Below are 200,182 nucleotides of genomic sequence, written 5' to 3' on the forward strand. Positions count from 1 at the left end.
CATGCCATGCCCCCGCCCAACGCCATCCAGATGGACCCGGAGGCCCGCAAAGAGATCGTGCAATGGTACCGCGCCGCGACCAGGGGCTGAAGTGGGCCGACGCGATGCTCAGCCCGCCCGGCGCGGCCGCGCCGACGCGCCGCAGATGAGATCCGCCGTCGCGCTGCCCATCTCGCAGGCATTGACCAGGCCCTGCACGAAAGGCTGACGGCGCAGCAGCACTGGCAGCGCAAGACAATGGATCCGGCCCGGTCCCGGCACGCGCAGCGGCAGGACGAAATCCTCGAACCGCAGGGACCCGGCGCCCAGGCTCTCAGGTCCGAGCGAGGGGAATCCAAGGTCCGCGAGCGTCATCGGCTGCTGCCCGCGCGCGTCGATCAGCACATCGAAGCAACGGCTCCAGCTGCCTGCGCGCATCTCCAGCCCTTCGCCGTTGCGAGAGATCTCCTGCTCTTCCCTCAGGCCGAGCACCTCGAGGTGCCCCGACCTGTGCAAAGCGAGCAGGCGCAGGATTGAGGCATGCGGAACGCAGGCGTAGCAATCGGTGAAGACCGGCTTGAGGGTGGCATGGAAGCGCGCGAGATCGGCCTCGGTGAAGGTCGGGAGGAGCTCTTCGAACAGCTCATGCGCCCGCAGCAGCGCGCTGCGCCATGGGATCGCGCGGCGGGTCTCGGTGGACCGCATCGCCTCGGTGAGATTTCTCTCGGCCCAGTCGAAGGGATCGGCTGCGAGGCGCGCCGCGAAATAGGCGTCGCAGAAGGTTTCCAGGGAGGTTTGTACCCCTCCGAGCGCGGCAAGGTAGGCCGGGTCCGCCGCGTTCAGATCGGCACGGAAAGCATCGAAAGCACGGGTGAGTGACGCCGCCTCGCCACTGCGCGCCACCCGCGCCAGCGCAGGCAGTTCGGGCAGAGGCAGGTCATACCAGAAATCCGCCTCTGGCAGCAGCCCCTTGCGGGACATGAGCGTCAGACGGAAATCGCCGCGCCCTTCCAGAGCTTCGTAAACCAATTGCCCCTGCGCGTCGCGGAAGGTGCCGCGGGCAGAGGCCACCGTCACCGCGACATCGATGGCCGAGAGCGAGCTGCCCAGCACGCCGATCTCGCCATCCGGCAGACGCGCGATCTTCTCTGCGGGCCAGGGCGAAAGCAGCGTCACGCCGTCCTGCCGCGTCCGGTCCGGCCAGCGGTGGCCGGAGGCGAGAACCACCTCGTCATAGAGCGCGGACGCCTCGCCCGATGGGCTGCGCCAGTCGAGGTTGATGCCATCCGCCGTCGGACGCAGGTCGGTCACCTCGTGCCGCAGATGCAGTTCGACCCGGTGCCCGCGCCGCCGTCCGAGCGCGATCAGCTCGGCCATCTGAGCGGTGAAATAGGCCCCGAGCACCAACCGCGGGTAGAATGCTGTCTCCGAGATATCACCGGGGCACAGGCGAAGCCCAACAAGGTCCTTCGTGTCGAGCGTGCGCAACCAGTCGTCGAGCGGCTGCACCACCGGAGGCAGCTCGCGGCTCGCGATATTCGAAAGCATGCAGGGATCGTTCATCGCCGCGCTGTAGGGCATTCCGGGGCCAACGCTGGGCCCTTTCTCGAAAAGATCGATGTGCAGCGGCACCGGCGCATCTGTCACGAGGCCACGCAGCGTGTAGACCGCGGTCGGCCCTCCGCCGACAATGGCCACGCGCGGACGCGCATGGGGAAATGACCGCGCACTTTGCGCGGGAATGGGCTCTCGGGGTGCCATGGGGACCTCGCCAGAGGGATGTGCGTGCTAGGGCAATGCTTGGTGGGACTGTGCGTTGCGCACCGGGTTGAACACCCGAAGCCGCGAGATGTTCCCGCACTGGCCCTCCGCAGGTGACTTTCCGCGCAGGCGACGCTCCTCCAGCCCATTGGACGCCGAGATGCAAAAATTGTTGCACGACTCGAATTGGTCTGACCTATTACCAATATGAATGAAACTCCTCCCTCTCCTGACACCTCCGAGGCCCAGCTGTCCGCGCTTCCTCCGCTGGGCCGGAGCCGCCAGATCATGGATGCGCTCGCCCGGTACATCGAGCAGCGCAACCTCCAGCCGGGCGACCGGCTGCCACCCGAGCGCGATCTGACCGCTGCGCTCAAGGTGGGCCGCTCGTCCATCCGTGAGGCGGTCAGCCAGCTCTCGGCGCTCGGCATCGTCGAGGCGCGGATCGGTTCGGGGACCTATCTGCTGCGGAAGATCTCTGCGGACACGGTCTACATGCCGCTCAGCGTGTCAGCCGACGGGCTTGCCGAGGCGCTGCTGATGACGCTGGAAGTGCGGCGCGGCATCGAGATCGAGGCGTCGATCGCCGCCGCGCGACGCCGCACCGACGAGGACATCCTGCGAATGCGCGACGCGCTCGAGGAGATGGAGCGCACCCACCACCGCGAGGGCGGCAGCGGCAAGGCCGACTTCGCCTTCCACATGTCGATCTACGACGCCGCCCACAACCCGTTGTTCCGGCAACTTCTGGAACAGATGCGCGACATTCTCGACCGGTTCTGGGAACGCCCCTTCGACCGCAACGACTTCGCCGCCCGCTCCTTCCCCTACCACCGCACCCTCTTCGACGCGATTTGCGCCGGGGATGCCGAGGCCGCGGCGGAAGAAACCCGCAAGATCCTCGACGTGGTCGAGGAGGACATCAGGAACATGCGCCCATGAACGATCTTTACGAGGCCTCCCGGCTGATCGCGGCCCACGACCGCGACAGCATCCTCGACGCCGTGGTGCCGCCAATTGTGCAGACCTCGCTCTTCACTTTCGGCAGCTACGACGAGATGATCGCCGCCTATCGCGGCGAGATCACCCGACCGATCTACAGTCGCGGGCTCAACCCCACCGTCCGCGCCTTCGAGGAAAAGCTCGCCGAGCTGGAAAAAGCCGAGGACGCGCTGGCCTTCGCCTCGGGCATGGCGGCGATCTCGGCCTCGGTGCTGAGCGTTGTCGCGCCCGGCGACCGGGTGGTGGCGGTGCGCAACGTCTACCCCGACGCCTTCCGGCTTTTCGGCACCTACCTGCCACGCATGGGGATCACCGTGGATTACGTCGATGGAACCGACCTCGCCGCGGTCGAGCGCGCCCTGCCGGGGGCCAAGCTGATCTACCTCGAAAGTCCGACGAGTTGGGTGATGGAGCCGCTCGACGTTGGCGCTCTGGCCGCCGCCGCGAAGCGCCACGGCGTCTTTTCGGTGATCGACAACAGCTGGGCGACCCCGGTGTTCCAGAACCCGGTCGAGCTGGGCGTCGATCTCGTCGTGCATTCGGCGTCGAAATACATCGGCGGGCACAGCGACGTGGTGGCGGGCGTGATCGCCGGCTCGAAAGAGAACGTCGACCGCGTGCGCGGCGAAATCTATCCCTATCTCGGCGGGCGCATCGCGCCGATGGACGCCTGGCTGCTGCTGCGCGGTCTGCGTACCCTGCCGCTGCGCGTCGCCGCCCACCAGGACAGCGCGCTCGAGATCGCCCGTCGCCTGGCGGCGCTCGACGTGGTCGAGACGGTAATGCACCCCGGCCTCGCGCCGCTGCCACCCGGCCTGCGCGGCACCACCGGGCTGTTCTCCTTCATCTTCCGCGAGGGCATCGACCTGCGCAGCTTCTGCGACACGCTGAAGCTGTTCAAGCTCGGCGTCAGCTGGGGCGGGCACGAGAGCCTCGTGGTGCCCGGAGACGTTGTGCTCGAACAGAAGGCCAGACCCAACTCGGCCCATGAATTCGGGATTTCCTCGCGTTCGGTCCGGCTGCACATCGGGCTCGAGGGCACCGAGGCGCTCTGGGCCGATTTGACCGCGGCGATCGCCGCCGCGCAACAGCCTGCGGCGATCAAGGCCGCACAGTAAGCCGCGACAATCACCGTCGCGCGACGGCGGCCCTGCCAGGGGCCGCCAACAACCAACAGATATTAAATAGAAATTCAACAGGGAGAAGACCATGAAGAAACTGCTTAGTGCCAGTGTCCTGGCCTTGATGGCGGCGGGTGGCGCGGCAAGCGCCGAGACCACGCTGCGGCTGGTCGAGGTGATCACCAGCCCCGCGCGCACCGAAACGCTGAAGGAGATCGTCGCCGGTTTCGAGGAGGCGCACCCCGACACCAAGGTCGAGATCATTTCGCTGCCCTGGGGCGAAGCCTTCCAGAAGTTCGCCACCATGGTCTCGGCCGGTGACCTGCCCGACGTGGTCGAGATGCCGGACACGTGGCTGTCGCTCTACGCAAACAATGGCCTCCTGGAGAGCCTTGAGCCCTATCTCGCCGACTGGGACGTCACCTCCGACATGACCGACCGCGCGCTGGAGCTGGGGCGCGACATCGACGACACCGCCTACATGCTGCCCTACGGCTTCTACCTGCGGGCGCTGTTCTACAACAAGGAGCTGCTCGCGGAGGCAGGCGTCGAGGCACCGCCCACCACGCTCGAGGAATTCCGCGCCGCCTCCGAGGCGATCTCGGCGCTGCCCGGCAAGTCCGGCTACTGCCTGCGCGGCGGCCCCGGCGGGCTGAATGGCTGGATGATGGCCGGTGCGACCATGGCGGGCGACAACGCCTTCTTCAACGAGGACGGCACCTCGACCATGGACAGCGAGGGCTGGGTCAAGGGCATCGAGTGGTACGTCGATCTCTACAAGGACGGGCTGGCACCGAAGGACAGCGTGAACTGGGGCTTCAACGAGATCGTCGCGGGCTTCTACTCGGGCACCTGCGCCTTCCTCGACCAGGACCCCGACGCGCTCATCGCCATCGCCGAACGCATGTCCGAAGACCAGTACGGCGTGATCCCGATGCCAAAGGGCCCGGACGGCAAGGCCTTCACCACCATCGGTTACGCCGGCTGGTCGATGATGTCCGCCTCCGAGCACAAGGACCTGGCCTGGGACCTCATCGCCCAGCTCGAGGGCCCCGAGGGCAACATCGCCTGGAACAAGAAGATCGGCGCGCTGCCGGTGCTGAAGTCCGCCGAGAAGGACGAGTTCTACGCAGCTCCGGCCTTCAAGGGCTGGTTCGACGAGCTGGCCGACGAGAACGTCGTGCCGACCGTGATGCCGACCTACCTCGAGGAATTCGCCTACTTCAAGGACTCGCTGGCGATCGCCTCGGGGCAGAAGGCGCTCTTGGGCGAGATCACCCCGCAGGAGCTTGCTTCCGAATGGGCCGCCTACCTGACCAATGCGCAGCAGAAGCATCTCGCCAAGTAATGGGCCGATTGACCTGACAATGCGGGCCGGGCGTGCGCGTCCGGCCCACCCCTTCCCCCGGAGGACCGATGACTGCCACGCCCATCCCTGCCACCTACCGGCGTCCGCTGCGCCAGCGTCTCGCCGTGACGCTCGAGCCCTGGCTCTACTGCGCGCCGGTGCTGATCCTGATCACCGCCGTCATGCTGGTGCCGTTGGTCCTCGGCATCTCCTACGCCTTCCGGGACATCCAGCTTCTCAACCCCTTCTCCGGCGGCTTCGTCGGGCTCGAGCACTTCAAGGCGCTCGGCCAGGACGATGCCTTCCTGCGCGCGCTGCGCAACACCCTGTGGTGGACCGGCGCCAGCGTCTTCTTCCAGCTCGCCTTCGGCCTGATCCTCGCACTGCTGCTCAACGTGCCCTTCACCGGGCGCGGGCTGGCGCAGGCGCTGGTGTTCCTGCCCTGGGCCGTGCCGACCTTCCTTGCCGGCCTCAACTGGGCCTGGCTCTTCAACCCGGTGATCGGACCGATCCCGCACTGGCTGACCGCGCTGGGGCTGATGGACGAGCCCTCGAACATCCTCGCCGATCCGAGCATCGCCATGTGGGGTCCGATCCTCGCCGCGACCTGGTGGGGCATCCCCTTCTTCGCCATCACCCTGCTGGCCGCGCTGCAGTCGATCCCCAAGGATCTCTACGAGGCCGCCTCGATCGACGGTGCCTCGCCGATCCAGCGGTTCTTCTCGATCACCCTGCCCTACCTCGCTCCGGTGATCGCCATCACCGTGCTGCTGCGCACCGTCTGGGTCGCCAACTTCGCCGACCTGATCATCGTGATGACCAACGGCGGCCCCGCCGACCGCACCCAGACCGTGGCCAGCTACATCTTCACGCAAGCGTTCAAGCGGCTCGACTTCGGCTATGCCTCGGCGGTCGCGCTGGTGCTGCTGGCGCTGCTGCTGGCCTATTCGATGGTCATCCTCGTCTTCCGCCAGAAGCTCTCGAACAGGGACAAGTGACATGACCGCGACCCGTCTTTTCGGCACGCTGGCGCATCGCGCGGCCATCCTGTGCTTCATCGCCTTTGCGCTCTTCCCGCTCTACTGGCTGCTCAAGGTCTCGGTGACTCCGAACGACCTGCTCTACTCCGAGGGCGTGCGCATGTGGCCCTCGCGCACGACGCTGGATCACTTCCGCTTCGTGCTGGCCAACAGCGAGTTCCCGCGCTTCTTCGCCAACAGCCTGATCGTCTCGGGCTCCACCGCGCTCGTCTCGACCGTCCTCGCGGCGCTGATGGGCTACGCGCTGTCGCGCTTCCAGTTCCGCGGCAAGCTGTGGCTGGCCGCTCTGCTGCTGATCACCCAGATGTTCCCGCTGGTCATGCTGGTGGCGCCGATCTTCAAGATCCTCTCGCCGCTCGGGCTGACCAACAGCCTGACCGGGCTTGTCATCGTCTACACCGCCTTCAACGTGCCCTTCGCCTCCTTCCTGATGCAGGGCTTCTTCGACGGCATCCCCTCGGATCTCGAGCAGGCCGCGATGATCGACGGCGCCGACCGCTTCACCGCCTTCCGCCACATCATCCTGCCGCTGGCACTGCCGGGGGTGGCGGCGACGCTGGGTTTCGTCTTCACCGCCGCCTGGTCCGAGATGATCTTTGCGCTGATGCTGATCTCGGGCAGCGAGAAGGCCACCTTCCCCGTCGGGCTGCTGACCTTCGTGTCGAAATTCTCGGTCGATTACGGGCAGATGATGGCCGCCGGCGTGCTGGCGCTGATCCCCGCCTGCCTCTTCTTCCTGCTCATCCAACGCTACCTGGTGCAAGGCATGACCGCCGGCGCCGTGAAAGGATAACCCCATGGCCACGATGGAAATCCGCTCCGCGAGCAAGAACTACGGCACGATCCGCGTGCTCGACGACATCAACCTCGAGATCGGCGACGGCGAGTTCATCGTGCTGGTCGGCCCCTCGGGCTGCGGCAAGTCCACGCTGCTGCGGATGATCGCCGGGCTCGAGGAGATCACCGGCGGCGAGATCCGCATCGACGACAAGGTGATGAACGCCCTGCCCCCCAAGGCGCGCGACATCGCCATGGTGTTCCAGAGCTACGCGCTCTACCCGCACATGAGCGTCGCCGACAACATGAGCTACTCGCTGCGGCTGCGGAAGACCGACAAGCCGACGATCGCCGAGAAGGTGCGCGACGCCTCGTCCAAGCTCGGGCTCGACGCGCTGCTCGAACGCAAGCCCAAGGCGCTCTCGGGCGGGCAGCGCCAGCGCGTTGCGATGGGCCGGGCGATCGTGCGCCAGCCCAAGGCGTTCCTCTTCGACGAGCCGCTGTCAAACCTCGACGCCCGCCTGCGCGAGCAGATGCGCGCCGAGATCCGCAAGCTGCACCGCGAGCTCGGCGCGACGTCGATCTACGTCACCCACGACCAGGTCGAGGCGATGACCCTGGCCGACCGCATCGTCGCCATGCACGGCGGTCACATCCAGCAGGTCGGCACACCGCTGGAACTCTACGACCGCCCCGCCAACCTCTTTGTCGCGGGGTTCATCGGCTCACCGGGAATGAATTTCCTGAAGGGCGACATCGCGGACCGCTGCCTGCATCTTTGCGACGGCAGAACCATCGCGCTGCCTGCCGAGATGCCCGCCACCATGGGCGAGGCGACGCTCGGCATTCGGCCCGAGCACGTGGTGCTTTCCCCGGCGGGCGAGACCGGACTCGAGGCGACGGTGGAGCTTGTCGAGCCCACCGGCCATGGCATCATCCTGCACCTGACGCTGGCCGGCTCCGTGTTCAAGGTGCTGACGCATGACCGCCGCTGGCTCGAGCCAGGAGCGTCGGTCAGCGTTTCCTTCCCGACCGATGCGCTGCATCTCTTCAATGCCGAAGGCGTCCGGGTCTGACCCGGACGCCCCGCGCGTCGCTCAGCTTGAGGCCCCTCGCCAGCCCCTAGCCGCGGCTGGCGAACATCGGCCCGCCCTTCCAGCGCGGAAAGCCGTAGCCGTGAACCTCGACAAGATCGATGTCCTCGGGGCGCTGCGCGATGCCTTCCTCGAGGATCGCCGCCCCTTCGGCGGCCATGGCCGCCACGAGATGCGCCGCGATCTCGGGGCGGGGCAGCTCCCGTGCGTCGACGATGCGCGCGGCCAGCAGCTCGGCCACCTGCGGCGAGGGTAGCGCCGCCCGGTCGCCTTCGGCGTAGTCGTACCAGCCGCCGCCGGTCTTCTGCCCCTTGCGCCCAGCCCGCACGAGGATGTCGCCCAGCGTCTCGGGCACGTGCTGACCCTCGGCCCGCGCGCCCTCGCGTTGCAGGAAGGCGATGTCGAGCCCGCCCAGATCCTGCGCCTCGAACGGACCCATGCGGAACCCGTACCCGCGCATCGCGGCGTCGATCTCGGAGATCGCGACACCCTGCGTGACCAGCACCTCGGCCTCGGCGCGGTAGCGCTTGAGGATGCGGTTGCCGATGAAGCCCTCGCAGATGCCCGCCTGAACCGGCATCTTGTTCAGCGCCCGCGCCAGCGCGAAGCCCGTGGCCAGCACCTCGGGCGCGGTCTCGGGCGTCGGCACGATCTCGAGCAGCTTCATGATGTGGGCGGGGCTGAAGAAGTGCAGCCCGATGAACCGCTCGGGGTTCGGCAGGCCCTCGGCGATGGCGCGCGGATCGAGGTAGGACGTGTTGGTCGCCAGCACCGCGTCGGGGCGGCAGACGCGACCCAGCTCGGCGAAGACCGCACGCTTGACGCCGATCTCCTCGAAGACCGCCTCGATGACGAGGTCGGCCTGCGCCAGATCGGCATAGTCGGTGCTGCCGCGCACGCCCGCCATGCGCTCGGCCCGGCCCTTTTCGGTGAGCTTGCCGCGCTTCACCGCACCGTCAAAGATCTTTGCCACGTTGTCGAGGCCCCGCGCCACCGCCTCGGCGTCGCGCTCGATGAGGATGATTTCCATCCCCGCCTCGCGGCAGGCACCGGCAATGCCCGCGCCCATGGTGCCGCCGCCGATGACGCCGACGAGCTTGACCGGGCGGGGATCGATGCCCTTGAGTGCCGCGGGTTTCGGCGCGGCACGCTCGGCGAAGAAGACATGGCGCAGCGCGGCCGCCTCGTCCGAGGCGCGCAGGTCGAGGAAGGTCTCGCGCTCGTGCGCCATGGCAGCGGCAAAGCTGGTCTCTGTGGCAAAGCGGATGCTGTCCAGCGCGCGCAACGGGGCCTTGTGCCCGGCTCGGGCGGCTGCCTTGCGCGCGGCTTGCCAGAAATCGTCGGGCATCGGCTGAAGCGGACGCTTCGAGACAGGTAGGGGCATCTCGGCGGCAAGCGAAGCGCGGGCGAACTCCACCGCAGCAGTCTCGAGATCGCCGCTCACCACCGCGTCGATCAACCCGGCATCCAGCGCCTTGGCGGCGGCCAGCGGCTTGCCGGAGGTCACCAGCTCGACCGCTGCCTCGACGCCCGCAAGCCGCGGCGTGCGCACCGTGCCGGAGGCGCCGGGGATGACGCCCAGCGTGACCTCGGGCAGACCGACACGGGCGCTCTCTACGGCGACGCGGAAGCGGCAGCCCATGGCAATCTCGAAACCGCCGCCGAGCGCCGCCCCATGGATCGCCGCAACCCAGGGCTTCTCCGCCGCCTCGATCCTGTCCACCACATCGGGCAGATGCGGCTCGACCGGCGGCTGGCCGAACTCACGCACATCGGCCCCTGCAAGAAAGGTTCGCCCGGCGCAGACCAGCACCACGGCGCGCACCTCGGGGTCTTCATCCAGCCGCTCGGCCAGATCGTAGAGCCCCTTGCGCACGGCCTCGGAGATGGCATTCACCGGCGGGTTGTCGAGGGTGACGACAGCGATCTCGCCGTCGCGGCGGACAGTCAGAAGGGTCATGGTTCAGAGTCCCAGATAGGCTTCACGGATGCGCGGATCGGCGATGAGTTCAGCGGCGGCACCGGTCATGGTGATCCGCCCGGTTTCCATCACGTAGCCGCGGTCGGCGATCTTGAGCGCACCATAGGCGTTCTGCTCGACCAGCAGCACCGTCACGTCGCGCTCCTTGAGCGATTTCACCACCTCGAAGATCTGCGCCACCAGCAGCGGTGCCAGACCCATCGAGGGCTCGTCGAGCAGCAGGCAATGCGGCCGCCCCATCAGCGCGCGGGCAATGGCCAGCATCTGCTGCTGCCCGCCCGAGAGCCCGCCCGCCGCGAGGTTGCGCTTTTCCTTGAGGATCGGGAACATGCCGAAGGCGTCGGCCATGTCGCGATCCACCCGTTCGTCGGTGAACAGGAAGGCGCCGAGACGCAGGTTTTCCTCGACCGTGAGGTTGGTGAAGATCTGCCGCCCCTCGGGCGATTGTGCCAGCCCGCGTTTCAGCCGCTTGTGGGCGGGCACCGAGGCGAAGCTCTCGCCGCGGAACACGATGCTGCCGTCGCTCACTGGCTGGGTGCCCGAGAGGCACTTCAGCAGCGTGGTCTTGCCCGCGCCGTTGGCGCCCACCACGGTCACGATCTCGCCCGAGCTGACCTCGAGGTCGAGCCCGTGTAGCACCTCGATGCGCCCGTAGCGCGAGCGCAGCCCCTCAACCGTCAGCATGGGCGGGCTCCTCCTCTTCGGTGCCGAGATAGGCGGCGATCACCGCCGGGTCGCGCGAGACGGTGGCCGGGTCGCCCTCGGCGATCTTCTCGCCATGGTCCAGCACGACGATGTGGTTGGAGATGCGCATCACCAGCTTCATGTCATGCTCGACAAGCAGGATGGCGATGCCCGAGGCGGCAAGCTCGGCGATCAGGTGGTCGATCTCCTCGGTCTCGACGGCGTTGCAGCCGGCGGCGGGTTCATCGAGCAGCAGGATCTTCGGGTTCAGCGCCAGCGCGCGGGCGATCTCCAGCCGCTTGAGCGCGCCGTAGCTGAGGTTGCCCGCCACCTGCTCGGCGGCCTTGTCGAGCCGCACCCGTTCCAGCAGCTTGCGCGCCCCCTGCCGCGCCTCGGCGGCGCGGCGGCGCATCCCCGGCAGCGACAGCAGGTCGGCCCAGACCGAGCCGCGCTCGGACAGGTGATAGCCCGCCAGCACGTTGTCGAGCACCGTCAACTCCTGGAAGATCTGCAGGTTCTGGAAGGTGCGCGACAGGCCCATCTCGGCCAGCCGGTTGGGGGCAATTCCCGTCACCTCGGTGCCGTTCAGCGAGACCGAGCCGCGACCGGGCTGGTAGACGCCCGAGATCATGTTGAAGAGCGTGGTCTTGCCCGCGCCGTTCGGCCCGATGACCGAGACGATCTCGCCCGGCGAGACCTTGAAGCTCACGTCGTTGACCGCCTTCAGCCCGCCGAAGCTGATGCCGAGGCCCTGTACATCCAGAAGGCTCATTCGTCCCTCCCCTTCAGGCGCCGCGCGATCGAGGGCAGGAGCCCCTGCGGCAGGAAGATCATCACCAGCACCATCACGAGACCCAGCACCAGTTGCTCGTATTCGGCGAAGACCGTCAGCACCTGCGGCAGCAGCGTCAGGATCGCCGCGCCGAAGGTCGCGCCCAGCACCGAGCCGACACCGCCGAGCACCGCCATGGTGACCATCTCGACCGAGTGCATGAAGCCCGCCACATCCGGCGTGATGAAGCCGTTCTGGAGCGCCAAGAGCGAGCCCGCGACCGAGGCGTAGACCGCCGAGATCACGAAGGCGCGCAGCTTCTGGCGCGGCACGTCGACGCCGACCGTGGCGGCAGCCACTTCCGAGCCGTGCAGCGCCCGCATCGCCCGGCCCGAGGGGCTGTCGAAGAGGTTGAGCGCCAGCCACGCGCCGACCAGCAGCACCACGCCGCAGAGCATGTACCAGAACTCGCCGCCCGAAAGCTTCCAGCCCATGTCGCGCAGGACGTCACGCAGCCCGAGGTCGGCGACGTTCATCCCGTCAGGACCCCCGGTCAGCGCGCGCTCGTTGGTCAGCACCATCGATACGAGGATGCCGAAGCCGAGCGTGGCGACGCCCAGATAGTAACCCTTGAGCCGCAGGATCGGCTTGCCGATCAGCGCCGCCATGACGCCCGAGACCACCGCGCCAAGCACGACCGCCAGCGCCGGGTGCAGGCCGAGGTGTTCGGGCGCCAGCGCGCAGGCATAGGCCCCGATCCCGGCAAAACCGGCGTGGCCAAGGCTGATCTGCCCGGCGTAGCCGATCAGGATCACCAGACCCACCACCGAGAGCGCATTGACGAAGATCAGCGCACCGACGCGGTAGTAGTAGCCCGAGGGAAAGAACAGCGGCAGCAGCGCGATGAGCAGTGCCAGCACACCGAGCGAAATCCATTTGTTGCGGCCGGTCATCACACGCGCTCCGTCGATTTGCGGCCGAACAGGCCCTGCGGCATCACGAAGAGCACGGCGAGGATGACGATGAAGGCCACCGCCTCCTTGTATTGCGAACTGAGATAGCCCGCGGTCAGCGCCTCGAAGCAGCCGAGCAGCAGCCCGCCCACCAGCGCGCCCTTGGGATTTCCCATGCCACCCAGCATGGCGGCGGCAAAGCCCTTGAGCGCCAGCGCGACGCCGACGTCATAGCCGACCAGCGTGATCGGGGTGACCAGCACGCCCGCGAAGGCACCGATGGCGGCCGAAAGCCCGAAGGACAGGGTCATCACCCAGCCGGTGTTGATCCCGACAAGCTGCGCCGCGACGCGGTTGTTGGCCGTGGCCAGCACTGCCTTGCCGGTCAGCGTGCGGGTAAAGAAGATCCAGAGGCCCACGAAGACCGCCAGCGCGCCGCCGATCACCCAGAGGCTCTGCGGCAGGATCGTCGCGCCGAGCACGTGGATCGGATCATCGCCCGAGAAGGACGGGAAGCGGTGCAGCTGCTTGTCGAAGATCAGCTGCGTCGCGCCGCGGATCACGATCGAGGCGCCGATGGTGATGATGATCAGCGAGACCACGGGCGCGCCGCGTGCCGGCTCGATCGCCAGTTTGTTCAGCGCCACGCCGATCGCCGAGGTGACGAGGATGGCGACCAAGGCGGCGAGCGGCAGCGGCAGCCCGGCCTCGAAGGTGAAGACGGTGATCATCCCGCCCAGCATGACGAATTCGCCCTGGGCGAAGTTCACCACGTCCGAGGCGTTGTAGATGATGGTGAATCCCAGCGCCACGAGCGCGTAGACGGCGCCCACGGTCAGACCGGAGAACAGGAATTGCAGCAGGGCGTCCATCGGGGCTCCCAAGGCTTTGGCGGATGGGGGTGCGGCTCCGGGCACAGGGCCCGGAGCCGGAGCGGGTTACTCGACGGGAAGCCAGTCGCCGTCCTTGATCTCCAGCATCCGGAAGGCGCTGAGATCGAGGCCGAGGTGATCCTCGGGCGAGAAGCTGTAGGTGCCGGTGGTGCCGACAAGACCGCTGGTCGCTTCCAACGCGTCGCGGATCGCCTGCGGATCCTCGCTGTCACCGGCGCGGGTGATGGCATCGACGATCAGCGCGAAGGCGTCATGCGCGTAGCCGCCGAAGGTCGAGACGTCCTGGTCGTACTTGGCCTTGTAGGCCTCGGTGTAGGCGGTCACGACCTGGTATTGCGCATCGTCCTCGGCCAGCTTGTCGGCGATCAGCAGCGCGGTGCCCGGCAGCCGCAGGCCCTCGGCGGCCTCTGCCCCCGCGAGCTCGATGAACGCATCCGAGGCAACCCCGTGGCTCTGGTAGAGCGGGATCTCGAAGCCGAGCTGTGCGACGTTGCGGGTGACGATCGCCGGGCCCTGGCCGAAGCCCGGGTTCAGCACCGCCTGCACGCCCTCGGTGTTGCGGATGCGGGTCAGCTGCGGGGTCATGTCGGCGTCCTGCGGACCGTAGGTCTCGTCGGCGAGGATCTCGATGCCGTGGTCGCCCGCGACCTCCTTGCACTGCGCCTGCATCGAGGCGCCGAAGCCATCGGTACCCGAGATCATGCCGATCTTGGTGATGCCCTGCGCCTGCATATCGGTGAAGATCTTCTCGCAGGCCATGCGGTCGGTGTGCGGCGTCTTGAAGACATTCGCCCGCACCGGGTCGACGATCGAGATCGCGCCGGCGAGCGAGATGAAGGGGATGCCCTCGTCCTCGGCGACCGACAGGATCGACATGGTGGTGCCGGTGGTGGAACCGCCGAGGATCGCCACAACCTCGTCATCCTCGACGAGGCGGGTGGCGAAAGTGCGCGCCTTGTTGGGATCGCCGCCGTCGTCGTAGAGCGTCAGGGCGATTTCCTCGCCGTTGATCCCGCCCGCCTCGTTCAGCTGCTCGACCAGCATCTCGATGGTCTTCGCCTCGGGGTCGCCGAGGAAGGCCGCGGGGCCGGTGGCGGAAACGCTGACGCCGAGGCGGATCTCGGCCTGCGCGGCGCCGCTGAGGACGCCGAGCGCGGCGAGGGTGGCAAGCGCGGTGGTGGTCTTGGACATCATGGTAACTCCTCCCAGATTGGTGTCCGTCGATGTTCTTGTGCCGGGTCCGTTCAGGCCGCCTTGGGCCAGCGGATCATCACGCGCCGGAAGCGGGGCGCGACGAAGGCGGCATCGGTCAGGCTGGCATTGCCTGCCGGGTTCGCCCCGGTGACGTGGAAGTCGGAGAAGGCCGCCGACTGGTTCACGTAGATGTTGCCGGTGAGGTTCACCGAAAGGTTCACCCCCGCCTGCGCGAAGGCCTTCGCCGCGCGGGCGACGAGCCCGTCGTCGGTCGCATAGAGTGCAGCGGTGATTGCGCCCTTGGTCCGGGCGATCGCGGCGGCGCGGGCTATGGCGTCCTCGGCGCTGTCGCAGGGCACGAGGAACGAGACCGGGCCGAAGCACTCCTCGTTCTGCGGGCCGTCGGCACCCTCGACTGCCACCATCAGCGGCGTGGCGCTGCGGCCGTGGCCGGTCTCGGCGCTGTCGCGGATCACCCGGCCAGCTGCGCGCGCGGCCTCGATGCGGTCCAGCGTCGCGGGATTGACGATGGTGCCGCAGACCCCTGCCGCGCGGGCCGGGTCGGAAAGCAGCGCGTCGATCGCGTCCTTCAGCCCCTCGGCCACCTCGTCGAAGCTCTTGTGCCCCTCGTCGGTCTCGATCCCGCCGCGCGGGATGTAGAGGTTCTGCGGCGAGGTGCACATCTGCCCCGAGTAGAGCGACAGCGAGAAGGCGAGGTTGGCGCACATCCCGGCGAAATCACCGGTGCCGGTGATGGTGACCGAGTTCACCCCGGCCTCCTCGGTGAACACCAGCGCGCGGCTCTGCGCACGGATCCAGTCGGCAAAGGCGGTGGAGCCGGTGTAGTCGACCAGCGCCACCTTCTCATGCGTCACGAGGTCCTTGGTGATCTCTGCCCCCGGCGCATCGGCGGCCAGCAGCACCGCGTCCTGCGGCAGACCGGCCTCGGCGAAGACCTCGCGCAGCACACGCACGGTCAGCGCCAGCGGCAGGATGGCGCGCGGGTGCGGCTTGACGATCACCGGGTTGCCGGTGGCAAGGCTGGCGAAGATCCCCGGATAGCCGTTCCACGTCGGGAAGGTGTTGCAGCCCACGGTCAGCGCGACGCCGCGCGGCACCAGCTCCCAGTGCTTCTCGATCACCAGCGGTGCGTGCTTGCCCTGCGGCTTTTCCCAGACCGCGTCGCGGGCGCTGCGGGTCAGCTCGGCATGGGCCATGGCCAGCGCTTCCAGCCCGCGGTCCTGCGCATGCGGACCGCCCGCCTGGAAGGCCATGGCAAAGGCTTGACCCGTGGTGTGCATGGTGGCGTGGCCGAGCAGGAAGCTCATCCTGTTGAGCCGCACCAGCGCTTCCAGCAGCGCGCCCGTACGCGCCTCGACCGGAGCCTCGGCAAACGCGGGCGCGGTCGCCTCGGCAGCGGCAATCAGCGTCTCGGGCGCCGCCGCGGGATAGGTGATGCCAAGCTCGGGCCCCCAGGGCGAGACCTCGGAGCCGACGCGCCCTTCCTCGGGGTGACCCGGCAGGTCGAAGGCGGTGCCCAGCAGGGCAGCATAGGACGATTCGCCCTCTTCCTTCGCGGTCTCGCCATAGATCTTCCCGCTTGGAACCTCGGGAAACGGGGTCCAGAACTCGCGCGTTTCCAGTGCCTTCAGGGCACGCTCCAGTAGCGGTTTATGGCGGGTGAACAGGTCTGTCATGGCTCCTCCCAAAGCTTGACCAGTATCATTGACCGTCCGGTCGGTTTATGCAACAGTTATTCTCACAGGCCCCGTGGAGGGGGGCTGGGAGGATCACATGACGACATCGCAAACCGTGCTGGCGGAGCTGGACTCCGGCGTTCTGAAGCTGACGCTCAACCGCCCGGAAAAGCTCAACTCCTTTAACGAGGAGATGCATCTCGCGCTGCGCGCCCAAGTCCAGCGCGCGCATGACGAAGACGCGATTCGCGCCGTGCTGCTCACCGGCGCCGGGCGCGGCTTCTGCGCCGGGCAGGACCTCGGCGACCGCGACCCGCGCAAGGGTGGGCCTAAGCCGGACCTTGGCCACACCATCGAGACCTTCTACAATCCCACCCTCCGCCTGATCCGCGCGCTGGAAAAGCCGGTGATCTGCGCCGTCAACGGCGTGGCAGCGGGGGCCGGGGCCAACATCGCCTTTGCCTGCGACATCGTGCTGGCGGCGAAATCGGCGAAGTTCATCCAGGCCTTCTCGAAGATCGGCCTCATTCCGGACGCCGGCGGCAGCTGGTCGCTCACCCGCATCCTCGGCGAGCCGCGCGCCAAGGCGCTGACCCTGACCGCCGAGCCGCTGATGGCCGAGACTGCCGCCGACTGGGGGCTGATCTGGAAGGCGCTGGACGACGAGGCGCTCATCCCCGAGGCCGAGGCACTGGCCGCAAAGCTCGCCGCAGGTCCGACGCTGGGGCTGGGACTGACCAAGCGCCTCATCCACGAGGCCGCGACGAATGATCTCGACACGCATCTCGACCGCGAGCGAGACTGCCAGCGCGAGGCGGGCCGCTCCGACGACTACGCCGAGGGCGTGACCGCCTTCCTCGAGAAACGTCCCGCCAGCTTTCGGGGGAAGTGAGCCATGAAGGACATCCAGAGCATGACCCCACAGGACCTCGCCGAGGCCTGCGCCAAGGAAATGTGGAACGCCGACAGCGCCTCGCAGCGTCTCGGCATGACGCTCAAGCACATCGCGCCGGGCCATGCGACGCTGGAGATGGAGCTGAGCGACCAGATGACCAACGGCCACGGCAACGCCCACGGCGGCTACCTCTTCACGCTGGCCGACAGCGCCTTCGCCTTTGCCTGCAACACCTACAACGAGATGACCGTCGCGCAGCACTGCTCGGTCACCTACATCACTCCGGGCGCGCTCGGGGACATGCTGACGGCCACCGCCCGCGAGGTTTCGCGCAAGGGCCGCTCGGGCATCTATGATGTGACGATTACCCGGGAGGACGGGACCGTCATCGCAGAATTCCGCGGCCATTCGCGGACTCTCAACCGCCCCCTGTTGCCCGAAACCCGCGCAGAGGACTGACCATGAAGGGAGGAGTACCCATGACCGACATGACCCCCATGAAGGAGATCCTCGATCCGATCGAGATCGCCAGCCGTGACGAGATTTCCGCGCTCCAGCAGAAGCGCATGGCCTGGTCGCTGCGCCACGCCTACGAGAACTCGCCCTTCTACCGCAAGCGCTTCGACGAACAGGGCGCGCACCCCGACGACTTCAAGACGCTGGCGGATCTTGCCAAGTTCCCCTTCACCATGAAGCAGGACCTGCGCGACACCTACCCCTTCGGCATGTTCGCCGTCCCGCGTGAGCAGCTGGTGCGCATCCACGGCTCGTCCGGCACCACCGGCAAGCCCACCGTTGTCGGCTACACGCAGAAGGACATCGACACCTGGGCTGACTGCATGGCGCGCTCGATCCGCGCCTCGGGCGGCCGCAAGGGCGACATCTGCCACGTCGCCTACGGCTACGGCCTGTTCACCGGCGGCCTTGGCGCACACTACGGCGCCGAGCGGCTTGGCTGCACCGTGGTGCCGATGTCGGGTGGCATGACCGAACGGCAGGTCACCCTGATGCAGGACTTCCGCCCGCAGATCATCATGGTCACCCCTTCCTACATGCTCTCGATCCTCGACGAGTTCCGCCGCCAGGGCCTCGACCCGCGGCAGAGCTCGCTGAAGGTCGGCATCTTCGGCGCCGAGCCCTGGACCAACGCCATGCGCGAGGAAATCGAGCAGGCCTTCGACATGCATGCGGTCGACATCTACGGCCTGTCCGAGATCATGGGTCCCGGCGTCGCCAACGAATGCGTCGAGACCAAGGACGGGCTGCACGTCTGGGAAGACCACTTCTACCCCGAGATCATCGACCCGGCGACGGGCGAGGTGCTGCCCGATGGCCAGATGGGCGAGCTGGTGTTCACCACGCTCACCAAGGAAGGCCTGCCGATGGTGCGCTACCGCACCCGCGACCTCACCCGCATCCTGCCCGGCACCGCGCGCTCGATGCGCCGGATCGAAAAGATCACCGGCCGCAGCGACGACATGATCATCCTGCGCGGGGTCAACGTCTTCCCGACCCAGATCGAGGAGCAGATCCTGAAATGCGAGGGCCTCGCCCCGCACTTCCAGATCGAGCTTTCCCGCAAGGACCGCATGGACGTGATGACCGTGCATGTCGAATGCACCCCGAACCGTTGCGACACTGATGCCCGCGCCGCCTCGGCGCGCGAGCTGACGCATCACATCAAGTCGGTGGTGGGCGTCTCGACCAAGGTCGAGGTGCATGATCCGCAAGGTGTTGCCCGTTCCGAAGGCAAGGCCAAGCGCGTCGTCGACAACCGTCCGAAGTAACTTCCGGGCAGGCTGGAAAATACCCCGTCCGGCGGCTAAGGACTGGCGCCAGCCATCCCTCCGCCGGACCAAGAGGAGCATTCGCGCTTATGGCAAGAACGCGCGCCAGCGACTTCGAGGAGAAACAGCACCAGCTGCTTCTGACCGCTGCCAACGTCTTCGCGACGCAGGGCATGGAAAAGGCATCCATGTCGCAGATCGCGTCCGAGGCGGGGGTGTCGAAATCGCTGCTGTACCACTACTACCCGTCGAAGGACGCGCTGATCTTCGCGATCATCGAAACCCATCTCGACGAGCTCGACGCGGCGCTGGAAGAGGCGGACGACCCCGCCCTGCCCCCGCGCGAGCGTCTCGAGCAGCTGGTGATGACCGTGCTCGACGCCTACAAGGGCGCCGATGACCAGCACAAGGTCCAGCTCAACGCCGGCCCCGCGCTGTCGGACGAGCAGAAGGCCGGCATCACCAAGATCGAGCGGCGCATCGTCAAGCACTTCTCCGCGGTGCTCAGCGAGATCCACCCGCAGCTCGACACGCCGGAACGGCCACTGCTGATGCCGGTCACCATGTCGCTCTTCGGCATGATGAACTGGGTCTACATGTGGTTCCGCGACGGCGGCAAGATCAGCCGCGAGGACTATGCCCGCGTCGCGACGACGCTGATCCTCGAAGGGGTCAAGGCCGTCCGCTGAGCGCCGCGCGCTCGACCACCAGCGGGTCGTACTCGGGCGCCGTCACGCGGCGGCGCCCTTCCTCCACCTCGGTCAGCGGCTGCGCCGGGGCAAGCTTGGTCTTGGCGTCCACCGCGAGCTGGCGGTAGACATCCGTGCCGCGCGACTTCCAGTCGATTTCCTGCGCGGTCAGCTCGCGCAGCACCTTGGCGGGCGAACCCACGGCCATGACATTGGCCGGGATCTCCGTCCCTGCCCGCACGAAGGCCATGGCGCCGACGATGCTGTTCTCGCCGATCCGCGCCTCGTCCATGACCACCGCATTCATCCCGATCAGCGCGTTGCGCCCGATGTGGCAGCCGTGCAGCACCGCGCCGTGGCCGACATGGCCGCGCTCCTCGACCACGACGTCCTTGCCCGGGAAGGCATGGGCGACGCAGGTCTCCTGCACGTTCGAGCCCAGGTGCAGCGTGATCCGCCCGAAGTCGCCGCGCAGCACCGCGCCGGGGCCGACATAGCAGCCAGCCCCCACGATCACGTCCCCGATCAGCACGGCCTCGGGGTGGACGAAGGCCGAGGGGGCCACCACCGGCACCACCCCGTCCCAGGACCAGATCGCCATGCTCAGACCTCCTGCGGCAGCGGCCAGCTTTTGGCCACCATGGTCAGCACGTCGTACTCGGCCACCACCTCGCCGTGCTGGTTGGTGACGCGGCAGTCCCAGCGCACCTCGCCGTAGATCGTGCCCTCGCGCGGGTTGATCTGCTTGCAGGTCAGCTGCACCTGCAGGCTGTCGCCGAAGTAGACCGGGGTCAGGAAGCGCAGGTTGTCGACGCCGTAGTTGGCCAGCACCGGGCCGGGATCGGGCTGCACGAAGAGACCCGCCGCGAAGGAGGCGATGAGGTAGCCATGCGCCACGCGGTCGTCGAAGAACGGGTTCGCCTTGGCCGCGTCGCTGTCCATGTGGGCATAGAAGGTGTCGCCGGTGAAATGCGCGAAATGCTCGACATCTTCCTCGGTGATGACCCGGCGCTCGGTGACCAGCTGGTCGCCGATGTTCAGCTCGGCCAGCGACTTGCGGAACGGGTGGGTGCCCTGCGCGGCCGGTGCCCCCGCGACCCATTCGCCGGTGACCGCCGAGAGCAGGCGCGGCGTGCCCTGCACGGCGGTGCGCATCATGAAATGCTTCACCCCGCGCATGCCGCCCATTTCCTCGCCGCCGCCCGCGCGGCCAGGCCCACCATGCACCAGCGGTGCCAGCGGCGCGCCGTGGCCGGTCGAGGTCTTGGCGCTGTCCCGGTTGCCCAGCATCACCCGCCCGTGGAAGGGCGCAACGCCGAGCACCAGCTCCGCCGCCACGTCGGGGTCATTGGTGAAGACCGACGAGACCAGCGAGCCCTTGCCCATCATCGCCAGCTCGATCGCCTGATCCAGACCCTCGTAGCCCATCACCGTCGCGACCGGGCCAAATGCCTCGATGTCATGCGGCGCGGTGGCGTTCATCGGGTCGGCGCAGCGCAGCAGCACCGGGTTCAGGAAGGCGCCCTTCTCCGCGTCGCCCGAGACCAGATCGACCTTCGCCGGATCGCCAAAGACGATCTCCGCCTCGCGGGCGATCTCGGCGATCTTCTCGCGCACGCCGTCACGGTCGCCCAGAGAGGCGAGCGCGCTCATCCGGGCGTTTGCGTCCTCCGGCAGACCCAGCGGCGTCTTCGCGAGACGCTCGGACAGCGCCTCGATCACCGCCTGCTCCTGCGCCTTCGGCACGATGACGCGGCGGATCGCGGTGCATTTCTGCCCCGCCTTGGCGGTCATCTCGCGGTGAACTTCCTTGACGAAGAGGTCGAACTCCGGCGTGCCCGGCACCGCGTCGGGGCCGAGGATCGCGGCGTTGAGGCTGTCGGCCTCCATGGTGAAGCGCACCGAGTTCTCGACGATCGCCGGGTGCGACTTCAGCTTGCGCCCGGTCGTGGCCGAGCCGGTAAAGGTGACGATGTCCTGCCCGGTCACGTGGTCCAGCAGGTCGCCCACACCGCCGCAGACGATCTGCAGCGCGCCGTCCGGCAGGATGCCCATCTCGAGGATGCGCCGCACCACCAGCTCGGTCAGATACGCGGTGGCCGACGCCGGCTTCACGAGGCAGGGCATGCCGGCGATCAGCGCGGGGGCGATCTTTTCCAGCATCCCCCAGACCGGGAAGTTGAAGGCGTTGATGTGGATCGCCACGCCCTGCATCGGCACGAGGATGTGCTGACCGACGAAACTGCCGTCGCGCGACAGCCCCTCGACCGCACCCTCGGGGACCACCTTGGCGTTCGGCAGCTCGCGCCGCGCCTTCGAGGCGAAGGTGAGCATGGTGCCGATGCCGCCGTCGATGTCCGGCCAGGCATCCTTGTCAGTGGCGCCGGTGGCGAGGCTCTCGGCGTAGAACTCGTCTTTCATCTCCATCAGCTTGAGGCCGATGTCCTTCAGCATCAGCGCCCGCTCGTGGATGGTGTACCGGCGCAGCGCCTTGCCGCCGACGTCGCGGCCCCAAGCCAGCGCCCCGGCAAAGTCGAGCCCCTCGGAGCCGATGTAGGCGTGCACCTCCCCGGTCGCCGCGTTGGCGAGCGGCTTGCCCTCGCCCTGCCCGGCGCGCCAGGCACCCTGCACGTAGCTTTCGAGGCGGCGCGCGGTGCGTCCCGTATCCAGCATTTGCTCGTCCTTCCTGTTCAGTTCAGGCCAAGGCCGGAAAGCGTGCTCTCCGCCTCGGCGCGCCACGCGGCGCGCAGCGTCTCGTTGTCCGTGTGGCGCAGGCCCATGGCCCTCTGCTTCTCAAAGCGCTCGGAAACCGCCGGGCCGAAGGTCTCGGCGACGCGCGGCAACCAGTAGGCGACCGAGGCTTTCGCCTCGTCCGTCGCGCCGATCCGTTCGAGCCCCTCGAGCCCCAGTTCCATGTGCCGCTTCTCGCGCGGGAGGATGTCGCGCAGCACCTCGGCCAGCGGCTGGTAGGAGCAGCGCGCCAGCTCGCCGACGGCATGCTGCGTCGCAAGGCCCATGAGCAGGTTCATCACCACCGCGTCGGTCCAGCCGGTCAGCGGGTAGTGGAAGACCGAAAGCCGCATGTCGCCGCCGTGGCGCTTTGCCTCGAGCGTGCTGTCGCGCCCCTCACGCGCGGCCCAGTCATGGGCGCGTTCATAGAGCGCCTTGTCGGTGCCGAAGCCCTCCATCAGGTCGAGCACGCGCTCGGCATGATCGGCCTTCTCCAGCGTGATCCGGCTGGCGGCGATGCGCGCCTTTATCCCCGGCGCCCAGTTGATCGCCTCGGCAAAGCCGGCCGAACCCGCCAGCTCGCTGTCGACGAAGGAAGACATCAGCCGCAAGAGCTCACCGCGGTAGCGCGGCGGCACGTTCTCGGGAGAGGTCAGCTTGCCGCCCTGCGCGAGATAATCGGCGATGGGCATGGTGTCGGTGTCATTCGTCATAGCTGAGCACCACCTTGTCGGAGAGCGGAATGCACTGGCACGACAGCACGTAGCCGGCGCGCACTTCGTAGTCCTCGAGCGCGTGGTTGATCTCCATCTCGACCTCGCCTTCGAGCACCTTGGCGCGGCAGGTCGAGCAGACGCCCGCCTTGCACGAATAGGGCGCGTCCATGTTGTTCTCGATGGCAGCGTCCAGCACGGCGGTGCCGTCCTTCGGCATCTGGAAGGTACGGGTCGCACCGTCGAGCGTGACCGAAACCTCGCAGGTGTTTCCCGCGGCGGCTGCCTGCTGCGAGACCGCCCGCTTCTTGGCGCGGCCCGGCTGCGACGAGGCGAAAAGCTCGAACTTGATCTGCGCATCGGTCAGCCCGGCCTGGCGCAGGCTTTCCGCGATGGTCAGCATCATCGGCTCGGGACCGCAGATGAAGGCGGTGTCGACGCTCTCGGCGTCGATCCAGAGGCGGAACAGCATGTCCATCTTCTCGGCGTCGATGCGCCCGGTGAAGAGGTCGATCTCCTGCCCCTCGCTCTCGAGGATGTGGATCACCGAGAAACGGCCGAGATAGGTGTTCTTCAGATCCTCCAGCTCCTCGCGGAACATGATCGAGCCGACCTGGCGGTTGGCGTAGACCAGCGTGAAGGTGGCGTTGGGTTCACGCGCCAGCACGGTCTTGATGATCGACAGCACCGGGGTGATGCCCGACCCGCCCGCGAAGCCGAGATAGGTCTTGGCGCTGGAAGCGTCGAGCGGGGTGAAGAAGCGGCCCTGCGGGGTCATCGCGTCGAGCGTGTCACCGGGCTTCAGGGTCTCGTTGGCCCAGGTCGAGAAGGCGCCGCCGTCGACGCGCTTGATGCCGACCTTCAGGCAGCCCTCGTCGAGTCCGGCGCAGATCGAATAGGAGCGGCGCAGCTCCTCACCGTCGAAATCGCGGCGGAACGTCAGGTACTGGCCTTGCGTGAAGCCGAAGCTCTCGGCGTCCTCGGCACGGGGCCTCAGCGTGACGACCACGGCATCGCGGGTCTCGCGGCGGACGTCGGTCACTTCGAGGGGATGGAAACGGGGCATGTCAGACCTCCTCCTGTCTGGACAGGGACGTAGCTAGGGGATGCCCCGCCGGGGCACCGGAATGGCTCAGTGGCACTTGAAGTAGTCGAAGGGCTCGAGGCAGTCGCGGCAGCGGTAGCTTGCCTTGCACGGGGTCGAGCCGTACTGGCTGACCCGCTCGGTGTGCGACGAGCCGCAGCGCGGGCAGGCGATCACAAGGTTGGACCGGCCCGAGAGCCGCGCCGCGCGGCCCGCCATCAGCCCATCCGATGCGGTGCCGTCCACCGGCGGGGCGATGCCGTAGGCGCGCAGCTTGTCGCGTGCCGCCTCGGTCACCCAGTCGGTGGTCCAGGGCGGCGACAGGCGGCGTTCGAGCCGCAGGTCGGTGATGCCCTTCTCGCGCAGCTGGGTCTCGATCATCAGGTCGATCACCGAGGTGGCGGGGCAGCCGGAGTAGGTCGGCGTCACCGCCACCACCAGCGTCTGCCCGTCCCAGCGAACCTCGCGCACGATGCCGAGCTCGGTCACCGAGACCACCGGGATCTCGGGGTCGGGCACCTCGCCCAGCCAGTCCCAGACCTGCTGGGTGGATGGCAGAACCGCGCTCATCGGCTTACCAGCTTGCGCCCGGGTAGGCGCGCTGCAGGAACTGCATCTCGGCAAGGATGTAGCCAAGGTGCTCGGTGTGCCGCCCCTTCTTGCCGCCGGAATGCGCGTCGAAACGCTGCTCGGGCTGGCTGAGCGTCGCCTCGTCGAGGACCTCGCCAACGGTGCGCTGCCAGAGCGGAAGCAGGTCGGAGAGCGCCGGGGCGATGCCAGCCTCGGCAACCGCCGCGTCCACGGCATCGGCGGCGAACATCTCGCCGGTGTAGCCCCAGACCTTGTTCAGCGCCGCCTGCATGCGGGTGTGGCTTTCCTCGGTGCCATCGCCCAGTCGGACCACGAGATCCGACGAGCGCTCGAGGTGATAGGACACCTCCTTGAGCGCCTTGGCGGCGATCTCGGCGACACGCGGGCTCGACGATTTGGTCAGCGCGGTCAGCAGCTCGAAGTGGAAGGCGTCGAAGAGGAACTCGCGCATCAGCGTCACGGCCATGTCGCCATTTGGCAGCTCGACCAGCTTGAGGTTGCGGAATTTCATCGCGTCGCGCAGGAAGGCGAGGTCATCGGCGCTGCGCCCTGCCCCTTCGACCTCGGCGGCAAGGCCGAGCCACATCTGGGTGTGGCCGATGAGATCGAGCGCAGTGTTCGCCAGCGCGATGTCCTCTTCCAGCACCGGACCGTGGCCGCACCATTCCGAGATGCGGTGACCGAGGATCAGCGAGTTGTCCCCCATCCGGCAGAGCCAGTCGAAGAAGGCGGGTTTCAGCGCCACGTCCGCAACGTGCGGATCGTGCGACTGCGCGGCGGCGGCGCGCTCGGCGAGCGTCACCACATCCGGCGTTGCGACATCGGGAAGCGAGGGCATCACATGTGCCCCACTTCGTCGGGGATGTCGAAGAAGGTCGGGTGGCGGTAGACCTTGCTCTCGGCCGGATCGAAGAGCGGGCCCTTCTCGGAGGGCGACGAGGCGGTGATCGCCGCCGAGGGCACCACCCAGATCGACACGCCTTCCTTGCGGCGGGTGTAGACGTCGCGGGCGTTCTTGATCGCCATCTCGGCATCCGGTGCGTGCAGGCTGCCGACGTGGCGGTGGTTCAGCCCGTGCTGGCCCCGGATGAAGATCTCCCAGAGCGGCCATTCTTTCTTGGTCATGTCACATCCTCCTCGATGCGCTTATTCAGCGGCCACGTTCGAGGCCGCGCGGCGGGCGGCGGCCTTCTCGGCATAGGCGGTCAGCCCGTCACGGAACCACGCGCCCTTGTCCCAGGCTTCGCGGCGGGCACCGAGACGCTCCTCGTTGCAGGGGCCGTTGCCCTTGATCACCTCGAAGAACTCGTCCCAGTCGGGCTCGGCAAAGTCGTAGTGACCGCGCTCCTCGTTCCACGTCAGCGTCTCGTCGGGCACGGTGAGGCCGAGGTACGTCGCCTGCGGCACGGTCTCATCGACGAATTTCTGGCGCAGCTCGTCGTTGGTGTTCATCTTGATCTTCCACGCCATCGACTGCGCGGAGTGCACCGAGTCCTTGTCGGACGGGCCAAACATCATCAGCGAGGGGTACCAGAAGCGGTTCAGCGCATCCTGCGCCATCTCCTTCTGCTCGGGCGTGCCCTGCGCCATCTTCATCATGATCGCGTAGCCCTGCCGCTGGTGGAAGCTCTCTTCCTTGCAGATGCGGATCATCGCGCGGCTGTAGGGGCCATACGAAGTCCGCTGCAGCGGCACCTGGTTCATGATCGCCGCGCCGTCGACCAGCCAGCCGACCGCGCCCATGTCGGCCCAGGTCAGCGTCGGGTAGTTGAAGATCGAGCTGTATTTCATCGCGCCGGAGTGCAGCTTCTCCATCAGCTCGTCGCGGCTCACGCCCAGCGTCTCGGCGGCGGAATAGAGGTAGAGCCCGTGCCCGGCCTCGTCCTGCACCTTGGCCAGCAGGATCGCCTTGCGCTCGAGCGTCGGCGCGCGGGTGATCCAGTTGCCCTCGGGCAGCTGGCCGACGATTTCCGAGTGTGCGTGCTGGCCCATCTGGCGGATCAGCGTCTTGCGGTAGCCCTCGGGCATCCACTCCTTGGGCTCGATCTTCTCGCCGCGGTCGACCCGCTCCTGAAAGGCGCGCTCCTCGGGGGTCATCTCCTCGGGGGACTTCATGCCTTCCGATTTCACCATCTGTGCATACATGGTCGTGCCTCCTCCTGAAGGGGTCAGATACGTTCGAGGATCATCGCGATCCCCTGCCCCACGCCCACGCACATGGTGCAGAGGGCGTAGCGGCCGCCGGTGCGGTGCAGCTGCCGGGTCGCGGTCAGGACGAGCCGCGCGCCGGACATGCCAAGCGGATGGCCCATGGCGATGGCACCGCCATTGGCATTAACATGGGGTGCGTCATCGGGCAGGCCAAGCTCGCGCATGACGGCAAGCCCCTGCGCCGCGAAGGCCTCGTTGAGCTCGATCACGTCCATCTGGTCGAGCGTCAGGCCGGCGCGCTCGAGTACGCGGCGGGTCGCTGGGACCGGGCCGATGCCCATGACGCGGGGCGCGACACCCGCCGCCGCCATTGCGACGACGCGCGCCTGCGGGGTAAGGCCGTTCTTCGCCGCCGCCGCCTCGGAGGCGACGATCACCCCCGCCGCGCCGTCGTTGACGCCCGAGGCATTGCCCGCGGTGACGCTGAGGTCGGGGCCATTGACGCCGCGCAGCCGGGCGAGGTTCGCGAGCGTGGTGCCGGGGCGCGGGTGCTCGTCGGTATCCACCACAAATGCGTCACCCTTGCGCTGCGGGATGGTCACCGGAACGATTTCCTCGGCGAAGAGCCCCGCCTTATGCGCGGCCTCCCAGCGGTCCTGCGAGCGCACGGCAAAGGCGTCCTGGTCGGCGCGGCTGATGCCGTAGTCCTCCGCCACGTTGTCGGCGGTCTCGGGCATGGAATGCGTGCCGAAGACCTTGTCGAGCTTCGGATTCTTGAAGCGCCAGCCGATGGTCGTGTCATACATCTCGGCATTGCGCGAAAAGGCCGAGGTCGCCTTGGCCACCACGAAGGGCGCGCGGCTCATGCTCTCGACACCGCCGGCAAGCAGGAGGTCGCCATCGCCGGCGCGGATGGTGCGGGCAGCAAGGCCGATCGCGTCCATGCCAGAGCCGCAGAGCCGGTTGACCGTGGTGCCGGGCACCTCGATCGGCAGGCCCGCCAGCAGCCCGGCCATGCGCGCGACATTGCGGTTGTCCTCGCCGGCTTGGTTGGCGCAACCGAGGATGATGTCATCGACGCTGGCCCAGTCGACCGAGGCATTGCGCGCCATCAGCGCGGCCAGCGGCACGGCGGCCAGATCATCGGCACGGACCGCCGACAGGGCCCCGCCGTAACGGCCAACAGGGGTGCGCACCGCGTCGCAGATGAACGCCTCGGACATCCGTATCTCCTCCCTCGAGAATCGTGGTCGAGCACGAATGATCGACCGATCGGTCAAAGAACTAGCACGGGATACAGCACATGTTAAGTCACAATTGAATTTTAGCGTGATGTATTCACGAAACCCCGCCCCCGCCGCTCAACCTGCCGCCTCGCGCCGGAGTTGGAAAAGCCGCCGTTCGGTTTCGCCGTTGTGCGGGGCAAGATGACCTTCCGGACTGAGGAACTCCGCACCCACATGGGCTTCCGCCGCCTTTGACAGACCAACATAGGCGCAGACGAAGAGATTGCGCGCCTCTTCCGCGGGCCAGTCCTGCGGGTAGGCTGCGCGCGGCAGGCGCGGGTCACTGAGCGCCGCGTGCCGGTAGTCATGGACCAGCCGCAGCCGCAGTGCGAGCGCGACCTCCGGCGAAAGCGTCACATTCCGTGCCAGCAGGTCGCGCAGGCCGCCATGCGACGCAAGAAAGTCACCGTAGGCCCCGGCGACCTCGGGAAGGCTCCAGCGGTCCGCGGCAAGCACCGCGAGATCGCCATGTCCATCAAGCTGCTTCGCGCGCATCAGGATGCCATCGACCGGCATGAGATCGTCGCGGTTCGGGGCCAGGGCGATATTGGCGGCCAGCCGGGCCCAAGGCAACGGCAGGTCGATGTCGCGCAACCCTTCGGACAGGCAGAGCAGCCAGTCCTCCGGCACCGGCGGCGGCGCGAAAAGCAGCCGGGCCGCTTCGCGGAATTCGGATCTCGCCGCCTCGGACAGGCGATAATAGCTTCTGCGCCCGATCCGCACCCCTTCGAGACGGCCCGCCCCGACCAGCCGCGAGACCGCGGTGCGCACAAGGCTTTCGTTCAGCCCGTGCCGCGCGCAGCAGTCGATCAGCGTGCCCATCCAGAGCATGCCTCCGCGCGGCTCGACCACATCGCCATAGATCGTCACGATGAAGGCAGGCGCGCGCGGCGCCTCGGCCGCTGCAAGCCCGGCAAGCGCCGGCGACTCGGCCGAACGCTCCTGTGCGTCGCTGATTGCGACCTCTGCCATCTCATGCCCTCCTGCTGGCGCGGCGCTCACCAAGAGCGCCGCGCCAGTCTACGCCAGCAATCGGAACATGTCACATGAATGTGGAACTTTTATGCAGTTACGTGCCGCAATCGGCCACGCCTACAGCCATCTGCGCCCGGACCCGCGCGGCGGCCGCCTGTTTCACCGGACCGAAGCCGCGAATTTCCATCACCAGCGCGGCCTTTGCGGCCCGTGAATCGCGGTTTTCGGCGGTCACCCCCTCTGCGAGCCCGTGCAGCAGCCTCCGGTACTCGGCGATGAGATCGCGCTCCATCTTCCGCTCGGCGCTGTACCCGAAGGGATCGAGCGGCGTGCCGCGCAGCAGCTTCAGCCTCGCAAGCACGCCCATAGCCGGGCGTATCCATGGCCCGAAGGCGCGCTTCAGAGGGCGTCCGCGCGCGTCGGTCCCCGTCGAGAGCACCGGGGGCGCCATGTGGTGCACGACCTTGAACGGACCCTCGAAGCGCGCCGCAAGACTCTCCTGGAAGCCGGTCTGCGTGTGCAGCCGCGCCACCTCGTACTCATCCTTGTAGGACATGAGTTTGAAAAGGCCCTTCGCCGATGCTTCGGTCAGCGCGCCGGCGCTGCCGGTCGCCGCGATCTCGGCCTCGCGGACCTTGGCAATCTCGCGCAGATACTCCTGTGCCCAGGCCGTGTTCTGGTAGTCCGTAAGGAACGCGGCCCGCCGCGCGATCATCTCGTCCAGCGTGAGCACGTCGCTTGCAGGCAGGTTCGCCACGCGCTCGACCGCGGCGCGGTCGTGCACCAGCACGCGGCCCCAGGTGAAGGCATCCTTGTTCTGCGCCGGCTTTACGCCGTTCAGATCAATCGCCCGCATCAGCGCCTCGAGCCCCAGCGGCACCAGACCAGCCTGCCAGGCCGCGCCAAGGATCATCACGTTGGCGAAGACGCTGTCGCCGAGCAGAGCCTCGGCCAGGGAATTGGCATCGAAGCTTTGCAGCGACGCGGCATCAACCGTGGCGCGGATTGCCTCGAGCCGCGCGCCCGCGTTGAGATCGGCATCGCGGTTCTGCACCAGATCGCCGGTGGGCATGACGGCGGTGTTGATCACGGCGCGTGTCTCACCCTTGCGGTAGGTCGCCGAGGCCTTGGGTGAGGAGCTGACCACGAGATCGCAGCCGATCAGCGCATGCGCCGAGCTCGGCTCGATCTTCACCTGGTTCAGCTCCGCCTCGGATGCGGCCATGCGCAGGTAACTCAAAACCGGGCCGAATTTCTGCGCAAACCCCATGAAGTCGAGCACCGAGGTGCCTTTCTGTTCGAGGTTCGCCGCCATAGCGATGAGCTGGCCGACAGTGACCACGCCGGTGCCGCCGACGCCGGTGACGAGGATGTCCCAGGGTTGCGCCAGCGAGGGCAGCTCGGGCTGCGGCAGAGCCGCCTGCAACCGGGCAAGCGCGTCCTTCCCGGCCGCGCCGGGCTTCTTCAGGGTTGCGCCCTCGACCGTCACGAAGCTCGGGCAGAAGCCATTGACGCAGGTGAAATCCTTGTTGCAGGTGTTGAGGTTGATCTTTCGCTTGCGGCCGAACTCGGTCTCCAGCGGCTCGACACTGAGGCAGTTTGACTCGACCGAGCAATCGCCGCAGCCCTCGCAGACCAGCGGGTTGATCACCGCGAATTTCTTCGGGTCCTCCATCTTGCCGCGCTTGCGCAGCCGGCGCTTCTCGGTGGCGCAGGTCTGCTGGTAGATCAGCACGGTTGTGCCGGGGATCTCGCGCAGCTCACGCTGCACCCGGTCAAGATCGCGCCGGTGCTCAAGCGGCACACCGGCGGGCAGGCCCTTGCGCCGCAGCGCCTCGGGATCGTCCGAGACCACGACCACCTTCTTGGCCCCTTCCGAAACCATCGATTGCGCGATGGCAGCGACGCTGAGCGGGCCGTCCACCTCTTGCCCGCCGGTCATTGCAACCGCATCATTGAAGAGGATCTTGTAGGTGATGTTGGTGCCCGCCGCGATCGCCTGACGCACCGCCAGCGAGCCGGAGTGATAGTAGGTGCCGTCGCCGAGGTTCTGGAAGATGTGGCGGTTGCCGTTGAACTTCGAGCGCGAGACCCAGTTCACCCCCTCGCCGCCCATCTGGATCAGCGACGTGGTGTTGCGGTTCATCCAGCTGGCCATGAAGTGACAGCCGATGCCCGCCAGGGCCTGGCTGCCCTCGGGCACTTTGGTCGAGCTGTTGTGCGGGCAGCCCGAGCAGAAATAGGGCGTTCGCGCCGCGCCCTGCACCAGGATCGGCGCGGGCGCGGGAACCACGGTCTTGGACCGCGCCACGAGATCGAGGTCGGGGAAGTTGTGCTCGAGCCGCTGCGCAATGATCTTGGCGAGCATCACCGCGCCGAGCTCATGGGTCCAGGGGATCAGCCGCTGTCCGGCCTCATCGCGCTTGCCAACCATGCGCTTGGGCTTTTGGCCGGGGAAGTCGTAGAAATATTCCTTGAGCTGGCTCTCGATGATGCCGCGCTTCTCCTCGACCACCAGCAGCTCGCGCTTTCCCTTGGCAAAGGCCAGCGCCGCCTCATGCTCCAGCGGCCAGACCATGCCGACCTTGTAGATATCGATGCCGATCTCGGCGGCGCGGGCCTTGTCGATGCCCAGCAGGCGCAGCGCCTCGAGCACGTCGAGATGCGACTTGCCGGTGGTGACGATGCCAAAATGCGCGTCCGCATGTCCCCATTCGCAGCGGTCGATCGGGTTGGCGCGCGCAAAGGCGAGCACGGCGGCCTTTTTGGCCTCCATCCGCTCCTCGATCTGCGGCCCCGGCAGGTCGGGCCAGCGGTAGTGCAGTCCGCCCGCGGGAGGTTCGAAGTCGGGCGCGGCGAAACTGCGGGGCGCGGGCAGCTCGAAGGACATGCCCGACTCGACGGTTTCCGAGATCGCCTTGAAGCCGACCCACATCCCCGAGAAGCGCGACAGCGCGTAGCCCCATTCGGCGAAGGTCAGGAACTCGGCGACATTGGCCGGATTGATCGTCGGCATGAAGAAATTCATGAAGGCGACGTCGGACTGGTGCGGCATCGACGAAGAGACGCAGCCGTGATCGTCCCCCGCCACCACCAGCACCCCGCCGTGCGGCGAGGCGCCATAGGCATTGCCGTGCTTGAGCGCGTCCGCCGCGCGATCGACCCCCGGCCCCTTGCCGTACCAGAGCCCGAAGACCCCTTCGCAGATGCGGTCCGGGTCGGTTTCGACCTGCTGCGTGCCGATGATCTGGGTCGCGCCCAGCTCCTCGTTGACGGCAGGCACGAAATCGATCCCGGCCTCGGTCACCAGCGCCCGGTTGCGCGCGACCTCGAGGTCGATGCCGCCCACCGGCGAGCCGCGGTATCCGGAAATGAAGCCTCGGGTATCGAGACCCGCCGCCCTGTCCCGGCGCGCCTGATCGAGCGCGATGCGCACGATTGCCTGGGTGCCGGTCAGGAAAACCCGACCCTCCGTCCGCGTGTAGCGATCCGCAAGCTCGTAGTCGCGCAGGATTGGGGTCTGATCGGTCATTTGCTCCTCCCAAAGCTCGTCACGGCGGAACCGTATCGTGGTTTTTCATTCTATCACCCGAGCGTGAAACGCCGTATCTAAAGGCATCACGTTTGCGGTATTCGTGATCATTGCGTTTCACCATGGAAGACAACTTGAAACATACGCCCACCATTTCACCACTCGAAGCCCGGATGCTGGACATCCTCCAACGCGACGCCTCGATCAGCATGACCGAACTGGCGCGGCAGACGAACAGCTCGAGCGCCACCTGTTGGCGCAGGCTGCGCGAGATGGAAGAAGAGGGTGTGGTCAGCGCTCCGGTGCGGCTGGTCGATCCGGCGAAGGTCGGGCGGGGCATGGACGCCTTCTGCCAAGTGCGGATGAAGGCACAGGATGCGGAGTCGCGGTCAGCCTTCCAGCGCGCGATGGATCTCGAACCCGCGATCGTCGAGGTTTACTCGGTCTCCGGCGACTGGGACTACCTGCTGCACGTTGTGGTCAAGGATATCCCCGACCTTGAGACCATCCTGATGACCCGCATCCACGAGCTGGACTGTGTTGCCACCGCGTCGACCATGTTCGTGCTTCGCCGCGTCAAGCACACCACGCGCATTCCGGTCTGAGGCTCCCGCCTGCCCGCATGGGCGGCCGGAGCCCCTGGGCGACCCGCGATCGGCCGCCCAGGACTTGGCTGTGCACGGATGAACAGCAGCCGTGTTTTTATGCAATGCGCAGCACGGGAGGTCGCGCGTCTGGCTTCACCGTGCAGCCCGAACAGCATCGATTTTCGATATGCGTTGAGCGGCAACCCCGCACGCATCACGATTTCGTCAATGTTCTCATGACTCTTATGATCTGTGATCATAGCTGCCTTGCAAGCACCCCAATCCACTTGCGCGCCAAAATGACGCGGCGTAGGGCGACAAAGTGCCGCTCTTCGTTTGTGCACAAATGTTCCCACCCCACCGGCAGGACACCTCCAATGACCGACCTTCCCGGATACCCGAGCCGCCGGAGCTTTCTGAAAGCTACCGCCGCCGGGGCCGCTCTTTCCGGGCTCGCACTGCCAGCCTCCGCGCAGCAGACGCCGAAGCCCGTTTCCCTTGATGACTATCAGCGCGAATACCTGAATGCCGATGAATGGGCATTCATCATGGCCGCGACCGCGCGGCTGATCCCCTCCGAAGGCGATGGCCCCGGCGCGCTCGAAGCGCGCGTGCCCGTCTTCATCGATCGCCAGCTTGCCAGCGACTACGGCACCGCCGACGACTGGTACATGGAAGGCCCCCATGATCCGAACGCCGAGCCGGCGCGCGGCTGGCAGACCCCGCTGAACCCGGCCGAGGTCTACCGCCAGGCGATCCCGGCCTTCAACGCGTGGTGCCAGGACACCCACGGCGCAAACTTTGCCGACCTGAACGCCGAGCAGCAGGACGCCGCCCTGACCTCGCTGCAGAACGGCGACGTCGCGCTGGCCCCCGAGCTGCGCGAGTTCTGGGGCATCCTGCTTGGCAATACCAAGGAAGGCTACTTCGCCGACCCGCAATACGGCGGCAACCACGGCATGCAGTCCTGGGTCTACATCGGCTTCCCCGGTGCCCGCGCGGCCTACCGGGAATGGCCCGAGCGCCACAACGTGAAATACCCGCTGGGTCCGGTCTCGATCAGCGGCGAAAGGGCATAACTATGGCACGTCAGGAAAAGAAGAAGGACGTGGTCATCGTCGGCCTCGGCTGGACCGGCTCGATCGCAGGCATCGAGCTGGCACAGGAAGGCCTCGACATCGTCGCGCTCGAGCGCGGCCATGATCAGGACACCGTCCCCAATTTCGAATACCCGCAGCAGATCGACGAGCTGAAGTACGGCGTGCGTCTGAAGATGATGCAGAAGCCGTCGCAGCAGACGCTCACCGTGCGCCGCAACGACGGCGAAACCGCGCTGCCCTACCGCTCGCTCGGCTCTTTCCTGCCCGGCAACGGCGTCGGCGGCGCGGGCACGCACTGGAACGGCCTCAACTGGCGGCCGCAGCCGGTCGAACTGAAGCTGCGCAGCCACGTGCGCGACAATTGGGGCGAGCAGATCATTCCCGAGGGCATGAACCTGCGCGACTACCCGGTCAGCTACGACGAGATGGAGCCCTTCTTCACCAAGTTCGAGAAGGTCGCGGGCATCTCCGGCTACGCGGGCAACCTCAACGGCGAGATCCGCGAGGGTGGCAACCCCTTCGAGGGCTGGCGGTCGGAAGACTACCCGATGCCGCCGATGCCGACGACCTATGACGCGTCGAAGTTCCGCGATGCCGCCAAGGCGATGGGCTACCACCCCTTCGAGGCCCCCGCAGGCATCGCCTCGACCGCCTATGTGAACCCCTACGGCATGCAGATGGGCCCGTGCAACTTCTGCGGTTTCTGCGAGCGCTACGGCTGCTACCAGTACTCCAAGTCCTCGCCGCAGACCTCGATCCTCGGCGCGCTGAAGCGCATGCCGAACTTCGAGTACCGCACCAAGTCCGAGGTGCTGCGCGTTGAACTGGCCGCCGATGGCAAGACCGCGACCGGCGTCACCTACTGGGACGAAGAGGCCGGCGAAGAGGTGTTCCAGCCCGCCGACATCGTGATCCTGTCGAGCTACCAGCTCAACAACGTCCACCTGATGCTGCTCTCGGGTCTGGGCGAGGCCTACAACCCGCTGACCGGCGAGGGCACGCTGGGCAAGAACTACGCCTACCAGATGAACGGCGGCGTCTCGATGTTCTTCAAGGAGGACAACTTCAACCCCTTCGTCGGCCATGGCGCCAACGGCCAGGTCATCGACGATTTCTCTATCAGCCAAAACGACTTCGGCGCCGAAGGCTTCATCGGTGGCTCCTACTGGCGCTCGGGCACGTTCAACGGCCAGCCGATCCGCAACATGCCGCTGCCCAAGGGCACGCCGAGCTGGGGCGCGGGCTGGAAGGAAGGCATCGGCGAATGGTACGGCCACGCGATGTCGATCGGCTCGCACGGCTCGCACATGTCCTACGCGAACAACCACCTCGACCTCGACCCGACCTACACCGACCGCCACGGCCGCCCGCTCATGCGCATGACGTTCAACTGGCAGGACAACGACCTGCGGATGAACCAGTTCATGAAGCGCAAGATGGAGCCGCTGGCCGCCTCGATGAACCCCGACATCATGCAGGCCGGGTTCAAGGACATCGGCGCGCAATACGACGTGCGCCCCTACCAGACGACGCACAACACCGGCGGTCACATCATGGCGGAGAACGCCCGCGAAGGGGCGGTCAACCGCTACTCGCAGACGTTCAAGGCGCACAACGTCTTCGCCATGGGCGCGGGCAACTTCGTGCAGAATACCCAGTACAACCCGACCGGCCTCGTCGGCGGTCTGGCCTATCACACGGTGCACGCGATCCGCACGCAGTACCTCTCGAACCCCCGCCCGCTGGTCTGAGGAGAACGTAAATGAAGACCTTCCTCCGCATCCTCGGCGGTCTGGCCGTGCTGGGCGTGATCGCCCTGCTGGCCTTCATCTTCGTGCCGGTGCAGATCAGCAAGCCCGCGCAGGTCCTGGCCGCCGATTGGCAGCCGGAACCCGGCCAGGGCGAATACGTGATGCACGCCTCGGACTGCGTGGCCTGCCACACCGCCGAGGATGGCGAACCGCTTGCCGGCGGCCGTGCCATCGCCTCGCCCATGGGGACCATCTGGTCGACCAACATCACCCCCGACGCCGAGACCGGCATCGGTGAATGGACCTATGACGAGTTCCGCGCCGCAATGGTGGACGGGATCGCCAAGGGCGGAACGCATCTCTACCCGGCGATGCCCTACGAGAACTACCGCCTGATGAAGGAAGAGGACATCCGTGCCCTCTACGACTACATCATGGCGGACGTGGCACCGGTGAAGAAACAGGTGCAGGAAACGCAGCTGAAGTTCCCCTTCAACCTGCGCTTCGGCATCCGGGCGTGGAACTGGCTGGCGCTGACGCATGACGCGGGCTTCAACCCGGTTGGCGCGTCGGACCTGCAGGACCGCGGCCAGTACCTCGTCGAGGGTCCCGGCCACTGCGCCGCCTGCCACAGCCCCCGCACGCCCTTCATGTCGCAGGATGGCGTGACGGCGGATGACGACAGCTTCCTCGCAGGCGGCGTCATCGACGGCTGGAACGCCCCCGCGCTGCGCGGCGAAGGCTCCGCACCGCAGGCATGGTCGGTCGACCAGCTGGCGGCCTATCTCGCCACCGGTCGCAACGCCCACTCCACCGCCAATGGTGAAATGGGCCTCGTGGTCGAGCATTCGCTGCAGTACCTGACCGACGAGGACAACCTCGCCATGGCCGCCTTCCTCAAGGGGATCGACGGGGCAGAGGTCGAGGCGACCGAGACTTTCGCCACCAAGGGCAAGGGCTCGCTCGAGGTGCCGGGCGCGGACGCCGCGGGAGAAGCCACCGCCAAGATGCTGACCGAGGCCAACCCGGACATGCCGCTCGGCGCGCGCCTCTACAGCGACAGCTGCATCGGCTGCCACTTTGCCAGCGGCAAGGGTGCGCCCGAGATCTTCCCCGAGCTGCAGGGCAACCACATGGTCACCGGCTCAGAAGCCAAGCCGCTGATCTCGGTGATCCTGAACGGCGCTGAGGTTCCGGGCACCGCGAAACGGCCGATGACCCTGCGCATGCAGGGCTACGCGAACCGCATGTCGGATGACGAGGTCGCCGAGCTCGCCACCTGGCTGCGCACGGCCTGGGGCAACAACGCCGGGCCGGTGAGCGCCGCCGAGGTCGCAGCGGTGCGCGGCGCGTCCGCCAGCCACTGAAGCCCGCGTCAAAGCAAAAAAGAGGGGCCGGATTTCCGGCCCCTCTTGCATGCGTGGGATCGGCATCGTGACACCGACAGTGATCGCCCGGAACAGTGCCCCAGCGCGTGGCGCAGGAGCGCCGATCTTCCGAAAGGTCAGGGCTTCGAGGCTCATGTACCGGCGCGCCACGTCCCATTCGTCGTTGGCCACCGGTCAAGGCCCCGAGCTTGGGCTGCGTCTTGCGCAGGGCCTCTGCCACGACCACCCAACGCGCCTCGGCGTCAGACTAGGTCTCCTGTCCGAAGATCGTCTTCTGAATGGCGCGACCGAGCTGACCCCAGCGCAGGGTGCGAGTTGAATGCCAATGCAGGGTGCGCCGTCGATCTACTGGTATGAAGGCCCCCGGAACCGGCACCCATGGCCTTTGCCAGATCATCGCCAGAGCGCGACGAGCGCCTTCTCTGCCGTCCGGTGCGCTTCGAGGAAGCAGGGGAAGTCGCTGCCTTGCGCAGCCCGGGGAACTGCGGCGCGATCCGACCGGCGGACACGTCCCGGCCCCGGTATCCGGTCCGCCGGGCCTCCCGCACCGGCGAGCGAGCGTCCTTGGCCGCCCGTCACAGGCGCGCACCCCTTAGGGCAAACCATTGAGACAAAACGCGATATGCCACCGCACCCAAAGGCGCGGTGGCAGGGTCTTGCGAAATGGCCGTTGTCAGGCGGAGACGCTGCGCTTTGCCGTTGCCAGCTTGCCCGCGTAGTCGAGCGCCGCCAGCATGTTCACGTGGTTGGCTTTGCCGGTACCGGCAATGTCGAACGCGGTGCCGTGGTCGACAGAGCAGCGATCGATCGGCAGGCCCAGAGACACGTTCACCGCCGTGTCGAAGGCGATCAGCTTGATCGGGATGTGGCCCTGGTCGTGGTACTGCGCGATCACCAGGTCAAAAGCCCCGGTGTTGGCGCGGTGGTAGACCGTGTCGGCCGAGATCGGCCCCTGCACGTTGATGCCCTCGGCCTTCGCCATCTCGACGCCGGGTGCGATCTGCCGGTCGTCCTCGGTGCCGAAGAGCCCGCCCTCGCCGCAATGCGGGTTGATGCCGGCCACGGCGATGCGCGGGTTTTCCAGCCCCATGCGGCGCAAGTGGTTGTGGCCGATGCGGATGGTTTCAAGCACGCGCTCGGGGGTCGCGCGGGTGATCGCGTCCTTCAGCGCCACGTGGGTCGAGACGTGCAGCACGTTCAGCGTCGGCGAGGCGAGCAGCATCCAGCTCGACTTGCAGCCGGTGAGATGGGCCAGCATGCCGGTGTGGCCGTCGTAGTGATGCCCTGCCGCGTTCAGCGCCGCCTTGTTGATCGGAGCCGTGACGATGCACGAGGCCGCGCCAGAACTGGTCAGCTCGACCGCCTTGTTGATGTATTGGAACGAGGCTTCGCCGCAGGCATCCGACAAAACGCCGAACTTGCCCGGCAGCCCCTCGACCGGCACGTGGATGACCTGCAGCGCATCCCCGGCGTCGCTGCCCTGCGGGCGCAGCGCGAGATCGAGGTCGCAGGCGCGGACGGCGCGCTCCAGCGTATCCTGGTCGCCGATCACGGCGTAGCGGGCGCGCTCTGCGGGCGAGAGCCCGGCCATCGCCTTGACGGTGACTTCGGCACCAACCCCCGAGGGGTCGCCCATGGTGATGACAATCGGTTCTTCGGACATGTCGTCCCTCCAGCGAGTGGGGGGATCGGGGGCGCGTCAGCGGCCCGCCAGATCCCCTGCGTTGAGGCAGCGCGGCGGCGTGTCGCCGGCAAAGAGAGCATCGAGGCTTTCGATCACCATGAGGCCGACGTTTTCCAGCGCCTCCTTGGTATCCGCCCCGGAGTGCGGCGTGAAGACCGCGTTCGGATGCGAGAACACCGGGTGCGCGACATCCGGCGGCTCCGACACATAAGCGTCGATGGCGACCCCGCCGAGCGTGCCGGCGTCGAGCGCCACAGCCACGGCATCGAGATCGACCACCTCGCCGCGGGCAAGGTTGATGAGCTTGGCATCTGGCTTCATCAGCTTGAGCGTTTCGGCGTTGATCAGCGCGGCGTTGCCTTCGCCGCCGAAGACGTGCAGCGAGACGTAATCGGCCCGCGCCAGCAGCGCCTCGAGCGGCAGGAAGGTGACGCCGTGCTCGGCCGCGAAGCGCTCGTCGGGGTACTTGTCGGTGGCGACGACCGTCATCCCCAGACCCAGCGCCAGCTTGGCCAGCCGCTTGCCGATGTTGCCGAGGCCGACAATGCCCAGCACCTTGCCGCCAAGCTGCGTGCCGATGCGCCGCTCCCAGCCACCGCCGGTCACCGACACATGGCCCTGCGGGACCCAGCGCGCCATCGAGAACATCAGCCCGACGGCCAGTTCGGCCACCGCGTCCGCATTCGCGGCCGGGGTGTTGCAGACCGGCAGACCTGCGGCGGTGCAGGCGGGAATGTCGATGTTGTCGACGCCCACGCCATGCTTGATCACGGCCTTCAACTTCGTGCCCTGCGCCAGCGTCTCGGCGGTGACCGGAACGAGGCCGACCACCAGCGCGTCGGCGCGGGCGATGTGCTCGGACAGGCCGCCGTCGGGCAGGCTGGTGTCGGTGCAGCGGATGAATTCCCAACCGCGCGCCTCGATCAGCTCCGGCACCCGGCCGTGCTTGCCGAAGCCCGGCGAGGTGGTGACGACGACGGGTTTCGCTTCGGCCATCAGATCAGCTCGTACTTGCGCAGGATCGCCTCGACCTGCTTGTCCTGCTCGGGGTCAGGCAGCAACGCGGGCTGGCGCGAGGCGCCGACCGAATGGTCCATGACCCAGAGCGCGCGCTTCACCATCGCCGGCGGGAAGCCGAGCTTGTAAAGGTCGGTACGGAAGGCGCCGTAGGTTTCCTGCGCCGCTGCCGCACCGGCCTCGTCACCGGCGTTGAAGCAGCTCACGATCTTTGCCAGCACCTCGGGCATGACGTTGCCGAGGCCCGAGATCGCGCCCTTGGCGCCGTTCTGGAAGGCCCAGTGCACCAGGTGGTCGGGGCCGGAATAGACGTCGAAGCCCTCTTCCTCGCGGCCCACGGCCATGTATTGCTCGAGCGTCTCCTGCGCGCCGCCGGAATCCTTGATGCCAGCGATGTTCGGGTGCTTGGCCAGCACGCGCGCGGTGTCGGGCTCGATGTGGTTCTGCGTGCGGGCAGGGATATCATAGAGGTAGACCGGCGTCTCCACCGCGTCGGCGACGGTGGTGAAGTGGCGGATCAGGCCATCCTGCGTGCAGGCGATGAAGAAGGGGGTGATCACCGCGATGCCGTCAACGCCGATCCGGTCGAACTCCTTGGCCAGCGCCACGGTCTCGAAGGTTGCGGGCATGCCGGCGTTCACGATCACCTTGGCCTTGCCAGCAACCTCGTCCACCACTTCGCCGGTCAGCTTGACCTTCTCGTCGAATGTCAGCGCCGAGAAATCGCCATTGGTGCCGGCGCACATGATGTTGTTGCCGGCGGCCACCTGGCGGCGCACTTGCGCGCGGGTGGCCTCGAAGTTGATCGTCTCGTCGTCGTTGAAGCAGGTGACCAGCGCGACGAAGGCTTCTTTTTGCGAAGTCATGAGTTTTCCTGATTATTGGTGCTGCGCAGCGCGATTGCGGGTGATCACGCGCGAGAGGAAGGGCCAGGCCGCCGAGAAGACCGTGAGCCCGAGGAACAGCAGGGTGATCGGCGTGGAAATGAACGAAAGCACGTTGTCGTCGTTCTGCAGCAGACCCCGGCGCAGGTTGGATTCCAGCAGCGGCCCGAGGATCAGTGCGATGCAGAGCGCCGCCTGGCTGAAGCCGAATTTCTGCATCCCCCAGCCCAGCACGCCGAAGCCCACCATCGTGTAGAGATCGACCGGGTTGAGGTTGATCGAGAAGGCGCCGATGAAGCAGAACACGACGATCGACATGGCCAGCAGACGGCGCGGGATCATCAGGATGCGGCTGAACACCGGGATCAGCGCCATCCCGAAGATGAACATGAAGATCGTCGCGATGAAGGTGCCGCCGAACATGCCGACCACCACGTCGGGGTTGGTCTGGAACAGCATCGGTCCCGGCGCGAGGCCCTGGATCAGCAGCCCGCCCATCAGAACTGCGGTCACCACATCACCGGGAATGCCGAGCGCGAGCAGCGGGATCAGTGCCGCAGCGCAGACCGCATTGTTGGCGGATTCCGTGGCGGCGATGCCGGGCGCGTAGCCGGTGCCGAACTTCTCGGGGGTCTTCGAGGCGCGGCGCGTCTCGTTGTAGGCGATCCACGAGGCGGTGCCCGAGCCGGTACCGGGGATGATGCCGATCAGCGTGCCGATGAGCGAGCCGCGGATCAGCGCGCCCTTGCTCTCGGACATCTCGGCGCGGGTCGGCCAGCGGCCCGAGGCGCCGCGGATCGGCTCCTCGTTCGCGGCGATGCGCTCCATCTGGGTAAACAACTCGGAGAGCGCGAAGAGGCCGATCAGGGCCGGGGTGAAGGAAAAGCCGGAGGCGAAACCGTGGATGCCGAAGGTGTAGCGCATGACACCCGAGATGGGATCGGCTCCGACGGTCGAGATCAGGATCCCGAGCAGCCCCGAGATCGCGCCCTTCAGCAGGTCGCCTGACAGCGACGCGATGATGGTCAGCCCGAAGAGCGCCAGCGCGAAATACTCCGCCGCACCGAACTTGAGCGCGATGCCCGCGAGTTGCGGCGCCAGCGTCGCAAGAACCACGGCCGCGATCAGCCCGCCGATGGTCGAGGCGATCGTCGCCATGCCAAGCGCCCTGCCCGCCGCGCCCTTTTGCGCCATCGGATAGCCGTCGAGCACGGTCGCTGCCGAGGCCGGGGTACCCGGGGTGCGCAGCAGGATCGACGAAACGCAGCCGCCGTAGATGCCACCGATGTAGATGCCGATCAGCATGTTGAGCCCCATCACCGGGGTCATCCCGAAGGTGAGCGGGATAAGCAGCGCGACACCCATCGTCGCGGTGAGCCCCGGCAACGCGCCGATGACGAGCCCGCCTAGGGTTCCAAGCGCGATGGCCAGAAGGACCTGCGGCTCGAAGAGTGGTGCGAGAAAGGCGATTGTGTCCATGACAACCCTGCAGCTGAGTGGGTAGGCCGCTGCCGGCGGCTGGGGAAGGCGGAGACCGGAGCGCCCCGCGCTCCGGCCTGTACGTGCAGGCCGGGAAACTCCCGGCGCCGCATCAGTTGTTCATGCCGAGCATGTCGAGCTTTTCGAGCACGTCATGGGTGGTTTCCATGTCCTTGCGGGCGCGGGCCTCGAAGGCCTCGCCGTCCTCGAAGGTCACGAATTCCCCCATGTCGGTGAGCGTCTTCTTGAACTCTTCGTCGTTCGCGACCTGCTTGATCGCGTCACGCAGCCAGGCAAGCGTCTCGGCGTCCATGCCTTTCGGCCCGACCAGTCCCTTCCAGGACGACCAGGTGAAATCGACGCCCTTCTCGACCGCGGTCGGCGTGTCGGGGAAGAGGTCGATGCGCGCGTCTTCCATCACGAAGAGCGGGGTCATCTGGCCCGACTCGGAGGCCGCCTTGGCCTCGGCCGGGGATGCCACCATCGCATCGATATGGCCGCCGATGCAGGCGGTCCGCGCCTCGGACGAGCCGTTGAAGGGCACCGACTCGATGCTGATGCCCGCGGCATCCGCAAAGGCTTCGGCCGAGATCTGGTTGGCCCCGCCCGCACCAGAGTTGCCGATCTGCGGCGCCTTGGTCTTGGCATACTCGATGAAGCCGTCGTAATCGGAGAAGGGCGCGTCCGCGCAGGCGACAAGCAGCTGCAGCGAGCGGGCGAAGAGCCCGATGAATTCGACGTCGTCGAACTGGTAGTCGGTGCCACCGATCAAGGGCAGGATCGCCAGGGGGCCCTGCGCGCCGGCTGCCAGCGTGTAGCCGTCGGGCCGCGCGTGAACCGCCGCCGAGGAGCCGATGCCGCCACCGCCGCCGGGCTGGTTGCGCACCACCATCTGGCCATCGAACAGCCGCTCGAAGGCGTCGGCCACCACGCGGACCGACAGGTCGGTCGAGCCGCCCGCCGAATAGGGCACGACCACCTGGATCGGGCGGGCCGGGAAGTCCGCCGCAACGGCGGCACCTGCGGTGGCGGTGGCCAGGGCGGCCCCGATGAGGGTTTTCTTGATCATGAAGTATTCCTCCCTTCAGATTGATTTTTGATTTGGTCTTGGCTTACGGCAACCAGACGGACAGCAGCTCGGTAAACCCGAAATAGATCGCGAGCGTCATGCCGACGGGAAACAGGACGACGAGCAGCCAGTTGCGCTCGCCCAGAAGAAGCAGCCCCACGATGAAAGCCACCAGCGTCGAGGGCAGGTAGCCGATCGGCATGAAGGCCGCCGCGTAGCAGATCATCAGCAGAGTGAAGCCCGCCATGGCGACAAGCACACGCTTGCCGGGCATCATGATGTCGGTCTCCGGCGTGCGCTCTGCGCGCAGCGCCCGCACGATCAGCAGCACCGACAGCAGCGCGATCAGGCCGATCACCAGCCAAGGCAAGAAGCTCGGTCCGGCAGCGCTCGAACCAATGCCCTGCTTTATGTAGGTCGTGCGCCAACTGACGAAGCCGCAGAACAGCAGCAAGCCGGCGCCAATCCAGAGATCTGCCTTTTGCTCGCGTAGGACCATTGGCCACTCCTCCCCTTCGACAGCACGTGTCACGGCACATCGCCGGACCTGATCTGCAGCGCAAGATGTCGCCAAGATGACAACATGTCAAATAAAAAACTGAGGCGAGCCAGGCAATCACGCGCCAAGCGATGATCGCGGCAAAAAATTCTCCTGGAAATAGCGCCACAAACAACCGTTTTACTTATATATTTTTGCTGAGTGTTGACCGCATTGCGCATACGGCACCCGCCACATTCACCGTCACAACTCCAAGTTACCATTTGACAAGTTGTAAATCTTTCGCCAGTCATTGCGACAAGAGACCGACCTGCCCAGAGGCGGCGGCGACTCGGACGAGCACATTCGAACACGCAAGACACGGGCGGCGACGGCGCGCCCCGAGGAGGATACCGCGATGCACGACCTGACGACCCCAATCGAGCTGCGCCGTCCCGCGTTGATCCACTACGGCAGCGGCACATTGGCAAAGCTCGCAGAATGGGTTGCCGCGTCGGGCTACACGGCACCCTTCGTGGTGGCCGACGCGGTCAATGCGGCGCGCCTGCCGGTGCTCGGGCTTGGCGAGGTCGCCTGCTTCGGCACGGTCGTGCCCGAGCCCGACAGCGAAAACCTTGCCGCCGCCGTCGCAGCCGCAAAGGGCGCGGACCTGGTGATCGGCTTCGGCGGCGGATCGGCGATGGATCTTGCCAAGCTTGTCGCCGTGATGATCGACCAGCCGCTCGGGCTCGCCGACATCAGCGGCCCGAACCGGGCTCCCGCACGCAAGGTCGGCCTCGTGCAGATTCCGACCACCGCCGGCACCGGCTCCGAGGTCGGCACGCGCGCCCTGGTCACCGACCCCGCAACGAACAGCAAGATCGCGACCGAGAGCCCGCATATGCTGGCCGATCTGGCGATCATCGACCCCGATCTCACGATGACCGTTCCGCCGCATGTGACCGCCGCCACCGGGGTGGACGCGATGGCCCATTGCGCCGAGGCCTTCACCTCGAAGCGCGCCCACCCGTTGATCGACGGCTACGCGCTCCAGGGGATCGAGCTCGTGGGGCGGTTCCTGCGCCGCGCGGTCGAGAATGGCGAAGACACCGAGGCCCGCGCCGGGCTGTCGCTGGCGGCCTTCTATGGCGGCATCTGCCTTGGGCCGGTCAATACCACTGCCGGACACGCGCTGAGCTACCCGCTCGGAACCCGCTACAAACTGCCGCACGGGATCGCCAACGCGCTGATCTTCCCGCATGTTCTGGCAGCCAACGCCGCCGCGCAGCCTGCGAAGACCGCGATGATCGCCAAGGCCCTGGGCTTCGAGGCCGGCAGCGAGGCCGAGATCCGCGACGGGGCGACCGCCTTCTGCGCCGCGCTCGGGCTTGACATGCGGCTGCGCGCGCATGGGGTGGATGCGGCAGACCTGCGGGCGATGGCCGAAGAAGCCCATGCCATCCGCCGGCTTCTCGACTGGAACCCGCGCGACCTTTCGGTCGACGAGATCGAGGACATCTACCGCCGCGCCTTCTGACCGGGCGCACCGCATCGAGGGGAGAGAGATGCGCAAACGGGTGCATATCGTCGCCGACGACCTGACCGGCGCCCTGGACAGCGCCGCGACCTTCGCAGCGCGCGGGGCGCGGGTGCGCGTCGCCTGCCGCCCCGCCGACCTGCCCGAGGCACTGGCCTCCGGGGCCGAGGTCATCGCCGTGGCCACCGGCACCCGCGATGGCTCGGAAGCGCGGGCGATTGATGTATTGCGGCAGGTCGCCCATGACCTGGCCGGGCACGACGGCATCCTCTTCAAGAAGATCGACAGCCGTCTAAAGGGGCACATCGGCGCCGAGTTGGCGCAGCTGGCCCCTCCTGACACGCCGCTGGTCGCGAACCCGGCCATCCCCAAGCTCGGGCGATTTTGCCTTGATGGCGCGGTGACCGGGGCGGGCGTTCCGGACCCCATTCCGGTCGCCCCACATATTGGCCGCGCGATCTCGGTTTCCGATGCACGCACGCAAGAAGATCTCGCCGCGCAGCTCCCTGCCGAGCTTGGCCGGACGGTGCTTGTGGGTGCGGCGGGCCTGGCAGAAACGCTCGCGTTGCGCCTCTGGCCCCACCCCGCCCCCTGCGCGCCCACGCGGCTGGAGCTACCCGCGCTTCTGGCCATCGGATCGCGCGATCCGGTGACCGTCGCACAGATCGACGCTTTGCAGGCCGTGCCGGTGCTCGAGGCTCCGAACGGGGAGTTGGACCCGCTGCCGCTGCCCACGGAAGCACCTTTGGCGCTGGTCCGGATGACCGCCGGTCCCGTGCCAGTCTCGGGCGCAGAGGCGGGCGCCGCCTTTGCCAAGACCGTCGCGAAGATGCAGGCCCGCATGCAGCCCGCAACCCTTTTCGCATGCGGTGGCGAAAGCGCGGCAGCGCTTCTCGAACGGCTCGGGATCGGACAACTGGACGTCTTGGGCGAATTGCTCCCCGGTGTGCCGGTGTCACGCAGCGCAAACGGCCAACGGCTCACGCTGGTCACCAAATCCGGAGGTTTCGGCGCTGCCGACACACTGGTCAAACTTGTCAAAATGCTGACGAACGACTAATCCAAATCTCCGGAGGACGAGGCAGGGCTGATGGCGACAGGCAGAACAAAAACGCGAATGCCCCTTGCGGACAAGGTGTACCATTCGCTGCACACGCGGATCGTCAATGGCGAGTACCCGCCAAACGAAAAACTTCCCGCGGAAATGCAACTCGCCGAGGAATTCGGCGTGTCGCGCCCTGTGCTGCGCTCGGCGCTGGAGAAGCTTCGCGACGAGGGCATGGTCGTGTCGCGGCAGGGGGCGGGCAGCTTTGTGCGCGCCAATGCCACCACCGCGCCGCTCGAGTTCTCAAAGGTCGAGACGCTGGCCGACATCCAGCGCTGCTACGAGTTCCGCATCAACCTCGAGACCGAAGCCGCCGCACTTGCCGCGCAGCGTCGCAACGACGAGCTTCTGGGCGAGATCGAGAAGGCGCTGGACCTGCTGCGCGCCGCGACCGGCTCTCTTCAACACCGCGAAGACGCGGACTTCATGTTCCACAGCAGCATCGCCCGGGCCTCGAACAACCAGTATTTCGAAGCCACGTTCCGCGCCCTGCGCGATCACGTCAACGTCGGCATGAAACTGCACGGCGAGTCCCTGATGAACGACGGCCGCAAGGGGCTCGAAGAAGTTCTGGCCGAGCACACGCAGATCTTCGAGGCAATCCGCGATCGCGCGCCGGAACTTGCCCGCAGCGGGATGCGCCAACACCTCGAACACTCGCGGGACCGCCTCTTCGGCGGCGGGCTGCTCGACCTGTCGCTGCGCTGATTTCTCGGCTCTGCTACTGCACCGCGCGAATTGCCCCGTAGGCGTTGCAGAACCGCGCATAGCCAGCGTCGAAATCCGGCAGAAGCGCCGGGTTCGGCAGGATTTCCTCGCGGGTCGTGGGCGGCACCATAACCTCTTCGGGCGTGCCATCCCCCGCCGCCAGCATGGCCAGCCGCGCCGCGCCAAGCGCTGCTCCGAATTCCCCACCACTCGGCAATTCGAGCTGAACGTTGAGCGCCGTGGCGATCAGATTGAGCCAGTAGCGCGAGCCGGTGCCCCCGCCGATCGCGATCAGGCGCTCGAGCCGCAGGCCGGTTCCTTCAAGCGCGGCCAGACTGTCCCGCAGGCCGAAGGCCACCCCTTCCAGCACCGCCCGCGTAAGATCATCGCGGGAACTTTCGGCACCGAGCCCGGTGAAGCTGCCACGGATTTCCGCGTCATTGTGTGGTGTGCGCTCCCCCGACAGATACGGGAGGAACCTGACCCGACCCGGCGCAAGCAGCTGCTCTCCCAGGCCGGCGGTCAGATCCCGCGGAGCGCTGCCGGTGATGCGCGCCAGCCAGTTGAGGCTGTCGGCGGCAGACAGCATCACCCCCATCTGGTACCAGCGCCCCGGCACCGCGTGGCAGAAGGTGTGCAGCGCGGTTTCGGCAGCGGGCCGGTAACCATCCCGCGCCGCGAGCAGCACGCCGGAGGTACCCAGCGAGACGAACCCCTGCCCCTCGTTCATCGCGCCGATGCCGCAAGCGGCCGCGGCGTTGTCGCCCGCGCCGGCCGCCACCACCACGTCGGCGGACACCCCCCAGCGCGCGGCAAGCTCGGACTTGAGCCGGGCCCCCGGCTGGCACCCCTCGAGCAGCTCGGGCATCTGGTCGCGGCGCATGCCGCTCGCGGACAGAAGCGTCTCGGACCAATCGCGGGTGCCGGTGTCGAGCCAGGACGTGCCGGCGCTGTCGGACATGTCGGCGAAATAGGCTCCGGTCAGATAGAAATTCAAATAAGCCGCGGGCAACAACACCTTGGCAATGCGCGCGAAATTCTCGGGCTCATGGCGGCGCATCCAGGCGAGCTTAGGGGCCGTGAAGCCGGGAAAGACGATATTGCCGGAGATCTGCCGAACCCCGTCAGCGGCGTCCAGCGCCGCGGCCTCGACATGCGAGCGCGTGTCGTTCCACAGGATGCAGGGCCGGATCACCGCGCCGCTTTCGTCGAGCACCGTAGCGCCGTGCATATGCCCCGCGACACCGATCCCCCGCAGCGCTGCGAAGTCCGGATGCGCGGCCCGCAGATCGGCGACGGCGCGCTCAAGAGCGGCGATCCAATCCTGCGGGTCCTGCTCGGACCAGCCCGACCGCGGATGGCGCGCCTCGTAGGCGTGCTCGGCAGCGCCGAGCGGGGTGCCTTCCGCATCCACCAGCAAGGCCCGAAGCCCCGATGTGCCCAGGTCGATGCCCAGATAGACCATGATTGCCCCTCCCGAGAGCCGGTTCACTGCGGCTGCGGCTGATCACCGAGCAGTGCCGCATACATGTTCGACATCTCGGCGAGCACCTCCTCTGCGCCCGCCTGTCTCAGGATTTCTGCGTGGGCGTTGCGCCGCCCGTCAAGATGCGAACCGCCGGTGAAGCCGATGGCGCGCATTCCCGCCGCCCGCGCCGCCGCCACGCCATGCGGCGAATCCTCGACAACCACGCAATGCTCTGGGGCAACGCCGAGCCGCTCTGCCGCCAGCAAGAAGAGATCCGGCGCTGGCTTGCCGCGGGCAACCTGGTCGGCGCTGAACCCCCGGCGCTCGAAGAACGGCGCCAAGTCCGCGACCCGCAGCGTGGTCGCGAGACGCCTGAGCGATCCGCCGGTGCCGATCGCCATGGGGATGCCCGCATCCCGCAACTGGCAAAGCAGCGCGCGCACCCCCGGAATGAGGTGAAGCCCCGCCTCGTAGCGCGCAAAGAGCCTGCGTTCGAAGTTGTCCGAGAAGTCCGGCGGACAGGGCGCACCCGAGCGCTGCGCCACATGCGCGTGGATCACCGAGATCGAGACGCCCAGGAAGCGCGCGCCGATCTCCTCTGGCGTGGCGTCCTCGATCCCGAGCGCGCGCATCTCCTCGGCGATGGCCGCCAGCGAATGCGGCTCGCTGTCCACCAGACAGCCGTCGAGATCGAAGATGACGGCATGGGTCTGGGTCATGTCCTGCGTCCTTCTCCCCTTGGTCCGATCCCCGTCTCTCGGGTTTCAGATGCGCTGCTCGCTCTCGCGGTCGAAAAGATGCACCAGCGCCGGGTCGATGATGAAGCCGACCTCGGTGCCGGGACGCGCCGTGATCCGCTCCTTGACCACCGCGTCGACAAGATCGCTGCCCGCCTTGGCAAAGACCTGCGTTTCGGACCCGGTGGGCTCGACCACCACCACGCGCACGGGAATACCGCCCTCGCCGATGCCGATATGTTCGGGACGGATGCCGTAGGTGACCCCCTGCCCCTCGCGCGCGGCGGTCGCCGGCAACGGCAGCTCCAGCCCGCCGTCCGAGACGAAGCGCTTCTCGCCGCCGCGGGTGGCGACATGGCCGTGAAGGAAGTTCATCGAGGGCGAGCCGATGAATCCGGCGACGAAGACGTTCTGCGGCTCGTCGTAGAGATCGAGCGGCGCGCCGATCTGCTCGACCCGGCCGTCGCGCATCACCACGATCTTGTCGGCCATGGTCATCGCCTCGATCTGGTCGTGGGTGACATAGACGATGGTGGTCTTCAGCCGCTGGTGCAGTTCCTTGATCTCGACCCGCATGGTGACGCGCAGCTTGGCATCGAGGTTCGACAGCGGCTCGTCGAAGAGGAACACCTGCGGGTCGCGCACGATGGCCCGGCCCATGGCGACGCGCTGGCGCTGCCCGCCCGAGAGCTGCTTTGGATAACGGTCGAGGTAGCGGTCGAGATCGAGGATCGCCGCCGCGCGGCCCACCTTGTCGTCGATCTCGGACTGCGGGCGCTTGGCCATCTTCAGCGGGAAGCCCATGTTCTCGCCCACGGTCTTGTGCGGGTAGAGCGCGTAGCTCTGGAACACCATGGCGATGTCGCGCTCCTTGGGGGGCACGTCGTTGACCACGCGCCCGCCGATCGAGACGGTGCCGCCGCTGATCTGCTCGAGCCCGGCCAGCATCCGCAGGAGCGTGGACTTGCCGCAGCCCGACGGGCCGACGAGCACGACGAACTCGCCATCCTCGATGTCGACGCTGACGCCGTGCATGACCTGAAGCGCCCCGTAGCGCTTGATCACGTTGTCGATCTTTACCTCTGCCAATGGCCTGCCCCCCTACTGCGGCAATTCGATCTGCATCTTCACGTCGGCCGGCGGCGCGGATGCGGCGATCTCGAAGGCGCGGACGCTCTCGTCGAAATCGAAGGTTCTGGTGATCAGCGGTTTCACGTCGATGGCGCCGGAGGCGAGCATCGCGACGCAGCGCGGAAAGACATGGGCGTAGCGGAAGATGTTCTCGACCCGCGCCTCGCGCACCATGGCGGCTCCGGCGTCATACTGTATGGGGTCGGGCTGGCCGCCGATCATCACCACGCAGCCGCCTGGCGCCAGCGCCTCGAAGACGCCCGCCGCCGCCTTCGGCGAGCCCGTCGCCTCGAAGACGATGTCCGCGCCCCAGCCCTCGGTCTCGGCGTGGACCTTTTCCGCCAAGTTCGCCTTCCCCGCGTGCACCGGCACGATGGCGCGGCTGAGCGAGGCGGCGATCTCGAGCTTCTTCTCGGCCAGATCGGTGACATAGACCCGCGCACAACCGGCGGCGAGCGCCGAGAGCGCCGTCACCAGCCCGATCGGCCCGGCCCCCAGCACCACGGCGATGTCGCCCGGGCGCACCCGCGCCTTGGTCGCGGCGTGCACGCCGACGGCAAGCGGCTCGACCATTGCGGCCTCGGCAAAGCTGACGTTGTCCGGGAGTTTGAAAGTGAACGCCGCGGGGTGCACGCAGGTCGGGCGCAGGATTCCATGCACCGGCGGCGTCGCCCAGAAACGCACGGCGGGATCGACGTTGTACATGCCGAGCCGGGTGGCCTTGGAGTTCGGATCGGGGATGCCCGGCTCCATGCAGACCCGGTCGCCGACCTTCAGGTGCTGCACCTCGCCGCCGGTCTCGATCACGGTGCCCGAGGCCTCGTGGCCGAGGATCATCGGCGCCTTGACCTCGAACTGGCCGATCTTGCCGTGGGTGTAGTAATGCACGTCCGAGCCGCAGATGCCGACGGTGTGCAGCTTGATCCGCACGTCGCGCGGGCCGAGCGCCGCTTCCTCGCGGTCGATCTCGGGGACGTCGCGCAGCGACAGCTCGTCTTTGCGTTCGAGAACGAGAGACTTCATGGTCTAGCCTTTCGTGATGATGAGCACGGCCAGCGCGAGTGCGATGGCGTTGGAAATCCAGATCGACGGGCCGAACGGCTCGATGAAGCGGAACCAGATCAGCGACAGCGCGACCCAGATCACCACCGAGATGAACAGCCGGTCGAACCAGTTGGTCTGGATCGGCAGGAAGCCGGTCTTGGTCTCTTCGGGCGGCGCGTCGGTCTCGTGCAGGTTCAGTTTCTCGTCCATGTCGCCCAGTTCTTCGAGATCGGTCATGTCCTCATCCCTTCACGGCGCCGAATGTGAGACCCGCCACGATGTGTTTCTGCACCATGCCGAAGACGATCAGCGCCGGGATCAGGGTGAAGACCGAGATTGCCGCCATGATCCCCCATTCGGTGCCGGTTGTGGTGACATATTCCGACAGGCCGGTGGTCAGCGTGCGGGCGTTGAAGTTGGTCAGAGTCGCGGCCAGCAGGTACTCGTTCCAGGCAAACACCCAGGTCAGGATCAGCGTCACCGCAAGGCCGGGCCGGGCCAGCGGGAACACCACCTCGGTGATCACCTTCCAGGCGCTGGCACCGTCGACATAGGCGGCCTCGTCCAGCTCCTTGGGGATGCCGTCCACTGTCGGGCGCAGGGTCCAGATGGCGAAGGGCAGATTGAAGGTGCAATAGACCAGGATCATGCCGATGCGGGTGTCGAGCAGGGTGAAATCCCCGACCTTGTAGACCTGCGTCATCAGCAGGAAGAGCGGCAGCAGGAACACCGCGGGCGGGGCCATGCGGTTGGTGATGGTCCAGAAGAAGATGCTCTCCTTGCCGCCCATGTCGAAACGCGACAGCGCGTAGCAGGCCAGGAAGCCGAGCGTCGTGCAGAGCAGCGCGTTGCCCGAGGAGATCACCAGCGAGTTGACCATGTAGCCGCGCAGCGTGCGGTCGTTCAGCACGTCGATGTAGTTCTGCCAGTAGATGTTTTTCAGCAGGATGTCGGGGGTCGAGAAGAGATCCACCGCCGGCTTCACCGAGATGACGAAGAGCCAGTAGATCGGAAACAGCGTCAGGAAGCTGATCAGGATCCAGAACAGCACGTAGAGCCAGGGGCGGTTCTTGCGCATGGGTCAGCCCTTCTTGTTGCGGGGGGCGATGAGGCCGACGTAGAGCAGCCAGCACACCACGATGGTGAGATAGAGGACGATGACCGAGATCGCCGAACCGTAGCCGTAGTTCGTCCTCGGGAAGACCTCCTTGAAGATGTGCACGCCGACGTAGCGGGTGGCCGAGCCCGGCCCGCCGCCGGTCAGCATCAGCACCTCGTCGACGGTGCGCAGCGCGTCCATCAGGCGGATGAAGACCGTGGCGAGGATCGCCGGGCGGATCATCGGCAGGGTGATGTGCCAGAAGATCTGCCGCTTGTTCGCGCCGTCGATCTGCGCCTGCTCGAAGGGGTCGGGCGGCAGCGAGACCAGCGCCGCGATCAGCGTCAGCGTGACCAGCGGCGTCCAGTGCCAGATGTCCATGACCACGGTGGTGATGAATGCCGCGATGGCACTCTGGCCGATGTTGAGGTCATAGCCGAACCAGCTGTCCAAAAGGTTGGGAATGATGCCGATCGACGGCGTGGTCATCAGCTTCCAGATCGAGCCGACGATGATCGGCGCCATGATCAGCGGCAGCGTGTGGATGGTGCGGAAGATCGCCTTGCCGGGGAAGTCCTTCATGAAGGCCTGCGCCAGCAGGTAGCCGAGGATCAACTCCGAGATCACCGCGAAGAACACGAAGGCGGCGGTCACCCCCAGCGAGGCGAGGAACTGCGTGTCGAAGACAACGCGGCGGTAATTCTCGGCCCAGTTGAACACCATGTCGGGATTGACCGCGAAGGGGTTCCACTGGTGGAACGATACGTAGACGACGTAGATGAACGGAAGCACGCCGAAGAAGAACAGCACCAGCAGCGTCGGTGCCAGCAGCAGCCATCCCAGTTTGTTGGAGTGCATCGGGAGATCCTTTCGGTGCTGGGCGCGAACCGGCCCTGCCCGGACGCAGCGCGCGGCCGGGAGCGACGGGCCGCCCGAAGGCGGCCCTCCTGCGAAGCCTCTGGGGCCTTACTGGCGGTAGCCGAGGTCGGTCAGTTCCTGCTCGGTCTTCTCGGCCATCTGGTCGAGTCCGCTGTCGGGATCGATCTTGCCGGTCAGGATGTCGTAGAAGATCGGCGCGATCGCCTCGCGCAGCTGCGCGTGGAACGGATAGGGCGGCGCCCCGGCGAAGAGCTTCCCGTCTTCGCGGAGCATGTCGTAGTAGCCGCCCAGTTCGTCGTTCATCTCCTGCACGCCCGGGTCGTCGTAGGTCGCGGTATGGGTGATGCGCGGTGCTGCGACGGCCCAGCCCGGCTGCACGGATTCCTGTCCGATGTACTGCAGGAAAAGCAGCGCGGCGTCCTGGTTCTTCGAGGTGACCGGCAGGCCGAAGGCACCGCCATCGTAATAGCCGATGTAGCCGTCGCCGGCCTCTGCCTCGGCCATCACCCCGTCCTCGAGCGGCGGCAGCGCCACGCCGACATTGCCCACCACCCGCGACTTGCTGTCATCCGAGGCGATCCAGGCGGCGTTCTCGCCGTAGACGAGACCCTGCGCGGCGCGTCCGGCGGCAAAGGTCGTGGCGACCTCGGTCCAGGTCGACTGCACCGACTCCGGCGGGGCGATGTCGCGCATGTGCAGCCACCACTTCAGCGCCGCCTTGGCCTTGTCCGAGTTCATCGTGCCGCCGTTCTCGACGGTGGCGGCGTAGTTGTTGTCGGGGTCGATCCCCCAGCCGTAGACGCCGAAGGTCGGCGCGACGGTCTCGACGTATTCGTACCAGGAGGCCGGGTGGCCGGTGTGCGCCTGCGCCGTCGTGCCCCAAAGGTCCATGTCGTGATCTTCGCCCCACTTGGTGAAGAACTCGGCGATCTGGGTGTACTCTTCATGGGTGGTGGCGGGCTTCAGCTCGTTGCCCGTCGCCTCCTTGAAGGCGGCCTGCACCTCCGGGTCGTTGAACAGGTCGGTGCGGTAGAGGTAGATCTTGATGAAGGCTTCCATCGGGATGCCGTAGAGATCGCCGTTCTCGCCCCGGAAGTAGTCGGCGAAGGTGGTGAAGGCGGCCTCGTCGAAGCCCGGCGCCTTAAGATCGGGATTGTCGGCCAGCGACTTCGTCACATCGACGAGGAAGTTCCGCGCCAGGTAGGCGTAGACGATGTCCTGCTCGATGTAGACCATGTCGTAGATGCCGGTCCCGGCCTCCATGTCCTTGATCGCCTTGTCGTACATCTGGTCCCAGGAGGTGGTTTCGATCTCCACCCGGATGCCGGTCTTTTCCTCGAACTCGGGGGCCAGAACGTCGCTGATGTAATTGGACGGCGGCGTCGCCTCGGTCACCCCGCGCAGCGTCACCCCCTGGAATTTCTCGCCGGCCTTGGCCCAGAAGTCGTCGTCCTGGGCGAATGCGCTGCCGGCAGCAATGGACAGGGCCAGCGCCGAAACGCCCAGCCTGAATGCAAAGCTCATGATCTTCCTCCCTAAAATATCGGTTCGGCGCCGTCCTTCCGCAGCAATCGCGGCTCCTCTCGCAGCGCCTCTCCCTGCGTCACCTTTACAAATGTATCACCATCCATTCAAGTGAAATATGCATCTGTAATTTATACACTACAGATGTAATAACTGGCGTATCCCGCAGGCTTGCTGCTAATCTTGATCCTCGGGGATGATGGGAACTGCCGATGCTCAAGGAAAAAGAAGACGAGGCGATCTCGTTCGTCAGCGAGGTGTGCTGGCACTATTACGTCAACGGCATGACGCAGGCCGAGATCGGCCAGTCGCTGGGGGTCACGCGGCTGCGGGTAAACCAGGCGATCCAGAAGGCCAAGGCGCTCGGCATGGTGAAGGTGCAAATCGAGTCACCCTTCCTGCCGCGCGTCGAGATGCAGAATGCGCTGCGCGAGGCGCTGGGGCTGGAGCAGGTTCTGATCGCCCCGGCCAACCGCGACAATTACGACTTTCACACGCCGGTCGGGGCCGCGCTGGCCTCCTTCCTGTCGCGGCACCTGGAAACCGCCGGCTGGCGTCGGATCGGCGTGTCCTGGGGCATGACGCTGCAATGCGCCATCGCCCACATGGCGCGGCAAGAGTGTCCCGACCTCGAGATCATCTCGATGATCGGCGGCACCACCAAGGGCGCGGTGTTCAATTCCTTCGGCATCGCCTCGGGCTTCGCCGAACGGCTGGGGGCGAGCTACTCGCTGCTCGCCGCGCCGATCTTCCTGTCGGAGGGCATCGACCGCGATGCCTTCCTCGGGCAGGAGATCTTCCGCGAGCACCTGGGCAAGTTCGAGACCCTCGACGCCGCCATTCTCACGGCGAGCGACATCTCGGCACGGTCCTACCTCGTCTCTTCCGGCCTGCCCTCGCAGGCCCACGCCGAGCGGCTGGTCGAGCTTGGCGCAATTGGCGACGTGGTCGGGCGCTTCCTTGATGCCGAGGGACGGAACGTGTCGAACGACCTCGACGACCGGACCATCGGAATCACGCTCGACACGCTGGCCGCGATCCCCGAGAAAATCCTCGTCGCGGCCGGTCCGCACAAGGTGAACGTGATCCGTGCGGCAGCGAAACGCGGATTGATGAGCATGCTCGTCACCGATGACGTGACCGCGGAGCTTTTGCTCAGGGACACCTGAACATCCTGATAATGCGCGACTTTCATGACCCCTGGCACCACCACGGCGCCGGGGTTTCGCGCGTTGTATCGCCCGGCACCGGACCTGGATCAAAAAACTGCCGCGCGTAAAAAAATCATTTGTAAGATTATAAATGCACTTGTAACGTTCGCGAAGATCGGGGCCGATGCCGCCCCCGATCGCGCCGGGTGATCTTGCGGCGCGCAGTCCGGTTGGGAGGCCGGCGCGGCACAAAGCAAACGGGAGGAGCTGCATGGGCAAGCTGGGGATTCACTCGTTCGTCTGGACGGGCGGGCAGACGCAGGGCGATCTGGAAATGGCGCTCGAGAAAACCGCCGAGCACGGCTATCGCACCATCGAATTTGCCTACCTGCGCCCCGAGCTCTTCGATCTCGACCGGCTGGCCCGAAAGGCGCAGTCGCTCGACGTGGAAATCGGCGTGACCATGGGGCTGCCCGCCGAGAAGGACGTCTCGAGCGAGGACCCGGAACGCGTCGCCGCGGGCAAGGCGATGCTGCGCGACGCGGTGCAGGCGGTGCGCGACATCGGCGGCAACAAGCTCGGCGGCATCCTCTACTCCGCGCATATGAAGTACGACCGCCAGCCCTCGGAAGACGGCTGGAAGAACAGCGTCGAGGCGATCGCGGAGACCGCCGATATCGCACAGGCGGCGGGCATCGATCTGGTTCTGGAGGTGGTCAACCGCTTCGAGACCAACCTGCTCAACACCACGGCGCAGGGGCTGAAATTCATCGACGCCACCGGCTCGGACCACGTGCGGCTGCACCTCGATACCTTCCACATGAACATCGAAGAGGCCAATCCCGCCGCCGCCATAAGGCTGGCCGGGGACAAGGTCGGCTACTTCCACATCGGCGAAAGCAACCGCGGCTACCTCGGTGACGGCACCGTCGATTTCGGTCTGATCTTCGACGCGCTGCTCGACATCGACTACCAGCGCGACATCGTCTTCGAGAGCTTTTCCAGCGCGGTGGTCGACGAGGGGCTGTCGCGCGCTTGCGGCATCTGGCGCGACACGTGGACCGACAGCGATCCGCTCGCCGCGCACGCCAAGGGGTTCATCGAGCGCGGCATGGAGGAGGCCCGCCGCCGCCGTGCCACCAATGCGCGGGCCTGAGATGCGCTTTCCCGCCCCGGACAGCCTCGGACCCACGGTCTGCGTCGGCGAGATCCTCGTCGAGATCGTCGCGGCCACGCCGGGCGCGGGGTTTCTCGAGGCGCAGCCGCTGGTCGGCCCCTTCGCCAGCGGTGCCCCCGCGATCTTCATCTCGCAATGCGGCCGGCTCGGCGGCAGTGCCGCGCTGGTGGGCTGCGTCGGCGCGGATGACTTCGGGCGGCTGAACCTCGACCGACTGGCCCGTGACGGGGTGGATACCTCCGCGATCCGCATCGATCCAGACTACCCCACCGGCAGCGCTTTCGTGCGCTACCGCTTGGACGGCGAGCGCGATTTCGTCTTCAATCTCGCCACATCCGCCGCCGCCCGCTTCGGCTGGGATGATGCGACCGGAGCGTTGCTTGCGCGCGCCGGGCATCTGCACGTGATGGGCACCGCGCTCGCCATGGCCAGCGCCTGGGAGGTGATCGACCGCGCCGTGCCGCTGGTCAAGGCGCGTGGGGGCAGCGTCTCCTTCGATCCGAACCTGCGCAAGGAACTGCTGAACGACCCTGAGGTCCTGCCGCGGTTTTCGCGCATGGTCGCACAGTGCGACCTGCTGCTGCCCTCGGGCGACGAGCTGCTCATGGCGGCGGGCACGGACAGCGGCGACAGGGCAGTGGCCGCGCTTTTCGACCTCGGCATTGGCGAGATCGCCCTCAAGCAGGGCGCGGCTGGCGCGACCGTCTACGCGGCAGGGGCCGCGCCGGTCTCTGCCCCCGCCTTCTGCGTCCAGGAGCTGGACCCGACCGGTGCCGGGGACTGTTTCGGCGGCGCCTATGTCACCTGCCGCCGACTCGGCATGGGGATCGCCGAGGCGCTGACCTACGCCTGCGCCGCCGGGGCGCGGAACGTGACGGTCCGCGGCCCGATGGAAGGTGCCGGAACCCGCGCCGAGCTTGATGCCTTCATCGCCGCGACGGAGCGGCGGGCATGAGCCGGCTGGCGCTCACCGATCTTGCGGCGGCGCGCGGGAGGCGCGGGCTGACCTCGGTCTGTTCGGCGCACCCGCTGGTGCTGCGCGCGGCGCTGCGGCTCGGGCGGCAGACCGGCGAAACGGTGCTGATCGAGGCCACCTGCAACCAGGTCAACCATCGGGGCGGCTACACCGGCATGACGCCCGCCGATTTCGCCGCGCTGGTCCGCCGGCTCGCATCGGAGGAAGGACTGCCCGATGCGCAGCTTTTGCTTGGCGGCGATCACCTTGGCCCCAACCCGTGGCGCGACCGGCCCGCCGAAGCGGCGCTGGCCGAGGCCGAGGAGATGGTCGCGGCCTATGTCTCTGCGGGCTTCGGCAAGATCCACCTCGACGCCTCGATGGGCTGCGCTGACGAGCCGCCCGCGCTTGACGACGAGACCACGGCGCGCCGCGCCGCCCGGCTGGCCAGCGTGGCCGAGCGGGTCGCCCGCGAAAAGGGCCTGCCCGCGCCGCGCTATATTCTCGGTACGGAAGTGCCGACGCCGGGCGGCGCCGACCACCTGCTCGACAGCGTCGCGCCAACTGCGCCCGAAGCCGCCCGGCGCACCATCGAGGTGCACCGAATGGTCTTTGCCAGGGCCGGTCTGGAAGACGCGTTTTCCCGCGCGATCGCGCTGGTCGTCCAGCCGGGCGTGGAGTTCGGCAATCGCAATGTCATCCCCTACGACCCAGCGCGGGCGAAGGCGCTCAACGCGGTGCTGCGCGAGGAGCCGCGTTTCGTCTTCGAGGCGCATTCCACCGACTACCAGGGGGCCGCCCCCCTCGCTGCGTTGGTGCGCGGCGGCTATGCCATCCTCAAGGTTGGACCCGAGGTCACCTTCGCCCTGCGCGAGACGCTCTACGCGCTCGACCTCATCGCGTCGGACCTGATCCCCGGCTACGGCGAGCGCCCGCTGATGGCGGCCATGGAGCGCGCGATGCTCGACGCCCCCCGCGACTGGCAGCGCCACTATGGCACGGGCATCGATGCACATCTGCTGCGGCACTACTCGCTGTCGGACCGGATCCGCTACTACTGGCCCGCGCCCGGCGCACAGCGGGCCGTGGACCGGCTGCTCTCGGCGCTCTCCGGCAACCGCCTGCCGATGCCGCTGCTGCGCCAGCACCTGCCCGCCGCCCTGTCCCTCGCCGATCAGCCGCTCGACCCCGAAGCGCTGCTCATCAGCCGCGTCATGGACGCGCTCCGCCCCTATTCCGCCGCCTGCCTGCAGGACGACGCCGCCACACCGGCCTGAATCTTATTGGCCTGAATCTTATTGGCCCGAATTTTACCGGCCTGACGCCGGACCCACGACGGAGGAAATCCCATGCCCCTCGACCAGTTCCGCCTCGACCGCAAGACCGCGCTGATCACCGGAGGCAACCGCGGCATCGGCCTTGCAATCGCGCGGCTCTTCGGCGAGGCGGGCGCGCGCTGCCTGCTCACCAGCCGCAGCGAGACGCCGGAGCTGACCGCCCTGCTGGAGGAGCATCCGGACCGCTACCGCTGGGTGCAGGAGGATGTGACCGACCCCGAGGCGGGCGCGCGGCTGGTCGCCGCGACCCTCGACGCCTTCGGAACACTCGACGTGCTGGTCAACAACGCCGGGGTCGCGGCCAACGGCAATTTCCACGAGTTCGACGACGCGCAGCTCGACTACATCATGGGCACCAACCTCATCGCGCCGTTCCGCATCGCCCGCGCTGCCGTGGCGCAGATGCTGAAGCAGGGCGGCGGCACAGTGGTCAACGTCGGCTCGATCTCGGGCTATGTGGCCAACAAGCCGCAGCTGCAGGTCGCCTACAACGCGTCCAAGGCGGCGATCCACCAGATGACCAAGACCATGGCCTTCGAATACGCCGGGCGCGGCATCCGAGTGAACGCCATCGCGCCGGGCTACGTGGTCTCGGACATGACCAAGGGCGGCATCGCCAACGCCGAGTGGAACCGCATCTGGACCGAGAACACCCCCATGGGCCGCTTCGCCGAGCCCGAGGAGATGGCCAATTGCGCGCTGTTCCTCGCCTCGCCGGCCTCGAGCTACGTGACCGGGGAAATCCTCGTCGCGGACGGCGGCTACACCACGCATTGAACATCGGACACGCGGGCCGCACGGCCCGCCGGAGGGAGGAGAGACATGAGCAAACTGACGGGAAAGGTCGCCGCGATCACCGGCGGGGCTTCGGGGATCGGGCTGGCCTCGGCCGAGGCGATGCATGCCGAGGGTGCGACCGTTGTGCTGGTCGACCGCGATGAAGCGGCGCTGGAGAAGATCGTCGCCCGGCTCGGCGCGCGCGCCATCGCGCAGGTGACCGACCTGCTCGATCCCGCAAGCTGCGACGCGATGGTGCCGCAGGTGCTGGAGAAGGCCGGACAGATCGACATCCTGCATTGCAACGCCGGCACCTACATCGGCGGCGACCTGACCGAGACCACCCCCGCCACCATCGACCGCATGCTGAACCTCAACGTCAACGCGGTGATGAAGAACGTGCACGCGGTGATCCCGCACATGACCGGCCGCGGCACCGGCGACATCGTGGTGACCTGCTCGGTCGCCGGGCATTCGGCGATCCCCTGGGAGCCGGTCTACTCGGGCTCGAAATGGGCGATCACCTGTTTCGTGCAGACCATGCGGCGGCAGCTCTTCAAGCACGGCATCCGGGTCGGGCAGGTCTCGCCGGGGCCGGTGATCTCGGCGCTGCTGGCCGACTGGCCCGAGGAAAACCTGCGCAAGGCCAAGGAGAACGGCAGCCTGATCGAGCCCGAGGAAGTGGCCGAGGCGGTGCTCTTCATGCTGACACGCAAGCGCACGGTGACAATCCGCGACGTGATCGTCCTGCCGACGAACTTCGACATCTAGGGGGCGGGCATGGCTGATCTTTCCGGGCTGACCGCCCTCATCACCGGCGCCGCGGGCGGCATCGGCACGGCCATGGCCGAGGGCTTCGCCGCCGCCGGAGCGCGGCTGGCGCTGGTCGACATCCGCGACGCCTCGGAGCTTGCCGCGCGGCTGGGGCCGGAGCATCGCGCCTTCACGCTCGATCTCGAGGACCCCGAGGCGATCGCCGCACGCACCGCCGAGATCGGCGAGGCCATGGGCATCGACATCCTGGTCAACAACGCCGGCCACGGGGTGATCTTTCCCGCCGAGGAGCCGCAGGTCGAAACCTGGGACCGCACCATGCGGATCAACCTGCGCGCACCATGGCTGCTGGCGGCGGCGGCCCTGCCCTACCTCAAGGCCTCGGGGCGCGGGCGGGTGATCAACATCTCGTCGCAGGCGGGGGTGGTGGCGCTCGACGAGCACGCTGCCTACGGCGCCAGCAAGGCCGGGCTGATCCTGCTGACCAAGGTGCAGGCGTTTGAATGGGCGCGCCATGGCGTCACGGTAAATGCCATCGCGCCGACCGTGGTCGAGACCCCGATGGCGGTGATCGGCTGGTCTGGCGAGAAGGGCGTGAAGGCCCGCGCCGAGATCCCCGTGGGCCGCTTCGCCAAGCCGCGAGAAATCGCTGCCGCAGCGCTCTATTTCGCCTCGGAGGATGCCGCCATCGTCACCGGCGAGACATTGATGGTGGACGGCGGCTTCACCATGCGCTGACGCCGCCCCCCGTCCGGGCCCGCGTCACGCGGGCTCGGGCAGGGCAGCGGGGATCGCGACCCGGCGCTCCTCGCGATCGAAGAGGTGCAGCCTCGCGCGCTCGGCGCAGAGCGACAGACCATCCCCCGCGCGCCCCTCGAAGCCGCCATCCGTCTGCACCACCAGCTCGGTGCCGTTCGCCAACTCCACGTGCAGGTTGGTCAGCCCGCCGAGCCGCTCGACGATCCGCAATATGCCCTGCCAGCCGATTGCGCCATTTTCCGCCGTGCCGATGGCGATATGCTCGGGACGTATGCCCAGCGTGACACCCGCGCCGGGTAGCCGCAGGTCTGCGGGCAAATCACCGACCGGCAGGAAGTTCATCTTCGGCGCGCCGATAAAGCCCGCGACGAACATGTTGGCGGGCCGGTTGTAGAGTTCCATCGGCGCGCCGACCTGCTCGATCCGCCCGTCGCGCAGCACCACGATCTTGTCGGCCATGGTCATCGCCTCGGTCTGGTCGTGGGTGACGTAGATCATCGTCGCCTGCAGCCGCTCGTGCAGCCGCATCAGCTCCAGCCGCATGTTCACCCGCAGCGCCGCATCGAGGTTCGACAGCGGCTCGTCGAAGAGGAACACCTTGGGGTCGCGCACGATGGCGCGGCCGATGGCCACCCGCTGGCGCTGTCCGCCCGAGAGCTCGCGCGGTCGGCGCTCCAGCAGGTGCCCGAGTTCCAGCACCTCGGCGGCGGCGCGCACCATGCGGGCGCGCTCCTCTTTCGGCACCTTGGCGACGCGCAGCGCGAAGCCCATGTTCTCCTCGACCGTCATGTGCGGGTAGAGCGCGTAGCTCTGGAACACCATGGCAAGGCCGCGGTCCATCGGCTCGCTGTCATTCTCGCGCCGCCCGTCGATCAGCAGCTCGCCAGCAGTGATCGGCTCCAGCCCCGCGATCATCCGCAAGAGGGTGGACTTGCCGCAGCCCGAGGGGCCGACGAAGACGACGAATTCGCGGTCGTGCACCTGCAGGTCCACGCCCTTGATGACCTCGAGCCCGCCAAAGCTCTTGCGCAGGCCCTTCAATTCCAGATCAGCCAAGTTTCCTCTCCCTCCCGAGGTCCGGCAGTGCCTGCCGGACGATATGTGCCATGCCGACCAGCCCCGCCGCGTCGCCGAGCGCGGCGCGCAGCAGCGGCGTATCCCGGTAACTGGGCATCGCAGAGCGCGCGATCTCGGCGCGGATCGCGGGCTCCAGCAAATCGAAACCGTTGGCCAGCCCGCCGCCCATCACCAGAACGTCCGGCGCGTAGAGATGCAGCAGGTTCGCGAAACCCCGGCCCAGCCAGCGCCCGTGCTCGGCAACGAGCCGTCGCGCCAGCCGGTCGCCGCGACGCGCGGCCTCGATCACGTCGCGCCCGCTCGGCGGCGGCGTGCCATCCTTGCGCGCGCGCATCACCCGCGCCGCGCGCCAGCCAAGCGCGGTGCCCGAGGCCAGCGCCTCGAAACAGCCCTGCGCGCCGCAGGCGCAGTCGGTGCTGTGCTCGGCGATCTTCATGTGGCCGATCTCTCCGGCCAGGCCGCCGCGTCCGCGCAACACGTGGCCGTCGACGATCACCCCGCCGCCGATGCCGGTCGAGACGGTGACAAAGACCAGCGATCCCGCGCCCTGCCCCGCACCGTGAAGCTGCTCTCCCAGCGCGGCGGCATTGGCGTCATTCTCCAGCAGCACCGGCAGGCCGAGCCGCTCTCCGAGCAACGCGCTCACCGGCACGTCGCGCCAGCCGAGCAGCGTCGGCGGCGCCAGCATCCGGCCGCCGGTCGCATCCAGCGGGCCGGGCGCGCAAAGGCCAGCCGCCAGCGGCGCCGGTCCGGTGTCCCGGCAGCGGGACGCCAGCGCACAGAGCCCGTCCAGCACGGCACCCACCCCTTCGCGCGCCGGGGTCGGTGCCTCGGCACCGGCCAGCCGCGTGCCGTCCGGCGCCATCAGCGCCGCGCGCATGCGCGTGCCGCCGAGATCAAAGCAGAGGACGGGCGCGGCGCTCATGCCAGCTGCGCCCCGAGCCCGCGCAGCCAGTCGAAGCGCGCCGGAAGGTCCTCGGCGCCGAAGGCCAGGGAGCCCATCACCACGGTGTCCGCCCCGGCCGCGCGCAAATCCGGCACGGTGGTCTCGCGGATCCCCCCGTCGGCGGCGATCAGCACGTGTCCAAGCCCGCGGGCGTCCAATCGGCTGCGCAGCTGGCGGATGCGCAGACAGGCCTCGGGGTCGAGACCCGCGCCCTTGATGCCGATGCGCGTGCCCATGAGCGTCACGATTGCCACCTTGGACAGGAACGGCTCGAGCGCCTCCAGCGGTTGCTCGAGCGTCAGCGCAACACCTGCCGCCGTCCCCCGCGCCGCCAGCATGTCGAGCGCGGCGAGCCCTTCCTGCCCGGTCTCGGCATGAACGGTCACGAGGTCTGCGCCGGCCTCGGCGAACTGCCGCGCCTGCGCGACGACGATGTCGCCCTGCGTCATCAGGTGCACGTGCACCGGGGCCTGTGCCGCCTCGGCGATGCGGGCCACGAGATCTGGAAAGAACAGGAACCCCGGGGTGAAGCGCGCGTCGGCCACGTCGATGTGAAGGACATCAGCATAGGGCGCGATCCGCGCCATGTCGCGCTCGAGGTTCAGCAGGTCGGCGGACCAGAGCGAGATCTCGGCCAGCAGGCGGTTGCGGGGGAGCGTGTCGGGAAACGAGGTCATGGCCATCTTTCAGTCGAGCTGTGCAAGGAAGTCGGAAATGGCCGCTCTGGCGGCCTCGCGATGTGCCTGCGGATCCGCCGCCTTGTCGGGCAGCGGCTTGAGTATCGCCTTTGGCAGCAGCCCCGCGAGCTCGGCGGCGAGCGCCGCCGGGTGGATCAGGTCGCGCGGGGCGGAGAGGATCAGCGCAGGCATGGCGAGCGATGCGATCTGTGCCTCGGTCAGCCCCGGATCATCCGCCGCCATGGCCGCCAGCACCGGCGCGAACGCCGCCGCATTGGGGCGGGTGAAATAGCCGCGCAGCGAGGCGAGGTTGTCGGGCGCCTCCGCCATGTCCCGCGCCAGCACGGTGCCGTCCACCCCCGTCTCGCCCGCGCCGAGCCTCCGCGCGGCCTCGGCCACGGGGGCCATGTTGTCCCGCACCGGGCCCGCGCCCCAGGCGGGGCGCAGCAGGATCAGCCCGCGCACCCGCTCGGGCCGCGCCACCGCCAGCTTCAGCGCCAGCGCCGCGCCCATCGACACGCCGCCGAGCACCAGCGGGCCGCTCCCTTCCCGAGACAGCAGCACCTCGAGGTCCTCAGCAAACTGATCGAAACTCCACCCGCCCGCGCCCGCATCGGATCGCCCATGACCACGGCATTCAAGAGTCAGGCGCGTGACGGGAACATCCTCGGGGAAAAGCGCCGCCACCTGCGCCTCGTCGCCGCCGAGCCCGTGCTGGAACAGCACCTTTGGGCCGGAGCCGGCGCGGTAGCAGGCGAGGCGCGTGGCCTGACGGGTGATCTCGCCGACCGCGCTCATGCCAGCCAGGCCTCCATGCGTCGCGCGGTCCGCGGCACCTCGTCCAGCGTGATGCCATGGGTGACCAGCGCGCCCGCGTAGCCCGCCGCGGCAAGCCTCAGCACGAAGTCGGGAAAGTCGACGGCCCCTTCGCCCGGCGGCACCACCGCGCCCTCGGGGCTGCGGTCCTTGGCATGGGCAAGGCCGAGCATCGGCGCGGCTTCACCAACCGCGCGGGCAACGATGCCGCGCACCTCGGCGGGCGTGCCGGTCTCGAAGAGATTGGCGGGATCGAGGATGATGCGCAGCCGGTCGGTCTGCAACTCGCGCGCGAGGCGCAGCGCGTCGGAAACCTCGCGCACTACGTTGGCCTGCTCCGGCTCGATGCCCAGCACCACGCCCGCACCCTCGGCCATCTCGGCCAGCTGCGCCATGCAGGCGCGCATGTCGGCCCAGGCCTCGGGGGAGCTGTTGTCCGGATGCGGTGCCCATTGATCAGCGGCGTTGCGGCTGCCGGTGCAGAGGGTGACCATCGGGATGCCCGCCGCGGCGGCGCAGCCGATGACCCCGCGCAGGCGGGTGACGCCCTCCTGCCGGACATCGGCGTCGGGATGGGCGAGATTGCAGGTGCCCGAGAGCGCGGGGAGCGAGACCGAGCTGGCCTCCGCCGCCGATCGCAGGGAGCACGAGACGCCCCCGGGCACTGCCGCGGGCACCGGGTCGAGCCCGGCGCAGGCGAGGTTGAACTGCGCGGCGGAAAATCCGGCATCGCGTACCTGTTTCAGCACCGCGAGCGGATCACTGCCCGGAAAGGTCTTGGCGAAGATGCCCGCCTGCATCACACCGCCCCCGTCACATCCGCCAGAGCCACCCGCGCGCCGCCCTGCCGCACGGAGCTGGCGATGGCGGTCATCGCGCGGATCGAGGCGATGCCGTCCTCGACCCCCGCGCCGCGCATCGGCGCGCCATCGAGGATGGTATCCGCGAAGCCTTCGACCTGACGGCGGAAGAAATGCCCGTCGGCGGCCAGGGGGACGCGCGTCGTGGCGTCCTTCTCGTGGAAGATCTGCACCTCGGAGGAGCGGAAGTACCAGGGGTTGAAGGTCCTGGCGAGGATCGAGCCGTTCTCGCCATACATCTGGAAGCCCTCGTGCCAGTCCATGCGCACGGCGACGGTCAGGTCGAGATGCCCCAGCGCGCCATTGGCGAACTCGGTCTCGACGAACCAGCACCACATGCCCGCGCGTTCCAGCAGCCGGGCGGTGACGGCGGTGATCTCGCCGCAGAGGAAGCGCGCGGTGTCCACGAGGTGCGAGCCATGCGCCAGCATGTAGTACTGCCGCTTGTCGGCCTTGGGGTCCCCCGCCGGCTTGCGCGCCTGCGCCGAGAGGATCGGCTTCGGCTGGATCGCGTCGGTGTTGGTGTAGCGGTGGGTGCTGTCGCAGTACCACGCCTTCAGCGCGATGATCTCGCCCATCTCGTCCCGCACGAAATCACGCGCCGCCTCCAGCGCCGGATCGAAGCGTTTCATGTGCCCGACCTGCAGCACCTTGCCGCTGGCCCGCACCGCCTCGGCCAGCGCCTCCCCCTCCTCGACGGTCACGCCGATGGGCTTCTCGCAGAGCACGTGTTTGCCCGCCTCCAGCGCACGCAGCGCGGCGGGGACGTGAAAGGCGTCCGACGTGGCGATGATCACCGCGTCGAGCGCCGGATCGGCGAGCATCTCGTCGTAGTCGGCATAGGCATGGCCGGGCTCGTAGGTGGCGCGCATCCGCTCCAGCAGGTCCGGCGCGGCGTCGCAGATGGCGTGCAGCCGGGCATTGCGGGCCTTCACGCAGGACTCGAAGTGGGCGAATTGCGCGATCGGGCCGCAGCCGAGGATGCCGACGTTCAGTTCGGTCATTGCGCCGCCTCCGCCGCGAGCGTATCGCGGAGCACGGCGTGGTTCGTGGCGACCGCCGCGGCGGGATCGCGCCCCGCCTCCTCGGATTCCTCCTCCAGCACCAGCCAGCCGTTGAAGCCGGGAGCGGCGGCGGCGAGCCGTGCCACCTCGGGCACATCCACCACGCCCTGCCCCAGCATCGCCCAGTCCCCCGCGGCGTCCACGTCCTTGAGGTGCACATAGCGGATGCGGTCGCGCCAGCGGCTCATCGCCTCGGCCACGCTCTGCCCGCCGCGCAGGATGTGGCCGGTGTCGGGCACCCAGCCGACGCGCGGGTCCATCCGCTCGAAGATGGCGGCGTAATCGGCCTCGTCGTAGATCAGCGTGTCGTGGTGCGAGCTGGGGTGCACGGCAAGCGGCACCCCCTGCTCGGCGGCGACCGCGCAGCTCTCTGTGTAGACCTGCGCGGCGATGTCGTATTTCTCGGCGCGCTCGCCCGGAGACATGACGGTGGCCGAGCCCATGGAGATCAGCGCGCCGGGAAAGCGCGCGACGAAACGCGCGGTCTCGGCGATCCGGGCAACATCAGAGGCCACCTGATCGGCCTCGCAATAGCCGCTCGGCGAGGCGACGGCATAGGCGACCAGCGTCAGCGCGTTGCGCTCGAGCGCGGCGGCAAAGGCCCCGGCATCTCCCATGTAATGGCCGATCATCTTGTCGGTGATCTCGATGCCGGTGTAGCCCGCCGCCGAGATGGCACGCAGCAGGTCGTCCGGCCCGCCGGTCCAGCGCGGCCCCAGCATTTCCCAGGTGAAGGTCTGGCAGCCGAGTTTGAAGTCACAAGCCATTGTCATTCCTTGATACCGCCCTGTGTCAGCCCCTCGATGATGTGGCGCTGGAAGACCAGCACCAGCAGGATGAGCGGTGCCGTCACGATGGCCGAGGCCGCCGCGATGTCGCCCCAGGGCACGAAGTAGAGGTTGGTGAAATTGGCGATCCCGACGGGGATCGTCTGGTGGTCGATGTTCGAGGTGAAGGCGAGCGCGAAGAGGAACTCGTTCCAGGCGGTAATGAAGGCCAGCAGCCCGGTGGTGACGAGGCTGGGCAGCGACATCGGCAAGATGATGAACCAGTAGATGCCGATGGCATGCAGCCCGTCCATCCGCGCCGCCTCGTCGATCTCGCGCGGTAGCGTTTCGAAGTAGCCGTACATCACCCATGTCACCAGCGGCAGCACCAGCGCAATGTAGACGAGGATCAGCGCGGTGGAGGTGTCGAGCAGTTGCAGCGCCGAGGCGACGATGTAGAGCGGCCCGACAAGGGTGATCTGCGGGAACATCGACACCGACAGGATCACCATCAGGATGCCGTAACGCCCGCGGATGTCGAGCCGCGACAGGGCAAAGGCGGCCAGAGAGCCGATGGCGAGGCACAGGAAGGTCGTCGCCAGCGACACGATCAGCGAGTTCAGCACGTAGAGATGCAGCTGCTTCTCGACGAAGACGTTGTAGTAATGCTCCCAGGTGAAGGGATCGGGGATCAGCACCGGCGTGCCCGAGGTCAGCGCCTTGTCGAGCTGGAACGAGGTGGCGAACTGCCAGACGAAGGGCGAGGCCGACCACAGCAGGATCATCAGCGCCCCGGCATAGAGCAGCGCGCGGCGCAGGAAGCCCTTGCCCGGCAGGGCGCTGGTGGTGGTTGCGGCGGACATGGCGGACCGTGTCATGACACCCTCCGGATCGTGCGCACCAGCCAGAGGCAGAGGATCGCGGCAAGGATCGCCTCGGTGATGAACATCGCGGTGGAGACGGTGGAGCCGTAGCCGAACTCCAGCGTCGAGAAGAGTTCCTTGTAGGCCAGCGTCGAGAGCGTCTCGGTGCTGTCGGCGGGGCCGCCGCCGGTGAGCACGTAGACCAGATCGAACACCCGGAAGGCGTCTAGCGCGCGGAACAGTCCGGCGATCAGCAGCGTCGGCATCAGGAGCGGCAGGCGGATCGACCAGAACACCGTCCAGCCGCGCGCGCCGTCCATCCGCGCCGCCTCGGTCAGCGACTTGGGGATCGTTTGCAGGCCGGTCAGCAAGAGCAGCGCCATGAAGGGGGCGGTCTTCCAGACGTCGGCGATGATCAGCGTGGTCAGGGCGGTGTCGGGATTGCCGTACCAGTTGATCTTGGCGTCGATGATGCCGAGGTTCATCAGCAGCCAGTTCACCACGCCGTTCTGCCCGTCGAACAGCCAGCCGAACATCTTAGAGGTGACCACGGTGGGCATCGCCCAGGGCACCAGCATCGCCGCGCGCACCAGCCCGCGGCAGGCAAAGCGCTCGTAGAGCACCAGCGCCATGCCCAGCCCGATCAGCGTCTCCAGCAGGGTCGAGGCGAAGGTGAACCAGACGGTGTGCCCCCAGGCGTTCCAGAAGCGGGCATCGGACAGCAGGCCGGTGTAATTCTCCAACCCGACGAAATCCGACTGCCGGGTGATCAGCGAGGTATTGGTCAGCGACAGCCGCAGCCCCTCGAGGATCGGCCAGAAGGCAACCGCCCCGATCGCGAGGAAGGTCGGCAGCAGCAGCAGCCACGGCCAGACCCAGCGCGGCATCGCCGGGCGGCGGCGGGCAGAAGGCTCTGCCCGCGCCGTATGGGTTCGTGTCATGCTCACGGGATCAGCCGACGATCTTGTCCAGCTGGCCCGACAGCGCGGTCATTTCCTTCTCGACCTCGCCATTGACCAGCGCCTTCGAGATGCCGGACTGAAGCGCAAGGGTGACCTTGGCATACTCGGGCGTGACCGGGCGCGGCGTGGCGCCAGTGAAGACCGGGCGCAGGGTGGCCATGAACGGCTGCTTCTCGTTCAACTCTGCGTCGTCGAAGAGCGCCGGGCGGCTCGGCCCGAGGCCGAAGTTCAGCGCGATGCGCTTCTGCTGCTCGGGCGCGGACATCCACGACATGAATTCCCAGGCCGCATCGCGCTCCTTGGTGTTGGCGTTGAGGCCAAGCTGGTAGCCGCCGAGCGTCGAGGCGCTCTTGCCGCCGTCGAAATGCGGCAGCGGACCGGCCCCGACCTTGCCGACGATCTCCGAGACCGAGGGGTCCTGGGCGATGGGCCAGACATAGGACCAGTTGCGCAGGAACATCGACTTGCCGGCGGTGAACGGCTGGCGCGAGGGCTCCTCGTCCCAGCTCAGCACGTCCGACGGGCTGATCTTCATCTCGTTGATCGTGTCGTAGAGGAACTGGATCGCCTCCACCGCCGCGCTCTCGCCGATGCGCGCGCTGCGCCCGTCATCCGACAGGATCGCGCCGCTGTTGGAGGCAATCGCCTCCACCGCGTCGCAGACCAGCACCTCGGCCTGCTTGCCTTGCCAGAGGAAACCGAACTCGGTGTCGCCCGCCTCCATCGCGGCCTTGCCGATGCGCGCCATCTCGGCCCAGGTCTCGGGCACCGCCTCGCCGTATTGGTCCAGCAGGTCCTTGCGGTAGTACATCATGCCGGTGTCCATGAACCACGGCAGGGCGGTCAGCTTGCCATCCCACTTGCAGGCCGAAAGCGTGCCTTCGAAGTATTTCGAGGTCATCTCGGCATCGACGAACTCGTCGAGCGGCAGCGCCCAGCCGGCGGCGGCAAAGCCGGCAATCCAGATCACGTCCTGCGAGAAGACGTCCGGCGTGCCATTGCCACGGGCGAGCTGCTGCACGAGTCCCTGGTAGACCTCGGTCGAGGAACTGGGCGGCGGCAGCTCGATGTAGTCGACCATCACCCGGTCCTGGCTCTCGTTGAAGCTGTTCACCAGGTCGCCGAAGCTCTCGTTTCCGAAGAAGGCGGCGCTGGCAAAGGAAATCTGCTTGCGGCCCGCGGCACGGGCCCGGGTCGGCAGGCCGAGCGCGGCGGCGCCGAGCCCCGCGGCACCGGTGGACAGAAAGGCCCGCCGGTCGAGCTGCGTGACATGGGCCGGCCCCGGCCGGCCGCCGGAATGCGGTGTCTTGAATGTCATGGTATCTCCTCCCAAAGAGATGGCCTCCCAACCATCGATTTACTCACGGTTCTAAATTTTTTATCGCGCGTCAAGAAATAAAAATCTACAAGTGAGGAAGGGAGCCGCGTTCGCGGCAGGAGACTTATGGACACGAGGGAGGAAAACTTGGGTCAGTCAGCACAGGGTTCTGTACAGGGTTCAGCGCGGGAATACCTGCGCATCGGCGTGGTGGGATGCGGCAATATCTCCGCGATTTACATGAAGAATGCCGCCATGTTCCGCCGTCTCGAAATGACGGCCTGCGCCGATCTGCGGCCCGACGCAGCGGCGGCGCGGGCGGCGGAATTCGGCTTGCGGGCGATGCCAGTGGACGAGATCTTCGACGCCCCCGACATCGACCTCATCCTCAACCTCTCGGTGCCCGCCGCGCACCACGAGGTGTCGATGCGCGCGATTCGGGCCGGAAAGCACGTGTTCACCGAAAAGCCCCTCTGTGCCTCCGCCGCCGAGGCGCGCGAGCTGCTGGAGACGGCGCGGGCGGCGGGGCTCTGCGTCGGCTCGGCCCCGGACACCTTCCTCGGCGCGGCGGGGCGCAGGGCACGGCAGCTGATCGACGGCGGCGCGTTGGGACAGGTGATCACCGGCACCGCCTTCATGCTCGGGCGTGGCATGGAGCACTGGCACCCGAACCCGGCCTTCTACTACCAGCCCGGCGCCGGGCCGGTGCTCGACATGGGGCCCTACTACCTGACCATGCTGACATACCTGCTGGGGCCGGTGCGGGCGGTCAGCGCCGCGACCTCCTTCGGGGCAAAGACCCGCACCATCACCGCCGAGGGGCCGCTCCAGAATACCAGCTTCGAGGCAGGCACCCCGACCACGGCGCTCTCGCTGCTGGAGTTCCACTCCGGAGCAATCGTCACCTTCGGCGCCTCCTGGGACGTCCACCGCCACTCCAACATGCCGATCGAGCTGCACGGCACGGCGGGTTCGCTGCGCCTGCCCGACCCGGACAATTTCGGCGACGTGGTGGCGCTGTCGCCGGGCGGCACGGACTGGGTGGCGCACAGCTCCGAAGGCACGCCCTTCGGCACCACCAACTATCCGTTCGACGCCCCCGACAGGGCCAACTACCGGGCGCTCGGTCTTGCGGAGATGGCCGAGGCGCTGGCGGAGGGCCGCACCCCCCGCGCCGGCGGCGCCCTTGCCTACCACGTACTCGAGGTGCTCGAGGGCATCCTGCTGGCCGGAGAGCGCCGGGCGCGGGTCGAGATCGCCTCCTGCCCGGAACAGCCGGCACTTCTGGACGAGGTGGCGGCGGAGGGGCTGCTGCGATGATCCGCGACACGCTTGCCCCCGGCGCCCGCGCCACGCTTACCGCACAGGCGCAAGCGCCGGGCCGTCCGTTCGAGGAGATAAGCCCCGCCGAAGCCCGCGCCGCCTTCGATGCCGGCTGGCCGCTGCTGCAACTGCCCCCCGATCCGGCGCTGGCCGAGGGGCCGGTGCCGATGCCGCTCGGCGGCGGCGCAGCCCTCTGCTGGCGCGGCTCCACGGCCCCCGCGCAGGGCGCGCGCTGCATCCTCTACCTGCATGGTGGCGGCTGGGTGGTCGGCAGCCCGGCGTCGCACGCGGCGATCTGCCAGCGTCTTGCCGCCGCCTGCCAAGCGGTCGTCGTCTGCCCGGACTACCGTCTCGCCCCCGAGCACCGCTTTCCTGCCGCAGCCGAGGATGCCATCGCCTGCCTAAGCGACCTGCCCGCATTGGCGGACCAGCTCGGAATTTCGGGCGAGCGGATCATCGTCGCGGGCGACAGCGCGGGTGGCAACCTTGCCGCTGTCGCAGCGCTGGCATCCTCGCGGAGAACGTCCGCGCCGCGCCCGCGCGCGCAACTGCTGTTCTACCCCAACACCGACGCCGGGCAGACGCACGAGAGCTACAGCCGCTTTGCCGAGGGTTTCGGGCTGAGCGCGCGCACCATGCGCTGGTTCCGCGACCAATACGCCGCGCCCGAGGACTTTGACGATTGGCGCATCTCGCCGCTGCGCGCCGAGCTGACCGGTGCCCCACCCGCCTTCGTCGCGCTGGCCGGGGCCGACATCCTGCATGACGAGGGGCGCGCCTATGCCGAGGCGCTGGCGGCGGCCGGGACCGAAGTCGAGACGCGGCTCTGGGCCGGGCACCTGCACGGGTTTCTCAGCCATTGCCGGTACGACCGCGCCGTCTTCGAGGCGATCGCCGCCGCCGCGCAGTTCCTCGACCGGCTGGACGTCTGAACCGTGGACCGGCTCAGGCCGAGGCGCGCATCACCAGCTTGGCGGGCAGCAGTGTCGAGCTGACCGAGCCGCGCTGCGCCTCGCCGGAGAGCTGCGCCAGCAGCTGTGCCCCGGCGGTGCGGGCAATGCCCTCGTAGTCCTGCGCCATGGTGGTCAGCGAGGGTGCGCTGTAGCGGCTGAGCGGGTGATCGTCATGGCCCGCCACGCGCAGGTCGAACTCCGCGCCGTGGCCAACCTTCAACCCCTCTTCATGCGCCGCGGCGATCACCCCGAAGGCAAGCCGGTCGTTGGCGCAGAGCAGCGTCCGTCCGGGCAGGCCCGCGGCGATCAGCGCCTTCATCCGCTCGAAGCCAACCCGCTCGAGGTCCCATGGGGTGTCGGTCTCGCTTTCGAGCACCAGCGGCGTCGCGCCATGTTCGCGCATGGCGGTGAGATAGGCGGCGCAACGCTCGCGCGTGCCGGGGTTCACCGGCGGCGTGTTGAAATAGACCGGCGGCTCGCCGGAGCGGCAAAGGTAGTCGACCATCGTGCCGATACTCTGGCGGTTGTCGTTGCCGACGAAGGAGGCCATGCCGCCGATCGCGTTGTCGAGAAATATGCAGGGTGTCGCCTCGACGAAGCGCTGCATGGCCTCGGTGTCCGAGGCGAAGCCGAGCGGTGCGATCAGCGCCCCGCCCACGCGCAGCGATTGCAGGGTGCGCAGCGCCTCGACCTCCAGCTCCGGCTGGCCGTGCGGCGAGATGGTCAGCGGCCAGTAGCCCTCGGCGCGCAGCAGCAGCTCCAGCCGGGTGACCAACTGGGCGTAGAACGGGTCGGTGATCGCCGGGACGATGATGCCGATGGTGCGGGTGCGCTTGCGGTTGAGGTTTCGCGCATAGAGGTTCGGCTGGTAGTCGGTCTCCTCGAGCTTGGCCTCGATCAGAGCCCGCGTCGAGGGCTTCACGCTGTCCGGGTCTTCGAAGAACTTCGACAACGTTGGACGCGAGACACCGCAGGCCCGCGCGAAATCCTCCATCGTGCGTGGCCGTTCCTCCTCCATACGTTCCCCCGTGTGCCTGCCGATCCCCGTTCACGAAGTTACCGTAAAGAAAAATTTCCAGCGCGCGTAAAGTTTTTTCACCCGGAGCGCCTCGACTTCGCGTTACCCTGTAGGCGGGGGGCGACGGGTGGCCGGACCGCGCGTCAGGCGGCCCCCACCTCCAGCGGCTCACGCCAGCCGTTGCGCACGGCGAGTGCAAGGCAGGTCTCGATGCTTTCGACCGCGCCATAAGTGTCGACCGAACGCAGCGAGGCGGCGGCGGACGCATGGGCATAGGCGAGGCAGTCGCGCAGCGGAACGCCGCGGTGATGGCCGCAGAAGAACCCCGCGGCAAAGGCGTCGCCCGCGCCGTTGGTGCCCTTCACCTCGGCCTGCGGCACGCGGGTCGAGGGATGCGAGTGCACAGTGCCGTCGCGCTCCAGCGCCAGCGCGCCGCCGGGGAAATGCGCCACGGCGATCTCCATGCTGCCGAGCTCCATCACCCGGTGCAGCGCGGCGAGCACGCCGGGCACCGAGGTCGCACCCTCTCGCACTGTCTGCATGTCGGCAAAGGCGCCGATCTCGTAGTCGTTGACCACGAGGTAATCGAGATGCGGCAGGCAGGGCAGGATGATCCGCCGCAGGTCGTCGCGGGGGATGCTCATCACCTCCATGTTGGTGCGCAGCCCGGCAGCGCGGGCCCTCTTCAGCACCGTGACCCAGCCGCTGGGATCGCCCTGCCACGGCGCATCGAGCAGCGCGTGAGTGCCGGGCAGGCCGAGATGCAGCATCCGCGCCGTCACGCCTGCGAAGTCGAAATGGTCAGGCGAAAGGTGGTCGCTGGAGTCGGCTTCGAAGATATGCGTCCGCTTGCCGTTCTCGGCCGAGGTGAAGGCCATGGTGCGATGCGTGCGCAGCTGCGGGTCGACGTGGAACTGCGCGCAGTCGATGCCATGGTCCGACGCAACGCCGCGCAGCAGCCGCCCATCCGGATCCTCGCCGCAGAGCCCGATCGTGGAGACCGGGATCTCGGGCGCGAGGCGGCGGATGTCGACGGCGAAGTTGCACCCCGCCCCACCGCCCTGCGCCGAGGCCGACAGGATACGCGTCGCCGTCTCTTCCTCGGGCCAGCGCGGCAGGACCATGTTGTGATCGACGCACCAGGTTCCCCCGGTGATATAGCCGCTGCGCGTGCTGCCCATGGCCTCGTGCCCTCTCTCGTTGGTTCTTCGTTCCGCTGATCGGTGTGGCCTGCGGGGGCGTGACACCCCCGCAGGGGCTCACGCGGCGCTCTTCAGCGCGTCCTTCGCCAGCACCGCCTCGGTGATCTGCACATCGTCCTCGAGCGGGCGACTCGGGGTGATGCCGCGCGACTGCAGCACGCCGTGGTAAGCGCGGGTCGCCTCTTCCGAGCCCATCTCGCCATCCGCCACCGCGCGCATCATGCGCACCATTTCCTGCGGATCATCGGCGAGGTTGATCTTGCGCCCGAAGAGCGCCACCCGCGCGCCGTAGCGCTCGATCTGCGCGATCAGTTCGAGACAGTCGCGGGTGGTGCCCGCGCCGCCGCCCAGCACGCCCACGGTCACCGAGGGGTCGTAGCTGACCAGCTCGTCGAGCGCCCGTGGGCCGTTGTAGGCGATCTTCAGGAATTCGGGCCGCTCGCGTTTCGACAGGCCCGCCATGCAGCGCATCATCGCATCGTTGACGTAGCCGGGGATGTCCTCGGCGCCGATGCCGCAGTCGACATTCGGGTTGAACACCTCGAGGAAGTAGCGGAAATCATTGGCCGCCGCGTCCTCGCGGAAGGCGGCGAAATGCTCGAGCGACATGTAGTCGGCGTCGAGGTCGTTGTTGAAGGTGATCGAATAGAGCCCGAGATCGCAGCCGAGCCGCCTTGCCTCGCCGAGGTTGGCGGTACGGAACGGGCGCGAGGGCTGCTTGGCGTAGCTGGCACCGCGGAACACCCAGACATCGGTGGTGTCATTGGCCCGGATCGCCGGGGTCACGCGGCTGGTGTCATAGACCCTGCGCTCCTGCAGCGCCTCGAGGTTGGAGACCGAGGTCAGCATGACGTCGACCACGTCCTGCGTGACGATGGCCTCGATGCTGTCGAGGAATTCGGGCCGGGTGCGGAAGGCCCCGGCGCTTCCATCGGCGTTGCGGTGCGGACCGCAGGATTTGATCGACGGGCCCATGTCCCCGTCCTTGGCGTCGGCGATGATGAAGTCGCCCTTGCGGTAGCCGCCACTGCGGATGCGCGCGAGTTTCTCGTCCAGTCTCAGCATGTCTTGGTCCTTGCGGGTTTGGGGATTTGGGTTTCGGGTTCAGTCTGCGGGCTGGCCCGCGGGCGGCTCCATGGCGCCGGTCATGATCGCCACGGCGTCGGACATGGTCATTTCCGAGGGCCGGACCACCGCGACGCGGCGGCCGAGCCGGTGGATGTGCACGCGGTCGGCGATCTCGAAAACGTGCGGCATGTTGTGCGAGATCAGCACGATGGCGATGCCGCGGTCGCGCACGTCCTTGATGAGATCGAGCACCTTGCGGCTTTCCTTCACGCCGAGCGCCGCGGTGGGCTCGTCGAGGATCACCACCTTCGAGCCGAAGGCGCAGGCACGCGCCACGGCGACGCCCTGCCGCTGCCCGCCCGAGAGCGTCTCGACCACCTGGTCGATGTTCTGGATGGTCATCAGGCCGAGGTCCGACAGGTGTTTCCGCGCCTCCTCGCGCATGCGGGGCCGGTCGAGCAGCCGGAAGAGGCCGCCGCGCACCCCCGGCACACGGTACTCGCGCCCGAGGAAGAGGTTGTCGACGATGGTCAGCGCCGGCGCCAGCGCCAGCCCCTGGAACACCGTCTCGATGCCCTTCGAGCGCGCGTCCATCGGGCTGTGGAAAGCGACCTTCTCGCCGCCGAGGAAAATCTCGCCGGCGTCGGGGCGCACGGCCCCGGCCAGTGCCGAGATCATCGTCGACTTGCCCGCGCCGTTGTCGCCGATGACCGCGAGGATCTCGCCCGGCATCAGGTCGAAATCCGCGCCGTCCATCGCCACGACCCGGCCGAAGGATTTGACCAGCCCGCGCGCCTTCAGCACCGGCTCGGGATTGGTGACGGGCCGCGCCATCATGTGGAGATCCTCCGCAGCCACTGGTCGAAGGAGACCGCGATGATGATCAGGAAGCCGATGGTGAACTCCTGCCACAGCACGTCGAGCCCGGCGAGCGCCAGCCCGTTGCGGAAGAAGCCGACGATCAGCGCCCCGATCAGCGTGCCGATGATCGAGCCGCGCCCGCCGAAGAGACTGGTGCCGCCGATCACCACGGCGGTGATGCTGTCGAGATTGGTCATTGCACCGCCGAGCGGGCTGATCGCCCCGATGCGTCCGATCAGAAGCCAGCCGGCAAAGCCGCAGATCGTTCCCGCCAGAAGATATACGGTGAACAGCACCTTGCGCGTGGCGATGCCCGAAAGCCGCGCAGCATTGGGATCGTTGCCCACCGCGTAGACGTGTCGGCCATAGGCGGTGCGGTTGAGCACGTACCACAGCAGCCCCGCGAGCAGCAGCATCAGCAGCGATCCGATGGTCAGCCGCGCCGCGCCCATGCGCAGCGCCTCGCCGGTCCATTGCAGCACCGGGGCACTGGCCTCGATTTCCTGCTGGCGGATGGTCTCGCCGCCCGACCAGAACTGGATGAGCGCGTTGAACACGCTCCAGGTGCCGAGGGTGACAATGAAGGGCGGCAGGCGGATCATCGTCACGAAGAAGCCGTTGAGCGCGCCGCAGCCCGAGCCCACCGCGATGCCGAGCGCCAGCGCCAGCCCCGGCGGCAGGTCGTGGTCCATCGCCAGCCGCCCCATGGCAACCGAGCTCAGTACCACGATGGCGCCCACCGAGAGATCGATCCCGGCAGTCAGGATGATCAGCGTCTGCGCCAGCGCCACCGTGCCGATGATGGTCACCTGCTGCAGCACCAACGACAGGTTGAACGGGTGGAAGAAGCGCTGTCCGACCACCGACGAGAAGACCGCCAGCCCGAGCACCAGCACGAAGAGCGGGATGATCGTCGGATTGCCGTGCAGCACATTGATCACCCGCCGCGACAGGCGGGTGTCGGTCGAGGCGAACTGCGGCAGGTCATTGCTGGCCATGTCATCTGTTCCGAATTGCAAAGGGAGACCCCGGCCCGTCGCGGCGGGCCGGGACGAGGCTCACGGGCAGATCAGCCCCAGCAGAGTTCGAGCGCCTCTTCGCTGGTGATGGACTCGAGCCCCTCCACCGGCTTGTCGGTCACCAGCTTCACCCCGGTGTTGTAGAAATCGAGCCCCTCGGAGGGTTCCGGCATGGTGCCGTCCTTGGCGTGGGCAACCACCGCCTCGACCCCGAGCGAGGCCATCAGCAGCGGGAACTGCATCGAGGTCGCCCCGATCACCCCGTCCTGCACGTTGCGCACGCCGGGACAGCCGCCGTCGACCGAGGTGATCAGCACCGAACCATCGTCCTTGCCCGCGCCCTTCAGCGCCTCCCAGGCACCGGCGGCGGTGGGCTCGTTGATCGTGTAGACGACGTTGACGTCGAAATCCTTCTGCAGCAGCGTCTCCATGCCGTCGCGTCCACCGACCTCGGAGCCGCCCGCCATCTCGTGGCCGACGATGCGCGGATCGTCCTCGTCATCGCGGCGGTCGGGGTTCTTGATGTCGATGCCGAAGCCCTGCATGAACCCCTGGTCGCGCTTCACGTCGACGGTGGGCTGGCTTTCATGGGCGTCGAGAAAGGCGATCTTGGCCGATTGCGCGGCTTCCTCGCCCAAAGTTTTCAGCGCCCATTGCCCGATCATCTCGCCGGCAAAGAAGTTGTCGGTGGCAAAGGTCGCATCCGCCGCGTCGATGGGTTCCAGCGGGGTGTCGAGCGCAATGACGAGGATCCCCGCGTCGCGCGCCTTCTGCACCGTCGGCACGATCGCCTTGGTGTCGCTGGCAAGCAGCAGGATGCCGTCGGCCCCGGCGGCGATGAGGTTTTCGATGGCGGTGATCTGCGTGTCGTTGTCACCGTCATATTTCCCCGCGAAGGCCTGGAACTTCACGCCCAGCTCCTCGGCCTTGGCCGCCGCGCCCTCGCGCATCTTGGCAAAAAACGGGTTGGTGTCGGTCTTGGTGATCAGCCCGACGAGAATGTCATTATCCTGGGCAAAGGCCGCCGGGGCAGCCAGCATCAGGGCCGCGGCGGACCCTGCGGCCCCCAGCCAATTCAGCGTTTTCATAATGTCCTCCCAAATTGCGCAACTCCTCCTTGCGCACCCTTAGTGGGCAGAATGGGAAAAGTTCTGTCAATCCATATTCATTAATTGCCATAGTTTTGCATATTGCTTATCTTAAGTAGTGAACCCGACAAATTGACGCTAGGTCAAAGCATTACATGGAAAATCCCCATCTGGACCCGATCTTCCACCTGCTGCTCAATGGACCACCACGCAGCGCCCGCGAGATCGAAGCCCGGGTCGGCCTGTCCCGCGTGACCGCCGCGCAGAGAATCAGGCAGCTGCAACAAGGCGGGTTGATCGTCGAGGGCGAGAGCTTCGCATCGGGTGGCGGTCGCCCGGCGCGCAGCTGGCGGGTCAACCCGCACCATCGCAACCTCATCGGCATCGATGTCGGCGAGCAGATGGCGCGGGTGACATTGCTCAACCTCGCGCTCGAACCACTCGAGGACGCGCTGGCCGAAATCGACCTGCGCGACGATCCCGCCCGCACGCTCGAGACGCTCGCCGCCTGCGCCGAACGGCTGGCACGCGGCAGCATGGCCAGCGCCCCCGTCGCCGGGCTCGGCATAGCCCTGCCTGCGCCGATCGACTACCCGCAGGGCCGCATCGCCAAGCCTTCGGTAATGTACGGCTGGGAGCGGCTCGACCTGCGGAACCTCCTGCGGACGCGGCTCGAGATGCCCGTGGCGATGGACAACGACGTGAACCTCATGTGCCTTGCCGAGCAGCAGCTGCACTGGCCGGACACGCGCCATCTGGTGTTCATCAAGGCCGGCACCGGCATCGGCTGCGGCATGATCACCGACGGACATCTGCTGCGCGGCGCGTTCGGAACCTCGGGCGACATCGGCCACATCCAGCACAGCCCCGAGCCGCACCAGCTGTGCCGCTGCGGCAAGCAGGGCTGCATCGAAGCCCATGCGGCAGGCTGGGCGCTGGCGCGGGATCTTCAGGCACAGGGCTTCGACTGTCGCGACGCGCGCGAGGTGATGCAGATCTACGCCCGCGGTACACCCGAATGCCGCGCGCTGGTCAACGCCAGCAGCCGGATCATCGGCACGGTGGCCGCCGATCTCGTCGCCGTGCTCAACCCCGAGGTGCTGGTCGTCGGTGGAACGCTCTCTGGCGCGGGCGAAGCAATGCTCGCCGGGATCAGGGAAAGGGTCTACCAGCGCTGTCTCCCGCTGGCCACCGAGCGGCTTCAGGTCGCCTGTGCGCGCGGCGGCGATCGGCTGGGTGTCCTGGGTGCCGGAATGCTTGCCCGCGCCCGGCTGTCCGAGCCGCGCTGACCTCTTCGCAGACCGGCGCGTCGCGTGATCCCTCTCACCCCCCGCCGCCCGTATGCGGATCGGGTGATCGCTGGCCAAGGGCCGCAAGCGTCGAGCTGCCCAAGCGGTCAGCCTGCTTGAAAGGCATCAGCGGCGGCCGCAGTCCTCGTCCGACCCCGATGCCCCCGGTCAGGCAGCCGGTTGCGTTCAGTCGCCAAGTGGCTGGGGCCCCACTCTTCCGTGATAGGCGGTGAGCGACGAGCGCAGGCGGCGGAGATGGTCCGCGGTGTCCTCGGGGATCGTGCGCGCCACCGCAAGCGCCAGCGCGTCGAGCAACAGCAGGTAAGCGAAGCGCGAAGCGGTCGGCTTGAAAATGTCGGGCTCCTCGGGCAGGTCGAAGCCGAGGGCTATCTCTGCGGCCTCGGCGAGCGGTGAGCCCTGCCGCGTGACGCAGATGGTCGCCGCGCCGTAGTTCCGGGCAACCCGAACCGCGGCGATGACCTCTGTCGCCTGTCCGCTGGTGGAGAAGGCCAGCAGCACGTCACCGGGTCGCAGCGAGGCGGCCCGCATCTGCATGAGATAGGCATCACTCTCGGCGACCGCGCTCTTGCCGAGGCGGAAGAAGCGGTTGGCCGCTTCCGCGGCAATCATGCTTGAGCCGCCGCCAACGCCGAGCATCAGCAGGTTGCGCCCCCGGCTCAGCGCGGCCCGCGTCGCCTCGAAGACCTGGGGATCGAGCTGTTGCGCCAGGGTCTCCATGCACCGCTGCGCCGCCTGCTGGACCTGCGTCAGGACCTCGACCCCCTCGGTCGGGCCGGGAGTGACCGGCGGCGCGAGATACTGGCGGCTGACCGCGAGGTTCTGCGCGAGCACCATCTTGAAGTCGCGAAAGCCCTTGCAGCCAAGGGTTCGGCAGAACCGTACGACGGTGGGGGTCGACACGTCGCTGGCGGTGGCCAGGTCGGCAATGCTCATCTGCGTGACCGCATCGAGATTGGCCTGCACAAAATCCGCGACGCGCTGTTCGCGCGCGGCGAAATGGCCATCCATCCCGGCGAGCGCCGAGATCACGTCATTGGGCGAAAGGCTGCGTGCGGGAGGGGTCTGCGGAGCGCGTGTCATCCGGGAAGCCTGCTCAGAAAACGGTGGCACAGGGAAGAGCCATGTAACGCAGTTACGTCTCATGCGGCATTTTTCGGAGAGAATTCCGCAGTTTTCTACTTTTTACGTACTCTAGTTACATTTTATGAAGACGAATTACGAATCCTTGCTACAGTGCCCGAAACACAAACGCAGGGAGACTTCGATGGATTCGGCACTCGGACGCGCCAGCGCGCGCCTGAACTGGCTCGTCGAGCGTATCGTCGCCGCGCTGATGGTGGCGCTTGTGCTCGACGTCTGGTTGGGCGTGATCGACCGCTATTACTTCCATTGGCAACTGCCATGGCCTGAGACGCTTGCCCGCTACCTGATGATCTGGGCGGCGATGCTGGCGGTCTCCAGCGGCATCGCGCGGCGCGAGCATATCGGCCTGACCACGGCCATCGACCGCATGCCTCCGCGGCTGCGGCGCAGCCTGCTGGTGCTCGGCGATCTGCTCGCGCTGGCGCTCTTTGCCTATGTCCTGTGGTTCGGCCTCGGCTTCGCCGGTGGCGGGCAGAACCGGCAGGCGATGATCTTCGGCGTGTCCATGGCCCCCTTCTACAGCGCCATCCCGGTGTCTGCGGCGGTCTGCTGCGTGCAGCTGGTGCTGGTCATCCTGCGCGACCGGGGCACGCAGGGCGAATCCGCTACGATCGAGGTGGCGGAATGAGCGTCGCGCTGATCTTCATCTTTCTGCTGCTCATCGGCACGCCGATCGGCTTTTCCGTGGGCATCGCCGGGGTCGCCGGGCTGATCTCGATGGGTGGCGAGAAATTCCTCGCCGTCGGTCCCGGCAAGATCTTCGCCGGGCTCGACAGCTTTCCCTTTCTCGCCATGCCCTTCTTCATTCTCGCCGGCGAGATCATGAACCACATCGGCATCACCGACCGGCTGATCCGCCTTGCCGAGGTGCTGGTCGGGAGGTTCCGCGGCGGGCTGGCCCATGCCAACATGCTGGCCTCGGTGTTCTTCGCAGGCCTCACCGGTTCGGCAACCGCCGATGCCGCCGCCTTCGGACGCACGCTGGTCCCCGCGATGGAGCGTGCCGGCTACAAGCGCGATTACGCCTGTGCGGTGACCGCCGCGGGCTCGATCATCGGGCCGACCATCCCACCCTCGGGGCTGATGGTGGTCTACGGCTCGCTGATGGGCGTGTCGATCTCGGGACTTTTCGCCGCGGGCATCCTGCCGGGCCTTGCGATCTGCGCGATCTGCATGGTGGTCATCGCCCTCGGCGGCAAGCGCGAGAACCTGCCGCAGGCCGAGCGCGGCGCCACGCTGCGCGAGATCGGGCAGGTCTTCGTCTCGTCGCTGACCGCGCTCGCCATGCCGGCGATCATCCTCGGCGGCATCCTCGGCGGCATCGTCACACCAACCGAAGCCGCGGCGATTGCCGTCGCCTACGCGCTGCTCATCGGCACCTTCGTCTACCGCCGCCTGACGCTGGGCGCGCTGCTCGAGATGCTGATCCGCACCGCGCGGATCACCGGGGTGATCTTCGTGATCATCGCCTTTGCCGGCATCCTCGGCTGGTGGATGAGCTTCGAACGCATCCCGCAGGGGATCGCGCAGGCGGTGCTGGCCACGTCCGACGAGCCCTGGGTGGTGACCGCGATCATCATCGCCGTGCTGCTGGTGATCGGCATGGTGATGGACATCACCGCGATCCTGATCCTGCTCGCCCCCGTGCTGGTGCCGCTGACCGAGACCATCGGCCTCAACCCGATCCACGCAGGGGTGATCTTCGTGCTCTCGCTCAATATCTCGCTGATGACCCCGCCGGTCGGCGCGTGCCTCTTCGTGCTGTCCTCGGTCACCGGCGAGAAGATCGAGCGGATCACCGTCAAGCTCGTCCCCTTCCTGCTCGCCGAACTCTTCGTGCTGCTCGTCTACGCCTACTGGGCCGATGCCGCGCTGCTGCTTCCGCGTCTGCTCGGCTTCACCGACTGACCTTTCAACCAACAACAAACCACCCAACAAGGAGAGAGGGAATATGACCCGTTTCATCCGCACCCTGTGCCTCGGCACGGCGTTTGCAGGCTCGGCCATGGCCGCGCAGGCCGAGACCATCAAGTTCGGCCACGACAACAAGGCCGATCCCTTCGAGAACCCGGCCCATGCCTGCACCGCCGTCTTCTCGAACATCGTCGCAGCCGACACCAACGGCGCCTATGACGTCGAGGTCTTCCCGTCGAACCAGCTCGGCTCGGCCTCGGAGCACGTGCAGATGGTGCGCGACGGTGTGATCCAGATGACGCTGGCCTCGACCGGTGCGCTGGCGGGCTACTACCCGCGCATCGACGTGCTGAATCTGCCCTTCGCCTTCGCCAACAACGCGTCGACCTACGATGTCTTCGACGGTCCCTTCGGCAAGGCCCTGGCCGAGGACATCGGCACCGAGCTGGGCGACGTGGTGGTGCTGGGCTTCCCCGACACCGGCGGCTTCTTCGCGGTCACCAACTCGCAGCATCCGATCGCCGAGCTGCAGGATTTCGACGGCATCCGCATCCGTACCATGACCCTGCCCTCGCACCAGAAGATCATGCAGTCGCTGGGTGCAGAGGCCTATCCGCTATCCTGGGGCGAGGTCTACTCCGGCCTGCAGACCGGCGTGATCGACGGCCAGATGAACCCGGTGCCGATCATCTCCTTCTCGAAGTTCTCGGAGGTGCAGAAGTACCTGACGCTGACCAACCACCTGTTCTCGCCCTACGCGCTGCTGATCAACCGCGACTTCTTCGAAGGTCTCGACGCCGGCGCGCAGGCGGTTCTGCACCATGCCGCCGAGGAATGCGTCACCGCCAGCCGCGGCCTGTCGCGGATCATCGAGGCCTCGGACCGGGGCCTCGCGGGGCTGATGGACCAGATGGAGGTCACCTCGCTTTCGGCAGAGGCACGCGCGGCCATGGTCGAGGTCGCCCAGCCTGCCTTCGAGGCCTATGCCGCGGAAAATCTCGACGCCGGCGCGCTCGAGCTTCTGTCGCTGTTCAAGTCCGAGGTCGAGGCGGCCAACGCGACCGCCTATCTCGAATGATCCACTCCCGCAGGGCCCCGCGCGGGGCCCTGTGTCTCCTCCCAAGACAAGGCACTCCCTCATGCGCGTCTTCTGCGCCTCGGTCGGCTTCGAGGCCAATACCTTCTCGCCGCTTCGCACCGATTTCACCGATTTCGAGCAGAGCTTCTACGCCCCGCCCGGCACGCACCCCGAAACCCCGACTCTGTGCAGCGCTGTGTTCCCCGCGTTGCGGCGCCGCGCCCGGGCCGGAGAAATCGAGCTGATCGAGGGCACCGCCACCTGGGCCGAGCCCGGCGGTCTGTGCAATGCCGCCACATGGGTGCGGCTGCGCGACGAAATCCTGGGACAGCTGCGCGCGGCGCTGCCGGTTGAAGCGGTGGTTCTGGGGCTGCACGGCGCGATGATCGCCGAGGGCACGGTGGATTGCGAGGGCGAATTGATTTCCGCGGTGCGCGCCCTGGTTGGCCCCGCCGTGAAGATCGGTGTCAGCTTCGATCCGCACAGCCATCTCAGTGCCGCGCGCACCGACAACGCAGACGTGGTGATCGCCTTCAAGGAATTCCCCCACACCGACTTCGTCGAGACCGGCGAGGCAGTTGCCGCGCTCACCCTGCGCGCCGCGCGCGGAGAGATCGCGCCCGTGGTCTCGGTTTTCGATGTTCGGATGATGGATGTGCTGCCCACATCGATCCAGCCGATGCGCGGCTTCGTCGACGACATGATCGCGCTGGAAGGCAGCGGCAGCATTCTTGCCGTCTCGGCCATCCACGGTTTCATGGCCGGGGACTCGCCCGATCTTGGAGCCAAGATCGTGGTGGTGACCGATGCCGCTCGGGCCGCGGGCGACGCATTGGCCGAAAGCCTGGGCCGCCGGCTCTTTGCCATGCGCGGCAGCACCCGTCCCGAATTCCTGCCGCTGGCGGCGGGCATCGCAAGGGCGCGCGCCAGTGCCGCCGAACCCCGAAAGGGCCCTGTCGTGGTTGCCGATATCTGGGACAATCCGGGCGGCGGGACCTCGGGAGATTCAACGCTCGTGCTGCGCGGTTTCCTCGAGGCGGGGGTCGGCAATGTCGCCTTCGGCACGATCTGGGATCCGATGGCGGTCCGCCTGTGCCACGCCGCCGGCGAAGGCGCGGTGCTGGAACTGCGCTTCGGCGGCAAGACCTCGGCCACGGCAGGCGCCCCGATCGATGCCACCGTCGAGGTGCTGCATGTCCAGCGCGACGCGGTGCAGAGCTTCGGCGCTTCGGTGGTGCCGCTCGGCGATGTCGCGGTGATCCGCACCGGCGGAATCGAGATCGTTCTCAACACCAACCGCGCGCAGGCCTTCTCGCCCGACCTTTTCAGCAACGCCGGGATCGACCCGATGTCGAAGGACATTCTCGTGGTGAAATCGACCAACCATTTTCATGGCGCCTTCGCCCCGATTGCCTCCGAGGTGATCTACGTGGCGGTAGACGGACCCTATCCCAACGATCCGGCGACCAATCGCTACACCCGGCTGACCCGGCCGCTCTGGCCGCGCGTCGACGATCCCTTCGCGGACGCCTCGGCCACGACCGTGCTGTAATGGCAGCCTAATGCCGGACGGGGCGCCGACGGGCTCTTGCGTCGGGCGCCCGGCAGACCTGGCCTTGGGCAAGGCGGAAGCCCCTGCCCAAGGCACTCTGTTCGGGGTCGCAGCGCCCCTTCAGGACGCGCGATCCGCCGCCGTCTCCGACGCGACGCAGAGCCCGGCCATGATGTCTTCGAGGAATTGCACGCAGGCACCGAGCTGATCCAGCGCGACGAATTCATTGGGCTTATGCGCCTGTTCGATCGAGCCTGGCCCGACGATCACCGCCGGGATCCCGCCGGTTTGCTCGAAGATACCGCCTTCGGACCCGTAGGAGACCTTGCCGCCCCAGTCCTCGGGCATGTGGCGCGCGTAGCGGGCATAGCCTGCGGTGTTGCGCGCCTCGCCCATCGGCGGATAGGCGAAGATGCGTTCGAAGGCGATGCCGGTTCCGGCGGTCTTCGCGGCCATCTCGGCGCCCAGTTCGCCCTCGATCCGGGCCAGCAGTTCGGCCATGTCGGCCTCGGGATCCATGTCCGAGATCGACCGAAGCTCGAAGGTGAAGCTACAGCTGTCCGGTGTCACATTGGTGGCGACCCCACCGTCGATCATCGTCGCCAGCATGGTCGCATGCGGCACTGTGAAATCGCGATCAAAGGGTCCCTCGGTCTCGTAGCGCTTGCCACACTCCGAGATCATCGCGATGGCGCGGGCGGCATACTCGATGGCGTTGACATGCTCTGGCGCGAAGGAGGAATGCCCCGAGGTGCCGGTGACATGCGCGCGCATCGCGATCTTGCCCTTCTGGCCGGTCACCAGCTGCATCATCGAGGGCTCGCCGATGATCGCGAACTCCGGCGGCACCGGCAGCGCCGCGAGATGCCGCGCGATCGCCGGAGCCCCGACACAGCCGACCTCCTCGTCGTAGGAGAAGCACATGTAGACAGGCCGGGCGAGCCGGGCCTGCGCCAGCTCGGGAGCAACGGTCATGGCGCAGGCGGCGAAGCCCTTCATGTCGCAGGCCCCGCGCCCATAGAGCTTTCCGTCCCGGATCTCGGCCTTGAACGGGTCGCTCTGCCATTCGGGCTCGTCTGCCGGCACCACGTCGGTGTGGCCCGACCAGACCAGCCCGGCGGCGTCCTCGGGGCCGAAGGCGGCCACGAGGTTGGCCTTCTCGCCGGTCTCGTCGGGCAGGATGGTGATCCGCGCCCCGAGCCCGCCGAGGTAGGCTGCCATATGGTCGATCAGGGCCCGGTTGCCGTTTCGGGACACCGTGTCGAACGCGATCAGATCGGCCAGGTGCTCCGCGGCCCGCGCGATCCGGTCATCGGCGTCGGGCGAGGTCTCGCTGTTCAGGCTCATTGCGCAAGTCGTCTTTCTGTCTTTGTTTTCTGGATTTCGCGCCGCACGGTGATGGTCAGCACGAAAAGGATGAGCACGGCGAAGATCCAGGTGATCGGCGAGGAGAGTAGCACCGAAACATCCCCGCGCGAGATCGCCAGTGCCCGGCGCAGGTTCTCTTCCAGCATCGGGCCGAGGATGAAGGCGATGAGGAAGGGTGCCGCCGGAATATTCAGCAAGAACATCCCGAAGCCGACCACGCCCATGACCAGCAGCACCGCCACGTCGAAGGTGCTCGAGGCGATCGAGTAGATGCCGAAGATGCAGAGCAGCAGCACCAGCGGCGTCAGCAGGGTCTGCGGGATATGCGAGACCTTGGAGAACATGTGCATGGTCACCTTGCCGGCGAAGAACAGCAGCACCGACGAGACCAGCATGCCGATCAGCAGCATGTAGACCTCGTGGATGTTGGTCTGGAACAGCAGCGGACCCGGCGTCAGACCCTGGATCATGAAGGCGCCGAGCATGACGCCGGTGATCACGTCACCCGGCACGCCGAGGGCTAGCAGCGGGATCATCGTCGCGCCACAGGCACCGTTGTTGGCGGATTCCGAGGCCGCGATGCCCTCTAGCTCGCCCTTGCCGAAGTTCGCGCCCTTCTTGGAGCTGCGTTGCGCCTCGCCATAGGAGAAGAAGGCCGCCGAGGACGGGCCAATGCCCGGAATGGCGCCGAGCACCGAGCCGATCACCGAGCCCTTGAGGATCGCCTTGAGCGAGCCCATGAACTCCTCGCGGGTCACGTGCTGCGCGCCGAGCGTTGCCGCCTCTTCCTTCTTGGCGACGCGCATCACCACCAGCTTGATCAGTTCGGGCAGCGCGAAGAGGCCGATCAGCACCGGCGCGATCGACAGGCCAGCCTGCATGTCAGGGGTGAAGGCAAAGCGGAACGAGCCGTACATGTCCTCGCCCACGGTTGCCAGCAGCAGACCCAGCGCCGCCGAGACGAGGCCCAGAAGCAGCGAGCTGCCCGAGACGCCCGCCACGGTGGTCAGCGCGAAGAGCATCAGCATGAAGAACTCGGGCGGACCGATGCGCAGGGCCAGCACCGCCAGCGGCGCGGCGAAGAAGATCAGCGACAGGTTCGAGATGAAATCGCCGATGACCGAGGAGTAGAGCGCCATATTGAGCGCCTTGCCGGCCTTGCCCTGCTGCGCCAGCGGGTAGCCATCGAGCGCGGTGCAGGCCGCCGAGGCGGTGCCCGGCGTCTTGATCAGGATCGCCGAGACCGAGCCGCCGTAGGTCGAGCCCTTGTAGAGCGCCACCAGCAGCAGGATCGAGGGCACCGGCTCCATGTAGAAGGTGAATGGCAGCGCGAGGGTCACCGCCATGGTCCCGGTCATGCCGGGGATCGCGCCGACGATGACGCCGCCCCAGATGCCCGCGATCATGATCAGCAGGTTCTGAAGCGTCGCCACGGCGACAAGCGCGGAGAGGATTTCGTGGAACATGGGTATCTCCGATCAGAAGCCGAAGGGCTTCGTCAGCACGCCCTTCGGGAACTGCGTGCCGAGCGCGGAATGGAAGAAGAGTTGCAGCAGGATCGGCCCGCCGAAGGCAAGCAGCGCGATCCAGACGTGGTTGCCGCGCTCGCCGGTCATCAGCACGATGCAGAGTGTCAGCAGCATGGTCGCGACCAGGAAGCCGAGCAGCGGGATGGCCACGAGGAAGAGCACGAAGGCCACCATCAGGCCGGCAAAGCGCGCGACCATGCGCGCCGGGCTGCTGCCGTCGGTCTCGACCGGCTCATCGGCAGGGCGCTCGCGGGTGAAGGCGAAGAGCAGCGCCAGCGCACCCAGCACGATGCCGGCCAGCGCGACGGTACGCGGCCACATGTCCGGCGGCGGGGCGAAGCCCGGAATGAATGCCGGACGCGGCACGTAGGCGGGAACGAGAACGAAGGCGGTCAGCGCGAAGAAGGCGACAATGATCAGCCCCCGCAGGACGGGCTTGGGCATGGCGACGCTCCTGGAGGATGAGAGGCCCCGGCACGGCGGGGCAAGGCGGGGGCGCGGCCCGTCGATGCGGGATCGCGCCGGTTGTGCAGCAGGCGGACGGGCCGCGACAGCGCGCGGCCCGGAGCACGTGAGGCTCAGTTCGACAGGTAGCCGAAGTCCTGCGCGAGGCCGTGGAACAGCTCGTACTGGCTCTTGGCGTAGTCGGTCATGTCGACGTCGCCGATGGTCGAGATCGAGCCGCGGCGTGCCGCAAGGTCAAGCCACTTCTCGTCGGTTGCGACCTTGCCGAGCACCTCATGCCACTTGGCGACAACGTCCTCGGGCAGGTCCTTGGGACCGTAGAGCGCGCTCCAGCCGGCGATCTGGCCGGCCTTTTCGTAGCCGAGCTCGGCCGCGGTGGCGACCTCGGGCAGATCGTCCATGCGCTTGGGCGCGAAGACCATCAGCGCCTTCATGTCGCCGCTCTGGATGTGCGGCATCAGCGAGGCCGCCGCCATGGCGACGAAATCGACGTGGCCGCCAAGCAGCGCGGTGGCGAGCTCGCCGCCCCCTTTGTAGGGCACCAGGGTCGCCGCGGTCAGCGGGTCGAGATCGTTGTCGGCCAGCAGCGCCTGCGTGGTGAAGCCGTCGATCGCGGTTGCGCCCGAGGCGGCGTAAGTCATCGCGCCGTTGCTGTCCTTGATCGCTGCCACCAGCTCTTCGACCGAGTTGTAGGGCGCGTCGCCGCGCACGGCGAGGATCATCGGCGTGGCTTCCAGCGCACCGAGGAAGGTGTAGGCGTCCCATTCCACGGCGTTGCCGGGGGTCACGGCCGGCGACAGCGCCATGCCGACACGGGCGAGCAGCAGGGTGTAGCCGTCGGCTTCGCCTTCAGAGACCGAGCGTGCACCGTTCATGCCGCCGGCGCCGGGCTTGTTCATCACCGTCACCGGCTGGCCGAGGAACGGCTGCGCGGTTTCCGCCAGCGCGCGGCCGGCGAGGTCCGAGGCGCCGCCCGGGCCGTAGGGGACAACCAGCGTCACCGCCTGATCGGGGTAGTCCTGTGCCAGGGCCGGGCCGGTGGCTGCGATCACGGCAAGGGCGATCGATCCGAGTAGTTTCTTCATGGTTACCTCACATCTGCTCCGGCGGGGCCGGACTGTTGGATGTGGTGCACCATTCACAGTATGCGCGAATTGACAATGGCCGCAGCAAAATTGCAAATATTGCATACTGAGGGAGAAGGGCATGTTCAAGACACGGGAATTAGAGGCCTTTGACGCCTACATGCGCCTCGGCGGGGTCAAGATGGCGGCAGAAGACCTTGAGGCAAGTCAGCCGATGGTCAGCCGATTGCTCTCGTCGCTCGAAGAAAAGGTCGGCTTCGATCTCTTTCTGCGCAAACGCAATCGCCTCGCGCCCACGCCCGAGGCTTTCCGCTTTCACCAGACGGTGGTGCGCCATCTTGCCGGGCTTCGCAGCCTCGAGCAGGAAGCGGTTGCGATCTCGAATGGCCAGGTCGGGCACCTGGTCATCGCGGCGCAGCCGATCTTCTGCGACACGTTCCTGCTCGATGCGCTGCAGAGCTTCCGCGAGACCCATCCGCGCGCCACGGTGCAGATCGTCGATGTCGGCATGGCCGAACTGCTGCGGATGATCAGCGAGCAGCGATGCGACCTTGCCTTCGGGATCACGCTGAACGCCGAGGCCTTCGGCGGGGATGCGCGACCGCTCGCCCACTGCGCCGCGAACTGTATCTTGCCGAAGGGTCATCCGCTTGGAGACGTTACAGAAATCCCCCTGCCCCGGCTGCGCAAGGAATGGTTCATCGACCTTGCCGAAGGCAGCCCTCTGCGCCAGCGCGTCGACCACATGATGGAGACGATCAACGTCGATCGAACCATCGCCGCCGAGCTGCGCACGCTGCATGGCGTGGTGCGTCTTGTCGAACGCGGAGTCGGCGTGGCGATCGTCGACCCGGTGGCGAGCCAGCTGCTCGATCCCGAGAAGGTCACCTCGCACCGGCTGATCCCGGCGATCACCTGGGATATCGCACAATTCGTGCCGCGGGACAGGCCGTTGAGCGCCGTCGGTCTCGCCTTCGCCGAAGCCGTCGCCGCCGAAATCGTTCGCCTCAAGCGCGCGGGCGTGGTGACCTGACGGCGCGGTCGCCGGCCTTCGGGAAACCGCGCGCCACGGACCGTACCGCTAGATGCTCCGGAGGACGAAATCCGGAACAATGCCCGAGCGCGCGATCGCTTGAGCCGGATCGAGTCCCACCAGCGCCCCATGCTCGGTCACCAGTGCGCTTGCGAACCCCATGTGGCGGCCGCCGAGGATATCCGTGTGCAGCGTGTCGCCGACCATCAGCACCCGCTCCGGCGCGAGCCGTGGCGCGAGCTGTGCCAGAGTAAGCGCGTAGATGTCGGCGAAGGGCTTGCCAAGGAACACCGGCACCACGCCGGTCGCGTCCGCAAGACGGTGCGCGAAATAGCCGGGTTCGCGCGACAGGCCGCTCTCGCGAGGGGCGACGATATCCGGATTGCCGACGATGACGGGACGCGGGCGCGCGCGCAGAGCGGCCTCGAGCCGGCGCTGCCGCGCCTCCGTCCAGCCGTCCGATCCGATGAGCAGGATGCCTTCGGCAGCCTCGTAGTCTGCAGGATCGTCGCCGAGGAAGGCCATGTCGATGTCCTCGAATTCCTCGCGGCCGTTCTCCGGGTTCAGCATCGCCCCCCAGCGCAGCCGCGCCGCGTCTGCCAGATGCGCGAGCAGAGCCTCGCGGCTTGTCACGACCTCTTCGGGCGCAAAATCAAAACCCAGCCGGGCGTAGCGCTGCATCATCACCCGCTTGGGGTAGGCGGCCGAATTGGACACCACGGCAACCGCCTTGCCCGCCGCGCGCAGCTCGGCGATCGCCGCCGCGGCGCCGGGGATCGGGGACTCGCCGACGTTGAGCACCCCATAGGCATCGAGCAGCACGAGGTCGAAGGGCGCGGCGATCTCGGCCAGGCTCTCCGCCACCCTCCAGCCGCGCCCGAAGCGCGCGCCCGGCAGCCGGGAACGCACACCAAGATAGGCGTCGAAGGCGGCGCGCGCCTCGGTGCAGCGCGCGCCGGTCACAGGATGCGGCGGCGCAGGAAGGCCGACACGATCTCGCCCAGCACGACAAGCGCCAGGATGGCCAGCAGGACGGTCGCGGCCTCGGGCCAGTTGAAGGTGTCAATCGCGCCCTGAAGGATGATCCCGATGCCGCCCGCTCCGACGAGGCCGAGCACTGTCGACTCGCGCAGGTTGATGTCCCAGCGCAGGATCGCCACCGCCCAGAAGGTCGGCATGACCTGAGGAACGATGGCGTAGACGATGACCTTGAAGCGTGACGCGCCGGTCGCCTCCAGTGCCTCGACCGGGCGCCGGTCGATCTCTTCGATGGCCTCGCCGAGGAGCTTGCCGATGAAGCCGATCGAGCGGAACATGATGGCGACCACGCCCGCAACCACGCCGGGGCCGAAGATCGCCACGAAAAGCAGCGCCCAGATGATCGTGTTGACCGAGCGCGAACTGACGAGGATCAGCCGCCCGAGCCACAGCGTGAAACCGTTGGGCGTGGTGTTCTGCGCCGCGATATAGGCGACCGGCAGCGAGACGATCACCGCCAGCGCGGTGGCGAAGGTGGCGATGTTCACCGTTTCCCACAGCACGCGCAGGATGCTGCCGAGGTTGTTGACGTCGGGCGGATACATGCGACCGAAGAGATCCGCCATCTGGCTGGGAGAATCCCAGACCCAGGCCCAGATGATCTCGATCGAGCCGAGCGCCCAGAACACGACCACCGCGCAGAGCGCGAAGAGGCCGAAGCGACGGGCCTTTTCTTTCGGCGTGTAGCGCGACCAGTCCTCGCGCCCGAACTGCTGCGAAAGGCTGGTCATGCGATGCGCTTCCTGATCTGGCCGCTGATCGCCTCGGAAACGAGGATCACGCCGACGATGACGATGGTGATGGCGAGCGCGAAATCGTAATCGTAGCGGCCGAAGGCATTGGCCAGCGTCGCGCCGATGCCGCCCGCGCCGACGATGCCGACCACCGCCGAGGCCCGCAGGTTGGAATCGAGCTGGTAGATGGTCAGGCCGATCTGCCGGGGCATGATCTGCGGAAAGATCGCGTAGACGAGCGTCGAGAGGTAGGGCGCTCCGGCGGCGCGCATCGCCTCGACCTGGCCGAAGTCGATCTCCTCGATCCTTTCGGCCAGCATCTTGGCGACGAAGCCGATGGAATAGACCACCAGCGTCAGCACACCGGCGAAGGGTCCGAAACCGACCGCCTTCACGAAGATGATCGCGACGATCACCGGGTGGAAGCTGCGGGCAATGATGATGATTGCCCGGCCAAGGTAGAAGACCGGCAGCGGCGCGATGTTGCGTGCCGCCATGAAGGCAATCGGAATGGACAGGACGACCCCACCCACGGTGGCAAGGACGGCGATCTTCAGGCTTTCCAGGAACCCGTCAATCAACAGGCCGCTGCGCTCGAAGCTCGGCGGGAACGCCCCGCCGAAGATGCGCCCGGCCCGCTCTATCCCCTGCGCAACCCGTGCCCAATCGATCGGCATGGTGGCCGCGACCCAGCCGAAATAGGTCAATGCACCAAGATACACGGCCCAGCGAAGCAGCGGGTTGGCGATGAAGGGCGGCTTGCGCCAGGTGTCGGGATGCCGGCTCATGACGCCTCCCGCAGATCGCCGCCGCGGTCGGCATGGGGGCTGCCCGAATAGATCCGTTCCATCGCCTCCTGATCCAGAGCGCCCGGCAGGTCGTCGAAGATGATCCGTCCGAAGCGCATGCCGACGATGCGGTCGGTGTATTCCTTGGCCTCGGCGACATTGTGGATGTTGATCAGCACCGGCAGCTTCAACTCGCCTGCGAGATCGCGCAGCAGCCCCATGATCTGCTCCGAGGTCTTGGGATCGAGCGAGGCGGTGGGCTCATCGGCCAGAAGGATCTCGGGGTTCTGCATCAGCGCCCTGACCACGCCGACGCGCTGGCGCTCGCCGCCCGACAGCTGATCGGCGCGGGTGTTGGCGTATTGCGCGATGCCGACGCGCTCCATCAGCTCGTAGGCGCGGCGGATGTCTTCCTTGGGGTAGCGCCGCATGATCGCGGCCCAGGTCGAGATGTATCCCAGCCGCCCCGACTGCACATTCTCCATCACGGTCAGCCGGTCGACGAGGTTGAACCCCTGGAAGACCATGCCGATCTTGCGCCGCGCGGCGCGCAGCTGGCGGCCCCTGAGGGTGGTGAGCTCGGTGCCGTTCAGCACGATGCTGCCCGAAGTGGGCTCGACCAGCCGGTTGATGCAGCGCAGCAGGGTGGATTTCCCGGCCCCCGAGGAGCCGATGATCGACACCACGCTTTCCCCCTCGATGGTCAGGTCGAGGTTCTTCAGCACCGGCGCGCCGCTGCCGTAGCTTTTGACCAGGTCGGTGATCTTCAACATGTGGAAGCTCCATGCCGGAGCCGGGCGCGAGGCGCCGGCTCCGGTCTTGTCAGGTCACTCCGCGGCAAGCCCCGCAGGAGTGTATTCGACGCCGTTCGCCTTCTGGATCTGGCGGATGACCTTCCACTGTTCCTTGTAGGTGATCGGGATGAACTTGCTGACCCCGCTGAACTCCTCGCCAAGCGCTGTGCCGGCGAAGTCGAAGCTGAAGAAGGCCTGCTCGATCTTCTCCTTCAGCTCCGGCGTCAGGTCATGGGCATAGGCATAGGAGGTCGTCGGGAAGGGATCGCTCTCCCAGACGATGCGCACCTCGGCGGGATCGTAGAGCCCGCGCTCGGCCATGCGCTCGACCACTTCCGAGGCGACGGGCGCGGCGTCGTAGTCGCCCGCGACAACCCCCAGCATCGACTGGTCATGGCTGCCCGAATAGACCACCTCGTAATCGGTGTCGGGCACCACGCCCAGATCGGGGAACAGCGCGCGCGGCGCCAGGTTGCCCGAATTCGAGGTCGGCGAGGTATGCGCGACGCGCTTGCCGGCAAGATCGGGCACCTCTTTGATGTCGCTGTCGGCCTGCGTGTAGATCTGCAGCTTGTAGCCGAACTGCCCGTCATCGGCCCCCATGATGGCGAAGGGCACCGCCCCGGCAAGGTTTACCGCGAAGGGCGTGGGCCCGGTCGAGAAACCGGCGATGTGCAGGCGGCCCGAGCGCATCGCCTCGACCTCGGCCGAGTTCGACTGCACCGCGAAGAATTGCACATCCTTGCCGGTGACCTCTTCGAGATGGGCGATGAACGGCTCCCAGATGTCCTCGTAGATGGCCGGGTCCTCGACCGGCGTATAGGCGAAGACCAGCGTTCCCGGATCCTGCAGATCGCCCGCCTCCGTCGGCGCATCGGCGACGAGGTCGCCATCGGCGTCGGAATACTGGCTGTCGAGCGCCGCGGTTTCTTCCTGTGCAAATGCCGCACCGGCCGACAGGGCCAGCGACACGAGCAGACTCGTGGTGTGCCTAAGCATGGTGATGTCCTCCTCCCAAAGGGCATTTTCTGCGTCTGGCCCCTGTGTCCTCCGGCCAGTCCAGCGGGATCACATCACCTTTATGTTGGATGTGCAACAAATCTGTCGTAATTTTCTGCGATATTCAAAGATCGGGATGCAAGCAGAGGAGCGCGCGCAGACGTGGAGCAGCAGACCGGCCCCCACCGACTGAAGAAACGCGAACGGCACGACCAGATCCTGCTGCACCTCAAGCTGAGGCCACACGTCCGCGTGACCGAACTTGCGACACTCTTCGGGGTGACCACGGAAACCGTGCGCCGCGACATGGACGATCTGGAGCAACGGGGGCTGCTGGAACGTGCCCATGGCGGCGCCTCGGCCACACATCCCGGCGCGCACCGCGATCTGGACGAACGGCGGCAGGAACGGGTTGCAGAGCGCGAGCACCTGGGCCGCCTTGCCGCTGCGCTGGTCCAAGATGGCGATACGATCATGATCGATGCCGGCTCGACCACCATGGTCTTCGCCCGGCTGCTCGCTTTCGCCGAGACCCGCGTGACGGCGATCACCAACAGTCTCCAGATCGGCATGATCCTGGGCCAGAGTGCCAGGGCGCGCGTGATCCTCGCGCCGGGCAGCTACCTGCCGCAGGAGGCCGCCGTGGTCGGTGTCGAGACCTGCGACTATCTTGCGCGCTACCACGTCGATGCCTGCTTTCTCGGGGCGGCCGGCCTCAGCGAGGCGGGCGTCACCGAGGCCGTCGAGGGCTTTTCCGCGGTCAAGCGCGCGATGATGCGCCAGTCCGGTGCCTGCCGCTTCCTCATCGACGCCAGCAAGTTCGGACTCACCCGCCTGAACCACGTGGCGCGGCTGCACGAGGTGGGCACGCTGGTCAGCGACCGGGCCCCCGAGGGTGCGCTGGCGCAGGACCTGCGCGATGGTGGCGTCGAGATCATCCTGCCGTAAATCGCCGTGCCGCCGCAGCACCGAGACGCCGCGCACGGATCGACGGCAGCGCGGTCGTGCGGTATGTCGCAACAAGCCATCCGCAACCGCTGCGATGGCGTCCGGCACAGGCCGCGCCGATCCGGTCGCGACTGACACTCCCGCAAGCACAGGAGGAGGCATGGCAGACACGTCCAAGCAGCAGCAGCCCGGTCTGCGCGGGATCCGGGGGCTGAGCCTGCGGCAGATCGAGGTGTTTCACGCGGTCTATACCACGCGCTCGATCTCGGCGGCCTCGCGTCTTCTGGTGATCTCGCAGCCGGTGGTCAGCCGCACCCTCAAGCGCATCGAGGACGTTCTGTCGCTGACGCTGTTCCGGCGCGGCGGGACCGGGCTGATGCCCACCGTCGAGGCCCAGTTGATCTTTGCCGAGGTCGACGGGCTGATGCGGCGCGTCGAGGGGCTGGGCGCGCGCATCGAGGAAATCGCCTCGGGTGCCTCCATCCCCTTCCGACTCGGCGCCACCGCCAGCGTGGCGCGCGCGCTGGTGCCGCGCGGGCTCTCCGCGCTCGGCGCGGGCGCCACGCGGCCCGAGCTGTTCTTCGACGTGCTCGCTGTCGATCAGATCGTCGATTACCTGCTCGACGGCACGGGCCAATGCGTCGTCACCCTTGCGCAGATCGACCATCCGATGCTGCACTCGGAGCCGCTGGGCCACGGCCATCTGGTCGCGGTGGTGCCGGTCGGCCATCCGCTCGCGGACCGGCCGCATCTTGCACCCGGAGATTTCGACGGCGTTGACGTGATCACCTTCCAGGTAGACGGCCCGCACCAACGGGCGATCCGCGGCTACTTCGGCAGCGCCATGGCCCAGCTGCAATCGCGCACGGTGGTCCGATTTGCCGACACCGCCGTGGCCATGGCCGCCGAGGGCATGGCGGTCGCGCTGGTCGACAGCTTCACCACGATGGGGCCGATCGGCGAGGACGTCGTGGCGCGCCCGCTGCGCAACGCGCCGGAGTTCACCCTGTATCTGCAGACCAACCCCAACCGCCCGGCCTCGCATCACGTGTCCGAGCTGCGTGACCATTTGCTGCAGGCATTGCGCCGCACCGAAGAGGCTTGAGACCCCGCTATTCCATGTCCTGAAGGCATGGACCTAGGATGATTTCGGCATTGTAAACATGTGCCGAAACGCCGATTGTCCGGCCACGACTTCAAGGGAGGAAACCATGCTCGATATCACCACCTCGCGCCGCGGCGCGTTGGCGCTGCTGCTTGCCGGGACCGCGCTCAGCGCCGGTGCCGCCAGCGCCGAAGAGATCACCCTCGGCGCGCTGCGCCTGACCAGCCATTCGCCCACCTACATCGCGCTCGAGCGCGGTTATTTCGCCGACGAAGGGCTCGAGGTCGAACTGAGCTTCTTCGAAAGCTCGGCGGCAATGGCCGTGGGCGTGGCCGGTGGCGACCTGGATTACGGTGTCACCTCGATCACCGGCGGGCTGCTGAACCTCGCGCAGAAGGGCGCGGTCAAGGTCATCGGCGGTGCCCTGGCCGAAGACCCGTCGGTGCCCGGCGCGCTGATCCTGGCCTCGAACAAGGCCTTCGAGGCCGGTCTGACAGAACCCTCGCAGCTGTCGGGCAAGAGCTTCGGCATCACCACCGCGGGCTCGTCGTTCCATTACATGCTGAGCCGCATCGCCGAGAAAGAAGGTTTCGCCGCCTCGGACATGCAGATGAAGCCGCTGCAGAAGGTCGGTGCCATCGTCGGCGCGCTGAGCTCGGGCCAGATCGACGCCTGGGTGATCCAGCCGAGCATCGCCAAGCGCCTGATCGACGAGGGCGCGGCGCATGAAATCGGCCGCTTCTCGGACTATGATCCCAGCTACCAGGTCACCGCGATCTTCACCTCGACCGGGATCGCCGAGGGCGAGCGCGAGCAGACCGAGGCCTTCCTGCGCGCGCTCTCGAAGGGCGTCGCCGACTACAACGCCGCCTTCGTCGACAAGACGGCGAGCGAGGACGATGTCTCCGAACTGACCGGCATCGTGCACAAATATGTCAGCGTTGACGTCCCCGATGATCGTTTCGCCAAGGACATGTCCGAAGGTTCGATGCGGATCAACGAGGGGCTGGCGCTGTCGACCACCTCGGTGCAAGCCCAGATGGACTGGATGCAGGCCGAGGGGTTGGTCAGCGACGAGATCACGCTCGAGATGCTCGTCGACAGCTCCTACGTCGACACCATGTGACCTATCGGGCCGGTCCCGCACGGGCCGGCCCACCCACCCGAAAGAGGGAGGAACCCGATGGATCTCATCGTGGACAAGCTCGGCCACAGCTATGGCAGCGTGACCGTTCTCAAGGATATTTCGCTGGAGATCCCGCAAGGCCAGATCGTCTGCCTCGTCGGCCCTTCGGGCTGCGGCAAGTCGACCCTTCTGCGGATGATCGGCGGCCTCGAGTTGCCCGAAAGCGGCGAGGTGCGCATCCACGGCACGCCCCCCCGAGACTCCCTCAACCCGCTGACCTTCGTGTTCCAGCATTTCGCCCTGCTGCCCTGGCGCAGCGTGGCCGACAACATCCGCTTGGTGCTCGAGGATCACAAGCTTGGCCGGGCCCAGGAAGACGCGATCATCGCCGACGTGCTGAACCGGACCCGGCTTTCGGATTTCGCCGGTGCCCTGCCCAAGCAGCTCTCGGGCGGCATGAAGCAACGTGTCGCCATCGCCCGCGCGCTGGCAGTGAAGCCGGCCTGCATGCTGATGGACGAGCCGCTCTCGGCGCTGGACAGCCAGACCCGTGAATTGCTGATGGAGGATCTCGTGTCGCTGTGGTCACGCGAGCCCTTCACCGCGGTCTACGTCACCCACAACCTCAACGAGGCGGTGCGCCTCGGTCACCGGATCGTGGTGCTCTCGCGTCGCCCCGGCCGGGTACACCAGGTGGTCGATATCGACGTCCCCCTGCAAGAGCGCAGCCTTGCCATGCCCGAGCTCGAAGCGCGGCAGGCCGAGCTCTGGGAGCTGATGCGCGCCGAAGCCGAAGCCGCCGACATGGAGCTGATCGATGGATAACACCCTGAGCGCCCCCTCGCCCGCCCGGTCCGCGACCGCCTCGGGCAGTTCCGCCGCAACCGGAACGCCGGTCAAGTTCCGCGGCGGCGGCTTCCAGCCGGTTCCGGTGCGCGGCGCGGCCATCATGGTCTTCGTGCTGCTGATCGCCCTGCTGGAGGCCGGCACCCGCAGCGGGCTGATCTCGAACCTGACCATGCCGCGCCCCTCGGCGGTGCTGGAAACCCTATGGAATCTCGCCGCCTCTGGGCTGCTCTGGAAACACCTTGCGCCCTCGCTGATGCGGCTGCTGATCGGCGCCAGCCTCGGCGCGGTGGCGGGCATTGCGCTCGGCACGATGATCGGCCTTTTCAGCCTCGCTCGGGCAGGTCTGGTGCCGCTGATCTCGGCGCTCTTCCCGATCCCGAAGATCGCGCTGCTGCCGCTCTTCGTGATCTGGTTCGGCATCGGTGAAAGCTCGAAATACGCGCTGATCGCCTTCGGCACCTTCACCCCCACAGTCGTCGCCACCTTCGGCGCCGTGGACAGCGTCGACCGCACGCTGATCCGCATGGGCCAGAGCTTTGGCCTCTCCTGGTGGTCCATTGTACGCAAGATCGTGCTGCCCGGCGCCTTCCCCGGCATCCTCTCGGGGCTGCGCGTATCGATCGCCATCGCCATCATCCTGCTGGTCGCGGCAGAGATGCTGGGCGCGGAATACGGCATCGGCTCCTACATCCTCGAAGCGGGCTCGCTCTACGATCTCGAACGGCTCTTCGCCGGGGTGACGATCCTGTCGCTGATGGGACTCGTGGTCGGCTCGCTGATCGGCTTGATCGAGCGCCGCTTCCTGGGCTGGAGGTCGTGACCGCCATGCTGGCCCTGCAGAAGACCGCCGCGGCACCGGGGCTTGAGCTGCGCGAGGTGACGGCCCCCCCGGTTCCCGGCCCCGGCGAGGTGTTGCTGGCCATCGAGGCCACCGGGGTCTGCGGCACCGATGTCCATATCGCGCATTGGACACCGGGCTACGAGTCCATGCAGCAGGCGATGCCGGTCACCATCGGCCATGAAACCTGCGGCCGCGTCGAAAGCCTTGGCGCGGGCGTCGATCCCGCGCTTCACGGCCGGCGCGTCACGGTCCGACCTTCGGTTCTCTGCCACAGCTGCGCTGCCTGCCTGGGCGGTGATCCCGACAATTGCACGGGCAGGCGCGGTGTCGGCATCGGCCGCAACGGCGCCTTCGCGCCGCAGCTGCTGGTTCCGGCAGAGAACTGCGTGATGGTGCCCGACGCCCTGGACGCCGAGATCGCCGCGCTGACCGAGCCGATGACCGTCTGCCGCGAGGCCGTGGACACGGCGGCGCTGAAGCCCGGCGCACGGGTGCTGGTGCTCGGCCCCGGCACCATCGGCCAGGGCATCGCGCTGTTTGCCGAGGCCGCGGGCGCGGGCGAGGTTGTCGTCCTGGGCCGCGACGACGCGTCCCGGCTGGCGCAGCTCGATGCGCTTGGCTTTCCACAGACCGCCGATACGCTGGGCCGCACTTTGGCCGAAGCGCTGGTGCCCTGGCTGGACAAGGGCCGCTTCGACGTGATTTTCGAGGCCACCGGCGCGCCTTCGGTGGTGCCCGAGGCCCTGAGCGTGCTTGCCAAGCGCGGCAGGCTGGTGATCGTCGGCATCCATCCGGCCCCGGCGCAGGTCGATCTTACGGCGCTGGTGCGCAACCACCAGCAGATCCTCGGCTCGTACCGCGCGCCGGTGGAAACATGGCCCGAGGTGCTCGGCTGGCTGGAAGCCAACGCCGAGCGGGCGCGCGGGATGATCAGTCACCGCCTGCCGCTTGCCGCGGCGCTCGATGCGGTCGAGATCGCCGGTGCAAAACAGGCCTCCAAGGTCATGGTGTTGCAGGGGGGTGCCTGATGCCGCTTCTCGGCGATGCCTTCCTGTGCCTGTGGAATGACTTCGACGAAGCCCGCGCCGAGGAATACGAACGCTGGCACAGCTTCGAGCACGTGCCGGAGCGCGTCGCCGCGCCGGGGTTTCTCTCGGGCCGCCGATACGGTGCCTATGACCGGCGCGAGAGCCGCTACATGACGCTTTACGACCTCGACAGCCTCGCCGCGCTGGAAACGCCGCAATACGCAGAGCTCCAGGCCGAGCCGACGCCCTGGTCGGCGCGCATGCGGCCAGGGTTCAGGAACTTCCTGCGCATCCCCTGCCGGACCCTCGCTTCAGAGGGCACCGGCTGCGCAGGACGCGCCGGGGTCCTGGCGCTGCGGCTTTCCGACGACACCGAGGCCAGCGATGCGGCGATCCTCGGCCTGCTGCGCGGCGCGCTGTCTGCGCAGGCCATCTCTGCGTTTCATCTGGGCCGCGCGGACCACATCCCCGCCTACGGCGTGTTCCGCAGCCCCGAAGCCTCGGCAGAAGGGCGGCACTACGTCGTTGCGATCCTCGAGGCCACCACCGAGGCTGCCGCAGCCGCTGCGCTGGCGGGATTGCGGCACCGGCTCGACGCGCTTGACCCCGAGATCGACGTGCTGCGGGACGAGAGCACCGAATTCCTGCTTTCGGTCACCCGCTCCGAGGTGGTGCCGCGATGGGAACGCCACCACCTTCGTCAAGAACAGCCCGCCAGCTGACCCTGAGCAGATGACCTGCACTGTCCTGCCGGACGGGACAGGCAGCGCGTCCCCACCCGCCGCCGTTCAACGGACCAGGCTCGGCAGCCAGAGCGCCAACGGCGGGAACAGCGCCACGAGGACCACCACCACCAGGATCGCCAGCAGGAACGGCAGCGCCGCGGCGACGACGAACTCGAAGGGGCGGCCCGAGATATTGGTGATCACATAGAGCACCATGCCGAAGGGCGGCGTGGCCTCTCCGATGACCAGCAGCATGATCATGATGATCCCGAAATGCACCGGGTCGAAACCGTAGAGCACCATGATCGGCACGAGGATCGGGGTCAGGATATTGATCGCGACGGCGACCGACATGAAGCAGCCGATCGCCAGCAGGAAGACCATCACCAGCAGCATGATCACCGCCGGGCTGTCGGACAGGCCGATCAACCAGTTCGCGATCGTCGTCGGCAGTTTCACCCGCGTCAGGATCCAGGCCAGCACCGCCGAGCAGCCGAGGATGAACATGATCGTGGCGGAATCGTAGGTCGAGCGTCGCAGGACCCCGATCACCGCGCGCAGCCCCATCGAGCGGTAGAGCACGGTGGCCAGGAAAAACGCCCAGAGCCCGGCAACCGCGGCCGCCTCGGTGGCGGTGAAAACGCCGAGCATGATGCCGCCCAAAAGGATGACCGGGGTGAGCAGCGCGCCGAAAGCCGACAGGAACGAAGCCCAGAGCCGGGCCAATCCGGGGAATCTGCCGCGCGGATAGTTGAAGCGCCGCGCGTGCCAGGCCGACAGCAGCATGAGCGCCGCCGCCATCAGCAGACCCGGCAGGATCCCGGCCAGCAGCATGTCCGTCGCGCTGACCTGTGCGAGGATCGCATAGAGGATCGCGGGAATGCTGGGCGGGATGATCGGACCGATCAGCGACGAGGCCACCGTGACGCCGATGGTTGTGCGGTCATCGTAATTGGCCTCGCGCATGGCACGGATCTCGATGTTCCCCAGGCCCGCCGCATCGGCGGTTCCCGAGCCTGACATGCCCGCGAAGAGCATGCTTGCCAGCACGTTCACCTGCGCCAGCCCGCCGCGCATCGGCGAGACGAGGTCCTTGGCGAAGCTGAAAAGCCGGGTGGTGGCACCGCTCTCGTTCATCAGGTGTCCGACGAAGACGAACATCGGGATCGCCAGCAGCGTGAAGGAGTCGATCCCCGCGACCACCCGCTGCACGATGATCTCGTAGGGGATGGAGTCGATGCCGCGCGTCGTCCCGAAGTAGATGAGGCCGGAGAGGCCCATGGCGAAGGCCGCTCCGAGGCCGAGCCCCAGCAGCACGACCAGATAGCCGAGCATGGCAAAGCCCTGGATCATCCGGCGTCCTCCTGCGGCTGCGCCGCTTGGTCTGGCGTGGGCAGGAGTTGCAGGACGAGCAGCGCCGCCGACAGCAGCGCTCCGATCACCACCGGCAGGTAGACCATGCCGTGGTTGGCCCATGCCATGGTCGCCAGCGGGTGAGCCCACGAGGACAATGTCAGTTTCACCCCGCCCCAGGCGAGACACAGCAGGAAGACCAGCGCCAGGACCCTGTGCGCGACCCTCAGAAGCCGAAGCGCCTCGGGAGAGCGGATCGACCGTTCGAGGATGTCGATCTTGAGATGCCCCCCATCAGCCGTCACGAGGATCAGGCCGAAGAACACCATGTAGACGTTCAGCAGGCGCGCCAATTCCTCGCTCCAGACCATCGATATCCCGGCGTATCGGTAGGCGACCTGCGCGATGATCGCGCACAGGAAGCCAGCGAAGGCGAAGGTGGCGACGGCGTCGCTCACCTTCACGATCATCTGCGTGGCACGATTCAATTTCCGGTGCCTTGCTTGGTTTCGATGACCTCGACCGCCTTCTCGTAGATGCCCGGTTCGAGCTGGCTGTTGGCCGCGGCGCGGATGATCTCCATGCTGTCGGTGCGGAAGGAGGGGTCGGGCTGCACCAGTTCGACGCCCGAGGCGACGATCTCGTCTATCAGGCTCTGGTTCTCCTCGAAAGCGCTCTGCGAGCCCGCCGCCGTGGCCTTGTCGATCGCCGCCTGGAGCTTCGCCTGGGCCTCTGCGTCAAGCCCGTTCCAGAAGTCGAGATTGGCCATGATCGTGATGTAGCTATGCTGATGCTCGGTCGCGATCAGATGGCTCTGGACCTCGTAGAGCCGGCGGCCGAGGATGTTGCTCAGCATGTTCTCCTGCGCGTCGATCACGCCGGTCTGCAGCCCCGAGAACACCTCGGGCGAGGGCATCGGGGTGGTCGTTGCCCCCATCCCGGACCAGATCTTGATCCACAGCGGGATCTCCGGCATGCGGATCTTGAGCCCCTTGAGATCGTCCAGGGTCCGGAACGGCCGGTTCGCGGTGGTCCAGCGCGCGCCCTGGTAGTAGGTCCCGAGAAACTTGGCGTTGCCCTTCTCCTCAAGCGCCGCCTTCAGCCGGTCCCCGGTCTCCGAGGCCAGGAATGCCTGGATGCTGGCGTAATCGGGGAACAGGTAGGGCACCAGCGTCGCATCGAGTTCCGGGAAGTAGAGCGAGGCGTGGATCACGCCCATGTGGATGTCCGTCTCGCCGAGCCGCAGCAGGTCGAGCAGTTCGCGCTCGCCGCCCAGCGAGCCGTCGAGGAAGATGTCCACGGTCGTCTCGGGGCTCGACTCGCCGAGTGCCCCGACCAGCGTTTCGGTGACCACGCGGTTCACCCCGCTGTCTGGCACCGTCGAGGCCAGCGTGATCGTATCGGCAAGCGCCGCGACCGGCAGCAGCGCGACGGCCCCTGCCAAAAGAACGTCCTTCAAGTGCTTCATGAGTTCCTCCTCCCTATGTGAAGCCCGACCTCCCCGTCAGGCTCTGAAACGGTCTTCCAGCTCGTATATTTCGTCGAACCCCATAAGTTTGTTGAATTTCTCGAAGTTGTAGAGCGGTGCCGAGATCGCCTCTTCGCCGCCGTTCAGCAGGCCGGCATAGACGTTCTCGAGCGCTGCGCCGACGGCCAGGAAGCCGGTCGCGGGATAGATAGAAAGGCCGAAGCCCAGCTCCCGGAGCCGCGCCTGCGGCAGCACCGGCGTGCGTCCGCCTTCGACGTTGTTGACCAGCACCGGCTTCGAGAAATGCGCCGCGATGCGGGCAAGTTCTTCCTCGCTCTCGGGCGACTCGATGAACAGGATATCGGCCCCGGCGGCATCATATTGCTCCATCCGGTGGATGGCCTCGTCGAGCCCGTGGGTGGTGCGGGCGTCGGTGCGGGCAAGGATCAGGAACTCGTCGCTGCGACGCGCGTCGGTGGCGACCTTGATCTTGGTCACCATGTCCTCGGTGGGGATCACCGCGCGGCCAAGCGTGTGACCGCATTTCTTCGGAAAGACCTGGTCCTCGATCTGAATCGCGCTCGCCCCGGCGGCCTCGTATCCTCGGACCGTGTGGGCGACGTTCACGATGCCACCGTAACCCGTATCGCCATCGGCGATCAGCGGTATACCGCGCTCGCGGCAAAAGGCGCCCATCACCTCGACCCGGCCGACCATATCCCGGTAGGACGCGAGCCCCGCATCGGGCAGTCCGAGGTGCGACGCGACGCTTCCATATCCCGTCATATAGGCCACGCTCGCCCCGGCCGAGACGGCCATGCGCAACGAGATCATGTCATAGACGCCGGGAGCGACGAGCATCTCTCCAGTGGCCAGGCGTGCCTTGAGTGTTCCTTGCATTTTCCCTCACTTAGAATACAAAGTGCATTAAAACATGCGCAAATAATCATGATTCTTACGTCACGGTATACAATCGGATGAAAAAGTCTACGAAAAGCTCTACCCCTGGCCAGACCGGCTACGAGGTGATCCGACAGGCCATCATCGAAGGCGAGTACCGCGAAGGGGACCGGCTGATCGAAGCGGAGCTTGCCGAACGTGCGGGCGTGAGCCGCACGCCGATCCGCGACGCGCTGCGCCGGCTGGAGCGCGAAGGCTTCGTGAATATCCGCGCGGGATCCGGCGCGATCGTCGCGAAATACAGCGGCTCGGATCTATCGGATCTGTTCGAGATCCGCGCGGCGCTCGAGACCCTCGGTGCGGGTCTCGCGGCGCTGCATGCACGCGCCAGGGATCTCGACGAGCTGGAAGCCATGTGCGACGCCATGGACGAGATCGCCGCCGGCCGTGGCACCGATTTTCTCGAGGCATTCTCCGTGCAGAACACGGCGTTTCACCTGAAAATCCTCGAGATGTCGCGCAACCCGCAACTGGCCGAGATGGCGGGCTCGCTGATGAAGCTGGGGGTCATCATGCGCACCTACAACCGCTTCGACATCACCCGGCTCGAACGCAGCATCTACGACCACCGCTGCATCCTCGCCGCCCTGCGCGCAGGCAGCGTCAACCGCGCCGAGTCGGCCATGCGCAGTCATGTTCTGTCGTCGATCGACACCTTCGACACATCCAGCGACTCGCCGCTGTCGCGCAGGACCTAGGCCCGACGCTCAATCCAACCGCGCGGGCTGGTACTTCACCCGCCGGATGGGGATCGAGGATTCCAGCGACGCCACCCCCGGCAGCTTGGTCAGCCGCCCGGTCAGAAAGCGTTCGTATTCCGCCAGATCGCGGACCGAGATCCGCAGCAGGTAATCGAAGCTGCCGGTCATCAGCCAGCAATCGACGATCTCCGGACAGCGCCGCACCTCGGTCTCGAACGCTTCGAGCCGGTCGTCGATCTGCCGATCGAGCCGGACCGAGATGAACACGCTGAAGCCGAAGCCCAGCTTTTCTTCGTCGATGCGGGCGCTGTAGCCGGTGATATAGCCATCCGTCTCCAGCCTGCGGATCCGCCGGGCGCAGGGCGACGCCGAGAGGCCGACCCGCTCGCTCAGTTCCTGATGGCTTGCGCGCGCATTATTCCGCAACTCGCGCAGCAGCTTTCGATCGATCTCGTCCAGGTTCTGCGACATAGGCGCTCGTTTCCGCTGTAGTTCGACGATTAGGCGCTCATTATCACTCCAGAACGCCGCGTCTGGCAATCCAAAAGCCGCCTTTCGCCAGCCGAGTCGGTGTAGGCTCGCGCGCAAAGGGAGGCACCACATGACCAACGACGCGCAGCACCTCAAGGTGATCGAGCAGCGACTGCTTTGGCTCTCGCACTGGATGATCCACAACGCCAATCATCTCCGCCCCAAGGAGGATGGCATCAAGATCGGCGGGCATCAGGCCTCCTCGGCCTCGATGGTGTCGATCATGACGGCGCTCTACTTCTCGGCGCTGCGCCCGGAAGACCGGGTGGCGGTGAAGCCGCACGCCTCGCCGATCTTCCACGCGATGCAGTACCTGATGGGCAACCAGACGCGCGAGAAGATGGAAAACTTCCGCGGCTACGGCGGCGTGCAGAGCTACCCGAGCCGCACCAAGGACATCGATGACGTCGACTTCTCCACCGGCTCGGTCGGGCTTGGCGTCGGCATCACCGCGCTGGCCTCGATGGTGCAGGATTTCATTCGCGCCAAGGACTGGGGGGCGGAGGTCGACGCGGGCCGCATGGTCGCGCTGGTCGGCGATGCCGAGCTCGACGAGGGCAATATCTACGAGGTGCTTCAGGAGGGCTGGAAGAACGACCTGCGCAACTGCTGGTGGGTGATCGACTACAACCGCCAGTCGCTCGACGGCATCGTGCGCGAGGGTCTGTTCGAGCGGGTCGAGAAGATCTTCGAGGCCTTCGGCTGGGACGTGGTGCGGGTCAAATACGGCGCCCTGCAACGCGAGGCGTTCAACGAGCCCGGCGGTGCGCGACTGCGCGACTGGATCGACGCCTGCCCGAACGCGGAATACTCGGCACTCACCTATCGCGGCGGCGCGGTCTGGCGCGAGCGGCTGATGGAGGATCTGGGCGATCAGGGCGAGGTCACCGCGCTGATCGAGCGCCGCAGCGATGCCGAGCTGGCGGCGCTGATGGAGAACCTCGGCGGCAACTGCGTGTCCACCATGGCCGAGGCATTCGCCGCCGTGGACCACGACCGCCCCGTCTGCTTCCTCGCCTATACGATCAAGGGCTGGGGCACGCCGATCGCCGGGCACAAGGACAACCACGGCGGGCTGATGACCAAGGCGCAGATGGCCGAATGGCAGGCGCATATGGGCGTCGCCGAGGGGCAGGAATGGGAGCCCTTCGCGACGGTGCCCGACGCCGCGGCGCTGAAGCAGTTCCTCTCGGAAGTGCCCTTCTTCGCCAAGGGGCCGCGGCGCTATTCCGATGCGCGCCTGTCGGTTCCGGCGGTGGCCATCGACACCAGCCGCGAGATCTCGACCCAGATGGCCTTCGGCAAGATCCTCGACGAGCTGGCGCGCGGGGGCAGCGATCTGGCGGCGCGGATCATGACCACCTCGCCCGACGTGACCGGCACCACCGGGCTCGGGCCCTGGGTGAATCGGCGCAAGCTCTTTGCCCGCGCGGCGCAGAGCGATGCCTTCATCGAGCACCGCATCCCCTCGACCGCCAAGTGGAACTTCGCCCCCGAGGGGCAGCACCTGGAACTTGGCATCGCCGAGATGAACCTCTTCCTGCTGCTCGGCGCGGCGGGGCTGTCGCACAGCCTCTTCGGCAAGCGGGTGATCCCCATCGGCACGGTCTATGACCCCTTCGTCGCCCGCGGCCTCGATGCGCTGAACTACGCCTGCTACCAGGACGCCCGCTTCATGATCGTCGGCACGCCCTCGGGCGTCACTCTGGCCCCCGAGGGCGGGGCGCACCAGTCGATCGGCACGCCGCTCATCGGCATGAGCCAGGACGGGCTGGCGGCCTTCGAGCCCGCCTTCGCCGACGAACTGGCGGTGATCATGGAATGGGCCTTCGACTACATGCAGCGCGAGGGCCGCGGCGACCCCGACGAGCGGACCTGGCTGCGCGACGAGACCGGCGGCTCGGTCTACCTGCGGCTGACCACGAAGCCGCTGGAGCAACCCGGCAAGCGCCATGACGATGCCTTCGTGCAGGGTGCCATCGACGGCGCCTACTGGCTGCGCAAGCCGGGGCCGAACTGCTCTGTGGTCATCGCCTACCAGGGCGCGGTGGCCGACGAGGCGATCGCCGCGGCGGGGATGATCGGCGAGCACCGCCGCGACGTCGGCGTGCTGGCGGTGACCTCGGCGGACCGGCTCAACGCCGGCTGGACCGCGGCGCAGCGCGACCGGGCGCGCGGCAACCCGCGGGCGCGCTCGCACGTGGAGGCGCTGCTCGGCGACCTGCCGCGCCATTGCACGCTGGTCACGGCGATCGATGGCCATCCGGCCACGCTGTCCTGGCTCGGCGCGGTGGCCGGGCACAGGGTCATACCGCACGGGGTCGAACATTTCGGCCAGACCGGCACCATCGGCGATCTCTACCGCCACTTCGGGCTGGATCGGGAAAGCCTTGCGCGGGCGGTCACCAATCTGACTGTTGGAGCCGTGGTGGCCTGACAGCCGCCGGACCCCCCTGTGCGCTAAAGCGCCCAGGGGGCTGAAAGCAGCGCCAGCGCCGTCCAGCAGAAGACTTCGGACACCAGCTGGACCGCGCCCAGCACATCGCCGGTCACCCCGCCGATCCGCTGCTGCGCAAGACGCCCGAGCGCGGCCGCAACCGTCGCGCAGACCAGCACCAGCATCAGACCGGTCGCGCCCGCCAGCAGCAGCCCGCCCGCCGTGACGACGAGCAGCACAAGGCGCGCCGCCCGGCTCCGCCCCGCGGCCAACCGGCCCATGCCGTCCGCCCGCGCGGGCGGCAGACCTTCCTGCACGGCGACCATGGCCGCACGGCTGAACATCCCGATCAGCACGAACCAGCCCGCCCCGCCCCAGGATCCCAGCTGCGGCCCGAGCTGCGCCAGCGCCGCGACCCAGAGCGCAGACGCGAGGATCAGCGCCATCACCCCATAGCTGCCGATGCGGCTGTCGCGCATGATCTCGAGACAATGAGTCCGGTCGCGCCCGCCGCCCAGTCCATCGGCGAAGTCCGCCAGCCCGTCGACGTGCAGCGCGCCGGTCGCCAGCACGTGCGCCGCCACCGCCAGTACCGCCGCCAGCGGCGGGCTGGCCCCGGTCGCCAGCGTCCCGGCGAGCGCCGCCCAACCGAGCAGCCCGACCAGCGCACCCACCGGAACAAAGGCCCAGCGGGCCGCGCTCAACGCGGGCGCCTCGCCCTCGATCCGCCCGGCGGGCAACCGCGTCAGCAGCATGACGGCCACCTGCAGCTCGCGCAGGCGGCCCCGCAGCCCGGTCATCCGCCCGCAACCCCGGCCTGTGCGAAGGTGGCCATGCCGTTGTGGCATTCCAGCGCGGCGCGCAGCACGCCAAGCGCAAGCGCCGCCCCCGAGCCCTCGCCGAGCGCCATGTCGAGCGCCAGAACGGGCGTCTTGTCGAGCGCCGCAAGCAGCCGCGCGTGGCCCGGCTCGCGGCTCACGTGGCCGACAAGGCAATGGTCCAGCAGCCGCGGGTCGGCCACGTAAAGCGGCGCGGTCGCCGCGGTGCAGATGAACCCGTCAAGGATCACCGGGATGCGCCGCGCCCGCGCCTCCAGCACCGCACCGCAGATCGCCGCCTGCTCGCGCCCGCCGAGCGCCGCGAGGATATCCAGCCCCTGCGCCCCTGCGTGGCGCGCGCAGGCCCGCCGCACCGCATCGGCCTTGCGCGCAAGGCCCGCCTCGTCCGAGCCGGTGCCGCGTCCGATCCAGTCCTCGGGCGCGCCGCCGAAGCTGGCGCAGGACAGCGCCGCCGCGATGGTGGAATTGCCGATGCCCATCTCGCCGAGGATCACCACCTGCGCCCCGGCCGAGACCGCCCCCGCGCCGCGCCGCATCTCGGCCAATGTCTCCTCGCCGGTCATCGCCGGGGCCTCGGTGATATCCGCCGTGGGCCGCTCAAGGTCGAGCGCCACCACCGACAGCTCCGCCCCCGAGACGCGGCAGAGCTGGTTGATCGCCGCCCCGCCCGCCTCGAAATTGGCAACCATCTGCGCGGTCACCTCCTGCGGGAAGGGGTTCACCCCCTGCGCGCAAACGCCGTGGTTGCCCGCGAAGACCAGCGCCTGCGCCTTTCCGATCTGCGGACGCTCGACGCCCTGCCAACCCGCCATGAACACCGCCAGGTCCTCGAGCCGTCCGAGCGAGCCCGGCGGCTTGGTCAGGCTGGCCTGCCGGTCGCGCGCCGCGCGCGCCGCGGCGGCGTCAGCCACCGGCAGCGCAGCCGCAAGTTCCGCGACTGCCGCAAGCGAGGAGACGTCAGAAAGCATGGTCATTCGGTTTCACCTTCACTGGATAGCCCGCCACCGCCAGCCAGACCTCGTCGCAGCTCTCTGCAACCGCCTGGTTCGTCCATCCCGCGGCATCGCGGAAGCTGCGCGCGAGCCGGTTCTCCGGGACGATTCCCGCCCCGACTTCATTGGTCACGAAAATCACGGGAGCGCGCTGCCGCGCGATCTCCTGCACCAGCGCCTGCACCTCGGCGCGCCAGTCCGCCTCGGCCAGAAGCAGGTTCGTCAGCCACAGGGTCAGGCAGTCAACGAGCCGCGGCAGAGTGCCGTCGCTCGCGCGCAGCGCGCCGCAAAGATCGCGCGGCGCATGCAAGTCCCGCCAGGCATCGCCCCGCCGCGCCCGGTGTTCGGCGATGCGCGCGGCCATCTCGTCATCGGCCTCGTAAATCTCTGCTGTGGCGATATAAATCGCCCGACCACAGGGGGCGAGAGCCCTGCGTTCGGCGATCTTGGACTTGCCGGACCGGGCTCCGCCCGTGATGAGTATCGACCTTGTCATTTCCGCATGGGAAAGCATCAATGTCGCAAAAAGGAAAGAGGCAAGCAGGCCATTGCAGCACGAAACACCCGGCTCGGGAGAGCTGATCCTGATCCGTCACGCCCCGATCGCCGAGCCCGGCAGGCTCTGCGGGCGCACCGATCTGCCGGCGCGGATCGCGCCCGCGCCAATCGCCGCACTGCGCGCCGCGTTGCCGCGCCCCGGCCAGCTGGTGACCAGCCCGGCGCAGCGCTGCCGCCAGACCTCCGAGGCGCTTTGGCCGGACATCGCCGCGCGCCCGGACCCGCTGCTCTGGGAACAGGATTTCGGCTCTCAGGACGGCTTGCGCATTGCCGATCTGCCCGACCTCGGGCCACTGGATGGCCCCGATCTCGCGCTCTGGACACCCCCCGGTGGCGAGAGTTTCTCCGATCTCTGCGCCCGCGTCGGCCCCGCGCTCGCCGGCTATGGCAAGGCCGCCGCCCGCATCGCGGCGCCGGTGGTGCTGGTGGTTCATGCCGGGGTGATCCGGGCAGCCCTGTCACAGCTCTGCGCAGCGCCCCATGCGGGTCTGGTCTTCGAGATCCCGACGCTTTCGGTGACCCGGCTGCGCTGCGGCGCCGAGGGGCCATTCTCGGTGATCGAGGCAGGCCGGACATGAGCCGCGCCGAGGTCAGCGTCGCCGGCCATTTCGGCGAATGGCTCCAAGGGCGGCTGGGACCGCAAGGCCCGGTGGCCCTGGTGACCGTGCGCTGCCCCGCGCTGCACGTCCGCGTGCCCGGACCTGACCCGCTGCCCTTCGACGAGCGGCAGCTCGACGCTTTTGCCTGCCAACTCGGGATCCCGGTCTGTGCGCCCGGCGCGGCCCGCAACTTCCCGCTCGGCGGCGGTGCCGGGGGCTCCACCGCGACGCTGGTCGCACTGGCGCGCGCCGCCGGCTTCGCGGGCGGCGCGGCGCGGCTCGCCGAGGCCTGCCTCGTCGTCGAAGGAGCCAGTGATCCCCTGATGTTTCCCCGGCCAGACACCCTGCTCTGGGCCTCGCGCGAGGGGCGCGTCCTTGGCCGCTTCGCGCCGCCGCCCGCCTGTGCCATCCTCGGCGGGTTCTGGGGTGCGCCGATCCCGACCGATCCCGACGACAGCAATTTCGACGATATCTCCGATCTCGCGGCGGACTGGGGCGAAGCCACTGAAACCGCCGATCTCGCCCGCTGCGCCGCCCTGGCCAGCGCCTCGGCGGACCGCTGCCGGGACCGCCGGGACGGCGCGGATGGCCCCGCCGACCCTACGCCCGATCTGGCCCGTGACCTTGGCGCGCTTGGCTGGCTGCGGGCGCACACCGGCTCTGCCCGGGGTCTTGTCTTCAGCCCCGGCACCCTGCCCCGGACCGGGGCAAGCGTGCTGGCCGAGGCGGGGTTGCAGGGCGTGATCAACTTCGGAACGGGTGGCACATGAGCTTTGCCCTGATGATGCTGGGCGGGATGGCGCTCGATCTCGCGATGGGCTGGCCGGCCGCGCTTTACGCGCGCATCGGGCACCCGGTGACCTGGCTCGGCCGGGCGATCACGGCGCTGGAGACAAGGCTCAACCACGGCAGCAGGGGCCGGCGCCTGTGGCTCGGCGCGCTGACCACGGCGGGGATCGTCGCTCTGGCCGCCCTGCCCGCTCTGGCCGTGCAGGCGCTGCTTCCCGAGGGGCTCGCGGGCCATGTGATCGGGGCGCTGCTGGCCTGGCCGCTGATCGCCCTGCGCTCGATGCACGATCACGTCGCGGCTGTCGCCGCCCCGCTGTCCCGAGGCGATCTCGCAGGCGCCCGCCGCGCGGTGTCGATGATCGTCGGCCGCGACCCGGCACGACTTGACGCAGCGGGCGTCGCACGGGCCGCGACGGAAAGCCTGGCCGAGAACAGTTCGGACGGGATCATCGCGCCGCTGTTCTGGGGCACGATTGCTGGATTGCCGGGCATCGCCGCCTACAAGGCGGTGAACACGCTCGATTCGATGATCGGCCACCGCACCCCGCGGTTTGAGGCCTTCGGCAAGGCAGCGGCGCGGCTCGATGACGTGGCGAACTGGATCCCTGCACGGATCACCGGGGGGCTCTTCGCCCTGGTGGGCGGACGGCGGGCGTTCGAGGCGGTCCGGGTGATGCGCCGCGACGCGCCGAAACACCGTTCGCCCAATGCCGGATGGCCGGAGGGTGCCATGGCGGCCGCGCTGAACGTCCGGCTTTCGGGGCCGCGGGTCTATGGCGAGCGGGTCGCCGAGGAACCCTGGCTCAACCCCGATGCGCCCGATCCCCGGCCGCAGGACCTGATCCGCGCGCTGCGCCTCTACCGCCGGGCGATGGCGCTCTGCGCCCTTGCGCTCGTCGCGCTGATCCTGTTCGGGTGAGCGCCATGGACAGCCTGACCCAGACGCCCCTGCCCCGCGACCACGGCGGAAATCTCGACGCCGCGATGACCGTCTTCGGCGGCACCCGCGCCGACTGGCTCGACCTGTCGACCGGCATCAACCCGGAGCCCTACCCGGTGCTGCCTGTTCCGGCAGAGGCCTGGACGGCCCTGCCGAAGCGCTCCGACATGGAGCGCCTGATCGCTGCCGCGCGCAGCGCATATGATACGCCTGCCCGCATCGTGCCGATGAATGGCGCGCAGGGTGCGATCCAGTCGGTTCCGGCGCTTCGCTCGCCGGGGCGGGCGGTGGTTCTGGCACCCACCTACAACGAACATGCCGCCGCGCTGCGCCACTTCGGCTGGGACGTCGCCGAGGCCGCCACCCTGTCCGCGCTGGAGGGCGCCGATCTTGCGGTCGTGGTGAATCCCAACAACCCCGATGGGCGGCGCAGCCCGCCGGAGGCGCTTGGCGCGCTGGCGTTGCGGGTGGGGCACCTGGTGGTGGACGAGAGTTTTGCCGACCCCGAGCCGGAGCTTTCCATCGCGGCGCGCCTCGGTACGGCGCTGCCGAACGTCGTGGTGCTGCGCTCCTTCGGCAAGTTCTACGGGCTCGCCGGGCTCCGGCTGGGATTCGCGCTTGCGCATGGCCCGCTTGCCGAGCGGTTGGCGGAACTGGCCGGTCCCTGGCCGGTTTCGGGTCCCGCGATCGAGATCGCCTCGGCGGCGCTCGCGGACGACGCATGGCGCGCCGAGACCATGCAGCGCCTGACCGGGGATGCCGCAAGGCTCGATGCGCTGGCACGCGGCGCGGGCTGGCAGGTCGTCGGCGGCTCTCCGCTGTTCCGCACCTACGCCTGCGACCATGCCCGCGCCGCGCAGGAAGGCCTCGCGACGCGGCGCATCTGGTCCCGCATCTTCCCCTATTCGGACAGCTGGATCCGCCTCGGCCTGCCGCCCTCGGATCGCTGGGCGCAGCTCGAGACGGCCTTCGCCGCGCTCTGATCTCTCAGAATTCCACGCCCTGCTGCGCCTTGATCCCGTCGCGGAACGGGTGCTTGATCAGCGTCATCTCGGTCACCAGGTCGGCGGCCTCGATCAGCTCGGGCTTGGCGTTGCGCCCGGTCAGGCAGACGTGGGTCATCGCGGGCTTCTCCTCCAGCAGGAAGCCAACCACCTCATCCACGTCCAGGTAGCCATAGCGCAGCGCGATGTTGATCTCGTCGAGCAGCACGAAGCGCACCTCGGGATCGAGGATTTGCGCCCGCGCGATCTGCCACCCCCGCTCTGCCGCGGCGATGTCGCGCTCACGGTCCTGCGTCTCCCAAGTGAACCCCTCGCCCGAGACGAAGAACCGGCACTCCTCGGCGAATCTCTCGCGGATCATCTTGGCCTCGCCGGTGATCCAATTGCCCTTGATAAACTGCACCACGGCGCAAGGCATGCCATGCGCGATGCAGCGCAGGATCATCCCGAAGCCCGAGGAGGACTTGCCCTTTCCGGCACCGGTATGAACGATGATCAGACCTTTCTCCTCGGTCTTTCCGGCCATCATCCGGTCGCGTGCTGCCTTGATCTTCTTCATTTTTTCCGCGTGGCGGATGTTTGCCTCGTCGCTCAAGCTGCTCTCTCCGGTCTTGACAGGGGTCGGATTTCCGGGCGATCTGACCCCACGCTGGTGCCCGTGTAAACGGGTGAAAAGGGAATGTGCAGCCGCGAGAGATCGCGGTCAGGCACAGCCGCCCCCGCGACCGTGAACGGGAAAGGGCGCTCGGAATGCCACTGGCCATCGGGCTGGGAAGGCAGAGCGTCCGTCGGGCCACAGACTGGATCTGCAGCCCTGAATTCCGTGAGCCGGGAGACCTGCCAGCCATGACTTTTGAGACCGGACGGGGTGTGCCGGTGTCGGGGTGTTCCCATGTCCGGGATCCATTCCGCCGTTACCCCTGTGCGCCCAATGACGAGGCGACACGAATGAAAGACTGTGCGCACACGCGGCAGGATAGCGACACGGAGCTGCTGGTCTGCGTGACCTGCCGCCGCGCGGGGCTGACCCCGCAGGACGAGCGGCGGCCCGGCCGGATGCTCTACGAGCAGATCACCGCGCTGGCGCGGCCCGAGGGGCTGCGGATCACGCCTACCGAATGCCTGCAGAACTGCGACTTCGGCTGCACCGTCGCGCTGCGCGGAGGGGCCGGGAAATGGACCTATGTCTTCGCCAATGTCGACGAGGCGGCGCATCCCGAGATGATCCTCGCCGGGGCCGCGCAGTACCACGCCGCGCCCGACGGGGTGATCCCCTGGCGCCAGCGCCCTGAGCATTTCAAGCGCAACTGCGTCGCGCGGATCCCGCCGCTCACGCCGCCTTCCGAAGACCCCTCCCAGCAACAGGACAGCTGACATGGCCGATCTCTCGAAACTCCCCGTCACCGTGATCACCGGCTTTCTCGGCTCGGGCAAGACCACCCTTGTAAGCCACCTGATGCGCAACCCCGGCGGGCGGCGTCTGGCCGTGGTGGTCAACGAATTCGGCGACGTCGGGGTCGATGGCGAGATCCTGCGCGGCTGCGCGATCCCGGACTGCCCCGCCGAGAACATCGTCGAACTGGCCAACGGCTGCATCTGCTGCACCGTCGCCGACGACTTCATTCCCACCATCGAGGCGCTGCTGGCGCTGGAGCCGCGCCCCGACCACATCCTCATCGAGACCTCCGGCCTCGCCCTGCCGAAGCCGCTGCTGAAGGCCTTCGACTGGCCGCAGATCCGCGCCCGCATCACCGTCGACGGGGTCATTGCTCTGGCCGATGCCGAGGCCGTGGCGGCGGGCCGCTTCGCGCCGGACGTGGCGGCGGTGGATGCGCAGCGCGCCGCCGACGAGAGCCTCGACCACGAGACCCCGCTCTCGGAGGTCTTCGAGGATCAGATCGCCTGCGCCGATCTCGTGTTGTTGACCAAGCCGGACCTCGCCGGGGCCGAGGGCGTCGCCCGCGCCCGCGAGATCATCGCCGCAGAGGCGCCCCGCCCGCTGCCGGTGATCGAAGTCGCCGAGGGCGCCGTGGACCCGCGTCTGATCCTCGGGATAGAGGCCGCCGCCGAGGATGATCTCGACGCCCGCCCGAGCCACCACGACACGCCCCATGACCACGATCACGAGGACTTTGCGTCGATCACCGTGGAGATCCCCGAACTGGCCGATCCCGCCCAACTGGTGCACGCCATCGAACCGCTGGCGCGCAGCCACAACATCCTTCGGGTGAAGGGCTACGCCGCGGTGCGCGGCAAGCCGATGCGGCTGCTGGTGCAGGCCGTCGGTGCACGGGTGCGTCACCAGTTCGACCGGCTCTGGCAGCCGGGCGAGGCGCGCACCGGGCGCCTGGTGGTGATCGCCGAGCAGGGCGACATCCGCGAGGACGAAATCCGCGCCGCGCTGCACCGCGCGGTGCTCGATGCGGTGAACTAGGCCGCCATGCACGTCGTCTTCCGCGAAAGCCACGGCCTCGAGGGCCTCGAGACCCCGGTGGACCTGAACCAGGATCCGGCGGATCTGGTGGTGCTGTCCTTCTCGGACAGCGACCTCGGGGCCTTTGCGGAAGCCTGGCACCAGGGCGGCGGGCGCGCGGGCGACCTGCCGTCGCTGCGGCTCGCCAACCTTGCACAGCTGCGCCACCCGCTGTCGGTCGACACCTACGCCGAGCGGACACTGGAGGGGGCGAAAGGTATTCTCGTGCGGCTGATCGGCGGCCGGTCCTATTGGGACTACGGGCTGTCGCAGCTGCAGGCGTTGGCGCAGCGCCGGGGGATGGCCCTTGCGGTGCTGCCCGGCGACGGGCGGCCGGACCCGCAGCTCGACGCGGTTTCGACCCTGCCGATTTCGACCCTGCGCCGCCTTGCCCAGCTCTGCGACGCGGGCGGCACCCGTGCCGCGCAGGCCGCGCTGTCGCAGCTGGCGCTCGCCTCGGGGCTGACCGCCGCCCCCGTATGCGCCGCGCAGACCCTGCCCGAGATCGGGCTCTGGACGCCCGAGACCGGCGCCGAGGCGCTCGACCCCTCCCAAGCGCCGGACGTCCTCGGCGACGACGCGCCGCTTCTGGAAGCGAGGGGCGCTGCCCCTCGCGCTCCCCGGCGTATTTGGCAAGAGAAGAAGGCCAGGCGGATCCTCCTGGTCTTCTACCGTGCCTATCTGGTGGCGGCCGACATGGCCCCCATCACGGCGCTCTTCGACAGCTTCCGCGCCGAGGGCTGCGACGTGGTCGGGCTCTTCGCGCCCTCGCTGAAAGCACCGGCCGCGGCGGCGACGCTGCGCGCTGCAGTGGCCGGCATCGCCCCCGACGCCATCGTGAATGCCACCGCGTTCAGCGCGCGCGGGGCGCGCGGCGCGCCGCTCGACGCGGCGGGGGTGCCGGTCTTCCAGGTGGCGCTGGCGACCTCGACAGAAGCGGCCTGGGCCGAGGCCGAGCGCGGGCTCTCGCCCGCCGACCTTGCCATGCATGTGGTGCTTCCCGAGGTTGATGGGCGGCTGTTCGCCGGCGTCGTCTCGTTCAAGCAGCCGGGCGCGCGTGATCCCGACCTGCAGTTTGCCCGCAACCTGCATGCCCCTCATGCGCCGGGGATCGCGCGGGCGGTGGCGCGCGTCATGGGATGGCTCCGGCTCACCGCCAAACCCGCCGCCGAGCGCCGCGTCGCGCTGATGCTCTCGACCTATCCCGGCAAGACCTGGAACCTCGGCCATGCGGTCGGGCTCGACGCGCCGGCCTCGGCGCGGGCCATTCTCGAGGACCTGCGCGCGGCGGGATACGCGGTGCCGAGCCCGGCGTCCGATCTGGGCCCGGCGCTGCAGCAGCGCCGCCTGGCGCTGCCCCTGGCGGAATATGCGCAGGACCTCGCGCGCCTGCCGCGGGCGCTGCGGAACCAGCTTGCCGACACCTGGGGTGCAGCGGAGTCGGACCCGCTCTGCCAGGACGGCGCCTTTCACGTCGCGGCGTTCTTCCAGGGCACCGCGCTCATCGCGCTGCAACCGGAACGCGGGTTGGCGGCCGCCCGCGGGCCCGAGTACCACGACCTCGCGCGTGTGCCGCGCCATTCCTATGTCGCTGTCTACCTGTGGCTGCAGCACCATGTGGACGCGCTGATCCATGTCGGGGCGCATGGCACACTCGAATGGCTGCCCGGCAAGGCCGTGGCCCTGTCCGACGCCTGCTGGCCGCAGGTTCTGACCGGCGCGCTGCCGGTGCTCTACCCGTTCATCGTCAACGACCCCGGTGAGGCGGCGCAGGCAAAGCGGCGGATCGGGGCCCTGACCCTGGGACATCTTCCACCGCCGCTCCGCGACAGCGAGACCCCCGACGGGCTGGCGCATCTTGAGGCGCTGCTCGACGAGTTCTCGACGGCGGACGGGCTCGACCCCCGCCGCCGCGACCGGTTGCAGGCCGAGATCCGCGCCGAGGCACGGGCGCGCGGGCTGGACTCCGACCTCGGGCTGGATGCCGCCTGTTCCGCCGCCGAGGCAATCCCGCGCATCGACCGCTTTGTCTGCGATATCAAGGACAGCCGCTTCGGCGAGGGGCTGCACGTCTGGGGCCGCACCCCGCAAGGCACCGACGCGCCAGAGATCGCCGCCTCGGCCCAGGCCGAGCGCGCCGCTCTCGTCGCCGCGCTCGATGGGAGACGGATCGAGGCGGGGCCATCGGGCTCGCCCTGGCGCGGCCGGCGCGACGTGCTGCCGAGCGGACGCAATCTCTACACCACCGACCCGCGCGCCGTGCCCACCCGCGCCGCTTTCGCGCAGGGTGCTGCGCTGGCCGAGGCGCTGGTGCGCCGCCATCTCCAGGACAGCGGCGACTGGCCGCGCGGGTTGGTCGTCGACCTCTGGGGCTCGGCCACCATGCGCACCGCCGGCGAGGAATTCGCGATGGCGCTGCATCTCATCGGCATCCGGCCGCGCTGGGACCCGGAGTCGGGGCGGGTTTGCGGATTCGAGATCCTGCCCATCGCCGAGCTGGAGCGCCCGCGCATCGACGTGACGCTGCGGGTCTCGGGTCTCTTCCGCGACGTCTTCCCGGCGCTCGCGGCGCTGTTCACCGAGGCCGTTGCCGCACTGGCAAAGCGCGACGAGGCGCCTGAGTGGAACCCCTATGCCGGGACAGTGCCGGGTGCGCGGGTCTACGGCCCGGCGCCGGGCAGTTTCGGCCTTGGCATGGCGGTCGCACCCGATGAGCTCGACGAGGCCAGCCGCCGCGCCGCGGGAGAAGCCTGGCTCGCCGCCTCGTCCTGGGCGCTGAGCGGCGCAGGGGCAGCCCGCGACGAGGCCGGGATCCGGGCACGGGTGGCGCAGGCCGACGCCTTCGTGCACCCGCAGGATCTGCCCGAGACCGACCTGCTGCTCGCCGCGGATTACGCCGCGCATGAGGCGGGCTTCGCGGCGGCGCAGGCGCTTGTCGGCGGGCGGGCGGCGCTCTACCACCTCGACAGTACCGACCCCGCGCGCCCCCGTGCCCGCGCCCTCTCGGAAGAGATCGCCCGCGTGGTCCAGGCCCGCGCCGCCAATCCGCGGTGGATCGCGGGGATGCGGCGGCATGGCCTGCGCGGTGCCGCCGAGATCGCGGCGACCCTCGAGCACATGGCCGCCTTCGCGCATCTGGCGGGGGTGGTCGGCGGGCATCTGTTCGACCTCTACCACGCGGCGACGCTGGGTGACCCCGAGACCGAGCGCTTTCTGCGCGCCGCCAATCCCGCTGCCCATGCCGCCATGTCCGCGCGCTTCCGCGCGCTGCACGAGGCCGGACTATGGACCAGCCGGCGGAACTCGGTGATCGCGGCGCTGGAGGAGCGGCCATGAGCGCGCCAACCGTCCGGGGCTGGTGCCCCGGCGCGCACCGTCCGATGCGTTCGGGCGACGGGTTGGTGGTGCGCCTGCGCCCGTTCCGGGCAGAGCTGCCCGCCGCGCAGGGCCAAGCGCTCTGCGCGCTCGCAGAGACCTATGGCAATGGCATGCTCGAGCTGACCTCCCGCGCCAACCTGCAACTTCGCGGGGTGCGCGAGACGGCCTTCCCGCCGCTTTTCGAAAGGCTCGGCGCGCTTGGCCTGATCGATGCCGACCCCGACCTTGAAGCGCGACGCAACATCCTCATGCCGCTAGGCTGGCGGGACGGCGACCTGACCGACCGGCTGCATGCCGCGCTGCTGAAGACGCTGCCCGCCCTGCCGCATCTGCCGGGCAAGATGGGGATCGCGCTCGACACCGGGCCGCGGGCGCATTTGGCCGCGGACTCTGCCGACTTCCGCTTCGAGCTGGCGCAGACCGGGGAGCTGATGCTGCGCCCCGACAGCGCGGCAAGGGGTCGCCCGGTCGCGGAGGCCGACGCGATGGACGCGCTGGCAGATCTGGCCGCATGGTTCATTGCCTCGGGCGGGCCTGCCGCCGGACGCATGGCGCGGCACCTGCCGCGGGCCGCGGTGCCCGGCGTCTGGCAACAGGTCTTGCCGCGCAGCGCCGGTCCCGCCCTCGTCCCCGGTGCCGTCGAAGCCGACCGCTTGATCGGCGTGCCCTTCGGCACGATCGAGGCCGCCGCCCTCTCCGCGCTTCTCCGCGCCAGCGGGGCGCGCGCGATGCGGCTCATGACGGGACGGCTCTTCTGCCTGCTCGGCGGGCGCGGTGACACGCCGGTGCCCGGTTTCGTGACCACGCCCGACAGCCCGCTGCTCGGCGTCCATGCCTGCCCCGGCGCGCCGTTCTGCCCGCAGGCCACGGTGGCGACCCGCGCGCTCGCGACCCGGCTCGCGCCCAGGGTGGACGGCGGCCTGCACGTCTCGGGCTGCGCCAAGGGCTGCGCCTTGCCGCGCGCTGCGCGCCTCACGCTGGTCGGACGGAACGGCGCCTTCGATCTTGTCGAGAACGGCGCGCCCTCGGACCTGCCAAGCCGGACCGGTCTTACGCCCGCGCAACTTGACGATCTTCCCACCCTTCTTCCGGGGATGCCCTGATGCCCTATGACTACGAAAAGGATGGCGCGGCCATCTATCGGCAAAGCTTCGCGACGATCCGCGCCGAGGCCGAGCTTGCACGGTTCACCCCCGACGAGGAGCCGATCGCGGTGCGGATGATCCATGCCGCCGGGATGATCGGTCTCGAGCGGCATATCCGCTTTTCTCCTGGTTTCGCACAGGCCGCCCGCAGCGCGCTGGCGCAGGGCGCGCCGGTCCTTTGCGACGCGCGCATGGTCTCCGAGGGCGTCACCCGCTCGCGCCTCCCGGCGCAGAACCCGGTGCTCTGCACGCTGCATGATCCCTCGGTGCCCGCAATGGCGCTCGGCATGGGCAACACCCGCTCGGCAGCGGCGCTGGAGCTGTGGCGGCCGCATTTGCAGGGCGCGCTGGTGGCGATCGGCAATGCCCCGACCGCGCTTTTCCACCTGTTGAACATGCTCGAGGATCCGGCCTGCCCGCGCCCCGCCGCGATCATCGGATGCCCCGTCGGCTTCGTCGGCGCAATGGAAAGCAAGGCGGCGCTCTGGCAGGCGCAGCCGGTGCCCTGCGCCATCGTCGAGGGTCGCCTCGGCGGCAGCGCGATCACCGTCGCCGCGATCAACGCCCTCGCGAGCCGCGCCGAATGAACGCCCAGGAGGAGATCCGCGCGGCGGACCACCAGCAGGTGCAGGGCACGATCTGGGGCGTCGGCCTCGGGCCGGGCGATCCCGAGCTGATGTCGGTGCGTGCCGACCGGCTGTTGCGCACGGCGCGCCACGTCGCCTTCTTCCGCAAGGCAGGCCGGCCGGGACAGGCGCGGCGCATCGTCGAGGGAATGCTGCGCCCGGACGTGGTCGAGATCGCGATGGAATACCCTGTGACCACCGAGATCGCGCTCAGCGACCCGCGCTACAACGCGCGGCTTTCGGAGTTCTACGCGCGCTGCACCGCGCGGCTGCGAACGCTTTCCGACGCGGGGCACGATGTGGTGGTGCTCGCAGAGGGCGATCCCTTCTTCTACGGCTCCTTCATGCACCTCTTCACCCGGCTCGAGGGCCACGCGCCCTTGCAGGTGGTGCCCGCGATCCCCGGCATGGCCGCCGCCTGGTGCGCCACCGGCCTGCCGATCACCTGGGGCGACGACGTGATGAGCACGCTCATGGGGACCCTGCCCGAGGACACGCTGGTTCAGCAGATGCGCAACGCCGATGCGCTGGTGGTCATGAAGATCGGCCGCAACATCGAGAAAATCCGCCGCGCCCTGCGCTCCGCCGGACGCTATGACGATGCCTGGCTGGTGGAATATGCCGCCATGCCCGAGCAGCGGGTGCAGCGGCTTGCCGAGGCCGAGGGAAAGGTGACCCCCTATTTCTCCATCGTGCTGGTGCACGGGCAGGGGCGGCGGCCATGAGCGGAAGGCTTGTCATCGCCGGACTCGGCCCCGGCAGCGAAGCGCTGGTCACCCCCGAGGTCAGCGCGGTCCTCGCCGAGGCCACGGACGTCGTCGGCTACATTCCCTACGTCGCCCGCGTCGCGCCGCGTCGCGGGCTGACGCTGCACCCCAGCGACAACCGGGTGGAACTGGACCGCGCCCGCCACGCGCTGGAGATGGCCTGCGAGGGCCGCTCCGTCGTCGTTGTCTCCTCCGGCGATCCCGGCGTCTTCGCCATGGCGGCGGCGGTCTTCGAGGCGGTCGAGTCAGGCCCCCCCGCGTGGCGCGAGCTCGACATCCGCGTGCTGCCCGGCATCACCGCCATGCTCGCTGCCGCCGCCCGTGTCGGCGCGCCGCTCGGGCATGACTTCTGCGCCATCAACCTCAGCGACAACCTCAAGCCCTGGGCGCTCATCGAGAAGCGCCTGCGCCTCGCCGCCGAGGCCGATTTCGCCATGGCGTTCTACAACCCCCGCTCGAAGGCCCGGCCCGAGGGGTTCGCCCGGGCGCTGCGGCTGTTGCAGCAGACCTGCGGCGATGACCGGCCGGTGATCTTCGCCCGCGCCGTCTCGACCCCCGACGAGGAGGTCCGCGTGGTGCCGCTGGATCGCTGCCTTCCGGAAATGGCCGATATGCGCACTGTGGTGATCGTCGGCGCATCGACCACGCGGGTCATCGCGCGTGCGGGCGCGCCGTTTGTCTACACCCCAAGGTCGGCCGTCGCATGACCCAGCCAGCGCAAGACCTCATCCACCCCATGCGCCTCGCGGCGCGCCGGGATATGCGGCCGGTCGATCATGATCACCGGCAGCCCCAGCCTGCGCGCCGCCACGATCTTCGCGAAGGCTCCGGTACCGCCCGAGTTCTTCGAGACCACGAGGTCGATGCCGTGCTGGCGCATCAGGGCCATGTCCCCCTCAAGCGTGAAGGGCCCGCGCTCGACAATCACGTGGTGATCCGGGAACGCCAGCGGCTCCGCGGGCGGATCGACAAGGCGGAGCAGGTAGAAGTGCTGCGCCTCGACGGCGAAATCGGGCAGATGCAGGCGGCCCACGGCCAGCATCACGCGCCGGGGTACGCCGCCAAGCGCCGCGACCGCCCCGGCGATGTCCGCAACGCGGGTCCAGTGGTCGCCTGCGATCTGCTGCCACGGCGCGCGGGTCAGCGCCAGCAGCGGCACGCCGGACTGCCCGCAGGCCGCGACGGCATTGGCGCTCATCCGCGCCGCGAAAGGATGCGTCGCGTCGACCACATGGGTGATCCCCTCGGCCCTGAGATATTTCGCCAACCCCGCGCTCCCGCCGAAGCCGCCGATGCGCAGCGGCAGCGCCTGCGGTACCGGCGTGGCGACGCGCCCCGCCAGCGACACGGTGCCCCGCACCCCCGCCCGCGCCAGCGCCCGGCAGAGCTGCGACGCTTCGGTGGTGCCGCCCAGAACGAGCAGGTTCGCATCCATGCCTGAGGCTCCCTTGACGAAAAATCCGTGGCTGACCGTCATCGGCCTCGGCGAAGATGGCCCGGACGGGCTCTGCGCCGCAAGCCGTGCCGCGCTTGGGGCGGCGGAAATCGTCATGGGTCCGGCGCGGCACCTCTCCCTGCTCCCCGAGGTGCCGGCGCGGCGCATCGCTTGGCCGGTGCCCTTCGCCGAGGGGATCCCGCAGCTCTCGGCTCTGCGAGGGCGGCCGGTGGTGGTGCTCGCCTCGGGCGATCCCTTCTGGTTCGGCGCGGGTGCCGTTCTGGCGCGGCAGCTCGGGCGCGGCGAATGGCGGGCCTATCCCGGCCGGTCGAGCTTTGGTCTCGCCGCGGCGCGCATGGGTTGGCCGCTGGAGCACACCGGCTGCTTTGGCCTGCATGCCGCGCCGCTGGCGCAACTGCGCCCGCATCTCGCGCCGGGGCGGCGGATGATCGTGCTGCTGCGTGATGCCGACGCGGTGCAGGCGCTGGCGGACTATCTTGTGGCCGAAGGCTTCGGCACCTCCGATCTGACCGTGATGGAGGCCCTCGGCGGCCCGCGCGAACGCCTGACCGAGGCGCGCGCAGACGGCCTTGCCGACCACGCCTTCGCGCACCCGGTCTGCGTCGCCCTCGCCGTCGCCGGAGAGGGCACGGTGCTGCCGCTCGCCAGCGGCCGCCCGGATGGCTGGTTCGACAACGACGGGCAGATCACCAAGCGCCCGATGCGCGCGCTCACCCTGTCGGCGCTGGCTCCCCGCCCCTTCGAACACCTCTGGGACATCGGCGGCGGCTCGGGCTCGATCGGCATCGAGTGGCTGCTCTGCGATGCCACGCTCACCGCCACGACGATCGAGCCCCGTGCAGAGCGCGCCGCCCGCATCGCCGGAAATGCCGCGCGTCTCGGCACCGGCCGTCTGCGGGTCGTCGAGGGCAAGGCCCCCGAGGCCCTGGCGCGGCTGGAGCGCCCCGACGCCGTATTCATCGGCGGCGGCCTTTCTCAGGCGCTGCTCGACTGGCTCGAGGCGCATCTGCCCTCCGGCACGCGGCTCGTCGCCAATGCGGTGACGCTGGACTCCGAGGCGCTGCTCACCGCCGCGCAGGCCCGGCTTGGCGGCGATCTCCTGCGCATCGAGCTGTCCGCCACCGTCCCCATCGGGACACGGCGCGGCTGGAAATCGTCCTTCCCGATCGTGCAGTGGAGCCATGTCACATGATCGCGGCGGGGTTCGGATTCCGGCAAGGCGCAGCGATCGACAGCCTGCGCGATGCCTACGACCGGGCGCGTGCCGGCCGCGCCGCGCGCCTGCTTGCCTCGGCCGAGGACAAGGTCGAAGCCGCCGTCTTCCTCGAACTGGCGCAGGCGCTCGAGCTGCCCATCCGGGCCGTCCCGGCCTCAGAGCTTGCGGCGCAGGACACCGTCACGCGGTCGCCCCGCGTGCGCGCCGAACGCGGCACCGGCTCGCTTGCCGAGGCCGCCGCCCTCGCTGCCGCGGGACCCGGAGCACGGCTGCTCGGGCCGCGCGCGATCTCCTCCGACCGCATGGCCAGCTGCGCGCTGGCAGAAGGATCAATCCCATGACCGTTCACTTCATTGGCGCCGGACCCGGCGCACCGGACCTGCTGACCCTCCGCGGCCGCGACCTCATCGCGAGCTGCCCGGTCTGCCTCTACGCGGGCTCGCTGGTGCCGGAGGCCATCCTTGCCCATTGCCCACCCGGCGCGCGGGTGGTGAACACCGCGCCGCTGGACCTCGAGCAGATCATCGCCGTGATCCGCAGGGCGCATGAGGCGGGTCAGGACGTGGCGCGGCTGCATTCGGGGGATCTTTCGGTCTGGTCGGCAATGGGCGAGCAGTTGCGCCGGCTCAAGGCGCTCGGCATCCCCGTCTCGGTCACCCCCGGCGTGCCCGCCTTCGCCGCCGCCGCCGCCGCGCTCGGTGCCGAGCTGACGCTGCCCGGCCTCGCGCAATCCGTGGTGCTGACCCGGACGCCGGGTCGCGCCAGCTCGATGCCCGAGGGCGAAACGCTCGCCAATTTCGCCGCCACCGGTGCGACACTGGCGATCCACCTGTCGATCCAGAACATCGCGGGGGTGGTCAGCGACCTCGTGCCCGCCTACGGGCCGGACTGCCCGGTGGCCGTGGTCTACCGCGCCAGCTGGCCCGACGAGGTGATCCTGCGCGGCACGCTCACCGACATCGAAGGCAAGGTCGGCGCGGGCATCAGCCGCACGGCGCTGATCCTCGTTGGCCCGGCTCTGGCGGCGGAAGGCTTCGACGAAAGCTGCCTCTACGCGGCGGGTTACGACCGCCGCTACCGCCCGCAGAGCGCCGAGAGCCCGTGGTCCGGCTGGACTCCAGAGGCGGAGGCCCGGAGCGATGGCTGAGGTTCCCGGCCTTCTGGTCTCGGCGCCCTCCTCGGGCACCGGCAAGACCACGGTGATGCTCGGCCTGCTGCGGGCGCTGGCCGAGGAGGGTCTGGCGGTGCAGCCTTTCAAGTCCGGCCCCGACTACATCGATCCGGCCTTCCACCTCGCGGCCTGCGGACGACCGAGCTTCAACCTCGACGGCTGGGCGATGGGTCCCGAGCTCTGGCGGGCCATCGCGGCGCAGGCAGCCGGGGCGGAGATCTGCCTCGCCGAGGGCTCGATGGGCCTCTACGACGGGGTCGCGACGCGCGGCCAGCAAGGCTTCGGCAGCAGCGCCGAGACGGCACGGGCGATGGGCTGGCCGGTGGTGCTGGTGCTCGACGTGGGCGGTCAGGCGCAATCGGCCGCCGCCACGGCGCTGGGGTTCCGCCAGTACATGCCCGAGCTGCCCTTCGCCGGGGTCATCCTGAACCGCGTCGCCTCCCCCCGGCACGAACGGCTCACCCGGCTTGGCATGGAGCGCGCGGGGCTGCCGGTGCTCGGCGTTCTGCCCCGGCGCGGCGATCTGACCCTGCCGGAACGCCATCTCGGGCTCATCCAGGCGATCGAACACCCGGACCTCGAGGCGGCCATCGCGGGCTATGCCGAGTTTCTGCGCGCGCATGTCGATCTCGGCGCGCTGCGCGCCGCCGCCGCGGGCAAGGCGCTGCCGCAGGATCCTCCGTCCCTGCCCCGCCCGCCGGCGCAGCGCATCGCGCTGGCGCGGGATGCGGCCTTTTCCTTCACCTACCCGCATCTCGTCGAAGGCTGGCGCGCGGCGGGGGCCGAGATCCTGCCCTTCTCGCCGCTGGCCGACGAGGCACCCGCGCCCGAGGCCGATCTCGTCTGGCTGCCCGGCGGCTACCCCGAGCTGCACGCCGGTCGCCTTGCCGCCGCCGAGACCTTCCGCGCCGGGCTGCGGCGCCACGCCGAGACCAAGCCGGTGCATGGCGAGTGCGGCGGCTACATGGCGCTTGGCGATGCCCTGATCGACAAGCAGGGCGCGCGCCACCGGATGGCCGGGCTGCTGGGACTGGTCACCAGCTACGAGACCCGCCGCTTCCACCTCGGCTACCGCAGCGCCACGCTGCGCGCCCCAATGGCCGGTTATGCCGAGGGCACCGCGCTGCGCGGCCACGAGTTCCACTATTCCACCATCCTCGAACAGCCCGACCCGCCGCTGGCCGAGGTCACGGATGCCGACGGCTCCCCGGTGGCCGAGACCGGCTCGCGCCGTGGCCGGGTGACGGGGACCTTCTTTCACCTCATCGCGGCGGAGGAACCCGCCGCCCGCCGCGACGTCCCAGGAGAGGAGGTGCCGACCCACACAACCACCCGGCCCTGAGCCACCCCGCATGGTGTCCTGCAAGGGACGAAAGGGAACCGGGTGAGAGGCCCGGACTGCCCCCGCAACTGTAAGCGACGAGCGCCGAGGAAAAGCCACTGGCAGGCATGCCGGGAAGGGCCGAGGCGCGATGACGCGCGAGTCAGGAGACCTGCCATGCGACCCGCCTTTACCGCCCGCAAGGGCCCATCGCTGCCGGAGGGGCAGCCCCACGAAAAGGACCTACCATGCATATCGAACCCGGCGTCGTCGACGGCGCAAAAATGGCCTTCGCGGCCGTCACCGCGGCAGCCTCCACAGGCTATGCCGCAAAACTCACCGCGCAGGACGTCGCGCGCAGCTCGGTGATCTCGGTCACCGCCCGCACGCTGCTGGCCGCCGTCGGCACCTTCGTCTTCTTCGAGGTGCTGCCGCACTTCCCCGTCGGCGTCTCGGAGGTGCACTTCATCCTCGGCTCGACGCTCTTCCTGCTGCTCGGCACCGCCCCCGCCGCCATGGGGCTGGCGCTCGGGCTGCTGGTGCAGGGGCTGTTCTTCGCGCCCACCGACCTGCCGATGTATTTCGTCAACGTCACCACGCTCCTGGTGCCGCTCTTCGCGACAGCCGCCCTCGCGCGGCGGGTGGTGCCCGAGGGCACGGCCTATGTCGATCTGAGCTATGCCGACGTGCTGAAGCTCTCCGGTGTCTTCCAGGCGGGCGTTGTCGCCTGGGTCGCCTTCTGGGTGTTCTACGGACAGGGCGTTTCCGCCGAGACCTTCGGCGCGGTGCTGACCTTCGGCGGTGCCTACATGCTAGTGCTGCTGATCGAGCCGCTGGCCGATCTCGCCGCCCTCGCCGCTGCCAAGTCGCTGCGGGACACCGGCCTCGGCCGGATCTTCGCGCCGCGGCTCTACGCCGCCTGATCCCCTCCCCGGCCCCCGCGCAGGGGGCCGGACCGCACCGGAAGGACAAGACCCCATGATCGAGGACCTCTGGCTTGTCGGCATCGGCACCGGCAGCCCCGGACATGTGACGCTCGACGGGATGCAGGCCCTGCGCGACGCCGCCGTCATCCTGCTGCCGTGGAAGGGCGCAGCCAAGGATGACCTGCTGGCGCTGCGCCGATCGATCCTCGCCGCCGCGGGAACGCGGGCCGAGATCCGCTGCTTCGACTATCCCGAGCGCGATCCCGCCCTGCCCTATCAAACCCGCGTCGCCGACTGGCACGACGAGATCGCCCGGCGCTGGAGCGCGGCGCTGGACGGCGCGCCGGAGGGGCCGGTCGCGCTGCTGGTCTGGGGCGATCCCGCGCTCTACGACAGCACCCTGCGCATCGCCGAGCGGCTGCGGCCACGCCCGGCGCTGCGGGTGATCCCCGGCATCACCGCGATCCAGGCGCTGACCGCAGCCCATGCCATCCCGCTGAACCGGGTCGATGGCCCGGTGAAGATCACCACCGGCCGCCGCCTGCGCGAACACGGCTGGCCCGCGGGCGAAGAGAGCGTGGTGGTCATGCTCGACGGCGCGTGCAGCTTCACCGCGCTCGATCCCCATGAACTGCACATCTGGTGGGGCGCCTACCTCGGCAGCCCGTCGCAGATCCTGCGCGCGGGAAAGCTGGCCGATGTCGCCGGCGACATCGTCACCACCCGCGCCGAGGCGCGGGCCCGGCATGGCTGGATCATGGACACCTACCTGCTCCGCCGCTGACCCTGCTGACGGGCCGCGACCGCGCAGACGGATTTCCGCAATCGCCTCACTTTCACACGCCCGGATAAGAGGTTAAGTCTTGACGCCGGGGCATGGAGGAGCAGGGCAGACGGTGACGGCACGAAGCAGGATGACGCGGCGGGCACTGCTGCTGGGCGGTGGGGCCATGGTCGGCTATCTCGTCGGGCGGAGCTGGAGCCCCGAGGTCTCGCAGCTGGACGGCGTGGCGCGTCTTGGCGCGGCCTCGGGCGCGCAGCAGACCGCCGTGCTGAACGACGCCAGCGAACTCTCTGCGACCCCGATCCATTCCCACGTCCGTCCGCGTGCGCAGGGCGAGGCGCTGGTCAAGCAGTTCCGCGCCGAGCTGGCCGCCGCCCGCGCCGAAGGTCGCCCGGTCAGTGTCGGGGCCGCGCGACATTCCATGGGCGGACAGGCGATCCCTCGGAACGGGCGCGCGATCACCGTCGACAACGCCTGGATCGAGCCCGACACGGCAAACGGCACCTATCGCGTCAACGGCGGCGCGCGCTGGTCCGAGGTGATCGCCGCCCTCGATCCGATCGGCTTCAGCCCGGCGGTCATGCAGTCGAACCATGATTTCGGCGTCGCCGCGACCTTCTCTGTCAACGCCCACGGCTGGCCGGTGCCCTACGGGCCGATGGGCGCGACCGTCCGGTCGCTGCGCATGGTGCTGGCGGATGGCACGCTCGTCACCGCCTCGCGGCAGGAGAATGCAGAACTCTTCGCGCTGGCGATGGGGGGCTACGGGCTCATCGGGCTCATCGTCGATCTCGAGCTCGAGATGGTGCCGAACCAGCGGCTTGTGCCCGAGGTCGCGCGCATGGTGGCAGAGGCCTTCCCCGCCGCCTTCCTCGCGGCGGTGCAGGACCCGGCCTACCCGATGGCCTATGGCCGGCTGAACGTGGACCGTTCCGGCTTCTTCGAGGAGGCTCTGCTGGTGCGCTACCGTCCGACCGAAGACCAGTCACGCATCCCGCCCGCCACCGGCTCGGGCCGCATGGCAAGGCTGGCCGCGCGGGTCTACCGCGCGCAGGTCGGGCGCGAGGGCGTGAAGCGCGCGCGCTGGTGGATGGAGGCGGACCTTGCGCCGCGGCTTGGCGGCGAAAGCACCCGCAACTCGCTGATGAACGAGCCGGTGGCGACCCTGGCCGACGGCGATCCCACCCGTGTCGATATCCTGCACGAATATTTCGTGCCTCCCGCGGCGTTCGGCGGTTTCCTCGCGGCCTGCCGGGACGTGATCCCCGATGCGTTTGTCGAGTTCCTGAACGTCACGCTGCGCTTCGTCGATCGCGACCCGGTGAGCGTGCTGGCGCATTCACCGACGCCGCGCATCGCCGCGGTCATGTCATTCAGCCAGGAGATGACCGCGCGCGCCGAGGCCGATCACCGCCGTATGACCCGCGCGCTCATCGATCGCATCCTCGCGTTGGGCGGCAGCTACTACCTGCCCTACCGCCCCCATGCGCGCGCCGACCAGTTCACCGCCGCCTATCCGAGGGCCGCCGAGTTTGCTGCGCGCAAGCGCGCGATCGACCCCGGCCTCGTATTGCGCAACAACCTGTGGGACACCTACCTGGAGCCGCTATGAGTTTCGAACGCAAGCTGTGCCTGGTCTACGCGGCGATCCTGTTCCTCGCCGCCGCGACCAACTACATCCCCGGCCTGACCGACGCCGACGGCCTGGCCTTCGGCATTTTCGCGCTCGACCCGTTCGACGACGCGCTGCACCTGGCCTCGGGCCTCTGGGCGCTGGTGGCGGCGGCGCTCTCGCTCCGCGCCGCGCGGACGTTCCTGATCCTCTTCGGCGCGGCCTATCTCGGGGACGGGCTCTTCGGCATCCTCACCGGCTGGGGCTATCTCGACTTCGGCATCTTCACCAACCCGTCGCTGGGGCCGAGCCTGTCACCCCTGCGCATCGCGGCCAACCTGCCGCATATCGCGCTTGGCGGGCTGGCGCTGGCGGCGGGGCTGCGCTCGCTGCGTCGCGGATGAAAGGGCTCTGGCGCCTGCTGCGGCGGCTTTGCCTTGTCCTGCTGCTCACCGGCATCGGCCTTGCAAGCCCGGTGCTCTACGTCGAGACCATGTGCCGCGGCTCCGGCGTGCCCCCCGCGCACGCGCCGCTTTCCGGCGAGACGCGCCCCCAGACCCGCACGCTGATGACCTACCCCGAGTGGCACATCGTGCACGCCTATGACGACTATGCCGAGGTGATCCGCACCGGCGATCCGCACGACTTCGGCTTCCTCTCGGCAATCGGCGGCTTCTGGTCCTCGCTCTGCACGGTCAGCGCGAAGAGCGCCGAGCTGGGACCGGTCGATGGTGCCACGCGGCAGATGGTCTATGTCATCGGCGTCTCCTTCACCGCCGAGATGCTGATGAAGGCCGCCTACGAAGAGGTCCCCGGCCGCATCGCGACATGGATCCGCGGCGAGACGCGCGCGCCGCTCGACGATCTCTCGGCCCGGCAGGCCGCCGGATATGCGCAGTTCCTGCAACAGACGCCGTGGTACCTTTACGATTTCCGCGCGGATGCGGCGGCGCTTGCCGCGGCCTCGGATGACAGGTTCCGCAGCCGCGAGCGGGCTTTGGCGCTGGGGATCGAGAACCGCGCCCGCGCCAGCTATGCCGGGATGATCGCACAGGCGGTGGCCGCCACCGGGCAGGACGATCCGACCTTGCAGATGGTGGTGTCCGGGCTTCCGCTGGCGGCGTTGGAGGCCCAGGAAGGGGTCTCCGTGCTGCGCCGGCTCGACGCCGGGACAGAGGTGGAGACCCCGCGTTACCGGGCGCTGACGCATATCCTCGCCGATTGGGCGGCCGAGGGCGCCGAGTTCATCGACATTGCGGGCAATGACCGGATCATGTTCACGGCGCTCTCGCATCGCCCGCAGGAGGCCGGGGCACTCGCAAGCCTGCCGCGTCAGGGCCATGGCGACACGCGGCACCTGTTTCTCGTGCCGGTCGCGGATCTTGCCGCACGGCTGCGGGGACTGGACGCCGCGGGGCTGAGGCTCGAACATATTCACGACTACTGACCGGAGGCCCCGCGTCTTGACCCGCCGCCTGCTGTTCGCGCTGCCGATCCTGCTGCTGGCCTGGATCGCCATCCTCGCGCTGGTGCTGCGCCTTGGCGGCGAGGCCCCCGCCGTGCTCGTGCTCTTTCCGCCCGCGGCGCTGATCGACGCGCTCGGGCCGGAGGTCGCGATCACCGGGGCCTCGCCGCTTTCGCTGACGCTGCGCGGCGAGCGGCCGGACCTCGTCGCGCATGTCTATGCCGCGGGGGCCTGGCTGGTGCTGCCCGCCGGGCTCGAGGCCTGCATACCCCGCTTCCTGCGCGACGAGGGTTCCGTTCAGCGGTGATGCCTCAGCGCAGCGCGAAGACGCAGTGCAGCGCGCGGGACACCGCGACCGGCAGCACCGACATATGCGTCTCGCCCGCGTATTCCTCGAAGCTGGCGGTGATCTCGGGAAGCCGCGCCAGCGCCTCGCTCATCTCCCTGGCCGCCTCGAGCGTTCGGGTCTGAAGCAGCCGCGCGCGGCGGGTCTCGGCGTCGGCGGCGCCGATCTGGAACGGTGCCAGCGTCGAGCCCTCCCATTCCCCGGCCGACAGATGGACCGTCAGCCGCCGCCCCGCCGGCGCGAATGTCTCGAGGTGGCGCAACAGGAAGCTGTCTTCCCAGGTGATCGAGGGGCTTGCGGCGATCCAGTGGCTGAAGGCGTCGGGCCGGGTGAACAGAAGCCACAGCGCGAAGAGGCCGCCGAAGGAATGCCCGAAGAGGCCGCAGCGCGCGGGGTCGAGCCGCACGCGCTCCGACAGGAAGTCGCGGAGATCCTCCAGAAGAAACCGCGCCATCTCCGCGCCTCCGCCGGTCCTGACCTCGGGCGTGCCGGGCCAGAACGGCGGGTAGGTTGCGCCAGGCGGCGGGCCGAGGTCCCAGCTGCGCCGGACCGGATCGAAGGCTTCGTCGGTCGGATAGCCCACCGCAATGATGACTCCCTGCCCGAGGTTGGTTCCGCCGGGATAGCTTGCCTGCGCGCGCATCGCGTCGACCGCCGTGGCAATGACGGCATTGCCATCGGTCATCGTGAGCGACGGCCAGCCGCGCTCGGGCGGCTCTCCCGGCGGCGTCCAGAGAAACACCCGGCGCAGCGCCCCGCTCACCCTGTCCTGCAGGTCGTACCAACACGCCCCGCCGATCAGCGCCGGTCCCTCGGCCACGGGCGCGCGCATCATGGCTTACCTGCACCCGCACCGCGGCCGCACCGGCCCCCCACCGTGTGGCGATCGCCACGCCCCGGCGCCCCTGCCACGAAAATTCCTGATATCCCGGTCACAAAGCGCTTCCTCTTCCGTCTTTACCTTAGTATTACAGTAAGAAATAGCCACGCCAAGGTCCATCCCACCCGACGTTCCGCCGGAGACCGATCCTCAGCCAGCCGACCTCGCACTCAAGACGAACAGGTACCGCTGGATGACCCCCTCCCTCCCCGACCTTGCCGGCCCGACCGCGCGCCGCCCCCTTCCGAGCAGGACGCCCCGACTGCTTCTGCTCGCCAGCACCGCGCTGATGCTGCCGCTGGCCGCCGCCGCACAGGACAGCGCCACGCCCGTCGAACTGCGCCCGATCCAGCTTGGCGTCGCCGACGACGACGCGAAGACGACGGTTGCCCAGCAGACCACGGCAAGCACCAAGACGACGACCGACATCCTCGACACGCCCGCCTCGGTGTCGGTGGTCACCTCGGCCGAGATCGCCAAGCGCGGTGCGCAGAACCTGGAGCAGGTGATCGGCTACACCGCGGGCGTCTCGGTCAACGAATGGGGCGGCGATGACCGTTACGACGGGTTCCGAATCCGCGGCTTCGATCTGACCGGGCTCGGCCTTCTCTACCGCGACGGTCTGCCCCAGCGCGGTGCCGGCTGGAGCTATGCGCGGCGCGAGCCCTACGGCATGGAGCGGGTCGAGGTGCTCAAGGGTGCCAACTCGTCGCTCTTCGGACTCAGCGCGCCGGGCGGGCTGGTCAACGCCGTCTCCAAGACTCCCAAGACCTACCGCTTCGGCGAGGTCTACAGCACCCTCGGTGCCGATCACGCGGAGCTCGGCTTCGACATCGGGGACCGGCTCACCGAGGACAGCACGCTGTCCTACCGGCTGACCGGGAAATGGCAGGACAGCGAATATTCCTACGGCGAGTCCAACGACGACCGCGCCTACCTTCAGGGCGGCCTGACCTGGCGCCCCACCGATGCCACCACGCTCACCCTGCTCGCCGAGTACAACAAGCGCGACGGCGTGCCCGGCAACGGCATCCCCTCGGGCTATGGCATCGACCGCGACACCTTCCTCGGCGAGCCCGAGTTCAACAAGATGGACTCGGTCGAACGCAGCGTGGCGCTGCAGTTCAGCCATGACTTCGGTGACGGCCTGAGCCTCAGCACCAACGCGCGCTACAGCCTCTTCAATCTCGACTACGAGCAGGTCTACGGCGCCAGCGCCACCGATCCCGACGCCGCGCGGTCGGCCTTTGCGGTCTACAGCGACAGCGAACAATTCGCGATGGACAGCGCGCTGCAATACGAGACCCTGCTGGGCGGGGCGCAGAGCCGCACGCTGCTCGGCCTGGAATACAGCCACATCAGCGTCGACGAGAACGCCTATTTCGGCAGCGTCGACGGCATCGACGTGGACGATCCCGACTATTGCGACAGCGCCTGCACTTTCTCCTTCATGCGCTATTACGACTGGACGCCCGAGCAGACCAACAGCGCGCTTTACCTTCAGGAGGAGCTGACCTGGGGCCAGTGGATCGCCACCGCCGGGCTGCGCAAGGACTGGATCGATTTCGACGTCGAGAACCACCTTTACGGCACCACCACCAAGGAGAGCTACGAGCACGTCTCGGGGCGCTTCGGCCTGACCTACAAGGTCACCCCCGAACTGGCGGTCTACGGCAACTACTCCGAGAGCTTCTCGCAGGATGTCTGGGGCCTCGGCGGCGATCCGACCGAGGGCACGCAATATGAGGTCGGCGTGAAGTATCGCCCCGAGGGCACCAATGCGCTCTTCACCGCGGCGCTCTTCGACCTGACCCAGACCAACGTGTCGACCGCCGTCAGCCAGACCGAATACCGCCAGATCGGCGAGATCGGCGTGCGCGGTCTCGAGCTCGAAGCGAAGCTGGATGTCACAGAGCGCTTCGGCCTGCTGGCCTCCTACTCTTACTGGGATGCCGAGATCCGCGAAGACGGGATCGTCGGCAACGAGGGCAACCGCCCCGCGCGGACGCCCGAGCACCTTGCCTCGGTCTGGGCGGATTACACCATTCCCGGCAGCGGCGCACGCGGCGACATCGACCTTGGCGCCGGCATCCGCTACGTCGGCAGCACCTGGGGCGACGACGCCAACACCGTCGAGAACGATGCCTACACGCTGGTGGACGCCTCGATCGGCTACGCGCTGGCAGACAACGTCGATCTCAACCTCAACGTCAGCAACCTCTTTGACGAGGACTACGTGACCACAACCTACTACGGCACCGACTACTACGGCGACGGCCGAACGGTGACCGCGACGCTGAAGTACAGCTGGTAAGCGATCGCGCCGGGCCGTCTCTCGCAGGCGGCCCGGCGTCCCGGCAACGCCCCGATGGAGACCCCCATGACCCGCCAACGCGCCACCCTGTCCCGCCGGGGCTTTCTGTCCGGCAGCGCCTGCCTGCTCGCCGCGCCCGCCCTCTCGGCGACGGGAGAGGAGCTGCGCTTCGAGCATGTCTACGGCGAGACCGTTCTGCCCGCGCCAGCCAAGCGGGTCGTGTCTCTGGGCTACAACACGCAGGACGCGCTGCTTGCGCTCGGCATCGCGCCGATCGGCCTCCGCTACTGGTACGGCGATTATCCGCACGGCGTCTGGCCCTGGGCCCAGGAACTCCTTGGTGACGCGGAGCCGACGGTGATGACCGGCGAGGTTTCGATCGAGACGGTCGCCAGCCTCGCCCCGGAGTTGATCGTCGCCAGCGGCTCGGGCATTTCACAGGCCGAATACGCGCTGCTGTCTCAGATCGCCCCGGTGCTGCTTCAGGACCCGGCCCATTCCACCTACGGCAGCCCCTGGGACGTGGAACTGCGCCGGATCGGCCGCGCCACCGGCACGTCCGACAGGGCCGAGCAGCTGATCGCCGACCTGCGGGGCCGCTTCGCAGCCATGCGCGAGGCGCATCCCGACTGGCAGGGGCGCAGCGCGGTCTGCGCCTGGCACGACGGCGGGCAGACCGGCGCCTTCATGGGCGGCGACACGCGCGCGCAGTTCCTGTCCGAACTGGGGTTCCGCGCGCCCGACGCGTTGAGCGCGATGCAGGTGATCGACGGCTTCTACACCTCGCTCTCCCCCGAGGACCTGTCTCCAATCGACGCCGACCTGCTGATCTGGATCTCCTCGGACGCACGGGCGGGCGACATCGCCACCCTCGCGATGCGCCGGACCCTTGCGGCCTATGCCGAGGGTCGCGAAGTTTTCTGCGGGGAACTGATGGCAGGGGCGCTGTCCTTCGGCAGCGTCCTGTCCATGCCCTTCGCGCTGGAGCACCTTGAAGCCGAATTCGCCGCCGCGCTGGATGGCGACCCCGGAACCCTTGTGCCGAGCGCAGAAGCGGCGGGGCTTCGGAAATAACCAGACCTGCACCGAGCGGCTCGGCAGCGCCCTAGCGCCGCGCGTCGAAGGCCAGCCGGAGCGCCAGTCCGGCGAACACGCCGCCCAGCAGGTAGCGCGACAGCGCCTTCATCTTCCGACTGCCGGCCATGGCCACGCGCGCGCGGCTCGCCAGCAGGATGACGGCACCGTTCACGGCGAAGCCCACCAAGTTCAGGACCGTCGCCAGCACCATGATCTGCCCGGCGACCCAGCCCGCCTCCGGCTGCACGAACTGCGGGAAGAGCGCCAGCACGAAGATCGCCATCTTCGGGTTCAGCAGGTTGGTGAGCAGCCCCTGACGAAAGATCGTCGGCAAGGACCACCTGCGGCTTGCTGCCTCGGCCGGACGCGCCGCCTCGGTTCTTTTGGTCACGGCCTGCCACGCAAGATAGAGCAGATAGGCCGCACCGACCCATCGCACGGCCTCATAGGCTGCGGGCACCGCAAGAAAGAGCTGCGACAAGCCGAAGGCCGCTGCGATGGCGTGGCAGTAGGTTCCGGCCGCGATGCCGAGCCAAGTCGCCAGCCCGGCAACACGGCCTTCCGTCGCGCTGCGCGACGCGATGAGCAGCATGTCCGGCCCCGGCGTCGCCGCCAGGGCCAGCGCCGCCAGGAAGAAAACCGCGATCGTCGATTGCTCCATCACCCGGTCATCCCCGCAAGATGCTGGCCCATCGGTGAAGTGCTAAACCAATCGCGAAAGATGACAACACCCTGCGACCGGCGACCCGGGGGGCGTGGGATCAGCCGCGCAGCGCCGGCAGGCCGACCCCGGTCGACTGGAACCCGCCGTCCGAGGCGATGGTCTGGCCCGTCACGTAGCTGGCTTTCTCCGAACAGAGGAAGACGATCACCGAGGCGATCTCGTCCTCCGACCCGTAGCGGTTGAGCGGGATGGCGTCGTGATAGGCCGCGATGATCTCGGGCGAATGCACCGCCATGGCGAGTTTCGTGCGCACCGGGCCGGGCGCCACGCAATTGGCACGGATGCCGTATTCACCCAGTTCCGCCGCCTGCTGCTGCGTCAGCTGGATCACCCCCGCTTTCGAAGTGCCATAGGCCACCCGCAGCGTCGAGGCGCGCAGACCGGAGATCGAGGCGATGTTGACGATGGCGCCCTGCACCTCCTTCAGATGCGGGATCGCCGCCTGCGAGCAGAGGAACACCCCGTCGAGGTTGGTCGACATCACCCTGCGCCAGCGCTCGAAGGTGGTCTCTTCGATGGGGCCGAAATCGGCGACCCCGGCGTTGTTGACCAGCGCGTCGATGCGGCCGAACTTCTCGGCCACCTCGGCGATCATCGTCGCCACCTGCTCGGGCTGCGAGACGTCGCAGACCACCGGCAGCACGTCCTGCAGCTGCCCGGCTTCCGCCATCAGCGCCTCGGCGTCGCGGTCGATCATCGCCACGCGCCGCCCCTCGGCGAGGAACTGCTTGGTGGTCGCAAGGCCGATGCCGCGCGCGGCGCCGGTGACGATGGCGGTCTTCTGGGCGGTCGTGTCGGTCATGGGATGCTCCTCAGTTGGCGGGGCCGAGCAGGCCGAGGGAAAGTTGCGGGAAGGCGCCGATCACCGCCAGCCCGATCAGGCAGACCAGCAGGAAGGGCATCGCGCCACGGGCGACCCGCTCGATCGGCAGGCGGGTGACGTTGGCGGCGACGTAAAGGTTGATGCCGACCGGCGGTGTGATCAGCCCGATGGCAAGGTTGACCATCACCAGCACGCCGAACCAGACCGGATCCCAGCCCAGCTCGCGCACCACCGGCATGAAGATCGGCAGGCAGATGAACATCACGGTGACCGCGTCCATGAACATGCCCGCGATCAGCAGGATGACCATGATGACCAGCAGGATCACGCCCTCGTTGCCCGAAAGGCCAAGCAGTGCGCCCGAGTAGGTGCCGACCAGATCCTCGACCGTCACCACCCAGCCGAAGAGGCTGGCGTAGGCGACGACCAGCATCACCGTCGCCGAGGACGCGGCGGCGTTGGACAGCGAGTTGTAAAGACCCGAAAGGGTCAGCGTGCGGTAGATCAGCCCGCCGACCAGCAGCGCATAGACTGTCGCGACCAGCGCCGCCTCGGTCGGGGTGAAGACACCCGAGTAGATGCCGCCAAGGATGACGACGGGCGTCATCAGGCCCCAGAAGCTCTCCTTGAACGACAGCCACAGGCGCTGGCCGTAGGGCTTGTCGGCATGCGGCATCGGGCTCAGTTTCTCCAGCGCGGCGGCGCGACCGGACTGCGGCTTTGCGAAGGGCAGCGTCAGCAGCATCATCACGCCCATGAAAAGGCCGGGCAGGATGGCGGCAAGGAAAAGGTGCGAGATCGAGGTCTCGGCGATCACGCCATAGATGACCAGCCCGATCGACGGCGGGATGACGATCGACAGCGCCGCGCCGGTGCAGACCAGCCCCGCGGCATAGGGTTTCGGGTAACCGTCCTCTTCCATGCCCTTGATGATCATCGGCCCGATGGCGGCGACCGAGGCCGGCCCCGAGCCGCTCACCGCGCCCCAGAAGAGGCACACGGTTGTCCCTACCACACCCATGCCGCCGGGGGTTGCGCCGATCAGCACGCGGAAGAAGCGGATCATCCGCTCGGCGATGCCGAGCGAGCCCATGAGGGTGCCCGCGAGGATGAAGAAGGGGATGGCCAGCAGCGAGAACTTGGTGATGCCGGTGGCGATGAGATCGCCTGCCAGTTCAAGGCCAAAGCCGATCTGCCACATGGCGTAGATCGCCGAGAGGCCGAGCGAGAAGGCCACCGGCACGCGCAGCGCGAGCAGGATGAAGAACAGGATCACCATCTCGGTGCCCGCGGGAAGTCCGGGGAAGAGGTCAAACATCGGGGATCACCTCGTGGTCCTCGCCGGTGCGCCAGACCACCCAGGCGTGCTGCAGGTAGCGGATCAGCACCAGCGCGAAGCCGAAAGGCACGGCGGCCTGGTAGTACCACGCCGGGATCTGCAGCCCATAAGAACGCATGCCGTTGTCGATGAGGTTGGTCATCGCCTGCCAGGAGAAATACGCCGAGAGCACCAGCAAGAGCGCCGAGGCCAGCACCGAGAGCGCGAAGACGACACGGCGCGCCGGGCGCGGCAGCATGTCGTGCACCAGACCCACGGCAAGGTGCTCGCCGCGCCTTGCGGCGATGGCGGCGCCGAAGATGGTCAGCAGCAGGAAGCCGTTGGTCAGCAGCTCCTCGGTGGCGGCCAGCGAGTAATGCGTGCCGTAGCGCACCACCACATTGGCAAAGCCGAGAAAGGTCATGGCCAGGAAGAGCACCGCGCAGATGATCTTCTCGGCCTCGCGCAGGATGAAGGCCATTGCCCCTCCCAATGCTCAGAAGGACGAAAGGCGTGTCCCCGCGGGGACACGCCGTCTTGCGGGGTTACTTCGCGCCGTCGATGGCGGTCTGGAAGCTCTGCACCAGCTCGGGGCCGACCTTGGCCGCCCATTCGTCGAAGGCGGGCTTGGTGGCTTCCTTGAAGGCGGCCAGTTCCTCGGCCGACGGCTCGTAGACCTCCATGCCCTTCTCGCGCAGGAAGTCGATGCCCGTCGCGGTGGCCTCGCGGCTGATCTCGCGCTGGTAGGTCATCGCCTCCTCGGCGGCAGTCTTCAGCTTGGCCTGGGTGTCGGCGTCGTAGCTGTCCCATTTCTTCTGGCTGATGCCGATGAAGATCGGGTCATAGGAATAGTGCCAGGTCGTCAGGTATTTCTGCACCTCGTAGACCTGCTGCGGGATGATCACCGCGCCGATCGGGTTTTCCTGGCCGTCCACCACGCCCTGCTGCAGCGCGGTCATCGTCTCGCCCCACTGCATCTGCTGCGGGTTGGCGCCAAGCGCGTTCATCACGTCGATGTACATCGGGCCGGCAACGCGCATGTTGAGGCCCTTCATGTCGTCGGGGCCGTGCACCGGGCGGGTGTTGTTGGTCACCTCGCGGAAGCCGTTCTCGCCCCAGGCGAGAACGACGATGCCCTTGCCCTTGAGGATCTCTGCCAGCTTGGCGCCGGGCTCGCCCTGCGTGGTCGCGTCGACCTGCGCGTAATCGGCATAGAGGTAGGGCAGCGAGAAGGCCGCCATCTCGGGCACCAGCGGGGTCACGTTGATCGCCGAGGTCACCACGAGATCGAGCGCGCCGCGGCCGACCATCTCGGCCTGGCGCATCTGGTCGCCGCCGGCGAGCTGGGCGTTCGGGAAGACGCGCACGGTGAGATCACCGCCGGTCGCATCCGAGAGCAGCTCGGCGAACTTGTCGGCGCCCTTCTGCCAGGTGGTGGTGTCGCCGGTGTTGTGCGACAGGCGCAGGGTCTCGGCGGCGGCAGCGCCGACCATCAGCGCGCCCGCGAGCACGGTTGCGAGGGCGGTGGTGCCCAGTTTCGCGAAAGTCATTCTGTCCTCCCAGGAGTCTCGGGCCGCCCTCGGCCCCGCCCTGCGCGACCTCCCTGCCCCGCACGACGATCCACATCATGGAACAGTTTCATTGCCACGGACAAGAAGAACTTGCAATATTCCGAAAGGAACAAAATATTGCACCGCAACTTTACGAAGTCTCGTGGGAGGAGACGGGCCTGTATGGTCCATATTATGGAACACCCTAGGACAGAGAGCAGCGCCGGCAGCCTCGGCGGAAGCCAGAGCGTCGATCGCGCGCTGGCGCTGCTCGGCATGGTCGGACGCCGCCCCTCGGAGGGCGCGAGCCTCGGCGAGCTGGTGGCCGAGAGCGGGCTCAACAAGCCGACGGTGCGCCGGCTGATGCTGGCGCTGATCCGCAACGGCATGGTCGAGCAGAACGAGGCGACGCGGCGCTACTTCCTGGGCGAGGAATCCTACATTCTCGGCACCTTCGCGGCGCATCGGCACGGGCTGCTGGAGCTGTCCTTCGAGACGCTGGCGCGGCTGGCGCAGACCACCGGGGATGCCGCCTTCCTGTCGGTCCGGCGCGGCTTCTCGGCGCTCTGCCTGCACCGCGAGGAAGGCACTTATCCCATCCGCACCTATGCGTTGATGACGGGGCGGCTGCACCCTCTGGGGGTCGGCGCTGGCTCTCTGGCGATGCTCTCGGCCCTGCCCGATGCCGAGGTCGATGCCGCGCTCGCCGCCAATGCCGCGCGACTGGCGCAGGACTACCCGATGCTCCAACCCGAGGAGATTCGCACCCGCGTCGCGCAGACGCGGGAACAGGGCTACGCGCTGAATCCCGGCCTGGTGATCCCCGATTCCTGGGGCCTCGGCATCGCGCTGCGCCGCCCGGATGGCGCGCTGGCGGGGGCGCTCTCGCTCGCCGCCATCGAAAGCCGCATGCAGCAGCCGCGCCGGGAGGAGCTCGTCATGCAGCTGCGCGCGGCCGCGCAGGAGATCGAACACACGCTTGCGCAGCTCTACGCCGCGCGCACCCGCATTTGAGGAGGACATGATGAAAGACCCACAGATCGTCGGTTGGGGCCACACCCCGTTTGGCAAGTCCGAGCATCCCGACACCGAAAGCCTGATGGCCGCTGCCGTGGCCGAGGCGCTGGAGCACGCCGGGATCAGCCCCGAGGATGTCGACGGGATCTTCACCGGCGTCTTCAACAACGGCTTCTCGCAGCAGGATTTCCAGGGCGCACTGGTCGCCATGGGCGACGAACGCTTCGCCCACACCCCCGCGACGCGCTACGAGAACGCCTGCGCCACCGGCTCCGCCGCACTGCACGGGGCGATGGATTTCATCGCCGCCGGGCGCGGCCGCATCGCGCTGGTCGTCGGGGCCGAGAAGATGACCGCCACCCCCACGCCCGAGGTCGGCGACATCCTCCTCGGGGCCAGCTACTGCAAGGAAGAGGCGGGCATCAGCGGCGGCTTCGCCGGGCTCTTCGGGCAGATCGCCGGCAGCTACTTCCAGCGCTACGGCGACAAGAGCGAAGAGCTGGCGATGATCGCCGCCAAGAACCACTCCAACGGCATGGCCAACCCGCTGGCGCACATGCGCAAGGACTTCGGCACCGCCTTCTGCAACACGGTCTCGGACAAGAACCCCATTGTCGCCGGGCCGCTGCGCCGCACCGACTGCTCGCTGGTCTCCGACGGGGCGGCGGTGCTGGTGCTGGCCGATGCCGAGACCGCCGCCGGGATGCAGCGCGCCATCGCCTTCCGTGCGCGAAGCCACGTCAACGAGATCATGGCCCTGTCGCGCCGCGACGTGCTGGAGTTTGCAGGCGCCCGCCGGGCGTGGGCGCAGGCCTTCAAGACCTCGGGGCTAACCCTCGACGACCTCTCGCTGGTCGAAACCCACGACTGCTTCACCATCGCCGAGATGTTGGAATACGAGGCCATGGGACTTGCCGAGCGCGGCCAGGGTGGCCGGGTGATCCGCGAGGGCATCACCGCCAAGGACGGCAAGCTGCCGGTCAACGCCTCGGGCGGGCTGAAGTCCAAGGGCCACCCCATCGGCGCCACTGGCGTGTCGCTGCACGTCATGGCGGCGATGCAGCTTGCCGGCGACGCGGGCGAGATGCAGATCCCCGGCGCCGAGATCGCCGGCGTGTTCAACATGGGCGGCGCGGCGGTGACCAACTACGTGTCGATCCTGGAGCGGGTGAAATGACCATCGACCTCTCGGGCGGCCTGCCGCCCGTTTCGACGCGGGTGATGAACCTCGCGAACTTCCTGACCGAGAGTGCCCGCCGCCACCCCGGCGACATCGGCTTCGTCTGGGGCGCGCAGACCTGGACCTGGGCCGAGATGGAGGCGCGCTCTGCGGCCTTCGCCGCCGCGCTGTCCGGAAAGTTCGGCCTGAAGAAGGGCGACCGTCTGCTGGTCCAGTCGGCGAACAACAACCAGATGTTCGAGGCGATGTTCGCCTGCTGGCGCATCGGCGCGGTCTGGGTGCCCGCCAACTTCCGCCAGTCGCCCGAGGATATCGCCTTCCTCGCACAGAGCTCGCAGGCGAAGGGGATGCTCTGCGAGGCCACCTTCCCCGAGCACGCCGCTGCCTGCGACGGTCTCGGCTTCGTGGTCGGCATCGGCGAGGGCCTGGGAGAGAGCTACGAAAGCCTTGTCGCCGCCCACCTCGGCCAGCGCCCGCCGCAGGCCGAGGTCCAGCGCGACGATCCCTGCTGGTTCTTCTTCACCTCCGGCACCACCGGGCGGCCCAAGGCGGCGGTGCTGACCCATGGCCAGATGGCCTTTGTCGTCACCAACCACCTCTGCGACCTGATGCCCGGCACCGGGCCCGAGGATGCCTCGATCGTTGTCGCGCCGCTGTCGCATGGCGCGGGCATCCACCAACTCGCGCAGGTGGCGCATGGGGTGAAGACGATCCTGCCCGCGAGCGCGAAGTTCGACCCCGACGAGATCTGGGGGCTGGTGGCGAAGTGGAAGATCACCAACCTCTTCACCGTGCCGACCATCGTCAAGCTGCTGGTCGAGCACCCCTCGGCGCAGGCCCACGATCATTCGAGCCTGCGCTACATGATCTATGCGGGCGCGCCCATGTACCGCGCCGATCAGATCCGCGCGCTGCAGGTGCTGGGTCCGAAGCTGGTGCAGTATTTCGGCCTCGGCGAGGTCACCGGCAACATCACCGTGCTGCCGCCCGCGCATCACTCGACAGATGATAGCGCCATGCGCATCGGCTCCTGCGGCTTCGCTCGCACCGGCATGCAGGTGCAGATCCAGGATGCCGAGGGCAAGGAAGTGGCCCCCGGCGAGACCGGCGAGATCGCCGTCATCGGCCCCGCCGTCTTCGCCGGCTACTTCGACAACCCCGAGGCCAACGCCAAGAGCTTCCGGAACGGATGGTTCCTGACCGGCGATCTGGGGCACATGGACGCCGAAGGCTTCGTCTACCTGACGGGCCGCGCCTCGGACATGTACATCTCGGGCGGCTCGAACATCTACCCGCGCGAGATCGAGGAAAAAATCCTGCTCCACCCCGAGGTCTCGGAAGTCGCCGTGCTCGGCATGCCCGATCCGGTCTGGGGCGAGATCGGCGTCGCGGTCTGCGTGGCGCGCGGCGCGGGCGTCGCCCCGGACGCGCTGCTGGGCTGGCTGGCCCCGAAATTGGCCCGCTACAAGATGCCCCGGCACGTGGTGTTCTGGGACGAGATGCCGAAGAGCGCCTATGGCAAGATCACCAAGAAAATGATCCGCGAAGAGCTGATCGCGCGCGGTGATCTGCCCGAAACCGAACCAAGGGCGACCCCGGCCAGATGAGTCCCTTGCAGCTCTTGACCCATCCCGGCCCGCGCAGCGAGGCCCGCTTCACCGCCCTGCCCTGCCACGCGCAGCCGGTGGAGCTGCGGCTCGCCGCCGGGATGAGCTTCGAGAAGGCGGTGGTGCAGGGCTTCGCCGAGGCGGGCTTCACGGCGGGCTACCTCCGGCTTTCCGGGGCGCCCTGCGCGCGGCTCTCCTACGTGATCCCAGCGCCCGCGCCGGGCGATGGCCGCGCCGCCTGGTACAGCAAGACACACGTGCTCGACACCGCGGTGATCTCCGAGGCCGGGCTGCACCTTGGCATGAAGCAGGGCGCTCCCTTCCTACATTGTCACGGACTCTGGTCCGGGCCGGACGGCGCGCAGCGCATGGGGCACCTGCTGGCCCCGGACTCCGAACTGGCGCAGGAGATGACCGTGCAGGGCTGGGGCATCACCGGCGCGGCGCTCGCCGTGACCCCCGATCCAGAGACCGGCTTTGACCTCTTCGCGCCGGTGGTCCAGGGCAGCAGCGCCGGTGACGGGCTGCCTGCGCTGCTCTGCACCCTGCGCCCCAACGAGGATCCGCACGCGCTGCTCGCCGAGGCCGGCGCGCCGCTCGGCCGGGCCCGCATCGAGGGCATCGGCAGCCTCGTGCACACCAGCTTCGAAGCCAGCCAGCTCGAAAGCTATGCCACCGAGGTGTTGCTGCGCGCCGGGCGGCTGACCGGCGACAGCGTCATTCTCAACGCAGCGTCGGTGGGCTTCGACGGCGCGCCGATGGCGGGGGTGCTGCGTCCGCATGGCAACCGCATCTGCATCACCGCCGAAGTGCTGCTGATCGGTGATCAGACACGAGGCCCCCTGGGCGACAGCGCCCCATAGCCTGAGGGTCCGGCCTCCCTTTCAGGCCGTCCCCTCAGGCCGCTCCTCACGCCGACTGCGTGTCGATCGGCAGCACGGTCTCCGCCTTCAGCCGCTTCAGGGCGAAGTTCGCCGACAGGTCGCGCACCGGGATCGCCTCGGTGATCTGTCGCCGCAACCGCTCGAAATCGCCCATGTCGCGCACCACGATGCGCAGCACGTAGTCGTGGCTGCCGGCAAGCTGGTAGGCCTCCATGACCTCCGGAAGCCCCGCGACCACCTCCTCGAAGCGGCGCTGCCAGTCGGCGCTCTGCTCCGGCGCCGAGATACCGGCAAAGACGGTAAGCCCGAGCCCCAGCCGCTCGGGATCGACCAGCGCCACGCGGCCCCGGATCACCCCCGCCTTCTGCAGCTTGTGCAGGCGTTTCCAGCAGGGCGTCGGCGACAGGCCCACCATGTCGGCCAGCCGCGCCAGCGGCACCGTCGCATCGCCCATCAGCGTGGCGACGATCTTGCGGTCTATTCGGTCGAGCTCCATCCGGGCGCCTCCTGCGACTCGGGTCCTTCGCTTCAGGATGGCTCAAATTTACAATAAGTCTACTGCCATTATCGTGATTAAAGAAAGACGACTTCTCCTGCCGTGAATTTGGTGATTTAATAGCGGGATGATCACCCAGAAGACCAAATATGCTCTGAAATCGCTCATGGCGCTCGGCGCGCTCGAGCCGGGCACGCCGTTGACCATCGAGGAGGTCGCGCAACGGTCGGGTGCGCCGAAGCGCTTTCTCGAGCACATCCTGCTGGACCTGCGCAAATCGGGGTACCTCGGGGCCAAGCGCGGCCGCGCCGGCGGCTACTTCCTGATCCGCGAGCCCGCGAAGATCTCGCTCGGCGAGCTGCTGCAACAGATCGACGGTCCGATCGCGCCGCTGCCCTGCCTGTCGCGCCGCGCCTACCGCCGCTGCGAGGATTGCGACGACGAGCAAAGTTGCCAGCTGCGCCGGGTTTTCGGCGAGGTCTTCTACAGCTACCTGCTGCTGATCGAGTCGCTGACCCTTCAGGACTTGCTGAAAGATCCCGTGATGGCAGCAAAAACCTTCGGCACCGGCACGGCTGAAGCGGCGGCGCGGGAAAACGGATCATCGCGGGAGCCGGTCGCCGGAGAATAAAATTCTCCAACGGCGACGCAGAACGCTGAACCTCTTCTCTCGAAAACACGACTAAGACGGTGGATATTTAGGTCATTGGGCAATCCGCCCAGCTTCACCACCGGGCGATCCCGCCCGTCCGAAAGGAGGACCTGAATGCCGAACGCCCTTCACTCCAGTCCTGCGGGGCGGGTGCACGTGCTGCACCTCGTGGCCCGCGACACCGGCCTGCCGCTGCAGGTCGGCGGCCGCGCGCTGACCGTGCTTGCCAGCAACCCCGAGCTGGCCGCCCGCGAGATGATGCAGGGCCGCTGCCCCGCGCAATGGCGGGTCCGCGTGTCCCGGCCCGGACCCTCCCCGTCTGACACCCTCTGAGAGAGAGCTTTCCCATGACCTTTTCCTTCCTTCGCGGCTCTGCCCCCCTGCTCGCCGCGCTGCTGGCCAGCGGTGCCGTGCTGAGCCCGAGCCTTGCCGCCGCCGAGACCCGGCTGCTCAACGTCTCCTACGACCCCACGCGCGAATTCTACCGCGCCTACAACGACCTCTTTGCCGAGTGGTGGCAGGCGCAGGGCCACGAGCCCGTGACGCTCGAGCAGAGCCACGGCGGCTCCGGCGCGCAGGCCCGCGCGGTGATCGACGGGCTGGACGCGCAGGTGGTGACGCTGGCGCTGGCCTCGGACATCGACGCCATCGCCGAGCGCTCGGACGTGCTGCCCAAGGACTGGCAGGCCAGCCTGCCACACAATTCCGCGCCCTATACCTCGACCATCGTGTTCCTGGTCCGCCAGGGCAATCCCAAGGGCATCGCCGACTGGGACGACCTGATCCGCGACGACGTGCAGGTGGTCACCCCCAATCCCAAGACCTCGGGCGGAGCGCGCTGGAACTTCCTCGCCGCCTGGGGCTGGGCGCTGAACCAGCCCGGCGGCAGCGAGGACAGCGCGCGCGCCTATGTGACCGAACTTTTCAAGCACGTGCCGGTGCTGGATACCGGCGCGCGCGGGGCGACCACGACCTTCACCCGGCGCGGCGTCGGCGACGTGCTGCTGGCCTGGGAGAACGAGGCCTTCCTCGCGCTCGACGAACTTGGCGCGGATGCCTTCGAGATCGTCGTGCCCTCGGTGTCGATCCTCGCCGAGCCGCCGGTGGCGCTGGTGCCGGGCAATATCGAGGACGAGGCGCAGCGCGAGGTGGCGCAGGCCTATCTCGAGTATCTCTACAGCCCCGAGGCACAGGCGCTGGCGCTCGCCAACTACTACCGCGCCTGGGACAGCTCGCTGGCCGCGGATGACGACATCGAGCGCTTCCCCGAGCTCGAGCTGGTGACCATCGCCGAGTTCGGCGGCTGGACCGAGGCGCAGCCGCGCTTCTTCGGCGACGGCGGCATCTTCGACCAGATCATCGCGGAGTGAACGGCATGCTGCGCGTCGCCTCGCCCCTGCCCGGCTTCGGCCTTGGCATGGGGATCCTGCTCGCCGCCCTGACCGGGGTGGTGCTGCTGCCGCTCGCGGCGCTGCTCGGGCAGGGCATTCTCATGGGACCGGCGGAAATCGCCGGTCACCTCGCCCCGGCGCGGGTGCGCGCGGCGCTGCTGCTGTCGTTCCGCGCGGCGCTGGTCGCCTCGCTTTTCAACCTCGTCTTCGGCCTTGCGCTGGCCTGGGTGCTGACCCGCTACCGGTTTCCCGGCCGCCGCCTGATCGACGCGGCGGTGGACCTGCCCTTCGCGCTGCCGACGGCGGTGGCGGGGATCGCGCTCACCACGCTCTACGCGCCTAGCGGTGTCTTCGGGCAGGCGCTGGCGCCCTTCGGGATCAGCATCGCCTACACCGAGGCGGGCATTTGGCTGGCGCTGGTCTTCGTCGGGCTGCCCTTCGTGGTGCGCACCGTCCAGCCGGTGATCGACGAGATCGACCCGGAATGGGAGGAAGCCTCGGCCACGCTCGGCGCCTCGCGCCTGCGCACCCTGCGCCGCGTGGTGCTGCCGGTGCTGACACCCTCGCTGATGACCGGCTTCGCGCTGGCGCTGGCGCGCTCGGTGGGCGAGTTCGGCTCGGTCATCTTCATCGCCGGCAACCTGCCCGGCAAGACCGAGATCGCGCCGCTGCTGATCGTCATCCGGCTCGAGGAATACGACTACGACGCGGCCGCCGCCATCGGCCTCGCCATGCTCGGCATCTCTTTCGCGATGCTGCTTTTCATCAATGCGACACAAGTCTGGACCCGCAGGAGGATCGGCCATGCCTGACAAGGACACCGACACGACCGACATCACCCCCCGCGCCGGCAGCGGCTTCGCCGTCGCCGCACTCTTCGGAACGACCGGCCTCGGCGTCGCCGCGGTGCTCTGGGGCGCGGGCGCCGCGCTCTGGCTGGTCCTCGCGGCCTACCTTCTGGTGCCCGCCGCGATGCTCGCCGGGCTCTACTACGCCACCGGCCCCGCACCGCGCGCCGCCGTCCAGCCGGCCCGGCGGCTGCGCAAGGAGCGGCCCCATGCCTGACCGCGCCCTGCCACATCCGGTCACCACCGAGCCACCGGGCGCGCGCGCCCTGCTCACCCTCGCCGTGCTGGCGCTGACGCTCGTGCTGCTGATCGCGCCGCTCGCCGTGGTCTTCGCCGAGGCGCTGCGCGAGGGCCTCGGTGCCGCCCTTGCCGCGCTGACCGAGCGCGACGCCTGGTCGGCGATCCGGCTCACCCTGCTGGTCGCCGCGGTCTCGGTGCCGCTCAACGCCGCGGTCGGCCTTGCCGCCGCCTGGGCCATCGCCAAGTTCGACTTCCGCGGCAAGGCGGTGCTGATTACGCTGATCGACCTGCCCTTCTCGGTCTCGCCGGTGGTCGCGGGCCTTGCGCTGGTGCTGCTCTACGGCACCCACGGCTGGCTCGGAGCCTGGCTGCAGGCGCATGACCTCAAGATCGTCTTCGCCTTCCCGGGCCTCTTGCTGGCGACGCTCTTCATCACCTTCCCCTTCGTGGCACGCGAGCTCATCCCGGTTATGACCGAACAGGGCCGCGCCGAGGAAGAGGCCGCGCTGACCCTCGGCGCCTCGGGCTGGCACATGTTCCGCACCGTGACCCTGCCCAACGTCCGCTGGGCGCTGCTCTACGGCGTGCTGCTCTGCAACGCCCGCGCCATGGGAGAATTCGGTGCGGTGGCGGTGATCTCGGGCAAGATCCGCGGTCAGACCACCACCATGCCGATCATGATCGAGATGCTCTACAACGAGTATCTCTCGGTCGCCGCCTTCTCGATGGCGGCGCTGCTGGCGGCGCTCGCTCTGCTGACCCTTGCCCTGAAATCCCTGCTGGAATGGCGCCACGCGGACCTTCTGTCCGCCATGCGCCGTCATTGACCGGAGACCCCCATGCACATCGACATCGACGAGATCTCCAAGAGCTTCGGCACCACCACCGCGCTGCACCCGGTGTCGCTCTCGATCCCCTCGGGCGCGATGGTCTCGCTGCTGGGCCCCTCGGGCTCCGGCAAGACCACTCTGCTGCGCATCCTCGCCGGGCTCGAACAGCCAAGCGCCGGGCGGGTGCTTCTCGACGGCAGGGATGCCACCGGCACCCCGGTGCAGCAGCGCCGCACCGGCTTCGTGTTCCAGAGTTACGCGCTGTTCCGGCACATGACGGTGTTCGAGAATATCGCCTACGGGCTGCGCGCCCGGCCGCGCCGCACCCGCCCCGGCAGCGCCGAGATCACCCGCCGCGTCGAGCGCCTGCTCGAACTTATCCAGTTGCCGCAGATCGCCGCGCGCTACCCCAGCCAGCTGTCGGGCGGTCAGCGCCAGCGGGTCGCGCTGGCGCGGGCGCTCGCCACCGAGCCGCGCATGCTGCTTCTCGACGAGCCCTTCGGTGCGCTCGATGCACGGGTGCGCCGCGAGCTGCGGGCGGGTCTGCGCGAAATCCACGATGCGACCGGCCTCACCACGGTTTTCGTCACCCACGATCAGGACGAGGCGCTGACCCTGGCCGACCGGGTCGCGGTGATGTCGATGGGGCGGATCGAGCAGGTAGGGACCCCCGCCGAGATCCGCGGCCGCCCCGCCACCGATTTTGTCCGCAGCTTCATCGCGGCGGGAGCCGAGAGGCTGCCGGCCTGACAGCGCCGCCGGACAAGGGGGGCGCGGCAGCAACCGCGCCCCACCGGCCAGCCTCAGTAGGGGCTGTCCTCGAAGTAGTAATCGGCGGCGTTCTCCGGCGTGATCAGCTCCGAGGCGATGATGAACTCGCCGCTCATCGGGGCCGCGCCGGTCACGCCGACCGCGGTCATCTCGATCGCGGTCGAGATCATCGAGGGCGGATAGGTCACGTTCACCGGCACCGTGGCGTCGCCATTGCGGATGCGGTCGACCATCTCCTTCATTCCGGCGCCGCCGACGACGATCATCTCGCCGGTGCGGCCCGCCTGCTCGATGGCGGCAAGCGCGCCCACGGCCATGTCGTCATCGGCGGCCCAGACCGCGTCGATCTGCGGGAAGCGCGACAGCCAGTCCTGCATCAGCGTGAAGGCGGTGTCGCGGTTCCAGTTGCCGTGATCCATCGCCAGCACCTCGATGCCCGAGCCGTCGATGGCCTCTTCGAAGCCCGCGACGCGCTCGTTGTCGACGGTCGAGGGGATGCCGCGCATCACCACCACCTTGGCGCCGTCGTCGAGCGTGTCAGCGAAATACTGGCCCGCGGTGCGTCCGAAGCTGTCGTTGTCACCCGCCACGTAGAGCGTCTCGATGCCCTCGACCGACAGCCCGCGGTCGACCACGGTGACCCAGGTGCCGCTCTCGGCGATGCGCTGGATCGGGCCGGTCAGCGGCTCGGATTCGAAGGGCAGCACCACCAGCGCGTCGATGCCGCGGGTCGCCACCATGTCCTCGAGGTCCGAGACCTGCGTGGCGCTGTCAGGCGTCGTCGCCAGCACGAAGTCGAGGTCGGGATAGACCTCCTCGAGATGGGCGATGGTGCGCTCGGCGTGGAAGTTGAGCGCCCCGGCCCAGCCGTGCGTCGCCGCCGGGATCGAGACGCCGATGGTCTCGGCCGACAGCGGTCCGGCAAGCGCGCCGACAAGCGCGGTGGTTGCGATAAGGATCTTCGTCATCTGCATGTTCCTCCCAAAGAAAGACGACGTGGATGTCAGGCTCAGGCGTGGCTCAGCGCTCGGTGCCTCCCTTGCGCTGCAAGACCACGGCAAGGATGATCACGGCCCCCTGGATGGCGCCGTTGAGATAAGGGCTCACGAAATCGGTGAGGTTGAGCAGGTTGCCGATCAGGCTGAGGATCAGCACGCCGACGACGGTGCCCCAGACCCGGCCGAAGCCGCCCTTGAGCAGCGTGCCGCCGATGATCACCGCGGCGATCGCCTCGAGTTCCCACAGAAGGCCGGTCGAGGCCGAGGCCGAGCCGAGCCGCGGCACGTACATGACCACCGCGAAACCGACCAGCAGCCCGAGCAGCACATAGGTTGCCAGTTTCACCCGCGCGACCGGGATCGACGAATAGCGCGCGACCTTCTCGTTGGAGCCGATGGCCGCGCAGTGGCGGCCAAAGGCGGTGTGCCGCATGACGACCTCGCCCAGCACCGCGACCACCACGAAGGCGATGATCGGCCAGCTGATCCCGGCGATGCCGCCGTAGTAGACCGGCCGGTAGAGCTCGCGCATCTCGAAGCCGAGCGACAGCGTGCCGCCATCGGCGAGCCAGGTGATCAGCGAGCGGTAGATGCCCATGGTCCCGAGCGTGACGATGAAGGCCTCGATCCCCACCCGCGTGATCAGGATGCCGTTGATCAGTCCCGCCACCAGCCCGGCGACCAGCGCCAGCGCGATGCCGAGCAGGATCACCGGCAAGGAGACCCCGAGGCTTGTCGTCAGCTGGTTCATCACCAGGATCATCAGCCCCGCGACGAAGGCGGCCATCGAGCCCACCGACAGGTCGAGCCCGCCTGCGGTGATCACGAAGGTCATGCCCACGGCGATGATGCCGATGAAGGCCGAGCGCGCCAGCACGTTGGTGATATTGGCGTAGCTCAGGAAGTTGGAATTCAGCGCCATGCCGATCAGCACCAGCGCGATCAGCGCGACGATCGGCCCGATCACCTGCAGGTTCAGCCCGCCCCGTGTTCGTCCCGTGTTGTTCTGCGTCGTGGCCATGGTCATGCAGCCGCCTCTCCGTTGCTCTCCCCCAGGCCCATCGCCAGACGGACGATGGCCCCCTCGTTCACCGCATCGCCGTCAAGCGCGCCGACGATGCGCCCGGCGTGCATCACCAGCACCCGCGAGGCGAGGCCGATCAGCTCGGGCATCTCCGAAGAGATCACGATGATCGCGTGCCCCGCCGCGGCCAGCTCGGCGATCAGGGTGTAAATCTGCTGCTTGGTGCCGATGTCGATGCCGCGCGTCGGCTCGTCGATCAGGATCACCTGCGGCTCGCTCAGCAGCGTCTTGGCCAGCAGCAGCTTCTGCTGGTTGCCGCCCGAGAGGTTGCCCACCGGCATTTCACGATCCGGCGCGCGGATGGCGAAATCGGCGATCGCCTTGTCGAGCGCCGCCTCCTCGGCCCTGCGGTCGATCAGCACCCGGCCGAAGCGGTGCAGCAGCGGCAGCGTCAGGTTCTCGCGCAGGCTCTTGTCGAGCAGCAGCCCGGCGCCCTTGCGGTCCTCTGTCAGATAGACCAGTCCGCGCTCCATCGCGGTCTTCACCTGCCCGGCGGGCAGCGTCCGACCCATCAGCCGCACCTCGCCGCTGCGCGGCCGCAGCCCGGCAATCGCCTCGGCCAGTTCGGTGCGGCCCGCGCCGACCAGCCCGCCGATGCCCAGCACCTCGCCGCGGCGCAGGGTCAGGCTGGCCTCCGCGATTAGCCCGGGCACCGAGAGCCCCTCGACTTCGAGCATCACCTCATCCGCGGGCACCGCCTTGGCCGGGTAGAGATCGGACAGCTCGCGGCCAACCATCGCGGCAGCCATCTCGTCCTCGGTGATCTCCGCGACCTTCGCCGAGCGCACCATCACCCCGTCGCGCAGCACGCTGACCCGGTCGCAGATGCGCTTCACCTCGGAAAGCTTGTGCGAGGTATAAAGGATCGCCACGCCTTGTTCGCGCAGCCGCTCGATCTGCCGGAACAGGATCTCGCAATCGCGCTCGGTCAGCACGGCGGTGGGCTCGTCCATGATCAGCACCCGCAGGTCGCGCGACAGCGCCTTGGCGATCTCGACCATCTGCTTGGCGGGCACCGAAAGCCCCGCCACCCGCGCCGAGGGGTCGATGTGGCATTCGAGCTGATCGAGCAGCGCCGCCGCCCGGCCCCGCATCGCCGCGTGGTCGAGCCGCCAGCCACGCTTGAGCTCACGCCCCAGAAAGACGTTCTGATCAACGCCCAGATGCTCGGCAAGGTTGAATTCCTGGTGGATCATCACGATCCCCCGCGCCTCGGCCTCTTCGGAACTGGCAAAGGATACCGGCTGCCCCTGCCAGCGGATCTCGCCGCCCGAGGCGTCGATGTATCCGCCGAGGATCTTCATCGTGGTGGACTTGCCCGCACCGTTCTCGCCGATCAGCGCGTGGATCTCGCCGGGGCGCAGCTCGAAGTCGACGCCATGCAGCACCTCGATCGGCCCGAACGACTTGCTCACGCCATTCAGCGACAGGATCGGATCAGCCATGATGCACCTCGACCCAGGCGCTGTCGGCCCTTGCCGAGCGCAGGCAGGCATCGATGAACTCGAGCCCTTCGACCCCGTCGCGGATGCCCGGCAGCAGGGTCTGCAGCGGCGTTCCGGCCTGATAGGCGCGGATCACCTCCGCGGCCTCGGCGTAGAGGTTGGCAAACCCCTCGAGGTACCCCTCGGGATGGCCCGGCGGCACGCGGCTTCCGGCCATGGTCTGCGCCCCGCGGCGCAGCTTCTGCGCGGGCTGGCCGAAAGGCGTGAACCACAGCGTTTCCGGCGTCTCATGCGCCCATTCCAGCCCGCCCCTGTCGCCATAGACGCGCAGCTTCAGACCGTTCTCGGTGCCCGGCGCAACCTGGCTGCACCAAAGCGCGCCCTTCGCCCCCGAGGCGTAGCGCAGCATCACCTGCGCGTTGTCATCCACCCTCCGGCCGGGCACGAAGCTGGTCAGATCCGCCGCCAGCCGCTCCGGAAGCATGCCGCTGACGAAACGCGCCAGCTGGTAGGCGTGGGTGCCGATGTCGCCGATCGAGCCCCCGGCCCCGGCCCGCGCGGGATCGACCCGCCAGGCCGCCTGCTTGCTGCCACTGTCCTCGGTCAGCCAGTCCTGCGCATATTCCACCTGCACCAGGCGGATCGAGCCCAGATCGCCGCGCGCCACCATCTCGCGCGCCAGCCGCAGCTGCGGGTAGGCCGAGTAATTGTGGGTCAGCACGAAAGGCACCCCCGCCGCCTCGGCGATCGTAGCCAGCGCGCGCGCGTCCTCCAGCGTCGAGGTCATCGGCTTGTCGCAGATCACCGGAATGCCGGCCTCGAGAAAGGCCCTGGCCGCCGGGAAATGCAGGTGGTTGGGCGTGCAGATCGCCACCGCCTCGATGCCGTCCGGGCGCGCCGCCTCGGCGCGGGCCATCCCGGCGAAATCGTCATAGCTCCGCTCGGGCGGAATGCCGCAGGCGGCGGCGCTCTCGGCGTTGCGCTCCGGCGTCGAGGACAGGGCCCCCGCCACCAGCGCGAAACGGTTGTCGAGCCGCGCGGCGATGCGGTGCACCTCGCCGATCATCGCGCCCTTGCCGCCGCCGACCATGCCGAGCCTGATGGGAGTATGCGTCATCTCAGCCCTCCAGCCCCAGCATCCGCCGGTTGGCAGCCGCATCGGTGCCCGCCGCCGCGAAATCGTCGAAGGCGCGCTCGGTGACCCGGATGATGTGATCCTTGACGAAGCGCGCGCCCTCGCGCGCCCCGTCCTCGGGGTGCTTCAGCGCGCATTCCCATTCGACCACCGCCCAGCCGTCGAAATCCATCGCCGCGAGCTTGGCGAAGATCGCCTTGAAATCCACCTGCCCGTCGCCGGGACTGCGGAAGCGCCCGGCCCGGTCGATCCAGGACTGGAAGCCGCCGTAGACCCCCTGCCGCCCGGTCGGGCGGAACTCGGCGTCCTTGACGTGGAACATGCCGATGCGCTCGGCATAGATGTCGAGATGCGCGAGGTAGTCGAGCTGCTGCAGCACGTAGTGGCTGGGGTCGTAGAGCATCATCGCCGAGGGGTGCTGACCCACCCGGTCAAGGAACATCTCGAAGCTGGCACCGTCGTGCAGGTCCTCGCCCGGATGGATCTCGTAGCAGATCTTCACGCCCTTCTCGGCGGCATGGTCGAGGATCGGGCGCCAGCGCGCCGCCAGCTCGTCGAAGGCCGCCTCGACCAGACCCGCCGGACGTTGCGGCCAGGGGTAGAGATAGGGCCAGGCCAGCGCGCCGGAAAAGGCCGCCATGCGGTCGATCCCGAGATTGGCCGAGGCGTCGATGGTCTTCATCACCTGATCGACCGCCCAGGCCTGCCGCGCCGCGGGATTGCCGCGCAGCGCCTCGGGGGCGAAGCCGTCGAAGGCCGCGTCATAGGCCGGGTGCACCGCGACCAGCTGCCCCTGGATGTGTGCCGACAACTCGGTGATCTCGATGCCCGAGGCCGCGGCCTTGCCGCGAAGCGCGTCGCAATAGTCCTTCGAGGCTGCGGCGCGGTCGAGATCCATGAGGCAGGCCTCGCCGCTCGGCACCTGAACGCCGCGATAGCCGCAGTCGGCCGCCCAGCGGGTGATGCCTTCGAAGCTGTCGAAAGGCGCGCCGCTGCCGACGAATTGCGCCAGGAACAGGCCGGGGCCCTTCAAAGTTCGCATGGATCCTCCCAGATAGCCGATCGCAAATGTAATCGGTTTCATTATGACTGACACAGGATGAAAAGGTTTTCAACAGGAGTCTATCGGCGTATGTTGCAAACCTCTCAACTGGAGTCCCGCCCTTGAAAGACCCCGCCGCCGCGCCCCGGATCCATGACGTCGCCAAGCTCGCGGGGGTGTCGGTCGCCACCGTCAGCCGCGTGCTGTCGAATCCCTCGATCGTCTCGGAGCGCACCCGGCAGGCGGTGGAGAAGGCGGTCGAGGAAACCGGCTACACGGTGAACCTGATGGCCCGGAACCTGCGCCAGCAGCAGGTCGGCGCGGTGCTGGCGCTGGTGCCCAACCTGGCCAACCCGTTCTTTTCCGAGATCCTGGCCGGCATCTCCGGAACGCTGCGCGCCGAGGGGCTGAGCCTGCTGGTGCTCGACACCCGCCAGACCGACCCCGGCTCGCCAAGCCGGGGCCTGCGGGCCTATCTCAACCGCTCGCGCGCCGACGGCGTCATCGTGCTCGACGGCAGCCTCGATCCGGCGCTCTTCGATCACGCCGCCTGCCCGCCGGTGGTCCAGGCCTGCGAATGGATCGACGGGCTGGTCGGCCCGCGCGTCCTGGCCGACAACACCTCGGGCGCGCGGATGGCGGTCGAGCATCTGCTTGGTCTCGGCCATCGCCGCATCCTGCACCTCACCGGCCCCTCCGCCAACACGCTGTCGCAATCCCGCGCCGCCGGGGTCGCCGCGGCGCTGGCTGCGGCGGGCCTGCCCCCTGCCCCGCGGATCGAGGGGGCCTTCACGCTCAAGTCCGGCCACGCCGCCAGCGCCGCGCTGCTCGCACAGGCCGAGCTGCCGAGCGCGGTCTTCTGCGACAATGACGAGATGGCCATTGGCCTGATGGCCGGGCTGCGCGCCGCCGGGCTGCGCATCCCCGAGGACATCTCGATCGTCGGCTTCGACAATATCGAGATGTCGGCCTATGCCAGCGTGCCGCTCACCACGGTCCGCCAGAAGCGCGCGCAGCTCGGCCGCCGCGCCGCCGAGACGCTGCTCGCGCAGCGCAGCGCGCCGGCCCCGACAGAGCTGATCCTGCCGGTCGAATTGGTGGTGCGCGACAGCACCGCCCCGGCCCGCGACCACCTGCGGGTCGCCGCGCGGGACCGCAGCGCCTGAGCCGGCATCCGTCCCGGTCCCGTTCAGCCCGCCCCGTGCTGCGCAGCGGTCCGCGGCGCGCCGCCATGGCGTGCGTCCCCTCCTCGCGTCAGAGGATCGCCTGAGGACGCAGCCGCGCCTCAGCGACCGGCGATGCGCCCCGCCGTGGCCTTGCCGAGCGCGATCGCCACCTCGCGCAGGTCGCGCCCGATGGCGTCGCTGACTTCCTCGCCCAGATTGGCCACGGTGGTCATCACGCAGGCGATCTCGCCCTGCGGATCGAACACCGGCACCGCCTGCCCCGCCACATGTGGCAGCAGGTGGCCCTGCAACTCGCACCAGCCGTGCGCCCGGACCTCCGCCAGCAGCGCCGGATCGGGCCGCCTGCCGCGAAACCCCTCGGGCTGGAAGCCGCGCGCACGGGCGATCCGCTCCTCCGGCAAATAGGCCTGGAACATCAACCCGCAGGCGGTGTTGTCCACCGGCAGCACATCCCCCAGCGCCAGCGAGTTGATCGAGAAGACCGCGCTTCGGTACCAGCGCACCAGCGTCGGGCCGCGCTCGGTCCAGATCGCCACGCCGGCGCTCGCCGCCGTGCGCGCGGCGAAGCGCTTCATCTCGGCGGCGGCAAGCTCCACCGGATCGAGCCTCCGCAGCGCGGCCACGCCGACACCAAGCGCCAGAGGCCCCAGGTCGTAATGCCCGCTGGCCGGGTCCTGCACCGCCAGGTCCTCGCGCACGAGGCTCTGCAGGTAGCGATGCGCCATGGAGCCCGAGGTGCCCGCCCGCTTGGCGATGACGCCAAGCGCCAGCGGCCCCGAGGCGCTGGCCAGAACCCGCAGGAAGACCGCCGCCGTCGATACCGACTGGATCGTTCCGGCCTTGCGGTGTTCGGAGACGCCCTGCGGCGCGTCGGGAGGCGGTGCGTCTTGCATCGGTGGTCCTTTGCCCTCGATTGCCCCGGAGCCCCCCGGAGCGGTCCGCCGGAAGCTAGTCCCTGCTCCCGCAAGGATCAATGCGCGGAACGGCCGTGGCGTCGGTCACCCCGCGCGCCGCAGCGAACCGCCAAATATCCGACTTATTTTGTCTTATTTATATTGCGATGCATCATGCATCATGCAATGAGAAATTCAGGCGGCACCTCAGCCGGACGCCCCAGCCGCGTCCTTCCGCGCCGAAAGGCCCCGGATCCTCCCTAGCCAAGCAGCCGCCCCATTCAATGTTGGGGACAGACATGACAACGAAAAGCAGACTGCTTGGCGGCATCGCCCATGCAGCCCTGGTGGCAGGCGCGACGGCGGGCGCGCTCTCGGGCGTGGCGGCCATGGCCTCTCCGGTGGCCGCGCAGCAGAGCGGCTACGATCTGGGGATGATCCTGCTCACCGGCGAGAAGGACGCCAAGACGGTCGAGAGCACCGCCGCCTCGGTCGCGGTGATCACCGGCGACGAGCTTCGCCCGCAGGACGGCGACATCAGCGAGACGCTGAAGGCCGTGCCGAACCTTCTCGACGTCGGCAGCGGCGTCGCACCGACCATCCGCGGCATCGAGAGCCAGGGCGCCCAGGAAGGCGCCGTGGCGTTCTTCGCCGGCACCACGCCGCGCGCCACGGTGAATGTCGATGGCCACTATCAGACCTTCTACGAGTATGTGAACGGCGGCACCGGCCTTTGGGACGTGGACACGGTCGAGGTGTATCGCGGCCCGCAGACCACCAAGCAGGGCGCCAATTCGATCGCCGGTGCGGTGATCGTCAACACCAAGGACCCGAGCTTCGAACCCGAGACCGCGGCGCAGCTCCTCGCCGGCAGCTACAACATGCGCCGCGCCTCGCTGGCGGTCGGCGGCGCCGTGGCCCCCGACCTCGCCCTGCGCTTCTCGGCCGACTATGTCTCGCGCGACAACTACGTCGACGTGGAGGATGCCACCGGCGACGGCGGCGACACCGACCGCGACTACGAGACCCAGACCTACCGCGCCAAGCTGCTCTGGGCCCCGGCCGACATTCCCGGCTTCGAGGCGAAGCTGACCTACGCCCATGTCGACTCGAACCAGCCCACCAGCGAGTCCGTCGCCTTCCCCTATGACGGCGATCTGACCACCGACAGCCACGGGCCGACCTGGCACGTCATCTCCGACAGCCTGGTGGCCGATGTCAGCCATGATTTCGGCAATGGCATGACCCTGTCGAACCAACTCAGCTACGGCGAGTCGGTCACCGACCGGGTGCTCGAAGAGGTCGAGGACGGCACCGCCCACATCGAGACCTCGGGTTGGAGCAACGAGCTGCGCGCCAACTTCGGCAGCGCGGACGACCCGGTCAGCGGCGTCGTCGGCCTGTTCTACTCCGAGACCGACCAACAGGACGACATCACCCTCGTCTATCTCGGCAACGGCGGCGACAGCGCCTTCGACAACGACAAGACCAGCACCGGCCTCTACGGCGAGGCGACCTGGCGCGCGACCGGGGCGCTTTCGGTGACCGGCGGGCTGCGCTTCCAGCACGACGAGATCGCCCGCAGCGGCACCTATGAAAGTTACCTCTTCGGCACCACCAACCCGGTCGATTACGACAAGTCCTTCGACGCGGTTCTGCCCAGCCTCGGGCTGGCCTACGCGCTGGATGACAGCACCACGCTCGGCGTCTCGGTGTCGAAGGGCTATACGCCCGGCGGCAGCGGCCTGAACTTCGTGACCAGCGAGTATTACGAATACGACGAGGAAACCGCCTGGACCTACGAGGCCTACGCGCGCTCCTCGCTGCTCGGGGATCGCCTCTTCCTGACCGCCAACCTGTTCTACTCGGACTACCGCGACCAGCAGCTCTCCTACAGCCGCACCACCTACAACGCCGGTCGGACCGAAAGCTACGGGCTCGAACTCGCGGCAGACTTCCAGGCCAGCGACAGCCTGCGGCTGAACGCCGGGATCGGCTTGCTGCGCACCGAGATCCTGGAGTTCGACGCCCTGCCCGACCTCGAGGGCAACGAGCTGGACCGCGCGCCCCATGGCACCTTCAGCCTCGGCGCAAGCTGGGAGGTGACCGACAGGCTGACACTCGGCGGCGACCTGCGCCACGTGACCGGCTACTACTCGGACACCGACAACGCCGGCGACTACGAGGTCGATCCCTATACGATCGCCAATCTCTCGGCGAGCTACGACCTCTCGGAGCAATTCGAGCTCTACGGCTACGTGAACAACGTCTTCGACGAGAACAGCGTGACCTGGGTGCGCGGCGCGCGCGGCGTCTACAGCTCGCGCGTCACCGATCCGCGGATGGTCGGCTTCGGCGTGCGGATGCAGTTCTGAGCCCAGGCTCCCGGAAAGACCCACGCTGGCCCGCAACCGCGGGCCAGCCTCCCACGTCTCGGGCGGACGTCACCGTCCGGCCCAGTCCCTTACCGCAACCAGCCCATGCTCGGCGCTGGCGATAGACGGGGTCGAGACCTTGGCGCTGTCGGCAAAAATCACCCGCCCCTCCTTTGCGGGGCGCAGGAAACGCTCCCAGCCCGGCGCGATCCGTCCCAGCTTGGCGCGGATCGAGGCCTCGTCGCGATCGCTGCCGGTGTAGGAATTCATCAGCACCAGCACGTCCGGATCGAGCCTCAGGAAGACCTCGGCACTCAGCGGCACGGCGAAATTCGATCCCAGCCCGTTGCCTTCGCCCAGCCCCGCGACCTCGGCGCGCGTGTAGCCAAGATCCTCCAGCGCCTGAATCATCCCCGACATCTCGCCCACCAGCCGCAGCTCGTCATGCGCGATCACCACAAGGTAGCTCTTGCCCTCCGGCGGCACGGGCAGCGCGGCACGGGTTTCGCCGACGCGCGCGCGATACGCCGCAAGCCGCGCCGCATAGGCGTCTTCCAGCCCCAGCACGCTGGCAAGCCGCTCCTGCGTGCCAAACCCGTGAACGCGCCCGGTTCCGGTGTTCTGAAGATAGGTTGGCGCGATCTGCGCAAGCTGCGCCACGATGCCGGCATTGTACTCCGAGCCGATGATCAGGTCGGGCTCCAGCGCCCGCAGCTTCTCGAAGTCCATCTGCCCGGCCGGACCAACGCCCCGCGGCCGCTCCGGCACCGCCTCCGGCCCCAGGACGCTGTCGATGAAGTCCACCGCCGACTGCGCGGTGCCCGCGTCGGTGCGCCCGAAGCTGCCCACCAGCCTCCCGCCGATGTCGAGGATCGGCACGCCGAGCAGGGGATCATGGGTGACGACGATGCGCCGCGGGGTCTCCGGCAGGGTCACGGTGCGGCCCGCGTTATCGGTCAGCACACGCTCCCCGGCATGGGCGCAGGGCACCGCCAGCAGCAGCGCAGTCAGCAGGATATGTTTCATCAAAGGGTCCTCACGAAGGGCGACGCACCGCGCGCAGCCGCAGAATGGCTATGAAAAGTGGCACGCCGAGCACCGTCAGGCACAGGCCGAGCGGGAGGCCGATCTCGGAGCCGAGCGCGCGCGACAGCGCGTCTGCGGCGAGGACGAAAGCGCCTCCGGCCAAACCGCTCAATACCAGCCGCGCCCGGCCCGAGCTGGGCAGCAGGGCGGCGGCGACATGCGGCGCCATGACGCCGAGAAAGACCAGCGGCCCGGTCACCGTCACCGCCGCCGAGGTCAGCACCACCACCGCCACCAGCACCATCAGCCGCGCGCCGCGCAGGCTCAGCCCGAGCGCATGGGCGTGGTCCTCGCCGAGGTCCAGCAGCCGCAGCATCGGCCCCGCCGCAAAGAGCAGCGGCAGCGCCGGCAGCACCCAGAGCGCAAGCCCGCCGAAGGCCGGCCAGCCGGCCTGTGCCAGAGAGCCTGCCAGCCAGGCAGATACGGCAAACGACAGGTCAGGGGGCGCGTAGAGCAGGACGATGGCGGTGATCGCCGACAGCACCGTCTCGACCGACAGCCCCAGCAGCAGGATCGCCAGCGCATCCCCCGCCCTGCCCCGCCCGGTCAGCCGGGCCAGGAACAGCGCCACGCAAAGCCCTCCGGCACTGCCGATCAGCGGCAGCCAGCCCGTGGGCAGCGCCGGCAGCAAGACCACCCCCAGCAGGATCGCCAGAAGCGCGCCCTGCGCCAGCCCCAGCAGCCCGGGATCGGCGATCGGGTTGCGCGTCAGCGATTGCAGCATCGCCCCCGAGACCGCGACCGCCGCCCCTGCCAGAAAGCCGGTGAGCCCCCGCGGCAGGCGCAGCTCCAGCACCGCGTAGCGCTGCGCCTCATCCAGCCCGCCGCCAAGCAGATCGACCAGCCCGACCGGTGTACTGCCCGCCGTCAGCCCCAGCCCCAGCAGCACGGCCGCCAGCGCCGCCAGTGCCAGCGCCACGCCAAGATCGGCCCGGCGCATCTCCAGCCTCGCCACCCGCAGCAGCCGCGCGCCGTCGAGCCGCCGGGTCATCGCCTTGCCCCCGGCCGCAGGTAAAGCCGGTAGACGAGCGTTCCGAAGCAGACGCCCCCCACCAGGTCGAGCAGCACCCCGGTGTGCAGCGTGAACGGCGCGAAAGCCCGCCGCGCCAGCACGTCCGACAGCAGGCAGAGCGCCGCCCCCACCAGCGCCGAGACCGGCAGCAGCCGCGCCAGATGCGCCCCGGTCACCGGCCGCACCAGATGCGGCACCACCAGCCCGACAAAGCCCACCGGCCCGCAGATCGCCGTGGCCGAGCTGGCCCCCAGCACCACCGCCGCGAGCCCGGCGCGGCTCACCCTGCGCACCGGCACCCCCAGCGCCTCGGCCCGCTCGCGGCCCAGCCCGATCAGCGTCAGCGGCCGCGCCAGCGCCAGCAGGATCAGCCCCGACGCCAGCCCCAGCGGCCAGAAAACCGCCAGCCGGTCGGCGTAGAAATGGTTGATGTTGCCCGCCAGCCAGCTCAGGTACTCGGCCCGCCGCGCCGGGTCGGTCAGCAGCAGCGTCCCCGAGACCCCCGCCAGCAGCATTCCCGTCAGCGCCCCCGACAGGATCAGCGGCACGCCGCGCGGGTCCGGTCCCAGCCCGGTCAGCCGCGCCACCGCCAGCGTCAGGGCAAATCCGCCGAATCCGCCGGCCAACGCCGCCCCCCCCTGCCCCGCCAGCCCGGCGCCGAAGCCGAAGACCGAGACCAGCATCCCCAGCATCGCACCGGCGCTCACCCCCAGCGTCGAGGGCGAGGCCAGCGGGTTGCCGGTGATCCCCTGCATCACCGCGCCGCCCGCGGCCAGCACCGCCCCGGCGTAGACGGCGATCAGCGCCCGCGGCAGCCGCTGGCTGAGCACCACGAAATGATCGACGCTCTCCGCGTCGAAGGCGACCAGCGCGCGCAGAACCTCGCGCGGCGCGATCGGCGTCGCGCCGAGGCTCAGGCTCGCCACCGCCGCCGCCAGAAGCAGGGCAAGCGCCGCGCCGCATGTCCCGGCAAACCTCATGGCATGCCGATCATCTGTGCGCCCTTCGGCAGGCACAGGCGGCGCCCGCCCAGATCGCGCAGATCTGCCGCGATGCCGAACCCCTCGGCGACCGCCCGCGCGTCGAGCACCTGCCGCGCCGGTCCCTGCGCCAGCACCCGGCCCTGCTTCAGCAGCACCGCGTCATCGGCATAGGCCAGAGCCAGGTTGAGGTCATGCAGCACCACGACCAGCGTCTTGCCCTGCCCGGTGACCAGGTCGCGCAGCAGGTCCAGCACCGCGTATTGATACTTCAGGTCAAGATGGTTCACCGGCTCGTCCATCAGCAGCACCGGCGTATCCTGCGCCAGCGCCAGCGCGATGAAGGCGCGCTGCCGTTCCCCGCCCGACAGGCGGCTCAACTGCCGCGCCGCCTTGCCCGCAAGCCCAACCGTGCGCAGCGCCTCGCGATAGCCCTCGCGGTCGGCCGCCCGGACGGTGCCGAACAGCCCCGTCCGGGCGAAACCGGCCAGTTCGACCAGCTCGCCCACCGTCAGGTGGTCGGGGCAGATGCTGGATTGCGGCAGGTAGGCCAGCCGCCGCGCGATCTGCCGCCGCGTCTGGGACGCCAGCGGCCTGCCGTCCAGCAGAACCCTCCCGGCCTCTGGCGCGGCAAGCCCGATCAGGCAGCGCATCAGGCTGGACTTGCCGCTGCCATTCGCCCCCACCAGCGCCGTGAACCGCCCCGGTCGGAAGCGCAGCGATATGTCGTGCAGGATAGCGCTGCGGCCGATGGAAAACTTCAGGCGTTCTGTACTCAGCACGTATCTCACCGCGCAATGCGTTTCGTATTGCAAAATCAATAATCCATAGTAAAACCGTCAACAACCCAGAACCTTCTACATTTCTGAAAGAAAGGCGCGCCGTGGTCGACTCCCGAAAGAGGCTGCACATAGGCATGACCCTCGCCCCCACCTGGCTTTCCGGCGAAGCGTGGCGGCGCGAGGACAGCGCGGTCGAGCGCCTTTCAGACCCGCGTTTCTTCATCGAGCTCGCGCAGCGGGCCGAGGCGGCGCATCTCGATTTCGTCTTCCGTCCGGACAGCCTCGGCGCGCCGCCGGCGGGCATGGCAAGGCGCCCCGGCGGCAGCGGGTCCGACCCGACGCTGCTGATGACCCTGCTTGCCGGGCACACCTCGCGCATCGGTTTGCTGACCACCGCCTCGACCACTTTCTTCCCCCCCTACATCCTCGCCCGCGCGCTGATGACCCTGCACTGGCTTTCGGGCGGGCGCGCCGGGTGGAACATCGTCACCAGTCTCGACGGGCAGCGCAATTTCGGCCTTGAGCAGATGCCGAGCGCCGAAGAGCGCTATGCGCGCGCCGCGGAAGCGGTGCAGGTGATCCGCGCGCTTTGGGACAGTTGCCCGACCGGCGCGGCCCCGATTGATCGCGCTGCCGGTCTCGATGGCAGCGCGACGCTTCCCGCAGCCATCGCCCACAAAGGGACTTACTATCAGGTCGAGGGCCCGCTCGCCGCGCTTGGGCACCCGGCCCCTCTGCCGCTGTTTCAGGCCGGGGCTTCGCACGTCGGGCGCGGATTTGCCGCGGCGATTGCCGATGGGACCTTCGCCGCCTGCCCTGACAAGGACGCCGCCCTCGCGCTGCGCGCCGACCTGCGCCGCCGCGCCGTCGCGCGCGGCCGGGCCGCGGATGCGGTTCGGGTGATGCCGGGCCTGAGCCTTTTCCTCGCCGCCTCCGAAACCGAAGCGCGCGAGCTCTACCGCGAGACCCATGCCGGCACGAGCCGCGCGCAGAAACTGGCCAAGCTGACCTCGATGATCGGCCTCGATCTCTCTGGGTGGAATGGCGCGCGACGGATCACCGCCTCTGACCTGCCGCCGCTCGACGCCGCGCTGCGCAGCCGCACCCATGCCGAATTGCTCTATCGCAAGGTGGCGCGGTCAGAGCCCTCGGTGGATGAGCTGCTCGACGCACCCGAGGTTCTCGGCTCGGCGCATTGGCAGGTGATCGGCACCCCCGGTCAAGCGGTCGACGCGATCCGGGATTGGGCCGATGCCGGGGCGCTGGACGGTCTCATCCTTTTCCCCGGCGGCTCGGTAGGCTGTCTCGATCTGGCGCTCTCGACCATTCCGGCGGCATTGGCGGAAGACCGGCGCCTCCGCGAGGACTATGAGAGCGAGTGCTTCGCCGGACATCTCGGGCTCGGGTGAAGCTGATCCGAAGGCTGCCGGTCGACCTTGGTAAACTTTCCCTGGACGCAGCGCACGGCCGTCCAGGGAAACCTTCGCGATCAGGCGCTGATCGCGACCCGTGCGGCCCGATCTTCCCAGACCGTCCACCCCTCGCGCGGGGCATGACCGAAGAGTTCGAGGAACGGACCCCAGCTGCAGCTTTCAATGATCCGGTACTGCGCGAGCGGCTTGCCGCCGGGCACGCTGACCGGACCGGGCGCAATGAAGTTCACCGTACTGCGCGCCGGGGCCAGCGTACGGACGTTCTTGCCGCGGATACCAAAGAGCAGAACCTCGGTGATGTCGTCGAAAGCGTCGGTCTCATCGGAGGCCACCTGCGCCTCGTCGGTCGCCGATTTCTGCCAGATGATGTTGCTCGTGTACTTGAAGCCCCAGGCGGCAAGGACTTTCATCCCCTCGGGCAGCAGAGCGTTCGGCACCCAGAGGTAGCAATGCGCCCGATCTTCGAGATGGTCGGCAACGGGCAGGGCAAGGATGTCGTCGAGGCTCATCGTGCCAGCAGCATCGCGCTCCGGCAGGCGCCAGGGAATTTCGGCGAGGACGCAGCCGAATTTCTGCCCCTCAAGGTAGGTGCTCAGGGCTGCGGCGGTGCGGGGTGTCGTGTCCATGCGTCGAATCCTCAATTTTTCACAGGTATCCGGGGAAAGTGCCGGGAAGTCGAGAGCGTCTTCGGGGAAGAGTTCGCAGCCGCCAGTTCACAGCTGTGAACCCTCAGGCGGCACGGCGGTCGAGGGCCATGACCATCCGCGTCGAAGAGAAGCTGCCCTCGCGGGCCTTTCGGGTCAGATGGCGCAGATAGCCTCCGGGGTTTCGGATCTCGGAGAAGCGCTGCAGCATCGCGCATAGAGTCGCCGAGGCCTGTTCGAGACCCATCGCGGCCTTCGCAGCCTGCCAGGCAGAGTCTGAAATGCCGGTCATTGGCCTGATTTTTTCTGCGGCGCGGATCAGGCTCGTCCAGTCGTGGATCGGATCGGCTGTGAACACGGCGATCTCGGAGCAGGTGCCGAGGACGAGGCGCAAGGGTGGGGGAGGCGCTGCCGGTTTCTCGGCAATTTCCTCGGCAACACCGGGACAGGGATCAGACTCTGCGTCAGCGGTGAACGAGTCTTTCGCGGCCCGTTCAGAGTCTAAGGATTCTTTTAGTGACTTCTGTTGGTGCTGCTCATCCTGAGCGGCGCTGCTGCTCATTTCTGTCGTGTCGAGATCGAAGAAGCGGGCAGTGCGTGCCAGGGCCTCGCGCAGGGTGGCCTCGATCTGTTCGAGAGTCTCGGCATCGAGCTTGCGGCGCAGGTCGCGGGCCGCAAGCCGCGCAAGATCGGAGAGGGCGTCCCAGGGGCCATCGGGGTACTCGATACGACCCAGGTCCGCGAGGGCTGCGAGGTCGCGACGCAGCAGGCTGGCGGTTTCGCGCAGCGCCTTGATGCGGGCGTCCTGCGCGCGGGCCTCTTCTGCGCGCTCGGCAATCTCGGAGGCGCGGTGCAGCAGCGGGCTGAGGTCGAAGCCGAAGGCGATCTTCGCGCCTTCCACGCGGCGGGCGTAGCGCTTGCCGTTCGGGCTGTCACGGCGGATCAGCAGACCGGCCGCGACAAGCCGGGACAGGTGGCGGCGCATGGTCGAGTTTGCCATGCCTCCCGCGCGGGCGCAGATCGTTTCGTTCGAGGGGTGGATGACCAGCGACCTGAAGGGCTCAAGCTGCGCGTCCTGGTGGAAACTGAGCAGCGCCTGAAGCAGGGTGATATCGCGATCCGACAGATCGAAGGCTTTCCGTGCCGCGGTGAGGTTGCGGAGAATCAGCCATTTGTCGATCGGGCAGGGGGCATCGGCGGCCTGTGGACGTGCCCTGACAGATGCCAGGACGGCCTCAGCCGTTCGCCCAAAAGGCGTGATGGGGGTGTAACCCATGTTTTTCATTCACGAAGACAAGAAATACCCGTGCCGCAAATCTATTTCGACTTGCGGATGTTGGCTCCGGACACTACCTTGAGGGTGCTAAGAACAAGTCAGGGTCTCGTGGAGCGAAAGCTTTGCGGGGCTCTTTCTTTGTCGGGCTCGTGCCTCCTATCTCTTTGTTATCGTTGACTGCTCAGTCTTCCGCGCCGCGTTTCCAGCGGGCGTGAAGCTCTTCGATGACGGCTTGTGCCTCCGACTCGATCCAATCGGCGAACCTGGGGTCGTCGAGATCGATGCTGAGGCCCTTGGGGGTACGCTTGAGCGTGCCAGCCCTGCGGCCTCCGACCAGAAGCGACTGCCGCCGCGGTTTTTGTGCGGTCTCTGCCTTGCGCGCCGGGGCGCGGGCAGGGGAGGGGGCGAGATGGCCGGCGACCGCCTCGAAGGCGGCAAGCGAGACATCGTCGGGGACGGTCTCGCCGCTCACCAGCGCGACTTCCGCCGCGGTATGGATGTCGTCGGCGAGCTGCGCCAGTTCTTCGCGGTCGGCGCCGGTCTCTTCGATCGCGCGGGCCAGCGCTTCCCAGCGCGGACGGCCGATGCCATGCGCCGCGCCGATCGCCTGCGCCAGATCGCGGCCAATCGTCTCGGCCACCGAAAGCGCCATGGAAATCGACGACTTGGTGACCGTCAGAACCTCGGCGACCTGGCTTTGGTTGCCGAAGCCGGAATCCACCAACTCTTTGGCAAAAAGCGCTTTTTCTATGAAAGACAGGTCGCGGCGCGCCATGTTCTCGGAGATCTGGGCGGTGACCGCGTCGCGCTCGTCGAGCGTGGCGACCAGGGCGCGGACCTTCTCGACCTTGTCGGAACTGCGGATCGCCTCGAGCCGGCGGCGGCCGTAGACGAGCAGGTAGCGCCCGTCCTGTTCGGGGTTGCGGCGCACCAGGATCGGCACGGTCTGGCCATTGGCCTCGATCGCGTCGCGCAGGTCGATGACGTCATTGGGATCGAGACGGTCGCGGGTGCGCGTGTCGTCGATCTGCGACGGATCGAGCTCCCAGATACGGTGCGTATCGACCGCATCGCGCGCCGAGCGCAGCGCGCGGTTCGTGGTCATCATCGGCGACGCGCCCTGCACACCGGCGGAGGCAAGGCTGTCGAGCATGGACATGCGTTTCTTGCGGGTGTCGCTCATGTGCGTCCCCATGTCTTCTGGATCAGGGCGGCGATCTCGTCGTTCACCGCGTTGAGGCTTTCGAGCGCGCGGTCGTAGGTGGCGCGGGTGAAGGCGCCGCGGTCCACCTCGTAGAGCGTCTGCTTGGTCAGCCCGGCGTCGGAAATCGCGGTGGATTTCAGCATCGGCGCGTTCAGCACCTTGTCGCCGTACATCGTGCGCAGGAAGGCGACGATGCGGTTCTGCGGCGCGTCGGTGGGCTCGTAGCGGGTGAGCAGGTAGCGCATCCAGTCGTGTTTCATGTTGGCGCCGCTTTCGGCGATCACGTCCATGAGGTCGGCGGTCATCCGCAGGAACTGCGACATGGACATGACGTCGAGCATCTCTGGGTGGATGGTGACCAGCACGCCTGTGGCGGCCGAAAGTGCCGACATGGTCAGGAAGCCGAGCTGCGGCGGGCAGTCGATGACCACCACGTCGTAGCGGTCGTCGACCTGCGCCAGCGCGTCCTTGACGCGGAAGAAGAACAGCCCGGCGTTGCCCTGCGCCAGCGCGCGGGGGGTCTCGTGCTCGAATTCCATCAGCTCGAGGTTGCCGGGGATGAGGTCGAGGCCGGGGATGTAGGTGGGCCGGATGACATCGGTGATCGGCACCGGGTCTTCGTAGCGGATCGCGTCGTAGAGCGTGCCGCCGTCCAGCAGGTCGAACTCGGGCTGCACGCCGTGCAGCGCGGTGAACGAGGCCTGGGGGTCGAGGTCGATGGCCAGCACCCGGTAGCCCAGCAGGGCGAGGCGCTGCGCGAGATGGGCCGAGCTGGTGGTCTTGCCGGAGCCGCCCTTGAAGTTCATCACGCCGATGACCTGCAGGTGATCGAGGTATTTCTCTGCGCTGCCCTCGGGGGCGAGACGGCGGCCGGGCAGGTAGTCACCGGGCTTGCGCGCGGTCTTTTCCAGCAGGATGCGCAGCTCCTGCATGTCGTGCACCGAATAGTGCCGGCGGTTGCCGGGGCTCAGCTCGGGCGAGGGGCCCTTGCCGTCGAGGTGCAGCTTGCGCAGGTAGGAATCATTGACGCCAAGCAGGGCCGCGGCCTCGCCCGAGGTGAATTTGCGCATCTCCTTGGACGCGTCGGGCGGAAAAAGGCTTTCCGCCTGCGCATGAAGCTGCGCGGTCAGCCGTTCGGAATGATCGCGAATGACCGTGTTCAGGTCTTCGTCTTCGGTGATATCCTGCATACGCCGGTATCCTGCTCTGTCTTGCCTCTGGCCTTGCGACCTGAACCTTGTTTTGCCGGGCTGCCTGTTCGTCGTGTCGTGTTCACGGTTTTTGGCGTGTTCCGGCTCTTTTTCGTGACTATTGCCGGAGGGCTGCGAGTCGCGCAAGAAGTTTTCCACATGCATCAGTGGGATGAGGGCCGAAGTGCCACAGCATTGACCGGCAAGCCGCAGGGCATATATACTACCCAGTAGTACAAGCGGGGCCGATATGAGCGTCAAATCCTCCATTTCCCTGACCGAAGCGCAGGACGCCTACGTGCGCAGCCTGGTCCGCGACGGGCGATTCCCCTCGGTGAGCGCGGCCTTGCAGCATGGGCTGGAACTGATGCGTCAGGAAAGCGATCAGGCCGAGGCGCTGCGGCGGCTGCTCGACGAGCGGCGGGGGGGCACCTTTGTGACGTTGACCGAGGGCCGCGACGCGGCCGAGGCAATGATCGCCCGCAAGCGGGGCCTGCGTGGCCTATAAGGTACTGCGCGCGGCGGCGGTCGAGCAGGATCTGGAGCTGATCTTCGATTTCGTCGCCGAGAGCGCCGAGTCGCTGGGGGAAACGGCCGAGACCGCCCATGACATGGCGGCGCGGCGCATCCGGGCGATTCTGGACGCGATGGAGGGGCTTGGCCGCGCGCCGCATCAGGGCACGCTGCGGCCCGAGCTGGGGGCGGCGACGCGCCATGTCACCAAGGATCGCGCGATTTTCTATTTCGAGGTGGACGATCTGGGCGAGGAGCTGCGCATTCTCGCGGTGTTCTTCGGGGGGCAGGATCACGACCGCCACATCCTGCTGCGCCTGCTGAGTCGGAACTGAGCGGAGCCCGCCCCGCGCTTGCCGCGGCGCCGGGGGCGCACCGGCCTGCGGCTTGGAAACGGGGCCCGCGTGGCAGGCCCCGAGACGTGAGGTCGTGCGGTGGGGCTCAGGCCTTTGCGTCGAAATAGGCCCGCGCCCGGATCAGCACCGCGCGAAAGGCCGCGAGATCGCCCAGCCGGTCTTCGCCCGCGGCGTCCTCGGCGACAAAAGCCCCCCCTGACTGATCGACAGCGGTGTCGAGCATCAGGTTGTCGCGCATGCCGTGGTTCTCGATCATCAGCCCGTCGGTGGCGCGGGTGACCTCGCCGTCTGCCTCGAAGGGGCCGCCCGAATAGTAGTCCTCGGTCAGCCGGCTGTAATAGTCGCGCGCAGTATTGGAATAGGCAAAGCAGGGCTTGCCCTGCGCGCGCATGTAGCCGACCTCGAAGGCGGTGCCGACATCCGCCGAGATGCCCCGGAAGGGCGTCAGATTGGCGATGATGAAATCGCTTTCGTCCATCATCCTCTCGTTCGCCAGCCCGATCGACAGGCCGAAGGCGAAGGGGGTGTCGCCGCCGAGCGCGTCGCCGTCCTCGGCCAGCGTCGAGGGATGAAAGCCGTAGGCCTGCGCCATTTCGCCCTTGGTCTGCATCACCTCTGACGCATTGCGGAAGAAAACGTCGGGCCCGGCGATATAGACCTTATGCGTCGGGGTCACTTGAGCTTCCCCGCATCCAGCGCGGCGAGGATCCAGGTCTTCCAGGTCTGGTCCTTGTCGGCCTTCTCGGGGATCACCTTCGACGCCTCTTCCATGAAGAAGCGGTAGTCCCGGCCCATCTGCTGGCCCTTCAGCGTGTGCATGTCGAGCGCCACGTCGGGGATCTCGGGCAGGCGCTCGCCCAGTTCCACCGAGCGGCGCGCCCAGTTCACCAAGTCGTCCGAGGTGCGTTCTTTCTCGCTGCCCGAGATCATGCGGATGGCATGGGCGGCAAAGAGGAAGCGGTCGCCGGTGGGGCGGGGGTAGCGCTTGTGCTGCTGGTAGAGCGTCTCGACCAGCACGGGCAGCTGCGGGTTGCCGGTGCCGACATCCTCGACCGCGATGACACAGAGGCGGGACCACATCATCTCTTCCATCTCTGGGCTGGTGAGGAACATCTCCCAGCCGAGCAGGATGGCGTTTTCCAGCATGCCGCGGCGCAGGCTTTTCTGAAGGGCCGAGATCACGTCATCGGCGGCAAAGCCGTGCTCGGTGGTGGTGCGCTGCCAGGGATCGGGGGGTTGGTGTACGTTGATCATGGATCACTCCGGGTTGTACGGCGCTTACGACCAGCGCGTCCTGATGACGCGTTCGGCCCGGTGCGCAAGGGAAAAGCAGAGAACGGCGGCGACGGTCACCACCAGCGAGGTGCCGAGCGCGCGTTCCATGGCGAAGCGGCTCGCCGCCTCGCGGAACATGAAGCCAAGGCCGCTGCGGCCCATGAGGAACTCGGCGAGGATGGCGGCGAGCACGCCCTCGGGGACGGTGATGCGCAGCGCGATCATCAGGTTCGGGACCGCGGCGGGCAGCACGAGGTGGCGCAGCCGCGCTGCGCGGCTGGCGCCGAGCACGCTGAAGAGGTCATCGGCACCGCGCGGCAGGTCCTTCAGCCCCGCGCCGACGAAGACGAAGGTCGGGAAGAAGGCCGAGACGGCGACGATGGCGACGACGGTCGAGATGTCGTAGCCCAGAAGTCGCGCCAGGATCGGGATCAGCGCGACCACCGGCACCGAGGAGAAGATCAGCCCGAGCGGCGTCAGCATTCCCGCCAGCAGCCGCGAGGCCCAGGCCGCCACGGCGACCAGCGCGCCGAACCCGAGGCCGATTGCGACGCCCGCCGTGGCGGTGGCCAGCGTCTGCGCGGCATTGGCAAGATAGAGCGCGGGATGGGACAGCACGTCGCGCAGCACCGGCCAGGGGGCGGGCAGCACGATGGAATTGAGATCGGCGAGGCTGACCCAGCCCTGCCAGAGCGCGAGCAGCAGGAGCACCGCCCAGTTGCGGGCGAGGAATTGCGAGAGCCGGGTCATCGGAACCTCCGGTGCACGGCCGCCTCGAAGAGCCCGAGCAGCCCGTAGAGGATCAGCGAGGTCAGCGTGGTCAGCAGCACGGCGGCCCAGAGCAGCGGGATCTGGAAGTTCTGCATCGCCGAGATCATCAGCAGGCCGAGCCCGCGCGACGCGCCGAACCATTCGCCGACGATGGCCCCCATGAAGGAGACCGGCACCGCCAGCTTCAGCCCCGAGGCGAGCGCGGGCAGGGCCGAGGGCAGTTCGAGCCGCCAGAAGGCGGTCAGGGGGCGCGCGCCAAGGGTGCGGAAGAGATCGGCGTGCGCGGCCTTGGTGGCCTCGAGCCCCGAGGTGGCGGCGACGTAGATCAGGTAGGTGACCGCCAGCGCCGAGATGGCGACCGGGATGGTCTCGCGGCTCATCAGGATCATGAAGACCGGGGCAAGGGCGATGGCGGGCGTGGCGTGTACCAGCGCCACGAGGCGGTCGATCCCGGCCCGTGCAGGCCGGAAGAGCCGGGTGAGCAGCGCCAGCGCGAGGCCGATGCCGGTGCCGGTGAGGTAGCCCAGGGTCACGGCGGCGAAGGTGGTGCGCGCCGCCCGCCCGAGAAGCTGGTGGTGCGCGGGATCGGCGAGATAGGCCAGCACCGCCGTGAGCGGCGGCCAGGTGAGCCCGGCGAGGCGGTAGGTGCCGATCAACTGCCACGCTAGGCAGAAGAGAAAAATGCCCAACAGGGGCGGGCCGTAGCGGTGCAGGCGCGCGCGGGGTGTCACAGCGCGGCCTCTTCGGGGTCGAGCGCCAGCGTCAGCTCGTCGACCAGCGCGTGGAACTCCGGCGTGCGCAGCACCGACGGATCGCGCGGGCGCGGGAAGGGCACGGTGACCTCGCGCAGGATGCGGCCGGGGCGGCCGGTCATGACGATGATGCGGTCGGCGAGGAAGATCGCCTCGTCGACGGAATGGGTGACCAGCAGGGTGGTCAGGGTGCGGGTGCCCCAGATCCGCTGAAGCTCGACGTTCATGTGCCGCCGGGTGACCGCGTCGAGCGCGCCGAAGGGCTCGTCGAGCAGCAGCACGTCCGGATCGAGCACGAGGGCGCGGGCGATCGAGGCGCGCTGGCGCATGCCGCCCGAAAGCTGGCTCGGCCGCGCGTCGCGGAAGCCGGTGAGCCCGACCAGCTCGATCAGCGCATCGACGCGGGCGTGGTCGACCTTGGACCCGGCGACGCGGTAGGGCAGGGCGATGTTCTGCGCGACCGAGAGCCAGGGCAGCAAGGCGTGGTCCTGGAAGGCGACGCCAAGCCGGTGTGCGGCGGCCAGTTCGGAGGGGGCGCGGCCCTCGATGCGCACCGCGCCGGTGCTGGCGGTCTCGAGCCCGGCGATCAGCCGCAGCACCGTGCTCTTGCCGCAGCCCGAGGGGCCGAGCACGGCGACGAATTCACCTTCGCGCAGGCCGAGGTCGATGCCTTCCAGCGCTGTGACGGTCTTGCCGTCATCGAGGCGGAAGGATTTCGACACGCCGTCGAGGCGGATGGCATCGGGTATGGCCTGGGGCATGCGGACTCCGGGGCGGCAGGGACGAGAGGCCATGGGGGCGATGCGCTCCCATGGCCGATGTGCGTCAGAGGGGGCGCGCCCCGTCAGAGCGAGGCGAGCGCTTCTTCCAGCGGGCCGAGATCGACAAGTTCGGAGGCGACCACCGGGGCCTCGATGCCCGCAGCGGCGGCGACCGGCGCGACCGAGCTTTCCACCAGCGCGACGTCGAACCAGAACGGGCCGGGGCCGCCGGGGGCGGTGACCAGCGGCTGGCCAAGCTCGCTCTGGCGGGTCTGCTGGGCAAGATCGAGGCCGAAATCGGCGCCGTATTTCTCGACCGCGAGCTTGGCGCCCTCGGCCGGATCCTTGCCGTTCTGCACCCAGCCGCGGGTCAGCGCGCGCAGGTAGCGCACCACCAGGTCGCGGTTCTCCTCGACGAAGGACCGGCGGGCGACGAGCGGCGCACCGGGCACGGTGTAGCCGAGATCGCTGAACAGGGTGACGTGGAAATCCGCGCCCTCGGTCAGGCCCATGTGCTCGAATGTGATCGGCTGGTTGGTGGCATAGGCCATGTAGGCATCGCCGTCTCCCGCCAGCAGCGGCTCGGGCGAGAAGCCGGTGGGCACCAGCTCGAACTGGTTCTGCTCCAGCCCGGCCTTTTCCAGCACGAAGTTCAGCGTGTTGGCGTCGGCGGGCATCTGCGACAGGATGCGCTTGCCGATGATGTCCTCGGGTTTCAGCACCGGGTTTCCGGACATCGACATGATCGCCGAGGGGCTGGTGGGGTAGTTGCAGCCGAGCACGATGAAGTCGTTGCCGCGGGCGCGCGCCTCGAGGAAGGGGATCCAGTCGCCGCCGGCGAAATCGCATTGGTCCGCGGCCAGCTGCACCAGCACGCCGGGCGCGTTGGGACCGCCTGGGGTGTAGCGGCCCTCGATGCCCTCTTCGGCGAAATAGCCATTCTCCAGCGCCATCCACAGGCCGGCGTATTCGGCGTTGGGGATCCAGCCGAGCGCGGTGGTCAGCGGCACGAGGTCCTGCGCGGCGCCGAGACGCGGCAGGGCGGCGGTGCCGAGCAGTGCGGTACCACCGGCGAGGAAAGAACGGCGAGAGACGTCGGAGAAAGTTGTCATGATCTGCTGGTGTCCCGTAACTGAGGCTACATCTGCCGCGATGAGTGCGATAAAATTTACATCGGTCCAAGAAGAATGTGCTATTTGTTACACCGGGGTCGGCAGGACGGTCGGGGGTGCTGAGAAAATGAGCAAGAGTCAGGCGCAATACGGGCTTCCGGCCCAGACCTCGGTCGCGCGGCGCATCCAAGAGGCCTATCCCGAGCTGACCGCGGCGCAGCGCCAGTTCGCCGAGCTGGTGCGCCGCGCGCCGCTGCGGGTGGCGCGGCTGAACATCCATGACGCCGTGGCGCAGGTCGGCGTGTCGGTGGCGACGGCGAACCGCTTCGCCACCGCGCTTGGTTTTGAGGGCTACGCCGAATTCAAGGCCGAGCTGATCCGCGGCTTCGAGCTGCTGTTCGAGCCCTATGACCGCTTCGAGCAGGAGTTGCAGGAGCATGAGGGGCCGCTGGGTGCGATGCACATGTCGCTGGCCGCAGATGCCGAGAGCCTGCGCCGGACCTCGGCGGCGCTGACCCAGGAGGATCTGGAGCGGGCGGTAACCCTTGTTACATCGGCGCGGCGGATTCACGTCGCAGGCTTCGATCTGGCCGCGCATCTGGCGGGGATTTTTGCCATCGACCTGTCGATGATCGGCTGCCGCGCCACCACCGCCAGCAACGGCGGCGGCTCGATCGGCGCGATCCGCGAGATCTTCGACTTCGGGCCCGAGGACCTGGTGATCGCCATCGCCTTTCCGCATTACTACACCGACACGCTGCGCATCGCGAATTTCGCGGCCGAGGCGGGGATCCCGGTGCTGGCGGTGACCGACACGCTGGCCTCGCCACTGGCGGCGATTGCCCGCACCAGCCTGTTCGTGCCGCCTGCGCAGGGCGGGCAGTTGCCGTCGTCGACGGCGATCCTGGGGCTGTTGGAGGGGCTGACTGCCGCGGTGGCGAAACGCAGCCCGGATGCGACCGAGGCGGGGCGGCGATTCGCCGAGGCGGCCTACCCGTGGATGACGGCAGGCCCGAAGAGCTGGCCGCACCGCGATTGAGCGGCGTGCGCGGATTTCTTCGGCCAGCGGGCGGCAAGGCGCAAACGGTGGCGGGGCGCGTCTACAACGGTACGGACGATGGGAGATTGGGGGGGGAGGAGCGCGGCGACCCCAGGGAGGAGGAGAGGGGTCGCCGCTTAAATGCGGGGCTCAGGGAGGAGGGGAGAGCCCGGCAAATTCCTTGGCACGTCGCCGTGCCGTGATCCCTAGATAGGTGATGCTGCGGCGCAGCACAAGCTTCCGCTACGCAAAGCTGCCTTGCGTTTCCTGCATGGGACGTCGGGTGGTCCTTGCCTCCCGCCTCACGCGGCGCGGAAGCGCCTCGGTGGTTCTCCGAGGATGCGGCGGAACATCGTGGTGAAGGCGGCGGCGCTGTCATAGCCGAGATCGAGCGCGACGGTGGTCACCGAAGCCCCGGCAAGCAGTTTCGGGAGCGCGTGGAGCACGCAGGCGTGCTGACGCCAGCGCCCCGGCGAGAGCCCGGTTTCCTCGCGGAAATGCCGGGTCAGGCCCCTCCGGCTCATGGCTGCCTCGCACGCCCAATCGTCGAGAGACAGATGTGCGGTGGGGGTTTCGAGAAAGGCGCGGCAGAGCCTGCGCAGGCGCGGATGCCGGGGCAGGGGAAGCGCGAGCGGCTGGCGCTCCATGCGGGCGATCTCGACCAGCAGCAGATGCAGCAGCAAGGCGCTGCGCGCGGAGGGCTCCTCGATGGTCTCGAGCGCCACGATCTCGACGATCAGCGCCTGCACCAGCGGGCTGACGCGCAGCACCTCGGGGCGGTCCAGCGAAATGTCGGTGACGCCGGGGTCGAGGTAGACCGACCGGAGGCGGACCGTGCCGAAGGTGGTGACCTCGTGCTCGAGCGTCGCCGGCATCCACAGCGCGCTGTCGGGCGGGACGAGCCAGCTGCCGCGGTCGGTGAGCACGTGCAGCGTGCCCGAGATCGCATGCATGAGCTGGTGCCGGCCGTGGCTGTGGCGCGGAATCCGCGTGGCACCGGGGTAGTCCGACGCGATGCCGCTGACCGGCGCGCGCAGCGACTCGGCCCGGGCAAGACGTTCGAAGAGGCTCGTGTGGTCGTCAGGGGACATGGCCGCCTCCGTGCGGGTGAGCGCTGTGGCCCGATCGCGAAGATAAATGTCTGAACCACGAAAGACCGCGCCGGGCAATCGGGTAAACGAGGGATGAAAGGACCTGTCCATGACCATCTCCCCGATCCATGCCGCGCCGCGCACCGAGGCCCGGACCACTTACGTCATCCTGGCCGCGATCAGCCTGTGCCATCTGACGAACGACCTGATGCAATCCGTGCTGGCGGCGATCTACCCCTTGCTGAAAACCGAGTTCTCGCTGGATTTCTGGCATATCGGCCTGTTGACGCTGGTGTTCCAGGTCACCGCCTCGCTGCTGCAGCCGCTGGTCGGCATGGCCACCGACCGGCATCCCTTTCCCTGGGCGCTGCCGATCGGGATGGGGGTGACGATGGTCGGCCTGCTGCTGCTGTCGGTCGCCCCGAGCTACGCGCTGCTGATCGGCGGCGCCGGGCTGATCGGCATCGGCTCGTCGATCTTCCACCCCGAGGCCTCGCGCGTGGCGCGGGCGGCCTCGGGGGGGCGGTTCGGGCTGGCGCAGTCGGCCTTCCAGGTCGGCGGCAATTTCGGCACCGCGATCGGCCCGCTGCTGGCGGCGCTGATCATCGTGCCGCTGGGTCGCGGTTCGGTGGGGATCTTCGCCGCGCTGGCGCTGGTCGGCATGGCGATCCTGATCGGGGTCAGCCGCTGGCACGCCAGGGAGCGCAAGGCGGCCGCGCGGCGCCCGGCACCCGAGGGGCACGGGCTGCCGAGACGGCGGGTGCAGCTTGCGATCGTGGTGCTGCTGGCGCTGCTCTTTTCCAAGCAGGTCTACATGGCCTCGATGATCAGCTACTACACCTTCTTCCTGATCGAGCGCTTCGGGCTGACGCCGGCGGGGGCGCAGAAGATGCTGTTCCTGTTCCTCGTCGCGGTGGCCTTCGGCACGGTGATCGGCGGGCCGGTGGGCGACCGCATCGGGCGGCGCAGCGTGATCTGGGTGTCGATCCTGGGGGTGCTGCCGCTGACCCTGCTGCTGCCCTATGCCTCGCTGTTCTGGACCGGGGTGCTGTCGGTGCTGATCGGCGTGGTGCTGGCCTCGGCGCTTCCGGCGATCATCGTCTTCGCACAGGAGCTGGTGCCGGGCCGGATTGGCACCGTCGCCGGGCTGTTCTTCGGCGCCGCCTTCGGGGTGGCCGGGATCGCCGCGGCGGCGCTGGGGCTGCTCGCCGACAGCGTCGGGATCAGCCTTGTCTTCCAGGTCTGCGCGGTGCTGCCGGCGCTTGGCCTGCTGGCGGCCTTCCTGCCCCGGCGCGGCATGGTCTGAGGCGGGGGTCGCCCCCTCCGCGAAGGGGGCGACCGAGGTCAGCCTGCCTTGCGCGGGCGCGCCGCCTGCGGCGCGGTGGCGGCGGGCGTGGTCGCGGCGGCGGGGGTGACCGGCAGCTTCGGGCGGCGGTGCGCCAGCTGCTCTCGGTGGATGAGATAAAGCCCCGATCCGACGATGAGCGCGATCCCGGCCCAGACCATCGGCGCGGGGAAATCGCCGAAGACCAGCCAGCCGAGCAGCGTCGCCGAGGCCAGCTCGACATAGCCGAGCGGGGCGATCAGTGCCGAGGGAGCAAGGCGCAGCGCGTAGGTCAGGAAGATGTGCGAGAGCGTTGCCGCGACGCCCATGCCGCCGAGATAGGCCCAGGCCGCGCCATGTGGCCAGACCGCGCCGCCGCCGAGGCTGTCCGGGAGGATCCACAGGAAGGGCAGCCCGAGGATCACCGCGGCGATGGCCGTGGTCGCCTGCTGTGCCACCGGCGCGAGGCTGCGGAGCTGGCGCGTCACCAGCATGTAGCCGGCGAAGGCAAAGGCGGTGATCAGCGGCAGGATCGCGGCGACGCCGTGGCTGGCCAGTCCGGGCTGGACCACGAGGAGCGCGCCGCCGAAGCCGACGATGGAGGCGAGGATCCGGCGCGGGCCGACGCTTTCGCCGAGCAGCGCCCAGCCGAGGAACATCAGCACGAAGGGTTCGATCTGGGCGATTGCCAGCGCATCGGCGATCGGCATGCGGACCATCGCCCCGACGAAGCCGATCGTGGCGATCAGCGACAGCGCCGCGCGCGCGATGGTGAGCACCAGCTCGCGCGGGGTGAGCCGCAGGCGGATGCGCAGGATCATCGCCAGCGCCACCATCAGCACCCCCTGCACGACGAAGCGCGCCACGGTGATCTCGGCGACCGGCAGGCTGCGCGTGGCGAGTTTCGAGCCGACGTCGATCAGCGGTGCGGTGGCGCAGAAGCCGAGCATGAGCAGCGCGCCCAGAAGCGGGCGGTCGGCCTGCGGCGCGGCGGTGGGGGCGGTGGTGGGGGCGTCGGGCTTTTGCATCCGCATGGCATGATCACAGCGCCGCGATTTGGCAAGAGGGCAGATGCATGGGCGCGCCTGTGGCGCTGCGGGATCAGACCCGGATGCCGTAGCGGCTGATCTTGTCGTTGAGCGTCCGCCGCGCCATTCCCAGTGCCTTGGCGGTGCGCTCGGTGTTGCCGCGGCAGCGTTCGAGCGCGAGGCGGATCTCGCGCGCCTCGAAGGCGGCAACGCGGGCGGCAAGGCTTTCCGGCTCGCCAAGGGGCGCGGCGGCGTCCTCGGCGATGTCGAGGCCAAGCGCGAAGCGTTCGGCCAGCGCCTTCAGCTCGCGCACGTTGCCGGGCCAGGGGCGGCGCAGCAGCCGCTGTTTCAGCGCGTAGTCGATGGCGGGCAGATCGCGGCCGTAGCGCGCCGCGGCAAGGCTGGCGTAATGGCTGAACAAGAGCGCGATGTCCTCGCCGAGCCCGCGCAGCGGCTCGACCGCGAGTTCGGCCCCGGCGAGGCGGTAGAACAGATCGGCGCGGAAGCTGCCGTCGAGGGTGAGCTGGCGCAGGTCGGTCTTCGAGGTCGCGATGATGCGCAGATCGAGGGGACGCAGGCGGTTCTCGCCCAACCGCTCGACGGCGCGCTCCTGCAGCGCGCGCAGCAGCTTGGGCTGGATCGCGGCGGGCATGGCCTCGGTCTCGTCGAGCATCAACGTGCCGCCCGAGGCTGCCTCGAGCTTGCCGGGCTTGTCCTGCGCACCGGGAAAGGCCCCGGCCACATGGCCGAAGACCTCTATCTCGAAAAGGCTTTCGGGCAGGGCCGCGCAATTCACCGCCACGAAGGGCGCGGCGGCGCGCGGGCTGGCCGCGTGCAGGGCACGGGCGACGAGTTCCTTGCCGGTGCCGGTCTCGCCGGTGATCACAACGTCGAGATCGGTGGGGCCGATCGCGGCGATGCGCGCGCGCAGCGCCGACATGGCGGCGGACTGGCCGAGCAGACCGCCCTCGTCGCGACGGATGATGCGGTCCTGGAGGCGGCCGATCTCGGCGCGCGCGGCACGGGTGCGCAGGGCGCGCTCGATCACCGTCAGCAGGTGCATCCCGTCATAGGGCTTTTCGAGGAAGTCCTCGGCCCCGGCGCGCATCGCCTGCACCGCCTGCGCCAGGTCACCGTGACCCGAGATCAGCACCACCGGGCAATCGGGATCGCGCTGGCGCGCGGCTTCGAGCAGCTGCTGCCCGTCCATGCCGGGCATCCTGAGGTCGGTCAGGATGAGATCGGGGCGCGTACCGGCGGCCAGCGCGGCCCTCCCGTCCGCGAAGGCTTCGGCGCGATAGCCCGCCGCTTCGATCAGGTCGCAGAGGGCGAGGCGGTGGTCGCGGTCATCCTCGACCACATGGATCAGCGGGCTCATTCTGCGGCCTCTCGTTGGTCGTGCTGTGTGAGCAGCGGAAGGGTCACCGCGATATCGGCCCCCGCACCGGGGTTCGAGCGAATGTCGAGCCGCCCGCCGAATTGCTGGACCACCTCGAAGCAGATCGCAAGCCCGAGGCCCAGTCCCTCGCCGCCGATCTTGGTGGAAAAGAAGGGTTCGGCGACGCGCGGCAGCACCTCGGGAGAGATGCCGGGGCCATTGTCGGTGACCCGCAGGGTGACCTCTGCCGCGCTGCGCTCGATGGACAGCGTGACCTCGCCCTGACCGGGGTCGACCGCCTCGATGGCGTTGTGGAGCAGGTTGACCAGAACCTGCTCGAGCCGGGCGTGACCGGCGTGAACCATGGGCGCATCGGCGGGCGCGGCGCAGTGCAACGCCACACCGGCGGCATCGGCCCGCGGCTTGGCCAGCGCGAGCGCCGATCGGGCGACATCCACCGCGGAGACCGGCGACAGCGGTGCCACCTCGCGGCGCGAGAAATTCTTGAGGTGCTGGGTCATCCGCTGCATCCGGCGGATCAACCCGCGCGCCGATTGCAGGCGCGCCGCGGTCTTCTCGGGCGCGTGCGACAGGCCGAATTCGGCGGCGGTCAGCGTGGCTTCCATCGCGGCGAGCGGCTGGCTCACCTCGTGCACGATGGCCGCGGACATGCGGCCGAGCGCGGCCATCTTCTCGGATTGCACCAGGGTGGCCTGCGTGGCGCGCAGGTCGGATTCGACGCGGGCGCGGGCCTCGACCTCGCGGGCCAGCTCGGCGGTGCGCTGGCGGACCTTGCGCTCCATCACCTCGGTCTGGCGCAGGCGCAGGGCGATGAGGCGCTGGCGGTGCCGCCGCATGTCGGCAAGCCCCAGCCCGAGCAGCCCGGCGAGCAGGACCAGCGCCGCGGTGCCGAGCGCCGCCGCGCGGGCGGGCCAGAGCGGCGTGGCGGCGAGCAGGCGCCAGCCGTTTTCGAAGGGCGTTCCGCGCAGCGTGGTGGCGCGGCCCTTGCCGTCGATCCGCAGCGTCGCGCCCTTCGGCAGCAGCGGCGCCGCGCCGTCGAGATCGCTGCGGGCGTAAAGCCGCGAGGTGTCGAGCCGCTCGAGCGTGGCCGCGGGCAACGGCGTGAGCGGGCGGTAGCGCCAGGCCGGCACCGAGGACAGGAAGACCACCTCGTCGCGGTCGGTGACCGCGAGATGCTGCCCGGTCTCGGCCCAAGCCTGTTCGAGCGGCCGCAGGTCGATCTTCACCACCATGACGCCATGCACGCCGAGATCGGGGTCGTCCACCCGGGCGGAGATGAAGTAACCGGGCTCGCCGGTGGTCACGCCGATGGCATAGACCGCGCCGCTGCCGCTGGCGCGGGCATCGGTGAAATAGGGGCGGAAGCTGTAGTCATGGCCGACGTAGCTGTCGGGCTCGGCCCAGTTCGAGGCGGCGATGGTGACCCCCGCCGGGTTCAGCAGGTAAAGCCGCCCCGAGCCGGTCTGCGCGGCAATCTTCTGGAGATAGCGGTTGGCGGCATCGATGTCGTCTGCGTCGGCGGGCGCGTTCAGCGCCGCATGGATGCGGGCATCCTCTCCGGCGACGCGCGGCAGGTAACGGAAGCGGTCGATCTCGGTCTGCAGGGCGCGGTGGCTGACCAGCAGGCTCTGCTCGAGCCCCTGGCGGATCTGTCCCATCACCACCTGCCAGGCGAGCGCGGCGCAGAGCAGCGCGCCGAGCGTGACCAGCAGGAGCCGCTGCCGCCATGCGGGGCGGAGGCGGCGCAGGAGGGCGCGCCTGCGGGCCATCAGCCCGCGTCGGGGCAGGGCGCCACCTGCACCGGCTGGCCCGAGGTGGCACCGAGCTCGGTGCAGTCCGCGCCGCAGAGCGTCCAGGCCGAGGGGGTTTCACCCGAGGCGGCGAGGGTGAGCGAAGGCACCGGCGGCAGGTCCGGGGTCCAGACCCACCAGCCGTCTTCAAAGTGGCCGCCGGGGCCGGGCTCCATGCCGGCGCCCGAGCCCTTCACCGCCGCCCCGGTCAGGTGCAGGCGGTGATCCTGAGTGACCTCCCAGCTTTCGCGCCATTCCTGGCGCTCGACCGAGTGCGTCCATTCCAGCGTGAAGCTGGCACCGTCGGCGAGGGCGAGCATCATCGCCCCCGCCATCAGGCAGCCGGTCATGCGCCCACCGGGGCCTTGCGCCGCCAGACCAGCAGTCCGAAGACCACCGCCAGCGCAAAGCCGATCTCGTCGGTCACCGGCAGCGCGGCGACCAGCGTGAAGGAGGCGGCGACGGCGACCAGCCGTTCCCAGACCGCCAGCGGGCGACCGAGCCAGCCGATGACGCTGGCGCCCCAGAGCGCGAGGGCGATCAGTGCCTTGACCACGATGTAGGCGACCGCGGGCCAGTAGCCGATGGCCCCCGCCAGCGCGCCGCCGTCCTGCAGCATCAGCGCCGGGGTGTAGACCGCCATGAAGGGCACGACGAAGCCCGCGGCGGCGACCTTGATGGCCTCGAAGCTGATCTTCAGCCCGCTTTCCTTGGCGATCGGCGCGGCGGCGAAGCAGGCCAGCGCGACCGGCGGCGTCAGATCCGCGAGGATGCCGAAGTAGAAGACGAACATGTGGCTGACGATGAGCGGCACGCCGAGGTCGAGCAGCGCCGGGCCGGCGATCGACGAGGTGATGATGTAGTTGGGGATCGTCGGGATGCCCATGCCGAGGATGATGCAGGTGATCATCGTCAGCACGAGGCTGAGGAACAGGCTGTTCTGCCCGACCGAGACGATGAACTGGCCGAAGGTGTTGGCCGCGCCGGTCAGGGTCATCACGCCGATGATCACGCCGACGAGGGCGCAGGCGATGCCGACCGGCAGCGCGGTCTTGGCGCCGTCGGCGAGGCTGTCGCGGCAGACCGCCAGCGTCTCGCGGCCGCCCTTGAAGGCGGCGCAGGCGACGATGAGCAGCGCCAGCACCAGCAAGAGCGCGTTGATCCCGAACTTGAAGAAGGCCGAGGCCGCGAGCCCGAGCACGATCCAGAAGATCACCCGCACGCCGGTCGAGGACATGCCCATGGCGATCGCGGCGCCAAGGATCAGCATGCCCGTGAGGGCAAGCCCGATGGTCCCGGCAAAGAGCGGCGTGTAGCCCGAGAACAGCAGCCAGACCAGCACGGCGAGCGGCAGGATCAGGTACCAGCCTTCCTTCAGCGCCTTGCGGGCCGAGGGCATCTCTGCGGCGGAGAGGCCGCGCAGGTCGCGCTTGCCCGCCTCGAGGTGGACCATCCAGAACGCCCCGGCGAAGTAGAGGATGGCGGGCACGAGGGCGGCCTTGACCACCTCGATGTATTGCACGCCCAGCGTCTCGGCCATGATGAAGGCGACGGCACCCATGACCGGCGGCATGATCTGCCCGCCCATGGACGAGGTTGCCTCGACGCCGCCGGCGAAGGCCGGGCGGTAGCCGAAGCGCTTCATCAGCGGAATGGTGAACTGGCCGGTGGTCACCACGTTGGCGACGCCCGAGCCGGAGATGGTGCCCATCAGGCCCGAGGACAGCACCGAGACCTTGGCGGCGCCGCCCATGCGGTGCCCGACGAGGCCCAGCGAGACGTCGGTGAAGAGCTTGATCATCCCTGCCTTCTCGAGGAACGAGCCGAAGAGGATGAAGAGGAAGATGTAGGTCGCCGAGACATAGGTCGGGATGCCGTAGATGCCCTCGGTGCCATAGGCGATCTGCTCGACCACCTGCTCGAAGGCGTAGCCGCGGTGATCGAAGGGCGCGGGCAGGTGCTGGCCGAAGAGCGCATAGCACAGGAACAGGCCGCAGATGATCGGCAGGGCCGGGCCCATCAGCATCCAGGCGGCGATGAACACGGTGGCCACGGCGATGCAGCCGAAGACGAGGTCGGTCAGCGTCGGATCGCCCGCGCGCATCAGCAGCGGCGTGTATTCGATCCATTGGTAGGCCGCGACCGCGACCCCGGCGGCGGCAAACAGCCAGCACAGCGTGCGCAGCGGCGCGGCGAAGCCGCGACCCAGCGCGAGCAGCGGAAAGCCGAGCGCCATCAGGAAGCCGACGTGCACCGCGCGCATCACCTGGCTCGGCAGGTCGATGACATGGGCGGCGATGGAAATCTGGTAGAGCGAGAAGGCGACCGCCAGCCAGAAGAGGAAGCGCCCGGTCAGGCCCGGCGGGAAGCTCGAGGCCAGCGGGTCGTGAAGTTCGGCCAGTTGCTCGGCCCGGCCGTGGTCGGCCGCGTTGTGTCCGGTCATGTTATCCTCCCGTCGTGCAGGCCGCCCGGCCGGAGCCGGGCCGCCGCGTGGGTCCGCTCAGAGCAGACCCTGTTCCTTGTAGTACTTCTCGGCACCCGGATGCAGCGGGATCGGCGAGTTCTTGACCGCGTCCTTGATGTCGATGGCACCGGCGGCCGCATGGGCGGCCTTCATCTGGTCGAGGTGTTCGAACAGCAGCTTGGTCATCTCGTAGGCCAGCTCGTCCGACACGTCGGTGCTGGTGACGAGGATGTTGGTGATTGCCAGCGTCGGGATGTCGGCGTCCTGGCCCGGGTAGGTGCCGGCGGGGATCACGCCTGCCGCGTAGGGCGCGCCGAGCGTGTCGGCCACTTCCGCGGGGATCGACACGTAGGTCACGTCCTGCGTCGAGGACAGGTCCTTCAGCGCCGCCGAACCGAGGCCCGAGCTTTGCAGCGTGGCGTCGAGCTGGCGGTTCTTCATCAGTTCCACGGATTCGGCGAAGGGCAGGTATTCGACCTTGCCCAGGTCGTCGTAGCTCATGCCGAGCGCGCCGAGGATCTTGCGGGCGTTGACCTCGGTGCCGGACTTGGCGGCGCCGACCGACACGGATTTCCCGGCCAGTTCGGTCGCGGTGCTCACGCCGGCATCGGCCGAGGCAGCGATCTGGATGTAGTTGGGATAGATCGCGGCGATGGCGCGCAGCTTGTCGAGCGGCTTGTCGAAGCCGACGTCGGCGTTGCCCTCATAGGCGTCCTTGACGGAGTCGCCGAGCGCGAAGCCGATCTCGCCGCGGCCCTGCTGCAGCAGGTTCAGGTTCTCGACCGAGGCCTTGGTGGACTGCACCTGGGTGCGCGAGTCGGGGATGTTCTTGGCATAGATGTCGGCCAGCGCAACGCCGAGCGGGTAGTAGACGCCCGAGGTGCCGCCGGTCAGCACGTTGACGAATTCCGTTGCCATCGCGGCGGGCGCGGTGACGGCGAGGCTGCCGGCGATCAACGCGCCGAGCCCGAAAGTTCTGATCATGATGGTCCTCCCGAAAATACTTTCGCACCAGGGGCAGGCCGGGCCTGTCCCTGAGTGTCCGAACCATGGGCAAGCAAGATGCCTTGGGCAAGCGCCGAAGCCGCAGGTGACTGAAAATTCATCGCGAAACTTCGCCCCGGCGCTGGCAGATTTCTGCCCCGAAGGGCGCGGCATCCGGCGGGCGGCGCGGTTACTGGAAGAAATACTGCGCGTAGATCGGCGCGCATCCCGCACCGAGCGCGCGGGCGTTGGCACCGACGCGAGCCTCTTCCGGGCGCGGCGGCAGCATGCCGCGGGTGTCGAGCCGGGTCAGTGCTTCGCGGGTGCGCGCGACCACGCGCGCGCGCACCTCGGCGGGCATCGCGCCGTCGATCAGCGCCACCTCGAAATCCATCACCGAGCCGATCGAGCGGATCGCATGGGCCAGCGCGTCGCCGGTGCGCGCGACCCAGGGGTCGATCTGCCGCTCGAAGGCGCGCCAGTCCTGCGGCTGGGTCCAGAGCGCCGTGGTGTCGAGCCCGTCCGCGGCAATGGCGGCCTCGAGAGGGTGCAGCGAGGCGGCGTCGATCAGCGGCAGCTCGCCGCCGCCGGGGGCGGGAACGCGCAGCGAGCCGAAGGCCCCGGCGTTGTTGTTGGCGCCCACCGTGACGCTTGAATTCAGCACCAAGCCGCCGCCGATGAAGGATCCGATGAAGAAGTAGGCGTAATCGGTGAACTCTCGGCCGCGGCCGAAGACATGCTCGGCGCGGCAGGCGGCGGTGCCGTCGTTCTCGGTGAAGAGCGGCAGGTCGCTGATCTTCGCGACCTCGGCGGTGACGTCGATCTTCGACCAGATGCTGAAGTCGATGGGCGCGCCGAGCACCTCGGTCCAGCTCCAGATCTCGGAAGGGGCGGCGATGCCGATGCCGCAGAGCCGCTCGCGCTGGTAGGCAGAGAGCCCGCGCGCCAGCTTGTCCATGCCCGCCTCGAGATAGGCGAAGATCTCGGCGGGCATCGGGTAGGGATATGTGGCCTGCGATCCGCCCAAGACCTCGCCGAGCAGGTTCATCACCACCAGATCGGCCGAGCGGCGGCCGATCTTCAACCCGAAAGAGAGGGCCGCGTCGGGGTTCAGCGTCATCGGCACCGAGGGTTTGCCGACCCGGCCGCGCTGCGGTTCGCGGCGCAGCAGGAACTCCTCGGATTCGAGTTTGCGCAGGATGTTCGAGACCGTCTGCGCCGAAAGCCCGGAATGCTTGGCGATGTCGCTGCCGGGAAGCGCGCCGTGGCGCTGGATCATCGACAGGATCAGACGCTCGTTGTGCGCCCGCACGCCAAGCTGGTTGGCGCCGTCGCTGAGTTTCCTGATCTCCTGTCCGACCTCCCGAACGTCCATGCCGTCTCCCCCGTGCCGACGATGCCCAGACTACTCGCTGCGGTTAATAAATCAATTTTATTTATTTATTGACGCAAGGTCAGAATCGCCAGTATCAAAGTGGGCAATCCGTTGGAGGACGGAGGGTTCCAGGGCACGGCCGCCGCGCTGGCCCGTGACACGTTAGGGAGGAGGAGACCCCATGAAGAAGCTGATTTCCGTCAGCGCGTTTGCGCTGCTTGCATCGACCCTCGGCGCTCAGGCGCAGGACGGCGGCAGTGCCTGCCTGATCACCAAGACGGACACCAACCCGTTCTTCGTGAAGATGCGCGAGGGTGCAGCGGCAAAGGCCGAGGAACTGGGCATGACGCTCAACTCTTACGCCGGCAAGGTCGATGGCGACAACGAGAGCCAGGTGGCCGCGATCGAGACCTGCATCGCCAACGGGGCGGACGGCATCCTGATCACCGCGTCGAGCACCTCGGCGATCGTGCCCTCGGTGCAGCAGGCACGCGACGCGGGGATCCTGGTGATCGCGCTCGACACGCCGCTCGATCCGATCGACGCCGCCGACATGACCTTTGCCACCGACAACTTCCTTGCGGGTGACCTGATCGGGCAATGGGCCAAGGCCAAGCTCGGAGATGCCGCGGCGGACGCGCGTGTGGCCTTCCTCGATCTCGACGTCAGCCAGCCCACTGTCGGCGTGCTGCGCGACCAGGGCTTCATGCAGGGCTTCGGCATCGATCTGGCAGACCCGAACAAATGGGGCGACGAGAGCGACAGCCGCATCGTCGGCCATGACGTGACCCAGGGCAACGAGGAGGGCGGCCGCAAGGCGATGGAGAACCTGCTCGCCACCGATCCAATGATCAATGTGGTCTACACGATCAACGAGCCCGCCGCCGCCGGTGCCTATGAGGCGCTGAAGGCCATCGGGCGCGAGAATGACGTGCTCATCGTCTCGGTCGACGGTGGCTGCCCCGGCGTGCAGAACATCGCCGACGGGGTGATCGGCGCGACCTCGCAGCAGTACCCGCTGCTCATGGCGTCCAAGGGCATCGAGGCGATCGCCGCCTTTGCCAAGGACGGCTCCAAGCCCGAGGCGACCGAGGGCAAGAACTTCTTCGACACCGGCGTGAAGCTGGTGACCGACCAGCCGGTCGAGGGCGTGGAGTCGATCTCGGTCGAGGAAGGCAAGAACCTCTGCTGGGGCTGAGCCCGGCAGCCGCGGTCCGTCCCGCCTGACGGGACGGACCCATTCCAGAGTACCGCAACCTGCGGGTCACGGCCGGTGAGGGGTCGCTGCCCGCGCACGCGAGAGGAGGGCGCGAGATGGCTGAGGCGGACAGGTACGAGGATGTCGTCAGGACACGCGGCGAAGAGAAGTTCGCCGAGTTCGAGGACACCGATAAGGGGCTCTTGGGGCGGTTCCACGAGCTTTTGCACAGCACTCCGGCGATCGTGCCGCTGATCGTGCTGCTGGCGGCCTGCGTGGTCTTCGGGCTGATCCTCGGGTCGAAGTTCTTCTCGCCCTTCGCGCTGACGTTGATCCTGCAGCAGGTGCAGATCGTCGGCGTGCTGGCGGCGGCGCAGGCGCTGATCATCCTGACCGCGGGCATCGACCTGTCGGTCGGCGCCGTCGCGGTGCTCTGCTCGGTGATCATGGGGCAGTTCACCTTCCGCTACGGGGTGCCAGCGGTGCTTGCCGTGCCGATCGGCCTTGCCTTCGGCACCGCCATCGGCGCGGTCAACGGCTGGCTGGTCAGCAAGGTGAAGCTGCCGCCCTTCATCGTGACGCTGGGCATGTGGCAGATCGTGCTTGCGGTGAACTACCTCTATTCGGCCAACGAGACGATCCGCGCCCAGGACATCGAGGCGCAGGCGCCGTTCCTGCAGTTCCTCGGCACCAAGTTCAACCTTGGCGGTGCGGTCTTCACCCTGGGCGTGGTGCTCATGCTGGTCGTGGTGCTGGTGCTGGCCTACGTGCTGCGCTCGACCGCCTGGGGCCGCCATGTCTACGCCGTGGGCGACGATCCCGAGGCGGCGCAGCTGGCCGGTGTCGACCGCCACAGGACCATCATGTCGGTCTACATGGTGGTGGGCTTCATCTGCGGCCTCGCGGGCTGGGTGATGATCGGCCGCTTCGGCTCGGTCTCGCCCTCGGCGACCACCGGTGTCATCGGCAACATCCAGGCGATCACCGCCGTGGTGATCGGGGGCATCTCGCTCTTCGGCGGGCGCGGCTCGATCCTCGGGGCCTTCTTCGGGGCACTGATCGTCGGCGTGTTCGAGCTGGGGCTGCGCATGGCCGGGGCCGACCCGCAATGGACCTATCTTCTCATCGGTGTGCTGATCATCGCCGCCGTGACCGTGGACCAGTGGATCAGAAAGGTGACGGCATGACACAGCCGGTTCTTGAAGCCCGTGGCCTCGTCAAGCGCTACGGCAAGGTGACCGCCCTCGACCATTGCGAATTCGACCTGATGCCGGGCGAAATCCTCGCGGTGATCGGCGACAACGGTGCCGGGAAATCCACCCTGATCAAGGCGCTCTCGGGCGCCATCCAGCCCAACGCGGGGGAGATCCTGCTCGAGGGCAGGCCGGTCTCCTTTGCCTCGCCCAACGATGCCCGCGCCGAGGGGATCGAGACGGTCTACCAGACCCTCGCCATGTCCCCGGCGCTGTCGATCGCCGACAACATGTTCATGGGACGCGAGCTGCGCATGGAGGGGATCATGGGATCGCTCTTCCGCAAGCTCGACCGCAAGCGGATGGAGGACTTTTCACGCCAGAAGCTCTCCGAGCTGGGACTGATGACGATCCAGAACATCAACCAGCCGGTCGAGACGCTCTCCGGCGGCCAGCGGCAGGGCGTGGCGGTGGCGCGGGCGGCGGCCTTCGGCTCGCGGGTGGTGATCCTCGACGAGCCCACCGCGGCGCTCGGGGTCAAGGAAAGCCGCCGGGTGCTCGACCTGATCCAAGAGGTGCGGGCACGGGGCATCCCGATCATCCTGATCTCGCACAACATGCCGCATGTCTTCGAGGTCGCCGACCGGGTGCACATCCACCGTCTCGGCAAGCGGCTCTGCGTGATCGATCCGAAGGGGCACACCATGTCGGACGCGGTGGCCTACATGACCGGCGCGGCAGTGCCGGAAGGGGTCGCCGAGCCGGCATGATCAAGGGGCGCGGCCCTGCGGCCGCGCCCCCCTTTCGCATTCGCCGGAGGGTCAGGCGGTGAGCAGGAACTCGTCTGCCCCGGTGAAGTCCAGCCCGACGATCAGCGGATCGTGGTCCGAGGAGGCATAGACCCCGTCGTTGTAGAACGCGGGGTCCTTGAACGTGGTGTCGTAGTTGATCAGGTCCGGCTCGTCGGCGTTGATGTGCCATTCCGTGACCCCGGTGACCCGCGCCGCCAACGCGCTGTCGGCAAGTCCCTGGTCCAGCGTGCCCTGCATTCCGTCGAACACGTAGGAATAGGCCGTGTCCTGACCGATGAACGTGTCGATCAGGTCGGTGAGCCCGGCGTCGTCGTCGAGATACTGGACCGCGTCTTCCTCGGCGTAGGAGTTCATGTCGCCGAGCAGCAGGTAGTTGCTGGCGCCGCCGCCGCCGTATTCCGTCGAGATCCAGTCGGCGAGTTCCATGGCCGCATCGAGCCGCACGCCGTTCCAGAAGCCCTGGCCGTCGCCCTGATCGAAGTTGGCGTCGGCGTAGAGCTGGCTCAGAAGATCCGAAACGGCGGCGTGGTTGGCCGCGCCCGCATTGGCCGAGAGCCAGCTCTCGGCGGCGTCGGCGAGACTCTGGAGCCCGCTGTCGCCCTTGGACTTGAAGTGCGAGGAGACGATGGTGAAGGTCTCGCCGCTGTCGTTGTCCCGGAAGGTGGCCGCGACCGAGGGACGGTTGCGCTGGAGGTCATCGAAGCTTCTGCCGATGGACCCGGCGAGCTCCGAGGCGATGGCGTAGGTCGCCGCAGAGGAGGCTTCATCGTAGACGAGGGCGTCGCTGTAGAGCACCGTGACCTCGGCGGCGTCGTAGATGATGCCGGTGGTGATCGCGTCGGATCCGATGAAATCCCCCGTGCCGGTGGGATCGACATAGGCGTAGCTGGCACCGGTTCCCTCGTCGTTCAGCAGATCGACCAGCGTGCCGATCGCCGTGGTGCCATTGTTCTCGATCTCCTGGAGCGCCAGCACCTCGGCGCCGGTGCCGATGATACCCTGCACGAGTTTCGACGCCTGCCGCGCGAACTCGGCGTCGTCATCGGCACCGCGCGGCTCGAGCGTGCCGTCCGGTCCGGTGCCGCCCGTGAGCGTGGTGAAGAAGTTCAGCACGTTGTAGGAGGCGACCTGAAGCGACCCTCCCACCTCTTCGGGGCTGGCACTGCGCGCGCCGCTGTTGGTCGCTTCCACCAGCGTCAGCGTCTCGGCGACGTTCAGCGTCCACTCGCCGAAGGCATAGGTCAGCACGCCCTCGACCGGGCCATCGACCTCGGCGCCGAGCCGCACCGTGGTCCCCGCGTCGGAGAAGTCGTCGCCGCGGTCCAGCACGCCGTTGCCATCGTCCCCGGTGCCGCCGGGCAGGTTGCCGTAGCTGTCGGGGTTCTGCGTCGAGACGCCGTCGTCGAGCAGCAGCCGGGCATTGGCATTGGCGGCGGCGAGCGCGGCGATCTCGGCGGCCTCCGTCTGCGCGTCGTAGAGCTGCGTCGGCTGGGTCTGGGTGCCAGCGGAGACGGTGATCTGGCCGTAACGGTCGAGGTTGAAGTTCTCGATCACCGTCAGCGCCTCGGAGGTGCCTGTGGTCACCGAAAGGCGCATGCCTTCCAGCGCCTCGTAGTTGGGGGTTTCGTCGGGCGAGAGGGCGAGCACGGTCGCGGCGGGAAGCGCGTAGCCGGAGCCGAGGATCTCGACCGAGGAGACCGAGGTGATCTCGGTCAGGCCCAAAAACTCGGTGACCGACCCGGTGACCTCGACGAGATCGCCGAGGGTGACGGCGTAGCCGCCGCCGGTGTAGACGAAGATGCCCTCGGAGGTCAGCGCGTTGCCGTCGCTGTCGGCCTCCTCTTCCTGAAGATAGAAGCCATCCGAGGTGACCAGCGTCACCAGCGCCGAGAGGCTGACCATCTCGCCGAGCTTGCCCGAGGCGGCCCCCGCGCCCTGCACGGCGGAGATCAGGGTGATCTCGGTCTCGCCGCCGCCCTCACCGTCTGCCGCTGCCGGGTCGGCGGTCATCTTGACGGCGTCGATGAACAGCGCCTCTTCCGCGGAATTGCTGTCGAAATCGACCACCAGCCGCGCCGAGGAGACATCTGCGCCAAGCGTGGCAGAGAGCCTCTGCCAGCTGCCTTCGATGCCCAGATCGTCGATATCGCTGCCCGTGGTATCCAGCAGCGAGACGATGCCGAGGTCGGTCTCGACGTAGATGTTCACAAGATCGTCGGCTTCCCAGCCGGTCTGCTGCAGGAAGGCATCGAGCGACACGGTCACCGCGCCCACGTCCGACAGGTCGATCTGGTCGAAGCTCATGCGCAGCAGGCCGTCGGAGTCGGAAAGCTCGTAACCCTGCGCGCCGTCGGTGAAGCTGCCGACCGTGCCGGTATAGCTTTGCACGCCGATGAAATCGGCGTCGGAAAGCCCGACGTCGCCGCGGGTGTTCACCCAGCTGAGGTCATAGCCGAGCTGCCCCGCCGAGGCCTCGGTGCTGTCGACCGAGGCGAGCCCGGCGATGTTCGGCACGTCGACCTCGCCGCCCGGCGCGACGGGGCCATCGGCGGCACCGGCGAAACCGTATTTGCCGCCCGTGGCCTCGGTTTCGAAGCTCTGGGTGAGCTGGAACAGCTCGCTCACGGCGACATTGTCGATGTAGAGATTCTCGGCGGCGGCATTGCTGTCGAGCTCGACGACCAGCGTGGCCTCGGTCACCTCTTGCGAGAGCGTCGCGCCCAGCGAGTGCCAGCTGCCCTCGATGCCGAGATCGTCGATGTCCGATCCGCTGCTGTCGAGCAGCGTCACAGTGCCGAGGTTGGTCTCGATGTAGATGCGGACGAGGTCGTCGCTTTCCCAGCCGGTCTCGGTGATGAAGGCGTCGAGCGAGACGCGCACCACGGTCGCCGCCTGCCGGGCCGACAGGTCCACGGTGTCGAAGGTGAGCCGCAGCAGCCCGTCGGCGTCTTGCAGCTCGTAGCCCTGTGCGCCGTCGCTGAAGGTACCGACGTCGTTGGTGTAGCTGGTGACGCCGATGAAGTCGCCATCCGCGATGCCGGTGTCGTTGCGGGTGTTCACCCAGCTGAGGTCGAAGCCAAGCAGCCCGGCCGAGGCGTCGGTGCTGTCGACGGTTGCGGCGCCCGTGACGTTCGGCAGCTCGACCTCGGCGCCGAGCGCGACGAGGCTGCCATCGGCACCGGCGAAGCTGTAGCGCGCGCCGCCGGCCTCGGTCTCGAAGCTCTGGGTCAGGGCGATCGGATCCCAGACATCGCCGACGGCCACGGAGATTTGCGTGCTGTCCTGCGCGCCGAACTCGTCGGTGACCACGACGGTCAGCGCGTAGGTGTTGTCGCCGTTCGCATCGGCGGGGGCCTCGAAATCGGGATCGGCGGCAAAGTGGATCGCGCCGGTTTCGGCATCGATCACGAAGAGCGCCGCATCCGGACCCTCGAGGCTGAAGGCCAGCTGCGCGCCGCCGTCGACGTCGCTGGCGCTGATGCCGGCGGCCACGTCGCGGGTATTTTCCGCCACGGCGACCGCCGCATCGGAGGCGCTGATCACCGGCGCGTCGTTGGCCCCGGTGACGGTGACGGTGACCGTGGCGGTATCGCTGCCGCCAAAACCGTCGTCGACCGTGTAGGTGAAGCTGTCCTCCAGTGTCTCGCCCTCGGCCAGCGCGTCGAAGGCGGCTGCCGGAGTGTAGGTGATCTGACCGTCTGCGAAGCTCACCGCGGCGCCGAGCGCGGACGTGGCATCGACCGAGACGATGGCCACGCCGTCGCCGTCGAAATCGGTGTCATTGGCCAGCAGGGCCTCGGCGGTCAGCTGGAGGGCAGTGTTCTCGTCCGTGGTGACCACGTCATCGCCAGCGAGCACGGCATTGTTCCGGCCGTCGAGATAAAGCGTGTAGCCGTCCGCCGCGAAGGTCAGCGCCTCGACGCCATGCGTTCGGGTGACGCCGGCGGCGGCGCCAGTGGCGTCGAACTGGGTGACGATGGCGGTCGAGGCCTTCAGACCGTGGAAAGCCTTGCCCTTGGCGAGGCCGGAGAAGTCGAGCTCGACGTCGCGGATGGAGCCCTCGAAGATCACCGTGTCGAAGCCGCTGCCGCCGTGGACGGTGTCATCCCCGAGCGAGGCGGAAATCGTGTCGTCGCCGTTCAGGGCGAGGATCAGGTCGCTGCGGGAGCTGCCCGAAAGGCTGTCGTCGCCGCGGCTGCCGAGCCCGATATTTATCGGGAAAATTGCCGGTATTTGCCCGATGCCGAGCGTCTTCAAGATATTCTGGAACATGGATGGCCTCGAAAAACTCTGTGCAAGACTTCATCACAGCGTTCCGTGACATCTCAGTAAAGCATTAATCCTCGCGGGCTTTCGCCGCAGACGGGGTGCTGGCCGCGCAGCGGGGTGCGCAGCCGGAGCATTGGATCGTGCAGGGATCTTTCGCGGCGCCGCGTCGGGCCGCCATGCCGAACAGGCTGATGCCATGGCGCTCCGTCGCGGCACCGATGCGGGCGAAATCGGGCTCTTACCGTGGCGCGGCGGTCAGATTCGCGGGCGGCTCTGCCGGTGCAAGGGTGGCACCTCGATCCCGATCATCTCGAGATCCGATCCGGGCAGGCCGCCGATGGCCGGAGCCAGCGCCTGCGCGAAGAGGATGCGCCGCCCCGAAACGGTTGCCGCCCGCATCTCGCGCCGGGTGCGCGCGTGCAGGGCAGCGCGCGGCGCGTCCTTGGTGGCAAAATGGCGGAAGATCGTCCGGCGCTGACGCCCGGCGCGCTGCGCGGTCTCCCCCATGCCGATTTCCTCCGCTCCGGCGGTTTGCTGCATCAGGTGGCAAAGAGCCTGAAGGATCGACGCGCGTGGTGCGCGGGCCCTCTCTTCGCGGGGGGCTGTTGCAGGCGCGGGAATGGGTCACGGCGGGGCTCCGGATTTGATGGCACGCCGTGTGTCATGGATCTCGCAAGAAACCTGCGCGGAATTCGCGCGCGGGGCCGAGGGCTCCTTGACAAGTGCCATCCTGTATAACAGGTTTGTCGCACATCATGAGGGCGCCGCGCGCCCCTGTGCCGGATCAGG

The 200,182-nt window shown here is 68.2% G+C and carries 191 protein-coding genes, 1 pseudogene and 2 riboswitches; of the genes and pseudogenes, 85 read left to right on the forward strand and 107 right to left on the reverse strand.

Annotated features, from left to right (window positions below):
* Nucleotides 1-108: 108 nt before the first annotated feature.
* Nucleotides 109-1,740 (reverse strand): FAD/NAD(P)-binding protein, encoded by a 1,632-nt coding sequence (locus IQ782_RS16895; RefSeq protein ID WP_194135844.1) that lies wholly within the window; start codon nt 1,738-1,740, stop codon nt 109-111.
* A gap of 288 nt (nt 1,741-2,028) precedes the next feature.
* Here IQ782_RS16895 and IQ782_RS16900 point away from each other — a divergent pair, with 288 nt between their 5' ends.
* The 6 genes from IQ782_RS16900 (at nt 2,029) to IQ782_RS16925 (ending at nt 8,104) form a co-directional block, all read left to right on the forward strand.
* Nucleotides 2,029-2,682: a FadR/GntR family transcriptional regulator gene (locus IQ782_RS16900; protein WP_240989353.1), complete on the forward strand. Its 654-nt coding sequence runs from the start codon at nt 2,029-2,031 to the stop codon at nt 2,680-2,682.
* The gene (locus IQ782_RS16905) at nt 2,679-3,860 is read left to right on the forward strand and encodes a PLP-dependent transferase (protein WP_194135846.1); all 1,182 of its coding nucleotides are present in this window, start codon (nt 2,679-2,681) and stop codon (nt 3,858-3,860) included. Before IQ782_RS16900 ends, IQ782_RS16905 begins: the two co-directional genes overlap by 4 nt.
* 91 nt (nt 3,861-3,951) lie before the next feature.
* The gene (locus IQ782_RS16910) at nt 3,952-5,211 is read left to right on the forward strand and encodes an ABC transporter substrate-binding protein (RefSeq protein ID WP_194135847.1); all 1,260 of its coding nucleotides are present in this window, start codon (nt 3,952-3,954) and stop codon (nt 5,209-5,211) included.
* A 68-nt stretch (nt 5,212-5,279) separates the two neighbouring features.
* Nucleotides 5,280-6,209 (forward strand): carbohydrate ABC transporter permease, encoded by a 930-nt coding sequence (locus IQ782_RS16915; protein ID WP_194135848.1) that lies wholly within the window; start codon nt 5,280-5,282, stop codon nt 6,207-6,209.
* A 1-nt stretch (nt 6,210) separates the two neighbouring features.
* On the forward strand, nt 6,211-7,044 hold the full coding sequence (locus IQ782_RS16920; protein WP_092428231.1) for a carbohydrate ABC transporter permease: 834 nt from the start codon (nt 6,211-6,213) through the stop codon (nt 7,042-7,044).
* A 4-nt stretch (nt 7,045-7,048) separates the two neighbouring features.
* Entirely contained in the window at nt 7,049-8,104 is a 1,056-nt protein-coding gene (locus tag IQ782_RS16925) for an ABC transporter ATP-binding protein (RefSeq protein ID WP_194135849.1), read from the forward strand.
* 46 nt (nt 8,105-8,150) lie between these two features.
* Here the strand turns inward: IQ782_RS16925 and IQ782_RS16930 are convergent, their stop codons facing one another.
* The 7 genes from IQ782_RS16930 to paaN all read right to left on the reverse strand — a co-directional run bounded on the left by IQ782_RS16930 (nt 8,151) and on the right by paaN (nt 16,296).
* On the reverse strand, nt 8,151-10,082 hold the full coding sequence (locus IQ782_RS16930) for a 3-hydroxyacyl-CoA dehydrogenase NAD-binding domain-containing protein (protein ID WP_194135850.1): 1,932 nt from the start codon (nt 10,080-10,082) through the stop codon (nt 8,151-8,153).
* Between the two features lie 3 nt (nt 10,083-10,085).
* The gene (locus IQ782_RS16935; RefSeq protein WP_194135851.1) at nt 10,086-10,787 is read right to left on the reverse strand and encodes an ABC transporter ATP-binding protein; all 702 of its coding nucleotides are present in this window, start codon (nt 10,785-10,787) and stop codon (nt 10,086-10,088) included.
* Nucleotides 10,774-11,559, reverse strand: coding sequence for an ABC transporter ATP-binding protein (locus IQ782_RS16940; protein ID WP_194135852.1), 786 nt, complete (start codon nt 11,557-11,559; stop codon nt 10,774-10,776). The genes IQ782_RS16935 and IQ782_RS16940 overlap by 14 nt, the downstream gene beginning before the upstream one ends.
* Entirely contained in the window at nt 11,556-12,512 is a 957-nt protein-coding gene (locus IQ782_RS16945; RefSeq protein ID WP_194135853.1) for a branched-chain amino acid ABC transporter permease, read from the reverse strand. Before IQ782_RS16945 ends, IQ782_RS16940 begins: the two co-directional genes overlap by 4 nt.
* Nucleotides 12,512-13,384 (reverse strand): branched-chain amino acid ABC transporter permease, encoded by an 873-nt coding sequence (locus IQ782_RS16950; RefSeq protein WP_194135854.1) that lies wholly within the window; start codon nt 13,382-13,384, stop codon nt 12,512-12,514. Before IQ782_RS16950 ends, IQ782_RS16945 begins: the two co-directional genes overlap by 1 nt.
* Before the next feature lie 66 nt (nt 13,385-13,450).
* Nucleotides 13,451-14,599 (reverse strand): ABC transporter substrate-binding protein, encoded by a 1,149-nt coding sequence (locus IQ782_RS16955; protein ID WP_194135855.1) that lies wholly within the window; start codon nt 14,597-14,599, stop codon nt 13,451-13,453.
* Nucleotides 14,600-14,649: 50 nt separating this feature from the next.
* Nucleotides 14,650-16,296 (reverse strand): phenylacetic acid degradation protein PaaN, encoded by a 1,647-nt coding sequence (gene paaN / locus IQ782_RS16960; protein WP_194135856.1) that lies wholly within the window; start codon nt 16,294-16,296, stop codon nt 14,650-14,652.
* 97 nt (nt 16,297-16,393) lie between these two features.
* Here paaN and paaG point away from each other — a divergent pair, with 97 nt between their 5' ends.
* From paaG to IQ782_RS16980, 4 genes are all read left to right on the forward strand, one after another.
* Nucleotides 16,394-17,188 carry a 2-(1,2-epoxy-1,2-dihydrophenyl)acetyl-CoA isomerase PaaG gene (gene paaG, locus IQ782_RS16965; protein WP_194135857.1) on the forward strand — a complete coding sequence of 265 codons (795 nt, stop codon included), beginning with the start codon at nt 16,394-16,396 and terminating at the stop codon, nt 17,186-17,188.
* Between the two features lie 21 nt (nt 17,189-17,209).
* The gene (paaI, locus tag IQ782_RS16970; RefSeq protein ID WP_194136024.1) at nt 17,210-17,650 is read left to right on the forward strand and encodes a hydroxyphenylacetyl-CoA thioesterase PaaI; all 441 of its coding nucleotides are present in this window, start codon (nt 17,210-17,212) and stop codon (nt 17,648-17,650) included.
* A 20-nt stretch (nt 17,651-17,670) separates the two neighbouring features.
* A complete protein-coding gene (gene paaK / locus IQ782_RS16975) occupies nt 17,671-18,978 on the forward strand; it encodes a phenylacetate--CoA ligase PaaK (RefSeq protein WP_194135858.1) in 1,308 nt (435 codons plus the stop codon).
* A gap of 89 nt (nt 18,979-19,067) precedes the next feature.
* The gene (locus tag IQ782_RS16980) at nt 19,068-19,667 is read left to right on the forward strand and encodes a TetR/AcrR family transcriptional regulator (protein ID WP_194135859.1); all 600 of its coding nucleotides are present in this window, start codon (nt 19,068-19,070) and stop codon (nt 19,665-19,667) included.
* On the opposite strand, the gene IQ782_RS16985 is transcribed toward IQ782_RS16980, so the two are convergent.
* The 11 genes from IQ782_RS16985 to IQ782_RS17035 all read right to left on the reverse strand — a co-directional run bounded on the left by IQ782_RS16985 (nt 19,651) and on the right by IQ782_RS17035 (nt 32,729).
* On the reverse strand, nt 19,651-20,268 hold the full coding sequence (locus tag IQ782_RS16985; RefSeq protein WP_194135860.1) for a transferase hexapeptide repeat family protein: 618 nt from the start codon (nt 20,266-20,268) through the stop codon (nt 19,651-19,653). The genes IQ782_RS16980 and IQ782_RS16985 overlap by 17 nt on opposite strands.
* A gap of 2 nt (nt 20,269-20,270) precedes the next feature.
* Complete coding sequence (gene paaZ / locus IQ782_RS16990) at nt 20,271-22,340, reverse strand: phenylacetic acid degradation bifunctional protein PaaZ (RefSeq protein ID WP_194135861.1); 2,070 nt, start codon at nt 22,338-22,340, stop codon at nt 20,271-20,273.
* A gap of 17 nt (nt 22,341-22,357) precedes the next feature.
* Nucleotides 22,358-23,110 carry a Phenylacetic acid catabolic protein gene (locus IQ782_RS16995; RefSeq protein WP_194135862.1) on the reverse strand — a complete coding sequence of 251 codons (753 nt, stop codon included), beginning with the start codon at nt 23,108-23,110 and terminating at the stop codon, nt 22,358-22,360.
* A complete protein-coding gene (gene paaE / locus IQ782_RS17000) occupies nt 23,100-24,176 on the reverse strand; it encodes a 1,2-phenylacetyl-CoA epoxidase subunit PaaE (RefSeq protein WP_194135863.1) in 1,077 nt (358 codons plus the stop codon). The genes IQ782_RS16995 and paaE overlap by 11 nt, the downstream gene beginning before the upstream one ends.
* 66 nt (nt 24,177-24,242) lie before the next feature.
* A complete protein-coding gene (paaD, locus tag IQ782_RS17005; protein WP_194135864.1) occupies nt 24,243-24,764 on the reverse strand; it encodes a 1,2-phenylacetyl-CoA epoxidase subunit PaaD in 522 nt (173 codons plus the stop codon).
* A gap of 4 nt (nt 24,765-24,768) precedes the next feature.
* Nucleotides 24,769-25,623, reverse strand: coding sequence for a 1,2-phenylacetyl-CoA epoxidase subunit PaaC (gene paaC, locus IQ782_RS17010; protein ID WP_194135865.1), 855 nt, complete (start codon nt 25,621-25,623; stop codon nt 24,769-24,771).
* A complete protein-coding gene (paaB, locus tag IQ782_RS17015) occupies nt 25,623-25,910 on the reverse strand; it encodes a 1,2-phenylacetyl-CoA epoxidase subunit PaaB (RefSeq protein WP_095881128.1) in 288 nt (95 codons plus the stop codon). The genes paaC and paaB overlap by 1 nt, the downstream gene beginning before the upstream one ends.
* A gap of 21 nt (nt 25,911-25,931) precedes the next feature.
* The gene (gene paaA, locus IQ782_RS17020) at nt 25,932-26,930 is read right to left on the reverse strand and encodes a 1,2-phenylacetyl-CoA epoxidase subunit PaaA (protein WP_194135866.1); all 999 of its coding nucleotides are present in this window, start codon (nt 26,928-26,930) and stop codon (nt 25,932-25,934) included.
* Between the two features lie 23 nt (nt 26,931-26,953).
* Complete coding sequence (gene pcaF, locus IQ782_RS17025) at nt 26,954-28,159, reverse strand: 3-oxoadipyl-CoA thiolase (protein WP_194135867.1); 1,206 nt, start codon at nt 28,157-28,159, stop codon at nt 26,954-26,956.
* Nucleotides 28,160-28,297: 138 nt separating this feature from the next.
* A complete protein-coding gene (locus IQ782_RS17030) occupies nt 28,298-29,194 on the reverse strand; it encodes a PaaX family transcriptional regulator C-terminal domain-containing protein (protein ID WP_194135868.1) in 897 nt (298 codons plus the stop codon).
* Nucleotides 29,195-29,291: 97 nt separating this feature from the next.
* The gene (locus tag IQ782_RS17035; RefSeq protein WP_194135869.1) at nt 29,292-32,729 is read right to left on the reverse strand and encodes an indolepyruvate ferredoxin oxidoreductase family protein; all 3,438 of its coding nucleotides are present in this window, start codon (nt 32,727-32,729) and stop codon (nt 29,292-29,294) included.
* A gap of 134 nt (nt 32,730-32,863) precedes the next feature.
* Between IQ782_RS17035 and IQ782_RS17040 the strand changes: the two genes are divergently transcribed.
* The 4 genes from IQ782_RS17040 to IQ782_RS17055 all read left to right on the forward strand — a co-directional run bounded on the left by IQ782_RS17040 (nt 32,864) and on the right by IQ782_RS17055 (nt 37,534).
* Complete coding sequence (locus IQ782_RS17040) at nt 32,864-33,334, forward strand: Lrp/AsnC family transcriptional regulator (RefSeq protein WP_240989355.1); 471 nt, start codon at nt 32,864-32,866, stop codon at nt 33,332-33,334.
* Between the two features lie 359 nt (nt 33,335-33,693).
* The gene (locus tag IQ782_RS17045) at nt 33,694-34,395 is read left to right on the forward strand and encodes a gluconate 2-dehydrogenase subunit 3 family protein (protein WP_194135871.1); all 702 of its coding nucleotides are present in this window, start codon (nt 33,694-33,696) and stop codon (nt 34,393-34,395) included.
* Nucleotides 34,396-34,397: 2 nt separating this feature from the next.
* Nucleotides 34,398-36,167, forward strand: a complete 1,770-nt coding sequence (locus IQ782_RS17050; protein WP_194135872.1) for a GMC family oxidoreductase — start codon at nt 34,398-34,400, stop codon at nt 36,165-36,167.
* 11 nt (nt 36,168-36,178) lie between these two features.
* The gene (locus tag IQ782_RS17055; RefSeq protein ID WP_194135873.1) at nt 36,179-37,534 is read left to right on the forward strand and encodes a cytochrome c; all 1,356 of its coding nucleotides are present in this window, start codon (nt 36,179-36,181) and stop codon (nt 37,532-37,534) included.
* 423 nt (nt 37,535-37,957) lie between these two features.
* Here IQ782_RS17055 and IQ782_RS29820 read toward each other — a convergent pair.
* From IQ782_RS29820 to IQ782_RS17085, 7 genes and pseudogenes are all read right to left on the reverse strand, one after another.
* Nucleotides 37,958-38,127, reverse strand: a pseudogene (locus IQ782_RS29820) (IS256 family transposase); the annotation flags it as partial.
* A gap of 101 nt (nt 38,128-38,228) precedes the next feature.
* Entirely contained in the window at nt 38,229-39,218 is a 990-nt protein-coding gene (pdxA, locus tag IQ782_RS17060; protein WP_194135874.1) for a 4-hydroxythreonine-4-phosphate dehydrogenase PdxA, read from the reverse strand.
* A gap of 36 nt (nt 39,219-39,254) precedes the next feature.
* Nucleotides 39,255-40,235: a phosphoglycerate dehydrogenase gene (locus tag IQ782_RS17065; protein ID WP_194135875.1), complete on the reverse strand. Its 981-nt coding sequence runs from the start codon at nt 40,233-40,235 to the stop codon at nt 39,255-39,257.
* Nucleotides 40,235-41,122 (reverse strand): dihydrodipicolinate synthase family protein, encoded by an 888-nt coding sequence (locus IQ782_RS17070; RefSeq protein WP_194135876.1) that lies wholly within the window; start codon nt 41,120-41,122, stop codon nt 40,235-40,237. Before IQ782_RS17070 ends, IQ782_RS17065 begins: the two co-directional genes overlap by 1 nt.
* Before the next feature lie 12 nt (nt 41,123-41,134).
* A complete protein-coding gene (locus IQ782_RS17075) occupies nt 41,135-42,619 on the reverse strand; it encodes a tripartite tricarboxylate transporter permease (RefSeq protein WP_194135877.1) in 1,485 nt (494 codons plus the stop codon).
* A gap of 112 nt (nt 42,620-42,731) precedes the next feature.
* Nucleotides 42,732-43,688, reverse strand: a complete 957-nt coding sequence (locus IQ782_RS17080; protein WP_240989356.1) for a tripartite tricarboxylate transporter substrate binding protein — start codon at nt 43,686-43,688, stop codon at nt 42,732-42,734.
* 43 nt (nt 43,689-43,731) lie between these two features.
* A complete protein-coding gene (locus IQ782_RS17085) occupies nt 43,732-44,187 on the reverse strand; it encodes a tripartite tricarboxylate transporter TctB family protein (protein WP_194135878.1) in 456 nt (151 codons plus the stop codon).
* A gap of 397 nt (nt 44,188-44,584) precedes the next feature.
* On the opposite strand from IQ782_RS17085, the gene IQ782_RS17090 reads away from it, so the two are divergent.
* The 3 genes from IQ782_RS17090 to IQ782_RS17100 are packed head-to-tail and all read left to right on the forward strand — an operon-like array spanning nt 44,585 to nt 47,516.
* Nucleotides 44,585-45,703, forward strand: coding sequence for an iron-containing alcohol dehydrogenase family protein (locus IQ782_RS17090; RefSeq protein WP_194135879.1), 1,119 nt, complete (start codon nt 44,585-44,587; stop codon nt 45,701-45,703).
* 28 nt (nt 45,704-45,731) lie between these two features.
* A complete protein-coding gene (locus IQ782_RS17095) occupies nt 45,732-46,763 on the forward strand; it encodes a four-carbon acid sugar kinase family protein (protein ID WP_194135880.1) in 1,032 nt (343 codons plus the stop codon).
* A 57-nt stretch (nt 46,764-46,820) separates the two neighbouring features.
* A complete protein-coding gene (locus IQ782_RS17100) occupies nt 46,821-47,516 on the forward strand; it encodes a FadR/GntR family transcriptional regulator (protein WP_194135881.1) in 696 nt (231 codons plus the stop codon).
* Nucleotides 47,517-47,529: 13 nt separating this feature from the next.
* Here the strand turns inward: IQ782_RS17100 and xylB are convergent, their stop codons facing one another.
* The 8 genes from xylB to IQ782_RS17140 all read right to left on the reverse strand — a co-directional run bounded on the left by xylB (nt 47,530) and on the right by IQ782_RS17140 (nt 55,398).
* On the reverse strand, nt 47,530-48,981 hold the full coding sequence (gene xylB / locus IQ782_RS17105) for a xylulokinase (protein WP_194135882.1): 1,452 nt from the start codon (nt 48,979-48,981) through the stop codon (nt 47,530-47,532).
* A 23-nt stretch (nt 48,982-49,004) separates the two neighbouring features.
* Nucleotides 49,005-49,703 (reverse strand): HAD family hydrolase, encoded by a 699-nt coding sequence (locus tag IQ782_RS17110; protein ID WP_194135883.1) that lies wholly within the window; start codon nt 49,701-49,703, stop codon nt 49,005-49,007.
* A 45-nt stretch (nt 49,704-49,748) separates the two neighbouring features.
* The gene (locus IQ782_RS17115) at nt 49,749-50,810 is read right to left on the reverse strand and encodes an ABC transporter ATP-binding protein (RefSeq protein WP_194135884.1); all 1,062 of its coding nucleotides are present in this window, start codon (nt 50,808-50,810) and stop codon (nt 49,749-49,751) included.
* A gap of 12 nt (nt 50,811-50,822) precedes the next feature.
* Nucleotides 50,823-51,875 carry an NAD(P)-dependent alcohol dehydrogenase gene (locus IQ782_RS17120; protein WP_194135885.1) on the reverse strand — a complete coding sequence of 351 codons (1,053 nt, stop codon included), beginning with the start codon at nt 51,873-51,875 and terminating at the stop codon, nt 50,823-50,825.
* Between the two features lie 3 nt (nt 51,876-51,878).
* Entirely contained in the window at nt 51,879-52,133 is a 255-nt protein-coding gene (locus IQ782_RS17125) for a DUF2160 family membrane protein (protein ID WP_240989357.1), read from the reverse strand.
* A 4-nt stretch (nt 52,134-52,137) separates the two neighbouring features.
* A complete protein-coding gene (locus IQ782_RS17130; protein ID WP_194135886.1) occupies nt 52,138-52,974 on the reverse strand; it encodes a carbohydrate ABC transporter permease in 837 nt (278 codons plus the stop codon).
* Between the two features lie 3 nt (nt 52,975-52,977).
* Nucleotides 52,978-53,853 carry a carbohydrate ABC transporter permease gene (locus IQ782_RS17135; RefSeq protein ID WP_194135887.1) on the reverse strand — a complete coding sequence of 292 codons (876 nt, stop codon included), beginning with the start codon at nt 53,851-53,853 and terminating at the stop codon, nt 52,978-52,980.
* A 108-nt stretch (nt 53,854-53,961) separates the two neighbouring features.
* A complete protein-coding gene (locus tag IQ782_RS17140; RefSeq protein WP_194135888.1) occupies nt 53,962-55,398 on the reverse strand; it encodes an extracellular solute-binding protein in 1,437 nt (478 codons plus the stop codon).
* A gap of 212 nt (nt 55,399-55,610) precedes the next feature.
* On the opposite strand from IQ782_RS17140, the gene IQ782_RS17145 reads away from it, so the two are divergent.
* The 7 genes from IQ782_RS17145 to IQ782_RS17175 all read left to right on the forward strand — a co-directional run bounded on the left by IQ782_RS17145 (nt 55,611) and on the right by IQ782_RS17175 (nt 62,307).
* Complete coding sequence (locus IQ782_RS17145) at nt 55,611-56,567, forward strand: sugar-binding transcriptional regulator (RefSeq protein ID WP_194135889.1); 957 nt, start codon at nt 55,611-55,613, stop codon at nt 56,565-56,567.
* Nucleotides 56,568-56,820: 253 nt separating this feature from the next.
* Nucleotides 56,821-57,705, forward strand: coding sequence for a sugar phosphate isomerase/epimerase family protein (locus IQ782_RS17150; protein ID WP_194135890.1), 885 nt, complete (start codon nt 56,821-56,823; stop codon nt 57,703-57,705).
* Between the two features lies 1 nt (nt 57,706).
* Nucleotides 57,707-58,681, forward strand: coding sequence for a tagatose kinase (locus IQ782_RS17155; protein ID WP_194135891.1), 975 nt, complete (start codon nt 57,707-57,709; stop codon nt 58,679-58,681).
* Nucleotides 58,678-59,958: a class II D-tagatose-bisphosphate aldolase, non-catalytic subunit gene (locus tag IQ782_RS17160; RefSeq protein ID WP_194135892.1), complete on the forward strand. Its 1,281-nt coding sequence runs from the start codon at nt 58,678-58,680 to the stop codon at nt 59,956-59,958. The genes IQ782_RS17155 and IQ782_RS17160 overlap by 4 nt, the downstream gene beginning before the upstream one ends.
* Nucleotides 59,959-60,030: 72 nt before the next feature.
* Entirely contained in the window at nt 60,031-60,795 is a 765-nt protein-coding gene (locus IQ782_RS17165) for an SDR family NAD(P)-dependent oxidoreductase (protein ID WP_194135893.1), read from the forward strand.
* Nucleotides 60,796-60,840: 45 nt separating this feature from the next.
* Nucleotides 60,841-61,566: an SDR family oxidoreductase gene (locus tag IQ782_RS17170; protein ID WP_194135894.1), complete on the forward strand. Its 726-nt coding sequence runs from the start codon at nt 60,841-60,843 to the stop codon at nt 61,564-61,566.
* Nucleotides 61,567-61,575: 9 nt separating this feature from the next.
* Entirely contained in the window at nt 61,576-62,307 is a 732-nt protein-coding gene (locus tag IQ782_RS17175) for an SDR family oxidoreductase (RefSeq protein ID WP_194135895.1), read from the forward strand.
* Nucleotides 62,308-62,331: 24 nt separating this feature from the next.
* On the opposite strand, the gene IQ782_RS17180 is transcribed toward IQ782_RS17175, so the two are convergent.
* Genes IQ782_RS17180 through IQ782_RS17225 form a run of 10 tightly spaced genes read right to left on the reverse strand, consistent with a single transcriptional unit; the run spans nt 62,332 to nt 71,678 of the window.
* The gene (locus tag IQ782_RS17180) at nt 62,332-63,384 is read right to left on the reverse strand and encodes an ABC transporter ATP-binding protein (RefSeq protein ID WP_194135896.1); all 1,053 of its coding nucleotides are present in this window, start codon (nt 63,382-63,384) and stop codon (nt 62,332-62,334) included.
* The gene (locus IQ782_RS17185; RefSeq protein ID WP_194135897.1) at nt 63,377-64,330 is read right to left on the reverse strand and encodes an ROK family protein; all 954 of its coding nucleotides are present in this window, start codon (nt 64,328-64,330) and stop codon (nt 63,377-63,379) included. The genes IQ782_RS17180 and IQ782_RS17185 overlap by 8 nt, the downstream gene beginning before the upstream one ends.
* Entirely contained in the window at nt 64,327-65,028 is a 702-nt protein-coding gene (locus tag IQ782_RS17190) for a ribulose-phosphate 3-epimerase (protein ID WP_240989358.1), read from the reverse strand. The genes IQ782_RS17185 and IQ782_RS17190 overlap by 4 nt, the downstream gene beginning before the upstream one ends.
* A gap of 9 nt (nt 65,029-65,037) precedes the next feature.
* A complete protein-coding gene (locus tag IQ782_RS17195) occupies nt 65,038-65,826 on the reverse strand; it encodes an alpha/beta fold hydrolase (RefSeq protein ID WP_194135899.1) in 789 nt (262 codons plus the stop codon).
* Nucleotides 65,823-66,644 (reverse strand): sugar phosphate isomerase/epimerase family protein, encoded by an 822-nt coding sequence (locus IQ782_RS17200; protein ID WP_194135900.1) that lies wholly within the window; start codon nt 66,642-66,644, stop codon nt 65,823-65,825. Before IQ782_RS17200 ends, IQ782_RS17195 begins: the two co-directional genes overlap by 4 nt.
* Nucleotides 66,644-67,708 (reverse strand): Gfo/Idh/MocA family protein, encoded by a 1,065-nt coding sequence (locus IQ782_RS17205; protein ID WP_194135901.1) that lies wholly within the window; start codon nt 67,706-67,708, stop codon nt 66,644-66,646. The genes IQ782_RS17200 and IQ782_RS17205 overlap by 1 nt, the downstream gene beginning before the upstream one ends.
* Nucleotides 67,705-68,535 carry a sugar phosphate isomerase/epimerase family protein gene (locus IQ782_RS17210; protein ID WP_194135902.1) on the reverse strand — a complete coding sequence of 277 codons (831 nt, stop codon included), beginning with the start codon at nt 68,533-68,535 and terminating at the stop codon, nt 67,705-67,707. Before IQ782_RS17210 ends, IQ782_RS17205 begins: the two co-directional genes overlap by 4 nt.
* 2 nt (nt 68,536-68,537) lie before the next feature.
* The gene (locus tag IQ782_RS17215; RefSeq protein WP_240989359.1) at nt 68,538-69,413 is read right to left on the reverse strand and encodes a carbohydrate ABC transporter permease; all 876 of its coding nucleotides are present in this window, start codon (nt 69,411-69,413) and stop codon (nt 68,538-68,540) included.
* Nucleotides 69,410-70,339, reverse strand: coding sequence for a carbohydrate ABC transporter permease (locus IQ782_RS17220; RefSeq protein WP_194135903.1), 930 nt, complete (start codon nt 70,337-70,339; stop codon nt 69,410-69,412). The genes IQ782_RS17215 and IQ782_RS17220 overlap by 4 nt, the downstream gene beginning before the upstream one ends.
* Before the next feature lie 10 nt (nt 70,340-70,349).
* Nucleotides 70,350-71,678 (reverse strand): ABC transporter substrate-binding protein, encoded by a 1,329-nt coding sequence (locus IQ782_RS17225; protein ID WP_194135904.1) that lies wholly within the window; start codon nt 71,676-71,678, stop codon nt 70,350-70,352.
* A gap of 126 nt (nt 71,679-71,804) precedes the next feature.
* Here IQ782_RS17225 and IQ782_RS17230 point away from each other — a divergent pair, with 126 nt between their 5' ends.
* Both IQ782_RS17230 and IQ782_RS17235 read left to right on the forward strand, forming a co-directional pair.
* Nucleotides 71,805-72,998, forward strand: a complete 1,194-nt coding sequence (locus tag IQ782_RS17230) for a Gfo/Idh/MocA family protein (protein WP_194135905.1) — start codon at nt 71,805-71,807, stop codon at nt 72,996-72,998.
* Nucleotides 72,995-73,933 (forward strand): alpha/beta hydrolase, encoded by a 939-nt coding sequence (locus IQ782_RS17235; RefSeq protein ID WP_194135906.1) that lies wholly within the window; start codon nt 72,995-72,997, stop codon nt 73,931-73,933. The genes IQ782_RS17230 and IQ782_RS17235 overlap by 4 nt, the downstream gene beginning before the upstream one ends.
* Nucleotides 73,934-73,946: 13 nt before the next feature.
* Here the strand turns inward: IQ782_RS17235 and IQ782_RS17240 are convergent, their stop codons facing one another.
* The 6 genes from IQ782_RS17240 to IQ782_RS17265 all read right to left on the reverse strand — a co-directional run bounded on the left by IQ782_RS17240 (nt 73,947) and on the right by IQ782_RS17265 (nt 80,210).
* Nucleotides 73,947-74,948 carry a LacI family DNA-binding transcriptional regulator gene (locus tag IQ782_RS17240; RefSeq protein WP_240989361.1) on the reverse strand — a complete coding sequence of 334 codons (1,002 nt, stop codon included), beginning with the start codon at nt 74,946-74,948 and terminating at the stop codon, nt 73,947-73,949.
* 167 nt (nt 74,949-75,115) lie between these two features.
* Nucleotides 75,116-76,153, reverse strand: coding sequence for a carbohydrate kinase family protein (locus IQ782_RS17245; RefSeq protein ID WP_194135908.1), 1,038 nt, complete (start codon nt 76,151-76,153; stop codon nt 75,116-75,118).
* Nucleotides 76,154-76,231: 78 nt separating this feature from the next.
* On the reverse strand, nt 76,232-77,239 hold the full coding sequence (locus tag IQ782_RS17250) for a beta/alpha barrel domain-containing protein (protein ID WP_194135909.1): 1,008 nt from the start codon (nt 77,237-77,239) through the stop codon (nt 76,232-76,234).
* Between the two features lie 39 nt (nt 77,240-77,278).
* Entirely contained in the window at nt 77,279-78,079 is an 801-nt protein-coding gene (locus IQ782_RS17255; protein ID WP_240989362.1) for an ATP-binding cassette domain-containing protein, read from the reverse strand.
* On the reverse strand, nt 78,076-79,101 hold the full coding sequence (locus tag IQ782_RS17260) for an ABC transporter permease (RefSeq protein WP_194135910.1): 1,026 nt from the start codon (nt 79,099-79,101) through the stop codon (nt 78,076-78,078). The genes IQ782_RS17255 and IQ782_RS17260 overlap by 4 nt, the downstream gene beginning before the upstream one ends.
* A 71-nt stretch (nt 79,102-79,172) precedes the next feature.
* Nucleotides 79,173-80,210, reverse strand: a complete 1,038-nt coding sequence (locus IQ782_RS17265) for a substrate-binding domain-containing protein (protein WP_194135911.1) — start codon at nt 80,208-80,210, stop codon at nt 79,173-79,175.
* 155 nt (nt 80,211-80,365) lie between these two features.
* On the opposite strand from IQ782_RS17265, the gene IQ782_RS17270 reads away from it, so the two are divergent.
* Entirely contained in the window at nt 80,366-81,499 is a 1,134-nt protein-coding gene (locus IQ782_RS17270; protein WP_194135912.1) for an ROK family transcriptional regulator, read from the forward strand.
* A gap of 186 nt (nt 81,500-81,685) precedes the next feature.
* Here the strand turns inward: IQ782_RS17270 and IQ782_RS17275 are convergent, their stop codons facing one another.
* On the reverse strand, nt 81,686-82,600 hold the full coding sequence (locus IQ782_RS17275) for a MurR/RpiR family transcriptional regulator (RefSeq protein WP_194135913.1): 915 nt from the start codon (nt 82,598-82,600) through the stop codon (nt 81,686-81,688).
* A gap of 184 nt (nt 82,601-82,784) precedes the next feature.
* Between IQ782_RS17275 and IQ782_RS17280 the strand changes: the two genes are divergently transcribed.
* From IQ782_RS17280 to IQ782_RS17295, 4 genes are all read left to right on the forward strand, one after another.
* Nucleotides 82,785-83,291 (forward strand): TRAP transporter small permease, encoded by a 507-nt coding sequence (locus IQ782_RS17280; RefSeq protein WP_240989363.1) that lies wholly within the window; start codon nt 82,785-82,787, stop codon nt 83,289-83,291.
* Nucleotides 83,288-84,571, forward strand: a complete 1,284-nt coding sequence (locus IQ782_RS17285; protein WP_194135914.1) for a TRAP transporter large permease — start codon at nt 83,288-83,290, stop codon at nt 84,569-84,571. Before IQ782_RS17280 ends, IQ782_RS17285 begins: the two co-directional genes overlap by 4 nt.
* 43 nt (nt 84,572-84,614) lie before the next feature.
* Nucleotides 84,615-85,655 carry a TRAP transporter substrate-binding protein gene (locus IQ782_RS17290; RefSeq protein WP_194135915.1) on the forward strand — a complete coding sequence of 347 codons (1,041 nt, stop codon included), beginning with the start codon at nt 84,615-84,617 and terminating at the stop codon, nt 85,653-85,655.
* A gap of 61 nt (nt 85,656-85,716) precedes the next feature.
* Complete coding sequence (locus IQ782_RS17295; protein ID WP_194135916.1) at nt 85,717-87,207, forward strand: M81 family metallopeptidase; 1,491 nt, start codon at nt 85,717-85,719, stop codon at nt 87,205-87,207.
* A gap of 120 nt (nt 87,208-87,327) precedes the next feature.
* Here the strand turns inward: IQ782_RS17295 and argE are convergent, their stop codons facing one another.
* The 4 genes from argE to IQ782_RS17315 all read right to left on the reverse strand — a co-directional run bounded on the left by argE (nt 87,328) and on the right by IQ782_RS17315 (nt 91,654).
* A complete protein-coding gene (gene argE / locus IQ782_RS17300) occupies nt 87,328-88,554 on the reverse strand; it encodes an acetylornithine deacetylase (RefSeq protein ID WP_194135917.1) in 1,227 nt (408 codons plus the stop codon).
* The gene (locus IQ782_RS17305; protein ID WP_194135918.1) at nt 88,551-90,041 is read right to left on the reverse strand and encodes a tripartite tricarboxylate transporter permease; all 1,491 of its coding nucleotides are present in this window, start codon (nt 90,039-90,041) and stop codon (nt 88,551-88,553) included. The genes argE and IQ782_RS17305 overlap by 4 nt, the downstream gene beginning before the upstream one ends.
* A 12-nt stretch (nt 90,042-90,053) precedes the next feature.
* Nucleotides 90,054-90,548 (reverse strand): tripartite tricarboxylate transporter TctB family protein, encoded by a 495-nt coding sequence (locus IQ782_RS17310; RefSeq protein WP_194135919.1) that lies wholly within the window; start codon nt 90,546-90,548, stop codon nt 90,054-90,056.
* 134 nt (nt 90,549-90,682) lie between these two features.
* A complete protein-coding gene (locus IQ782_RS17315) occupies nt 90,683-91,654 on the reverse strand; it encodes a Bug family tripartite tricarboxylate transporter substrate binding protein (RefSeq protein WP_194135920.1) in 972 nt (323 codons plus the stop codon).
* A 121-nt stretch (nt 91,655-91,775) separates the two neighbouring features.
* Here IQ782_RS17315 and IQ782_RS17320 point away from each other — a divergent pair, with 121 nt between their 5' ends.
* Complete coding sequence (locus IQ782_RS17320; RefSeq protein ID WP_194135921.1) at nt 91,776-92,687, forward strand: LysR substrate-binding domain-containing protein; 912 nt, start codon at nt 91,776-91,778, stop codon at nt 92,685-92,687.
* Nucleotides 92,688-92,735: 48 nt separating this feature from the next.
* Here the strand turns inward: IQ782_RS17320 and IQ782_RS17325 are convergent, their stop codons facing one another.
* Genes IQ782_RS17325 through phnD form a run of 5 tightly spaced genes read right to left on the reverse strand, consistent with a single transcriptional unit; the run spans nt 92,736 to nt 97,040 of the window.
* The gene (locus tag IQ782_RS17325) at nt 92,736-93,650 is read right to left on the reverse strand and encodes an HAD-IIA family hydrolase (RefSeq protein WP_194135922.1); all 915 of its coding nucleotides are present in this window, start codon (nt 93,648-93,650) and stop codon (nt 92,736-92,738) included.
* Complete coding sequence (phnE, locus tag IQ782_RS17330; protein WP_194135923.1) at nt 93,647-94,456, reverse strand: phosphonate ABC transporter, permease protein PhnE; 810 nt, start codon at nt 94,454-94,456, stop codon at nt 93,647-93,649. Before phnE (IQ782_RS17330) ends, IQ782_RS17325 begins: the two co-directional genes overlap by 4 nt.
* A complete protein-coding gene (phnE, locus tag IQ782_RS17335; RefSeq protein WP_194135924.1) occupies nt 94,453-95,247 on the reverse strand; it encodes a phosphonate ABC transporter, permease protein PhnE in 795 nt (264 codons plus the stop codon). The genes phnE (IQ782_RS17330) and phnE (IQ782_RS17335) overlap by 4 nt, the downstream gene beginning before the upstream one ends.
* A complete protein-coding gene (gene phnC, locus IQ782_RS17340) occupies nt 95,244-96,020 on the reverse strand; it encodes a phosphonate ABC transporter ATP-binding protein (protein ID WP_194135925.1) in 777 nt (258 codons plus the stop codon). The genes phnE (IQ782_RS17335) and phnC overlap by 4 nt, the downstream gene beginning before the upstream one ends.
* A gap of 54 nt (nt 96,021-96,074) precedes the next feature.
* Complete coding sequence (gene phnD, locus IQ782_RS17345) at nt 96,075-97,040, reverse strand: phosphate/phosphite/phosphonate ABC transporter substrate-binding protein (RefSeq protein ID WP_194135926.1); 966 nt, start codon at nt 97,038-97,040, stop codon at nt 96,075-96,077.
* A gap of 162 nt (nt 97,041-97,202) precedes the next feature.
* On the opposite strand from phnD, the gene IQ782_RS17350 reads away from it, so the two are divergent.
* The 7 genes from IQ782_RS17350 to IQ782_RS17380 all read left to right on the forward strand — a co-directional run bounded on the left by IQ782_RS17350 (nt 97,203) and on the right by IQ782_RS17380 (nt 103,659).
* Entirely contained in the window at nt 97,203-97,988 is a 786-nt protein-coding gene (locus IQ782_RS17350; RefSeq protein WP_194135927.1) for a DeoR family transcriptional regulator, read from the forward strand.
* A gap of 160 nt (nt 97,989-98,148) precedes the next feature.
* Nucleotides 98,149-99,093, forward strand: a complete 945-nt coding sequence (locus IQ782_RS17355) for a LysR family transcriptional regulator (RefSeq protein WP_194135928.1) — start codon at nt 98,149-98,151, stop codon at nt 99,091-99,093.
* Between the two features lie 106 nt (nt 99,094-99,199).
* On the forward strand, nt 99,200-100,219 hold the full coding sequence (locus tag IQ782_RS17360; RefSeq protein ID WP_194135929.1) for an ABC transporter substrate-binding protein: 1,020 nt from the start codon (nt 99,200-99,202) through the stop codon (nt 100,217-100,219).
* A 57-nt stretch (nt 100,220-100,276) separates the two neighbouring features.
* Complete coding sequence (locus tag IQ782_RS17365; protein WP_194135930.1) at nt 100,277-101,044, forward strand: ABC transporter ATP-binding protein; 768 nt, start codon at nt 100,277-100,279, stop codon at nt 101,042-101,044.
* 124 nt (nt 101,045-101,168) lie between these two features.
* Nucleotides 101,169-101,888 carry an ABC transporter permease gene (locus IQ782_RS17370; protein WP_240989372.1) on the forward strand — a complete coding sequence of 240 codons (720 nt, stop codon included), beginning with the start codon at nt 101,169-101,171 and terminating at the stop codon, nt 101,886-101,888.
* A gap of 5 nt (nt 101,889-101,893) precedes the next feature.
* Nucleotides 101,894-102,937 carry a zinc-dependent alcohol dehydrogenase gene (locus IQ782_RS17375; protein ID WP_194135932.1) on the forward strand — a complete coding sequence of 348 codons (1,044 nt, stop codon included), beginning with the start codon at nt 101,894-101,896 and terminating at the stop codon, nt 102,935-102,937.
* Complete coding sequence (locus IQ782_RS17380; protein WP_194135933.1) at nt 102,937-103,659, forward strand: hypothetical protein; 723 nt, start codon at nt 102,937-102,939, stop codon at nt 103,657-103,659. The genes IQ782_RS17375 and IQ782_RS17380 overlap by 1 nt, the downstream gene beginning before the upstream one ends.
* Nucleotides 103,660-103,725: 66 nt before the next feature.
* Here the strand turns inward: IQ782_RS17380 and IQ782_RS17385 are convergent, their stop codons facing one another.
* From IQ782_RS17385 to IQ782_RS17400, 4 genes are read right to left on the reverse strand one after another with little or no spacing between them, the layout of a single operon-like run.
* On the reverse strand, nt 103,726-105,015 hold the full coding sequence (locus IQ782_RS17385) for a TRAP transporter large permease (protein ID WP_194135934.1): 1,290 nt from the start codon (nt 105,013-105,015) through the stop codon (nt 103,726-103,728).
* Nucleotides 105,012-105,473, reverse strand: coding sequence for a TRAP transporter small permease subunit (locus IQ782_RS17390; protein ID WP_194135935.1), 462 nt, complete (start codon nt 105,471-105,473; stop codon nt 105,012-105,014). Before IQ782_RS17390 ends, IQ782_RS17385 begins: the two co-directional genes overlap by 4 nt.
* 26 nt (nt 105,474-105,499) lie before the next feature.
* Nucleotides 105,500-106,483, reverse strand: coding sequence for a TRAP transporter substrate-binding protein (locus tag IQ782_RS17395; protein WP_194135936.1), 984 nt, complete (start codon nt 106,481-106,483; stop codon nt 105,500-105,502).
* 36 nt (nt 106,484-106,519) lie between these two features.
* Nucleotides 106,520-107,383, reverse strand: a complete 864-nt coding sequence (locus IQ782_RS17400) for an isocitrate lyase/PEP mutase family protein (protein WP_194135937.1) — start codon at nt 107,381-107,383, stop codon at nt 106,520-106,522.
* Nucleotides 107,384-107,460: 77 nt separating this feature from the next.
* On the opposite strand from IQ782_RS17400, the gene IQ782_RS17405 reads away from it, so the two are divergent.
* The gene (locus tag IQ782_RS17405) at nt 107,461-108,141 is read left to right on the forward strand and encodes a GntR family transcriptional regulator (RefSeq protein WP_194135938.1); all 681 of its coding nucleotides are present in this window, start codon (nt 107,461-107,463) and stop codon (nt 108,139-108,141) included.
* A gap of 9 nt (nt 108,142-108,150) precedes the next feature.
* Here IQ782_RS17405 and IQ782_RS17410 read toward each other — a convergent pair whose 3' ends face one another.
* Nucleotides 108,151-108,615, reverse strand: coding sequence for an Lrp/AsnC family transcriptional regulator (locus IQ782_RS17410; RefSeq protein ID WP_194135939.1), 465 nt, complete (start codon nt 108,613-108,615; stop codon nt 108,151-108,153).
* Between the two features lie 130 nt (nt 108,616-108,745).
* On the opposite strand from IQ782_RS17410, the gene IQ782_RS17415 reads away from it, so the two are divergent.
* Complete coding sequence (locus tag IQ782_RS17415; RefSeq protein WP_194135940.1) at nt 108,746-111,112, forward strand: 1-deoxy-D-xylulose-5-phosphate synthase N-terminal domain-containing protein; 2,367 nt, start codon at nt 108,746-108,748, stop codon at nt 111,110-111,112.
* 23 nt (nt 111,113-111,135) lie between these two features.
* Here the strand turns inward: IQ782_RS17415 and cobS are convergent, their stop codons facing one another.
* From cobS to cobU, 3 genes are read right to left on the reverse strand one after another with little or no spacing between them, the layout of a single operon-like run.
* On the reverse strand, nt 111,136-111,912 hold the full coding sequence (cobS, locus tag IQ782_RS17420; RefSeq protein WP_194135941.1) for an adenosylcobinamide-GDP ribazoletransferase: 777 nt from the start codon (nt 111,910-111,912) through the stop codon (nt 111,136-111,138).
* Nucleotides 111,909-112,925, reverse strand: coding sequence for a nicotinate-nucleotide--dimethylbenzimidazole phosphoribosyltransferase (cobT, locus tag IQ782_RS17425; protein ID WP_194135942.1), 1,017 nt, complete (start codon nt 112,923-112,925; stop codon nt 111,909-111,911). Before cobT ends, cobS begins: the two co-directional genes overlap by 4 nt.
* Complete coding sequence (gene cobU, locus IQ782_RS17430; RefSeq protein WP_338092603.1) at nt 112,909-113,457, reverse strand: bifunctional adenosylcobinamide kinase/adenosylcobinamide-phosphate guanylyltransferase; 549 nt, start codon at nt 113,455-113,457, stop codon at nt 112,909-112,911. The genes cobT and cobU overlap by 17 nt, the downstream gene beginning before the upstream one ends.
* Before the next feature lie 34 nt (nt 113,458-113,491).
* Here cobU and IQ782_RS17435 point away from each other — a divergent pair, with 34 nt between their 5' ends.
* Genes IQ782_RS17435 through cobD form a run of 4 tightly spaced genes read left to right on the forward strand, consistent with a single transcriptional unit; the run spans nt 113,492 to nt 116,812 of the window.
* The gene (locus IQ782_RS17435) at nt 113,492-114,079 is read left to right on the forward strand and encodes a histidine phosphatase family protein (protein WP_240989364.1); all 588 of its coding nucleotides are present in this window, start codon (nt 113,492-113,494) and stop codon (nt 114,077-114,079) included.
* A complete protein-coding gene (locus IQ782_RS17440; RefSeq protein WP_194135945.1) occupies nt 114,076-114,870 on the forward strand; it encodes a propanediol utilization protein in 795 nt (264 codons plus the stop codon). Before IQ782_RS17435 ends, IQ782_RS17440 begins: the two co-directional genes overlap by 4 nt.
* A complete protein-coding gene (gene cbiB, locus IQ782_RS17445) occupies nt 114,867-115,808 on the forward strand; it encodes an adenosylcobinamide-phosphate synthase CbiB (RefSeq protein ID WP_194135946.1) in 942 nt (313 codons plus the stop codon). Before IQ782_RS17440 ends, cbiB begins: the two co-directional genes overlap by 4 nt.
* 5 nt (nt 115,809-115,813) lie before the next feature.
* Nucleotides 115,814-116,812, forward strand: coding sequence for a threonine-phosphate decarboxylase CobD (gene cobD, locus IQ782_RS17450; protein WP_194135947.1), 999 nt, complete (start codon nt 115,814-115,816; stop codon nt 116,810-116,812).
* Between the two features lie 4 nt (nt 116,813-116,816).
* Here the strand turns inward: cobD and cobO are convergent, their stop codons facing one another.
* Nucleotides 116,817-117,428 carry a cob(I)yrinic acid a,c-diamide adenosyltransferase gene (cobO, locus tag IQ782_RS17455; protein WP_194135948.1) on the reverse strand — a complete coding sequence of 204 codons (612 nt, stop codon included), beginning with the start codon at nt 117,426-117,428 and terminating at the stop codon, nt 116,817-116,819.
* A 38-nt stretch (nt 117,429-117,466) separates the two neighbouring features.
* A riboswitch (cobalamin riboswitch) is annotated at nt 117,467-117,692 on the forward strand.
* Between the two features lie 89 nt (nt 117,693-117,781).
* Between cobO and IQ782_RS17460 the strand changes: the two genes are divergently transcribed.
* Genes IQ782_RS17460 through cobJ form a run of 7 tightly spaced genes read left to right on the forward strand, consistent with a single transcriptional unit; the run spans nt 117,782 to nt 125,929 of the window.
* Nucleotides 117,782-118,207 carry a DUF1636 family protein gene (locus IQ782_RS17460; RefSeq protein ID WP_194135949.1) on the forward strand — a complete coding sequence of 142 codons (426 nt, stop codon included), beginning with the start codon at nt 117,782-117,784 and terminating at the stop codon, nt 118,205-118,207.
* Nucleotide 118,208: 1 nt separating this feature from the next.
* Nucleotides 118,209-119,267 carry a cobalamin biosynthesis protein CobW gene (cobW, locus tag IQ782_RS17465; RefSeq protein WP_194135950.1) on the forward strand — a complete coding sequence of 353 codons (1,059 nt, stop codon included), beginning with the start codon at nt 118,209-118,211 and terminating at the stop codon, nt 119,265-119,267.
* 6 nt (nt 119,268-119,273) lie between these two features.
* Nucleotides 119,274-122,642, forward strand: a complete 3,369-nt coding sequence (gene cobN / locus IQ782_RS17470; RefSeq protein ID WP_194135951.1) for a cobaltochelatase subunit CobN — start codon at nt 119,274-119,276, stop codon at nt 122,640-122,642.
* Complete coding sequence (locus tag IQ782_RS17475) at nt 122,639-123,787, forward strand: cobalamin biosynthesis protein CobG (RefSeq protein WP_194135952.1); 1,149 nt, start codon at nt 122,639-122,641, stop codon at nt 123,785-123,787. The genes cobN and IQ782_RS17475 overlap by 4 nt, the downstream gene beginning before the upstream one ends.
* Complete coding sequence (locus IQ782_RS17480) at nt 123,787-124,416, forward strand: precorrin-8X methylmutase (protein WP_194135953.1); 630 nt, start codon at nt 123,787-123,789, stop codon at nt 124,414-124,416. The genes IQ782_RS17475 and IQ782_RS17480 overlap by 1 nt, the downstream gene beginning before the upstream one ends.
* Nucleotides 124,413-125,180, forward strand: coding sequence for a precorrin-2 C(20)-methyltransferase (gene cobI, locus IQ782_RS17485; RefSeq protein WP_194135954.1), 768 nt, complete (start codon nt 124,413-124,415; stop codon nt 125,178-125,180). The genes IQ782_RS17480 and cobI overlap by 4 nt, the downstream gene beginning before the upstream one ends.
* Nucleotides 125,177-125,929 carry a precorrin-3B C(17)-methyltransferase gene (cobJ, locus tag IQ782_RS17490; protein WP_194135955.1) on the forward strand — a complete coding sequence of 251 codons (753 nt, stop codon included), beginning with the start codon at nt 125,177-125,179 and terminating at the stop codon, nt 125,927-125,929. The genes cobI and cobJ overlap by 4 nt, the downstream gene beginning before the upstream one ends.
* On the opposite strand, the gene IQ782_RS17495 is transcribed toward cobJ, so the two are convergent.
* On the reverse strand, nt 125,902-126,657 hold the full coding sequence (locus IQ782_RS17495) for a cobalt-precorrin-6A reductase (protein WP_194135956.1): 756 nt from the start codon (nt 126,655-126,657) through the stop codon (nt 125,902-125,904). The genes cobJ and IQ782_RS17495 overlap by 28 nt on opposite strands.
* A gap of 13 nt (nt 126,658-126,670) precedes the next feature.
* Between IQ782_RS17495 and cbiE the strand changes: the two genes are divergently transcribed.
* The 10 genes from cbiE to IQ782_RS17545 all read left to right on the forward strand — a co-directional run bounded on the left by cbiE (nt 126,671) and on the right by IQ782_RS17545 (nt 135,480).
* Nucleotides 126,671-127,870 carry a precorrin-6y C5,15-methyltransferase (decarboxylating) subunit CbiE gene (cbiE, locus tag IQ782_RS17500; protein WP_194135957.1) on the forward strand — a complete coding sequence of 400 codons (1,200 nt, stop codon included), beginning with the start codon at nt 126,671-126,673 and terminating at the stop codon, nt 127,868-127,870.
* Nucleotides 127,867-128,235: a cobalamin biosynthesis protein gene (locus tag IQ782_RS17505; protein WP_194135958.1), complete on the forward strand. Its 369-nt coding sequence runs from the start codon at nt 127,867-127,869 to the stop codon at nt 128,233-128,235. Before cbiE ends, IQ782_RS17505 begins: the two co-directional genes overlap by 4 nt.
* Complete coding sequence (cobM, locus tag IQ782_RS17510) at nt 128,232-129,041, forward strand: precorrin-4 C(11)-methyltransferase (RefSeq protein WP_194135959.1); 810 nt, start codon at nt 128,232-128,234, stop codon at nt 129,039-129,041. The genes IQ782_RS17505 and cobM overlap by 4 nt, the downstream gene beginning before the upstream one ends.
* Complete coding sequence (locus IQ782_RS17515) at nt 129,034-130,407, forward strand: cobyrinic acid a,c-diamide synthase CobB (protein ID WP_194135960.1); 1,374 nt, start codon at nt 129,034-129,036, stop codon at nt 130,405-130,407. The genes cobM and IQ782_RS17515 overlap by 8 nt, the downstream gene beginning before the upstream one ends.
* Nucleotides 130,402-130,580: riboswitch (cobalamin riboswitch) on the forward strand. Its footprint overlaps the gene before it by 6 nt.
* Before the next feature lie 54 nt (nt 130,581-130,634).
* Nucleotides 130,635-131,309, forward strand: coding sequence for an energy-coupling factor ABC transporter permease (locus IQ782_RS17520; protein ID WP_194135961.1), 675 nt, complete (start codon nt 130,635-130,637; stop codon nt 131,307-131,309).
* A 55-nt stretch (nt 131,310-131,364) separates the two neighbouring features.
* Nucleotides 131,365-132,096 (forward strand): precorrin-6A synthase (deacetylating), encoded by a 732-nt coding sequence (gene cobF / locus IQ782_RS17525; RefSeq protein ID WP_194135962.1) that lies wholly within the window; start codon nt 131,365-131,367, stop codon nt 132,094-132,096.
* 130 nt (nt 132,097-132,226) lie between these two features.
* Entirely contained in the window at nt 132,227-133,708 is a 1,482-nt protein-coding gene (locus tag IQ782_RS17530) for an FAD-binding oxidoreductase (protein WP_194135963.1), read from the forward strand.
* Entirely contained in the window at nt 133,705-134,112 is a 408-nt protein-coding gene (locus tag IQ782_RS17535; protein WP_194135964.1) for a DUF4383 domain-containing protein, read from the forward strand. The genes IQ782_RS17530 and IQ782_RS17535 overlap by 4 nt, the downstream gene beginning before the upstream one ends.
* Nucleotides 134,109-135,155: a hypothetical protein gene (locus tag IQ782_RS17540; RefSeq protein ID WP_194135965.1), complete on the forward strand. Its 1,047-nt coding sequence runs from the start codon at nt 134,109-134,111 to the stop codon at nt 135,153-135,155. The genes IQ782_RS17535 and IQ782_RS17540 overlap by 4 nt, the downstream gene beginning before the upstream one ends.
* A 16-nt stretch (nt 135,156-135,171) precedes the next feature.
* Complete coding sequence (locus IQ782_RS17545) at nt 135,172-135,480, forward strand: hypothetical protein (RefSeq protein ID WP_194135966.1); 309 nt, start codon at nt 135,172-135,174, stop codon at nt 135,478-135,480.
* Nucleotides 135,481-135,484: 4 nt separating this feature from the next.
* On the opposite strand, the gene IQ782_RS17550 is transcribed toward IQ782_RS17545, so the two are convergent.
* Nucleotides 135,485-136,354 carry an alpha/beta hydrolase gene (locus IQ782_RS17550; RefSeq protein ID WP_194135967.1) on the reverse strand — a complete coding sequence of 290 codons (870 nt, stop codon included), beginning with the start codon at nt 136,352-136,354 and terminating at the stop codon, nt 135,485-135,487.
* Between the two features lie 238 nt (nt 136,355-136,592).
* On the opposite strand from IQ782_RS17550, the gene IQ782_RS17555 reads away from it, so the two are divergent.
* Both IQ782_RS17555 and IQ782_RS17560 read left to right on the forward strand, forming a co-directional pair.
* The gene (locus IQ782_RS17555; RefSeq protein ID WP_194135968.1) at nt 136,593-138,713 is read left to right on the forward strand and encodes a TonB-dependent siderophore receptor; all 2,121 of its coding nucleotides are present in this window, start codon (nt 136,593-136,595) and stop codon (nt 138,711-138,713) included.
* A gap of 66 nt (nt 138,714-138,779) precedes the next feature.
* Nucleotides 138,780-139,787 carry an iron-siderophore ABC transporter substrate-binding protein gene (locus IQ782_RS17560; protein ID WP_240989365.1) on the forward strand — a complete coding sequence of 336 codons (1,008 nt, stop codon included), beginning with the start codon at nt 138,780-138,782 and terminating at the stop codon, nt 139,785-139,787.
* A gap of 31 nt (nt 139,788-139,818) precedes the next feature.
* Here the strand turns inward: IQ782_RS17560 and IQ782_RS17565 are convergent, their stop codons facing one another.
* The 5 genes from IQ782_RS17565 to IQ782_RS17585 form a co-directional block, all read right to left on the reverse strand.
* Nucleotides 139,819-140,451 carry a LysE family translocator gene (locus IQ782_RS17565; RefSeq protein ID WP_240989366.1) on the reverse strand — a complete coding sequence of 211 codons (633 nt, stop codon included), beginning with the start codon at nt 140,449-140,451 and terminating at the stop codon, nt 139,819-139,821.
* A gap of 100 nt (nt 140,452-140,551) precedes the next feature.
* Nucleotides 140,552-141,316 (reverse strand): SDR family NAD(P)-dependent oxidoreductase, encoded by a 765-nt coding sequence (locus IQ782_RS17570; RefSeq protein ID WP_194135971.1) that lies wholly within the window; start codon nt 141,314-141,316, stop codon nt 140,552-140,554.
* Between the two features lie 10 nt (nt 141,317-141,326).
* Complete coding sequence (locus tag IQ782_RS17575; protein ID WP_194135972.1) at nt 141,327-142,655, reverse strand: TRAP transporter large permease; 1,329 nt, start codon at nt 142,653-142,655, stop codon at nt 141,327-141,329.
* Nucleotides 142,648-143,136 carry a TRAP transporter small permease gene (locus tag IQ782_RS17580; RefSeq protein WP_194135973.1) on the reverse strand — a complete coding sequence of 163 codons (489 nt, stop codon included), beginning with the start codon at nt 143,134-143,136 and terminating at the stop codon, nt 142,648-142,650. The genes IQ782_RS17575 and IQ782_RS17580 overlap by 8 nt, the downstream gene beginning before the upstream one ends.
* Before the next feature lie 64 nt (nt 143,137-143,200).
* Nucleotides 143,201-144,205: a DctP family TRAP transporter solute-binding subunit gene (locus tag IQ782_RS17585; protein WP_194135974.1), complete on the reverse strand. Its 1,005-nt coding sequence runs from the start codon at nt 144,203-144,205 to the stop codon at nt 143,201-143,203.
* 183 nt (nt 144,206-144,388) lie between these two features.
* On the opposite strand from IQ782_RS17585, the gene IQ782_RS17590 reads away from it, so the two are divergent.
* The 4 genes from IQ782_RS17590 to IQ782_RS17605 are packed head-to-tail and all read left to right on the forward strand — an operon-like array spanning nt 144,389 to nt 148,872.
* Nucleotides 144,389-145,219 carry an IclR family transcriptional regulator gene (locus tag IQ782_RS17590; RefSeq protein WP_194135975.1) on the forward strand — a complete coding sequence of 277 codons (831 nt, stop codon included), beginning with the start codon at nt 144,389-144,391 and terminating at the stop codon, nt 145,217-145,219.
* 10 nt (nt 145,220-145,229) lie between these two features.
* Complete coding sequence (locus tag IQ782_RS17595; RefSeq protein ID WP_194135976.1) at nt 145,230-146,399, forward strand: acetyl-CoA acetyltransferase; 1,170 nt, start codon at nt 145,230-145,232, stop codon at nt 146,397-146,399.
* On the forward strand, nt 146,396-148,009 hold the full coding sequence (locus IQ782_RS17600) for an acyl-CoA synthetase (protein WP_194135977.1): 1,614 nt from the start codon (nt 146,396-146,398) through the stop codon (nt 148,007-148,009). The genes IQ782_RS17595 and IQ782_RS17600 overlap by 4 nt, the downstream gene beginning before the upstream one ends.
* 5 nt (nt 148,010-148,014) lie before the next feature.
* Nucleotides 148,015-148,872 carry a PPC domain-containing DNA-binding protein gene (locus tag IQ782_RS17605; RefSeq protein ID WP_194135978.1) on the forward strand — a complete coding sequence of 286 codons (858 nt, stop codon included), beginning with the start codon at nt 148,015-148,017 and terminating at the stop codon, nt 148,870-148,872.
* A gap of 46 nt (nt 148,873-148,918) precedes the next feature.
* Here the strand turns inward: IQ782_RS17605 and IQ782_RS17610 are convergent, their stop codons facing one another.
* Complete coding sequence (locus IQ782_RS17610; protein ID WP_194135979.1) at nt 148,919-149,389, reverse strand: Lrp/AsnC family transcriptional regulator; 471 nt, start codon at nt 149,387-149,389, stop codon at nt 148,919-148,921.
* 127 nt (nt 149,390-149,516) lie between these two features.
* Here IQ782_RS17610 and IQ782_RS17615 point away from each other — a divergent pair, with 127 nt between their 5' ends.
* The 7 genes from IQ782_RS17615 to IQ782_RS17645 all read left to right on the forward strand — a co-directional run bounded on the left by IQ782_RS17615 (nt 149,517) and on the right by IQ782_RS17645 (nt 154,100).
* Nucleotides 149,517-150,020 (forward strand): RrF2 family transcriptional regulator, encoded by a 504-nt coding sequence (locus IQ782_RS17615; protein ID WP_194135980.1) that lies wholly within the window; start codon nt 149,517-149,519, stop codon nt 150,018-150,020.
* Between the two features lie 135 nt (nt 150,021-150,155).
* Nucleotides 150,156-150,374, forward strand: coding sequence for a hypothetical protein (locus tag IQ782_RS17620; protein WP_194135981.1), 219 nt, complete (start codon nt 150,156-150,158; stop codon nt 150,372-150,374).
* Nucleotides 150,375-150,388: 14 nt separating this feature from the next.
* On the forward strand, nt 150,389-151,411 hold the full coding sequence (locus tag IQ782_RS17625) for a sulfate ABC transporter substrate-binding protein (protein ID WP_194135982.1): 1,023 nt from the start codon (nt 150,389-150,391) through the stop codon (nt 151,409-151,411).
* Nucleotides 151,412-151,416: 5 nt separating this feature from the next.
* Nucleotides 151,417-152,244, forward strand: coding sequence for a sulfate ABC transporter permease subunit CysT (gene cysT, locus IQ782_RS17630; protein ID WP_194135983.1), 828 nt, complete (start codon nt 151,417-151,419; stop codon nt 152,242-152,244).
* Nucleotides 152,237-152,497: a hypothetical protein gene (locus tag IQ782_RS17635; protein ID WP_194135984.1), complete on the forward strand. Its 261-nt coding sequence runs from the start codon at nt 152,237-152,239 to the stop codon at nt 152,495-152,497. Before cysT ends, IQ782_RS17635 begins: the two co-directional genes overlap by 8 nt.
* Entirely contained in the window at nt 152,490-153,347 is an 858-nt protein-coding gene (gene cysW, locus IQ782_RS17640; protein ID WP_194135985.1) for a sulfate ABC transporter permease subunit CysW, read from the forward strand. The genes IQ782_RS17635 and cysW overlap by 8 nt, the downstream gene beginning before the upstream one ends.
* Before the next feature lie 12 nt (nt 153,348-153,359).
* A complete protein-coding gene (locus tag IQ782_RS17645; protein ID WP_194135986.1) occupies nt 153,360-154,100 on the forward strand; it encodes a sulfate/molybdate ABC transporter ATP-binding protein in 741 nt (246 codons plus the stop codon).
* Between the two features lie 53 nt (nt 154,101-154,153).
* On the opposite strand, the gene IQ782_RS17650 is transcribed toward IQ782_RS17645, so the two are convergent.
* The 5 genes from IQ782_RS17650 to IQ782_RS17670 are packed head-to-tail and all read right to left on the reverse strand — an operon-like array spanning nt 154,154 to nt 159,825.
* A complete protein-coding gene (locus IQ782_RS17650) occupies nt 154,154-155,089 on the reverse strand; it encodes an ABC transporter substrate-binding protein (protein WP_194135987.1) in 936 nt (311 codons plus the stop codon).
* Nucleotides 155,090-155,141: 52 nt separating this feature from the next.
* Nucleotides 155,142-156,146, reverse strand: a complete 1,005-nt coding sequence (locus tag IQ782_RS17655; RefSeq protein WP_194135988.1) for an ABC transporter permease — start codon at nt 156,144-156,146, stop codon at nt 155,142-155,144.
* Nucleotides 156,143-157,648, reverse strand: a complete 1,506-nt coding sequence (locus tag IQ782_RS17660; RefSeq protein ID WP_194135989.1) for a sugar ABC transporter ATP-binding protein — start codon at nt 157,646-157,648, stop codon at nt 156,143-156,145. Before IQ782_RS17660 ends, IQ782_RS17655 begins: the two co-directional genes overlap by 4 nt.
* Nucleotides 157,641-158,765 carry a Gfo/Idh/MocA family protein gene (locus tag IQ782_RS17665; protein ID WP_194135990.1) on the reverse strand — a complete coding sequence of 375 codons (1,125 nt, stop codon included), beginning with the start codon at nt 158,763-158,765 and terminating at the stop codon, nt 157,641-157,643. The genes IQ782_RS17660 and IQ782_RS17665 overlap by 8 nt, the downstream gene beginning before the upstream one ends.
* Before the next feature lies 1 nt (nt 158,766).
* A complete protein-coding gene (locus IQ782_RS17670; protein WP_194135991.1) occupies nt 158,767-159,825 on the reverse strand; it encodes a sugar phosphate isomerase/epimerase family protein in 1,059 nt (352 codons plus the stop codon).
* 122 nt (nt 159,826-159,947) lie between these two features.
* Here IQ782_RS17670 and IQ782_RS17675 point away from each other — a divergent pair, with 122 nt between their 5' ends.
* A complete protein-coding gene (locus tag IQ782_RS17675) occupies nt 159,948-160,991 on the forward strand; it encodes a LacI family DNA-binding transcriptional regulator (RefSeq protein WP_194135992.1) in 1,044 nt (347 codons plus the stop codon).
* A 119-nt stretch (nt 160,992-161,110) separates the two neighbouring features.
* Here IQ782_RS17675 and IQ782_RS17680 read toward each other — a convergent pair whose 3' ends face one another.
* A complete protein-coding gene (locus IQ782_RS17680) occupies nt 161,111-161,905 on the reverse strand; it encodes an IclR family transcriptional regulator (protein WP_194135993.1) in 795 nt (264 codons plus the stop codon).
* Between the two features lie 299 nt (nt 161,906-162,204).
* Between IQ782_RS17680 and IQ782_RS17685 the strand changes: the two genes are divergently transcribed.
* Nucleotides 162,205-164,280, forward strand: a complete 2,076-nt coding sequence (locus IQ782_RS17685) for a TonB-dependent receptor (RefSeq protein WP_194135994.1) — start codon at nt 162,205-162,207, stop codon at nt 164,278-164,280.
* A 69-nt stretch (nt 164,281-164,349) separates the two neighbouring features.
* Here the strand turns inward: IQ782_RS17685 and IQ782_RS17690 are convergent, their stop codons facing one another.
* From IQ782_RS17690 to IQ782_RS17705, 4 genes are read right to left on the reverse strand one after another with little or no spacing between them, the layout of a single operon-like run.
* Nucleotides 164,350-165,306: an ABC transporter substrate-binding protein gene (locus IQ782_RS17690; RefSeq protein WP_194135995.1), complete on the reverse strand. Its 957-nt coding sequence runs from the start codon at nt 165,304-165,306 to the stop codon at nt 164,350-164,352.
* Nucleotides 165,307-165,316: 10 nt separating this feature from the next.
* Entirely contained in the window at nt 165,317-166,357 is a 1,041-nt protein-coding gene (locus tag IQ782_RS17695) for an iron ABC transporter permease (protein WP_240989367.1), read from the reverse strand.
* Nucleotides 166,354-167,358, reverse strand: a complete 1,005-nt coding sequence (locus IQ782_RS17700) for a FecCD family ABC transporter permease (RefSeq protein ID WP_194135996.1) — start codon at nt 167,356-167,358, stop codon at nt 166,354-166,356. The genes IQ782_RS17695 and IQ782_RS17700 overlap by 4 nt, the downstream gene beginning before the upstream one ends.
* On the reverse strand, nt 167,355-168,140 hold the full coding sequence (locus IQ782_RS17705; RefSeq protein WP_338092604.1) for an ABC transporter ATP-binding protein: 786 nt from the start codon (nt 168,138-168,140) through the stop codon (nt 167,355-167,357). Before IQ782_RS17705 ends, IQ782_RS17700 begins: the two co-directional genes overlap by 4 nt.
* A 134-nt stretch (nt 168,141-168,274) precedes the next feature.
* Here IQ782_RS17705 and IQ782_RS17710 point away from each other — a divergent pair, with 134 nt between their 5' ends.
* Nucleotides 168,275-169,549 (forward strand): NtaA/DmoA family FMN-dependent monooxygenase, encoded by a 1,275-nt coding sequence (locus IQ782_RS17710; protein ID WP_194135997.1) that lies wholly within the window; start codon nt 168,275-168,277, stop codon nt 169,547-169,549.
* An 80-nt stretch (nt 169,550-169,629) separates the two neighbouring features.
* On the opposite strand, the gene IQ782_RS17715 is transcribed toward IQ782_RS17710, so the two are convergent.
* The 4 genes from IQ782_RS17715 to repA all read right to left on the reverse strand — a co-directional run bounded on the left by IQ782_RS17715 (nt 169,630) and on the right by repA (nt 173,887).
* Nucleotides 169,630-170,199, reverse strand: a complete 570-nt coding sequence (locus IQ782_RS17715; protein WP_194135998.1) for an MT-A70 family methyltransferase — start codon at nt 170,197-170,199, stop codon at nt 169,630-169,632.
* A 103-nt stretch (nt 170,200-170,302) separates the two neighbouring features.
* Entirely contained in the window at nt 170,303-171,493 is a 1,191-nt protein-coding gene (repC, locus tag IQ782_RS17720; protein WP_194135999.1) for a plasmid replication protein RepC, read from the reverse strand.
* Between the two features lie 181 nt (nt 171,494-171,674).
* Nucleotides 171,675-172,676 carry a plasmid partitioning protein RepB gene (repB, locus tag IQ782_RS17725; protein WP_194136000.1) on the reverse strand — a complete coding sequence of 334 codons (1,002 nt, stop codon included), beginning with the start codon at nt 172,674-172,676 and terminating at the stop codon, nt 171,675-171,677.
* A complete protein-coding gene (gene repA / locus IQ782_RS17730) occupies nt 172,673-173,887 on the reverse strand; it encodes a plasmid partitioning protein RepA (protein ID WP_194136001.1) in 1,215 nt (404 codons plus the stop codon). Before repA ends, repB begins: the two co-directional genes overlap by 4 nt.
* A 250-nt stretch (nt 173,888-174,137) precedes the next feature.
* Here repA and IQ782_RS17735 point away from each other — a divergent pair, with 250 nt between their 5' ends.
* Both IQ782_RS17735 and IQ782_RS17740 read left to right on the forward strand, forming a co-directional pair.
* Complete coding sequence (locus tag IQ782_RS17735) at nt 174,138-174,395, forward strand: ribbon-helix-helix domain-containing protein (protein WP_194136002.1); 258 nt, start codon at nt 174,138-174,140, stop codon at nt 174,393-174,395.
* Nucleotides 174,385-174,735, forward strand: coding sequence for a type II toxin-antitoxin system RelE/ParE family toxin (locus tag IQ782_RS17740; RefSeq protein ID WP_194136003.1), 351 nt, complete (start codon nt 174,385-174,387; stop codon nt 174,733-174,735). Before IQ782_RS17735 ends, IQ782_RS17740 begins: the two co-directional genes overlap by 11 nt.
* Before the next feature lie 106 nt (nt 174,736-174,841).
* Here IQ782_RS17740 and IQ782_RS17745 read toward each other — a convergent pair whose 3' ends face one another.
* From IQ782_RS17745 to IQ782_RS17770, 6 genes are all read right to left on the reverse strand, one after another.
* On the reverse strand, nt 174,842-175,432 hold the full coding sequence (locus tag IQ782_RS17745) for a nucleoside 2-deoxyribosyltransferase (RefSeq protein ID WP_194136004.1): 591 nt from the start codon (nt 175,430-175,432) through the stop codon (nt 174,842-174,844).
* Nucleotides 175,429-176,010, reverse strand: coding sequence for an AAA family ATPase (locus IQ782_RS17750; RefSeq protein ID WP_194136005.1), 582 nt, complete (start codon nt 176,008-176,010; stop codon nt 175,429-175,431). Before IQ782_RS17750 ends, IQ782_RS17745 begins: the two co-directional genes overlap by 4 nt.
* A gap of 24 nt (nt 176,011-176,034) precedes the next feature.
* Complete coding sequence (locus IQ782_RS17755) at nt 176,035-176,781, reverse strand: ABC transporter permease (protein WP_194136006.1); 747 nt, start codon at nt 176,779-176,781, stop codon at nt 176,035-176,037.
* Nucleotides 176,778-177,533, reverse strand: coding sequence for an ABC transporter permease subunit (locus IQ782_RS17760; protein ID WP_194136007.1), 756 nt, complete (start codon nt 177,531-177,533; stop codon nt 176,778-176,780). The genes IQ782_RS17755 and IQ782_RS17760 overlap by 4 nt, the downstream gene beginning before the upstream one ends.
* Nucleotides 177,530-178,315 (reverse strand): ABC transporter ATP-binding protein, encoded by a 786-nt coding sequence (locus IQ782_RS17765; RefSeq protein WP_194136008.1) that lies wholly within the window; start codon nt 178,313-178,315, stop codon nt 177,530-177,532. The genes IQ782_RS17760 and IQ782_RS17765 overlap by 4 nt, the downstream gene beginning before the upstream one ends.
* 83 nt (nt 178,316-178,398) lie before the next feature.
* Nucleotides 178,399-179,427, reverse strand: a complete 1,029-nt coding sequence (locus tag IQ782_RS17770) for an ABC transporter substrate-binding protein (RefSeq protein WP_194136009.1) — start codon at nt 179,425-179,427, stop codon at nt 178,399-178,401.
* 127 nt (nt 179,428-179,554) lie between these two features.
* Here IQ782_RS17770 and IQ782_RS17775 point away from each other — a divergent pair, with 127 nt between their 5' ends.
* Entirely contained in the window at nt 179,555-180,466 is a 912-nt protein-coding gene (locus IQ782_RS17775; RefSeq protein ID WP_194136010.1) for a MurR/RpiR family transcriptional regulator, read from the forward strand.
* A gap of 302 nt (nt 180,467-180,768) precedes the next feature.
* Here IQ782_RS17775 and IQ782_RS17780 read toward each other — a convergent pair whose 3' ends face one another.
* Entirely contained in the window at nt 180,769-181,557 is a 789-nt protein-coding gene (locus IQ782_RS17780; protein ID WP_194136011.1) for an AraC family transcriptional regulator, read from the reverse strand.
* Between the two features lie 109 nt (nt 181,558-181,666).
* Between IQ782_RS17780 and IQ782_RS17785 the strand changes: the two genes are divergently transcribed.
* Complete coding sequence (locus IQ782_RS17785) at nt 181,667-182,863, forward strand: MFS transporter (RefSeq protein WP_194136012.1); 1,197 nt, start codon at nt 181,667-181,669, stop codon at nt 182,861-182,863.
* Nucleotides 182,864-182,901: 38 nt separating this feature from the next.
* Here IQ782_RS17785 and IQ782_RS17790 read toward each other — a convergent pair whose 3' ends face one another.
* From IQ782_RS17790 to IQ782_RS17820, 7 genes are all read right to left on the reverse strand, one after another.
* Entirely contained in the window at nt 182,902-183,915 is a 1,014-nt protein-coding gene (locus IQ782_RS17790) for a DMT family transporter (RefSeq protein ID WP_240989368.1), read from the reverse strand.
* A gap of 67 nt (nt 183,916-183,982) precedes the next feature.
* Complete coding sequence (locus IQ782_RS17795) at nt 183,983-185,287, reverse strand: sigma-54-dependent transcriptional regulator (RefSeq protein WP_194136013.1); 1,305 nt, start codon at nt 185,285-185,287, stop codon at nt 183,983-183,985.
* Nucleotides 185,284-187,077, reverse strand: coding sequence for a sensor histidine kinase (locus tag IQ782_RS17800; protein ID WP_194136014.1), 1,794 nt, complete (start codon nt 187,075-187,077; stop codon nt 185,284-185,286). Before IQ782_RS17800 ends, IQ782_RS17795 begins: the two co-directional genes overlap by 4 nt.
* Nucleotides 187,077-187,448 carry a DUF1850 domain-containing protein gene (locus IQ782_RS17805; RefSeq protein ID WP_194136015.1) on the reverse strand — a complete coding sequence of 124 codons (372 nt, stop codon included), beginning with the start codon at nt 187,446-187,448 and terminating at the stop codon, nt 187,077-187,079. The genes IQ782_RS17800 and IQ782_RS17805 overlap by 1 nt, the downstream gene beginning before the upstream one ends.
* Nucleotides 187,445-189,541 carry a TRAP transporter permease gene (locus IQ782_RS17810; protein ID WP_194136016.1) on the reverse strand — a complete coding sequence of 699 codons (2,097 nt, stop codon included), beginning with the start codon at nt 189,539-189,541 and terminating at the stop codon, nt 187,445-187,447. Before IQ782_RS17810 ends, IQ782_RS17805 begins: the two co-directional genes overlap by 4 nt.
* 57 nt (nt 189,542-189,598) lie before the next feature.
* Nucleotides 189,599-190,546: a TAXI family TRAP transporter solute-binding subunit gene (locus IQ782_RS17815; protein WP_194136017.1), complete on the reverse strand. Its 948-nt coding sequence runs from the start codon at nt 190,544-190,546 to the stop codon at nt 189,599-189,601.
* 190 nt (nt 190,547-190,736) lie between these two features.
* On the reverse strand, nt 190,737-191,921 hold the full coding sequence (locus IQ782_RS17820) for an ROK family transcriptional regulator (RefSeq protein WP_194136018.1): 1,185 nt from the start codon (nt 191,919-191,921) through the stop codon (nt 190,737-190,739).
* 181 nt (nt 191,922-192,102) lie between these two features.
* On the opposite strand from IQ782_RS17820, the gene IQ782_RS17825 reads away from it, so the two are divergent.
* From IQ782_RS17825 to IQ782_RS17835, 3 genes are all read left to right on the forward strand, one after another.
* Entirely contained in the window at nt 192,103-193,119 is a 1,017-nt protein-coding gene (locus IQ782_RS17825; RefSeq protein WP_194136019.1) for a sugar ABC transporter substrate-binding protein, read from the forward strand.
* A gap of 116 nt (nt 193,120-193,235) precedes the next feature.
* Nucleotides 193,236-194,306 carry an ABC transporter permease gene (locus IQ782_RS17830; RefSeq protein ID WP_194136020.1) on the forward strand — a complete coding sequence of 357 codons (1,071 nt, stop codon included), beginning with the start codon at nt 193,236-193,238 and terminating at the stop codon, nt 194,304-194,306.
* Nucleotides 194,303-195,082, forward strand: a complete 780-nt coding sequence (locus tag IQ782_RS17835) for an ATP-binding cassette domain-containing protein (RefSeq protein ID WP_194136021.1) — start codon at nt 194,303-194,305, stop codon at nt 195,080-195,082. The genes IQ782_RS17830 and IQ782_RS17835 overlap by 4 nt, the downstream gene beginning before the upstream one ends.
* Nucleotides 195,083-195,133: 51 nt before the next feature.
* Here IQ782_RS17835 and IQ782_RS17840 read toward each other — a convergent pair whose 3' ends face one another.
* On the reverse strand, nt 195,134-199,396 hold the full coding sequence (locus IQ782_RS17840) for an ExeM/NucH family extracellular endonuclease (protein WP_194136022.1): 4,263 nt from the start codon (nt 199,394-199,396) through the stop codon (nt 195,134-195,136).
* Between the two features lie 252 nt (nt 199,397-199,648).
* Complete coding sequence (locus tag IQ782_RS17845; protein WP_194136023.1) at nt 199,649-199,900, reverse strand: hypothetical protein; 252 nt, start codon at nt 199,898-199,900, stop codon at nt 199,649-199,651.
* Between the last annotated feature and the right edge of the window lie 282 nt (nt 199,901-200,182).

The sequence above is a fragment of the Salipiger mangrovisoli genome (assembly GCF_015223355.1).
Lineage (GTDB): Bacteria > Pseudomonadota > Alphaproteobacteria > Rhodobacterales > Rhodobacteraceae > Salipiger > Salipiger mangrovisoli.

Bases quoted from the DNA above. Each gene is read 5' to 3' on its own strand.
- IQ782_RS16895 (WP_194135844.1), bottom strand. From the start codon at position 1,740: ATGGCACCCCGAGAGCCCATTCCCGCGCAAAGTGCGCGGTCATTTCCC.
- IQ782_RS16900 (WP_240989353.1), top strand. From the start codon at position 2,029: ATGGATGCGCTCGCCCGGTACATCGAGCAGCGCAACCTCCAGCCGGGC.
- IQ782_RS16905 (WP_194135846.1), top strand. From the start codon at position 2,679: ATGAACGATCTTTACGAGGCCTCCCGGCTGATCGCGGCCCACGACCGC.
- IQ782_RS16910 (WP_194135847.1), top strand. From the start codon at position 3,952: ATGAAGAAACTGCTTAGTGCCAGTGTCCTGGCCTTGATGGCGGCGGGT.
- IQ782_RS16915 (WP_194135848.1), top strand. From the start codon at position 5,280: ATGACTGCCACGCCCATCCCTGCCACCTACCGGCGTCCGCTGCGCCAG.
- IQ782_RS16920 (WP_092428231.1), top strand. From the start codon at position 6,211: ATGACCGCGACCCGTCTTTTCGGCACGCTGGCGCATCGCGCGGCCATC.
- IQ782_RS16925 (WP_194135849.1), top strand. From the start codon at position 7,049: ATGGCCACGATGGAAATCCGCTCCGCGAGCAAGAACTACGGCACGATC.
- IQ782_RS16930 (WP_194135850.1), bottom strand. From the start codon at position 10,082: ATGACCCTTCTGACTGTCCGCCGCGACGGCGAGATCGCTGTCGTCACC.
- IQ782_RS16935 (WP_194135851.1), bottom strand. From the start codon at position 10,787: ATGCTGACGGTTGAGGGGCTGCGCTCGCGCTACGGGCGCATCGAGGTG.
- IQ782_RS16940 (WP_194135852.1), bottom strand. From the start codon at position 11,559: ATGAGCCTTCTGGATGTACAGGGCCTCGGCATCAGCTTCGGCGGGCTG.
- IQ782_RS16945 (WP_194135853.1), bottom strand. From the start codon at position 12,512: ATGACCGGCCGCAACAAATGGATTTCGCTCGGTGTGCTGGCACTGCTC.
- IQ782_RS16950 (WP_194135854.1), bottom strand. From the start codon at position 13,384: ATGGACGCCCTGCTGCAATTCCTGTTCTCCGGTCTGACCGTGGGCGCC.
- IQ782_RS16955 (WP_194135855.1), bottom strand. From the start codon at position 14,599: ATGATGTCCAAGACCACCACCGCGCTTGCCACCCTCGCCGCGCTCGGC.
- paaN (WP_194135856.1), bottom strand. From the start codon at position 16,296: ATGACAGACCTGTTCACCCGCCATAAACCGCTACTGGAGCGTGCCCTG.
- paaG (WP_194135857.1), top strand. From the start codon at position 16,394: ATGACGACATCGCAAACCGTGCTGGCGGAGCTGGACTCCGGCGTTCTG.
- paaI (WP_194136024.1), top strand. From the start codon at position 17,210: ATGACCCCACAGGACCTCGCCGAGGCCTGCGCCAAGGAAATGTGGAAC.
- paaK (WP_194135858.1), top strand. From the start codon at position 17,671: ATGACCGACATGACCCCCATGAAGGAGATCCTCGATCCGATCGAGATC.
- IQ782_RS16980 (WP_194135859.1), top strand. From the start codon at position 19,068: ATGGCAAGAACGCGCGCCAGCGACTTCGAGGAGAAACAGCACCAGCTG.
- IQ782_RS16985 (WP_194135860.1), bottom strand. From the start codon at position 20,268: ATGGCGATCTGGTCCTGGGACGGGGTGGTGCCGGTGGTGGCCCCCTCG.
- paaZ (WP_194135861.1), bottom strand. From the start codon at position 22,340: ATGCTGGATACGGGACGCACCGCGCGCCGCCTCGAAAGCTACGTGCAG.
- IQ782_RS16995 (WP_194135862.1), bottom strand. From the start codon at position 23,110: ATGACGAATGACACCGACACCATGCCCATCGCCGATTATCTCGCGCAG.
- paaE (WP_194135863.1), bottom strand. From the start codon at position 24,176: ATGCCCCGTTTCCATCCCCTCGAAGTGACCGACGTCCGCCGCGAGACC.
- paaD (WP_194135864.1), bottom strand. From the start codon at position 24,764: ATGAGCGCGGTTCTGCCATCCACCCAGCAGGTCTGGGACTGGCTGGGC.
- paaC (WP_194135865.1), bottom strand. From the start codon at position 25,623: ATGCCCTCGCTTCCCGATGTCGCAACGCCGGATGTGGTGACGCTCGCC.
- paaB (WP_095881128.1), bottom strand. From the start codon at position 25,910: ATGACCAAGAAAGAATGGCCGCTCTGGGAGATCTTCATCCGGGGCCAG.
- paaA (WP_194135866.1), bottom strand. From the start codon at position 26,930: ATGTATGCACAGATGGTGAAATCGGAAGGCATGAAGTCCCCCGAGGAG.
- pcaF (WP_194135867.1), bottom strand. From the start codon at position 28,159: ATGTCCGAGGCGTTCATCTGCGACGCGGTGCGCACCCCTGTTGGCCGT.
- IQ782_RS17030 (WP_194135868.1), bottom strand. From the start codon at position 29,194: ATGGCAGAGGTCGCAATCAGCGACGCACAGGAGCGTTCGGCCGAGTCG.
- IQ782_RS17035 (WP_194135869.1), bottom strand. From the start codon at position 32,729: ATGACCGATCAGACCCCAATCCTGCGCGACTACGAGCTTGCGGATCGC.
- IQ782_RS17045 (WP_194135871.1), top strand. From the start codon at position 33,694: ATGACCGACCTTCCCGGATACCCGAGCCGCCGGAGCTTTCTGAAAGCT.
- IQ782_RS17050 (WP_194135872.1), top strand. From the start codon at position 34,398: ATGGCACGTCAGGAAAAGAAGAAGGACGTGGTCATCGTCGGCCTCGGC.
- IQ782_RS17055 (WP_194135873.1), top strand. From the start codon at position 36,179: ATGAAGACCTTCCTCCGCATCCTCGGCGGTCTGGCCGTGCTGGGCGTG.
- pdxA (WP_194135874.1), bottom strand. From the start codon at position 39,218: ATGTCCGAAGAACCGATTGTCATCACCATGGGCGACCCCTCGGGGGTT.
- IQ782_RS17065 (WP_194135875.1), bottom strand. From the start codon at position 40,235: ATGGCCGAAGCGAAACCCGTCGTCGTCACCACCTCGCCGGGCTTCGGC.
- IQ782_RS17070 (WP_194135876.1), bottom strand. From the start codon at position 41,122: ATGACTTCGCAAAAAGAAGCCTTCGTCGCGCTGGTCACCTGCTTCAAC.
- IQ782_RS17075 (WP_194135877.1), bottom strand. From the start codon at position 42,619: ATGGACACAATCGCCTTTCTCGCACCACTCTTCGAGCCGCAGGTCCTT.
- IQ782_RS17080 (WP_240989356.1), bottom strand. From the start codon at position 43,688: ATGATCAAGAAAACCCTCATCGGGGCCGCCCTGGCCACCGCCACCGCA.
- IQ782_RS17085 (WP_194135878.1), bottom strand. From the start codon at position 44,187: ATGGTCCTACGCGAGCAAAAGGCAGATCTCTGGATTGGCGCCGGCTTG.
- IQ782_RS17090 (WP_194135879.1), top strand. From the start codon at position 44,585: ATGCACGACCTGACGACCCCAATCGAGCTGCGCCGTCCCGCGTTGATC.
- IQ782_RS17095 (WP_194135880.1), top strand. From the start codon at position 45,732: ATGCGCAAACGGGTGCATATCGTCGCCGACGACCTGACCGGCGCCCTG.
- IQ782_RS17100 (WP_194135881.1), top strand. From the start codon at position 46,821: ATGCCCCTTGCGGACAAGGTGTACCATTCGCTGCACACGCGGATCGTC.
- xylB (WP_194135882.1), bottom strand. From the start codon at position 48,981: ATGGTCTATCTGGGCATCGACCTGGGCACATCGGGGCTTCGGGCCTTG.
- IQ782_RS17110 (WP_194135883.1), bottom strand. From the start codon at position 49,703: ATGACCCAGACCCATGCCGTCATCTTCGATCTCGACGGCTGTCTGGTG.
- IQ782_RS17120 (WP_194135885.1), bottom strand. From the start codon at position 51,875: ATGAAGTCTCTCGTTCTCGAACGCAAAGACGAGCTGTCGCTGCGCGAC.
- IQ782_RS17125 (WP_240989357.1), bottom strand. From the start codon at position 52,133: ATGACCGATCTCGAAGAACTGGGCGACATGGACGAGAAACTGAACCTG.
- IQ782_RS17130 (WP_194135886.1), bottom strand. From the start codon at position 52,974: ATGCGCAAGAACCGCCCCTGGCTCTACGTGCTGTTCTGGATCCTGATC.
- IQ782_RS17135 (WP_194135887.1), bottom strand. From the start codon at position 53,853: ATGCACTCCAACAAACTGGGATGGCTGCTGCTGGCACCGACGCTGCTG.
- IQ782_RS17140 (WP_194135888.1), bottom strand. From the start codon at position 55,398: ATGAGCTTTGCATTCAGGCTGGGCGTTTCGGCGCTGGCCCTGTCCATT.
- IQ782_RS17145 (WP_194135889.1), top strand. From the start codon at position 55,611: ATGCTCAAGGAAAAAGAAGACGAGGCGATCTCGTTCGTCAGCGAGGTG.
- IQ782_RS17150 (WP_194135890.1), top strand. From the start codon at position 56,821: ATGGGCAAGCTGGGGATTCACTCGTTCGTCTGGACGGGCGGGCAGACG.
- IQ782_RS17155 (WP_194135891.1), top strand. From the start codon at position 57,707: ATGCGCTTTCCCGCCCCGGACAGCCTCGGACCCACGGTCTGCGTCGGC.
- IQ782_RS17160 (WP_194135892.1), top strand. From the start codon at position 58,678: ATGAGCCGGCTGGCGCTCACCGATCTTGCGGCGGCGCGCGGGAGGCGC.
- IQ782_RS17165 (WP_194135893.1), top strand. From the start codon at position 60,031: ATGCCCCTCGACCAGTTCCGCCTCGACCGCAAGACCGCGCTGATCACC.
- IQ782_RS17170 (WP_194135894.1), top strand. From the start codon at position 60,841: ATGAGCAAACTGACGGGAAAGGTCGCCGCGATCACCGGCGGGGCTTCG.
- IQ782_RS17175 (WP_194135895.1), top strand. From the start codon at position 61,576: ATGGCTGATCTTTCCGGGCTGACCGCCCTCATCACCGGCGCCGCGGGC.
- IQ782_RS17185 (WP_194135897.1), bottom strand. From the start codon at position 64,330: ATGAGCGCCGCGCCCGTCCTCTGCTTTGATCTCGGCGGCACGCGCATG.
- IQ782_RS17190 (WP_240989358.1), bottom strand. From the start codon at position 65,028: ATGACCTCGTTTCCCGACACGCTCCCCCGCAACCGCCTGCTGGCCGAG.
- IQ782_RS17195 (WP_194135899.1), bottom strand. From the start codon at position 65,826: ATGAGCGCGGTCGGCGAGATCACCCGTCAGGCCACGCGCCTCGCCTGC.
- IQ782_RS17200 (WP_194135900.1), bottom strand. From the start codon at position 66,644: ATGCAGGCGGGCATCTTCGCCAAGACCTTTCCGGGCAGTGATCCGCTC.
- IQ782_RS17205 (WP_194135901.1), bottom strand. From the start codon at position 67,708: ATGACCGAACTGAACGTCGGCATCCTCGGCTGCGGCCCGATCGCGCAA.
- IQ782_RS17210 (WP_194135902.1), bottom strand. From the start codon at position 68,535: ATGGCTTGTGACTTCAAACTCGGCTGCCAGACCTTCACCTGGGAAATG.
- IQ782_RS17215 (WP_240989359.1), bottom strand. From the start codon at position 69,413: ATGACACGGTCCGCCATGTCCGCCGCAACCACCACCAGCGCCCTGCCG.
- IQ782_RS17220 (WP_194135903.1), bottom strand. From the start codon at position 70,339: ATGACACGAACCCATACGGCGCGGGCAGAGCCTTCTGCCCGCCGCCGC.
- IQ782_RS17225 (WP_194135904.1), bottom strand. From the start codon at position 71,678: ATGACATTCAAGACACCGCATTCCGGCGGCCGGCCGGGGCCGGCCCAT.
- IQ782_RS17230 (WP_194135905.1), top strand. From the start codon at position 71,805: ATGGACACGAGGGAGGAAAACTTGGGTCAGTCAGCACAGGGTTCTGTA.
- IQ782_RS17235 (WP_194135906.1), top strand. From the start codon at position 72,995: ATGATCCGCGACACGCTTGCCCCCGGCGCCCGCGCCACGCTTACCGCA.
- IQ782_RS17240 (WP_240989361.1), bottom strand. From the start codon at position 74,948: ATGGAGGATTTCGCGCGGGCCTGCGGTGTCTCGCGTCCAACGTTGTCG.
- IQ782_RS17245 (WP_194135908.1), bottom strand. From the start codon at position 76,153: ATGGGCAGCACGCGCAGCGGCTATATCACCGGGGGAACCTGGTGCGTC.
- IQ782_RS17250 (WP_194135909.1), bottom strand. From the start codon at position 77,239: ATGCTGAGACTGGACGAGAAACTCGCGCGCATCCGCAGTGGCGGCTAC.
- IQ782_RS17255 (WP_240989362.1), bottom strand. From the start codon at position 78,079: ATGATGGCGCGGCCCGTCACCAATCCCGAGCCGGTGCTGAAGGCGCGC.
- IQ782_RS17260 (WP_194135910.1), bottom strand. From the start codon at position 79,101: ATGGCCAGCAATGACCTGCCGCAGTTCGCCTCGACCGACACCCGCCTG.
- IQ782_RS17265 (WP_194135911.1), bottom strand. From the start codon at position 80,210: ATGAAAACGCTGAATTGGCTGGGGGCCGCAGGGTCCGCCGCGGCCCTG.
- IQ782_RS17270 (WP_194135912.1), top strand. From the start codon at position 80,366: ATGGAAAATCCCCATCTGGACCCGATCTTCCACCTGCTGCTCAATGGA.
- IQ782_RS17275 (WP_194135913.1), bottom strand. From the start codon at position 82,600: ATGACACGCGCTCCGCAGACCCCTCCCGCACGCAGCCTTTCGCCCAAT.
- IQ782_RS17280 (WP_240989363.1), top strand. From the start codon at position 82,785: ATGGATTCGGCACTCGGACGCGCCAGCGCGCGCCTGAACTGGCTCGTC.
- IQ782_RS17285 (WP_194135914.1), top strand. From the start codon at position 83,288: ATGAGCGTCGCGCTGATCTTCATCTTTCTGCTGCTCATCGGCACGCCG.
- IQ782_RS17290 (WP_194135915.1), top strand. From the start codon at position 84,615: ATGACCCGTTTCATCCGCACCCTGTGCCTCGGCACGGCGTTTGCAGGC.
- IQ782_RS17295 (WP_194135916.1), top strand. From the start codon at position 85,717: ATGCGCGTCTTCTGCGCCTCGGTCGGCTTCGAGGCCAATACCTTCTCG.
- argE (WP_194135917.1), bottom strand. From the start codon at position 88,554: ATGAGCCTGAACAGCGAGACCTCGCCCGACGCCGATGACCGGATCGCG.
- IQ782_RS17305 (WP_194135918.1), bottom strand. From the start codon at position 90,041: ATGTTCCACGAAATCCTCTCCGCGCTTGTCGCCGTGGCGACGCTTCAG.
- IQ782_RS17310 (WP_194135919.1), bottom strand. From the start codon at position 90,548: ATGCCCAAGCCCGTCCTGCGGGGGCTGATCATTGTCGCCTTCTTCGCG.
- IQ782_RS17315 (WP_194135920.1), bottom strand. From the start codon at position 91,654: ATGAAGAAACTACTCGGATCGATCGCCCTTGCCGTGATCGCAGCCACC.
- IQ782_RS17320 (WP_194135921.1), top strand. From the start codon at position 91,776: ATGTTCAAGACACGGGAATTAGAGGCCTTTGACGCCTACATGCGCCTC.
- phnE (WP_194135923.1), bottom strand. From the start codon at position 94,456: ATGACCAGCCTTTCGCAGCAGTTCGGGCGCGAGGACTGGTCGCGCTAC.
- phnE (WP_194135924.1), bottom strand. From the start codon at position 95,247: ATGAGCCGGCATCCCGACACCTGGCGCAAGCCGCCCTTCATCGCCAAC.
- phnC (WP_194135925.1), bottom strand. From the start codon at position 96,020: ATGTTGAAGATCACCGACCTGGTCAAAAGCTACGGCAGCGGCGCGCCG.
- phnD (WP_194135926.1), bottom strand. From the start codon at position 97,040: ATGCTTAGGCACACCACGAGTCTGCTCGTGTCGCTGGCCCTGTCGGCC.
- IQ782_RS17355 (WP_194135928.1), top strand. From the start codon at position 98,149: ATGGCAGACACGTCCAAGCAGCAGCAGCCCGGTCTGCGCGGGATCCGG.
- IQ782_RS17360 (WP_194135929.1), top strand. From the start codon at position 99,200: ATGCTCGATATCACCACCTCGCGCCGCGGCGCGTTGGCGCTGCTGCTT.
- IQ782_RS17365 (WP_194135930.1), top strand. From the start codon at position 100,277: ATGGATCTCATCGTGGACAAGCTCGGCCACAGCTATGGCAGCGTGACC.
- IQ782_RS17370 (WP_240989372.1), top strand. From the start codon at position 101,169: ATGGTCTTCGTGCTGCTGATCGCCCTGCTGGAGGCCGGCACCCGCAGC.
- IQ782_RS17375 (WP_194135932.1), top strand. From the start codon at position 101,894: ATGCTGGCCCTGCAGAAGACCGCCGCGGCACCGGGGCTTGAGCTGCGC.
- IQ782_RS17380 (WP_194135933.1), top strand. From the start codon at position 102,937: ATGCCGCTTCTCGGCGATGCCTTCCTGTGCCTGTGGAATGACTTCGAC.
- IQ782_RS17385 (WP_194135934.1), bottom strand. From the start codon at position 105,015: ATGATCCAGGGCTTTGCCATGCTCGGCTATCTGGTCGTGCTGCTGGGG.
- IQ782_RS17395 (WP_194135936.1), bottom strand. From the start codon at position 106,483: ATGAAGCACTTGAAGGACGTTCTTTTGGCAGGGGCCGTCGCGCTGCTG.
- IQ782_RS17400 (WP_194135937.1), bottom strand. From the start codon at position 107,383: ATGCAAGGAACACTCAAGGCACGCCTGGCCACTGGAGAGATGCTCGTC.
- IQ782_RS17405 (WP_194135938.1), top strand. From the start codon at position 107,461: ATGAAAAAGTCTACGAAAAGCTCTACCCCTGGCCAGACCGGCTACGAG.
- IQ782_RS17410 (WP_194135939.1), bottom strand. From the start codon at position 108,615: ATGTCGCAGAACCTGGACGAGATCGATCGAAAGCTGCTGCGCGAGTTG.
- IQ782_RS17415 (WP_194135940.1), top strand. From the start codon at position 108,746: ATGACCAACGACGCGCAGCACCTCAAGGTGATCGAGCAGCGACTGCTT.
- cobS (WP_194135941.1), bottom strand. From the start codon at position 111,912: ATGACCGGGCTGCGGGGCCGCCTGCGCGAGCTGCAGGTGGCCGTCATG.
- cobT (WP_194135942.1), bottom strand. From the start codon at position 112,925: ATGACCATGCTTTCTGACGTCTCCTCGCTTGCGGCAGTCGCGGAACTT.
- cobU (WP_338092603.1), bottom strand. From the start codon at position 113,457: ATGCTTTCCCATGCGGAAATGACAAGGTCGATACTCATCACGGGCGGA.
- IQ782_RS17440 (WP_194135945.1), top strand. From the start codon at position 114,076: ATGAGCCGCGCCGAGGTCAGCGTCGCCGGCCATTTCGGCGAATGGCTC.
- cbiB (WP_194135946.1), top strand. From the start codon at position 114,867: ATGAGCTTTGCCCTGATGATGCTGGGCGGGATGGCGCTCGATCTCGCG.
- cobD (WP_194135947.1), top strand. From the start codon at position 115,814: ATGGACAGCCTGACCCAGACGCCCCTGCCCCGCGACCACGGCGGAAAT.
- IQ782_RS17460 (WP_194135949.1), top strand. From the start codon at position 117,782: ATGAAAGACTGTGCGCACACGCGGCAGGATAGCGACACGGAGCTGCTG.
- cobW (WP_194135950.1), top strand. From the start codon at position 118,209: ATGGCCGATCTCTCGAAACTCCCCGTCACCGTGATCACCGGCTTTCTC.
- cobN (WP_194135951.1), top strand. From the start codon at position 119,274: ATGCACGTCGTCTTCCGCGAAAGCCACGGCCTCGAGGGCCTCGAGACC.
- IQ782_RS17475 (WP_194135952.1), top strand. From the start codon at position 122,639: ATGAGCGCGCCAACCGTCCGGGGCTGGTGCCCCGGCGCGCACCGTCCG.
- IQ782_RS17480 (WP_194135953.1), top strand. From the start codon at position 123,787: ATGCCCTATGACTACGAAAAGGATGGCGCGGCCATCTATCGGCAAAGC.
- cobI (WP_194135954.1), top strand. From the start codon at position 124,413: ATGAACGCCCAGGAGGAGATCCGCGCGGCGGACCACCAGCAGGTGCAG.
- cobJ (WP_194135955.1), top strand. From the start codon at position 125,177: ATGAGCGGAAGGCTTGTCATCGCCGGACTCGGCCCCGGCAGCGAAGCG.
- IQ782_RS17495 (WP_194135956.1), bottom strand. From the start codon at position 126,657: ATGGATGCGAACCTGCTCGTTCTGGGCGGCACCACCGAAGCGTCGCAG.
- IQ782_RS17505 (WP_194135958.1), top strand. From the start codon at position 127,867: ATGATCGCGGCGGGGTTCGGATTCCGGCAAGGCGCAGCGATCGACAGC.
- cobM (WP_194135959.1), top strand. From the start codon at position 128,232: ATGACCGTTCACTTCATTGGCGCCGGACCCGGCGCACCGGACCTGCTG.
- IQ782_RS17515 (WP_194135960.1), top strand. From the start codon at position 129,034: ATGGCTGAGGTTCCCGGCCTTCTGGTCTCGGCGCCCTCCTCGGGCACC.
- IQ782_RS17520 (WP_194135961.1), top strand. From the start codon at position 130,635: ATGCATATCGAACCCGGCGTCGTCGACGGCGCAAAAATGGCCTTCGCG.
- cobF (WP_194135962.1), top strand. From the start codon at position 131,365: ATGATCGAGGACCTCTGGCTTGTCGGCATCGGCACCGGCAGCCCCGGA.
- IQ782_RS17530 (WP_194135963.1), top strand. From the start codon at position 132,227: ATGACGCGGCGGGCACTGCTGCTGGGCGGTGGGGCCATGGTCGGCTAT.
- IQ782_RS17535 (WP_194135964.1), top strand. From the start codon at position 133,705: ATGAGTTTCGAACGCAAGCTGTGCCTGGTCTACGCGGCGATCCTGTTC.
- IQ782_RS17540 (WP_194135965.1), top strand. From the start codon at position 134,109: ATGAAAGGGCTCTGGCGCCTGCTGCGGCGGCTTTGCCTTGTCCTGCTG.
- IQ782_RS17550 (WP_194135967.1), bottom strand. From the start codon at position 136,354: ATGATGCGCGCGCCCGTGGCCGAGGGACCGGCGCTGATCGGCGGGGCG.
- IQ782_RS17555 (WP_194135968.1), top strand. From the start codon at position 136,593: ATGACCCCCTCCCTCCCCGACCTTGCCGGCCCGACCGCGCGCCGCCCC.
- IQ782_RS17560 (WP_240989365.1), top strand. From the start codon at position 138,780: ATGACCCGCCAACGCGCCACCCTGTCCCGCCGGGGCTTTCTGTCCGGC.
- IQ782_RS17565 (WP_240989366.1), bottom strand. From the start codon at position 140,451: ATGGAGCAATCGACGATCGCGGTTTTCTTCCTGGCGGCGCTGGCCCTG.
- IQ782_RS17570 (WP_194135971.1), bottom strand. From the start codon at position 141,316: ATGACCGACACGACCGCCCAGAAGACCGCCATCGTCACCGGCGCCGCG.
- IQ782_RS17575 (WP_194135972.1), bottom strand. From the start codon at position 142,655: ATGTTTGACCTCTTCCCCGGACTTCCCGCGGGCACCGAGATGGTGATC.
- IQ782_RS17580 (WP_194135973.1), bottom strand. From the start codon at position 143,136: ATGGCCTTCATCCTGCGCGAGGCCGAGAAGATCATCTGCGCGGTGCTC.
- IQ782_RS17585 (WP_194135974.1), bottom strand. From the start codon at position 144,205: ATGACTTTCGCGAAACTGGGCACCACCGCCCTCGCAACCGTGCTCGCG.
- IQ782_RS17590 (WP_194135975.1), top strand. From the start codon at position 144,389: ATGGTCCATATTATGGAACACCCTAGGACAGAGAGCAGCGCCGGCAGC.
- IQ782_RS17595 (WP_194135976.1), top strand. From the start codon at position 145,230: ATGAAAGACCCACAGATCGTCGGTTGGGGCCACACCCCGTTTGGCAAG.
- IQ782_RS17600 (WP_194135977.1), top strand. From the start codon at position 146,396: ATGACCATCGACCTCTCGGGCGGCCTGCCGCCCGTTTCGACGCGGGTG.
- IQ782_RS17610 (WP_194135979.1), bottom strand. From the start codon at position 149,389: ATGGAGCTCGACCGAATAGACCGCAAGATCGTCGCCACGCTGATGGGC.
- IQ782_RS17615 (WP_194135980.1), top strand. From the start codon at position 149,517: ATGATCACCCAGAAGACCAAATATGCTCTGAAATCGCTCATGGCGCTC.
- IQ782_RS17620 (WP_194135981.1), top strand. From the start codon at position 150,156: ATGCCGAACGCCCTTCACTCCAGTCCTGCGGGGCGGGTGCACGTGCTG.
- IQ782_RS17625 (WP_194135982.1), top strand. From the start codon at position 150,389: ATGACCTTTTCCTTCCTTCGCGGCTCTGCCCCCCTGCTCGCCGCGCTG.
- cysT (WP_194135983.1), top strand. From the start codon at position 151,417: ATGCTGCGCGTCGCCTCGCCCCTGCCCGGCTTCGGCCTTGGCATGGGG.
- IQ782_RS17635 (WP_194135984.1), top strand. From the start codon at position 152,237: ATGCCTGACAAGGACACCGACACGACCGACATCACCCCCCGCGCCGGC.
- cysW (WP_194135985.1), top strand. From the start codon at position 152,490: ATGCCTGACCGCGCCCTGCCACATCCGGTCACCACCGAGCCACCGGGC.
- IQ782_RS17645 (WP_194135986.1), top strand. From the start codon at position 153,360: ATGCACATCGACATCGACGAGATCTCCAAGAGCTTCGGCACCACCACC.
- IQ782_RS17650 (WP_194135987.1), bottom strand. From the start codon at position 155,089: ATGACGAAGATCCTTATCGCAACCACCGCGCTTGTCGGCGCGCTTGCC.
- IQ782_RS17655 (WP_194135988.1), bottom strand. From the start codon at position 156,146: ATGACCATGGCCACGACGCAGAACAACACGGGACGAACACGGGGCGGG.
- IQ782_RS17660 (WP_194135989.1), bottom strand. From the start codon at position 157,648: ATGGCTGATCCGATCCTGTCGCTGAATGGCGTGAGCAAGTCGTTCGGG.
- IQ782_RS17665 (WP_194135990.1), bottom strand. From the start codon at position 158,765: ATGACGCATACTCCCATCAGGCTCGGCATGGTCGGCGGCGGCAAGGGC.
- IQ782_RS17670 (WP_194135991.1), bottom strand. From the start codon at position 159,825: ATGCGAACTTTGAAGGGCCCCGGCCTGTTCCTGGCGCAATTCGTCGGC.
- IQ782_RS17680 (WP_194135993.1), bottom strand. From the start codon at position 161,905: ATGCAAGACGCACCGCCTCCCGACGCGCCGCAGGGCGTCTCCGAACAC.
- IQ782_RS17685 (WP_194135994.1), top strand. From the start codon at position 162,205: ATGACAACGAAAAGCAGACTGCTTGGCGGCATCGCCCATGCAGCCCTG.
- IQ782_RS17690 (WP_194135995.1), bottom strand. From the start codon at position 165,306: ATGAAACATATCCTGCTGACTGCGCTGCTGCTGGCGGTGCCCTGCGCC.
- IQ782_RS17695 (WP_240989367.1), bottom strand. From the start codon at position 166,357: ATGACCCGGCGGCTCGACGGCGCGCGGCTGCTGCGGGTGGCGAGGCTG.
- IQ782_RS17700 (WP_194135996.1), bottom strand. From the start codon at position 167,358: ATGAGGTTTGCCGGGACATGCGGCGCGGCGCTTGCCCTGCTTCTGGCG.
- IQ782_RS17710 (WP_194135997.1), top strand. From the start codon at position 168,275: ATGACCCTCGCCCCCACCTGGCTTTCCGGCGAAGCGTGGCGGCGCGAG.
- IQ782_RS17715 (WP_194135998.1), bottom strand. From the start codon at position 170,199: ATGGACACGACACCCCGCACCGCCGCAGCCCTGAGCACCTACCTTGAG.
- repC (WP_194135999.1), bottom strand. From the start codon at position 171,493: ATGGGTTACACCCCCATCACGCCTTTTGGGCGAACGGCTGAGGCCGTC.
- repB (WP_194136000.1), bottom strand. From the start codon at position 172,676: ATGAGCGACACCCGCAAGAAACGCATGTCCATGCTCGACAGCCTTGCC.
- repA (WP_194136001.1), bottom strand. From the start codon at position 173,887: ATGCAGGATATCACCGAAGACGAAGACCTGAACACGGTCATTCGCGAT.
- IQ782_RS17735 (WP_194136002.1), top strand. From the start codon at position 174,138: ATGAGCGTCAAATCCTCCATTTCCCTGACCGAAGCGCAGGACGCCTAC.
- IQ782_RS17750 (WP_194136005.1), bottom strand. From the start codon at position 176,010: ATGATCAACGTACACCAACCCCCCGATCCCTGGCAGCGCACCACCACC.
- IQ782_RS17755 (WP_194136006.1), bottom strand. From the start codon at position 176,781: ATGACCCGGCTCTCGCAATTCCTCGCCCGCAACTGGGCGGTGCTCCTG.
- IQ782_RS17765 (WP_194136008.1), bottom strand. From the start codon at position 178,315: ATGCCCCAGGCCATACCCGATGCCATCCGCCTCGACGGCGTGTCGAAA.
- IQ782_RS17770 (WP_194136009.1), bottom strand. From the start codon at position 179,427: ATGACAACTTTCTCCGACGTCTCTCGCCGTTCTTTCCTCGCCGGTGGT.
- IQ782_RS17775 (WP_194136010.1), top strand. From the start codon at position 179,555: ATGAGCAAGAGTCAGGCGCAATACGGGCTTCCGGCCCAGACCTCGGTC.
- IQ782_RS17780 (WP_194136011.1), bottom strand. From the start codon at position 181,557: ATGTCCCCTGACGACCACACGAGCCTCTTCGAACGTCTTGCCCGGGCC.
- IQ782_RS17785 (WP_194136012.1), top strand. From the start codon at position 181,667: ATGACCATCTCCCCGATCCATGCCGCGCCGCGCACCGAGGCCCGGACC.
- IQ782_RS17790 (WP_240989368.1), bottom strand. From the start codon at position 183,915: ATGCGGATGCAAAAGCCCGACGCCCCCACCACCGCCCCCACCGCCGCG.
- IQ782_RS17795 (WP_194136013.1), bottom strand. From the start codon at position 185,287: ATGAGCCCGCTGATCCATGTGGTCGAGGATGACCGCGACCACCGCCTC.
- IQ782_RS17800 (WP_194136014.1), bottom strand. From the start codon at position 187,077: ATGGCCCGCAGGCGCGCCCTCCTGCGCCGCCTCCGCCCCGCATGGCGG.
- IQ782_RS17805 (WP_194136015.1), bottom strand. From the start codon at position 187,448: ATGACCGGCTGCCTGATGGCGGGGGCGATGATGCTCGCCCTCGCCGAC.
- IQ782_RS17810 (WP_194136016.1), bottom strand. From the start codon at position 189,541: ATGACCGGACACAACGCGGCCGACCACGGCCGGGCCGAGCAACTGGCC.
- IQ782_RS17815 (WP_194136017.1), bottom strand. From the start codon at position 190,546: ATGATCAGAACTTTCGGGCTCGGCGCGTTGATCGCCGGCAGCCTCGCC.
- IQ782_RS17820 (WP_194136018.1), bottom strand. From the start codon at position 191,921: ATGGACGTTCGGGAGGTCGGACAGGAGATCAGGAAACTCAGCGACGGC.
- IQ782_RS17825 (WP_194136019.1), top strand. From the start codon at position 192,103: ATGAAGAAGCTGATTTCCGTCAGCGCGTTTGCGCTGCTTGCATCGACC.
- IQ782_RS17830 (WP_194136020.1), top strand. From the start codon at position 193,236: ATGGCTGAGGCGGACAGGTACGAGGATGTCGTCAGGACACGCGGCGAA.
- IQ782_RS17835 (WP_194136021.1), top strand. From the start codon at position 194,303: ATGACACAGCCGGTTCTTGAAGCCCGTGGCCTCGTCAAGCGCTACGGC.
- IQ782_RS17840 (WP_194136022.1), bottom strand. From the start codon at position 199,396: ATGTTCCAGAATATCTTGAAGACGCTCGGCATCGGGCAAATACCGGCA.
- IQ782_RS17845 (WP_194136023.1), bottom strand. From the start codon at position 199,900: ATGGGGGAGACCGCGCAGCGCGCCGGGCGTCAGCGCCGGACGATCTTC.